Origin of the sequence: Microbispora sitophila, assembly GCF_014892245.1 — a bacterium.
GTDB classification, from domain to species: domain Bacteria; phylum Actinomycetota; class Actinomycetes; order Streptosporangiales; family Streptosporangiaceae; genus Microbispora; species Microbispora siamensis.
Genome location: NZ_JADBGC010000023.1, coordinates 1 through 176,227 on the forward strand (window position 1 = coordinate 1; position 176,227 = coordinate 176,227).

A 176,227-nucleotide genomic window follows, 5' to 3' on the forward strand; every position below is an offset into this window, starting at 1 on the left:
AGTGGGAGGACGCGGGCATGGACCGGCTGCACGGCGCACCGGAATCCCTCGCCTACATCCGCTCGCTCAACGCCATCACCCCACCGGACGCCGCCTTCGACGCCGCCTTCTCCTCCGAGAGCTGACCTCTCCCCGGGCGGTGGCCGTACGTCGGCCGCCGCCCGTTCGCATGCGGCGTGGACGCGCTCGTGCGGCAGGAGGGTGAGGGGCGTCACCCTCCTGCTCTTCTCGTCACGCCTCCGGCGGGCGGTGCTGCAACTGGCGGCGCAGTTCGGCGATCTCCCGCTCCAGGTCGGCGACGTCCGGCGCGTTGGAGTCGGCCGGGTCCTGGCCCGGCGCGGCCTGCGGCCGCTGCTGCCCGTAGGGCGAGGGAGCCGGACGGACGTACTGCGTGGCACCGTCGGGCCGCTGGGGGTCGTAGCCCCCGCCGGGTCGCTGCGCGTCGTAGGCGCGCGGGCGCGGGGCCTCGTAGCCTCCGGCCGTCCGCCCGGGCTGGTGGCCGTTGGCCGGCGGCAGGCTCTGCGGCTGCCAGCCCTGCGGCAGCACCTGGCCGTTCACCGGCTGCCGGTCATAGCCGCCGACCTGCGCCGGGTAACCGCCGCCGCCGTTCACGCCGGGGTAGGGCCCGCCGTACGCGGGCGAGGGCGACTGGCCCTGCGGGGAGGAGGGGGTCTTCTTGCGCCTGCGCATGAGGACCAGCAGCAGGAGACCGCCGCCGACCACGACCAGGACACCGGCGCCGATGGCGATCCACAGCCACACCGGCTGCGGGGTCTCGTCCTTGCCGGACGAGATCGCCTGCTGTGAGTCGGTGATGTACTTCGCGACGTACGGGTGGCTCGGGAACAGCGCCTGCACCTCGCGGAACTTCGGCAGCGCGTCCTTGTAGTGCCGCTGGAAGAAGTCGTCGAGCGCCTCGTTGTACTTCGTTGTCGTCAGCGACGCGGAGGGCTTGACGTTCTTCTCGTTGAGCTTCTCCTTGATGATCGAGACCGGGAGCACGAAGCTCTCGTTCTCCGACGCCTCGCCGTTCTCGCTCACGGTGCCGGCGATCAGCATGCCGACGACCTTGCCCTCCCGGCTGAACACCGGACCGCCGGAGTTGCCGTGGTAGGAGGGCGCCTGCGTCTGGATGTACGGCACGCCTTCCTGGGTGCTGCGCTTGGCGTTGTACGGCCCCTCGGTGAGCGCGGGGTCGAGCTTGGACTCGATGCTGAACCACGGGGTGTTGGTGACCAGGCCGGGGAAGCCGCTGATGTAGAGCGTGTTGCCGGTGGTCACGTCCGAGTCGTCGCCGAGCGGGACCGTCGGCAGGTTCTGCTGGCCGTTGACCTTGAGCAGCGCGAAGTCCTTGCCCGGGTAGCTCTCGCCGACCGAAACCAGCTCGGCCGGGACCTCCTTGGCCGTCTTGTCGACACCGCCGCCGGGCAGGCTCTGCAGGACCGACAGGCTCTTCTGCAGACCGCGGATCTCCAGGTGGGTGCTGTTGAAGGTCACGTAGATCTGCTGGACGAGCTCGATCATCTCCTTGTCGGCCTCGAAGTTCCGCAGAGCGTTGATCATCTCCTTCGCGTCCTGCTTGTTGAACTTCTCCAGCGCCTGCTGCGCGAAGGTCTGCGACAGCTCCTCGTTGCTCATCTCGACGCAGTGCGCGCCGGTGACCATGTAGCCGTCGGGGGTCACCCACCAGCCCGTGCACATGCCGCCGACCTGCGCCTTGACGGTGCGCTCCGGGCCGACGGGCTGGAGATACCGGTCGACGTCGGCCGCCACGCGCTGAAAGAAGAACTTGGCGATGCTCCGCTCGTCGGAGGGGATCTTGCCGGCGAGCACGGCCTGGGTGGCCTCGTTGGTCAGCTGGTCCCACGCGGCCTGCTTGGCCTGGCTGCTCGGGACGACGACCTCGCCCGAGTACGTGATGCTGGTGAGCTGCACGGCGGGGTGGGTGCGAGCGGCCAGCCGGGTGCCGACGGGGACCTCGTCCCCGGCGTCCGCCGAAGCGGGCGCGGCCACGACGAGCAGGGCGAGAGCCGCCATCGCGGCCATCCCCCCGGTCAGTCTGCCGAAGTATTTCCTGAGATTTCCATCCACGGCAGCAAGCGTGATGGAACGGTCTTGTTTCTTGCTTGGAGGTGGCTTGGGACCGGACGGTACCGCGCTGCAAGACCGCTTTCGCACCGCTCAGGTGCGGTGAGGGCGCCGGCGACGACGGCGGCCCCCGCCGAGACGGGGGCCGCCGGACGATCGATCCGCGGATCAGACGCCCATCGACTGGGTGTCGTTGGTCTCCGGGGTCTGCTGAGCCGACACCTCGGTCACCCCGTTCTTGAGGTGATAACGGGCGACGGCCTCCTGCAGCGTCTCGGCCTTGACCTCGCCGCGCCGCACGAGCTGGGTCAGCACCGCCAGCGTGATCGAGGCCGCGTCCACGTGGAAGTGGCGGCGCAGCGCCGAACGCGTGTCGGAAAGGCCGAAGCCGTCGGTGCCGAGCGAGGTCCAGTCACCGGGCACCCACTGGGCGATCTGGTCCGGGACGGCGCGCATGTAGTCGCTGACGCCCACGAACGGCCCCGGCACACCCGACAGCCTGGCGGTCACGTACGGCACGCGCTGCTCGGCGTCGGGGTTGAGCAGGTTGTGCTCCTCGACGGCCAGGGCGTCCCTGCGCAGCTCGCTCCAGGAGGTGGCCGACCAGACCGAGGCCGACACGCCCCAGTCCTCCGCCAGCATCCGCTGCGCCTCCAGCGCCCACGGGCCGGCGACGCCGGACACCAGGATGTTCGCCTTCGGCCCGTCGCCCGTCGCCGGGGCGTAGAGGTAGAGGCCCTTGAGGATGCCGTCCACGTCCACGTTCTCCGGCTCGGCCGGCTGCGGATAGGGCTCGTTGTAGACGGTCAGGTAGTAGAAGACGTCCTCGGGGTGCTCCCCGTACATCCTCCGCAGGCCGTCCTTGACGATGTGCGCGATCTCGAACGCCCACGCCGGGTCGTACGCCACGGCGGCGGGGTTGGTCGAGGCGATCAGCGGGGTGTGGCCGTCCTCGTGCTGCAGGCCCTCGCCGTTCAGCGTGGTGCGGCCGGCCGTGGCGCCGAGCAGGAAGCCCCGGCCCATCTGGTCGCCGAGCTGCCACATCTGGTCGGCGGTCCGCTGGAACCCGAACATCGAGTAGAAGATGTAAACCGGGATCATGTGCTCGCCGTGGGTGGCGTACGACGTGCCCGCCGCGATGACCGAGCCCATCGAGCCGGCCTCGCTGATGCCCTCGTGCAGGATCTGACCCTCGGTCGACTCCTTGTACGACAGCAGCAGCTCGCGGTCGACCGCCTCGTACGTCTGCCCGTGGGGCGAGTAGATCTTGGCGGTCGGGAACATCGCGTCCACACCGAACGTGCGGGCCTCGTCCGGGATGATCGGCACGAACCTGGCGCCGATCTCCTTGTCGCGCATGAGGTCCTTGAGCAGGCGGACGAACGCCATGGTGGTGGCGACGTTCTGCTTGCCGGAGCCCTTGCGCAGGCCCGAGTAGACGGGGTCGCCGGGGAGCTTGAGCGGCTTGGCGCGTACTACCCGCTTGGGCAGGTAGCCGCCGAGCGCCGCCCGGCGCTCCTTCATGTAGGCGATCTCGTCGTTGTCCTCGCCGGGGTGGAAGTACGGCGGGAGGTCGGCCTCGAGGTCCTTGTCCGGGATGGGCAGGTAGAGCCGGTCGCGGAACTCCTTGAGCTCGGCCTTGCTCATCTTCTTCATCTGGTGCGTGGCGTTGCGCGCCTCGAAGTCCTTGCCGAGCGTCCAGCCCTTGATCGTCTGGGCCAGGATGACGGTCGGCTGGCCGACGTGCTCGCGGGCCGCCTTGAACGCGGCGTACACCTTGCGGTAGTCGTGGCCGCCGCGCGACAGCTTGCGGATGTCGTCGTCCGACATGTGCTCGACCATCTTGCGCAGGCGCGGGTCGCCGCCGAAGAAGTTCTCCCGGATGTAGGCGCCCGACTCGACCGAGTAGGTCTGGAACTGTCCGTCGGGCGTGGTGTTCATCTGGTTGACCAGCACGCCGTCGACGTCGGCCGCCAGCAGCGGGTCCCAGTCACGGCCCCAGACGACCTTGATCACGTTCCAGCCGGCGCCGCGGAAGTACGACTCCAGCTCCTGGATGATCTTGCCGTTGCCGCGTACCGGGCCGTCGAGCCGCTGCAGGTTGCAGTTGATGACGAAGGTGAGGTTGTCGAGCTCCTCGCGGGCCGCGACGCCGATCGCGCCGAGCGACTCGGGCTCGTCCATCTCGCCGTCGCCGAGGAAGCACCAGACGTGGCTGCGGCTGGTGTCCTTGATCTTGCGGCTGAGCAGGTAGCGGTTGAACCGCGCCTGGTAGATCGCGCCGATCGGGCCGAGGCCCATGGAGACCGTGGGGAACTCCCAGAAGTCCGGCATCAGCCGGGGGTGCGGGTAGGAGGGCAGGCCCTTGATCCCGTGGGACAGCTCCTGACGGAACGCGTCGAGCTGGGCCGCGTCGAGGCGGCCCTCAAGGAAGGCGCGGGCGTAGATGCCGGGGGCCGCGTGGCCCTGGATGAAGATCTGGTCGCCCGACTCCCCGTGGTCCTTGCCGCGGAAGAAGTGGTTGAAGCCCACCTCGTACAGCGAGGCCGCGGACGCGTAGGTGGCGATGTGGCCGCCGACGTTGGTCCGCGCGTTGGCACGGGTCACCATCACCGCCGCGTTCCAGCGGATGTAGGCCCGGATGCGGCGCTCGACGTATTCGTCCCCAGGGAACCAGGGCTCGCGCTCCGGGGGGATGGTGTTGATGTAGTCCGTGCTGCGCAGGCCGGGCACGCCGACCTGGTGTTCGCGGGCGCGCTCGAGCAGCCGGAGCATCAGGTAGCGGGCACGGGTGCGGCCCTCGGTCTTGATGACGTTGTCGAGCGATTCGAGCCATTCGTTGGTCTCGCTCGGATCGACATCAGGCAACTGGCTGGGTAGGCCGTCACTGATGATCGAAAAACGCTGGCGTCCGGAAGCCACTGGGTCTCGCCTTCCGAGAATGGACTTTGTCTCGTCGGATCTGTTACGTCTGTGTTGCCTGCTGCGATGCGGTCAGCGCTCGATCGCGGCGTTGCGGTCTTCTTCCATCCTGTCTCGTCCCACCGGAAAGCGCATCTCTACTTCCCGGTAACCGAACCGTCCGCGCTGGCTGCGGGGCAGGTCTTGGCCTAGACCACCGATGGTAGGACGATTTTTACCCACCATCCATTCCCGGTTGCCGCCGGGGGCGTCGCAAGGTCACCCGCGTCACATCGTGCCTGGTCGGAACCTCCGTACCCGGCCTGACCGCGCCCTATCCGGGAGGCTGGGCGAAGTCGCCGCGCCGCCGCGGTCGTAGCCGTCCGTCATTGTCTCCGGAACCTTCTGCCTCGCCTGTCTCCATGTCTACGGCCCGTTACCGGGGCCACGCGGACGGGACTGGAGGCGGCATGTCGGCAGCGTAACGTTTTGGTATGAGTTGTCCCTCCCTCTGTGGAGAGGAGGGTTTCTCCTCTTTCCAGGTGGCGATAGCCGTACCAGGCTCTGGTGAGAGGGGGGATCGAGATGCACGCAGCGGTAGGGGACCGGCTGGTGGTGCACGGTGCGGTAGTGGGCGACCACGAGAAGCACGGTGTGATCGTCGAGGTCCGCGGTCCCGGGGGCGGCCCGCCGTTCCTGGTGCGGTATGAGGACGGGCACGAAGCGCTCGTCTTCCCTGGTCCGGACGCCGTCGTCCTCCCAGCTCAGCGCGAATCGTAATATCGCGGATGTGAAATCGACGGTGATCGAGGTGCGGACCGGCGCGCGCGAGCGCGTGCACGACATAACGAAGGAGTGCGCCGATTTCGCGCGCGAGTGCGGGGGAGACGGGCTGCTGCACGTCTTCGTCCCGCACGCGACGGCGGGCGTTGCGCTGCTGGAGCTCGGCTCGGGCAGCGACGAGGATCTGCTGGCCGCCCTGGGCGACCTGCTGCCGGCGGACGACCGGTGGCGGCATGCACACGGCTCCCGTGGGCACGGAAGGTCGCATGTCATGCCCGCCTTCATCCCGCCGTACGCGACCGTCCCCGTCCTCGGGGGCAGGCTGGCGCTGGGGACCTGGCAGTCGGTCGCCCTGATCGACCTCAACGTTGACAACCCCGACAGGCGTGTTCGTTTGTCGTTTTTGACCGATTAAGAGATAACGGTGCGGGTCACCCGCCGTGGCGACCGTTGACGACGACGGGTCGCAGCGTGTGGACTGTGCCGAAGCATGGCTCTCAACGAGCCGGGACAACCGCATGGGCGGGGTCACCCAAGCAGGAGGGATAAACGTGAGCGCGACCGCGGGTCAGGCGCAGGACGAGCGCGGCCTGGCCGAACGACTCGGCCTCAAAGCCGGTCAGGTGGTGCAGGAGGTCGGCTGGGACGAGGACTGCGACGAGGCGCTGCGCCAGTCCATCGAGGAGCTGACCGGCAACGAGCTGGTGGACGAGGACTACGAGGACGTCGTCGACGTGGTGCTGCTCTGGTGGCGTGACGGCGACGGCGATCTCTTCGACGCGCTGAGCGACGCGATGACCGCACTCGCCGACGGAGGCCAGATCTGGCTGCTGACCCCCAAGGCGGGTCGCGAGGGCCACGTGGAGCCCAGCGACATCGGTGAGGACGCGGCGACCGCCGGGCTGTCGCAGACGAGCAGCGTGAGCGCCGCCAGGGACTGGTCGGGCACGAGGCTCGTCGCCCCGAAGGCCCGCCGCTGAGTATTGCCCTGCCGTACGGCCCGGGGATGCCGTACGGCAGGATGATGGGCGGACACCTGGGGAGGGACTGCTCATGACGGTAGAGGTCGGGCAGCGGGCTCCGGACTTCGCGCTCAAGGACCAGCACGGCGTTCCCGTGCGCCTCTCCGACCTGCGGTGCAAGACGGTCATGCTCGTCTTCTATCCCCTGTCCTTCAGCCCCGTCTGCCACGGCGAGCTCGCGGCCATCCGCGACGAGCTCGCCGGCTCTCTGCCTCCGCACGTCCAGGTGCTGGCGGTGTCGGTCGACTCGATGTTCAGCCAGCGCGCCTGGGCGGACCAGGAAGGCTTCTCGTTTCCCCTGTTGTCGGATTTCTGGCCCCACGGTGCGGTCGCCCGGGCGTACGGTGTCCTTGATGAGGACAGGGGACTCGCGCTCCGGGGCACGTTCATCATCGACGGCGAAGGCGTCGTGCGCTGGAAGGTCGTCAACCCGATCGGTTCCGCACGCGATCTCGACGAGTACCGCAAGGCGCTCGCGGAAATCTGATCGTTTGATTGCCCGCCCCCGGGCACTGACCATATTCGACTCCGACTCCGACTCGCCCCATTGGAGGCCAGATGCCCTGCTACAGGTGCGGGGCCCGGCAGACCGACCCCGTCCGCGGCGCCAGCCCCTGGAAGCGCGCGGTGCGCCACGAGGCGCAGGTACTCGTCTGCCCGGACTGCCAGCGTGTGCACGACCTCGATCTCGACACATGCGCCTCGTGCGGCTCGATCGCGCTGATCTGCCGCCTGGGAGAGATCGAGTGCCGCTCCTGCGGCGAGGTGCGACTCGCCCGCGCCGGTGAGCCGCTCGTCACGGCCGGCACGCCGGCTTGCGCTCGGATGCCCGGCCTCGCCGCAGAGGTGGAGGCGGCCCTCGACCGCGTCCTGGGCCGCTCGTGACGTACGTCGTCGCGCTGGATGTGGGGGGCACCTCCATGAAGGGCGGCCTCGTCACCCGCGGCGGCGAGGTCACCGTCCTCGCAGGGCGCCCCACGGGCCGCGAACACGGTCCGGACGCGGTGGTGGAGGCCGTGCGTGCCTACGTCGGCGAGATCGCCGACCTCGGCCGCTCTCGGTACGGCGTTGAGCCCGCCGGGGTAGGCCTGGCCGTCCCGGGCATCGTCACCGCGTCCACCGCCGTCTACTCGGCCAACATCGGCTGGCGGGACGTGCCCGCTGAGGCGTTCACGCCTCCGGGCGTTCCGGCGCGACTCGGCCACGACGTCCGCACGGGCGGCCTGGCCGAGAGCGTCTTCGGCGCGGGTCGCGACGTCGCCGACTTCCTCTTCCTGCCCATCGGCACCGGCATCGCGGGAGCGGTGGTGCTCCGCGGTGAGCCGTACGGCGGCGCGCACGGCTGGGGCGGCGAGATCGGGCACGCGTCCGTCTGGCCGGCGGGAGAGAAGTGCGCCTGCGGGCAGATCGGCTGCCTGGAGACCTACGCCTCCGCCTCGGCCGTGGCCCGCCGCTTCACGGCACGCTCCGGCCGTACGGCGACCGCGAAGGAGGTCGTCGAACTTGCGGTCGCGGGAGACCCGGTGGCCGCCGAGGTGTTCGGGGAGGCGATCGAGGCCCTGGCCATCGCCCTCGCGTCGTACGTGCTCGTGCTCGACCCGGCCCTGATCGTCATCGGCGGCGGCCTGGCGGAGGCCGGTGCGGCCCTGTTCGAGCCGCTGGGGGAACGGCTGGCCGGTCGGCTGGCCTTCCAGGAGCCGCCACCCGTACGCCCGGCCGCCCTGGGCCCCCGGGCGGGCATGCTCGGCGCGGCCCTCCTCGGCTGGCAGGCGGCGGGAGACAACGACGCGGGCGCCGACTGGGCGCTCGATGTGCTGAGAGGCGGGTCGGTGTCGTAAGGTGTAGTCCGGTCCGGGCGGTTAGCTCAGCGGTAGAGCACTCGCCTTACAAGCGAGGGGTCACTGGTTCGAACCCAGTACCGCCCACCAGCAAAAACAAGCCCCGTAGCGATCACGCCACGGGGCTTCGTGCCACCAACGTGCCATTGGCTTTGGGTTCTGACCCGTCTGACCTCGCCGCCACGGCTTCCTCTCGACACCGTAATCACGGTCGGCGTCCTTCAGTAAGAACAGACTGGGAGCGTGAGTGTCATCCGCGAGGGAGTGCAGCACCGGATGAATCAGCTGCCGTCCGCTACGGAGCTGGTTCGAGAGCGGCTGACCGAGTCCGCCCCGGCGGAGCGTCACCTCCCCTTCTTTGCGTCGTTCGAGGCGGAGCCGGACCTTGCCAAGCGGCATGAAGAGATCCTGCGCTCGGAGATGGGGTGCTGACACAGCCCCTACGCGCTGGTCTTCATCTCGATCTTCGCCAGGCGGTGGGGCGCTTGTGCCGCCCTTAGTAGTCGGGGAGTCACATCCTGGAGGAGCACGTCGGTCCGCGTGCGATCACTTCCTCAACTCCTGTCTTCGCCTGGGCCGCATGGAGTGCCTGTACGTACACTGACGGCATGAGCGCGCAACCGCAGGAGTTCCCCCCCGAAGGTCCTCTTCCGGAGAAGAATCTGCGTGCCATCCGTAGAGCGTTGGTCGTGCCCCAGGACCGAGAGGGGTTCGACGCAGGTCTCGATGTCGTCCTGGCTGAGGTCCGCGCCAGTTTGGACCTCGGTCGGTTGAGCGAGTTCATCCACACCTGGTGGCTGATCGCGTGCGACTCCGTCAAAGATCCGCAGGGCCGCAGAGACGTCTACGAGCGAGCCACCCGTGTCCAAGAACTGGCTGACGCCGGCAGACCGATCCCTCGGGGCGACAAGACGTGGCGCGAGTTGCTTGCTGAGCGCGGGGTCGAGCGGTAGGTGTACTCGATTGTCGAACCCGATCCTGTCGCTCAAGAACAGATCGCGGCCCTGCCAGACGATGCCTTGCGGTATCTGGCCGGGGTTCTGGACCTGATTGAGCTTGAGCCCTGGGCCGGTGGACCGCAGTCGCCAAGCAAGCCCGACGGCAACATGCGGGTCATGCCGTTTGGGGAGCGTGGGCTTGTGACCTATCTCGTATTGGAGCCCCAGCGCGAGGTGTACATCGTTCGTGTGCAGTGGCTCTAACCGTTCGGCTGCTTCCAGGAATGGCCGCACTGGGTGACTATCTGAGTGACAATCGTGATGGACGTGCCCGGACGGCGGTGGACAACGGTGGACTGTCTGCCCAGGTCAGGGCCAGTACTGGTGCTGGTCCCGCCCCTTCCTGGGTTGACTTACAAGCGAGGGGTCACTGGTTCGAACCCAGTACCGCCCACCTGGTTAAACGGCGTGTTGCCGATCTTGTTTTCGAGGGACCGAGTGACTATACCTCGAAGAGGCTGTCCATCTTCTCCGCGCCCTGCATGAGCACGGGGCGGATCTGCTTGCGGTAGCCGGTCTCGGTGACCACGGTGTTCCGATGGCCGACGAGACGGGAGATGTCCTCGATCGGGACGCCGGAGTCCGAATCTTGTCGCTCTTCAGCCAACGTCGTAGCCCAACTGACCTGGAGACAGCGCTGCCGTTGATCCGGCAGAGCTACGACCTTCTCACTGTGGCAACGCCAAGGGTGAGCACCACCACCCCTGTCTGAAGCTACTGCTGCCAGGTACAGGGCGACTTCCATGCGCTCGTCGGAGTCGAAGCGTACGTCGGTGACGTCCTCCAGCCACAGGTTCAACCTGGGCGGTTTTCCCGCCTGCAGGCCGGTCTCGTAGCGGCGCGGGGCGAGCAGGACGAGGCAGCCGGTCAGTCGTGTGCCGGCACGTTCGACCAGCAGGGTGCGGACCTCAGCGGCGGCCAGGTCGTAGTCGGTTGCGAGTTCGAGCGCGGCCTCGGCCGTCAGCGGCATGAACGGGGGAGTTTCCTGCCCTCGGTAGTCCCTGGTGTGCAGAGGCTTCGCCGCCGGTGGCGGCAGCAACCGCTCCAGTGAGTGCCCCGCCGCCGCGGTCTGCTCGACCATCCAGCTTCGCCGCTCCGATCCGAGATCGGCGGTCGTCCTCATTTCACGACGCCACGCCTCTACCAGCGGAAACTCTTACACCACTCCCGTGGACGCAACCGCGAAGCCGATCTGGGTCGGGATGTCGACGGCTCAGGTGGCGCTATGGTCACGGCGGACACGGTGTGGACGCGACCTGCGCGCATGACCGATCATGGGGCAATGTCGCTCCGCACGCACGAGGCCGATCTGTTCGAGAGCTCCAGGGGCCGCTTGGAGGCGATCGCCTACCGGCTGCTGGGATCGGCCGGCGATGCGGAGGACGCGGTGCAGGATACGTACCTGCGCTGGCATGCGGCGGACCGGGAACGGATCGAGACGCCCGAAGCGTGGCTGACGAAGGTGCTCACCAATCTCTGCCTCAACCAGCTCACCTCGGCGCGGGCCAGGCGGGAGACCTACGTGGGGCAGTGGCTTCCTGAGCCGGTGCTGGACGGAGATCCGATGCTCGGTCCCGCCGACACCTTCGAGCAGCGTGAGTCGGTCTCCATGGCGATGCTCACCCTTATGGAGCGGCTGTCCCCCAATGAGCGCGTCGTGTATGTGCTGCGCGAGGCGTTCGGGTACGCGCACCGCGAGATCGCGGAGATTCTGGACATCACCGAGTCGAACTGCCAGCAGATCTACCGGCGTGCCAGGCAGCATCTGGCAGTCGAACGATCCCGCACGGAGATCGATGCGGTCGCCGCGCGGAAGATCGTCGAGGAGTTTCTCGCCGCGGCCCTCAGCGGCGACACCGAGCCACTGATTCGGCTGCTTGCCGACGACGCGGTCAGCGTGGCCGACGGCGGCGGTAAGGTCGTCGCTCGCAGGACCCCGATCATCGGAGCGATGGGCATCGCCCAGTACCTGCGTGGCATGTTCCAGCCGAGCGACTCCAAACGAGCCCTCGTCGGCGGCAATCCCGCCTTCTACGCCGTTGTCGTCAACGGTGGTCCTGCCGTGCTGGTCGAGGTCGGCGAGCAGATCATCGGCGTGGTCTGTCTCGATGCGACCCCCGACCGCCTCGCCTCGATCCACATCCAGGTCAACCCCGACAAACTTCAGCGCATCGCGCGCCAGTGGGCGGCCGCTGGACCTCATCGCCCGTTCCCGACGAGTTGGTGACCTACATCACACGTGGTCCCTGTCAGGGATCGCGCGCCTGTCCGGTTCAGGAGGTGAAAGCAACCAGATAGGAGCGAGCCATGAAGCACCGCATCGTCGTCCTGGGGGCCGGGTACGCCGGAGCCAACACCGCCGGTCGCCTCGCCAAGCGGCTGCACCGCGACGACGTCGAGATCACCCTGGTCAACGGCGACTCAGAGTTCGTCGAACGGATACGCATGCACCAGCTCGCGAGCGGGCAGGATCTGCAGCCTCGCCCACTGCGCGACCTCTACGCGGGCACCGGCGTACAGGTCCGGACCGCGCGGGTCACCGCTGTCGATGTGGAAGGCAAGACCGTCGATCTCGGCGGTGAGACCCTCGCCTATGACACCCTCGTGTACGCCCTGGGCAGCGTCATCGCCGATCACGGCGTCCCTGGTGTCGCAGAGCACGCCTACAACGTGGCCGGCAAGCAGGCCGCTCTCCGACTGCGGGCGCGCCTGAGCGAGGTGGAGCCCGGTGGGACCGTGCTGATCGTGGGCGGCGGCCTGACCGGCATCGAGGCGGCCACCGAGATCGCCGAAGCCCACCCGGACCTTGAGATCGCGATCGCCGCCCGCGGCCGCGTCGGCGGCTGGCTCAGCGACAAGGCCCAGCGCCACTTGCGTGGCGCCTTTGACCGGCTCGGCATCACCGTCCACGACCATGCCGACATCACGCGCGTCGAAGCGAACGGCGTGGTCACCGGTGCAGGCAGCAAGATCGGGGCCCAGGTGACCGTGTGGACCGCGGGTTTCACCGTGCACCCGATCGCGGCCGCCACCACCCTTGAGGTGTCAGACACAGGCCGGATCGTCGTCGACGCCAGCATGCGATCGGTCTCGCATCCCGACGTGTACGCCGTCGGCGACGCCGCGCTCGCCCAAGGAGCAGGTGGCAAGCCGCTGCGGATGTCCTGCGCCTCGGCAAACCCCATGGCGTGGCTGGCAGCCGACGTCATCGCCGCGCGCTTGACTGGTCGCAAGGTTCCCGAGACCACGATCGGCTACTCCCTGCAGTGCATCAGCATCGGACGCCGCGATGGAATCATCCAGCGCGTGACCCCCGACGATCAGGTCACGTCCACCGTCTTCACGGGCCGGACCGCCGCCCGCATCAAGGAGATGATCTGCGCTAGCGCGGCCTGGAGCATCTCCCACCCGACCATGATGCTGCCGAGCCGCCGCCGCCACCTCGCGGTCACCGGCGCAGTGGAGACCCGACCCCTCACGCGGTCATGACGAAGAGCGTTGCCGGGCGAACGTGGTTGCCCGTTCGCCCGCCCGCCGCATACGAGCGACTCGGGCGTCCCCCCGTCGCTGAGTTGCCAGAGTCGGAGCTACGCCCGGCTCTGGAGTTGATCCGTGGCCGTCTGGACGAGCCTGCCCCGGCGGAGCGTGACCTTCCGTCATTCGCCTCGTTCGAGGCTGAACCGGACCTTGCCGAACGCCATGAGGAGATCCTGCGCTCCGAGATGAGCCGCTGACGTGCCGCTGCGTGACACGGCCTCCTTCTCGCTGTCGGCAACGCCAAGGACAAGCACCACCAGGCATGTCTCAAGCTGCTCCGCCAGGCGGAGCGACTGCCGTCCCCGGTCATGGGAGAAGTCGGCTATCTCCTGGAGGCGCGCGTGGTCCACAAGCCGAGGTCACGTTCCTGAAGTGGTTCGGCGGCAGCGGCTTCCACGTAGCCGAGTTAGAGGACGAAGACCTTCCTCGCGTGGCGGAACTCTTCGAGGAGTACGTCGACCTGCCTCTCGGACTGGGTGGACGCCGCCGGCATCACGATCGCCGAGCTCCTGGGACTGAGGGAGGCCGCGACAGTCGACCAGCGGCACTTCCGAATCGTGCGCCCACGCCACGTCGGCGGTGCTGGTAGATCAGCCCGGCGCGCACGCTGTCGTGCCCCATCCGCCATGAGATCGCCGGGGGAAGTGCCGGACCGCCGCCGCTTCGCCATCCGGGCGAGGCGGACCGGAAGATCAGGCAGGAGAGAAGGGCGCAGGTCTCCATCGTGGACTGGTGCAGCGGCTGAAGTGGAGTTCCCCCACGCCGGCCGACGCACAGACCTCCACCGAATCCGATCTCGTCTTCCATACCAAAAACGGCACAGCGCTCACCGCATACACTCGCCGATCCCCCGATCGGCACAAACGTCAAGTACCTCGGGGACGGACCCCGTCAGCACCCGGAGGAACGCTCTGGGAGTGTCGCCTCGACAGGCGATTCGACGTTCACTAGAAAGGATCGAAGCCAGGACCTGGGGAACCCCAGGGGATTCACGCGATCGGACGTGGGATCGGGGCGCGGATGAACCCGCTCACTACGAGCTGGCCTCGGTACGTCTCCTTCATACCGGCCGCCATGATCGTCATCGGCACCGTCCTCAACGTGTTGTCCCCGCGCTACTACTGGGGCGACTACCTGCTGGGCGCCGCGGTCGTGGTGGCAGGGGCACTGCTCTCGCTCAGGCACACCTTCGCGGCCGCAGCGGCCATCGTCCTGGTCCAGCTGGTGTTGTTGATCAAGGATGGTTACTTCGGTCATAGCGTAGGCACGCTCTCGTTGATCAGCGCGGTGTTCACCGCGCTCGTCGGTCTCGGGGTGAACCGCGTGGTCACCAGCCACAGCCGCCGACTGGAAGTGGTCCGCTCCGTCGCCGAGGCCGTCCAGCGCGCCGTGCTGCCCGCCCCGCCGGCGCGTATCGGCCCGCTGGCCGTCGCCGCGCTCTACAAGACCGCGCAGATCGAGGCGCTGATCGGCGGAGACGCCTACGCCGTGCAAGAAACCCCGTATGGCACCAGGCTGCTGATCGCAGACGTGCGAGGCAAGGGCCTGGGCGCGGTCGGCACGGTGGCCGTACTGCTGGGCGCATTCCGGGAGGCGGCGGACCAGGCGGCCGACCTCGTGCTGCTGGCCGAGCGTATGGAGCGCGCGCTGGTCAAAGAGGCTGCGTCGCGTGAGGAGAGCATCCGCATGGAGGGGTTCGTTACGGCGGTGCTCGGCGAGATCACACCGGACGCGGACAGTGTGCGGCTGCTGAACTGCGGCCACCCCCCGCCGTACCTCCTTGAGGGTGACACGGTGTCCTCGCTGGATCCCGGCGAGCCGAGTCTTCCTCTGGGCATGAGCGGCCTGGGCGTGCCGCGCGCAGAGCCGCAACGCTGGTCGTTCCCGATCGGGAGCACGCTCCTGCTGGTCACCGATGGAGTGACGGAGGCCCGGAACCGTTACGGCACTTTCTACGACCCGGTAGGCCGGCTCGCCGGCCGGGGTTCGTTCCGGCAGCCGAAGGAGGTGGTCGAGGTCCTGGTGCGCGATGTCGAGCGCTGGACCGGCGGCCCGCGCGATGACGACATGGCGATTCTGGCGATCACCCGGTACGCCGACGGGCTACGTTAGCCGGCGCCGTCCTCCCGCGTAACGTCCATGCCGAGGATCTCTCGCTGCCCGTTGGCATTGACCGCCGTGGCGCCAGGCCGGAGGGCAGGCTCTCTTACCCGAAACGGATGCCGGGTGACGATCGGTCTGGACGAGCCCGGACGGCGGTGGACCTTCGAGGACCGTAGGCCCAGGTCAGGGCGGGAGCCGTTGCTGGTCCTGCCTTCCCGGGCCGAAGCGGGGGGTCACTGGTCCGAACCCGCTACCGCCTAACCGTCGAGTTGTCTACCTGCGGAAATGACTCTTCAGGTGGGCCGCTTCCGCGTGCGCCGACCGGCCACGCCGCCACCACTCGGCCGCCGCCGCGAACGTCGCCGGTCGACACGGACACCTCGGAAATTGCTCCTCTTCGGCGCAGCGGCGGGTCTGGTGCACGGCCGTGGTCAGTGGCCGGGGTGGACGAGGCCGCATTCGTAGGCGAAGACTACGGCCTGGACCCGGTCGCGGAGACCCAGCTTGGCGAGGATGCGGGTGACGTGGGTCTTGACCGTTGGCTTGCTGAGGTAAAGCTCCGCGGCGATCTCTGCGTTGGAGCGGCCTCGGGCGATGAGCCTCAGTACCTCGAGTTCGCGCGGGGTCAGCGTCTCGAGCCCGGCCGGGTGGTCAGAGCCCGGCCGTGGGCGGCGGACGTAATCCTCGATCATTCGCCGGGTGATCTCTGGCGCCAGGAGTGCATCGCCCGCGGCGACCGTACGGACGGCCCCGGCCAGCTCGCGCGGCGGTGCGCTCTTGAGCAGGAAGCCGCTCGCCCCGGCCCGCAGCGCCTGGTAAACGTACTCATCCTCGTCGAATGTCGTGAGTATGAGGATGCGCGCCCGGCAGGGGCCGCCGTTCAGCAGGTGGCGCGTCGCCTCGATGCCGTCCAGGCGGGGCATGCGGATGTCCATGAGGATGACGTCGGGCTGCAGCACGGACCCCCGGTCGATGGCCTCGATGCCGTCGACCGCCTCGCCAACCACCTCGATGTCGTCCTGACCCTCCAGAATCGAGCGGAAACCGCCGCGTACGAGGGCTTGGTCGTCGACGAGCAGGACCCTGATCATCGCTGGTTCGCCTCCAGCGGCAACTGCGCCGTCACGGTGAAGCCACCGCCGGGCGTGCCCGCCGTCTCAAGCGAGCCACCGTAGAGCCCGACCCGTTCGCGCATCCCGATCAGGCCGTGCCCGACGCGGTTGGTGTCGGCTCCGCCCGGCCCGCCTGTTCGCCCGGTGTCGCGGATGCTTACCCGTACGGACTGATCGTCGTAGTGCAACCTGACGTGCGCGGTGGTCGGCGCGGCGTGTTTCAGCACGTTGGTGAGCGCCTCCTGCACGATCCGGTAGACGGTCAGGTCCAGGCCGGGTGGGAGGGGGCGGCCCGAACCCTCCACGGTGAGCTCGACCGGCAGGCCGATCGTGGCCATGTGGTCGACCAGTTCGGCCAGGTCGGCCGTGCCCGGCTGCGGCTTGAGCTCGGGCCGGGCCCGTTCCCCGCGCAGCAGGCCGAGCATGCGCCCGAGTTCGCCGACGGCCTGCCGCCCGGTTTCCTGGATCGAGTGCAGCGGTGCTCGCGCCTTCTGCGGGTCGCGGTCGAGCAGGTCCTCGGCGGCGCCCGCTTGGACCACCATGACGCTGACGCAGTGGGCCACGATGTCGTGCAACTCGCGCGCGATGCGGGCGCGCTCGTCGGCAAGCGCGACTCGGATCGCCTCCTCGCGCTCGGCCTCCAGTCGCCGGGCCCGGGCACGGTCGTCGGAGTGGCTGCGGGCGCGGGCACGCAGCACCCGGCCGGCGACGAAGCACACCGCCAACGGCACCGCGACGAACGGGATGTTGCCGACGGTGCCGGACTCCGGGTTGCGCAGGAACACTACGACCAAGCCGACGCCGACGGCCGCCACGCCGATGAAGGCCCGCGCCGACACGCTGTGCCGGGCCACCGAGTAGGTGGCGACCAGGATGGGCAGGAAGTGGCCCCACAGTGTGACCGTCAGCGGCGTCGCCAGCATCGGCCCGGCGATCGCGACCGCGAGGATCACGGCAGTGGCGAGCGGCGTCACCCGGCGCAACGCCAGGATCGAGGTCGCCACCAGCGTGGCGACGACAACGGCCGGCATCGGGCCGTACGGCGTCGAGTTGTCGAGATGGAACGCAAGGTCGGCCTGGGCGAAGCCGGTGATCGCAAGGGCGAGCAGCGCGTCGGGGAGCAGGCCGGCCGGTCTGTGCCGCAGCCACGCACGCGCCGGCGACTCCACCCGGGCCTGGACCGGGTTCGTCACGTCCATCACCCCCGCAAGTTACTGCGGGCGCGCTCGCGTGGCGTCATCCGCAGGTCGCATTTCCGGCAGCGTGGTTCGCGACCGGGGTATCAACCGGCGCCGACCCCGGTACGACGACGCCGCGGGTCCACAGGGCCGACGCTGAGGACGCGCCGCCGACGGACGGCATGGCGCACAGCGCCTGGCGCTGCACACCATGGAGGAGACCATGACCATGAACGTGAGACGCCTCGCCGGATGCGCGCTCGTCGTCGGCACGATCGTCGCGGCGGTGGGCTACCTCGCCGCCAACCTGCTCGCGCCGGGCAGCGGCGACGAGGTGTTCCGCTACCAGAACTGGCCGCTGTTCGAGGGGATCGCGCTGGTCGGGGACGTCGTCATCGCGCTGGGGCTGCCGGTGATCCTGACCTTCGCCGGTCGTGCGCCGAGGCTGCACATCGTCGGCTACGTCGGCATATTCGCCGCGCTGGTGATGCTCAACGTCGGCGAGGGCACCACTGAGGCGTTCGTCAAGCCGTATCTGGCCGGCCACGGCGGCATCCCCGCACAGGAACCGCCGGGCTTCGCGGTCTTCGAGGGTGTCGCGCTCCTGGCGCTGGTCGTCGGCTCGATCTGCCTCGGCATCGCTGTGCTGAGGGCGCGGACGCTGCCGTGGTGGATCGGGATCGCGTTGATCGTCTCGTGCCTCCTCGGCGCCCTCGGGCTGCCCGGGGCCTGGTTCCTGGTGCCCGACGGCGTCTTCTTCGCGGCGCTGTTCGCCGTCGGCGTCTTCGCCTTGCGGGGGCGGCCGGACCGTACCCCCACGACGGTCGGGCAGGCGGCTGTCAGCGCCCAGGAATGATCTTTTCGTCCCGGGTCCGGGACCGTCACTGATGCTTGGCGGGTTTGCGACCTGCCATCAACGATCTCTCAGGAGGCGGCCGCCGGTCTGATCGTTTCAGACGACGACCTCGCCGCCTTGGGCAAGCTCGCCTGATCAGGCCCCTCTGCCGGGCGAAGAGGGCCGCAGTCGGTACCGGGGTCGATCAGTGCGGCGTACAGTCCGAGACGGTCCACGATCTCCGGGAACGTGCGCCTTCTTGGGGTACGGCCGCGTCGCGGACAACCGGAAAGCCGGCGAAAGAGCGCCGGTGGGATTGGGACGCCCGACAGCGACGACGCTCACTGGAGGCGTGTGATGACGCCCGCTCGCCCGGCCGTTCGCCGCGGTGCTCGTTATGTCGCCGCACGCAAACCTGCGACCAGAACGCAGACCCCTTCCCTGCAGTGGCAGATTCTGTTCCTGATCCTCGCGGGAGCCTTCGCCGTGCACGCCAACGGCCTCGGCAACGGCTTCATCTATTTCGACGATCCCGAGGGCGTGGTGGACAACGTCTCCATCCGGGAGTTCAGCGGGACCAACATCGGCCACTGGTTCACCACGCCGCTCCAGTTCATGTATACGCCGCTGGTGTACGTGTCGTACGCGATCGATTATCTGTTCGGTCACGGCGCGATCGGCATGTACCACTTCACGAACCTGATACTGCACCTGGCCAATGTGGTGTTGGTGTTCCTGGTGTTCCGCCGGCTCACCGAGCGCGCTTTCCTGGCCTGCTTCGTCGCGGTGGCGTTCGCGATCCATCCCGTGAACGCCGACACGGTCGCGTGGATCTCCGCCCGCAGCAACCTGCTGGCCACGCTCTTCTCACTGGCCGCGCTCCTGGTCTACCTGCGTTACATCAGGTCACCGCGCCGGCTGCCGCTGGCCTGGTCCGTGGTCCTGTTCGGGCTGGCCGCGCTTTCCAAATCGACCGCCGTCGCGCTTCCCCTGGTGTTGTTCCTCGTGGACCACTTGCAGGACCGCAGGCCGAACCGGCGTCTGTTCCTGGAGAAGATCCCGTTTCTCGTCATCGCCGCGATCACGGTGCTCGTCGCGCTGAACGTACGGCAGGATGTGATCCCGCAACACGGGTACACCGTTGTCGACCGGGTCCTCCTGACCTGCTCGGCGTTGGTCGACCATCTGGTGCAGTCGGTCTACCCGTTCCGCCTGTCCCTCGCCTACGCGTACCCCCACACGCCCTTCCCCTGGTATCTCTACCTTTTCCCGTTCCTGCTCGCAGCCGGGACCGCCGCTTTGCTGCTGGTCAGGTCGGCCCGCAGAATCGTCGTCTTCGGACTCGGGTTCTTCGCGGTGGCCATCGCGCCGACCCAGGCCGTTCTCCTCATCGACGGCTACCACGCGAACAGATACGCGTACCTGCCGTATCTCGGCCTCTTCCTCATCGTCGGACATTTCGCGGACACGGCGCTCCGGTCCCGTGATCGCAGGCTCCGTGTCGCCGCGATCGGGGCGACGGCGGTGTTCGCGATCCTCTTCGCCACGCTGACCATCATCCGGAACACGGCCTGGCAGAGTACGGAAACCATCATGAGCGACGCCATCGCCAAGGAGCCCGGCGTTGCGTTGACGTACAACAGCCGGGGCATCGCCAGGTTCCGCGACGGGAACTACACCGGCGCCACATCGGATTTCGAGCGCACCGTCGGCCTCGACCCGGACTTCGTCCTGGCGCGCCACTACCTCGGCCTGATCAAGTACTACGACGGCGACTACACCGGGGCACTCCGCGAGCTCGACTATGAGGTGTCGCGGCTTCCGACCTTCCCAGCCGCCTACAACGAGCGCGGTAAGATCAAGATCGCTCTGCGCGATTACTCGGGGGCGTACGCGGACCTTTCCACGGCCATCGCCTATGACCCGCAGCTGGCAGAGGCCTACTACTCCCGGGGAGTGGCCGGGATCGAGCTGGGTAACCCGCGCGGGGCGATATCCGATCTGAACGCGGCGATCGGACTGATTCCCCAATACGCCGACGCCTATTACCAGCGTGGCGTGGCCGAATCCCGGCTGGGCGACACCGGCGCCGCCTGCGCCGACTGGAACACGGCGGTGTCCCTGGGCAATCCCGATGCGAACAGATCCCTCGCCGACAACCGCTGCGCCGGTTGACCGGGTGGACGAGCGTGGTCGGCCCTGGTCAAGTGAACCGGCCGAGGTCGGCGAGCGGGATCGACGCGTGCGGCCGCACCGGCACCAGGTCGGCGAGCTGGAAGACCTGAGCAGCCGTGAGGACCGGCCGCTCTTCGGGCTTCTCCTCGCCGGCACCGCGAAGGAACCGGTGCGTGCGGCATGAGGTCCTCATGCCTCAGGCCCGCGCCGCCTGGGCCGGCACTTCGCGGTACGGCGGGCTGTCCAGGCGTGAACCAGGGATACTTCCTCAGTCGTAGTTGGAGATCTCGATGAGGTTGTGGTCCGGGTCACGGATGTACAGGCTCGTGATCGGGCCGAGCGCGCCGGTCCTGGGGACCGGACCCTCTTCTATGGGCACGCCGGCAGCGGTCAGGTGAGCGGCCACCTGATCCAGGGGCGAGTGGGTGATCAGGCAGAGGTCGGCGCTGCCCGGCACGGGGCGGAGGGCGTGTGGCCGGATCTCGTGCCCTGCCTGGTGCAGGTTGATCTTGCTGGAGCCGAAGGTGAGCGCGTGGCGGCCACCGCTGAAGGTCACCGGCTCCATTCCGAGGGCGTCCCGATAGAAGCCGATCGTCCGGGGGATGTCGGCCACGGTCAGGACCAGGTGATCGAGGCTCGCGATGCGGACGGCGAAGGTCTCCTTGACGGACTCCCAGGCGACCGGTGGCAGGAGGTCCCGGTTGCGGGCGAAGAACGCGTGAAGCGCGGGCCCGTGCGTCGCGCGGATGTCCGCGTTGTGCCGGGCGACGTCGATCTCGTTCGCGGCCGTGATCAGGATGAACGCCCGGAGTTCGGCGTCGGAGGGGTCAACAGGCCGGCCCGTGAAGCGGTCCACGAAGCGCAGGGCGGGATAGGTGGCCGCGCGGTCGCAGGAGGCGTAGAGATACACCAGCGCCTCGGCCGGGGCTCCGATCACCCCGGCCAGCACGGCCCGATCGGCGAGGTCGAGGAGTCGGTGGTCGAAGCCGTCTGTGCCGTAGGCCGCGTGACACAGACCGGAGAGTCGCACCTCTTCGGGCGCGTCCCAGTCCTTGAGCTGGGCAGCGACGCGGTGCAGGTGCTCCAGGAGTGTGCCGCCGGGATGAGGGATCTCGGCGGCGCCCTTGGAGACGAGGAATGCTGTCGAATCCGCAAAGGTATCCGCTGTCATGTTCGCCTTGTATACACCAGCGGGTGAGACCGACGCGGACAGGTGTACGGATCCTCGAGCCCGATCCTGTCGCTCAAGAGCAGATCGCGGCCCTCAGATGATGTGCTGCGAAATTGTTCCATGGCGGCCAAGCGGCGGCGCCCGCGCCGCCGCGACCGCCGACTCGTCGAGGGTGCCTGGACATCTCACGGCGTGGCCCCGCTTGACCTTGACACAGTGACAAGGCCTTCACTGTGGCCAAGGAGGTGGTGGTTCCGATGACCATGCCGCAAGACGACACGAACACCTTGCGCGCTCTTCGAGGGCTGGAGAACAGCAGCTCGTCGGTGCGGCTGCAGGCAGTGCTGGCGGTCGGCACGACCCCGGACCCGCGGTTCATCGACAAGCTCGTCGAACGATGCGCGATCGAGCCCGATTTCTACGTGCGCGACATGCTCACGTGGGCGCTCACTCGTCACTCGTCGTCGATGACGGTTCCGAAGCTCGTCGACGAACTCCGCTCGGAGCGTGCGCAGGCGCGAAGCCAGGCGTTGCACACGCTGTCCAAGATCGGGGATCGGCAGGCGTGGCCGGCGATCACACGGGCGCTGCTCACCGACACCGACGACGAGGTGGCGCGGAGTGCCTGGCGAGCAGCGGTCGTACTCGTGCCCGAAGGTGGAGAATCCGAATTGGCCGGGGTGTTGGCGATACAGCTCGGACGCGGCGAGCGTGAGACGCAGTTGAGCCTCAGCCGGGCGCTGATCGCGCTCGGCGAGGTGATCATGCCGACCCTGCGCGCCGCGATGACGAATCGCGACCCTCGCGTGCGTCAGCACGCGATCGCCACGGAACGGCTGTTGCGCAACCCGGATGCGGGATTCGAGTTCGCGATCGAGGAGGCGAAGCGCGTCGCTGTCCTCGGCACGGCCGGCCAGGAGGGGTGACAGGCGGTGTTGATCGGTGATGTGGCACGACGGTCCGGGGTCAGCGCCCGCATGCTCAGGCATTACGAATCGCTCGGCCTGGTGCGGCCAACGGGTCGTACCGAGGCCGGCTATCGGGAATACTCCAGCGAGGACATCCGGCGGGTCTTCCATATCGAGAGCCTGCGGTCACTGGGGCTGTCGCTGCGTGAAGTCGGGCGCGCGCTGGATGATCCCGGCTTCACGCCCTCGGAGCTCGTCGACGACCTCATCCGCCAGACGCGAGAACGGATCGCGGCCGAGACGGAACTGCTCACGCGACTGCGTCGGATCGGTGCCGCGGAACCCGCCGACTGGGAGGACGTCCTCCGGATCGTGGCACTCCTCCAGGCCTTGGGGTCGGAGAGCGCTGGGAAGCGCCAGCGCGCGGCCTTGTCCTCAGCCGAAGAGGCTCCGGTGCCAGTGGAAGCCCTGGTCGAGGCGGCGTTGAGCGAGACGGACCCGAACGTCGCCGGAGCCCTTCGCTGGGCTCTGGCGCGATCGGGCGGCAGCGGAGTGCCGCTGCTGGCGGAGGGTCTCGACTCACCCGTGGCCGAGGTGCGGAAACGCGCCGTCCAGTCCATCGCCGAGATTCCGAACGATGAGGCGACCGCACTGCTGCGGCACGCCCTCACGAACTCCGACGTCATGGTTCGCAGGTGTGCGGCCCTGGCGCTCGGGGCGCGTGGAGTGGCCGGCGCGGTCCCGACGCTCATCGACATGATCGTCGAGGGGGCGAACGACGTCGATGCGGCCGATGCACTGAGCACGCTGGCGAGTGATCCCGCGTTGGCGGACCAGATCGCTACCAGGCTCGTCGACCGCCTCGCCCACGGCGGCATCGAATCGTCCGCACGTCGGCGGCTGACACAGGCGCTCGCGGACATCCCGGGGATCACGACGTCACATGCCCTCGCAGATCTGTCGAACGACGAAGACCGTGCCGTTGCGCTTACCGCCACATACATTCTCAAGCTGCGCAACGCACAATGACCTGCGTGCGCGGGGACCAGGTGCCGCTGGTCACCGCCGGCTGAGCCACCGCATCGTCGGCCGACGCGGAGCAGGGCTCCGCACGATCTGAATCGATCGGGATGGCCTGGGGCCGTTCCCGGACGGCGGGGATCCTCAGAACCATTCAGCCCGACGATGTACGTCGAACGGCACGTACTCGGGAGGGGTGGCGTGGGGGACCGGCAGGACCGGCCGACCCATTGCCTCCGAAGGCAGGAACACGGTCGCGTACCCGAGGCAGTGGACCTCATCGCGCTGGTTGAGGCCGACGATCTCGACGGCGACCGCCGTGTATGGCACGGTTCGCCTCGCTGCATCCGTCTTCTCCGCGACGTACTTGCGGATCACCTTGCCCTTATAGATCGCCGCGTCCCCGTAGAAGATCGGCCTGCGCATGGTGGTGTACATGCGGTGCACGAACGCGTTGTCGCCCGCCCAGTTGGTGAGCAGCCGGATCGGCGCCTGCGCGCGCTGGATGCCGAAGTCGAAGGGCAGCGGCTGGCACCGATAGGGCGCGAGATACCTGTCCTCGTGCTCGTCATACGGGGTGTAGGGCCATCCGGTCACAGGATGGGTCCGGGCGAAGGCGGGGTTCTGGCGAGACCGCCGGTAGGCGGGCCGGAACGCACGCACCAGGCGCGTGCCGTCCAAGGCGGCGAGGAGCCCATGGTCCAGCGACTGATAGGTCAGCGCGTCCCGGATGCTGTACGGGGGCTGCACGATGTTCGGCAGTTCGTCGCCTTCATCGACTTCCTCCCAGGACAAGACGCGCGCACCACGGCGCCGCTCACTCTCGAGCGCCTCGGTGAGTTTCTCGATCTCGGCGGATGAATAGCGATGGGGCTCGCGGTTGTAGAGCATCCGCTCGCCCAACCGCTCGACCGGCATCACGCGGGTCCCGCCCATCTGCTCAACCGGCAGATGGATGAGGCGTCCGTAGGCCTTCGCTTTCAGCGCACCGCAGTTGGTCCAGTAGAAGTTCTCGGAGTGATGGAAGATGACCTTTCCTTGCCGCCCATGGGTGACGACGAGCTCGCGGGGGATCTTCGACGAGGTGAAACGCATTCCGGGACGCAGCACGTCGTAGAACTCCCACGCCACCCCCGACAGGAAGTTCGCCACGGGATATCCCTGCGGTCGCTGCGCGCCATGGTCGGCCGGAAAACGGACGTGGATGAGGATGGTGGGAGGGGCGATCTGGCTGCCCAGCCAGGACTGTTCCCCATAGGCCGGATCCGTGTAGAGCGGGTTGTCCTCGCCGATGGCGTAGGCGTAACGCCGGATCACGTCCTCTGTCAGGATCAGTGCACTGGGCACGGGGACGGCGTTGGGATCCAGGGGCGGCGCGGGATGCGGCGGCGGGAGATCTTCCGTGCTTTCCTTGTGGAGAAGTCGCCTGCTTCGTTCGATGAACTCTGCCAGGGCTTCGTCGAAGGTCTGCATCAGTTCTCCAGCGGTACATCGCAGGCCAGTCCTCCCCGTACGGGGAGCCTGACCGGCTTTCCACGGTCCGGCAGGAACACGACGGCGTGAGCCTCCACGACGGACTCGCCGAGCTGGTTCCTTCCCGCCACCCGGAGAGTGATCGCGTGGTAACGGGTCCTCGCCTCATCGGTCGCCGTGTAGCGGTCGATGACCGTTCCGGTCAGCCGCAGAGCATCGCCATAACGGAAGGGCTGGATGATGCGCACGCTCAACTGCCGCAGGAACGCGTCGTCGCCCATCCAGTGCGTCACGTGCTGGCCGGCGAGTGTGAACAGCAGACCTCCGGGCGCGCTGGGCCCGGAGGGGTCCGTGACCGCCGAATCCAGCGAGGTCTCGGCCCTGTCCCAGGCCGGCCACCCGGTGACCGGACTCGGCGCCCGCCGCCCCTTGAGCCCGGCCAGCCGCTCGTGGTGCAGGTTGCCGGCTCGTACGGGGCGGCCCTCGGCGAAGACCCACAGCTCGAGGTCGGACAGCGTCAGCGGACCCTTCAGCATGGCCGGTGTCGCCTCTCCCACGGCGACGTCGCTCCACAAACGCGGGACCGCGCCACGGGAGGGCTCTTCTGTGTCCAGCTCCCGCACCATACGCTCGACGTCGGCGGGCTCATACCGGTGGATCGAGCGATGCGGGAACAGCGAATGGTCCTCGTCGAGCGGGGCGACCTCGACCTCCGCCCAGCCGCGCGCGAACCCTACTCCGTTGCGCTGGTACTCCACGGTGGACAGGACGCAGGCCCGTGCCCCGCCGGCCTCGGTGAGGCGCCGGCTGACATCGCTGACACAGACGCGTCCGGCGAGGGCGTCACCCAGCCGGACGGTGTCGTCCCAGCCGAGGTGCAACGAGCTCAGCGTGCCGATCAGCCGGTGCTCCGTCAGGTCGAGCACCCCGGCCGAGGCGGGCGCGCGGACCGCCAGGACGAACGTCGGGGGCGCGAGCATCGTGTGGTGGACCGAGCCCGCGCCGTACTGCACGTCGAGGTAGAGCGGGTTGTCATCACCCGACGCGTCGACGAACCGGCTGACATTGATCCAACTCGCCACGCCGACACCCGGCTCGATGTCGGGGGCCACGCAGCCGATGACCCTTCTGCTCGACCGGATCAGCCGCTCGATCTCGTCGTGTTCCACGGTGTCGTCCTCCTCCACGGTGGAGGTACCGACGCGATACCGGTATCAGTCAGGACCGGTCGCCAGTTCGTCCGCGAGTGTTCCATAGTCGATCTTGCCGCTGCCGGTCAGCGGGAGCCGGTCGACGTCGAGGACGCGGATGAAACGGGTAGGTATGCGGATGAGCTCGCCCGCGTGCCGCGACAGCTCACGCCTCGACGTCGTCGCGTCACCAGCCCTCCGCGCCAAGACCAGCTGCCCCGACAGTTCCAGGGCGGCCACCCGCCCATGTGCCACCAACAGTATTTCCAGCTCGTCGAGGTTCACCCGCCGACCGCTCAGTTTCGCCATGCGGCGCTTACGGCCGACGATCGAGTAGAACCCCTCGTCATCGACGCCGGCGAGGTCGCCCGTCCCGAGCCGCCCGCGGTTGACGTCACCGGAGGCGAGATCCCCTCGCCGTCGCGCGTACCCCAGCATGACGTTGGGTCCCTCGTAGAGCAGTTCCCCGTCGGCGGCGAGCGCCAGGCGGCCACGGGGCACCGGCACGCCCACGCGATCCGGCTTGTCCAGCAAGCGGTCGGGCGGTACGTACGCGATCCGCGCGGTCGCCTCGGTCTGGCCGTACATCACGACGAGCCGTCCGCCCCGTTCGAGCATGTGATGTCCGAAGCGGAGCACCGTCTCGGGCTCCATACGGCCTCCGGCCTGGGTCAGGGTCCGCAGGTCCGGCAGTGTGGTGTCCTCGAAGCCGATCCGGGTGAGGATCGTGTAGGTGTAGGGCACACCGGCCAGGGAGGTGCACGCGTTGTCCCTCATGGCCTCCCAGAACTGTGGCCGCACGATGCTTGCACCGGGGAACACCACGGACGCCCCGGCGAACAGGTGGGAGTTGAGGACCGAAAGTCCGTAGGAGTAGTGCAGCGGAAGGGCCTGCACAGCCCGTTCGCCGCCGTCGATGTCGAGGATCCGGACGATCTGCGCGGCGTTGGCGTCGACGTTGCGCCGGCTGAGTCTCACGTATTTCGGGCTGCCGGTGCTTCCCGATGTGCCGAGGAGGACCGCCAGCTCGTCGTCTATGGGCCCGTCCGACCTGTGGAGCCGTTCGAAGCCGTCGCCGTCCAGCAGGAACTCGACCTGGTAGAGATCCAGGAGGCGGGCGATCGCGTCCCTGCCGGCGGCGCCGTCGACCATCATGACGGCGTGGCCGGCCGCCATCGCGCCGAGATAGGAGATGGCTGACTGGGCGTCCGGACGACACAGGCAGGCCACCAGGGCCTTGCGCCGGCTGGGGATGGCGGCGGCTCGCCGGAGGACGTCGGCCGCGAGCTCGGCGTAGGTCCAGCTCCGTTCGGCCCGCCTGTCCACGAGGGCGGTGTCGGACGGTGGCCGGTCCAACCACCCCAGAAGCGCCGGTCTCATGAGCCGCCGCGATCCTTTGACCTCAGCACGGCGGCGGCGGAGGCGTAACTGTCGATTTCCAGCACGTCCTTCTCCTCGAGCGATACCCCGAAGGTTTGCTCAAGAGTGATGACGAGCGACATGTGGCCCAGCGAATCCCAGTGTCGATGCTGCCCGAAGACCAACGTGGTCACGTCGGTTTCCGCAGGCAGATCCAGCCCCGCCGTGAAGGCTTCGGACAACATCTGCTCGAATCCGGGCCCGTCTTGCGCGGAATTCAGCGACGACATTCCGGATCTCCGTAGTCCTGGCAGCCGAGATGCCTGCTGCCTTGAGCCGAAACGATCGTTGGTCTTGCCCCGTGCGAGGCGTGATGCTGACGTGCTGCCCGCATCGGGGACGCCAATTCAGGGGTTGGCGTTGCGGTAGGGATTCTTGAACGAAGAAGGACGTTCACGCTCACCGACCCCCTGGCTGCGGCCTCGATGGCGAGCATGAGTCGCACCAGGTCCGAGGGGAAGGATCTGCTCAGGCTGCCGAGATCGCTCGGTCGATCAGGCATGACGGCAGAAAGCCGGTAATCGGGGACCGCCCCGGTCGCGGGACTCGCCTGGTAGCGCACAGACGTCGTGAGGTCCGCGGGCGGACCGGCGTGTGGATTCGCCGGAACCGAGAGGAAGATCTGCTGAGGGAGAACCGTTGGCCAGGGACGCGGCGGGGGAGCAGCCCCGACCACTGTGGAGGAACCGGAACTTCACCGTTTTCCTCGGCGTGCAGACCCTGTCCGTCGCGGGGGACTCCTTCTCCATTCTGGCGATGCCGCTGCTGGTTCTCCACGCGACGGGCTCCGTCGTCCAGATGGGCCTGCTGACCGGCCTGGCGGGGGCCGCGTCGATCTTCGCGGGAATCTTCGCCGGGGTGCTGGCCGACCGGGTGAACCGACGGGCCCTGCTGATCGCCTGCGACGTTGTCCGGGCGCTCGTCTACGCGCTCGTCCCGCTCGTCTGGCTCTTGTCTCCGCGGGTCTGGCTCCTCTACGTCGTCGTACCGATCGGCGCCGCCCTTGGCATGGTTTTCCAGGTCACGTACGTCACCGTCGTGCCCGGCCTCGTCGACGAGGGCCAGATCATGAAGGCCAACAGCCGTCTCTACGGGACGTACTCCATCGCGAACATCACCGGACCCGTGCTCGCCGGTCTCGTCTCGGCGATGTACGGCCCGTCCGCCGCGATCGCGGCGGACGCGGGAAGCTTCGCCGTGTCCGCCGCCGGCCTGTGTTTCGTCCGCCCGCGGTCGCGGAGCGCCCTCGCCGCCGGGGAGGCGCCGCCGCCCGTACCGCGAGCGGGCTGGAAGGACGTCCTGGTGGGAGCGCGCTTCCTCTGGAGACATCCGGCGCTGCGATCGCTGACGCTCCTTCTGTCGTTCCTGACATTCCTCACCCTCGGCCTGAACGACCTGATCATCTTCCATCTGAAGCACGATCTCGGGCAGCCCGACAGTGCGGCCGGATACGTGCTGGCGTCCGCCGCGGTCGGGTCGATGGCCGCCGCCGTCCTCGCGGGTCTCGCACGCGGATTCCTCGGATTCGGCGCCTGCTGGATCGGCTCGTACGCGCTGTGCGGTGTGGCCATCTCGTTCATCGGCCTGTCCGCGAACGTTCCCACGATGGCGGTGCCGGCGACCGTCTTCCTCTTCTGCAGGGGCATCGCCGGGATCTGCTCTATGTCATTGCGGCAGGAGGTGACCCCGGATCGCCTGCTGGGACGTGTCACCTCGGCGTTCTGGACCATCCACGCGGCCCTCGGCCCGATCGGCGCGGCCTTGCTGACCTGGGGGGCCGCTCGTTACGGCGTCGCGGTCGTCTGCCTGGCGGCAGGGATCACCTGCCTGGTGACCGCCCTGTGCGCGACCCTGACTCCCATCCGCCACCCGCGCCCCGAGCTCCTGCCCGTCCTGGAAGGCCCTTCCGCTTCTCGCCTGCCTGGCAATATCGACTGACTATCTCCCGGCACCCTGCATCAACGCTGGGCTTTCCTCCCGCGAACATGGAGGGAGTCGCGGCCGAGGATCAGGGACTCCACGCTGGCTGTCTCCCTGTCTGCCCGTATTCCGTGTGGGCCATCGAAGGCATCGGCCCGGAGCCGGAACCGGCTCACATCGTCGACTTCGAAAACGCGCAGTTCCCAACGCCGATTCGGGGAGTCCTGTCCGCTGGGTGGGTGGGCGAGAACCACGACGGCGGAGGAATCTTCCGGTGTCTCATAACGGGTGTGTGCGGCTGTGTACCTGGCGAGCCGGAGCCCAGCCTCCGGCGGTAGGTCGAGATCCGGTCCTGCCGGGAGGTGCGGGAGCGCCGCCCCTGCCGCCCCAGATGCGGTGATTCCTTCGATCCATTCTTCAGTGGTGTCCGGGAGTCGCTCCTCGCGGACGACGCGACGTAGTTCACCGGTAAACCAGGGCGCCAGGGCGGAGCCACCCTTCTTGATCCACGTCTCGACCAGGTTATGGAAGGCTCTCTCGCGGCGGCTGCCTCGGAGGGCGCCTGCGGCCAGGATGCCGGTACCCGCGCCGGCGAGCGCCCTGGCGAACAACCGGACGGGGATCCGATCGGCGAAGCGGGCGTGGCGGACCGCGCGGATCTGCAGCATCGCGCTGTGCACAATCCTGGCGGCGACCAGGACCGCGCCCTCTGGTCGTGGTCGCCGTCGCTCAGGTGTGCGACGGGTTTGTTCCTCACGTGGTGGCGTCCGCTGGTCGGCGGCCCGGCCGGCGGTGGAAAGATGCCAGGACCGGTCATCGGGGTACGCGGTGCCGCTGGTCGCGCGTAGCTGTCCGCTTGCGCCGACGCCGATCACTATCCCCTCCGCCCCGACATGCAGGGCGACTCCCATGCGCTCGTCGGAGTCGAAGCGTACGTCGGTGACGTCCTCCAGCCACAGGTTCAACCTGGGCGGTTTTCCCGCCTGCAGGCCGGTTTCGTAGCGGCGCGGGGCGAGCAGGACGAGGCACCCGGTCAACCGGGTGCCGGCACGTTCGACCAGCAGGGTGTGGACCTGGGCGGCGGCGAAGTCATAGTCGCTTGCGAGTTCGAGCGCGGCCTCGGCCGTCAGCGGCCTGAACGCCGGTCTCACGCGCCCCAGATAGTCCCTTATGTGCGGAGGCTTCGCTACCTGTGGCGGTAGGAAGCGCTCCAGCGGGTGCCCTGCCGCCGCGGCCTGCTTGATCACCCAGCTTCGCCGCTCCGATCCGAAATCGGCCATCCACGCGAGGGCAGCGCGGGCACGCCGTTCCCGCCCAGCGGAGGTGGGGGCGGTCGCAGCATGGAACAGGGGGAAGGTGTTGTTGTCCCACACGTCCGCGACCTCGTAGATCGCTTGCCGGTCGTACGTCCGTGCGTCTGCTGACGCCTCCGCGATCTGTACGAGCGACCTGTCCAGCAACGAGCCCAGGGCGCCCAGCGCCGTCCCACTTCTGATCATCTCGACGAGATATCACGATCGGTCTGCACCATGCGGTTGTACCGATGAAGGACCGGTGCAGCATGGTCGGCAAGACGTGGGGGGGTGGGGAAGTCGCGTAGGGGGCGGAATGGGCTGAGCAGCAGGATGGCGACCGAGCAGAGCTGGATGAAAGCCATCAGCCCCAGGGTCTCGCGTACGCCGATCGCGTCGCCCAGCAGGCCGCCGAGCAGCCCGCCGAGGGGGATCGCGCCGTAGTTCAGGGCCGAGGCGCTCGCGGTGATCCGCCCGAACAGTTCGGCCGGGCAGTAGTGCTGGCGGAAGGTGCTCGTCAGGATGTTCGAGGCCACGACGCCCAGGCCGGTGCCGAAGCCTGCGGCGGTGAAGAGCACCAGTCCCGTGCCGCCGCTGCCGATCGGCCCGAGCAGAGCCATCGGTGCGGCGAGCGCCTCGCACAGCAGGAATCCCCGTGCCGTTCCGAATCGTGCGGCCATCCGGCCGGACAGCGCGGCGCCGAACAGGCCGCCCGAGCTCGCCACGGCCAGCACGACACCCACCTGTCCTGGCCCGGCGTCGAGATCCCGGGTGAGGAACACGACCTGGATCGAGGAGTAGCCCATCAGGGCGATGTTGGACATCGCGCCGAAGGCGGTGAGTGTGCGCAGGTATGGGTCGCGGACGACGAACCGCAGCCCGTCGAGGATCTCCGCGCGCAGCCGCGGTCGCGCCGGACTCTCCCGGCGGGTCTCGCGCGTGCCCACGGAGCGCAGGCACAGCACGGCGATCGCGAAGCTGACCGCGTCGGCCAGCACGCCGCTGACCGCGCCGAACCACTGCGCGAGCAGCCCCGCCAGCCCGGGACCGGCGATCTGCGCGGCCGATTCGCTGCCCTGGAGCTTGGCGTTGGCTTCCAGCAGCCGCTCGCGCTCGACCAGGATGGGCAGGTAGGCGCGGTAGGCGAGGGTGAAGAACACCTTCGCCGCCCCGCCCGCCGTGGCCACCACGAGCAGGTGCGCCGCCGTCAGCGCGCCGGACCATGCCGCGATCGGCACGCTCGCGAACACCACCATGGACACGATGTTGCACACCAGCATCACCGGCCGTTTCGGCATCCGGTCCACCCACGCACCGGCGGGCAGTCCGACCAGCGGCCACGGCAGCCAGGCGGCCGCGGTCAGCAGCCCGACGGTGAGTGGGCTCGCGTGCAGTGTGACCACGGCGACCAGCGGAAGCGCCACGCCGCCGACGGAACCGCCGAGCACGCTCGTCGTCTCGCCGATCCACAGGAGCCGGAAGTCGCGCGTCCCCAGCAGACCGCCCCGCACCACCGGCGTCGTGGTCACGGCCGGCCCGGTACGGCGCGGACGGTCAGGAAGACCAGCGTGCGCTCCTGCCCGTCGTCGGGGACCTCCCGATCGGCCAGCGAGGCGAACAGGGCGAAGATCTTCTCTTCCAGCTCGGCGAGCTCGGCGACCGACAGCCTCGCCCAGTGGTCGGTGGTGAACGCCGCTCGCCGCCACGCCTCCGGGTAGCCGTCGCGCTCGGCGAACCACTGCCGTACGAGGGCGGTCTGCCGGTCAAGGACGAGCGATTCCGCCGCCGCGGCCACGGGATCGTCGGGGAAGTCCGACGCCGACCAGCTGAGGACCTCCGGCGACCTGCGCCACCAGCGTTCCCGGCGGTCACGCGCGAGCTCGGGCACCTCCTCGACGAGTTCGCTCGCGGCGAGGACCTTCAGGTGGTGGCTGATGTTGCCGACGGCCTGCCCGGTCCTGTCGGCGAGCACCGACACCGTCGAGGGCCCGTCCACCCGCAGGATGTCGAGCAGCCGCCGGCGCAGCGGATGCGACATCGCGGCGAGCACCTTGGAGTCGCGCACTTCACGCGTCGGACGATCGTTCACCCGCTCACCCTAGACGTACAAGAGTTGTTGTGCAACAGCTATTGTGCTTTCTGGGTCGTGGCCTGCGACTGTCACGGCCGCTCGGCGAAGTACGCGGTTTTGCCAAGGCGAGGCATTCCGGGAACCAGGGAGAGACCGCTCTCTGCGTACATTGGAAAAGCCGATATTCGACAAACCGAGGGCACCCCATGGCCACTTTCTGGGACCTCAAGCACCGGCTGGCCGACGCGATCAACGCGCACGACGTACCGGGAATCCTCTTCTGCTACAGCCCCGGCGCCGTGTACGTCGCGCCGCCAGGCGTGGCGGAAGGACACGAGCAGATCGCCTGGCTGTACGAGCAGTTCTTCACGGGGTTTCCGGACTTCCACGTGACGGCCTGGTTCGAGCTCGGCGACTGCGACAATCCCGCCGTGACGGAGTGGACCTATACCGGCACCCACACCGGGCCTTTCCTCCTGCCCGACGGGAGTGAGGCAGAGGGAACGGGCCGCCACATCACGCTCCGCGCCACCTGCTCGACCTTCGTCGAGGACAGCAAGATCGTCACGCACCGCGAATACTTCGACCAGTTGGAGCTCTACAGCCAACTCGGCTTCGGACTGACGAAGCTCGAGTACGGGTGACCGCGGCCGGGAGGCGTCGTCCTCCCGGCCCGGAACGGCGGTCGTCGACAGGCTTGTGGCCGTCAGAGTGCGGAGACGATTTCCTCGACGCGTTGCCTGGCGTCGCCGAAGAGCATCCTGCTGTTGTGCCGGAAGAACAGCGGGTTCTGCACTCCGGCGTATCCCGTGGCCATCGACCGTTTGAAGACGACGACGTTCTCCGCCTCCCACACGCGCAGGACGGGCATCCCGGCGATGGGACTGTCCGGGTCCTCGACGGCCCCCGGATTGACGGTGTCGTTGGCGCCGATGACGAGGACGACCGACGTGGTGGCGAAATCGTCGTTGATCTCGTCCATTTCGAGCACGATGTCGTACGGCACCTTGGCCTCGGCGAGCAGGACGTTCATGTGACCGGGCAGGCGGCCGGCGACCGGATGGATGCCGAAGCGCACCTCGACGCCGCGATCCCGCAGTTTGCGGGTGAGGTCGGCGACCGGATACTGCGCCTGCGCGACCGCCATGCCGTACCCGGGGGTGATGACGACGGACTTGGCCTCCTTGAGCAGGTCGGCGGTCTCGGCGGCGGTGATCTCCTTGTGCTCGCCGTAGTCGTGGTCGCCGGCGGTCCCCGCCTCGATGCCGAAACCCCCGGCGATCACGGAGATGAACGAGCGGTTCATCGCCTGGCACATCACGTACGACAGGTAGGCGCCGGACGAGCCGACGAGGGCGCCGGTGACGATCAGCAGGTTGTTGTCGAGCAGGAACCCGGACGCCGCGGCCGCCCACCCCGAGTAGCTGTTCAGCATCGAGACGACGACGGGCATGTCCCCGCCGCCGATGGAGGCGACCAGGTGCCAGCCGAGCAGCAGCGCCACGGCGGTCAGCGCGACGAGCAGTCCGAGGCTCGGGGAGATCACGAAGAGCACGGTCAGGACCGCGAACGCCGCGAGCGCGCCCAGGTTCAGGGAGTTCTTGCCCGGCAGCATCATCGGGCGGGAGTCGATCCTGGCCGACAGCTTGAGGAACGCGACGACCGACCCGGTGAAGGTGAGCGCCCCGATGAACACGCCGATGGACACCTCGGCGTGGTGGATGCCCAGCAGCGAGCCGGGAACCTCCGCCTGCGCCCCGCCGCCGTTCTCGACCTCCAGGAAGCCGTTCCACCCGACCAGGACGGCGGCGAGACCGACGAAGCTGTGCAGTACGGCGATGAGTTCCGGCATGGCGGTCATCTCGACGATCCGGGCCCGCCAGAGCCCGACGGCGGCGCCGATCGCCATCGCGGCCAGGAGCAGGACCACCGCGAGGGCCTCACCGCCGTCCGCGGCGAGGACGACCGTCGCGGCGAGCGCGATGACCATGCCGGAGACGCCCAGTACGACGCCGGAGCGTGCGGTCTCGTGCTTGGACAGGCCGGCGAGGCTGAGGATGAACAGAAGGGCGGCGACGATGTAGGCGGCCTGCGCGGCCGTGGCGAGGGTCACGGTCAGCTCCTCGTGAACATGCCGAGCATGCGCCGGGTCACGGCGAAGCCGCCGACGATGTTGACGCTCGCCAGCAGGATGGCGACGAACGACAGGACGGCGACGACCGTGTCGCCCTGGCCGATCTGGAGCAGCGCGCCGACGACGATGATCCCGGAGATGGCGTTGGTGATCGACATCAGCGGTGTGTGCAGCGCGTGGTGGACGTTGCCGATGACGTAGTAGCCGATCACGATCGACAGGACGAAGACGGTGACGTGCTCGATCAGTGCGTTCGGGGAGAAGGCGGTCAGGAGGAACAGCGCGGCGGCGACGGCGGCGGTGACCAGGTGGCGCCGCCGTCCGGGCGGAGACGGCGGTCTCCCGGCGGGGGCCGCCGCTGTTCCCCGCTCCGGAGCCGAGGGGGCGGCGGGGGCGGCGGGGACCGCGCTCACCGGCACGGGCGGCGGCGGCCAGGTCTTCTCGCCGTCGCGGACGACGGTCATCGCGCGTTGCACGACGTCGTCGAAGTCCAGCACGAGCCGGCCGTCCTTGCCCGGCGTGAGCAGCTTCATCAGGTTGACGACGTTGGTGCCGTAGAGCTGCGAGGCCTGCGCCGGCAGCCGCCCCGCGAGGTCGGTGTAGCCGATGATGGTCACGCCGTTGCCGGTGACGACCGCCTCCCCGGGACGGGTGCCTTCGACGTTCCCGCCCTGCGCGGCGGCCATGTCGACGATGACGCTGCCCGGGCGCATGCGCGCCACGTGCTCGGCCGTGAGCAGCCGGGGGGCGGGACGCCCGGGGATCAGGGCGGTGGTGACGACGATGTCCACGTCGGCGGCCTGCTCGGCGTACAACTCGGCGGCGCGCCGGTCGTAGTCCCGGGAGGTCTCCCGGGCATACCCGTCCGTGCTCGCCTCCTGGGCGACCCCGACGTCGAGGAACTCCGCGCCCAGCGAGCGCACCTGCTCGGCGACCTCGGGACGGGGGTCGGTCGCCCGTACGACCGCGCCGAGGCTGGTCGCCGTGGCGATGGCCGCCAGCCCGGCCACGCCCGCGCCCGCCACCAGGACCTTGGCCGGGGGGACCTTCCCCGCCGCGGTCACCTGGCCGGTGAAGAGCCGCCCGAACGCGTGCGCCGCCTCGATGACGGCGCGATAACCGGCGATGTTCGCCATCGAGCTCAGCACGTCGAGCGCCTGCGCCCGGGAGACGCGCGGCACGGCGTCCATCGCGAGCACGGTGATCGGCCGTCGCGCGAGCGCGTCCACCAGGTCGGCGTTCGCCGCCGGGCCGATCAGGGAGACGAGCGTCGCGCCGTCATCCAATGCCGCGATCTCGTCCGCCGCCGGCGCGTTCACCTTCAGCACGACGTCGGCGTCCCACGTCTCCTCGCGGCCGGCGATCCGCGCCCCGGCCCTGGCGTACGCGTCGTCCGTGAAGCCCGACCGTCTGCCGGCGCCCGATTCGACGATCACCTCGTAGCCGAGCGAGACCAACTGCGGGACGGTGGCCGGGGTGGCCGCCACGCGTGTCTCGCCCGGCGCCGATTCGGCGACCACGCCCAGGCGCTGCGCTGAGTGACTCATCACGATCCTTTCTGTCGGGCAGGGTCGTCGGGTTGGCCGACCCTGAGGTCGCCGCCGTCCTCCGCTCACTCGTGGGTCGCGGTGGTATGGCACGGCGGCATGCCACGCGCCGCCGTAGGGCGGCGGTGAAAGGGATGGATGCGATTTGAGGTGAATAACGGGGAAATTGTCCCGACTTTCCCGCGCAGGGATCAAGGGATACCCGCCGGCGGTTGCCCACACGGCATGACTCCTCACATCTCCCGTTTCCCCGGGCGCTGCAATTTTCATCCGCTTTCATCCGCGACGCCGGCCTATCAGGCGAAAACCCGAGTTCGCGGGCGGCTCATGCAGGCGGCGCCGGAATCGCCCTGGCGCGGGACATCGGGCGCTTGACATCATTGCCGATCATGAGCACCGCCGCCGCTCGCTTCGTACGTCCCGGGGGAACAGACGGCAGGGGAGCAGGCGGCGGTCCGGGGGATGGCCCCGCTTCGAGGCGGAACGACACCCGCGGCGAGGGCCGGCAGGTGCGAGAGGAGACGGCACGTGACGGCTTTCGTCCAGGAAGCTGAGCACGACCCCGAGCACGGGGAACGAACGGGGCCCGGCACGGAGGCTCCCGGGCACGCGAGTCCCCCCGAAGGCGGGGTCGCCGCCGAACCGCTGCGGCGCAGCGCCACCGTCCGGGACGCGCTGCTGCTGTGGGTGGGCACCAGGGCCGGCATGCTCCTCGTGGCGGTCTACGGGATCCTGATCGTCTCCGGTCAGAACCACGCCCCGTTGCTGGAGCGGTGGAAGTTCTGGGACGTCGACCTGTTCCGGAAGATCGCGGAGTTCGGCTACGACGGCGACCCGAAGCTGGAGCCCGATCCCGGGTTGCCGGCGTTCTTCCCCGGCCTGCCGCTGGCGCTGCGGCTGGTCCATCTGGTGGTCGACGACTGGACGCTGGCCGGGCTGATCATCTCGTTCGTGGCCGGTGCGGTGGCCGTGGTGGCGCTGGCCCGGCTCGCCGATCGTGAGGGGCCCGCCGGCGCGGGACGCTGGGCCGTCCTGGCGCTGCTGCTGTGTCCCCCCGCCGTCTTCCTGTTCGCCGGCTACTCCGAGGCGCTCTTCCTCGCCTTCGCGCTGCCCGCCTGGCTGGCGGCCCGCCGCCGCGCCTGGCCGCTGGCCTGCGCCCTGGCCGCCGGGGCGTCCTGCGTACGGATCACCGGCCTGTTCCTCGCCGTCGCGCTGATCGTCGAGTTCGTCGTGAGCCGCATCCGGAGGGACGGCTGGGCGGGCTGGTGGCGGGGGGCCTGGCTGGCGCTGCCGTTCGCGCCGATCCTCACGTACGCCACCTACCAGCACTCCCGTACGGGTGACTGGCTGGCCTGGAACAACGCGCAGCAGACCGGATGGGGGCGGCAACTGGTCTGGCCCTGGGAGGCGTTCCGCACCACGTGGGACTCGACCGGCGGCGACGGCGGGTTCGCGCCGATGTTCCGTCTCGAGATCGCGGCGGCGATCGTGGGGGTGCTGCTGCTCGTCTGGCTGCTCGTCACCCGCCGCTGGGCCGAGTTCGTCTACGTCGGGCTGCAGCTGGGCGCGCTGATCACCTCCACGTTCTACATGTCGATCCCCCGGTCGGCGCTGCTGTGGTGGCCGCTGTGGGTGCTGATCGGCCGGGCGGGCGCCCGCCACCGGTGGGCGATCATCCTCTACGCCACGGTGATCGGGCCGCTCATGGTGCCGATGACGATGTCCTTCCTGAACAGCTCCTGGACCGGCTGACCCGCCGGTCGCCGCGTCCCGCCGCCTCGCCCTTCCCATCCGGCTCGGGCCGTCCCGTGGGAGCGGGACGGCCCTCCTCGCGCGTGCCGCTCGGGGGCGGCGCCGACCCCTGCGGCGGGCCGGTCGGCTCACTGGCCGAGGGAATCCACCTGAACGCGGCACACTCCGTACGGGCCGGTCGACTTCGCCTCCCGCACCGTCTTCCCGTCCACCTTGATCCGGCACGTCACCGTGCCCTCGGCCGCGGCGTTCTGCACCCATAGGCTGACAATCGGGGTTCCCTCCGCCAACTGCTGTGACTTGGTGAAGGGCAAGGAAACGCCGGCCTCCTGCTTGAGGGTGAAGCCCGAGGTGTAGGTGATGTTGCTCGCCGAGTCGGCCCCGCCCTTCCCCTCGGCCTCGAACACGACGTCGTGCTTGGGCCCGTCCGCGTCCACCGGGAAGCTCGGAAACGGAGTGAGCTGGGAGATGGCCTTGTTGACCTCCTCCGCCCCCTTGTTCGCCACGACCACCACGACCGCGAAGCACCCACCGAGGAGCAGCAGGAGAAGCCCGCCGATGATGGCCAGGATCAGACCCACCTTGGACTTCTTCGGTGGCGGCTGCGGCGGGTAGCCCGGCTGGGGCGGGTACCCGTACCCGGGGGGCGGGCCGTACGGGGGCTGACCGGGAGGACCTTGCTGGTACGCCATCGTCGAGAACTCCGGGGGGGTGGTGGTCTGGAACCTTGACGCAGTGGGGACGGACGGCGTCTCAGGCCGGATTACCCCTGGCCGGAGGGAGAGATCAGATTGTTAGGAAGATCCTTGTCGCGCGCTGCGGGCGACGCGACGTCGGTTCGTCCCGGCGTCGACACCGTCGCCCCGCCGTTCGGCCCTGGTCGGTTCCGTACCGACTTCGCCGTGGCCGGAGCCCTCGACCGCCTCCGGCCGGTCATCTCAGCGGGACCGGCACCCGCGAAAAGCAGATGCGGGCGCTTCGCCTGCCTTGGAAGGATGGCGAGGTGGATCGACAACTGCTCAGCGCCATCGCCCATCGTGATCACCCCATCGCCGCGCCCGTCTCGGCCGCCAACCTCGATCGGCTGCTGCGCCGCGCGGCGCTGCCGGAGGGAGCCCGCATCCTCGACCTTGGGTGCGGCGCGGGCGAGTGGTCGCTCCGGGCGCTCGAACTCGTCCCGTCCGCCCGCGCCGACGGCCTGGACATCTCGCCGCACGCCGTGGCGGCCGCGCAAGAGGCGGCCGTCAGGCGAGGGGTGGCCGACCGGCTGACGCTGCACACGATGCCGGCCGACGCCTTCACGGCCGCCCAGCCGTACGACCTGGCGCTGTGCGTGGGCTCGACGCACGCCTTCGGCGGGCTGACGGAGACGATGGAGGCTCTCGCCCGGTTCGTACGGCCCGGCGGCCTCGCACTCGTGGGGGAGGGGTACTGGGAGCGCCCTCCCGCTCCCGAGGTCGCCGAAGCCATCGGCGAATATCCCGATCTCGCGGGCACGGTGGACGCCGCCGAGTCCAAGGGGTGGCTGACCGTCTACGCCCATGGGAGCGACCTGGCGGAGTGGGACGAGTACGAGTGGTCGTGGACCGGCACGCTGGCGCGCTGGGCCGCGGACCATCCAGGCCCCGACGGCGAGCAGGCCCTCGCCGTGATGAGGGAGCACCGCGACATGTGGCTCAACGGCTACCGGGGTGCTCTCGGTTTCGTCACCCTGCTCCTCCGGCGCGTCTGACCCTGTCAGCGGCGCAGCAGCCGTACCAGGCGGAAGCCGGCCAGGACGCCGACTCCGAGGTGGGCCGTGACGAGGGCGATCTGGAAGACCCGCTGACCCGCCGTGAGGTCGGCGGCGTAGCCGCCGTCGTAGAAGCCGGACATGAAGGCGAGCACTCCGGCGATGACCAGGAGGACCGAGGCGGGGACGGCCACGCCGCGATGACGCCGGGTCGCGCCGATGACCAGCAGGACCTGCGCGATCATCATCGGAATCGGCGCCGACAGCCGCGCCTGCGGCCCGAGGGCGTCGAGCAGCGTCGGGCTGAGGCCGGCGGACAGGGAGATGATCGCGCCGGCGACGTCCATGGCGAGCAGCAGGCCCACGCCGGCGGCGAGCGCGGACGAGAGCGGTCGAGCGGCGGGCGCGGTGCCGGGTGTGGTTGCGGGTGTGGTTGCGGGTGCGGACATGTCCTCTCCTCGAAGAACGTAGGGGTGGTTGCGAATTCGAGGGTCCGGCGGAGGACGTCCGGCCGGCATGAGCCGCCGGTCCTCCGCGGGACGGGACATCTCGTCCCGTGACGACGGGACGCGCGGGTGGCAACATCCCCCTCATGACGGACAGATCGGCCCGGCGTGCCGCCGTGGCGGCGGGCGCGCTCCTCGTCCTGGTCCTCGGGACGCTGGTCGTCGAGCCCAGGCTGCGGCAGCTGGGCGTGACGGGGATCGTCGAACGGTTCGACGCCTTCCGCGCGGTCGCGGCGCTGTCGTTCGGCGTGCCCGGCCTGTTCGTGGTGGCGCAGCGGCCGGGAAGCCGGGTCGGCTGGGTGATGGTGATCGTCGGCACGGCCCAGGCGCTCGGGCTCGCCCTCGGCGCCTACGGCCTGCTCGGCATCAACGGCGGCATCGACGGCGGCATCGACGGCGGCTTGGACGGCGGCTTCAAGGACGGTGCGGTCGGCGGCGGCACGGGCCTGCCGGGGGACGACTGGGCGATGTGGGTGTCCAACTGGCTGTGGATCCCCGCTTACCTGCTGGTCCCGACGATCTTCTTGCTGATCTTTCCGGACGGCCGGCTCCCCTCGCGCCGATGGTGGTCCGCGCGGGCCGCGGCGTACGCCGGCATCGGGGTGCACACGCTCGACTGGATGGTCCGCCCGGTGACCTACGAGCAGGTCCCCGGGCTCTTCCCCAAGGGGTACGCCGGCGTGCTGGCCGGACTCACCGGGGTTCCGGACGCCCTCAGGACCGCGGGCACGGTGTGCACGGTCGGCGCGGTGCTCGCCGCGGTCGGCTCGCTCGTCGTCCGTTACCGGTCCGCGGGCGAGGAGGTGCGACGGCGGCTCCAATGGGTGCTGGCCGCCGCGCTGCTGACGGTGGGCCTGCTCGGCGTCGCTCTGTTCGTGCCGTCGGGGCCGGTCATCGTGGCGTTCGCCGCCGTCCCGCTGCCGGTGGCGGTGTCGGTGGCCGTCGTCGCGCACCGCCTCTGGGACCTCGACCTCCTGCTGTCGCGCGCGCTCGCGTTCGGCGCCGTCAGCGTCGCCCTGCTGGCCGCGTACGCCCTGGTCGCGGCCACACTCGGGAACGCGATCGGCTCCGGGGCGTCCGCGCTGATCGTGGCGCTCGCGGTGCACCCTCTCTATCTGCGGGTGTCCGCCGCCGCGAACCGCCTCGTGTACGGCGACCGCGACGACCCGGCGCGTGCGCTGCGCCGGCTCGGCGTGCGGCTCTCGGACGCGGGTGCGCCCGGCGACCTCCTGGAGCGGATGGCCGCGGAGGTCGGGCGCGTCCTGCGCATGCACTACGTGGCCGTCGAGGAATCGGGCGCGGTCGTGGCCTCCTGGGGCCGCCCGAGCGGCGTCGGCGCCGACATGACGGAGAGCGTTCCGCTCCTCCATCAGGGCGAGCCGGTCGGCACGCTCGTGCTGGGGGAGCGGCTGCGCCCCAAGGACCGCGCACTGCTGGCGCAGCTCGCGCCGCACGTGGCGGTGGCCGTACGGGCGCACCGCCTCGGCGCGGACCTGGAGCGTTCGCACGGGCGGCTGCTGGCGGCCCGGCAGGAGGAGCGCGACCGGCTGCTCTACGAACTCCACGACGGGCTCGGCCCCACGCTGGCGGCCCTCGCGCTGCAGGTGGACCGGGGCAGGCGCCTGGTCGACGCCGACCCCGAGGGGGCGAAACAGGTGCTGGAGGAGCTGTCCGGCCGCATCCGCGGCACGGTCGAGAACGTCCGAGCGATCGTCAACGACCTGCGCCCGCCACCCCTGGACGCTCTGGGGCTCACGGGCGCGCTGGCCGAGCTCGGCAGGGGCTTCGCGGGTGATCTCGCGGTCGAGGTCGAGGCCCCGCCCGACCTGCCCGCCCTTCCGCCGCCGGTCGAGCTGGCCGCCTACCGGATCGCGGCCGAGGCCATGACGAACGCGGTACGACACGCCATGGCGTCCCGCTGCACGGTCAGCCTGCGGGCGGGCGACGCGCCGGGCGTCCTGGAGTTGCGGGTCGACGACGACGGCGTCGGGGTGGGGTCGCCCGCCCGCCGCGGGTTCGGCCTCGCCTCCATGCGGCGCCGGTCCGAGGAGCTCAACGGCACCTTCGAACTGCTCGACCAGGCCGGGGCGGGCACCCACCTGGTCGTACGGCTCCCGCTGGCGGTCCGATGATCCGCGTCATGGTGGTGGAGGACCACCCGGTGTTCGCCGAAGGGCTGGTCGCGCTCTTCCGCGATCTGCCCGAGGTGGAGGTCGCGGGGGTGGCGAGCACCGGCGAGGCGGCCGTCGACCTGGTGGACCAGGTCGCTCCCGACGTCGTCCTGATGGATCTGCACCTGCCCGGCATCAGCGGCATCGAGGCGACGTCCCGGATCACGGCCCGGCATCCCGGCGTGGCCGTGCTGGCCCTGACCATGCTGTCCGACGACGCGTCGATCCTCGCCGCCGTACGGGCCGGCGCCCGCGGCTACCTGCTCAAAGAGGCGACGCCCGCGGACATCGTGCGCTCGCTGGAGGCGGTGGCCTCGGGCCAGGTCGTGTTCGGCGCGGCGACCGGAAGCCGGGTGCTGGCCGCTCTCACCGCGTCGGCCGTACGGCCCCGGCCGCTGCCCGAGCTGACGGAACGAGAGGTGGAGGTGCTCGACCTCGTCGCCGCGGGTCTCACCAACCACGCCATCGCGCGGCGCCTGTATCTGAGCGAGAAGACCGTGCGCAACCACGTGTCGAACATCTTCGCCAAGCTCGGCGTCTCCGATCGCGCCGCGGCGGTGGCGCGCGCCAGGGACGCCGGCCTCGGCGGCCGGTAGGAGCGGCCCTCACCGGGTGATCGCGAGCATCAGCCGGGCGGCGGTCGGGCGGGCCCCGGGGTCCTTGCTGAAGCAGGCGGCCACCGCAGGCCGGAGTGGCTCGGGCAGGGCCGACACGTCCGGGTCGTGGCCGAGGATCCGCTGGGAGATCGCGTAAACGGACGGGCCGTCGAAGGCGAGGCGTCCGGTCGCGGCGAAGTACATGGTGGAGGCCCAGCTGAACACGTCCGAGGGCGGGCCGACACGCTGTCCGGACACCTGCTCAGGGGACATGTACGGCGGCGTCCCCTTGGCGCCTCCGACTGTCACCGTCAGGCGGTCGAGGGCCCTGGCCACACCGAAGTCGATCACACGTGGGCCGTCGGGACCGAGCAGGACGTTGGCGGGTTTGAAGTCTCTGTGGACGATGCCCGCGGCGTGGATGCCTCTCAGGGCGGCGGCCGTCGAGATCGCCAGGCGGATCAGACCGTCCCCGTCGAGGGGCCGCTCCCGGCGGACGTACGTCTCCAGGGACGGGCCGGGGACGTACTCACTGACGATGTAGGCGGCGTCGTCGGCGACGCCGGCATCGATGACGGGTGCGGTGGCGAACGGCGGGACGCGCCGCGCCGCCGCGACCTCGCGCAGGAAGCTCTCATGCTCCCCGGCGGTTCCGACGGGAGCGTGCAGCACCTTGATCGCGACCTTGTCGCCAAAGGGGGAAAGGCCGAGGTGGACGACTCCCTGCCCGCCGCCGCCGAGCCGTTCCATCAGCCGGTACGGCCCGATGAAGGGGCCGGGTGCGGCCGGTGCCGGCGGGGGGCCGGGTGCGGCCGGTGTCGGCGGGGGGCCGGCCGAAGAAGCCTGGACCGGGCTGCGGACGGAAGCGGGCCCTCGCGTGAACATCGCCTGCCGCAGGACGAAGGCGTGAAAGGTGCCGCCCCACCACGAGCTCAGCGACCAGGCCCAGTAATAGAGCTGCGCGCGCCAGTCCGTGTTCGGCAGGGTCATGATCGGGTCGCCGGCGATGATGAGGGCCGAGAACAGGACAACGTATACGGCTGCCGCCACTCCCTGTTTCCGGCTGCGCAGGCGGACCGCCGCGGAACCCACCACCAGGGAGGTGGCGAACCCGAGCGTGAGCAGCGGAACGAGAGCCCACAGGTAGCTCAGCGGGACGGCGATCCCCCTGGGCCCGGCCACGATCCGCCGCCCGTGGCCCGGTGTGTGGCTCGGTGTGGGGCCGGGTGTGGGGCCGGGTGTGGGGCCGGGTGTGGGGCCGGGTGTGGGGCCGGGTGTGGGGCTCGGTACGCCGCTGGGTGAGCCGCCGTCGCTCCCCACCCCGCCGAGCAGGGCCTGGGCACGGAAGACCCGCTTCCGTATGACGAAGGCGTGCACGGTGCCGCCCGACCAGAGGCCGAGGACCCAGACCCACAGCGCCAGCTGGTTGCGCCAGTCGTCCTGAGGGAAGTTCCGCACCCCCGCGGTCGAGATGAGGAACACGAGCACGGCCAGGTGGCAGCCGGCCGCGACGGCCGTCGCCCGGCTCTTCGTCCGGTACGCCGCGAAGCCGAGGACCAGCCAGGTGAGCAGGCCCAGCGAGACGGCCGGGACGACGGCCCACAGGAAACTGAGCGCGTCCACCAGTGGGGGACGGACGTGCGTGGGGGAGGTGTGGTCGCGTCGTCTGTCGCTCCCTGCGGGCATACGGTGCATCTTAGAGATCACCGCAGGTTGATGATCTATCGTTGCGTGTCCGTGTCAGGCCAGAGGCGGGCGGTTCTCGTACGGCCAACCCCGCGTGGGCGGCTCGACCATGTAGGCGAACAGATCCACCGCGGAGCGCTGCAGGAACACGACGGCCGGTTCGAGCGCGGCGCGGGCGCGGGCCCGCTCCACGCGGTCGCGTTCCTCCCGCCCCCGGCCGGTCGCGCCGCCCGGCTTCGCCTCAGCTCCGGCCTGCCTGATCGCCGCCGGCGCCACACCCATGGTCGCGTCGCGGGCCGCCCGGGTCACCGTACGGTAGAAGTCCGGATCGGCGGATTCCACGTGCCTCCACGGGGTCGTGCCGCTCTCCGCCTGGCGAACCGCGGCTCCGGCCAGGCCGAAGAGGTGGAAGCCCTCGCGCGCTGCGCCCCATCCGGGTGCGCACCTCCTCGGCGATCTCCGACATCCGCCCCCGTACCGTGGCATCCCGGAGGGGTGCGAGTCCGCGCAGCCGCGACGGGCAGTCCCCGAGTCCCGCGGCCCGCAACCAGGCCGGGAGGTAGGTGTGGGCCAGCCAGCCCTGCGCCATCAGGACACGGTCCTCGCCCTGCCGTCGTCGGCCGTTCCGATACTGCCAGATCGCCGAAGACATATCATCCCCCTGAATTGCCGTGTATCGGCTACACGCTTACGCAAGGTGGGCGCCGACCGTCTGTGCGTACAGTGAGGGTGTGCTGATTCACCCCTGGGACGCCGCCGCGGACGAGGAGGCGCTGGCCTTCGTCCGCGCGAACGAGTTCGGCCACCTCATCGCGTCCGGACGCGACCGCGATGTGCCGGTGGTCGTGCCGACGCAGTTCCTCCTCGCCGAGGAGTCCACGATCCTGCTGCACCTCGCCCGGCCGAACCCGATCTGGTCGGCGATCGAGGAGAACCCTGCCGTGGTCATGGCCGTCGCTGGCGACTGGGCGTACGTCGAGGGGGCGTGGAAGGCGCTGCCCGGCACCGACGAGGATCCCCGGCTCGGCATCCCCACCACGTACTACGCGGCCGTCCAGCTGGTCTGTCACGCGGAGATCGTCGACGACCGCGACGGGAAGCTCGGCATCCTGCGTGCCCAGCTCGCCCGCCTGGACCACGATCTCGCCGACCCCGCCGAGCACCACCGGCGCCTGCCGGGCATCCGCGGTCTCCGGCTGGCCGTGCAGAAGGTCAACGGCAAGTTCAAGTACGGCGGGAACGTGGACGAGGACCACCGCCGGTACGTCGCGGAACGCCTCGCGGAGCGGGGCGGGCCCGGCGACCGCGCCGCTCGCGACCACCTCCTGCGCCGGCTCGGCTGACCCCCTGGAGGAACCGCGTGCGCGGTGCCGTTCCTCAGCGCTACCCTTCGTCGGCCAAGAAACGACGACATGCCGAACCCAGCACCCAACGAGCGAGAACTGGCCATTCTGCGAACACTTCGCCGAGGTCAGCGCATCACGGGAAAACCGACGTGCGCACCCGGGCACGCCGTTCAGGCATCGACTCTCGCGTGGTCGCCGAAGCCGGGCACGGGCGAGTCCGGCACTGGTGACGAGCCGTCCCCGGATCGGTGGAGGTGCGCGGCGTCTCAGGCGTCCCCGATGAGCGCGAAGGCGAACGCGAGACGCCGATCCAGCCATTCCTTGCGGATCCTGACGTGGGCGCTGCCCTCGGAAGTCATCACGATCTCCTCACCGGACCGCCATTCGAGCGAACGGGGTCCCCGGCCCCGGTCCGACAGATCGGGGCCGGCAAGCACGCCGTCGAGGGCTCCGTGCAACAACCGTTCGGCCGCCCGCCCGGCGACGTTCTTGAGGCTGCCGCTCACCCACTCGTTGCGCCCCGTGATCTCCGGATGCCCCGGCTGCTCGATCCGCCAGGTGTGCCGGAACGGGCGCTTCGGCGGGATCCGCTTCACGGTGCCGATGACCTGGCCCTGGCCGTCGTGTACGACGTGGTGCCGCTCTCCGTTCACCTCCCGGGGAGCCGCCACGTAACAGAGCAGGCGCCGCTGAGCGGTGTCCTCGAAGAGGGTCAGCTCCGGAGCGGCGGGCAGCCCCTGGAGTTGCTCTGAGGCGAGATACGCGCATGGGGCGAGGACCTTGTCGAACTTCCCTCCTCGGGGCACCCGTACGGCATGCGCCCCCCGGCTCGCCATCTTGCGCTTGGGCGTCTCCGGGCGCTCCACCCTGCTGACGACGAACTCCCAGACCTCCGTCCACGCGACGGGTTCCACCGGCGGCTCATCGGCTTTCCCGGTCCTGCCGAACGCCACGGTTGCCTCCTGATCCCTTGATCTTTTAGCAAGCGACAACTCTAGCCTCGGGTTATCCACCGGCGACCGCCACCTCCGGGGCGTCGGGCCGTGAGTCGTGTGGAGGCGGGCCGCAGGACCGTGCGCATCAGCAGGGGTACGCGAGCTGTCGTACCCGAGGTGTAGAAGTGTGACGTGGTAGCTGAGACGACCTGGGCGCAGGTGCTCGCCTGGAGGCTGAGACGGCAGTTCGTCGAGCCCGCGGGCGGCGGTGACGTGGTGGCGATCGCCCGGCGTTTGTGCGGGGTGCAGGCGCAGGTCGCCTCGTCGGCGGCGCTGGCCGTGGCTGTACGGCACGCGAGCCCGCGTCCGGGAGAGATCGAGGACGCCCTGTGGCGTGACCGCACGCTGGTCAAGACCTGGACGATGCGCAGCACACTCCACCTCCTCCCGGCCGACGAGTTCCCCGCCTACCGCGCCGCCCTCGGGGCGCTCCGGTTCTGGGAGAGGGCCTCCTGGCAGCGCGGTCACGGGGTGTCGGCCCGGGAGATCGAGGCCGTCGTGGACGCCGTTCCGCGCGCGTTGTCCGGGCGGGTGCTGACCCGCGAGGAACTGGTCGAGGCGGTCATCGAGGTGACCGGGGACGCCCACCTGAGACAGGCCCTCACGTCCGGCTGGGGCGCGCTGCTCAAGCCGCTCAGCTTCCTGGGCGAGCTGTGCTACGGCCCGCCGCGTGACCGCAGGGTCACCTTCACCACGCCCGCAGACTGGCTGCCGGGCGGCCGGGGGGAGGTGCTCTCGCAGGAGGAAGGGGGAGCGCGGGTGCTCCGCGCGTTCCTCGGCGCCCATGGCCCGGCCACTCCCCGGATGTTCGACGCCTGGCTGTTCCGCGGCGTGACCCCGAAGGCCGTCCTGCGCGGCTGGTTCGGTGAGCTGGAGGGTGAGCTCGCGCAGGTCGAGGTGGAGGGCATGCCCGCCGTGCTGCCGGCGGAGCTTCTGGACGACCTGCTGGCCTGCCCGCCGTCGGAGGACGTGCATCTGCTGCCCGGCTTCGACCAGTTCATCCTGGGAGCGCCGCGTGACCTGGAACCGCTCCTGCCGAAGGCCGTGCGGCCCAAGGTGAGCCGGACGGCCGGGTGGATCTCGCCCGTGGTCGTCCATCAGGGCCGGGTGGCGGGTGTGTGGGACGCCAAAGAGGGGCGTCCGGTCGTCGAGCTTTTCGAACCGGTGCCGGAGCACCTCCTGGCCGCGGAATCCGATCGCATCGCCATGCTCCTCGACCGGCTTTAGCTCAGGACGGTGCCGGTCAGGCCACCTCCTTGCGGAGCACGCGGACCAGGCCGGCGGCCATGGGGAGGACGATCCAGAAGGTGACCGACGTCGCGAGCCGGGCGCCCTCGCTCCAGGTCATGTCGCCGCTCACGAGGGAAGCGCCGGTGGTGTTGAGGTCGAGCCACTCGGCGAGGGCCGCGCCGACGGAGCCGAGTCTGCCGACGACGGCCCACAGGACCGGAGTCGACAGGTTGATCACGATCGCGGCGGGCGCGTTGAGGAGCAGCGCGCCGAGGGCGAGGCCCGCCGCGGCCACGAGGACGTTCGCCCCGGTCCAGCCGAGCAGCCAGAGCGGCTGGACCTCCCAGGTGGCGGGCATGTTCCGGACTCCGGCCACGGCGGCCGTGACCGGCACCGCGACCAGCATGGCGAACAGTGAGAGCACCACCGCCGCGAGCAGGGGCGGCAGGCATTTGGCCGCGAGGACGCGGTGGCGGCGCGGCTCGAGCACGAAGGTGGTCAGCGCCGTGCGATGCGCCCACTCGCCGGTCACCGTGAGGATGCCGAGCACCGGGAGCAGGGTGCCGAGGGCGATCCCCGCCGTGCCCACCAGGGTCTGCAGCTTCGGTCCGACGACGGCGCCGCGCGCGACGACGGACGCGACCACCAGCCCGACCATGATCAACGAGATGATCGTGCCGCTTCGGGTGTCGACGAGCTTGCGGGCTTCGACGATGAGCAGTCTGCGGAACGGGATCGGAGTGTCGGCGGTCATGTCGTCGTCCTTCGTGACGGGGCCCGGTGGTTCTTCGTGACGAGGGGTCGGCGCGGTCCCCGCGATGTCGTTCGGGTGGTGCCCGGCGCGGGTCATGCGGCGCCCCGGCGCGCGTCGAGGCCCCGGGACGCGCCGGCGCCCTGGCTCCGGTCCGTGTGCGCGGTCAATTCGAGGAAGGTCTGTTCGAGGCCGCGGCCCCGGCTCAGCTCGTCGACCGTGCCCTGGGCGAGCACGCGTCCACGGGCGATCATCACGATGTGGTCCGCCACCTGTTCCACCTCGTGCAACAGGTGCGAGCTGAGCAGCACTGCGCATCCGGCGTCCGCGAGGTCGCGCAGCAGGCGGCGCATCCAGTGGATGCCCTGAGGGTCGAGACCGTTGGCGGGCTCGTCGAGGATGAGCACCTCGGGACCGCCGAGCAGGGCGTGCGCGATGCCGAGCCGCTGCCGCATCCCGAGGGAGTAGCCGCCGATCCTCCGCCGGCTCTCCCGTTCGGTCAGCCCCACCAGGTCGAGCACCTCGCCGACCCGGGCCCGCGGCAGTCCGAGGGTCATCGCCCCGAGCGTCAGCACCTCTCGGCCGGTGCGGCCCGGATGCCGGGCCCCGGCGTCGAGCAGGGTGCCGACCCGCAGGCCCGGGCAGGCCATCCCGGCGTACGGCAGACCGAGCACGGTCGCCGAACCGGAGGAGGGGCGGGCGAGCCCCACCAGGACGCGCAGGGCCGTCGACTTTCCGGCGCCGTTGGGCCCGAGGAAGCCGGTGACGCTCCCGGCGCCGACGGTGAAGGTCACGTCGTCGAGCGCCTTCACCTTCCCGTAGATCTTGCTGACGTGTCTGAACTCGATCACGCCGCCCAGTCCACCGCGAGGGCGTACGCCGCCGCATCGGACCGGGGTTCCGGCGCGGCTCGACGCGGGGCCCGGCCTTACGCCCGCGGGCGATACCCGGGGTTGTCCACAGGTCGACCCAGGTCGCTAAAACCTGCTCGGTGTGGTCCCTAAGCTGTGGGGCTGTGCACGGCCGACCGGACTACCAGCCACCCCTGGACAGGCAGGGTGTCGCGCTGCGTTACCTGTGCGCCGTGGTGCCGATGCTCTTCCACGGCACGGTGCTGACCTGGCTCGTCCTGCACGACGGCGGCCGTCTCCCGCAGGCGCTGATCGACACGGCGCTCGGCCTGATCGGGCTGGTCCTGATGTGGTGGCGCCGCCGGTGGCCGTGGCAGATCGCCCTGGCGACCACCTTGCTGACCACGTTCTCGGCCACGGCGACCGGCCCCGCGCAGGTCGCGTACGTGTCCCTGGTGACCCATCGCCGATGGAGCCGGACGATCCCGGTCGCGGTCGTGTCCGCGGTGTGCCTGCTGGTCAGCGGGGCTTTGGGCGGCATCGACCAGGCCACTGTCGTCTCCTCGGTCTCGGGGCTGACGATTCTCGGCGGGTTGACCGTGTTCGGCCTCTACCTACGGGGACGCCGCGACCTGGAGCTGTCCCTGCGAGAGCGGGCCCGGGCCGCCGAGCGTGAGCAGCGGCAGCGGATCGACCAGGCGCGGCTGGCGGAACGCGTCAAGATCGCCCAGGAAATGCACGACGTGCTCGCGCACCGGATCTCCCTGCTGGCGATGCTGGCCGGCGGCCTGGCCTACCGCATGGACCTCGGCCCGGAGCAGACGCGCGAGGCCGCGCTGGCCATCCAGGAGAACGCGCACCAGTCGCTCAACGAGTTGCGCACGGTGTTGCGCACCCTTCGCGACGACGGCGCCGTGGAGGCGCCGCAGCCCGACCTGGCCCATCTGGACGCGCTGTTCGGCGAGGTCCGCGCCGCCGGCCAGCGGGTCGAGGTGGACGACCGCATCGACGGCCGGGAGTCGCTGCCCGCGCAGACGGGCCGGCACGCCTACCGGATCGTGCAGGAGGCACTGACCAACGCGCGCAAGCACGCGCCGGGCGCCAGGGTCACCGCCGAACTCGGCGGACGGCCGGGGGAGGGCCTGCGGATCCGGGTGACGAACCCCACGGGCTCCGGCTCGGCCCCCGGACCGGGCGGCAGGCTGGGCCTGGTGGGCCTGGCGGAGCGGACGAAAATGGCCGGCGGCACTCTCACCCATACGATCCAGGACGGGCGATTCATTCTTGATGTCCGATTGCCATGGGAGGCTGCGGAGCGTGACCCGGCTGGTGATAGTGGATGACGACGCGATGGTGCGGACCGGGCTGCGTCTCATCCTCGGCGGCGAAGCCGACTTCGACATCGTCGGCGAGGCCGAAGACGGGCTTCGCGCCATGGACGTGATCCGCGAACTGCGCCCCGACGTGGTGCTGCTGGACATCCGGATGCCCAACCAGGACGGGCTGACCACCACCGAGCTGCTGCGGGCCCAGCCCGGCCCGCCGCGGATCCTCGTGCTCACCACGTTCGACGCCGACGACATGGTGCTGCGGGCCCTGCGGCTCGGCGCCGACGGCTTCCTGCTGAAGGACACCCCACCGCCTCGGATGATCGAGGCGGTCCGTGCCGTGGCGAAGGGCGAGCCCGTGCTGTCGCCGAGCGTCACCCGGCAGGTGATCGCCGCGGCGACCGGCGGGTCCGGGCCGGTCCTTCCGGCGGCGCGGGAGGAACTGGGCAGGCTCACCGAGCGCGAACTCGAGGTCGCGGTCGAGGTGGCGAACGGCAGGTCGAACGCCGAGATCGCCGAGCGTCTCTACATGAGCGTCGCCACCGTGAAGGCGAACATCACCAGGATCTTCGCCAAGCTCGGCACCGACAACCGGGTCCAGGTGGCGATGAAGGTGCGCGACGCCGGTCTCCTGTGAGCGCACTCCCCGGCCGCGTTCGCGGCCGCCGGTCCGAGTACGGCGGCCCGCGACAGCGGACTGGTGCCGGGTGGCGGCCGAGTGTGCGGACCGTCCCGGCGACGACAGCCGGGAAGCCGGGCGGACGATCAGTCCAGCGAGACGGCGGGGGAGGGCAGGTGCCGGTCGAGTTCGTCCCACAGACCCGGCGGGATCGGGGTGGTGGCGAGGCGCAGCGTCTCCTCGATCCGCTCGGGTTCCGAGACGCCGACGATGGTGGACGCCACCCTGGGGTCGCGCAGCGAGAACTGCAGCGCGGCGGCGGCGAGCGGCACGCCGTGCTCGTCGCAGGCCCGCCGCATGGCGCGGACCGCGTCCCGGACGGACTCGCCGGTGTCTCGATAGGCGTAGCGGGGCTGGGCGTCGGGTCCCTTGACCAGCATCCCGCCACCGTACGGTGCGCCGTTGACGAAGGCGACGCCGCGATCGCGGGCCTCGTCGAGCAGCGGGCCTGCCTCGCGGTTCACCAGCGTCCAGCGGTTGTGGCTGATCACGGCGTCGAACACGCCGGTGGCGACATACCTGCGCAACAGGCCGACCGGGCCACCCGCGATGCCGAGATGGCCGGCGACGCCGGCGTCCCGCAGCGCGACCAGCGCCTCCACCGCCCCGCCCAGGCCCATGGCCTCCTCGAACGTGATGTGGAATTCGGGATCGTGCAGGTACAGCAGCGGCACGTGGTCGACGCCGAGCCGCTCCAGGCTCTCCTCGGCCGAACGGCGTACGCGCTCGCCGGAGAAGTCACCGGTGTCCGGGGCCGCGTCGACCTTGGTGGCCAGGACGAACCCGGCGGGGACGCCGCCGCGGTGGCGGACCACGGCGCCGATGCGCCGTTCCGCGCTGCCGCCGCCGTAGTTGTTCGAGGTGTCGAGGAAGTTGAACGGCCCGTCGAACACGGCGTCCACCGTGGCCCGCGCGCGCTGCTCGCCGACCTCGTACCCGTACAGTCCCGGCATGCTCGCCAGGGGACTGGTCCCGACGCAGATCGGCGTCACCGTCAGGCCGGTACGCCCGAACGGCCGGCGCAGCGCCGGGTCCGGGACCGGCAGGTCGTCGGGGGGATCGAGGGGCATCAGGGGCGTCCTTCCGTCACAAGCCGTCGCCCTTACCGGGCGCCGGCCGGGCCACGGCCGCCGAGGCGAGCCGGTGCCCTTCGGCCAGCCGGGCCAGCACAGCGTCGGTCGCGGCGTCGGGCCGGGTCTGCTCCGGATGGGCGGACCGCCAGGCGTGCAGCCGCCTGGCCCCTTCCGCCCAGGTGACGACCGGCCGGAACGACGGGACGAACCGCCTGATCTTCGTGGTGTCGAACACGGCGGTGTGCTGCAGGTCACCGACGATCAGGTCGGACCAGAACCAGTCGGGCGCGACGAGCGGCAGGAATTCCGCGGGCAGGTGGAGGAGCCGGGCCGGTGCCGCGGCCGTCCGCCCGACGACCTCGTAGATCTCGTTCCAGGTCAGCGCCTCGTCGGAGGTGATGTGGAAGTCCTCGCCGAGCGCCTGCCAGGTGCCGATCAGACCGACGAGGCCGACGGCGAAGTCGTCCGCGTGCGTCAGGGTCCACAGGCTGGTGCCGTCGCCGGGCACCACGATCTCGTCGCCGCGGGCGACCCGGTCCCACGCCGTCCAGTCGCCGGGCAGCGGCGGGTGCGCGTCGTCGTAGGTGTGCGAGGGGCGCACGATCGTGACGGGGAAGTCGCGCTCCTCGTAGGCGCGGAGCAGGACGTCCTCTGCCGCGATCTTGTCTCGTGCGTACGCGAGGTAGGGATTGCGCCGGGTGGTCGATTCCGTGAACGGCACCCGCCGCACCGGCTTGTGGTAGACGGAGGCGCTGCTGATGTAGACGTACTGGGCGGTGCGGCCGTCCAGCAGGTCCACCGCCGCAGCGGCGTCCTCGGCCGTGTAGCCGAGGAAGTCGACGACGCAGTCGTACGTCCTCCCGGCCAGGGCCCGGCGCAGCGCGTCGCGGTCCCGCACGTCGGCGGTGAGCCACGTGACCCCCTCGGGCAGGGGACGGCGCCAGGCGGTGCGACCCCGGTTGAGCACGTGGACGTCTAGGCCCCGGCGCACCGACTCGGCCACGCAGGCCGAGCTGATCGTTCCGGTGCCGCCGATGTAGAGGACCTTCACGCGGCGACTCCGAATCCGTTGATACTTTCGGCATATCGACGAAAGATGTCGATCGCGGCAGCAACCTAGGGCGTGGCGTCGTTTCACGTCAAGAGCGCCCACCACCGGACACCTCGGGCACCGGCCCACCTGCCGGCGACGCCGCCCAGAGCCGTCTCGCCACCATCTGGAAACCGGCCGTGCAGAGATCGGTGGGGTGGCCCTCGTACCGGATCCCGGTTATCCCGACGCGCGGGTTCCACGATTTGTAGAGATCGACTCGCGCCCCGGTCCACGTGTACTGGCCCGGGGGAATTACCACGAGCGCGTTTCGTCGTTCATTCGGCCACGAGGTCGCGGATGCGCGTGGCGTACGCGCGGGGGTGGGTGGTGTTGCCGTTGTGCCCGCCGGGAAACTCGCGCGCCTCGACCCCGAGGAGCACGGCGAGCTCCTGTGCGCACCGATAGTCGAAGACGTGCCGGGGCGTGGTGCGGCCGAAGGCCGGGACGACGCGGACCGGGGTGTCCCTGAGCGCGGCGACGTCCAGCGTGTCGCGGGCGATCGCGGTGAAGTCGTTGCGGATGAAGAAGTCGAAGCCGGCCCGCCGCCGATCGTTCATCGGGTGCGGGGTCAGCCCGGGCTCGGTGTCCTGGGCGACGGGGTCGATGCCCAGCGTTTCCGCGATCTTGATGAACGCGTCGGCGAGGCCGCGGTCACGGTAGAGGCGCTGCAGCTCCTCCAGCTCCCGCACGTGACGGACGCGTTCGGAGGCGGGCAGGAGACCGGGGGCGACGGGCTCGTGCGCGATCAGGGTGCCGAGCTGTTCCGGATGCTCGACGGCCAGGTGCAGCCCTATGGCCGCGCCGAAGCTGCATCCGAGCATGTGCGCCGGCCGGTCGGTCACGGCGGCGAGCAGGCGGTGGACGTCGTCGACATGGTCGGCCATGGTCGCGCCGCCGTCGGGGGCGTCAAGGCTGCTGCGGGACAGGCCGCGCCGGTCGTAGGTGATCACGGTGTGGTCGTCGCCGACCTGCGCGCCCATCCGGAGACCTCCGTCGGGGAGATCGCGGCGCGTACGGGGTTGCCGCAGAGCGCGGTGTCGGGGGCCGTCGCCCGGCTGAAGGAGGCCGGGGCGGTCGTGACGGCCCCCGATCCGGCCGATCGCCGCCGGGTCGTGATCAGGCAGGCGCCCGGGCAGTCCGCGCGTGTGGAGGCCGTGCGGGCGGGCGGTGTCGAGGGGCCCCTCGCGGCGGCTCTGGGCACCGACGACCCGGCGCAGGTCGCCGAGGTCGTCGAGGTGCTCGAGTTCCTCGCACGCCGCCTCGCGCCGGGATCGGGTCCCCGCCGCCCCTGACGCCGGGAAGACCGGACGGGCGTCAGGGGATGGGCAGGTCCCGGCGGCGGAAGGCGGCGAGGCCGGCGGCGGTCAGCGCCGCGGCGACCGCCGACAGCGACACCAGCGGCACGGCGCCGAAGCGGTCCGCGGGCAGGCGGGGGACATGCGTGAACGGGGAGACGTCCAGCACCCACTGGTCCAGTCCGATCGCGGCCCCGACCAGCCCGATCAGCAGGCAGAACACCGGTGCGCCCCAGCCGAGGGCGGTGAGGCGGGGGAGCAGGCCGTACAGCGCGACCGTGACCCCGGCGAGCACCCAGACGGCGGGAAGCTGGATCAGTGCGGCGGCCAGTAGCCGGGACGTCTGCCGGGCGGCCTCACCGGTGTTCAGCCCGTGGGCCAGCCCCATCGCGAGCCCGGCGGCGGCGAGGACGGCGGCCGGGCCGAGCAGGGAGAAGGCGAGATGGCCGCCCAGCCAGCGCAGCCGTCCGACCGCGGTGCCCAGCACCGCCTCGGCCCGCCCGCTGGTCTCCTCGGTCCGCGCCCTGAGGGTGGCCTGCACGGCGTACGCGGAGGCGATCAGGCCGAACAGGTTCGTGGTGGCGGCGAGGTAGTCGTCGACGAGCCCGGCCGCGCCGCCGAGGCGGGCGAACACGTCGGCCATCTGCGGCGCGTCGCGCACGAGGTCGGCGACGCTCGCCGCGAGGTAGCCGAGCACGAGGCCCAGTACGGCGAACCCGGCGGCCCAGCCGGCCAGCAGTCCCCGGTGCAGCCGCCAGGCCAGCGCCAGGGGCGAGCGCAGGGCGGGGCCCGCCGCCGGGCGGCCGAGCCGGGGCGGCAGCAGGCCGGCGCCGAGGTCGCGGCGCGTCGAGAGTGCGGCGGCCCCCAGGGCCAGCGCGACGGCCACCCCGGCGGTGAGGGCGACGGGCCACCAGGCGTCCTCACCGTACGGGCGGATCCACGTCACCCACTCCAGTGGGGACAGCCGACCGGCCCACGACGGCGTGCCGTCGTCCAGGGCGCCGACGTCGCCGGCGACCCGCAGGACGTAGGCGGCGGCGAGGACGCCGATCGCGATCCCGCGCGCGCTGCCCGCGCCGGCGGTCAGCTGCGCGGCCACCGCCGCGACCGCGGCGAACACCCAGCCGGTGACGGCGAGCTCGGCGCCGAAGGCCCACGAGCCTGCGGCCGGCAGGCCCTGCCCGATCATCCCGAGGGCGAGGACGGCGCAGAGGAGCAGGCCGGCGGCGAAGACCGAAACCAGCGCCGCCGCCAGGGGCGCGTGGCGGCCGACGACGGCCGAGCCGAGCAGTTCGCGGCGGCCGCTGTCCTCCTCGGCCCGGGTGTGCCGGATGACTGTGAGGATGCAGAACAGCCCCGCCATGACGGGGATGAACCCGCCCCGCCAGGCGACCAGCTCGCCGAGGCTGGAGCCGTGCAGGCGGCCGTACAGCGCGACGAAGCCGGCGTTGTGCGCGCTCAGGTCCGCGTACTGCTGCCGCGCCGCGGCGCTGGGGAACAACCCGTCGATGGAGGTCACGTACGAGATCGGGACGAGGCCGAGGACCAGCACCCACAGCGGGGTCAGGACACGGTCGCGGCGCAGGATCAGCCGGACCAGCCCTCCGGTTCCGGTGAGCGCCGTCATCGGGTCGCCTCCGGTGCGTCCTGCGGAGCAGGCTGGGAGGGGTCATGCGGAGCAGGCTGGGAGGGGTCGTGCGGAGCAGGCTGAGAGGGGTCATGCGGAGCAGGCTGGGAAGAGTAGTGCCGCAGGAACAGCTCCTCGAGCGTGGGCGGGCGGCTGACGAGGCTGCGCACGCCCGCCGCCGTGAGGTGGCGCAGCGCCGGGTCGAGCGCGGCGGCGTCGACGTCGAAACGCACCCGTCCGTCCCGTGCGAGCAGGTCGTGCACGCCGGGCATTCCGGCCAGCCCGTCCGGGGGGCCGGCCAGCTCGGCCTCGATCGTGGTGCGGGTCAGGTGACGCAGCTCGGTGAGCGTGCCGGTCTCCACAGTGCGGCCGTCGCGGATGATCGTGACCCGGTCGCACAGCGCCTCGACCTCGGACAGGATGTGGCTGGACAGCAGCACCGTACGGTCGCCGCGGCGCTGCTCCTCCCGCACGGCCTCGCGGAACGCCTCCTCCATCAGTGGGTCGAGGCCCGAGGTCGGCTCGTCGAGTAGCAGCAGTTCCACGTCGGAGGCGAGGGCCGCGACCAGCGCCACCTTCTGCCGGTTGCCCTTGGAGTAGGCGCGCCCCTTCTTGCGGGGGTCGAGGTCGAAGCGCTCAAGCAGGTCGGTGCGGCGCCGCTCGTTCAGCCCGCCCCGCATCCTGCCGAGCAGGTCGATCACCTCGCCCCCGGACAGGCCGGGCCACAGGACGACGTCCCCGGGCACGTACGCCAGGCGGCGGTGCAGTGCGGTCGCGTCGGCCCACGGGTCGCCGCCGAGCAGGCGGGCGGTGCCGGCGTCCGCGCGCATCATGCCGAGCAGGATGCGGATGGTGGTGCTCTTGCCCGCGCCGTTGGGCCCGAGGAAGCCGTGGACCTCGCCGGTGCGCACGACGAGGTCGAGGCCGTCGAGGGCCTTGGCCGGTCCGAACGTCTTGACCAGCCCGGCCACGGAGATGGCGTCTGTCATGGGGAATTCTCCTCGGTTCTGCGGCCGGGGGGCCGCGTGCCCGCAAGCCGGTCGAGGCCTGCCCGGGCGCGGGCGGCGTCCTCCGGAGTCATGAGGGGATGCGAGTAGAGGTCGACCAGTGCCCGGGAGAGCAACAGGTCCCCCTCGGGGCTGAACATGTCCACTCCCATGGCGCGGGAGATGTGCGGGGCGAGGACCGGGATGCCCAGCGCCATCGCCGTGAACACGGCAGCTCTGATCTTCGCCGGGACGTCCGGGGGATCGGGGCGGCCGGCGTCGGCGCCCGCGATCCACTCCTCGCAGATCCACGTCATCTGGTCGAAGATCGACGCGGCCGATCCGTCGGCCAGGCTGCGCGCCAGATAGAGCTGGTAAGGCGCCATCGCCGCGCGGGCGGCGCCCACGTAGCCCACGTCGCTGAGCGTCGTGTCGGCCCGGACCTGGTCGTTCAGGCGCCGGATCATCTTCATGAGGTGCTCGTCACAGGCCTCACGCAGCGCCTGCTTCGAGCCGAAGTGGTGGCGGACCAGCCCAGGGGACACGCCCGCGGTCCTCGCGATGCCCCGGATCGTCGCCTTCTCGAAGCCGTCCTCGCCGAAGTGCCGCAGCGCGGCGTCCCTGATCCGGGCGCGCGCCGTGAGGTCTTCGGGATCAGGTCCGGGAGGTGTCGCCACCGTCGTCCTTTCCACACGTGTAGAAGGCTGTTCCTACGAACAGCAGACTATACGCACGTATAGCAGGAGTCCAGCGTGGAACCGCGACTCCTACCGGTTCCCGGGCTCTACTCCGGCGAGGTCACCAGCCGGACGGCCAGGGCGGCGAAGACCGAGCCGCTGACGACGTTCATGCCGCGCGCGAACCGGCGGCTGCGCCGGAGCAGCGCCGCGAGCCGTCCCGCGAGGGCGCCCACGGTCGCGTCGACGCCGAGGCCGAGCAGCACCAGCGTCACCCGAGGATCAGGAACTGGACGGCGACATGGCCCAGGGCCGGGTTCACGAACTGCGGCAGGAACGCGCTGTTGAACAGGATCACCTTGGGGTTGAGCAGGTTCGTGACCATGCCCTGCCAGAAGGCGCGCAGGCGCCGCGGATCGGGACCGGCCAGGGGCGCCTCGTCCTCGCCTGCGGTGCCGCGGTCACGGAACGCCTGATCGCGAGATACACGTGGTAGGCGGCGCCCGCCCACCACAGCACGTGGTACAGCACCGGCAGGTGGGCGACGGGGAGGCGGTCAGGGGGAGGCGGCGAGGCGGGCGGCGCGCATGGTGAGGTGGTCACGCTCGGGGATGCTCGCCGTGAGGCTCGCCGCCGCGCGGTAGTCCTCTACGGCCGCCGTGAGGTCGCCGGCCATCTCCAGCAGGTGCGCGCGCGCCGCGTGCAGGCGGTGGTGCCCCGCCAGCGGGCCGTCCGCCAGCGGTTCCAGCAGGGCCAGCCCGGCGGCGGGGCCGTGCACCATGGCGGCGGCGACGGCGCGGTTGAGGGAGACCATCGGGTTGGGCGACATGCGCTCCAGCAGGCCGTACAACGCGAGGATCTGCGGCCAGTCGGTCTCCTCGGCCGCCACGGCCTCGTCGTGCACGGCGGCGATCGCCGCCTGGATCTGATACGGCCCGGCTGCGCCCCGGCGCAGGGCGGCCGTGAGCAGCGCGGTGCCCTCGGCGATCGCCTCGCGGTCCCACAGGCCGCGGTCCTGCTCCGCCAGCGGGACGGGAACGCCGCCAGGACCGGTCCTGGCGGGCCGCCGGGCGTCGGTCAGCAGCATCAGTGCGAGCAGTCCGGCCGCCTCGCAGTCACCGTGCGGGAAACCTCGCAGCAGGCGGTGCAGCGTCCTGGCCAGCCGGATCGCCTCGCGGGACAGCTCGACGCGGTGCAGGCCGAGGCCGCCGCTGGCGGCATAGCCCTCGTTGAAGATGAGGTAGAGCACGTGCAGCACGGAGGCGAGCCGCGCGGAGCGCTCCTCCGGCTCCGGCATGCGGAACGGCACCCCCGACGCCCTGATGCGCTGCTTCGCCCGGCTGATCCGCTGCGCCATCGTCGCCTCGGGCACCATGAAGGCCTTGCCGATCTCGGCCGTGGTCAGCCCGCCGACGGCCCGCAGGGTCAGGGCGATGGCGGACGCCGGTGTCAGCGCGGGATGACAGCTGAGGAACAGCATGACGAGCGTGTCGTCCCCGTCCGCCTCGTGCACCCGGTCGGCCGCCGGGGAGGTCCGGTGGTCGGTGGGAGCCCGGGCGGCCACCAGTTCCTCCCGGTGGCGACGCGCCTGCTCGCCCCGCACCTGCTCGATCATCCGCCGGTACGCGACCTGGACCAGCCAGCCCTTCGGGTTGTCCGGCACGCCCTCGGCGGGCCACTGGGCGAGGGCGTCGAGCAGGGCCTCCTGGACCGCGTCCTCGGCCGCGTCGAAGTCGCCGAACCTGCGGGTGAGCACGCCGACGACCTGCGGCGCCAGCGGGCGCAGCAGGTCGTCGAGGTGTGGGTGCGAAGCGCTCACAGCTCCTGCGGCGGGGCCGCCATCACCTGCCGCACCTCGATCGGCATGTTCAGCGGCTCGCCGTTCAGGCCGGGCGCCGCCGAGATGTGGGCCGCCAGCGCGTACGCACGCTCCGGCCCCTCGCAGTCGACGATCCAGTAGCCGACCAGGAACTCCTTGGTCTCCGGGAACGGGCCGTCGGTGACGACGGGGACGCCGCCCTCGCCGGCCCGTACGACCCGCGCCTGGTCGGGCATCGCCAGCCCCTGGGCGTCCACGAACTCGCCGGCTTCGACGAGCCCGCGGTTCACGTCGTGCATGAACTCGATGTGCGCCTTGATGTCCTCCGGCGACCAGGTGTCCATCGAGGCGATGCCGCTCTGCGGGCCGAACTGCATCAGCAGCATGTACTTCATGTCTTGCTCCTCCTGCCGCCCGCCCCTCGTGGGCGCGCTCACCCCTGGGTAGAAGCCGGCTCCCCGATTCTCGACATCCTGCCGGAGAATTCTCGAAAATCTCTCCCGGCCGCGGCCGGACCCCTTCTCGAAGGGACACGGCTCAGAGGGAAACGGTCACCTCGGCGTCCCCGGGCTCGTCCAGGGTGAACGCGACCGTCCGGCCGCCGGCCGTGATCTCGTACTCGCCGAGGAAGCCGTCGAAACGGAGGCGGCCGTCCGCGTCGGTGACCATCGTCGTGGGCGGTAGCCACCACTCGCCCTTGATGAGCGAGCGCAGCGCCTCGTACGACGGCTTGGGGGTGCCGTCGGCGCGGACGAAGCCGCCCGGCGCGCCGAGCCAGCCGCCGTCCGACAGGCCCCAGTAGGTCGTGGCCTCCACGGCCGGATGGGACAGCAGGGTCTTGTAGTGGCGCACGACCTCGTCGGCCTGACGTGCCTCACCCTCGGGCGTGGTCGGCCACTCGGGGATCTGGTAGTCGTTCAGGTCGACGATCTCCTCCGGCATGATGTGGCCGGAGACGATCGTCGTCTCGGTGAAGTGGATGGGCAGGCCGTACCGCGCGAAGCGGTCGATCGTGGCGAGCGTCTTCTCCTCGCCCCAGTAGCCCTGGTGCATGTGGCTCTGCAGGCCGAGCACGTCGATCTTTATGCCCGCCTCGAGCACCCCCTCGATCAGGCACTCGTACGCCGCGGACATGTCGAAGTCGTTGAGCAGCAGCGTGGCGTGGGGATTGGCCTCGCGGGCCGCGTCGAAGACCATCCGGACCATCGGGATCCGGCCCATCTCCCGGCAGATCCGGGTGATGCCGTTGTCGTACTTGTCGAAGATCGGCATGATCACGACCTCGTTGATGACGTCCCACATGTCGATGACGCCGGCGAAGTCGGTCATGTCGCGCCGGATCCGCTCCACCTGGGCCTTGGCGATCTCGGCGTTCGACAGGTCCATGAGCCAGTCGGCGGTCACCGTGTGCCATGCGAGCGGGTGTCCCTTGACGACGCAGCCCCGGTCGGCGAACCACCGCGCCGTGGTGAGCAGCCGCTCGGTGTCCGGCCGGCCCCGGACCGGCTCGAACTGGCCCCAGTAGAAGGGCAGCGTGGCGAAGTTGAACAGGTCGAACCACAGGTCGGCGACCTGCTGGGACCCGGCCGCCGGGGCCTCGCCGAGCGATCGCCGCTCGCCGGAGTCCGTCGCGGTCTCGCCGTTGGCCAGCGGGATGAAGTCGAACCCGATGCAGCCGAACAGGAACTTGTGCCGGCGCTGCGCGATGACCACCTCCTGACCGGCGAGGGGAGTGCCGTTCGCGGTCACGGTGAGCGTGGCGCCGGCGGTGCGGTGCTTCCTGATCAGCGGGTCGGGGTCGATGGCTCCGGAGTCGGAAGCAGGGTGGGACGACATCGAGCGGCCTCCAGGATGCTCAAGGCGGAGAAGTCCCCTCCGGGAGCCTCCTCGCCCCGGCCGGAGAGGTCTGTGATCCCGAGCACGTTAACGCTCTTGACGCCCGAACGGGCACAGACCTCTCCATCGGTGCGATCAGCGGCCCAAGTAGCGCGTTCAGCGGATCACGTGGGTGAAGCGGGCGGCGGGCTCGCCGTGCAGCCGTCCCTCGGGCAGCCGGCGGCCGCACAGGACCAGCACCAGGTCCTGTGCGGCGCCGGACAAGGGGGTGCCGGTCCCGAGCGACCAGTCGACGTCGTCGGCGCGCAGTTCGACGCCGTCCAGGTCGACGCCGAAATACTTGCGGCTCCGCGGGGACAGCGCGTTGTCGAGCAGGACGCGCAGCCGGTCGCCGGGAACCCGCCGGTCGATCCCGAGCGCCACGGTGATGTCCATGCCGTGGATCACGTCGTGCGACAGCGCGCCCGCGTAGCCGCCGCCCGGAGGCCGCCAGGGGTGTTCGGCGTTGTCCCGCAGGCACGCGGTCAGCTCTCGCGGGCCGAGCGCCGCCGCGTCCCTGCGGGCGAGCCGGTCGGCCAGCCGGTCGAAGTTCCCCCGGGCCCTGACGAGGCCGGCCAGCACGCTCAGCCCCGAGTGCCGGTAGGGCATCGTCATGTGGGCCACCACCTCCCGCACCCGCCACCCCGCGCACAGCGAGGGCGCGTCCCACGACTGCGGCGGCAGCTCACTCAGCAGGTCCGCAAGTTCGCGGCGTTCCGCCGCGATCTGCTGCCGGATATCGGTGTCCATTCGTCGTCGCCCTTCCGGTCGTGTCCGTCCGTACGCCCTCCCGACGAACGGGTGCGGCCCTGATGGACACCTCCGTGCGCGCATGCATATTGCGTGCCGCGCATAATATGAGTGACACCAAGATCGAATTAAGGTTGCCGCTGGGCCGAGCCGCTGGACCGAGCTGCTGGACCGAGCTGCTCAAGCGGGCCGCTGGAGGCGGGAAATGAACGGCAAGGGGATCAACTTCGACACCGGCTTCGCGGACGCGGCCGCCCGCGCCGCCGGGCGCAGCACCCGGGAGCCCTTCGACCTCGACGTGGTCGAGCGGGAGATGCGCGTCATCCGTGAGGACCTGCACTGCACCGCCGTACGGGTCACGGGCGGCGACCCCGAGCGGCTCAAGGCCGCGGCGACCCGCGCCGCCGAGGCCGGGCTGGACGTGTGGCTGTGCCCGTTCACCTGCGACATCACCACCGCCGAGTTGCTCGCCGTGATCGCCGACTGCGCCGAGCACGCCGAGCGGTTGCGCCGCGAGGGCGCGGAGGTCGTGCTGGTCACCGGTTCGGAGGTGAGCCTGTTCACCGACGGGTTCCTGCCCGGCGCGACGTTCGGGGACCGGATCCCCCTGCTGGCCCGGCCGGAGAGCCTGAGGGAGGTGCTCCCCCTGGTGCCCGGCCGCGTCAACGCCTTCCTCCACGAGGCGGTCGCGGTCGCCCGCGAGCGGTTCGGCGGCCGGATCGGCTACTGCTCGATCCCGTTCGAACGGGTGGACTGGACGCCCTTCGACATCATCGCCACCGACGCCGGCTACCGGTCGGCCGCCACGGCGGCCCGCTACCGGGACAACATCCGCGCCTTCGTCGCACAGGGAAAGGCCCAGGGCAAGCCGGTGGCGGTCACCGAGTTCGGGTGCGTCACCCACCGCGGCGCCGCCGACCTGGGGGAGCGCGGTGACTCGATCGTCGAATGGGGCGAGGACGGAGCGCCGGTCGGCCTGACCGGCGACCACGTCCGCGACGAGCACGAGCAGGCGGCCTACCTGCGCGAGGTGCTGGGGATCCTCGACGCCGAGGGGGTGGACACCGCCTTCTGGTACACCTTCGCCCGCTACGACCTGCCGCACCGGAAAGATCCCCGCGATGACCTCGACATGGCCAGTTGTGGCGTGGTGAAAGTGCTGGAGAGCGGTTCGGGCACTGCCTATCCCGGCCTGCCCTGGGAACCGAAGGCCGCGTTCACCGCTCTGGCGGACTGCTACCGGAGCTGACCCCCGTGGCGCCGTCAACCGAGCGCGGCGAGGCGGCGGGCGAGGTAGCGGCGCTCGGCGTCGGTGGTGGCCAGGCCGGCCGCCTCCCGGTAGGCGTCCGCGGCCTCGGCCGTACGGCCCAGGCGGCGCAGCAGGTCGGCGCGGGCGGCGGGCAGCAGGTGGTAGCCGGCCAGGGCGCCCGTCTCCCGCAGGGCGTCGATCAGCGCCAGGCCCGCGGCCGGGCCGTGTGCCATGCCGACCGCCACCGCGCGGTTCAGCTCCACGACGGGCGACGGGACCAGCCGCGCGAGCCGCGCGTACAGCACGGCGATCTGCGGCCAGTCGGTGTCCTCCGGGCGGGCCGCGGTGGCGTGGCAGGCGGCGATGGCGGCCTGCACCTGGTAGGGGCCGGGCCGCCCCCGCCGCAGCGCGCCGTCCAGCAGGGCCACGCCCTCGGCGATCCGGCCGGCGTCCCACCGGCCGCGGTCCTGGTCCTCCAGCACCACCAGGTCGCCGGCGTCGTCGAGGCGGGCGGCGCGGCGCGCGTGGTGCAGCAGCATCAGCGCGAGCAGGCCCGCCGCCTCGGGCTCGCCCGGCATCAGCCGCACCAGCACCCGGGCCAGGCGGATCGCCTCGGCCGCGAGGTCGTGCCGTACGAGGTCGGCGCCGGCCGTCGCCGAGTAGCCCTCGTTGAACAGCAGATACAACACCGCGAGCACCGCCGGGAGGCGCTCGGGCAGCAGGTGAGCGGGCGGCACGCGGTAGGGGATGCCCGCGTGCCTGATCTTCTGCTTGGCCCGGGCCAGCCGCTTGGCCATCGCCTGCTCGCCGACGAGGAACGCCCGCGCGATCTCGGTCGTGCTGAGCCCGGCGAGGGTGCGCAGGGTCAGCGCCACCCTGGCCTCCAGCGCGAGCGCCGGATGGCAGCAGGTGAAGATCAGCCGCAACCGGTCGTCCGGCACGTCCGGCTGATCACCGGGGTCGTCGTCGGTCCCGAGCACGCCCGCCACCTCCCGTAGTTTGGCGGCGCCGGTGGCCTCGCGGCGCAGCACGTCCACGGCCCGGTTGCGCGCGGCGGTGGTCAGCCACGCTCCGGGCCGGCGCGGCACGCCGTCGCGCCGCCAGGTCCGCAGGGCCAGTGCGAAGGCGTCCTGCGCGCACTCCTCGGCCAGGTCCCAGTCGCCGGTCCAGCGGATGAGGGTGGCCACGACCTGCCCCCACTCCTCGCGGAAGGCCCGGTCGACGGCGGCCTCGACCGGCGGCGTCACAGCTCTATGAGCGGCCGGATCTCGATCGTGCCGTACGCCGCGGCGGGATGGGCGGCGGCGATCTCGATGGCCTCGTCCAGATCGGCGCACTCGATCAGGCAGAACCCGCCGAGTTGCTCCTTGGTCTCGGCGAACGGCCCGTCCGACAGCAGCACCTCGCCCTCGCGCACCCGCAACGTGGTGGCGTCGCTCGGCGGGCGCAGCCCGGCGCCTCCCCGGAGCACGCCGCGTTCCGCCATCTCCTCCGACCACCCGCCGCACCCGTCTTCGGCGTGCTCCGCCGCCGTCTCGTCGCCGCAGATCAGCAGCACGTACTTCATGCGTCCTCCTTAGGCCGGTATCCCATGATGTCCGTACGACGAACGGGGACGGCCGGAATGGACACCCGAGGGATTTGCGGCATGCCGCGGGCGTTCCCCACCATGATCTGTCCCTGCCGATCGTTGAAGGGAGAGCGGTGGCAGCTTCAGGCGACGCCGGTTTTCTCGACGTGGTGTCCGTGTGGCTGGACGGGCGGTCCACCTCCGGCCTGACTCTGCTGGGGCATTCGATGCTCTTCTGGGGACGGGCGGGGAAGGGACTGCAGTTCCTGGCCGGATGCGCGGTCGTCCTCGACCTCCTCGACACGGCGAAGCTGCGCGCCGCGATCGACCGGGCCGAGGAGCGGTACGAGCGGGCGAAGGACAGGGGAAGGGTCGCGGCGAGGGTCCAGCAGCTCGCCGAGGTGCGAGATGCCCTGTACGACGGCTTCTTCTACACGGTGCCCTCGGGCGCGCCAGGGGTGAAGCCGATAACGGGGATCCACGAGGAGCCTCCCGATCGCGCGCCGCAGGGGATCGACCACGCGAAGCTGGTCTCCTTCTGGGCCGAGGTGGTCGGTGAGCTTCCCACGGCGCACCGGTGCCGGCGGCACCACCGGGAACCCTGCCCGCAGCAGCGCGACCACGTGCGCGGCCGGATCGACGAGTTCGTCCGCCGGTCCCTGCCCGAGCACGAGCGTGTCCTCATGGCCAGGGCCGAGAGGGCGGCGACCTGGAACGACCTGCTCAAGATCGGCTCTCTTGTGGTCGGCTCGGCGGCCCTGTTAGCCATGATCGTGCCGGACTGGCGCGTCGTGCCCGCGTCCCGGCTGGTTTCGCTGGGCGTCCTGGCCGCCGTGGGGCTTCTTGCCGGGGTCACTCGTCCGGGCCTTCTCCTGTCGGCCGCGAAGTGGGGGACGTACAAGGTCGTCCTGCGGCTCCTCGCCTTCGGCATCGACCGGACCCGCCCGTTCCACCTGCTGCGCTGGCTCGCCTTCGCCCTGTTCGTCGTCGGCTTCCTCCTCGACCTGCTCGCCTCGTGACGGCGTACGGGGAACCGGGCGGCGGGGACGGATCGTTGGCAGCGGTGAACGACCCGCGACCAAGGGAGTGATCGGTGTTCCGCAAGCTGATGGCCGCGCTCGGGGCCGGCGTCGAGGTCGACACGGTGCTGCGCGACCCGCACGTGCGCCCGGGGGAGACCCTGTACGGCGAGGTCCGCTTCAGGGGCGGGTCGTCCGACCACAAGGTGGACGGGATCACCGTCGACTTCACGGCCGTCGTCGAGGTCGAGCACGGCGATCAGGAACACCACGCGACCTACAGCTTCCTGCGGGCGCCGGTGTCCGGGCCGTTCGACCTGCGCGCGGGGGAGGCCCGCGCGCTCCCGTTCGCGATCCCGGTGCCGTGGGAGACGCCGGTCAGCGCGGTGGGCGGGCGTCCGCTGCCCGGCATGCGGCTCGGCGTGGCCACCGAGCTGGCGCTCGCGGGCGCGCTCGACAAGGGCGACCTCGACCCGCTGTACGTCAATCCGCTGCCCGCGCAGGACCACCTGCTGGGGGCGCTCGTCCGCATGGGCTTCCACTTCAAGCGGGCCGACCTGGAGCGCGGCACACTCCGGGGCTCGACCATGCCGTTCTACCAGGAGATCGAGTATCACGCCGGTCCGGAGTGGCGGCGCCACTTCAGCGAGCTGGAGCTGACCTTCATCGCGGGGCCGCACTCGATGGACGTGATCCTGGAGGCCGATAAGCGGGGCGGCTTCCTCACCTCCAGCCACGACGTCTACAACCGCTTCCGCATCGGATACGGCGACCATCCCGGCAGGGTGGAGCAGGCACTGCGCGACGGCCTCGCCGCGATGGCCCGGCACCGCGGCTGGTTCTAACCTCGCTATCTGCTTGGTCCGGCACGGCCGCCGCACGGCTGCCGTGCCCGGCTCGCTGACGGTTCTCTGCGGCAGCGCCGGGGGCTGTTCGTCTTCCTGCCGAGGTGCTGATCGCGACAGGCGTACTGCTGGCCGTGCTGCCGACCACGGAAGAACGGGCACCTGTCAGCACGTCGACTCCGCCGGCGCATTCTCAGCCCGCCGACGACAGCACGAAGGTGGACGTCGATGGTTGGCGGTGGGCGGACTTCCACGGGGTGCGCCTGCCGTACTCCGCCTCCGACGGCCCGCACACGGTGGCCGGGGACCGGCGTACGGCTTCGCCGAAGCCCGGCGGGGGCGTTGCCGGCGGTGCTGCACCTGGGCATGCGGGCCAGCCTGCGGTGGGGGCCTGCGGTGTTCGAGCCGACCATCGCCGAGCAGTTCACCGGCTCGGACTGGCAGGCGCTGCTGCGGGCCGTTCGCGTCACCTACGACAGCGCCCGCGCCGTGGCGGGCATCGCCGACGGGGCGCCCATCGGCCGAGCGTATGTGCTCGAGGAGTCGTTCCGCTGGCAGGCCTACACTCCCGGCCTGGCGATCGTCGACGTGGCCGCGGCCGGGCCCGGCCGCGGCGGCGTCACCGTGCGGGTCTCCACACGGCTGCAGCTGGTGTGGCGATGTGTGTCGCCGAGAGCGTCGCGAACGGCGCACTGCCGGGCGCCGGAGCCCTGACCCGGAAGGCGGTCGAGGGCGGCGGCCTGGTACTGGGAGACCTCGCCGGTACGTCGTGTCGCCGCCTCCCGTCGGGCCGTCGCCCCCGTGGGAGGCGTCACGGACACCAGGCCCCGGCAGCTGTCGCCGCAGCCGCCGAACCGCTCGGTGTCGACGGGCGTGAAGTCCGTCGGCGGCACGCCGCGCAGGGCCCTCAGCATGGTGTCCTTCCAGATCGGTCCGGGGATGCTGGCGCCGAACATCGAGCCGTAGTAACGGCCCCCGATGGTGACGCCGTTCAGCTTGTACTTCTGGGCGCCGCGCGGATCGCCGATGCTGACCGCGCCGGCCAGGTCGGGGGTGAACCCGGCGAACCAGGCGGAGGAGGAGTTGTCGTTGGTGCCGGTCTTGCCCGCCGCGTCACGCCCGATGCCGCCGACCGACGCCATCGTGCCCTTGGTCAGGACGCCGGACCCGCAGGTGCGAGTCGTGGTCGGGACCCGCCCCTACCACAGCGACGCGTGCCCGCTCACAGCGTCATGGGCGACGCCGGCATCGAGGTTATGATCATGACGCGGGCGTCCGAGGACGCCGACCTGACCCCCTGCTCGGTCTGCCAGGGCCGCTGACCCGGCTACCCGGCTCCACCCGATCACCGGGATTCACGCGGACAGGTGAGGGCGGAGGCGGTCCAGCACCATGCCCGGCCGGGGATCGGCCGCCAACGCGGCCGTGAGCAGAATTCGCGCCTTCGGTGCAGCGAGCGTTCCGGCGAACACCGCGCCCGCCGCGGCGAGGTCCGCCCCGCCGCCCCCGCCGTACACCGGGACGGCCGGGCCCTGCCGGCAGCGTGAGGTGACGAGGACGACGATCCCGTCGGTGACGCATGAGCGGACCGCCCGCAACACCCCAGGGGTCGGGTTCCCGGTCCCGAGTGCCTCCAGCACCAGCCCTCGCGCGCCCGCGGCGGCGCATGCGTTCATCTGCACCCCGTCCGCGTCGAGGTGGACCGGGACGATGTCCACCCGTGGCTCCAGTTCGCCCAGCTCGGCGAGGGCGAAGCCCGGGGGCCGCACGGGCCGGGCCACGACTCGGACCCGGCCGCCCAGCACCTGCCCCACGGCGCCGTAACCGGGGGAGGCGAACGCGTCGAGCGCCACGGTGTGCGCCTTGACGGCGTGCCGTGCCGCGTGGACGGCGCCGGCCATGACGATCACCGAGCCGAGACCGCGTGCGGCTGGGTCGGCGGCGAGCCGGATCGCGTCGGAGAGATTGCGCGGCCCGTCGCGGTCCGGCTCGGCCGCGTTCCGCTGGGCACCGGTGAACACCACCGGCCGCTCGCCCGGGTGCACGAGGTCGAGGAGGTAGGCGGTCTCCTCCATGGTGTCGGTGCCGTGGGTGACGACGACGCCGCTCACCCTGGGGTCGTCCAGCTCGGCCAGCACGCGCCGCGCGATGACGGCGACGTCGGCCCTGGTGAGAGCGAAGCTGTGCCGGAGCATGACCTCGCGCACCTCGACCGTCACATCGGCCGTGACATCCGTCTCGACGCCGGTGACGAGGTCGCGGCCCGCGACGCCGACGCTGACGCCCCCGGGTGCGGGCAGGGAGGCGATCGTCCCGCCGGTGGTCAGCACGCGTACCAGTCGGGTCACCGGGCACGCCTCCGCGCCGCGAGGAGGTAGTGGAGCCCGCCCGCGACCAGCGCCCCCGACAGCCAGGAGAAGTCCGTGTTGCCGAATGCCAGGGCGAGCGGGCCCTGGAAGACCGGCACCATGCCATACTCCCAGCTCCACGCGGCGACCAGTCCCAGGGCGAGGCTGACCAGCGCCCCGCGGTTGACCTGGCCGTATGGCGAGTCATGGTCGCGGTACAACGACGGCACGTCGAGGCGGCCCCGGCGCAGCACGAAGAAGTCGACCAGGACGATGCTCGCCCAGGGGCTGATCCAGGCGAGGATCGAGACCATCCAGTGGTCGAACGCCTCGGCGAAGCTGCCGGCCTGGATGAACACGACGAGCACGGCCGAGGCGACCGCCCCGGCGACCAGGGTGACCTTCCATCGGGCCGCCCGCACTCCGGCGGACAGCGCCGCGAGCGAGCAGGAGTACAGGTTGAGGATGTTGGTGGCGACCGGGCCGTGCATGACGAGCAGCAGGACAGGCAGGGCCATCGCGCCGAACGCGTCGATCACCAACGTCGAGGGCTCGCTGCCCGCGCCGCCCCCGGCCAGGCAGGCTCCGAGCACGGCGAGCCAGAGCGTCGGCACGTACATGCCGAGCGCGGTGGACCAGAAGACGGCCCGGCCCGGCACGTTCGGCCGGACGAACCGGCTGTAGTCGGCGGAGTACGGCAGCCAACTGATCCCCCAGCCGACGCCGATCGCGGTGAGCAACTGGCTGACGGCCGTGATCTTCGCGCCAGGCGCGGCCGCGGGGGCCGCCGTCCAGTCGACGTGGGTGCGCGCCAGCGCCAGGACCGTCATCACCGCCATGATGAGCACGGTGGCCGGCACCGTGTACTTCTCGAAGGTGCGGATGGCGTAGAAGCCGTACAGGGCGATGACCAGTTGCACCGCCATGATGACGGCGGCCACCGCATACTTCAGCCAGGTGCCCCCGTGGACGCCCATCTGGCCGAGCACGGCCATGACGAGGTCGAGGACGACCCAGGTGTTGACGCCCACCCAGCACATGGTGAGCAGGCACTGGACGACGCCCGGGACGGCCGCGCCCCTCCGGCCGAACGGCGCCCGGCCGAGGACCATCTGGTTCACCCCGGTGCGGTGGCCGATCAGGGTGAACAACCCGAAGACGGCGCAGCCGACCAGGTTGCCGATGGCGACCACTGCCACGGTCTCCAGGACGCTGAGGCCGAGGGTGACGCCGAGGGCGCCGAGCACCCAGTTGATAGGCGCGATGTTGGCCCCCGACCAGATCCAGAACTGCTGCCACGGTGTGGAGTCCCGGGCGGCGGTGGGGACGGGGGCGATCCCGTGAGCGTCGAAGCCGGTGGAGGCGTCGGCGGCGGGGGAACGGGTGACGGACATGGTGACCTCCGGTCTGTGATGAGGACCACTGAAGCAGCGGGGGCCACGGACGGGGAGTGGAGGAACATCTAGAGAATCGCCGCACTTATGGATAGATTCACACCGTGTTCACACTGATGTCCCTGGTGCGGGATCCCTCTCTCGGCCTGCGCGTCCTCGTGCCGGGCCCCGACGGGGCGCTGGACGCCCCGGCGACCTGGGTCCACAACACCGAGCTGCCTGACCCTTCCCGCTACGTCCGGGAACGGGAGCTCGTGCTCACCAACGGGCTGTGGTACGACCGGGCGTCCGCGGCTGAATTCGCCGCGAACGCGCACAGGGCCGGCGCGGCCGGCATCGTGTTCGGGCTGCGGGATGAGACGCCCGTCACCCCGCCGGACCTCGTCGAGGCGTGCCGGGAGATCGGGATGCCCCTGCTGGAGATCGTCACCGAGGTGCCGTTCACCGCCATCACGCAGGCGGTGGCCGCCCTGTACACCGACGAGCGGCAGGAGGCGCTGGTGGGCCTGGTCCGCCGCGGCGACACGCTGGCCACGGCGTTGTCGCGGGGCGCGGACGCCTCCGGCGTGCTGCAGGTGCTCCGGCGCGACCACGACCTACCGCTCGCCGTGGTGGACCGCATGGGACGCCTGATCGCCGCCGAGGGGGCCGATCTCACCCCGGACCAGCGCGAGAGCGTGGCCAGGGGCCTGGTCCGCCGCCCTCCCGCACTGGAGGTGGAGCTGGGGCCTGCCGGACGCGCCACCCTCTTCCTGGTCGGGGCCGTGGGCGACGTCGACGCCGCCCTGGTCTGCGTGCGGCCGGTGACCGCGCTCAGCAAGGCGGAGAAGGACGGGCTCGAACAGACCGCGCGCTTCCTCAGCCTGGAGGTGGCCAAACGCCAGGCGATACAGGCGATCGAGCTGCGGTTCGCGAGCGAGCTGCTGGAGATGATTCTTTCCGGCGGGCGGCGCATGTCCGAGGTGCCGGGGCGGCTCAAGGCGTTCGGCGTGGACCCGCAGGGGCCCCTGGCGGTCGTGGCCGTCGCGTTCGCCCCGGCCCCGGGGGACTCGGACGGCGGGGAGGCCACGCTGCCCGGCCTCGCCGAGGTCGCCGGCGAGTTCTTCGTGACCGTGGGGACGCCGGTCGTCGTCGCGGCCGGCACGCAGGACGTCGTCGCGGTCTTCTCCTGGCGGCGGCCGGAGGCGGAGCTGCGCGCCCTCGGCGAACGGCTGGCGGCGGCCGTCGGGAGGCGCTTTCCCGGGCGGCGTCCGGTGGTGGGCGTCGGCGGGGCGGCAGCCCAGGCCGCGGCGCTGCGCGAACCCCTCGTCCGCTCCCGCGAGGCCTGCCGCGTCCTGCGCCGCAGGCGCGGCGGCCCCGCGGCGGCGACCTTCGCCGAGCTGGGCACGCACCGCCTGCTGCTCGGCCTGCAGGACGCGGAGACGCTGCGGGGATTCGCCGAGGGAGTGCTCGGGGCGATCCGCGAGCACGACGCCAGGCGGGGCGGCGAACTGGAGGAGACGCTGCGCGCGTTCCTCGACCACGACGGGCACTGGGCGGCTACGGCAGCCGCCCTGCACATCCATGTCAACACGCTGCGCAACCGGCTCGTGAAGATCAGTGAGCTGACCGGTCGCGACGTGTCGCGCACCGAGGACCGCGTAGACCTGTTCCTCGCCTTGGAGGCGGACGCCATGGCCTGACGCCCGCCACCGCCGGTTGCACGGTCACGCCGGGTACGTCTCCTCGTCCACGACCGGGGGCCGGTGGGGGCGGACCGGGAGCCCGGAGTCGGCCAGGGCGGCCCGCGCCACGTCGCGGCAGCGGGCGAACCGCACGTCCCCGCGCTCCAGGGCGTACTCGAGGAACCGGCGCAGCGCCTCCACCCGGCCGGGGCGCCCGGACAGGAAGGGATGGACGCACAAGTTGAACAGGCACCGGTAGCGGCGCATCCCGTCCAGCTCCGTCCGCCACAACTCCAGCACCTTGGCGGGCGACTCGATGACCGCGCCCACGTTCGGCGCGGGCAGGTAGGCGTACTGCTCCCAGTCGTCGAGCGACCAGTGCACGGGCAGTTCGACGACCCGCCCGGCGCCTGTCTCGACGATGTACGGCCGGTCGTCCCCCATCAGGGAGGAGTCGTAGAGCAGGCCGTGCTCGGCGACCAGGCCGGCCGTGCGCCAGGTGGCCTCCCACAGGGCGGCCCGGTGACCGGAGATCTCGACACCCTGCGCGGCGAAGACCTCCAGCGCCCGGACGAAGTCGGCACGTTCCTCCTCCGGCGTCAGCGACGTCGGAGGGCGGTGGCTGTAGGAGTGGTGGGCCACCTCGTGGCCCCGCTCCGCGATCGACGCCGCCAGCCCCGGCCGCTGCTCGGCCACCCAGCCGGGCACGAAGAACGTCGCGGGAACCGCGAGCTCGTCCAGCAGGCCGAGGATGCGCGGCAGCCCCACGTCCGGCCCGTACGCCTGGTGCGACATCGTCGTCGCGTGCCCGGCGTAGCCGCGGCCGTGCGCCAGGATCGGCGTCTCGGCGTCCACGTCGAAGGTCAGCGTCGCGACGGCGGCCGCTCCGCCGTGCCAGCTCTCACTCACGATCCCCGCTCCGTTCGGTGTGTCAGGCCCCTGCCCTGGCGCCGAGGGGCGTGGCGGCCCGACGCCGGGACCGCGCGTTGGCGAGCGTCGCCATGGGGTCCAGTATCCGGTGGTCGTACTCCTCCAGCGGCACCCCGGCACGCAGGCGCCGCGGGAGGTCCGGGTTGGCCAGCGCGCCTCGGCCGACCGACAGCAGGTCGGCGTGGCCGTCCGCCAGCACCTGGGCAGCGCGCGCCGAATCGTGCATGCCGCCGTTGGCGATAACCGGCAGGCCCGTGACCCGGCGGGCCAGCCCGGTGATCGTGACGCCCCCGTCCAGCCGCGCGGTCTCGATCCAGTCGCGGCCCTCGCTCGCGATGTGAATGTAGGTCGCACCGGCCTCGGCCAGGGCCGCGAAGATGATCTCTGCGTCGTGCGCGCCGCCGGGCCAGCGGTGGCCGTGGTCGTTGACCTTCCCCTGAGACAGCCGGATCCCCACGCAGAAGTCCGGGCCCACTGCCGCCCTGATGGCGCCGACCACCTCGGCCGCCAGCCGGACCCGGTTGCCCACCGGCCCTCCGTAGAAGTCGTCGCGCAGGTTGGTGTAACCAGTGAGGAACTGATCGATCAGGTAGCCGTTCGCTCCATGCACCTCCACGCCGTCGAAGCCCGCCTCCCTGGCGTTCTCCGCGGACGAGACGAAGCCCGCGACGGCCTCGGCGATGTCGGCGCGCGTCATCGCCGCCGGGAGCGGCCACGGCCCGGACCCGCCGTACTCGGGCATCATCTCGCCGCGGGGCGGCACCGCGGACGGGCCCGCCGTGCCGCTCCGATGCGGGTTACCCTGCGAGAGCGCGCCCGCATGCATCAGTTGCAGCACGGCGACCGACCCGGCCGCGTGCACGCGACCGGTGATCTCCCGCCAGGCCTCAACGTGCCGCCGGGTGACGATGCCCGGCTGGTTGTGGTAGCCCTGGGCGTACGCGGCGTCGGTGTAGGTGCCCTCGGTGAGGACCAGGCCGAACCCGCCCTCGGCGAACTCGGCGTAGTAGTCCGCCATCTCGGCGGTCGGAGTGCCGTCCGGCTCGGCGGAGACCCGGGTCATGGGCGAGACCGCGAGCCGGTTGGCGAGCACCAGACCGCCGATGCGGCCCTCCCGGAGGGCGGGATGCGGTGCGACGACGTTGTCCATCACTTGTCCAGTCCTTCGTTCAGGTGACCACGACCAGGGAGCACGTCGATCGCCAGCGGGGTCGGCAAGTGGCCATTGATGCCCACCACGTCCTGTGGGCAGGCCGAGACCACGATGAGGCAGTCCATGACGGCCTCGAAGGTGACCGCGTCCCCCGGACGGCTCGTCGCGGGCAGCCAGGCCAGTCGGCCGGACTCCTCGACGGGGATCCGCATGAAGACGTTGACCGGCTGGGGCACGTACGGAACGGCGAGACCCAGGCCGGCCAGGCAGCGCCGCAGGTTCTCCGCGCACGACGGGTGATCGCCGCCGACGCCTAGTCCGGCGTAGCGCTCGGGGTCGCAGGCGGCGATCAGCATGTCGTGCGCGCCGGGGGAGGTGTCGGCGACCAGCGTGAGGATCGGCCTGCGCCGGTTCGTCACGAATGATTCACCCAGGGCCGGAAACAGCCGGCTGGTGTGGCTTCGAGTGTGCGAGGCGCTCAAGTGCTCAGTCACGTCCCCGAAGGGGAAGGCGAAGAGGTCGCCCACCTGGCCGCCATCAAGGTCGGCCACCCTCACCTGTCGTCCGGCCGCCACGGCGACCGCCCGCCCTTCCCTGGCGGGCACTACGACCCGTCCCGGCGATGTCAGCTCCATGACCTGTAGCAAACCACCGAAGCGGCACAGCAGGCCATGGAGATTTCTCCACCATTCAACCGAAGGATTGGAGAGTCAGCCAGGCTATGCTTTACGGAGGCGGAAGGACAAGCCGAGGTCGACGTCCTCGTGGATCGGCAGTTCCTCGGTCCGGGGCACCCTGGTGAGGGTGGCCGCCAGGACCTCGTCGCGACGGTAGTGCCGCCCTCGCACAGCGCCTCGGCGAGCTCGCCCTCCGCGTGCACCACACGTCGCCCCGATCGGTGATGGACAGCGCGGTGGGCTTGCGCGCCTCCTGGACGAGTGCTCAACACCGCCGCGCACGCCGGACGGATCCGGGACCTGCTCGCCTGATGGACACCACCTTCGGAGATCTCCTGGACGGTGCCTGGACACATCTGGGTGGCGCCATCATGCACGCCCACCCGCAACTGGGCAGCGACATCACCGAGGCGGCCGAAGACGCCTGCCGTTCGCTGACGCCAGGCTCGCGCGGCGCGCCGAGGACTTCGCCTGCGCGGACGCCATAGCGCAGCCCATCCAGGAGGCGTCCCGGCTACTCACCCGCCTCGACGGATACACATCGGCGGCGGCTGCCGCAGCCCCGAGCCGGGCCGCTAGGATGATCACCTCTTCGGGTCCGGAGGTGAAAACAGGTGGTCTCCCGCTCGGCCGCGGCGGTCCTTCCCCTCGTCTGCTGCCTGCTGGCGGTCCCCGCACCGGCGCGGGCCGAGCCCGGCACCGGCGTCACGGTGTCCACCTGCCCGCCGTACAACATCCTCACCCTGGGCTGGGCCGACGCCTGCGGCGGCGACATACTCGACGCGCTGTTCACCGGGCTCGTCGAGTACGACCCCCGCACATCGCGGGCGACGTACGCGATGGCGCGGTCGATCAGCACGAAGGACAACCGCCGGTTCACGGTCAGGTTGCGCGAGGGCTGGACGTTCCACGACGGCACCGAGGTGAAGGCGCACAACTTCGTGGACGCCTGGAACCAGACCGCCGCCGCGGGTGAGTCCGGCACCGCGTTTCTCTTCGAGGACATCAAGGGGTTCGGCTCCCGCGTCATGTCCGGGCTCAGGGTCGTGGACGACCACACGTTCACGATCGAGCTGAGGCGGCCGCTCGGGCCGTTCACGCAGAAACTGGGCCACGTCGCCTTCTCGCCGCTGCCCGACTCCGCGCTGAAGAACCCTGCCTCGTTCGAGCGCAAGCCGGTCGGCAACGGGCCGTTCCGGGCGGTGCGGTGGGCGCCTGGCGCCGAGACGGTGCTGGAGCGGTACGACGGCTACGCGGGCCGGGCGAAGGCGCGGGTGGGCAAGATCACCTATCGGGCGTACTCGCGCGACGAGGCCGCCTACGCGGACATGCTCGGCGGCCGTCTCGACTACCTTGCCCAGGTGCCGGCCGTCGCGGCCTCGCGTGTCGCCGAAGACCTCGGCGGCAGGGTGATCAAGCCCGTGGTCGGCACCGTCCAGGAGATCGGCATCCCGCTCCGGCTGGGCACGAACGCCGACCTTCGCAAGGCGGTCTCGATGGCGATCGACCGCAAGACGATCATCCGCGAGGTCTTCCGCGGCTCGCGGGCGCCGGCCGACTCGTTCGTCCCGCCGATCGCCGAAGGTGCGAAGCCGGGCGCCTGCGGCGCGTTCTGCCGCTACGACCCGGCCCGCGCCCGGACGTACCTCGCCCGGGCGAAGGCGAAGGGGTTCCGCACGCCGGCGAGCATCCCGCTCTACTACGACGTGGACAGCGGGTCCGGGGACTGGGTGAAGGCGGTCGCCGCGAGCGTCGACGGGGTTTTCAAGGGCGAGGTGAAGATCGTCCCCAAGACGGTGAAGACGTTCGACGCGTTCCAGCGGGCTACCTCGAAAGGCACCGTCAAGGGGGCGTTCCGGATGGGCTGGCGCCTCGACTTCCCCCACATCCAGGACGTGCTCGGCCCGCAGTTCGCCTCCGGCGGCGTGTACAACTACGGGCTGTACCACAACCCGAGGTACGATGCGCTGCTGCGCGCGGCCGACCGGCAGGTGTCGCGGACCAAGGCGATCGGGCTCTATCGCAGGGCCGAGGCGATGGTGGTCCGGGACATGCCGGCGATCCCGCTGTGGTTCTACCGATACGAGGCCGGCTATTCGCGCAGGATCGCGACGCCCAGGCTGACGCCGTTCGGCTGGCTCGACCCGGTCTCGGTGCGGCCCGCCTGACCTCTTCACCGTTCACCGTACGCGGTGATCTAGCCTGGCGGGCATGGACGAGATCTGGCGGCTGGTCGAGTGCTGCCACGCACCGGTCTACTTCGCGCCCGAGGCGAAGGAGGCGTACGCCGCCGCGGGACTCAAGGGCTTCTGGATGGGGTATTTCGCGTCCAGGTCCGCCGCGCTCGGCCCGGTCTCCCCGCAAGTCGTGACCGCCGCGTTCTACAACTTCGCCCCGTCGATGGTCGCCCGTGCGATCCCCGACGCCTGGCGGTTCTGCCCGCCGGAGGAGGTGCTGGCGGCGCGCCTGGAGGTGGCCGGCCGGTGCCTGCGCCGCCTGCTCGGCGACCTCGCCGATCACCCGGGTGTGCGGGAGGCGGCGGGCCTGGCCGGGGCCGCGGTGGAGGCCTGCCCCGCCGCCGGGCGGGTGCTGTTCGCGGCGCACGCAGCCCTGCCACCGGCCGGTGAGCCGCTCGCGGCGCTGTGGCACGCGCTCACCGCGTTGCGCGAGTTCCGCGGCGACGGGCACGTGGCGGCCCTGGTCACCGCGGGGGTGGACGGCTGCGAGGCCAACGTCGTCGCCTCGGCGCTCGGGCTCGTGCCGCCCGAGCAGCGTGCCTACCGCGGGTGGACCGAGGAAGAGTGGCGGGCCGCGGCCGACCGGCTGCGTGAGCGCGGGGTCCTCGACCGTGAGGGAGCCGTGACCGAAAAGGGCCTTCGTGAGCGCGACGCCGTCGAGGCCGCCACCGAACGGCTCGCGCGGGCGCCGATGGACGCCCTGGGCGAGGCAGGGGTGGCCCGGCTCGCGCGCCTCCTGCGCCCGCTCGTCACCCGGATCATCGACGGGGGAGGGGTGCCCTTCCCCAACGCGATGGCCATGCCCCGCCCCTGAACGCCGGGCCCCTGAGCGCCGGGTGTCTCGTGCTCCGGTCAGCCGGCGCGGTGCCGGACGAGGCCGGCCGGGGGATGGTCGTGCCGGTGGCCGTCGAGGACGGCGTGGTGGTCCACGCCGTCGTGAGGCAGCGGATCGGCGTGCACGATGGCGGCCGTCAGCCGGGGGATGGCGTGGATCAGGTTGTGCTCGGCCTCGGCCGCGACCCGGTGGGCCTCCACCACCGTGGCCGCCGGGTCGACGACGACCTCGCACTCGGCCCTGAGCCGGTGGCCGATCCAGCGCAGCCGCACCTGACCCAGGCCGAGCACGCCGGGCGTGCCCCGCAGGGTCGCCTCGGCGCGGTCCACGAGAGCGGGGTCGACGGCGTCCATCAGCCGCCGATACACCTCCCGCGCCGCCTGCCGCAGCACCATCAGGATCGCGACCGTGATGAGCAGGCCGACGACGGGGTCGGCCCAGGTCCAGCCCAGGGCCGCCCCTCCGGCACCGGCCAGCACGGCCAGTGAGGTGAAGCCGTCGGTGCGGGCGTGCAGCCCGTCGGCGACGAGGGCCGCCGAGCCGATCTCACGTCCGACGCGGATGCGGTGGCGGGCGACCAGTTCGTTACCGGCGAAGCCCACGAGCGCCGCCGCCGCGACGGCCCCCAGGTGGGAGACCTCTCGGGGCTCCAGGAGCCGCCCGATCGCGGCGTACGCAGCGGCGATCGAGGAGGCGGCGATCGTCATGACGATGACCACGCCTGCCAGGTCCTCGGCCCGTCCGTAGCCGTAGGTGTAGCGGCGGGTGGGCGGGCGGCGGCCCAGCAGGAACGCGAGCCCGAGCGGCACGGCGGTCAGCGCGTCGGCCGCGTTGTGCAGGGTGTCGCCCAGCAGCGCCACCGAGCCCGACAGGGCCACCACCGCCGCCTGGACCAGCGTGGTCGCGCCGAGACCGGCCAGCGACACCCACAGCGCGCGCATCCCCCGGGCGGACGACTCCATCACCGGGTCGACCTTGTCGGCGGGCTCGTGCGAGTGCGGACGCAGCAGATGCGCCACCCGCGCGCGGAGCGTCGCCGCGCCGTGCCCATGCCCGTGCCCATGGCCGTGTTCGTGCTCGTGGCCATGCCCGGGGGCGGCCTGTCGCTGCCTCATGGCACCCACGATGCCGCGGAAAAGCCGCCGCAGCATCTCGACAAGAGCAGGCGCGGCGCAGTTGCGAACGCCCCGCACCTGGCCGCCTCCGGAACTCCGAACGGCGTCAGGCCGGCGCGTCGCCGGTGTGGTCGAGGTCCGCCGCGGCCGCACGGATCTCGCGCAGGAGGGCCTCGCTGCGACTCACGAGATGGGGCAGGCCGAGCCGCCGGTGGGCGTCCCGCGCGGCCTCCGCGTGCGCCAGGGCGGCCGGAACGTCGCCGACCCGGTGCAGGAGCCGGGCGACCACGTCGTGGAGCGGGCCCCAGGCGACGCAGCCGGTGCCCATCATCACCAGCTCGTGGGCGATGGGCCGCAGCTCCGCGAGCATGGCGTGGGGGTCGGGACGGCCGAGCCGCGCGGCGACCAGACCCCACTGCCAGACGACGAACTGCCACGTCCAGTCCCGCGGCGCCACCGTTCCCCAGCGGTCGATCAGCCGGTGGGCCAGGTCGCGGTCCCCCGCCTCGATCGCCGCGAGCACGGCCGTGGGGCGCGCGACCATGTTGGACTCGTCGGCCGCGGTGTCGACGAGCTCGGCGAGGAACTCGCTGCCCCGGCCCTGGCCCCATGCGACGAAGAACGAGTGGATCCGCTTCAGGACGTCCGGCCCCCAGAGGCTGGTGCGGCGGTAGCTCCCGGTGCCGAGGTCCGCGAGGCGCTTCGCCTCCGCCCAGTCGCCCGCCAGCACCGCTCGCCCGGCCGCGGCGTACACGACCTGGGTCTCGATCTCCGGCATCCGCACCTCGGCGGTGAGCCGCAGGCAGCGAGCCAGCTCCGCGTCGTAGTCGGCGAGCAGGCCCGCCTTCAACAGCTTGGGCATGCGGTGCAGGCGGGCGACGATCTCGGTGGCCCTGGGCAGGCCGGGGAGGCCCAGCATCTCCTCGGCCGCCCGGTAGCGCTCCTCCTCGTGCTCGGGCGTCCAGGCCGCGATGACGAAGTTGTTCAGCGTGCGGGCCAGCAGCAGGGGGTCGCCGGTGCGCCGGGCCAGCTCCACGGCCTCCAGGGCGTGGCGACGGCCCTCCTCGCGCCGGTCGCCGTAGTAGAGCTCGACGCCGAGCGTGCCGAGCAGCTCCGCGCGGGTGCGTACGGCGTCCGGGTCGAGCCGGGAGAGCTGGTCCTCCAGCACGGTCACCATGCGCTGGTCCACCACGCCGTACGAGCGCCAGTTCCACAACGTGACGCCGCCGAAGACGGTGGCCGCCTCGATGACGGCGTGGTCGTCGCCGATGCCGGTCGCGAGCGTCACGGCCTCGTCCAGGGCGCCCCGCGCCCCCTCCACGTCACCGGTCACCCGCCTGGCCTTGCCGAGGCCGATCAGCAGGGCGCACCGGGTGGCCGCGGGCCCGGCGGCGCAGGCGTCGAGGGCCTGCTCCCAGTAGAGGACGGCCTCGTCGTAGGCGAGCCGGGCCGTCGCCTGCTCGGCCGCCTCCACCGCGTACGAGACGGCCTTGTCCGCGTAGCCGACCCGGGCGGCCAGCCCGAAGTGGTGGGCCAGCGCGGGCAGGCGCGACCCGGCCTCACCCCACCGCAGGGTCTCGATGGCCTCGCCCACCCGGCCGTGGAGCTGGGCCCGCTGCCTGCGGCTGAGCCCGGAATACAGCGCCTCCTGCACCAGCGCGTGGGAGAAGCGGTAGTCCCAGCCGCCGTCGACCTCGACCAGCAGCCCGATGGCGACGGCCGGTTCGAGCAGCATCATGACCCGGGCGCCGCCGACTCCGGTCGCGGTCTCCAGCACGTCGGCGTCCACGTCCCTGCCGATCACGGCGGCCGCCCGCAGCAGGGTCTGGGAGTCCTCCGGCAGCCGCGACACCCGCTGGTTGATCACGTCGCGCACGCCGTCGGGCACCGCCAGGGCGAGCACGTCCGCCACGCCCACCCGGCCGTCGGGATGGGTGCTGGTCAGCAGGCGCAGCAGCTCGCCCAGGAAGAACGGGTTGCCGCCGGTCCTGTCGTGCAGCGCCGAGGCGAGCTCCGGCCAGGCCCATCCCGTTTCGCGCAGGTAGTCGGCGATCTGCTCAGGAGTGAGCGGAGTGACGGCCAGCCGTTCGGTGCCGCGCTGGCGGGTCAGCTCGCCGAGTGCCTCGGTCAGTGCCTGCCTGTCCACCGCCGGCTCGGGCCGTACGGTGGCGAGCACCAGCAGCGGCACGCGGTGCAGGTCGGCGCCGAGGAAGGTGAGCAGCTTCAGCGAGGCGGCGTCGGCCCAGTGCAGGTCCTCCACCACGACCAGCACCGGGGCGGCGCAGGCCCGCCGCGTGAGCGCCCGCGCCACGCTGTCGTGCAGCAGGAACCGGGCGGTGTCGGGGTCGGCGGTGTCCGTCGTGTCCGTACGGTCGCCGTCCGAGAGGCGGTGGGCGAGCCTGGCGAGGTCGCAGCCCGCCTCCCCGGCCTCGCCGGTCGCCGTTCCCCGAGCCTGGGCCGTTCCCCGAGCCTGGGCCGTTTCCGGAGTCCGGTCCGCACCCAGGGCGTTGAGCGCCTGGATCCAGGGCCAGAACGCGGGGGCGCCACTGCCCTCGACGCACCTGCTCCAGGCCACCGCGGCCCCGCGCTCGGCCGCCATGCTCGCGGCGGCCTCGGCGAGGCGGGTCTTGCCGATGCCGGACTCCCCGCTCACCAGGAACACCCCGCCCACGCCCCGGCGCAGGTCGTCGAGCCGCTCGGCGATCCGGCGCAGGTGCGGCTCCCGCCCCACCAGTCCCGGCACGGCCGCGTTCCCGGCGTTCTCGTTCCCGGCCTTCCCGTCCGCCGGGCCGCCCTCGGCGCCCTCCCCCGTGCCCGTCCTCGGGCCCGGCTCCGGCGGTGCGGCGACCACGGGGGCCCACACCCCCGCCAGGGACTCGTCCTGGACGAGGATGGCCTGCTCCAGCCGCCGCAGTTCGGGACTCGGGTCAAGGCCCAGTTCGTCGCCGAGCAGCGTGCGGCAACGCTGGTAGACGGCCAGCGCCTCGGCCTGCCTGCGCTCCCGGTAGAGGGCCCGCATGAGCAGCGCCCACAGGCCCTCGCGGTAGGGGTCCTGTTCGAGCAGGCGCTCGACCTCGACCGTCACCTCGGCCGCCCGCCCGAGCGCGAGCCACGCCTCGGCGCGTACGGTCAGCGCGTGCAGGCGGGTCTCGCCCAGGCGGGCGACGGTGGGGCGGGCGAACGGCTCGTCGGCCAGGTCGGCCAGCGGCTCGCCCCGCCACAGCGCCAGCGCCGGGCCCAGGATGCGCTCGGCCTCCTCGGGACGGCCTTCGGCCAGAGCGGCGTGCGCGGCCTCGGCCGCCCGGCCGAACCGCTCGGCGTCGACCTGGTCCGGCTCGATGTCCAGCAGGTAGCCGGGCTCCCGCGTCCGCAGGACCCGGGCGGGGGAGCGCGGGCTGCGCCGGGGTTCGAGCGTCCTGCGCAGATGCGAGATGTACGCCTGGAGCGTTCCTGTGGCGCTGGAGGGCGGCTCGTCCCGCCACAGCCGGTCGATGAGCTGGTCGAGCGGCACGACGTGGGGCGCGTTCAGCAACAGCAGCGCCAGCACGGCCCGTTGCTTGCGGGGCCCGAGATCGAGGATCGTCCCCGCGCCGTCGGCGACCTCCAGCGTGCCGAGGAGGCGGAAGTCCAGTGGGGGGCCCTGGCGGCCGTCGAGGCCCGGGCGCGGCGCCGGTGATCGCGCGCCGTCGATGCTCGTGCGCATCACAACTCCCGAAAGAGCCAGGCGGCCCAGGGCCGGATTTCTGGCTCATCATACCCATATGTCCGCTCGTTCTCGCGAGAGAACCCGCGGCCGGCTCCATCCCTGAAACCCGCGCTCTCCAGCAGGGCGCGCGGGCCGTCATCCCCCGGCCCGGGGAGGAACCACACGGCCCGTACGCCGTCCGCGCGCAACTCCATCAGCAGGTCGTCGAGCAGGCGGCGGCCCAGCCCCCGGCCGCGGTGCGGCACGGCCACGGCGAGCGCGTGCAGCAGGGCCCACCGTGGGACGTGCCCGGGCGCCCCGGTCTCCAGCAGCGCGGCGGCGAGCGGGGCGGCGGCGACCGGCCGGGCGAGGTCGGTCAGCACGTAGAGGCGGCACCGGGCGGCCGGAGTCTCGCGCAGGACGCGTTCCAGTGCCGGGCCGATGATCCGGGCTCCCGGCGCGCCCGCGTGCGCCGGCACCTCGCGCAGCAGCAGCGTGCCGGGCGGCGCGGCGTCCGGGACGGGACCGGACCGCGGGTCCGGGACGGTGTGGGATCGCACATCAGACCTGGCCTCCGGCTGAGCGTCCTGCCGGGCGTCCGGTCGGCCCTCCGGCTTGGCGTCCGGTTGGGCCTCCGGGTGCGTGACGTACGCCGCCGGGTCGCAGGGGGGATCGGCCGGTCCCGGCTCCCCGGCGTACCGCGGCTGGCGCTTCTTCGACGGCGACGACATCGCCCCAGCGTGCGCGGGCTGTCTTGGACACTCCTAGTACGTCTCTAGGAACCCTTTCAAACGCCCCGCCGAACCCCGGCCCGGCAGGCGCAAGCGAACACCAAGACCCGGCTGCGACAACTGTCCCCGTCACAGACGACGACATCCGAAGCCCGCCGCCAGGTCCCTAATCAGCGACGATCCGCATCAGATCTCAATGAGCGGCCAAGGCGTCCAGGGCGACGAGGCGGCCATTCCTTCGAAGCCACAACCGCAGCAGACAGACATCAGCCACACCCCGTCGCCCCGGGAATCCAGAGCGACTCACTCCAGACAAATCGATCTTAGGGACGGACATGTACAGCACCATCGAAGACGCGCTGCAGGGACAGGTCGCCGGCCGGGTCCTGGTTCCGGGACAGGACGGGTTCGAGGAGGAGGCCGCCGGGTTCAACCTCGCCGTGCGCCACCGCCCCGCCGTGATCGTCGCGGCGCGGGACGCCGGCGACGTGGCCGCGGCCGTACGGCTCGCCGCCGTGCACGGGCTGCCCGTGGCCGTGCAGTCGACCGGCCACGGCGCCGTGCAGGCGGCCGACGGCGCGGTCCTGATCAGCACCCGCGCGATGCGTGAGGTCGTGGTGGACCCCTCCGCCCGCACCGCCACGATCGCGGCCGGCTGCACGTGGGGCGAGGTCATCGCCGCCGCGGCGCCGTACGGCCTGGCCCCGCTGTGCGGCTCGGCGACCGGCGTCGGCGTGGTCGGCTTCACGCTCGGCGGCGGCGTCGGCCCGATCGCGCGGACCTTCGGGTTCGCGGCCGACCACGTGCGGGAGCTGACCGTCGTCACCGGCGACGGCGTGGTCCGCACCGCCGACGCGGTCCGCGAGCCCGACCTGTTCTGGGCGCTGCGCGGCGGCAAGGCCGGCTTCGGCGTCGTCACTTCGATCACCGTGGACCTGCTGCCGCTCACCGGCCTGTACGGCGGCGGCCTGTTCTACGCGGCTGAGGACGCCGGGCGGGTCCTGCACGCCTACAGGACCTGGACCGGCACGCTGCCTGAGACCACCACCACCTCGGTCGCGCTGCTGCGCCTGCCCCCGCTGCCCGAGCTGCCGCCGCAGCTCAGCGGCAAGTTCGTCGTGCACCTGCGGGTGGCCCACGTGGGCGACGGGCAGGAGGCCGAGGCGCTGCTGGCCCCCCTGCGGGCCGTGGCCGAGCCGGTGCTCGACGCCGTTGGGCCCCTGCCGTACGCGGCGATCGACTCCATCCACCAGGACCCGACCCAGCCCATGCCGGTCGCGGAGCGGGGCGCGCTGCTGCGCGAGCTGACCGCCGAGACCGTGGAGGCGCTGCTCGCGGTCGCCGGTCCGGGCGCGCGGGTTCCGCTGGCCGTGGTCGAGCTGCGGCAGCTCGGCGGCGCGCTCGCCCGCCAGCCCAAGGAGCCGAACGCCGTGGGCGGGCGCGACGCCGCCTTCACGCTGCTGGCCATCGGCGCGCCGGTGCCCGAGCTGATGGACACGGCCGTCCCCGCCGCCGTACGGGCCGTGATCGAGGCCGCCGCGCCCTGGTCGACCGGCGGCGCGCAGATCAACTTCCAGGGCGGCGCCCTGGCCCCCGAGCAGATCTCCCGGGCCTGGCCGGCGGAAACGCTGCGGCGGCTGGCGAAGCTGCGCGAGGTGTACGACCCGGCGAACCTGTTCCGCTTCGGCCACGTCGTCCCCCGCCAGGGCTGAGCATGGTTTCATGAACGATGGTCGGGTTCCAGGGGCTCGTGTGCTCGGCGTCGACGCGTGCAGAGCGGGCTGGATCGGGGTGGTCCCGCCCGCCGGCCCCGGGGACGGGGGTGCGGCCCGCGCCTACTTCGCGCCTCGCGTCGCGGACCTGGTCGCCCTGGCGGACGCGGACGGCGAGGTCGCCGTCGTGGCCGTGGACATGCCGATCGGCCTGCCCGACGGCGCCCCCGGCGGCCCGCCGGGCCGGGGCCGCCGTCTCGCCGACGTGCGGGCGCGCGCGGAGCTCGGCCCCCGGTGGAGATCGGTGTTCATGACCCCGGTGCGCGCCGCGCTGGAGGCGGACGACTACGCCTCGGCCGTGGCCGTCAACCGCCGTCTGACCGGCGAGGGCGTTTCCCGCCAGGCGTTCGGGCTCAAGGAGAAGTTGCTGGAGGTCGAGCGCTGGGTGCGGGAGGCGGGCAGGCGGGTCGTGGAGATCCACCCCGAGCTGAGCTTCGCCCGGCTCGCCGGGGCGCCCCTGCCGCACCCGAAGACGACGTGGGCGGGCGCCGAGCGGCGGCGTGAGCTGCTGGCGGCGGCGGGCGTCGTGCTCGCGGGCGGCCTCGGCCGGGCCGGGGCGGCGGCGGGGGTGGACGACGTGCTCGACGCGGGCGCCGCCGCCTGGACGGCCCTGCGGGTGGCCGCCGGGGAGGCCCGGCCCCTGCCCGATCCTCCCGAGGTCTTCTCCGACGGCATCCCCTGTGCCATCTGGGCCTGAGGGCCGTGCCATCTGGGCCTGGCGCTTGTGCCGTCCGAGCCTGATCCTTGTGCCGTCCGAGCCTGCACGACCCTGCCGTCCGGGTCTGCGCGACCTGGCCGTACGCCGCGTCTTCGGGGATGCGGCGTACGGCCGGGGGAGACCTCAGGCGAGGTGCTCGGCGAGCCGGTCGAAGAACTGGAGCCAGCCCGCCTTCGCGGCCTCGGCGTGCGCCGCGTCGGTGTTGTAGCCCTCCTGGGTGAACCTCATCTCCGTACGGTCCCCGAGGTCGGTGAGCGTGAGGGTCGCGACCGAGGCCACGGCGCCCTCCTGGTTGTCCGGGTCGCCGGTGGTGAACACCAGCCGCTCGGGCGCCGCGATCTCCCGGTAGACCCCGCCGAGGGGGGCCTTCGCGCCCTCCGGCGACACGAGGCACGCGCTCCACTCGCCGCCGGGACGCAGGTCCATGGTGATCAGCGAGACCGGGGTGGTGAAGCCGTGCGGGCCGAACCACTGGCTGAAGCGCTCCGGCTCGGTCCACGCCTTGAAGACGGTCTCGCGGGGAGCGTCCAGGATGCGGGTGATGGTGTATTCGAGGTCAGGGGTGTTCGTCATCGTCATGTCCTTCGTGGTCAGGAGTTTGGACGTGCGTGATATCCGGATGGACGATCAGGGGAAGAGCCGGGAGAGCCAGGACCGCCAGGCGGCCTCGACCTGCTCCTGGTCGGCGTCCTCGGCGAAGACGTGGTGCCCGAGGACCACCACGTTGCCCCGCTTCGGACCGGAGTGGATGAACCGGTAGAGCCCGTCGGCGGTCCGCACGCCGAGGAAGGTCGGGAAGCCGGCGTAGTCGACCACTCCGTCCTCCGGCGCCAGCCCGTCCACCGCGAGCCGTACGGGGTCGCCCACCCGGACGGCGCCCGCCAGGCCCAGCGCGTCCTTGATCGCCGCCCAGGCCGGCTCGTTCTCGGCCGCCTGGGGGCGTACGGCGGACACGACCGTGGCGGGGCGCCCGCGGAAGTACGTGAGGTACTGCGCGAGCTTGTGCAGGTACATGTCCCAGCCGACGCCCATCGCCTCGAACTCGGTCTCCCAGTCGTCGCCGAGGAAGCCGTGCTGGACCAGGCGCAGGACCGTGCTGCCGTGGTCGCGGCCCTCGATGAGGTACTCCATCGCCATGAACGTGCCGTCGGGGTTCTCGTCGCTGCGGTAGGCGAACCGCTTGCCGGGCTCGTACGCGGTCACGGTGGTGCCCTCGCTGTTGCCGAACATCGTGAAGCGGCCGCGGCCGCCCTCGACGGGCTCGATCTCGGTGCGTCCCATGAACCAGGAGTCCACCCCCGGGCCGGTGGCGATCGCGTCCCAGACCTGCTCGGGGGTCGCGTCCAGCTCGATTTCCTTGTGCAGGTCGAACTCGTGGGGCACGTCTCAGCGCTCCTCAGTGTCGGCCGTCCGGGGGACGGCGGGATGGACGGCGACGACCAGGCGGTGCTCGCGCCCGCCTTCGGCTGAATCGTCGTGGTACTTGCTCACGAGCGTGGCCACGGCGGCCGACAGCTCCTCGGCGAACGCGGCCCGGTCGGCGGCCGAGGCGAAGCGTACCCGGCCGTCGATGGCGAACGTCGCGAGTTTCTTGCGCGCCTGGGACGCTCCGACGATCAGCGTGCCCACGTCGCGTACGAGCTGGGCGGCGAGTGCCAGCAGCCACCGCGCCGACAGACGGTCGGGCGAGCGCGACGGGTCGGGCGCGACCGACGCCAGCGCGGCGGGGGAGATCACGAACGACGCCGCCGTCGCCCGCATGACCCGCTCGTTGACGTTGCCCTTGCGGCGCTCCTCGACCAGCTCCACGAGGCCGTGCCGCTCCAGAGTCTTGAGGTGGTAGTTCACCTTCTGCCTCGGCAGCCCCACCTTGGCCGCCAGCATGGTCGCCGAGCTGGGCTCCGTCAGCTCGGCGAGCAACCGCGCCCGCATCGGATCCAGGGAGGCCTCCGCCGCCGCCGGATCCTCGATCACCGCCACGTCTTTCATGCCTCAAGAATGCCGCCCGACAAACAATTTTGTCAAGGCAAAGAGAGATGTCGGCTGGCGGTCGCGCCCCGAGTACCAAGTCGGCCTTATTCACTCATTACGCCTATAACGTTGTGCGACTGATCTGTCACGCGATGTAATCACATCGGCGATGGGCCGGACCTACTGGCTCCGAAGGAGTGAATATGACGTTCACAGCTATGAACCCCACGACCATGGCGACCACGCTGGGGTACGGCGCTCAGCACCAGATCTCGCCCCTGCAGCAGCTCGGTCACCAGATCCCGGGGCTGCAGCAGCAGCTGTCGCCCCTGGCGATGATCCAGCAGGAGGAGCACATCCTCCCGCAGGAGCACCTGGTGAGCCCGGTGACCTTCTGGACCAAGGTCGCGCGGTACAGCGTGCGTTACGGCGCTCCCGCGGCCCGCCAGATGCTGGAGGGCGTGCTCTACCAGCACCAGGTCCGCGAGCAGATCCAGCAGCAGGTTCAGCAGCAGATGCTTCCGCCGCAGGTTCTGCAGGCCCTGCAGGCCATCCAGGCCCAGGCCCAGCAGATCCCGCAGATTTACGGCCAGCCGTACGCCACCCAGGCGTACGCGCAGCACCCCGGCCAGCAGGCCCTCCAGTTCGGCGCCCCCTCGATCCACGGGGTGTACGGGCAGCAGGTCCCGCTGACCATGCAGCCGCTGTCGCAGGTCTACGGCCAGGCCTACGGCCAGCCGTACGGCCAGATGCACCAGCAGGCCGCTCAGCAGGTCCCGGTGCCGGCCGGTGCCGCACTCTGATCGGAGGAACACCGTGGAGTCGATGGGTCCCGGGATGGGTCCGGTGACGCCCCCGGCCGTGGGAGCCGCGATGGGGCATCCGGCGCCGGTCGCGCCGCTGCAGGCGCACTGCGCCATGACGCTCCAGCGGCTGTACGGCTGGCTGCAGGCGTCACTCCCGCAGGCGCCCCAGGTCGCGGGGATCATCCCGCTGCTGGTGCAGGCGGTACAGCTGTACCGGGCCGGGCGGTACGACGCGTGCCTGGCGCAGATCCAGTTCGCGCTCGGCGCCGTCACCCCCGGACGGCCCACGGTTCCACTGCTGTGACGTGATCACCTCGGTGGCCCGGACCGGCCGGCGGCCGGTCCGGGCCCCCGCCGTCCCGAGACCGGCGAAATGTGATGACAGAGCCTGAACTGCCCGCCGCGCCGTACGGAGCGCGGCCGGCCACGCCAGCCTGAGCTGGGGAGAGTCGGAGACGTTTGTGACCAGTAACGACAAGCCCAAGGACGGAAGCGAGGAGCCACGCCCGGCGTCCCCGCGGGGGCGGCAGGCGTCCCGCCAGGCGCCGCAGCCGGTGGAGTCCCGGCCGCGGCGCTACATGGTGGCCGCGCTGCCCCAGCCGCATCCGGCGGCGCCGGGAGCAGCCGCGCCGGCTCTCGACGGCGACACGGTGCGCAGGCTGCTGGAGGACGACCCCGAGGTGCGCGTGCTGCGCCGCCTGCGGGGGACGGCGGGGAACCCGGGGGCTCAGGCACCCGGGTTCCCCGCTGTGGTCGTGGCGGAGATGACCGCCGAGCACGCCGAGGCGCTGCGGCGGCAGTATCCGCAGCTCTACTTCGAGCGCGACCGGCTGCTCACCTACAGCGACGTGCCCCAGCCGCCGCGCAGGCGGCGGCCCGCCCCGGCGGTGGTCCCGCCGGGCGTGGAGAGCACGTTCGCCTTCCTGATCAGAGACGCGGACGGCACGCCGCTGCCCGGCGCGAGCGTCCTGGTGACCGGGCACGGGTGGCCCGCCCAGACGTCCACCGGGGCCGACGGCCGCGCGGTGGTCACGATGGTGGGCGAGACCCCGGAGTCGATCACCGGGGTGACGGTCCGGCCGCGCTCCGGCTACTGGAGCGTCCACATCGACCGCCCCGCCCTGTCCACGACCCGGGACAACCTGATCGAGCCGATGCGCCTGTCGGAGACCTTCAGCGGTTTCCCGGGCAAGCAGGTCTTCGGCTGGGGCCAGCAGGCGATGAACCTCGACCGCCTGCCGCCCACGCTTCGCGGCGCGGGCGTCAGGATCGCCATCATCGACTCCGGGGCCGACGTTCGGCACCCCGACCTGCGTGACCGCGTCCGCGCCGGCGTCGACCTCGTCGGCGGCGAGCCCGACGGCTGGTCCGTCGACGCCGCTTACCACGGCTCCCACTGCGCGGCGGTCGTCTCGGGCGCCGACGACGGCCGCGGCGTCGTCGGCTTCGCGGTCGAGGCCGAGGTGCACGCCTGCAAGATCTTCCCGGGCGGGCGGTTCAGCGACCTCATCGAGGCGCTGGATTACTGCGTCGAGCAGCGGATCGACGTCGTCAACCTGAGCCTGGCGAGCAGGCACCACTCCCCGCTCGTGGCCGCGAAGATCGAGCAGGCGCGCGAGGCGGGGGTGGCGTGCGTGGTGGCCGCCGGCAACGACGGGGGACCGGTCGGTTTCCCCGGCATCCTGCCCGGCGTGCTGACCGTCGCGGCCGTCGGCAAGGTCGACGCGTTCCCGCCCGGCACCGCCCACGAGGCCGAGATCCGCGGGCCGATGACCGGCGACGGCTACTTCTCGCCGCGCTTCACCTGTCACGGCCCCGAGATCGACGTGTGCGCCCCGGGCGTGGCCGTGCTGTCGGCCGTGCCCCCGGACGGGTACGCCGCACTGGACGGCACCTCCATGGCCGCGCCGCACGTCGCCGGCCTCGCGGCCCTGGTGCTCGCCCACCACGGCGACTTCCGGGGCCCCTACAGCGGGCGGGACGCGCGGCGGGTCGATCACCTCTTCCACATCATCAGGTCGAGTTGCGTCCCGCTGAACCTCGGCGACCTCCACCGGACCGGCGCGGGGATGCCGAACGCGCTGCGCGCTCTCGCGCCGGCCCTCGCGCAGATCACCCCGGAGCCGGTCGAGGCGGACACGCTGCTCGGGCAGCTCACCGCCGAGATGACCGGCGCGGGGCTGCTCGTGCCGGCGGTCTGGGGGCCGGGCGGCGAATCCGGGCATACGGGTCAGGGCGGCCAGGCGGGCCCCGGGGCACAGTCCGGAATGCCGCCGCAGGCGGCGTACGGCGCGAGCACGACGGCCAACGGGCCGGTGCCCGGCGGTCTCGTCACCGGAGGCCGGCGCGGGCGCGCCACCGCGACCGGCGGTGGCGTCCCGCCGGCCGACCAGGGCGGGGCGCCCGGCGGCGCCGGGACACGGGGCAAGCGCGGGGGAACGGCCGCCGCCCGGCCGTACGCCACCGGGCCCGGCGCGGCGGGCCGGGCATCCGGCGGCCCGGCCGGCGACGTCCCGGGAGGTCCCCGTACGGCGAACGGCACGCCGGCGGGCGGGACCGGCCCGGCCGGAGGCGAGCAGGCGGCCATGGCCTGGCTGACGGACGAGATGCGGGCGGCGGGGCTCCTCGGCGAGGACCCGGCCGACCCCGTGGAATGAGGACCCCGTGGAATGAGGACACCGTGGAATGAGGACACCGTGGAATGAGGACACCGTGGAATGAGGACGTGGGGCGCGGACGCCCGGGGGCTCGGGCGGAGCCCCCGGGCGCCGGCTCCGCTACCAGGCCCGTCCCCGGCGCTGCGGCCTTCGGCGAGCACAGGCTGCTTCCGGCATCGCTTCCGGAGGGCGGGTGAAGGCCTCAGTACGCCTCGTAGGCGGGGCCGGCGAGCTGTGCCACGTCCTCCGCGCCGTCCCCGATGAGCTTCGCCCCCAGGTCGGCCAGGGCCCGTCCGGCCGCCAGCTCGTCGCCGATGTCGGGCACGGGCCGGTCGGCCGGGTTGCGGCGGGCTCGGCCGACGCTCTCGTGGCGTCGTCCCGCGGGCGTGTAGAGCACGGCGGTCGCGGTGGTGACGTCGTCGTTGTCGTCCTCGTTCACGAAGATCTCGACGGTCCAGCGCTTCGATTCCATGTCGGACCACCTCCAGGACTCCAGCATCCCTCTCGGCCGCGCGGCCCCGGCATCGGCCCCGGGCTGAGGACCTACGCCCCTGGAGAGCCGCGGCCGCCGGTGGTCACATGGAGGTGGTTCAGGAAGGCCCGGTGAGGAAGACGCAGATCAGGAAGGAGCGTCCATGTCCGGCCCGATCATCGTCGGCACCGACGGTTCGCCCGCCGCGACGGCCGCCGTGCGGTGGGCCGCGGACGACGCGGCCCGCCGCGGCTGCCCGTTGCGCTTCGTCTCCGTCGTCGACCACTGGGCGTACGGCATCCCGAAGTTCCCCGTCGCGGGCGGCGACCCGCTCACCGCGCACGCCGAACGGGCGCTGTCCGCCGCGGAGGCCGTGGCCCGCGAGCGGCAGCCGGACGTGAAGATCAGTACGGAGATCATCGAGGGCATCCCCTCCCGCGTCCTGCGGGACAAGGCCAAGGAGGCCGTCGAGATCGTGCTCGGCAGCAAAGGACTCGGCGGCTTCGCCGGCATCGTCATCGGGTCGGTCAGCACCCACGTCGCCGGTCACGCCCCCTGCCCGGTCGTCGTCGTACGGCCCGGCTGGAGCGGCGAGAGGGGGGAGATCGCGGTGGGCGTGGACGACTCGCCCGAATGCGAGCCCGCCCTGGCGTACGCCTTCGAGCAGGCCAGGGCGCACGGCGACGCGCTGCGGGCCGTGCACGCCTGGCACCTGCCCGCCCATCCGCTCGCGCCCGAGATCACCTACGACGTGGAGGAGGTGCGCGAGGCCCGTCAGCGCGTCACGCGGGAGAAGCTGGCGGACCCGCGGAGGCGGTATCCCGAGGTGCCGGTGCGCGAGGAGATCGCCTACGGACACCCGGTCGACGTGCTCGTCCAGGCGTCACGCGGGGCCGGCCTGCTCGTGGTCGGCTCCCACGGCAGAGGCGTGGTGGGCTCGGCGATGCTCGGCTCGGTCAGCCGGGGGGTGCTGCACCACGCCGAGTGCCCGGTCGCCGTCGTACGGTCGCCGTCGGCGCCCTGAGCCGAGTCGAGCGACCGGCGTGCCCGCGTCGCCTCTGCCGGACGAGGAAGGATGCCGGGCAGCAGGTCGCCGGCGCGGCGCGGGCCCGTCCGCGCGGTGCGGACGGGCCCGGCGTGGGCCGCTTCAGCTCTGCTGCTGCCCGGCTCCCGGCTTCTCGATCGGGATTCGCCTGCGCTCCTCCCGCTCCTCGGCGAGCCGCACGCTCACCTCGAGGATCCCCTTGTCATAGGTGGCCTTCACGTCGTTCTCGTCCACGTTCGGCGGCAGCACGATCGACCGGGTGAAGGCTCCGTACCGGAACTCGGTGCGGTGCGCCTGCCGCTCCTCGTGGCGCCGTTCCGCGTGGATGGTCAGCACACCGTTCGACACGCTGATCTCCACGTCCTTGTCCGGGTCGATTCCGGGCAGTTCGGCGCGCAGCACGTACCGGTCGTCCTTCACGTAGTCCTCAAGCCGCATCTGCTGCCCGGCCATCGGCCGGAGCGCGGCCATCGGCGCCTCTAGCAGGTCGAACAGGTCGGGAACGAGACCTCTGGACTCCCGTCGCATCGGAACGCCCATGCCTGTCACCTCCGTCCGGCAGAACTCATCATGGAAGAAATACCCGACAGAAATCGGACAAATCGCCACGGCTGGGCCACTGCCGGGCCCGTGATGCAGGATGGTGATCATGCTGCCAGAACGGATCTATCACGGCACCGGCCCCGGCCCGATCACTCCGGACGGGTGCGCGGTCGACTACTACGCGACGCTCACGCCCGGCGGCGAACCCGAGATCGTCCACGCCGCGATACCGGAGGGCGCGGCGATCCTCGAGCTCGGCGCCGGGGTGGGCCGGATCACCCATCCCCTCCTCGCGCTCGGCCACGAGGTGGTCGCCGTGGACGAGTCGCCCGAGATGCTCGCCCGCGTCCACGGGGCGGAGACGGTTCTGTCCCGCATCCAGGACCTGTCCCTGCCGAGGGTGTTCGACGTGGTCCTGCTGATGTCGTACGTGATCGACACCGCGGACGACGACCTGTGCCGGGCGTTCCTGCGGACCTGCCGCCGGCACGTCGCCCCGGACGGGTGCGTGATCCTGCAGCGCCAGCCGCCCGAGTGGTACGAGACGGTGGGGCCGTCGGAGACGCGCCGCGACGGACGGGTGATCCGGATGACGGAGGTGAGCCGGCCCGAGCCGGATCTGCTCTCCGCGACGATGGAGTACGTCGTGGGAGACCGGCGATGGACGCACACGTTCGTCAGCAGGCGCCGCACGGACGACCGGTTCGAGGAACTGCTGCGCGAGGCCGGGCTCACGATGGAGGGCTTCCTCGGCGGCGATCGTGGATGGGTGCGGGCGGCGCCGGCCTGACGTGGCCGGCTCATGGCGAAGGGAGACAGCGATGAGGTTCGTACGCGAAGGCGAGATCAAGGCCACCCGGCCGGGACCGGACAGGTTCACCGACGGCGTGTGGGAGGCGGAGGCGCTGAAGGAGGTGGAGCCGGACGGCCTGCGCGCCCAGCGTTTCTCCTACGACCCGCAGGCCCGCTCGGGCTGGCACACTCACGACGGGGAGCAGGCGCTGTACGTGCTGTCGGGGCGCGGGGTGGTGACGCGCTGGGGCGAGACCAAGGGCACGCTCATCGGGCCGGGCGACTGGGTCCACGTGCAGCCGGGAGAGAAGCACTGGCACGGCGCCGTCGACGACGACACGCTGGTGCACATCGCCGTCACGGCGAACGGCAAGACCCACTGGCACGGGCCGGTGACCGACGAGGAGTATCGCGCAGGCCTGGGCTGAGCGACGGCCGGACGCCCGCACGACGCGGCTCAGCCGGTGACGATGACGAGGTCGGCCCGGGAGCGCACGTCGTGGCGGGCGTAGTACCGCCGCTCCTGCTCGGCCCAGCGGCGCCAGTGGGGCGCGTACAGTTCGCCGTCGCGGGCGAGCGCCCGCGTCCTGCGGACCTCCTCACCGGCCTCCAGCCACACCAGCCCGCTGAGGTACGGCCCCGCCTCGCGGGCGCCGCAGCCCACGCCCTCGATCACGACGGCGTCCGCCCCGGGCACCTCGTGCCATTCGGCGTACCGGCCCCGCGTCCAGTCGTAGCGCCGCCAGCGTGCCCGGCCCCCGCGGCCCAGGGGACGCAGCACCCATTCCAGCAGGGCGTCCACCCCTGCCTGCAGGCCGTCCCAGCCGTCGTACAGGTCGTCCATGCGGACGACCGGCGCGGCGAGCGCCGCGGCCACGGCGGTGGCCAGCGTCGACTTCCCCGCGCCCGAGCGTCCCTCGACGGCCAGCACGCGGGTGCCGGCCGCGCGGGCGGGCCGCGTGCGCAGCCAGCGCGCGACGGCGGCGGGATCGGGGGTCACGCGGGCCGAGCCTAACGGAGCGCCGGCGGGCCGAGTCCCGTCACCCCTGAAGGGGGCTGACGCCCGCTATCGACAGGCCGAGCAGTCGCTGTGCGTCGGCGGCGGGGTCCGGGTGGTGTTCCGTAGCCAGGGCGATGCCGGTGATCAGGGCGAGCAGGTCGCCGATGGTCACGCCCGGTGCCAGCGCGCCGTCGTCCGCGGCGCGGCGCACCAGCGGGTCGCCCGCCTCGGTGAGCTGCGCCGAGCAGCAGTGCTCGTGCGCCACGTCGGGGTCGTCCGCCCGGTCGCGGGTCAGCGCGGTGGCCAGCCCTCGTATGGTCGCGGCGTCCGCGAGGACGGCGCTCAGCCATTCCAGCAGCGCGGCCCGGGTGTCGGCCCTGCCGGTCAGGTCGCGGGCGTGGGCGCACAGGGTCTCGACCCGTTCGCGGAAGACCGCCTCCAGCAGCGCGTGGCGGCTGGGAAAATGCCGGCGCACGGTGGCGGATCCGACTCCCGCGGTGCGGGCGATCTGCTCCAGGGACGCGTCGGGGCCCTCCGTGGCGATCGCCTCCTTGGCAACGGCGAGCAGGCGTGCGTAGTTGCGCCGGGCGTCCGCACGCTGGACGGGCATGGCGTCACCTCATGGTTGCTAAGTGGCGGGGTCCGCCGTATCTTACCGAAGCATAAACGGCGGGGCCCGCCGTTTTGTCGACGCACATCACAGGAGGGGCCTCATGCCCACCGATCCCGCACCCGTCCTCGTCACCGGCGCCACCGGACGGCAGGGCGGCGCCACCGCCCGTGCCCTGCTCGCGAACGGCGTTCCCGTACGGGCGCTCGTCCGCGACCCGGCAACCGAGAGAGCGAGGGCGGTCGAAGCGCTCGGCGCCGAACTGGTCACCGGCGACCTCGACGACCGCGACTCCGTGATCAGGGCCACGCGAGGGGCCCGGGCCGTCTTCTCGGTGCAGATGCCCCAGTTGAAGGGAGACGCCCTCGACTTCGAGGGCGAGCTGACCCAGGCCGTCAACCTGATCGAAGGCGCGCTGGCCGCGGGCGTGCCGCAGTTCGTGCACACGTCCGTCTCCGGCGCGGGTCAGCACACCGAGGCCCCCGGCTGGGCCGAAGGCCGCTGGGCACAGATGGAGCCCTACTACGCCGCCAAGGCCGGCATCCAGGACCGGGTGCGTGAGGCGGGCTTCACGCACTGGACGATCATCAAGCCGGGCTTCTTCATGGACAACTTCCTTCCGTCCCTGGCGTACCTGTTGCCCCGCGGCGTCGAGGGGGGCATCGTGACCGTGCTGAAGCCCGGCACCCGGCTCTCCCTCGTCGCGGTCGACGACATCGGCGCGGCGGCCGCCGCGGCCATCGCCGCGCCGGATCGGTTCCACGGGGTCGAGCTGGAACTGGCCAGTGACTACCTGACGCTGAGGGAAATCGCCGGGGTCCTCTCCCGGGCTCTGGGCGCCGAGCTGACCGCGCCCGACATGACCATGGAGGAGGCGGTCGCCGCGGGGATGCCGGGAGCCGGCGTCACTTCACACGAGTTCATCGACACGGTCGGTCAGCCCGCCCGCCCCGAGTACGCGCGGGCCCTCGGCATCCCGCTCACGACCTTCGAGGAATGGGCGCACGGACACCTGCGTGCCGCGGCCTGACACTGCCCGGGAACAGTCGGGGGAGTGCACGGAGCGGCCCGGGGGACCGGCGGGTCCATCCGGGCCGCTCGTGGAAGCCCTTGCCCGTCCCGCTACACGCCGGCGCGGGTGGGACGGCGGATGTCGCTGCTCTGCTCCTGCCACTCGGGGGTCTCCCGCCCCTTCTCCTCGGCCATCTCCTCAATGCGCAGGGCGATCCCTATCGCGAAGAAGGTCGGCGCCCACTCGCCGACGAACAGCGCCCAGCGGTCGGCGCGTTCGATGCCGGCCGCCTCGTATTTGTTCGAGATGATCCACGAGGCGATCGACATGCCGATCGACCCCAAAGCGGCGCCGTACATCACGTTGGAGCGCAGTCCCATTTTGTGGAGTGTGCTGATCATGCGTGTCCCCCTTGTGGTGATTTGCCCCGATTCGGGGCGTACCCGGCCTGTCCTCCTGTAACCCGGCCGGTCGCACGACGTCGTGCGATACTCGCGACCGCGCATGAGGCGGGAGCGACTGGGTAGCCGTCCAGCCGGACCAGGAGGAAAGTCATGGAAGTTCTGGGCATCGACATCGGCGGTTCCGGGATCAAGGGCGCCACGGTGGACACGGCCGCCGGCGTGCTCACCCGCGAGCGCCTGCGCGTCCCGACGCCGCGTCCCGCCGTGCCGGGGGTCGTCGCCCAGGCCGTACGCGAGATCGCGGAGCACTTCTCCTGGACCGGCCCGATGGGCGTCACCTTCCCCGGAGTGGTCCTCGACGGGGTCATCAGGACGGCGGCCAACGTGGACAAGTCGTGGATCGGAGTGAAGGGCGGCGACCTGTTCGGCGAGCAGACGGTCGTGCTCAACGACGCGGACGCGGCCGGCGTCGCCGAGATGACCTTCGGCGCGGGCCGGGACCGGCACGGGGTCGTGCTCATGCTGACCTTCGGCACCGGCATCGGCAGCGCGCTCTTCGTGGACGGCGCGCTGGTGCCCAACACGGAGTTCGGCCACATCGAGATCGGCGGCAAGGAGGCCGAGCACCGCGCGTCCGACCGGGTGCGCGAGGAGGAGGACCTGAGCTGGGACAAGTGGGCCCGGCGGGTGGAGGAGTACCTCAGGCATATGCGCGACCTGCTGTCGCCCACCCTGATCGTCGTCGGCGGGGGCGTGAGCAAGAAGGCCGACAAGTTCCTGCCGTACGTCGACCTCGGGGACACCCCGGTGGTGCCCGCCGTGCTGCGGAACGAGGCCGGGATCATCGGCGCGGCGATGGCCGCCGCGGGGGCCGCGCGCATCCCCTGAGCGATAGATCTCCCTTATTCCTACCTGGACAGCGGGTAATATCGCTGTCATGATGATCCCATGAGTTCCTCGGGGAGGTTGACCCAGCGCCGGCACATCGACCTGCTGCGCGTCTGCGCCGCCGCCTGTTGACGACCGCGGTCACCACCGTCCGGTACGCCACGAGGCAAGGAGAGGGGCATGTCCCACCAGAACGTGATCGACTTTGTGGAGCGCAGGCGCGAGCAGGGCCATGAGCCCCCCGACCTCGGGCAGGGGTCGGTGCTCGGCGTGCTCCCGGTGCCGGAGACCGGCGCCGTGCTGATGATCGTGGGTTACCTGGTGCCCGCCGGGACCGCGGCGGACGCGCCGGAGCCGCCGGTTCTGCGGGAGCGCGCGCCCGCGGCCCCGCCGCGGCGGGACGTCCACGGCGAGGAAGAGGAACTGGTCCTGGACCGGGCCGCGCGGGTGGCCCGGGCCGGCGGTGAGGAGATCGAGCTGACCTTCCGGGAGTTCGAACTGCTCGACTACCTCAGCTCGGCCCCCGGCCGGGTCTACAACCGCCGCCAGCTCATGGCCGCCGTCTGGGACCGGTACGACGACGAGGGCGGCCGCACGGTCGACGTGCACGTCCTGCGGCTGCGCCGCAAGCTGGGCCGGCACGCCGGCCGCATCGTGACCGTCCGCAACGTGGGGTACAAGTACCAGCCGCCGCGCCGCCGCTGACACCGCCCTGACGGGGCCGCCGGAAAACGGCTGGCAGATCGGCGGGGGGTGTTGCCTATCCTTGAGCATGGAATGAACACGCTCGCCGATCTCCAGGCCCGCCTCCCCGACCTGATGCTGCGCGACCAGCGCAGGCTGCGCCGCCGTCTCGACGGCATGCGCCGGGTCCGCGACCGCGCCGCCCGCCAGTCCGTCGTCCAGGAGATCGCGGGGGACGTGGAGGCCGCGGAACGCCGCGTGGCCGCGCGCCGCGCGGCCGTCCCCGTACTCAGCTACCCTCCCGAGCTGCCGGTCAGCCGGCACAAGGACGATCTCCTGGAGGCCATCAGGGACCACCAGGTCGTCATCGTGGCCGGCGAGACCGGCTCGGGGAAGACCACCCAGATCCCCAAGATCTGCCTGGAGCTCGGCCGGGGGGTCCACGGGCTCATCGGCCACACCCAGCCGCGCCGCATCGCCGCCCGCACGGTCGCCGAGCGCATCGCCGAGGAACTGTCGATCGAGCTGGGAGAGGCGGTCGGCTACAAGGTCCGCTTCACCGACCACTCCAGCGACGGGACGCTGGTCAAGCTGATGACCGACGGCATCCTGCTCGCCGAGATGCAGACCGACCCGCTCCTGCTGCAGTACGACACGCTGATCATCGACGAGGCGCACGAGCGCAGCCTCAACATCGACTTCATCCTCGGCTATCTCAAGCAGCTCCTCCCCAAACGGCCCGACCTCAAGGTGGTCATCACCTCCGCGACCATCGACCCCGAGCGGTTCGCCCGGCACTTCGCCCAGCCGGGCGGGGAGCCGGCGCCCGTGATCGAGGTGTCCGGACGCACCTATCCCGTGGAGGTGCGCTACCGCCCGGTCGACGAGGACGACGACCAGACCCAGGCCATCGTCGACGCCGTGGACGAGCTGTGCGCCGAGGGGCCGGGCGACATCCTGGTCTTCCTCAGCGGCGAGCGGGAGATCCGCGACACCGCCGACGCGCTCAAGGGCCGTCCCGAGGAGGTACTCCCGCTGTACGCGCGGCTGTCGGCCGCAGAGCAGCACCGGGTCTTCCAGTCCCACCGGGGCCGGCGCATCGTGCTCGCCACCAACGTCGCCGAGACCTCGCTGACCGTTCCCGGCATCAAGTACGTGGTCGATCCGGGCACGGCCCGGATCTCCCGCTACAGCCACCGGCTGAAGGTCCAGCGGCTGCCGATCGAGCCGGTCTCCCAGGCGTCGGCCAACCAGCGCAAGGGCCGCTGCGGCCGCACGTCGGACGGCGTGTGCATCCGGCTCTACTCAGAGGAGGACTTCCTCTCCCGGCCGGAGTTCACCGACCCCGAGATCCTCCGTACGAACCTGGCGAGCGTCATCCTGCAGATGACGTCGCTGGGCCTGGGGGACATCGCGGCGTTCCCGTTCGTCGAGCCGCCGGACAGCCGTCAGATCAGGGACGGCGTCAACCTGCTGCTGGAGCTCGGCGCCCTCGCGGACAAGGACGCGGGCCGGGAGGCCGGAAAGGGCACGCAGCTCACGCCGCTCGGGCGCAAGCTGGCCCAGCTCCCGGTCGACCCCCGCCTCGCCCGGATGGTGCTGGAAGCCGACAAGAACGGCTGCGCCCGCGAAGTGATGATCATCGCGGCCGCGCTGTCCATCCAGGACCCGCGCGAGCGGCCGGCCGACAAGCAGCAGGCGGCCGACGAGAAACACCGTCGCTTCGCCGACAAGGAATCGGACTTCCTGACCTACCTCAACCTCTGGAACCACCTCCGCGACAGGCAGAAGGAGCTGTCGTCGAGCGCGTTCCGGCGGCTGTGCAAGAGCGAATACCTCAACTACCTGCGTGTGCGCGAGTGGCAGGACATCGACAGCCAGCTCCGCCAGGTGGCCAAGACCCTGGGCATCGTGCCCAACAGCGCGCCCGCCGATCCCCAGCGGATCCACCAGTCGCTGCTGGCCGGTCTGCTGTCGCACATCGGCGTCAAGGACGTCGTCGAGAAGCGCAGGCAGGACGGCCGCAGGCCGATCACGGAGTACATCGGCGCTCGTAACGCCCGCTTCGCGATCTTCCCCGGCTCGGCCCTCGCCAAGGCGCAGCCGCAGTGGGTGATGTCGGCCGAGCTGGTGGAGACCTCCCGGCTGTGGGCCCGGGTCAACGCCAAGATCGAGCCCGGCTGGATCGAGCCCCTCGCGCAGCACCTGGTCAAGCGCACCTACAGCGAGCCGCACTGGGAGAAGGACCAGGCCGCCGTCGTCGCGCTGGAGAAGGTCACGTTGTACGGCGTGCCGATCGTGACCGAGCGGAAGGTCAACTACGGCCGCATCGACCCCGAGCTGAGCCGTGAGCTGTTCATCCGGCACGCGCTGGTGGACGGCGACTGGCGCACCCACCACAAGTTCTTCCACGAGAACCGCAAGCTGCTCGAGGAGGTCGAGCGGCTGGAGGAGAAGGCCCGCCGCCGCGACATCCTCGTGGACGACGAGACGCTGTTCGACTTCTACGACCAGCGGATCCCGGCCGACGTGGTCTCGGGCAGGCACTTCGACAGCTGGTGGAAGAAGGCGTCGCGGGAGACGCCCGAGCTGCTGACGTTCTCGCCGGAGATGCTGGTCAACGACAGCGCGGGGGTCAGCGCCAGGGACTACCCCGACGCCTGGCGGCAGAACGGCCAGCGGATGCGGCTGACCTACCGCTTCGAGCCCGGCACGGCGGAGACGGGCGAGGCGGACGGCGTGACCGTCCACATCCCGCTCGCCGTGCTCAACCAGGTCGACCCGACCGGCTTCGACTGGCAGATCCCCGGCCTGCGCGAGGACCTCGTCACCGCGCTCATCCGGTCGCTGCCGAAGAGCCTGCGCCGCAACTTCGTGCCCGCCCCCAACTACGCCAAGGCCGTGCTGGAACGCGTACGGCCCGGCGGCGAGCCGATCCTGGCAGCGCTGGAGCGGGAGCTGCGGGCGCTGACCGGGGTGGAGGTGCCGCGCGACGCGTGGGCACTCGACCAGCTCCCCGCCCACCTGCGGATCACCTACCGGGTGATCGACGACCGCAAGCGCACGGTGGACGAGGACAAGGACCTGGAGGCGCTCAAGCGGCGGCTCGCGCCGAAGCTGCGCGCCACGCTGTCGAAGGCCGCCGACGACCTCGAACGCGACGGCCTGCACGGCTGGACGATCGGCACGCTGCCGCAGGTGTTCGAGCAGGGCAGGGTGCGGGCCTACCCGGCCCTGGTGGACGAGGGCACGAGCGTCGCGGTCCGGATGTTCGAGACCGAGCGCGAGCGCGACCGAGCCATGTGGGCGGGCACCAGGAGGCTGCTGCTGCTCAACGTGGTCAACCCGGCCAAGGCCATCCTGCGGACCCTGACCACCGCGCAGAAGCTCGCCCTCAGCCGCAGCCCGCACGGCGGGGCGGCCGCCCTGTTCGACGACTGCACGGCGTGCGCCGCCGACAAGCTGATGGCGGAGGCGGGCGGGCCCGTCTGGGACGAGGCAGGGTTCGAGCGGCTGCGCGACCACGTGCGCGCCTCCCTGTTCGAGACGACCGAGGAGGTCGTCTCCCGCGTGGAGCGCGTCCTGGCGGCCTGGCACGCCGCGCAGAACCGGCTCGGCGCGCTGGGCGGCGGCGTGGCCGATCTCAGGACGGACATCGCCGATCAGCTCGACGGGCTGGTGCACGACGGGTTCGTCACCGAGACGGGCTACGACCGGCTGCCGGACGTGCACCGTTACCTGCGGGCGGTCGAGCGCCGCCTCGACAAGCTCCCGGACGATCCCCGCCGCGACCGCGAGTGGATGCACCGCGTGCACGACGTCGAGGACGAGTACCGCGACCTGCTCGACCGGCTGAAGCCCGCCGAGCGGGACGCCAAGGCCGTACGGGACATCCGGTGGATGATCGAGGAGCTGCGGGTGAGCTTCTTCGCCCAGCAGCTCGGCACCCCCACTCCGGTCTCCGAGAAGCGCATCCGCAAGGCCATGCAGCAGGTCGAGGCGGCGGCCCGGGCCGGGTGATCGCCGGCCGTCCGGCATCGGCGGCAGCGTTTCAGCGACCGAGCGCGGCGCCGATCAGCGCGCGGGGGTCGGCCGCCCCGGCGAGCACACCCGACGGGAGCAGGTCGATCAGGTGGGCATGGCCGAAGTTGGAGCCCCACTCCACCGTCTCGACGGCGTGCCCGCGCTCGCGCAGGCCGTCCGCCCACGGCGCGCCCTCCTCGACCTCGATCACCGGGGCGGACCGCCAGGTGTCGAAGCCGGTGCCGCTGCCGAGCGCCCAGCGCGGGGCGCCGATCGCCTCGCCGGGCGTCTGGCCGTGCGCGAGCAGGCGGGTGACCAGCTGCAGCAGGATCTGCGGCTGCGCGTCGCCGCCCATCGTGCCGAGGACCGTGCGCAGCGTCCCGTCCGGCCGGGTGACCAGCGCCGGGCACAGCGTGTGGGGCGGGCGGCGGCCCGGGCCGTACTCCGCGGGATGGCCGGGCGTGAGCGAGAAGCCGATGCCGCGGTTGTGCAGGTTGATCCCGGTGCTGGGCTCGAAGAGGAGGCTGCCGAAGCCCGACGCGTTCGACTGGATGAGCGAGACGCCCATGCCGTCCCCGTCGACCACGCACAGGTACGTCGTGTCGCCCGGCCCGGCGGGGGCGTCGGGCAAGGAGGAGCGCCGCTCGGGGTCGACCAGCGCGCGGCGGGCGGCGGCCGTGCCGAGCGGCGCGACGGCGGCCTCGTGGAGGACGTCGAGCCGGTCGTGCCCGGCCGCCCTTGCCGACTCCACCAGCAGGTGGGCCCAGCGTGGGTCGGCCGGGTCGGCGGGCGGGCCGAACTCGGCGAGGATCTCCAGGGCCAGCAGGAGCAGGTAGCCCTGGGAGTTCGGCGGAACGGTCCAGATCCGGTGCCCGAACACCTCGACGCTCAGCGGCTCCACCCAGTCGGCGTTCGGCCGGGCCAGGTCCTCCTCGGTGTACTCGCCACCGCCGAGCTCCAGCAGCCCCTTGCCGAACTCGCCCTGGTAGAACGCCGCCCGGCCGCCGTCGCCGAGCGCGGTGAGCGCCCTGGCGACGCCGGGCCTGCGGATCACGTCCCCGGCGCGGCGGGCCGCCGCGAAGTCCCCCGCTCCGGGCAGCGAGCCGATGAACTCCCCGCCCGGGGCGAGCAGCGGCGAGGCGGGGAAGCCCTCGGCCGCGAGCCGGATCGCGGGGGCCAGCAGGTCGGCGAGCGGCAGGCGGGCGTACCGCTCGTGCAGCGCCAGCCACCCGTCGGCGCAGCCGGGCACCGGGACGGAGCGGATGTCGTACAGGTGGGGCATCCGGCCGAGGCCTTCCGCGCGCAGCCGGCCGGGGTCGGCGCCCGAGCCCGCCCGCCCCGAGGCGTTGAGCGCGGCGATGCCTGCGCCCTGAGTTCCGCCGGGGCTTCCGTCGTGGACGAGGGCGAACAGGTCGCCGCCGAGACCGCACATGTGCGGGGCGGTGACCGCCAGCACGGCGTTGGCGGCGATGGCCGCGTCCACCGCGTTGCCGCCTCTGTCGAGCATGGCGACGCCCGCCGCGGAGGCCAGATGATCGACGGTGCACACCATGCCGTTCAGGGCATACCGAGTCTCGCTCACGTTCGGCGATGTTACGGCACACCATAGAGTGGCTGCCGTAACAGGATGAAGAGGAGAGGCGGTCATGGTTCGGGCGCTCGTGTTCGACGTGGGGGAGACGCTCATCGACGAGACCCGGATCTGGTCCCGGTGGGCCGACCGGCTGGGCGTGCCGCGCCTGACCTTCATGGGCGTGCTGGGCGGCATGGCCGCCCTCGACCGGAGCCACCGGGAGGCGTTCGAGCTGCTCAGGCCGGGCATCGATCTCGACGCCGAGATGGAGGCGTGGCGGCGCGAGGACCCGGACGGGCTGCGCGAGAACTTCGACGCCGACGACCTCTACCCGGACGTGCGGCCCGGCCTCGCGGCCCTGCGGGAGGCCGGTTACGACCTGGTCGTCGCGGGCAACCAGCCACCCCAGGCGTACGACGCGCTGGTCGCGATGGACCTGCCGGTGGACGGGATCCACACCTCGGCCGGATGGGGGGTGGAGAAGCCCGACCCCGCCTTCTTCGCCAAGGTCGCGGCCGTGTGCGGCCATGAGCCCGGGCAGATCCTGTACGTCGGCGACCGCCTCGACAACGACGTCCTGCCCGCCGCGCGCGCCGGGATGCGGACGGCCCTGCTGCGCCGGGGGCCCTGGGGCTACCTGCACTCCGAGCGCCCGGACGCCGCCCGGGCCGACCTCGTCGCCGACGGCCTGGCCGACCTCGTCCACCTGGCCCCCGCCCTCGGCTGAACTACCCGGCGGCGTGCTCGCCGGCCATCTCGTCCAGCACCTCGTCGATCGGAGTGGCGGCGACGCCCAGGACCTTCGCGGTGAACGACGCGTCGAGGATGCTGGGCCTGTCGTACAGGTACAGCATCTCCGGGAACTCCGCCATGATCGGATCGCTTCGCCCGATCTCCTCCAGTTCGGCCGGCGTCATGCGGCCCAGCACCGGGGCGGGCGCGCCCGCCGCCGCGGCGAGGCGTGCGGCCAGTTCGCGCACCGGAGCCGTCGAGGTGGAGGGCACGTGCCAGGCCCGGCCCCAGGACTCGTCGTGCCGCGCGGCCGCGACGAGTGCGCGCGCCGCGTCGCCGGTGTAGGTCCAACTGTGCGGGGCGTCGAGATCGCCCGGGTACGAGACGGGCGATCCGGTCAGCACCGCCGCCCCCACCATGATGGTGAACGGAGAGACCGCCCCCGCGCCGAGGAAGTCGCTCGCCCGTACTTCGGTCACCCGCACCCGGCCGGCGTCGTACGCGGCCTGCGCGTCCTGCCACATCCGCACGCGCACACGGCCCTTGGCGCTGGTGGGCGCCGGCGGAAGGTCCTCGGTGGCGGGCCCGTCGAGGGGGCCGTAGCCGTAGGTGTTGCCGAGCATGACGTAGTCCGCCCCGGTGCGTTCGGCGGCGGCCAGCAACGCGGCGGCCAGCGGCGGGAACTGCGACGGCCAGCGGTCGTAGCGCGGCATGGCGCAGTTGAAGAGGACGGCCGCCCCGGCCGTCAGCTCGGCCAGCCGGACCGGGTCGGCGGCGTCGGCGGCGACCCGCTCGATCCGCTCGTGCACGGGTCCGGCACCGCGCCGGGTCACGAGCCGGACCCGTTCACCGGCATCGGCGAGCAGGCGGGCGGTGGCGGACCCGGTGGCCCCGGCTCCGACGACGACGTGCATGGACACGTGTTCTCCCTGGTCTTGAAGGTAGGACTGCGCCGCCCGATGGCGACGCGGCGTGCTTCCCAGCCTCCTGCGCGCGAGATCCGTAGAGTAGTGGCCTGAATGCCCAATATCCGGAGGTTCGGGCCATGCATAGGGTCGCCGTCGTCGCCGTCCCCCCGGTGACCACCTTCGACCTGTCCATCCCGGAGCTGGTGCTCGGTGAGACCTCCGTCGGCGGCCTCCCCGGCTACGAGGTGCGCGTGTGCACCGCGCGTCCCGGGGCCGTCGCCACCAGCGGCAGCCTGCTGGTCACCGTCCCGCACGGGCTGGAGGTCATCGACGAGGCCGACACAGTGATCGTCACCGGGACCGGCGCCCGCGACGACATCGACCCGCGTGTCCTTTCGGCGCTGCGCCGCTCCTCGGCCGCGGGCAGGCGCATCGCGTCGATCTGCACAGGCGCCTTCGTCCTCGCCCAGGCCGGCCTGCTCGACGGCCGCCGCGCCACCACCTACTGGGCGAGGTCCGAGGAGTTCTCCAGGCGCTTTCCCGCCGTCGACCTGCGTCCCGATGTCCTGTACGTCGAGGACGGCAACGTCCTGACCTCCGCCGGGCTGTCCGCGGGGATCGACCTGTGCCTGCACCTGGTACGCCGCGACTACGGCGCCGCCGTGGCCAACGCGGCCGCGCGTCTGATGGTGGCGGCTCCCGTACGACCGGGTGGGCAGGCTCAGTTCATCGCGACACCGGTGCCGCCCGAGACCGGAGTGTCGCTGGCCGCGACCAGGGCCTGCGCTCGAGCGCCTGCACGAGCCTCTCACCCGGGCCGACCTCGCGGGCCACGCGCGGACGAGCGTTCGGACGCTGACCCGCAGATTCCACACGGAGACCGGCCTCAGCCCGCTCCAGTGGCTGCTCCATCAGCGCGTCATCCGGGCGCAGGAGTTGCTGGAGACGACGGACCTGCCGATGGAGCAGGTCGCGCGGCTGAGCGGCCTGGCCACCACCGACTCCCTGCGGGCGCACCTGTCGAGGCGGACCGGTCTCACTCCGAGCGCCTACCGCGCCGCGTTCACCCACAATCCCCGTCCGGAGGATCGGGACGTGCCCGCAGATCCGGTCCGCACACCCGCGCTCGGCTGATCAGGGGCGCAGCCGGCGGGCGAGGAGTTCGCGCAGCGCCCCGGTCTCCTCGCCGAGGCGGTTGAGCGACGCCAGGAACTCCTCCGGCGCGTCGAGAAGGCCGAGCATCCGGGCGGACACGGCCTCGCGGGCGGCGCGGCCCGCCTCGACCGCGGCCCTGCCGTACGGGGTCAGCTCGATCATCCGCGCCCGCTGGTCGCCGGGGTCGGTCCGGCGTGCCACGTAGCCGATGCGCTCCATCTCGGCCGCGATCTTCGAGGCGCCCTGCGGGGTCATGCCGAGCAGCCCGGCCAGGTCGGAGACTCGTACGGGGCCGGTGAGCAGGTGCTGGAACACGTATCCGTGCACGGTGCGCACCTGGTCGTGCCCGGCGGCGGCCATCCGGGCGCGCACCTCGGCGTCGCAGGCCGCGGCGAGGGCCGTGAACAGCAGGGTCAGATCGCTTGACACCACCTTCGGATGCTCCAATACTCAACCATGGTTTCGCAACTAAGGTTGAACAATCGGAAGGGCGCTCATGTGGTGTGATCCGGCCTTCACGGCCGTCGCCGACGCGTTCAGGGAGACGGACGACGGCGAAGGGGGCGCGGCCCTCGCCGTGTACGCGGGCGGGCGCATGGTCGTGGACCTCTGGCAGGGCACGGCCGGCCAGGACGGCGTGCGGCCCTGGGAGCGGGACACCGTCGTCAACGTCTTCTCGGTGTCCAAGGGGGTGCTGGCGACGCTCGCGCACGTGTACGTCCAGCGCGGGCTGCTCGACCTCGACGCTCCGGTGACCCGTTACTGGCCCGGGTTCGCCACCGCCACCACCATCGCCGACCTGCTCGCGCACCGGTCGGGGCTGCCCGCCGTACGCCGGGCGCTGCCGCCGGGCTCCCTGTTCGACTGGGACGCGATGACCGCCGCGCTCGCGGCCGAGAGCCCGTGGTGGACGCCGGGGGAGCGGCACGGGTATCACGCGGTGACCTTCGGCTGGCTCGTCGGCGAGGTGCTGCGCCGGGTCGGCGGGCGGCCGCTGCGCGACCTGGTCCGCGACGAGCTGGGCGTTCCCGATCTGTGGATCGGGCTGCCCGCCGCCGAGTCGGGACGTGCCGCGTACCTCGCCCCGCCCCAGGCCGGGCCGGGCGGCCCGCCGTCGTCGCTGACGAACGCCATGTCCGAGCCCGGCTCGATCACGATGATGGCCTTCTGCAACCCCGCCGAGCAGCTCACGCCCGGTCTGGCCAACACCGCGCGCTGGCGGGCCGCCGAGATCCCCGCGTCCAACGGGCACGCCACCGCGAGGGCCCTCGCCACGCTGTACGGCCGGCTCGTGTCGGGCCGGAGGCGCGCCGCCGGTCGCGCGGGCGTGCTCCTAGAGCCGGACGTGCTCGGCCGGGCCGTCGCGCCCCGGAGCGAGGGGCGCGACGAGGTCCTGCTGGCGCGGACCAGGTTCGCGCTCGGCTACATGCTGCCCTGCGAGATCCGGCCGTACGCGCCGAACCCGCGGGCCTTCGGGCACAGCGGCTCGGGCGGGGCGCTCGCCTTCGCCGACCCCGACGCGGGTGTCGCCCTCGCCTACACGCCGAGCCGCCTCGTCGTCAGCCCGGCCGGGCCGGACCCGAGGTGGAAGCCCATGGTCGCGGCGCTGTACGCGTGCCTGTGACGGTCCGCCGGGGGACGGACAGTGCCACGACGTGGGGGGCGCTCAGCTCTGTTCCTGCTTCTTCCGCCTGACGGAGGCGACGAGCTCGTCCTTGCTCATTCCCGACGCGCCCTCGACCCCAAGCTCCTTGGCCTGGTGCAACAGCTCGTCCTTGGTCCGCGAGCGCGGCTTGATCGGAGCGGCCAGCACCTCGGCCTTCCGCTTGCTGAAAGCCTTGCCGAGCTGCACCCGCTCCTCGAAGGGGACGACCTTCTCCAGGACCGGGAGGATGTCGTTCTCCTCCTCCTCGACGTGGTGCGTCACCGCGTCGATCAGCTCGTGCAGCAGCGTGTCGAACTCGCGGCTCTCCGGGGCGGTCTCCAGGAGCCGGGAGATCATCTCCTCGGCCTCGTGGTGCTCCTCCGCGCCGTGGTGGACCTCCTCCTTCTCCTCGGGCTGCCGCTTGGCGAGCACGGGGTAAACCTCGTCCTCCTCGCCCTCGCTGTGGGCGATGAACTTCGCCGCCAGCTCCGCGAGCAGGGCCGGGCGGTTCTCCGGCATCTTCCGGAGCCGCTCGAACAGCGACTCCACGTCGCGGTGATCTTCCTTGATCAGGCTGATGACGTCGGTTGCCATGGTTTCCTCCTGTTGGTGGACGCGCTCGCACTACCCGGCGCCGTGATGATCACACCGGTGGCGGAGTGTGGGAGCTCCCGGCTTTTCAGCAGGGCCACGGCCCGCCGGAACCCGAGGATCAGGAGTCCCTGGTGAGGGTCCCCTCGTAGGCGAACAAACCGAGGTCGTCGGTGTGGCGGTAGGAGAGCGCGTCGCCCTCGCGGGTGAGCACGACGTCGCCCGGGACGCACTGCGGGACGTCCTCCAGCCGGAACGTGAGTGCGGAGCCGGAGGCCCCGGTCAGCCGCAGCGTGCCGTCGCACGAGTTGGCCGGCTCCTTCCACCTGCCGGACGGCTCGCCGCGCTTCAACTCGATCTCGATGTCGTACTCGCTCGTGAGGAGGCCGGCGGTGGGCGCGATGTGACCCCGCCACTTGCCCGCGAACGCCTGCGGTATGCCCGCCGGTGCGGAGGCGGTCGCCGGATCCGTCCCGCTCGTGTCGCCGGGCGCGGCGCCCGCGGTTCCGGTGCCGGTCGGCGTCGGCTCCGGCGCGTACGTGCTCTGGGCGGGGGCGCTCGCCAGGGGCGTGGGGGACGGGCCGGCGGACACCGCGGCCAGGCGCGGGACCACCAGCGCCGCGGTGATCCCGAGGGCCGCCACAGCCGCCCCGGCCCCGGCCAGGACCCGGGTGCGCGATGCGCCCCGGCCGCCTCCGGGAACGGTGTTCGCCGCACCGAGTCCAGCAACCGCAGCCGCACCAAACCCGCCTACCGCGCCCGACTCCCCGGCCGGGCCCGACGGCGACGTCTGGGGCGGACCGTACGGCTGCGCGGACGCGGCAGGGGGGACGCCGTTCACCGCCGCGCCCGTGGGCACCGGGCCGGGCGCGGTGCCGACCAGTTCGAGCAGCAGGTCGCGGGCGGCGGGGCGGGCGGCTGGGTCCTTGGCGAGGCAGCGTTCGACCAGCGCGCGCAGAGGCGGGGGCACCGGCGTCAGGTCGGGGAAGGCCGTCATGATCCGGTGCAGCACGGCGGCGATGTTGTCGGAGCCGAACGCCGCCCGGCCGGTGGCGGCGAAGACGATCGTCGCTCCCCACGCGAAGACGTCGGAGGCGGGGGTGGCCGGATGTCCCGCGATCTGCTCGGGCGCCAGGTAGGCCGGGGTGCCCACCGGGCCCGCGGTCATCGTCTCGCTTTCGCCCTGGCGGGCGATGCCGAAGTCGACCACGCGGGGACCGTCCGGGCCCAGCAGCACGTTGCCCGGCTTGAAGTCGCGGTGCACGATCCCCGCACCGTGGATCGCCGCCAGCGCGGTCGCCGTCCCCACCGCGAGCCGCTCCAGCTCGCCTCCGCGCAGCGGCCCCGAGGCGGTCACCCGCTGCTGGAGCGAGGGGCCGTCCACGAACTCGCTCACGACGTACGGCTCGCGCCCGTCCACCACGGCCGTGATCACCCTGGCCGTGCAGAAGGGGGCGACGCCGCGCAGGACGTCGAGTTCCCGCGCCAGCCGTGCCCTGACGGCGGGGTCGAGCCCGGTCTTGAGCACCTTCACCGCGACCGGTGCGCCGTCGGGCGCATGACCCAGGTAGACGACGCCTTGGCCGCCCTCGCCGAGCCGTCCGCTGATGCGGAACCCGCCGAGCGTACGCGGGTCGTCTGGATCAAGGGGGGCGACCATGGTCACACGGTAGCGATCCCCGGGCCGATCCGGAGTCAGAGCAGGCGCGGGTTCACCGCGTAGGCGAGCGCGCGCCGCCCGGCGTCGCTCAGGTGCAGGTGATCGCCCGAGTCGTACGAGACGGCCAGCTGCTCGGGGAACTGCGGGTCGCGTACCGCCCGGTCGAAGTCGAGGACGCCGTCGAACACTCCGCTCGTGCGGATCCAGGCGTTCAGCCGCTGCCTGATCTCCTCGCGCTCCGGAGTCCAGGTGCTCCAGCCGTAGAAGGGGGTGAGCGTGGCGCCCAGCACCTTGACCTTGCGGGCGTGCGCCTCGCGGATCAGCCGCTTGTATCCGTAGGCGAGCGGCTTGATCGAGGTGTAGTCGCCCCGGGCGATGTCGTTGATCCCCTCGTAGACCACCACCGTGCGCACCCCCGGCTGGGACAGTGCGTCGCGGTAGAACCGGCTGAGACCGCTCGGGCCGACGTTGGAGTGCAGCAGCCGGTTCCCGGCGATGCCGGCGTTGAGCACCCCCATCCGCCGCGACGACGACTGGTGGGCCAGCCGCTGCCGCAGGTAGTCGGTCCAGCGGCGGTTGGCGTCGACGGCCTGGCCCGCGCCGTCGGTGATCGAGTCGCCGAACGCGACCACCGAGCCCGTCGTCGCCGCGCCCGCCTCGACCGCGATCCGGTCGAGGAAGTACCACTGCGTGCTGGTGTAGGTGAAGCCCTCGCCGCTCTCCTCCGCCGCGTGGTCCCCGGGGTCCGACAGATACGTGGTGCTGTAGGCGCGTTCGTGCCCGGTCACGCCACTGACCGTGCCGGGCAGGTGGAGGCTGACGACCAGGGCGGAGCCGCCGGCGATCCGGCCCGGGATCGGGTCGCTCCAGACGGCCTGGCCCGGCGGCACCCGCACCATGGTGCGCTTGCGGAAGGTCACCGGCCGGTTGGTGCCGGCGAGGATCTCGGCGCCGTACGCCTGGACGCCCACATGGACGTTCTCGAACGTCACCGGCGCCTCCCCGAAGACGTTGGACAGGCGCAGGCGCGTGCCGGCGCCGCCGACGCTGGCGCGCACGACCATCCGCACGGTCTGCCCGCCGAGGGCCGCCGTGATCCGGTCGGTCGAGGTGGTCCACGCGCCGATCAGGGGGCGCCGTACGGGCGAGTCGCCACCGGGCTTCGGCGCGGCCGTGAGGGACTCCGCGTGGACCGGCGCCGTGGGAAGCGCCGCGGTCGTGCCGCTGACGACGAGGGCGAGAGCGGCCATGGTCAACCGGTGAGCCGGCCGTGCCATCCGGATCCTCCATGTGGATGTGGCTGCCTGGGGCGGGTCCGTGGCGGTGACGCTTCCGATCCGCAGGGACCGTTGATCGAAAAGCGTCCGCGACGCCATACATTACGGCTGTTTGGCGAACACTGGGTGAGAAGTTGACCGTCGGGCGTAACAGCCGGCCACATTCTGGTTGAATCCCGACTGTAGCCCTGCCCGTTCGGCCTTGCCTGTTCTCCGACGTCCTGGAGGACCTGACGGATGCTCCCGTCCACGCGCGACGACGACGTCCCGGGCGTACGGCCGCCCGCTCGCCGGCGTGGTTCGCTGGCCGCGCCCGCCCTCGCGGGTGTGGCGGCGGCCGTGGCGAGCGCGCTCGGCACCTCCCTCGACATATGGACGCTGCCGGTGCCCGCCCGCGTGGCGATCACCGTGGTGGCGGCGGCGCTCGTCGGCGCCCTGACCTGGGCCACGCTCGCGCCGCAGTCGTCGGCGTCCGGCCCGCGGGCGGCGAGGGGGACGCCGCCGCCCGCCGAGCTGCCGCCGGTCATCGCGCACTTCACCGGGCGCCGTGAGGTGCTCGCGGAGCTGCACGAGCAGTTCGCCGTGCGAGACCGTCCTTCCACGGGCGAGCAGGACGCTCCGCTGGTCGTGTCGCTCTACGGGCGGGCCGGCGTCGGCAAGTCGGCGCTGGCCACGCGGTTCGCCCACGAGGTCATCGGCGAGTTTCCCGACGGCCAGCTCTACTTCGACCTGCGGGGCGCGGACGGCGCGGTGCGGCCCGAGGAGGTGCTCGCCGCGTTCCTGCGGGCCCTCGGCGTCCGGCTGACCACCGACCCCGGCGGCCTGATCGAGCTGCAGAAGCTCTGGTGGACGTGGACCAAGGACCTGCGCGTCCTGATATTCCTCGACAACGCGCAGAGCGGTGAGCAGGTCAGGGACCTCATCCCGCCGGAGCCGGGCTGCGCCGTGATCGTCACCTCCCGGCAGCCGCTGTTCCTGCGCAACCGCTACGACCGCCAGCTCGCCGTCTTCACCGAGGCGCAGGGGGTCGAACTGCTCGCCCGGCTCGCCGGAGACGAGCGCGTCGCCGCCGACCTCGACTCCGCCCTCGCGATCGTGCGGCTGTGCGACCGGCTGCCGCTCGCCATCAGCATCTGCGGCGGGCGCCTGGGGACCAGGGAGCGGTGGTCCCTGCGGGAACTGGCCGACCGGCTCGCCGACGAGCGGCGCAGGCTCGGCCAGCTGGAGGTCGGCACGCAGATCGACCGCAGCGTGCGGGCCTCGCTGCAGCTCAGCTACGACGACTGCACCGGCATCCAGCGCCGGCTGCTGCGCCTGCTCGGCCTGCTGCCCGCGCCCGACGTGCAGGCATGGGTGGCGGGCGACCTGCTGAGCGCCTCGGAGCTCGACGGCGCCGACCAGCTGGAGGCACTGGTGGACGCGCAGCTCGCCGAGTGCTCGGGCCGCGACGTCACCGGCCGGATGCGCTACCGGCTGCACGACCTGGTCCGGCTGTTCGCCCGCGAGGTCGCCGTACGGGACGAGCCCGAGGAGCGCCGCCGCGCCGCCATTGAGCGGGTCCTGTACGGCTACCGCCGCCGGGCCGAGAGCGCCGCCACCGAGCGCTGGCCGCAGGATTGGCGGCGGCGCGGCGTACGCGCCGGCGGCGACAGCGGCGAGATCTCCTCGGCCGCCTGGTTCACGGCCGAGCGGCTCGCCCTGCTGTCGGCCGTCCACATGGCCAGGTCGCAGGAGCTGTGGGACCTCGCCTGGGCGACCGGGCGCGCCTTCTGCTCGCTGTGCCACTCGCTGCGCGCCTACTGGTCCGACTGGCGGGAGGTCGCCGACCTGGTCTGCGAGGCCGCCGAGCGCACCGGCGACCCCAGGGCCGTGGGGATCGCGCTGATGGAACGGGCGGCGGTCGTGGGCGGCAGCGGACGATCCGCCGCGGCGAGGGCGGACGCCGAGCGGGCGCTGGAGATCTTCACCGGCCTGGGGGAGTCGTGGTGGGCGGCGCGGGCCATGCGGACGGTCGGGATGACGCTGTTCGGCGAGGGCAACCTCGACCACGGGCAGGGGTATCTGTCCGGCGCGATCAGCGCGTTCAAGGCCGAGGACGACCGCTGGTGGCAGGCCCGCACCCAGCGCAACCTGGCCGAGCTGCGCCTGGCCCAGGGCAGGCTCGCCGAGGCGAGGCGGCTCCTGGAGGACTCCCTCGCGGTCTTCGAGAGCGGGGGCAACCGCTATTCGGAGGCCCAGACCCAGCGGGTGCTCGGAGAGGTGCTGGCCGCCGAGGCGCGCGAGCTGCTCAACGCCGGGGACGCCTCCGCGGCGGAGCGCAGGTTCGTCCTGGCGGGCAACGCACTCCGCTTTGCCATCCGGGCGTTCCACGAGCGGGGGGAGGAGTGGGAGGAGGCCCGCTGCCTGCGCGCCGCCGGCGAGATCGGCGACCCGCAGAGCGGCCTGCGCGAGTACGCCGGAGTGCGCCTGGCGAAGGAGACGCTCGAGAAGCTCGGGGACTCCTGGGGCGTTGCCAGGACCCGGTCGTCGGAGGGCGCGGCGCTGGCCAGGCTGGGCCGCACGGAGGAGGCGGTCGCGGCGCTGCGCGAGGCCGTACGGGAGTTCGCGGAGCTGGGCGACCGCTGGTGGCAGGCCCGGGGGCTTCGCACGCTCGGCGAGGTGCTGCTCGCGGCGGGCCGCAGGGACGAGGCGCACGAGCCCGTCGCGGAGGCCCTGGAGATCTATCACAGCCTCGGCAACGAGGCGGGTGCCTCGCGCGCCCGGGCCCTGCTGGACCGGGTCACCCGGCCCTGACCCGGTGCTCTCGCACCTCATGCGCCTCACTCGCCCCGAAAGGGGACATTGAGTCAGGTAGCGGGATTGATGCGACGACGGGTGCAGATCTTCACTCTGCACTCATTCTTCCGTCATAGAGGGACGGATAGGCTCGGCATGATGAATGCATACGAGCGTTGGATCGTTCTGGAAGGCGCGGCGAACGTCCGGGACCTCGGCGGCCTCCCCACCGCGGACGGCGGGACCACGGTGTCCGGCCGGATCCTGCGGGCCGACAACCTGCAGGGCCTGACCGGGGGTGACGTGGCACTGCTCGTGGGCGACCTCAAGCTGCGGCACGTGGTCGACCTGCGGTCGGAGACCGAGGTACGCCTGGAGGGGCCAGGCCCGCTGACCCTCCTCCCGGAGGTCGGCATCCACCACCACAGCCTGTTCGCGGAGGGCGGGCGCCTCACCGACGTCGAGGCCGACACCATCGACGACAGGGCCCTGCCGTGGCAGGGCGAGCGAGACGAGGATGACCTCGCCGAACTCCGCGTGACGGGCTACTACTACGGATATCTGCGCGACCGGCCCGACTCGGTGGTGGCCGCCCTGCGGGTGCTCGCCCGTGACGACGGCATGGCCGTGGTGCACTGCGCGGCGGGCAAGGACCGCACCGGAGTGGTCTGCGCCCTGGCGCTCGCCGTCGCGGGCGCCACCCGGGAGGCGATCATCGAGGACTACGTCGCCACCGGCGAACGGCTGGAGGGCATCCTCGCCCGGCTGCGCGCCAGCCGCACCTACCGAGAGGACCTCGACTCGAAGCCGGCCGACAGCCACCTGCCGCGGCCCGAGTACATGGACCAGTTCCTGTCGACGCTGGACGACCGGTTCGGCGGCCCCCTCGGCTGGCTGCACACCCACGGCTGGACCGACGCCGACACCGAGGCCCTGCGCGGCCGGCTGCGCGACTGACCTCTGGCGCCGCCGAAAGCGGGGTCAGGTGAGGGTTTCGCCGCCGTCGACGGTGATGACCTGGCCGGTGACGTAGTTGTTGGCCATGAGGAAGACAGCCGCGGCGGCGGCCTCCTCCGCGGTGCCGAAGCGGCCGAGGGGGGTGGACGTTCCGGCGGCGGCGACCGCGTCGTCGGAGTCCAGCCCCGGCAGTGAGCGCAGGAGCGGGGTGTCGATCCGGCCGTAGCGGACGGTGTTCACGCGCACCCGCGCGGGGGCGAGTTCCACGGCGAGGGCCCTGGTGAGGGTCTCCACGGCGCCGGCGACCGACAGTGGGACGGTCATTCCGGGGTAGGGGCGGACCACGAGGATCCCCGAGCTGAACGTGAGCGAGCCTCCCGCGGGAAGCCGGGTCGCCGCGGCGCGGGCGATGGCGAAGATCGTCCGGAGGGGGCCCGAGCCGAGGGTCGTGCGGATGTCGTCGGCCGACAGCCCGGTCAGGGGGCCGGCGCCGCTGATGCCGCCGGCGGTGACGTACACGTGGTCGACGTGACCCGCTCTGTCGAAGGCCTCGGCGAGGGTCTGCTCGTCTCCGCCGTCCCCGGGAACGCCCAGCACGGCGTCGTCGGGATCCTCGGCCGGGCCCGCACCGCGCGCCGGGGAGACACCGCGCACCCGGGAGACGGCGGCCTTCAGCCGCTCGGGGTCGCGGCCGACCAGCACGACGCGGGCGCCGGCCGAACGCAGCAGGACGCCCGCCGCCAGCCCGATGCCCGAGCTTCCGCCGACGAGGACGGCAGTGGTGCCGGAGAGGGTGCTCGGCAGCGGCGACCGGACGGGGATGGGTGTCGCAGTGCTCAATGTCTCAGTGCTCATCGGAGAGCCTTTCGATGAAATAAACCATCTGGTTGTTTTACTACTGCCCCGATACTGCCGCCTGGACGGAGAGGAGTCAACCGGATGGTTTAATTCGTTCATGGCCTACGACGCGGAGGACACCAGACGGCGGATCTTCGACGCCGCCGCCGCCGAGTTCGCCGAGCACGGCCTGGCCGGGGCCAGGGTGGACCGCATCGCGACGGCCGCCAAGGCCAACAAGCAGGCCATCTACCTGTATTACGGCAGCAAGGAGAAGCTGTTCGCCGCCGTCTTGCGGGCGAAGCTGGAGGAGGTCCGCGCCTCCGTCTCCATCGATCCCGACGCGGTGGCCGAGTCGGTCGGGCAGATGTTCGACTGGTATCGGGAACACCCGGAGCTGATCAGGCTGCTGCTGTGGGAGGCGCTGGAGGCGGGCGACGAACCCGAAGAGAGCGAGCGGGAACGGCGTGACGCTTTCCGCGAGAAGGTCGGCCGGCTCGTCGACGCGGGCGCGGTCGGCCACCTTCCCGAGGACGCGCGGGTCCGCGCCTGCCAGGACCTGCTGTTCACCATCATGGGACTGATCTCCTGGAACTTCGCGGTGCCCCGGATGTGCCGCCTCGTTTTGGACGAGGAGACCGAGCAGGCCGCCTGGGCCCGCCGCCGCGAGACGGTGGTCGAAGCCGCCCGCAGGCTCGCCACCGCCCCGGACGTCCCCGCGGCGCGGGCCCCGCAGTGAGCTGCTATTCCTCCCGATCGGGGAGGGCGACCACCTCGCCGCGGGCGGCCGAGAGCGCGGCGGCCTCCAGGACGGCGATGGTCTCGGCGGCGTCGTCCGGCTCGACCGGGGGCGGCGCGCCGTCCCGCAGGCAGGCCACGACGCCCTCGTAGAACCGCTGGTACGCCCCCGGCTCCGTGGGCACCGGGCGGGCCTCGCCCCCGGCCCCGAGCGTGCCCCAGCGTTCCGAGGACTCCGCGCCCCAGCCGGTGGTGCCCGCGCCGGAACTCCTGCCCGGGCCGAAGTCGGCGGCGTCCGGGCGCTCGCCCGCGCGCAGGGCCTCCTCCTGGGGGTCCAGCCCCCACTTGACGTACGACGCGCGGGAGCCGAGCACCCGGAACCTCGGGCCGAGGTCGGCGGCCACCGCGCTCATCCACAGGTGCGAGCGGGTCCCGTTCCGATGCGTCAGCGCGACGAACGCGTCGTCGTCGTTGCGGATCCCGGCCCGCCTGACGTCGCTTTCCGCGTACACGTGGGAGACCGGGCCGAACAACCGCAGGGCCTGGTCCACCAGGTGGCTGCCGAGGTCGTAGAGGGTGCCGCCGATCTCCTCCGGGCCGCCCGACTCGCGCCAGCCGCCCTTGGGCACGGGCCGCCAGCGCTCGAACCGCGACTCGAACCGGTGGACCTCGCCCAGCTCGGGCAGCAGCCGGCGCAGCGTCAGGAAGTCGCCGTCCCAGCGCCTGTTCTGGAAGACCGTCAGCATCAGCCCGCGGTCGCGTGCGAGCCGTACGAGGTCGCGGGCCTCCGCGGCGGCGCCGGCCAGCGGCTTGTCGACGACCACGGGAAGCCCGGCCTTGAGCGCCTCGGTCGCCAGGGGCACGTGAGTGCGGTTCGGCGTCGCGATCACCACGAGATCGCAGCGGTCCCACAGGTCGTCCGCGGCGGGGACGACGTCCGCGCCGGGGTGGTCGGCGCGGACGCGCTCGGCCCTGGCGGGGTCGCGGGTGACGACGGCGGCGAGGCGCAGTCCCGGCGTGGCGGCGATCAGCGGGGCGTGGAAGAAGGATCCGGCCGGACCGAAACCTGCCAGTCCGACGCGCATTTCGGGGAGATCTGAGGGCGGCATGAGGGGCGAGGCGTCCTTCGGGTGGGTCGGGGGCGGCGGCTTCGCGGCGGCTCAGGTGTCGCGGTCGTCCCGTTCGGCGAGGAACGCCTCGAACTGGGCGGCGAGCTCGTCACCCGTGGGCATCTGCGTCTCCTCGGCCAGCAGGCTCTCCCGTTCGGCGCCCGACTGGAACGCGTCGTACTGCTGCTCCAGGCCGCGGATGGCGCCGGCCAGCTCCTCGGACGCCGCGATCTGCTCCTCGATCTCGGTGTTGGTCTTGTCGGCCGCGTCCCTCAGGGCGTCCATGGGGAAGACCAGCCCGGTGCCGCGGGTGACGGCCTCCAGCGCCGTCACGGCGGCCTGCGGATACTCCGCCTGGGCGAGGTAGTGGGGCACGTGGATCGCGTAGCCGAGCGCGTCGTGGCCCTTCGCCCCGAGCCGGAACTCGATGAGCGCGGCGAGGCTCCCGGGCACGCGGACCTTGCCGAAGGGGCTGGTCTGCCCGTGGACGAGGTCGGGGCGCGTGGCGTGGGCCGTCATCCCGAGCGGCCGGGTGTGCGGGACGCCCATCGGGATGCCGTGGACGGTCACCAGCCTGCCGATGTTGAGCCGGGTCACCAGCATGCCGACGGCCTCGGTGAACAGCTCCCACTCCCGGTCGGGCTCCGGGCCGCTCATGATGAGGAACGGCGTGCCGGTGACGTCCTTGGTCAGGTAGACGGCCAGCTCAGGAGCGTCGTAGTCGCTCCAGTGATCGGTGTCGAAGGTCATCGTCGGGCGGCGTGACCGGTAGTCGAGCAGCCGGTCCACGTCGAAGGTCGCGATGACCCGGTGCTCCAGTTCGGCGAGGAGGTGCCCCAGGGCCAGCCGCCCGGCGGCGCCGGCGTCGACGAACCCCTCGAAGTGGTAGAGCAGCACCGGATCGGTCAGCTCGGGCAGGTCCCCGTCGAGCCGATAGAGATCCGTGGGGTCGGACACGTGTCCCAGCCTTTCTCAGGAAGTCTTTACCTACTGAACCTACGGGACCCCCGGTCGATTCCGCTCGATTCCGGGCCGGTCGCGGCGACCTTACCGTTGGACTATGGGGAACATGGAGCCGGACCCTGAGCTGGAGGAGTTCGCCACCAGGCTGTTCGACCTCGCGAGGTCGGGGCGTACCGAGGCGCTGTGCGCGTACGTCGACGCGGGCGTGCCCGTCAACCTGCGCAACCAGAAGGGCGACACCCTGCTCATGCTGGCGGCCTACCACGGGCACGCCGCCACGGTGCGCGCCCTGGGCGAGCGGGGCGCGGACCCCGACCTCGCCAACGACCGCGGGCAGACCCCGCTCGCCGGCGCGGTGTTCAAGAAGGAGCCCGAGGTCGTGCGGGCGTTGCTGGAGCTGGGAGCCGATCGCTACGCCGGGACGCCGTCGGCCGTCGACACCGCCCGCATGTTCGGAGACGACGAGATCGTCGCCCTCATCGAGGGCTGATCCGGCTGAGCTGATCCGATTGAGCCGTTCCGGCTGACCGGTGTGTCCGTAATTGTGGCAAGTCTGGCGAAGTTTATCCGGCAGGACCATGCTTGTCGGATGGCTACTGCGAAAGCGGATTCCCTCAGCGGGCGCCCCCTCCGCCTTCCCTCGCTCACCTGCCCCTTCCCGAGTGCGGTGAACCCGCACGTCGACGAGGTGAACCGGGACACGCTGGCCTGGCTGGCCGCCTCCGGCATGATCGCCGACGACGACCAGTTCGAGCGTTTCCGGCTCGCTCGCTACGGATGGCTCGGCGCGCGGACCTACCCGTACGCTCCCCGGGAGCTGTGCCAGCTCGTCACGGACTGGTGCGTGTGGCTGTTCGCGTTCGACGACGCCTACTGCGAGTCGGACCGGCGGGCGGCCGAGATCGCCCGGGCCCTGCCCCAGCTCTACAGCGTGGTCGAGGACAACGAGGGGGACGAACCGGTCGAGAACGTCTTCGCCCGCGCGCTCCTCGACATCAAGACGCGGATCAGGAAGCACGGCACCGCCGACCAGCTCGACCGGTGGCGCGCGACCACCAAGGACTACCTGTTCGCCCAGGTCTGGGAGGCCGCCAACCGGGAGGACGACGTCGTTCCCACGATCGACGACTACATCTTCATGCGCCGCAGGACCGGCGCGATGCTCACCGTCTTCGCGCTGATCGACGTGGCCGCGGAGGTCCCTCTCACGATGGACGAGTGGCGCCATCCGATGGTGCACAAGATGACCGAGCACGCCAACGACGTGGTCGTCTGGGACAACGACCTCATCTCGTACGCCAAGGAGCGGAGTGAGGCGAACATCCGCAACAACCTCGTCAGCGTGCTGGTCGGGCACACCGGCTGCACGGTTCAGGAGGCGATGGACCGGATCGGCGCGATGCGCGACGAGGCGGTCGCCGCGATGGCGGCGCTCAGCCCCGCCACCGAGGCGCTCGGCTCGCCCGCCGTCGACGCGTACGTGAACGGCCTGAAGTATTGGATCAGCGGCAGCGTGGACTACTCGCTGACCAGCTCCCGGTACGTCGGCGCCTGGCAGTGATCATCGGCCCCCGGCGGCCCGGTCAGTCCAGGTGGAAGTCGTCGAGGTCGTCCAGCGCGTACTCGACGAGGTCGCCCAGGCTGAACCGGGCCCCGGCGGCGTACGCCTCGTCGTAGGCGGCGTCGCCGATCAGCTTCTTGCACTCCTTGACGCACTGCTCGTGCTCCGTCGTGAAGAACGGCGACCCGAACTGGGGCAGCCCGAAGGTCCGCCAGTTGGCCTGGGCCGCCCCGAGGAGGGCCGCCGTCCGTTCCGGCTCGCCGGCCTCGAGGTTCAGCGTCGCGAGGTTGTCCACGCACAGGACGATCCCGAGCACGTCGTGGAAGTGCCGCTTGATGCGCAGCGCCTCCTTGCACGCCACCAGCGCCTCGTCGCGCCGGCCGGTCGCCCGGTGGACGAGTGAGGAGACGTACCAGGCGTAGGAGCGCAGCCACAGCTCGCCGCGCTCCTGGCAGACCTGCAGGCAGTCGACCAGCAGCGTCTCCGCCTCCTCGAACTCGCCCTGCGCGAGCAGAACCATGGACAACTCGACGATCGCGGGCAGCAGGCCCGGGTTCAGCTCCCGGCCACCACGGTGGAACTCGATCGCGACGCCGAGCAGCGCGGTGGCCTTCTTCGCGTCGCCCTGCAGCATGGCCGCGGTGCCCTGCATCTTGGTCGCGAGCAGCACCGCGCCCGAGTCGCCCACGCGCACCGCGTCGGTGCTGCACTGCTCGGCCGCGGCGAGCGCACCGGCCATGTCGCCCTGGGCGCTGCGGATGTAGGCCAGCACCCACAGCGCCTTGCAGCGTTCCTTGCTGGGCGAGGGGCTGGCCTTGAGTGCGCGGTCCAGGTAGATCACGCCCTCACGGGCGAAGCCGCAGGCGACCCACAGGAACCACAGGGCCGACAGCAGCTCCAGGCCGACGCGCTCCTCGCCCGGGGTGGACAGGCAGTACTCGAGCGCGACGCGGATGTTGTCGTGCTCCTAGCGCATCCGCGTGTACCAGTGGACCTGGCGCGGTCCCGACCACGAGTGTTCGCTGCGCTCGGCGAGCTGGAGGTAGTAGTCGCGGTGGCGGCGGCGCAGGTCCTGCGTCTCGCCGAGCTTGTCCAGCCACTCGCCGCCGTACTGCCGCAGCGTGTCGATCAGCCGGTATCGCTGACCGGCCGGGGTGGGGAAGCTCAGCAGGACCGACTTGTCGACCAGGCCGCCGATCACGTCGAGGATCCGGTCGGAGGGCAGGGCGTCGCCGGCGCAGACGTGCCGGGCGGCCTCGAGCTCGAAGTCGCCGGCGAACACCGACAGCCGCGCCCACAGCAGCCGCTCGGCCGGTTCGCACAGCTCGTGGCTCCAGCCGATCGCCGCGCGCAGCGTCTGGTGCCGCGGCAGCGCCGTACGGCTGGCTCCGGCGAGCAGGCTGAACCGGTCGGCGAGCAGCGCGAGGATCTGCTCGACCGATAGCGTGCGCAGGCGTACGGCGGCCAGTTCGATGGCCAGCGGGATCCCGTCGAGGCGGCGGCACAGCTCGGCGACGGCCGCGATGTTGTCCTCGTCCACCACGAAGTCGGGCACGACGGCGGAGGCCCGCGCGCCGAACAGCTCGACGGCCTCGTTGGTGAACGCGGGGTCCGAGGGGTTGTCGCCGGGCACGGTCAGCGGAGGCACGGCGGCCGTGTACTCGCCCGGCGCGTTGAGCGACCGCCGGCTGGTCGCGAGGATGCGCAGGTGCGGCGCCGTGTCGAGCAGTTCCTGGGTGAGCTGGGCGCAGGCGTCGACGAGGTGCTCGCAGGTGTCCAGGATGAGCAGGAGCTCCCGTTCGGCCAGCCATTCGGTGAGGGTGTCGGACCCCTCGCGCGGCGACTGGTCGGCGATGCCGAGCGCGGCCGTGATCGTGTGGTAGACCATCGCCGGGTCCTGCAGCCGGGCCAGGTCGACGTACCAGACGCCGTCCCTGAACTGCCGCCGCACCTGGTGCGCGACACGCAGCGCGGTGCGCGACTTGCCGACCCCGCCGATGCCCGTCACGGTGATCAGCCGGTACTCCTGCAGCTTCTGTCTCAGCGACGCGAGCAATCGCGTCCGCCCGACGAAGCTGGTCAGCTCCACGGGCAGGTTGCCCTCTTGCCGCCATCCTGCTGGCGTTGCCATGCCGCCTCACGGGGGGTTCGTCCGGCGTGCTCCCTGCTCCCGCATCGTACCTTTGCGTGCGGTTGGCTGTCCGGTGGTACGGGCGTGACGTTTGCCCGGCCGTGAGGCGGCGTGATCTCCCGTCGAGGCAAGGAGTCCCAGCGCCACCCGGCCGCCGCGCTGAGATTCCACGGCTCCCACCGCTCCCACGGCTCTCGTGGCCCTCGCGGCTTCGCGGCTCCGGGCAGAGCCAGTAGCATTGGCCGCGTGAGTGTGCAGCATCCGGATGACATGCGTCCGGTGGACCTCTTCGACGAGGGGCTGCCGGTGCTGCCTGACCAGACGAGCGACGACACCGACCTCGGGTGGGGCGATTGGCGCTCCGACTCCGACGTCTCCCACCTCCTGGAGGAACGCCCGCCTCACTGGGACTAGGTCAGACACTCCTCAGGGCACGGCCAGTTCGAACCAGACGGCCTTCCCCCTGCTCGTCGGGCGCACGCCCCAGGAGCGGGACAGGGACTCGACGATCAGCAGCCCCCGGCCGCCCTCGTCGTCGTCCGGTGACCTGTCGCGGACCCGCAACGGAACGCGGGCCTCGTCCTCGACCTCGCACCGCAGGACGCCGTCCCGCAGCAGGAGCGTGAGGACCGGCTCCCCTCGCCCGTGCCGCAGGACGTTGGCGACCAACTCGCTGACGAGCAGTTCGGCCACCTCGGGCACCTCGCCCGCCGCGCTGCCCGCCCAGTCCCGCAGCGCGGCGCGGACGAGCCGGCGCGCCCGGCTCGTGGAGGAGGGGACGGCGGGCAGGACCCAGGAGGCCCGGTGCGCGTCCGGCACGCCGTCGCCGGCCGCGTCGTCCGCAAGGAGCCGCTCCCACGGGAAGGCGTCGCCCGGCCGCCGAGCCATGGGGACCAGCGTGACCGTGCCCATGGACTCACGCGGCCTGGGCATAGCAGGCCCGGTGTGGGAGAAGGCTCCGGCCGTCGGGCAGCAGTTCGCCGGTGTCCTCGAAGACCACGACACCGTTGCAGAGCAGCCCCCACCCCTGCTCGGGGTGGAAGGCCACGAGACGGGCGGCGTCGTGATCGGGGGCGTACGCGGGCGGACACGGCGGGGTGTGCGGGCACATGAGTCTCACCTCGATCCTTCAGCGGGCGGCGGACAGTTCACGAAGATCCGGGACGTGCCGGCGGCCCGCTCCGGGCTCGCGCCGGACCCGCCCGGCGTCGGCGCGGCCGAGCCGTGGCCGGTTGCCTCGCCGGCCCACATCTCGGGGCGGTCGGCCGGCATCGCCGCCTCCTTCCGGGCCCCGGGCGATCTCACCCGCCGCGCGGTCGCTCGCCGACACTCCCTACGATGGCCTCTGGAAGGCCCGCCGTCTGCGCTGGCAGCCCCCATCCGACGGGGGGTGCCCACGGCACCGCGGGATGGTGGCTAGCTGCAATGACGCGGACGCGCTCCGAATGCCACTCTGAATATGTGCCCCTCAGGTGTCTCATCGTCGACGACAGCGACCACTTCAAGGAGGCCGCCCGCCTGTTGCTGGAGGCGGACGGCATCGCTGTCGTGGGCACGGTGTCCACCACGGCCGAGGCGCTCCGGTGCTTCCAGGAGCTGCGGCCGGATCTCGTGCTGGTCGACATCGATCTGGGCGAGGAGAACGGCTTCGACCTGGTCCTGCGGCTCTACGAGGATGCGGGGGACCGTCCGCCGCGGGTCATCCTGATCTCGACGTACGACGAGCAGGACTTCGCCGAGATGATCGCGACCAGCCCGGCCGTCGCCTTCCTGTCGAAGCCACGCCTGTCGGGCCGGGCGATCGACGAGATCCTGCGGGGCGCGGACGTCTGAACGGGCCGGACCGGCGGCACCGGTACGGCCTCAGCGGGCGTCGAGGAACGCGAGCACCGCGAGCACGCGGCGGTGGTCGTCCTCCGCCTCCGGCAGCCGCAGCCTCGACATGATGCTGCGCACGTGCTTCTCGACCGTGCCCTCGGTGATCCAGAGTTTGTGCGCGATCCCGGCGTTCGACCGGCCCTCCGCCATGAGGGAGAGCACCTCGCGCTCGCGCTGGGTGAGCTCCTCCAGCGGATCATGCCGGCGGCGGGCGTTGAAGAGCTCGGCCACGAGGCTGGGGTCGACGACCGAGCCGCCGTGGACGATGCGCTGGAGCGTCTCGACGAAGTCGGACACCGCGGTCACCCGGCTCTTGAGCAGGTAGCCGATCCGGTGCCCGGTGGCGAGCAGCTCCATCGCCTGCTCGACCTCGACGTGCGCCGACAGCAGCAGGATGCCCACCTCGGGGAACTCCGCGCGGATGACCTTGGCCGCTTCGACGCCCTCCGTCGAGTGCGCCGGAGGCATCCGGATGTCGACGACGGCCAGGTCGGGACGGCGTTCCCGCACCAGGGCGAGCAGCTCGGCCGCGTTTCCCGCCTGGCCGGCGACCTCGAACCCCGATCGCTCCAGCAGGCTCGCCAGCCCCTCGCGCAGCAGGACGTCGTCGTCCGCCAGCACCACTCGCATCGGAGTCTCGTCCACCGCTCTGCCGCCTTCGTCGCGTGCCGGTTCGATGCGGCGGGCAACGGCGTTGACCTGGGCTCTCGCCCGTACCTCTATCCGTCCTGCGAGGGTAGTGTGGCCTTGTGCGCGCGCGGTTGCTGTCGTTGCTGCTACGCGCGAGCCGCCCGCCTCTCCTGTGGGGCATCCTGACGGGCGCCGCATGCGTGGCAGCCGAGACGTTCATAGCCCTTGCGCTGGCGCAGGTGGCGCCCAGCAACGCCCTGGACGTAGTCTATCTGGCCGGCGTTCTCGTGGTCGCGTACCTCTGGGGCATGTGGCTCGGCGTGATCGTCGCCCTGGCCAGCGTCGTGGCGTACGACTTCTTCCAGGTCCCGCCCATCCACCAGGTCAGCCTCTTCAGCTCCTGGACGTGGGTGCCGCTGGTGGTCTTCCTGGTCGTCGGGTTGCTGGTGAGCGCGGCCGCCGCGCTGATGCGGTCCCTGGTCGTCGAGGCTGAGGAACGCCGCCGCGAAGCCGATCTCGACGCCAGGACGGCCCGTCTCCTCCTGCGGGCCGAGCATCTGCGCGGGGCGCTGCCGGTCGTGGCCCGGCGCCTGGCGCAGGGGCTCGGCCTGCCGTTCCTGGCCATCGAACTCGGACCGGTCGGCGAGGACCCGCGTCACACCGCGCTGCCGCTGGCCGACGACGGCGTCGGGATCGGCACGCTCGTCGTGCCCGCGGACCTGCCGGCGGCCATGATGCGCCGCCTGCGGGAGCGCGTGGTGCCCTCGCTGGAGACGATGCTGGTGGCGGCACGCGACCGCGAGGCCATCGGGAACGCCCTGGCGGCGAGCCGGGACGAGCTCGCCAAGATCGCCGAGGAGCAGGCCGCCCTGCGACGGGTCGCGACATTGGTCGCGCGCGGAGTCTCTCCGACCGAGATCCTTGGTGCGGTCGCCCGCGAAATGGGTCTGATCGTGAAGGCGGACCACACGGCGGTCGAACGGTACGAGCCCGACCGGACGGTCGTCCTGGTGAGCTCCTGGAGCTCGTCGGACCGCGGCTCGCCGCCGCCGGTGGGCTCGCGCCGGCCCCTCAGGGACACCGGCCTGTCCGCCCTCGTCCTGTACACGGGACAGCCCGGCAGGATGACGGCGGAGGAGGGGGCCGCCGGAGAATTGGACGGGTGGGCCAAGGACAAGGAGATCACCTCCGCGGTCGCCAGCCCCATCGTCGTCGAGGCGCGCCTGTGGGGCGTGATGATCGCCTTCTTCCGAGCTCGGGAGCCGCAGCCGGAAGGGGTCGAGGAGCGCATGCGGGACTTCACCGAACTCGTCGCCACCGCGATCTCCAACGCCCAGGCCCGCGACGAGCTCGCCGCCTCGCGGGCCCGCGTCGTCGCTGCCTCGGACGAGACCCGGCACCGCATCGAACGCGACCTGCACGACGGGGCCCAGCAGCGCCTCGTCTCCCTGGGCTTGCAGTTGCGCATGGCGGAGACCGCCGTGCCGCCGGATCTGCCCAAGCTCAAGGAGCAGCTGTCCCACACGGCCGAGGGCCTGACGCTGGTGCTGGAGGACCTGCGCGAGCTGTCCCGCGGCATCCACCCGGCGATCCTGTCCAAGGGCGGGCTCGGGCCCGCGCTGAAGATGCTCGCGCGCCGCTCGGCCGTTCCCGTCGACCTGCAGGTGCGGGTCGACGGGCGCCTGCCGGAGCGGGTCGAGGTGGCGGTCTACTACATCGTCTCGGAGTGCCTGACGAATGTGGCCAAGCACGCGCAGGCCTCGCTGGTGTGCGTCGAGGTCGAGGCGGCGGGCGACGCGGCGAGAGTCGGGGTCCGCGACAACGGGAAAGGAGGCGCGGACCCGGGCAGGGGTTCCGGGCTGATCGGTCTCATCGACCGCGTCCAGGCGCTCGGAGGCACGATCGAGGTCACCAGCCCGGTTGGCCATGGCACCACGCTGACAGCCGTGATTCCGGTCGGCAACGCCTGACGGAGCGGTCATGCCCCCCGGCCGGGCGGGGGATCGGCGAGCGGCAGGCGGACGACGAAACGGGCGCCGCCCTCCGCCGCCTCCTCCACGCCGATCGTCCCGCCGTGCGCCCGCACGATCTCCCGCGCGATGGTCAGGCCCAGGCCCGAGCCGCCCCGGCCGCGAGACTTCTCCAGCCGGACGAACGGCTCGAACACCCTTTCCCGGTCGGCTTCGGCGATGCCGCCGCCGTCGTCCGAGACGGCGAGTTCCGCATGGGCGCCCTCCTGCCGGACCTCCACCAGCACCCTGCTCCTGGCGTGCCGCTGGGCGTTGTCCAGGAGGTTGCCCAGCAGGCGGTGGATCTCGTGCTCGACGGCGTGGACCGCCACGCCGGGGATGAGCCGGAGCAGCACCGGCGACCGGTGTGCCCGGCTGGAGACCTCCGTCCGCACCAACTCCGCCAGGTCGGCCGCCATCCTCCCGTGGGGCGGCTTCGTCCCCGCCTTCAGGAGCAGCAGCAGGTCGGAGACGACCGCCTGCAGACGGTCCACGTCTCTCAGCGAGCAGTCGACGAGTTCGGCGAGGTCCGTCTCGGCGGGGTGCAGCCGGGCCTCCTCCAGCTGCGCCCGCACCCCGGCGAGCGGGGTGAGCAGCTCATGGGAGGCGTCGACCAGGAACCGGCGCTGGCGCTCGGCCTTGCGGTCCAGGCGTCTCCCGGCGTCGGCGAGCCGCTCCAGCATCCCTTCGGCGCGCCCTGGTAGGGCGGCCTCGTCCTCGCCGGGAGGGACGGGGACGCCGGTGTCTGGATCGCCGGTGGGGGCGGGGTCGTGGTGACACATGACATTCATCGCAACGCTGCCGTCGGTGTCGCGGCCCCCACCGGCCCGGCTGGCCCGGGAGGCGGCGTACGGCGGCGCCGGGCGTGTGGCGCGAGCGGTCGCGGCGCAGGCGCCGGGCATGGCCTGGGCGCCACTTGTCTCAGGTGAGTCATCGGTACCCGGTCACCTCCGGCTACGGTCGCGGCTGTGGCGGCGGTCTCGTACGTCCGGCGGGGCCGTACGGCTGTGGCCGATCGAGGACCGCGACGCCGGGCGTGAGGGGCGCCGGCCCGGGCTGTCCCCCGCCGGCTCCGATACCACCATGTGTCGGTCGGCGTCGGCCCGTCTGCGCTGGCAGCCTCCATTCCGGTCCCACCGCCAGCCGTCCCCGGGCCTTCCGGCTAGCTGGAAGGCCCGGGGACGGCGCGGGTCCTGTCAGGAGACGACGTCCCGGCGCCGGAAGCGGCGGAAGGCCAGGGCGACGAGAACCACCGAGTAGGTCACGGAGACCGCCACGCCCTTCACCATGCCGCTGTAGTCGGGCTCGGGCGCGAGCGCGTCGAGCCACGCGGCGTTCCAGAACGTGGGCAGGAACTCGCGCAGCGAGCCCAGCGCCTCGACCGCCTGCAGGATGCTGCTGACGATCACCAGGCCGACCGCGCCGCCGACCGCGCCGAGCGGGGAGTCGGTGCCGACCGACAGCAGGAAGGCGACCGCGGCGACCACCAGCTGGCTGACCAGGGCATAGCCGATCACGACGGCGAACTTGGGCAGCACGTCGGCGGCGGGGATCACCTCGCCGGTCCCCGGCACGGTGATGTCGTTCCACCCGAAGGCCAGCGTGCCGGCGAGCAGGGCCATCAGCGGAAGCACGGTCACCGCGGCGGCGGAGTACGCCAGCGCCACCACCAGCTTCTGGCGCAGCAGCCGGTCGCGGGGAACGGGCGCGGCCAGCAGGTAGCGCAGTGACGACCAGCTCGCCTCGCTCGCCACCGTGTCGCCGCAGAACAGCGCCACGGCGACGACCAGCAGGAAGTTGGCCGACACCGACAGGGCGAACGCCGCGAAGTTGAGGCCGCCCGCCGTGGCCAGGTCCGACAGGCGCAGGCTGCCCTGGCCCCGCCCGGCCGGCCCGAACTGGAACGCCACCACGAGCACCCACGGGAGGGCGAGCAGCACGCCGAACATCGCCATGGTGCGGCGCCGCCGCAACTGCCGCACGAACTCCACCCGCAGCGGCAGCGTGCGTCCCGGAGCGTAGCCGGGGGCCCGGCCTCCCGCGTCACCCCCGCGCGTGTCCGGCCCGTCCTGGATGCTCGGAGTGGCCCGCCCACCGTCGGGGACTTGTCCGGTCAGGTCCGGGGCCGGTCGCTTCGCCGGGCTCATCGGCGCTCTCCGATCAGGTCGAGGAACACGTCCTCCAGACGAGGGCCGGCGCCGTTGGCGGCCGGCGCGGTGCCGAGCAGGTCGCCGACAGGCCCGGCCGACACCAGCCTCCCGCAGTGCATGACGACCACGTGGGTGCAGGTCTGCTCGACCTCGGCGAGCAGGTGGCTGGAGACGATGACGGTGCGCCCCCGCTCGGCGTACGCCTTGAGCACCCGGCGCATCTCGGCGATCTGCGGCGGGTCGAGGCCGTTGGTCGGCTCGTCCAGCACGAGCAGGTCGGGAAGGCCGAGCATGGCCTGCGCGATGGCCAGGCGCTGGCGCATGCCCTGGGAGTAGGTGCGCACCGCGCGGTCCAGGGCCGCGCCGAGCCCGGCGATCTCCAGCGCCTCCTCCATGTGGGCGTCCTGCGGCGGTCGTCCCGTGGCCTGCCAGTACAGCTCCAGGTTGGCCCGGCCGGACAGGTGCGGCAGGAACCCCGGCCCCTCGACGAACGACCCCAGCCGCGACAACACCGGAGCCCCCGGCCGCACGCGGGTGCCGAAGATCCGGATCTCGCCCTCGTCGGGGTGGATGAGACCCATGAGCATGCGCATCGTGGTGGTCTTGCCCGCGCCGTTCGGCCCGAGCAGGCCGAGCACCTGGCCCTTCTCGACGCGAAACGACAGGCCGTCGACCGCCTTCTCGCCGTTGCGGTAGCGCTTGCCCAGCCCGCTGATCACCAAGGGCACCTCGGCCGACTCGGCGTCCACCGCCGGGTCGTCGCCTCCCGCCGTGCCGCGCCTGGCCCTGCCGATCAGCAGGAGCATGGTCGCGACCGCGATCGCGGCGAGCGGCATGGCCCACGTCCACCAGGCCGGGCCGGTGGCGGGCGTGCGCAGCGACGCGTCCCCGGGCAGTTCCAGCGCGGGGGAGTCCAGCGCGATCCGATAGACGGCGGGGGCGGCGGGCGTCGCGTAGCCCAGGTCGGTGGTCGACACGACCACCCGCATCCTGTGCCCGGCGTCGAAGCGCCTGTCGATGGCCGGGAGCGTCACCCTGACCGGCGTGCCCGCCTCGCTCGCGGTCACCCGCAGGGGCGAGACCAGGCTCGACGGGAGCACCGGGAGCGACCCCCCGGAGACGTCGTAGAGCTTGGCGAACAGCGTGGCCTCACCCGTGCCGTACACCCTGATCGTGATGGTGGGGCTGCCGGTGACCTGAGTGGGCCTGGACAGTGGGGCGGACTCGAAGGCGGCGGCCTGACCGGGCATGTCCAGCGCGATCGACGCGCCGCCGCCGTTTCCGCCGAGCAGCCCGCCGAGGCCGGGGACCGCCGAGATCGACGACGGCGACCCGCCCGCCGGGTTGGCGACCGGCTGCTGGGGGCCCCGGAGGGCGACGGTGGTCCGCTGCCCGCCCGGCAGACCCGGGTAGCGGTCCGCGGTCGCGTGCAGGAGCACCGGGCGGCGCGTGCCCGGGTCCCGGCCGCCGTCCCTGGTCACGGTGAACGCGGCCGAGTCACCGTCGCCGGCGGAGGAACCGGTTCCCTTGAGATAGCGGTCGAACCAGCCGGTCGTACGGTCGGACAGCCAGTCCGCCTCGCCGTCGCCGCCGTCGTGGCCTCCGTTGAACCAGACGACCTCGACCGGAGCGCCTGTGGCGGCGATGGCCCGGGCGTTGGCGTCGGCGTGCGAGAGCGGGAACAGCGAGTCGCGCTGGCCCTGGACCAGCAGCGTCGGCACCTTGATCCGGCCGGGCACGGAGATCGGGCTCGACCGCCGCAGGAGATCGACGGCCTCCTTGGAGGCCCTGCCGGTCTCGGCCACCTTCTGGTACATGTCGCAGATCTGCGGCAGGAACCGCCCGCACTGGACCTGCTCGCTCCCGGGCGTCCGCCCGGACCCCTGGCCGGACTCCCGGTCCCCGGACGTGTTCCCGCCGGACGGCGCGGCCTCGCCCGCCGCCGGGCCGGGAGCCGGGGAGGACGCGCCCGGACTCCGCCCGCCGGTGAGGCCGGCGAGACCGGCCGCGCCGAGACCACCGTCGGGGGCCAGCCGGTCGGCGGCGGCGCTGAAGAAGATGCCGGCCCACATCTTCTTGAAGACGCCGTTGAGCGGACCCTTGCCCGAGGCGTCGGGGAAGAGCGCGTCGGCGAGGTCGTACCAGGTGATCTGGGGGACGATCGCGTCGACCCGGCTGTCGTAGGCCGCGGCCATCAGCGCGATCGCCCCGCCGTACGAGCCGCCGGCGATTCCGACCCGCGGGTCGCCGGGGGCGTCGAGACGCACTTCGGGGCGTTCGGCCAGCCAGTCGATCAGCCCCCGCACGTCCTTGACCTCATAGTCGGGGGAGTTGAGCGCGATCTGCCCGGTCGAGCGGCCGAACCCGCGGGCCGACCAGGTCAGCACGGCGTAGCCCTGCTCCGCGAGCCGTCCCGCCTGCTCGCGCATGCTCTCCTTGCTGCCGCCGAAGCCGTGGGCGAGCAGCACGGCCGGGGCTCTGCCGCCGGAGGCCGGGGGATAGAAGGTGGCGTCGAGATCGACGCGCTGGTCGTCCGCCGGTCCGTCCACGACGGGGATGACCAGGTCGCGCCCCTTCACCACGGGGCCGGAGGGCCACAGGGCCCACGTCACGCCTCCGGCCATCAGGATGACCAGCGTGACCACGATCGCGAGGGCACGCCGCCCACCCGGAAACGTCATGTCGCGATGCTACTTGTCTCTGCTGAGAGACCGCTGAGGAGCCGCCGCGCCTGTGGATAACCGCCGGGACGGCGGGCGCGGACTCGTTCCGCGCGCGAATCGTGATGATGCATCGGGGTAAACCCTGATTGCGCCTCACCATAGGGAACGGCATCATTTCGCGCGTGAATGGAACGCCGCTCAAGCAGATCCCCGCTCGCGTGATCGAGTGGGCTCTTCCGTACTGGACCCGGGGGGAGGCTGGCAGGCAGACGCCGCAGGACCTTTTCCGGGTGCTCTACCTGGGCTGGCTCGCGGCGTTCGTCCTCAAGGTGCTCGGGTCGAGCTGGGACGTGTCGTGGCACTTCAAGTGGCTGCGCGACGACCTGGCCCCGCCGCACCTGCTCAACACGGTCGGCACGGTGATCGCGGTGGCGCTGACCATCGTGCACTGGTACACCGGCTACGGGGTGGACCGCACGTCCTCCCGCCTGATCGTGTGGGGCACCGGGGTCTTCCTCATCGCGATCCCGCTCGACCTGATCAACCACCGGGTCAACGGGATCGACATCACCGCGTGGAGCCCCTCCCACGCGCTGCTGTACATCGGCACCGCGCTGATGCTCGCCGGAGCGATCCGCGGCTGGTATGTCGGCTCGGGCCGGTACGCCGAGATCACCCGCGGCCGGCGTGCGCTGGTGCTGGGCGGCCTGTTCGCGTTCTTCCTGGAGAACGCGCACTTCCCCGAGTTGCAGCAGGAGTACGGCGTGCTGGAGCTGGCCTCCTGGGACCGAGGGCAGCCGTACGCCGAGCCGACGCTGCTCGAATTCGCGGCCAACCAGATGGGCCGGGGCGTCGACCGGGCCATGGTGCTCAAGTTCTCGCTGCCGATCCCCGACGTCGTCTACGCCGTGTACGCGGGGGTCGTGGGCGTCGCGATCCTGGTCTTCGCCCGCGTCATGGTCGGCCGCCGCTACACGGCCACCGCGATCGCCGGGGCGTACGTGGCCTACCGGTGCCTGATCTGGCCGCTGCTCGTGGGTGGCGGGTTCCCGCCGTCGACGATCCCGTTCTTCTTCCTGCTCGCGGGCCTCGGCGTCGACCTGGCCTTCCTGGTGCCGATCAGGCACCTGCGGCCGCTCGTGGGCGCGGTGCTCGCCACCGCCGGGGTGTACGGAGGGCTGCTGGCGCAGGACCGGGTGCTCGAAGCGCCGCCGTACGCGCCGGAGGCCTGGCCGGTGGCGCTCGCCGCGCTGGCCGTCGTGTGGTACGCGGTGGAGTGGTTCACCGGCCGCAAGGGACTGACGGCCGCCGCCGCGGAGGACAGGATCGCCGGGGAGGCGCGGCCCGCGGAGAGTGGGACCACGGCCGAGCCCGGCCCGTCGCGCGATGCCGCGCCCGCCGCCGGGCCGGAGGCGGCGTCCGAGGCGACGCCCGCGCCCGCCGCCGTGTCCGAACCGACGGCCTGAGGGCCGGCGCCCGCGCTCACGCGCCTTTCCCGAGCCGCTCCCTCGCCGGGGGCGGCTCTCGGCGTCTCGGGGGCGCGTCGGGCAGGGCCGTGGGTCAGGCGACCGGGGTCTTGGTCAGCGCGACCGCGACGCCGTACGCGAGGCCCATCACAGTGAGTTCCAAGGCCGCCCAGGCGGCGAACGCGGCCGGGGCCTGGCGCGTGACCGCCGGCAGCAACCGCCAGCGGATGTTGCCCCCCAGCAGTGCGATCACTCCGGTGAACACCGCCTTGGCGACCACGAGCCGGCCGTAGCCCGTCGTGACCAGCGACGCCGGGAAGCTCTCGGCGGGCGTGAGCAGAAGCTCCACCAGGCCGTTGAAGAGCCCGGACAGCCCCACGACGACCAGCGCGTACGTCGCCAGCCGGGAGAACCGGGGCAGCGTGCGGGCGAGCAGGTCGCGGTGGCGCGGCAGCAGGACGGCGAGCGCGACCAGGCCGCCCACCCAGGCGCAGGCCCCGATGACGTGCAGCTCCATCGAGACCATGCTGAGGTCGTGCCAGTACCAGTTCGAGGCGTGGCCGGTGACCGGGAGCGGCAGCAGGCCGAACCCGGCGACGAGCACCCGCAGCTCGGCCGGCACCTTCTCGCCGAACCGCACCGCGAGCATCCCCACGGCGGCGCTGGCCAGGGCGCACGACGCGCTCACGATCATGCCCTGCCCCGCGCCGATGCCGTCGACGTACGCCGCCACGTCGGGAAACGCGCCCGGGGTGACCTCGGCGGCGCTGAGGACGGCCGACACCAGCGCCGCCGCGCACCAGACCAGCGAGAACAGCACGGCCCAGTGCCGGGCCCTGGCGGCGACCGGCTCGGTCCTGTCCGGGTCGTCGAAGCCGAGGAGCTTGGGGAGCAGGCTGAGACCGATGGTCGCGGTGGCGGCCAGGTCGAGCACGAGCCGGACGACCGGCAGTCCGTACTCCACGACCGTGCCGGGCATGGGCAGCCCGGGCACCGTTCCCGGCAGCGTGAGCCAGGTCGCGATCACGACCGCGAGCAGGGCGCCCGCGGTCAGTCCGGCCGCCGGGACCCGGGCGCGGGCGTGCTCGGTCCCGGGGCCGGACCGGCCCGTGGAGACGCGAGGTTCGGAGGTCGTGGTCACGCGGCGCCGCCCGAGGCAGGGGAGCTTCCGGCGCCGGTCCCGGCGGCGGCGGAGCGTCCGGTGGACGGGCCTTCGGCGCCGGAATCCGCCGCCGACGCGCCCGCCGCCTCTGCGCCCGACCCTTCTGGACCGGTCGCGGAGGCCGCCCGCGCCGTCCCCGCCGCCGGGGGAGCCGGGATCGTCCCGTCGCGCAGGCGCCGGTCGTGCCGCACGAGCACGCGGGTGCACAGCGCCAGCAGGGCGGCGGTGACGGCCAGCAGCCCCCATACCCAGCTTCCGCCGCCCTGACCGGTCGTCCCCGTGCCGGTCGTCCCCGTGCCGGTCGTCCCCGTGCCGGAGTTCGCCGTGCCGGGCGCGGGAGTGGCCGCAGGCGCGGTGACCGCCCCGGGGGCCGCGCCTCCGCCGGTCACGCTGAACTTCACGGCGCCGGTGACCGGGTGGCCGTCGTTCGACACGATGCGGTAGCCGATCGCGTACGCCCCCGCGGGGGTGCCCGGCCGTACGCCGACGGAGACGTTCCTTCCGTCCACCGTGATCTCGCCCTGCTCGTAGTGGGCGCCGTCCGGTCCGGTGACGGCGATCCGCGCGAAGTCACGGCGTACGGCCTGGTCGAAGGTGAGCGTCACGGAGGCGGGCACGGCGTCGAGGACCGCGCCGTCCTTGGGGTCGCTGGCGACGAGCACGTCGTGGGCCCGCGCGGGCGTCGCGACCAGCATCACGGACAGCAGGGCCAGCAATGGCACGGCGAGCAGCCGCAGACGGCCACGCGGCGGCACGGCGAGCACCCGCAGACGGTGACGCGGCGGGACGGCGCGCGCGGCCGCCGGGGCCGGGGCGGTCCGTCCGGCCGTTCGCCGACCGCCGCGCGTGGGTGGGGCGTCGTTGCACATCCGGGCGACCTGGTCCACCTGCCTTGCCTTCCTTTTTGCCGGGCGCCGACCCAGCCATGGTCCCACTGATCGCGGCCTGCGCATGCCGCGCGGCGAACCGGCGACGGCTGCGGACCGTGCCGTGGTGATCGGTTCCGGTGATGTGCCGGGCGCCGTACGCATTCTCCTGATTGGGTGGACGACGGGCCGGATCCGGCATTCGGCACCGTATTCGGCACCGTGCGTCCCTCGTGACGAGCGCCGCGAAGGAGGAGCTGATGACCCCCCAGCCGACAGTAGGCGGATCCGAGCGGAGCGAGGCGCCGGTGCGGCGCTCGCCGTGGCTGACGATCGTCGTCATCTACGTCGCAGGCGTCGTGGCGGCGATGAGCTACGGCAAGTTCTCCGCGGTCGGGCCGTCGATGGCCGACGAGCTCGGGCTGTCGCTGTCGCGACTGGGCTGGGCGATCTCGGCGGTGGTCGGGGTGGGCGCCGTCGCCGGGCTGCCCGCCGGGTATCTGGTCCGCCGGTTCGGCGCGGGCAGGTCGCTGATCGCCGCCCTGGCGCTGATGGTGGCGGCGAGCGCGCTGAGCGCGGCCGCGGGGAGCTTCGCCTGGTTGCTGGCCGCCCGCGTCGCCGAAGGCGCCGGCTACCTCGTGGTCACCATCGCCTGCCCGGCGCTGGTCCTCCATCTCGCCGAGGAACGGGACCGGGGGGTCGCCCTGTCCGTCTGGGCGACGTTCGTCCCGGTGGGCATCGGCGTGAGTACCCTCGTGGGCGGCGCCGCCGGCGAGGCCCTCGGCTGGCGCGGCTGGGTGCTGCTGATCGCGGGACTGACGCTGCTGATGGCGGTGGCCGTCCGGGTGAGGCTGCCGCGGACGTCCGTCTCCGGCGCGGCCGCCGGGCCCGTGCCCGGCGCGCGGGCGCTGGCGTGGCCCGCGCTGCTCACCGTGTCCTTCTGCCTGATGGTGCTGGTGACGATGCCGGTGGTCGTGCTGCTGCCCACGCTCCTGATCGACGAGCACGCGAGCTCCGCCGGCGCCGCAGGGGCCCTGACCTCGGCGATCTCATTCGTCGGCGTCCTCGGCGGGCTGTCCGTGGGCGTTCTGCTCCGGCGGCGCGTGCCGCTCGCCGTGCTCGCCGTGTCCGGGCTGCTGGTCGTGCCGGCCGCCTGGCTCGTCTACGGCGCCGACGCTCCGCTGGCCGCCGCGGCGACCGGCGCGGGGATCGTCTCCCTGGAGAACGGGCTGCTGGGCGCCTTCGTCTTCGCCGCCCTTCCCCTCGTGCTCGAGCGCCTCGACCACGCCGACGTGGGCACCGGAATGGTGGCCCAGATGGGCAGTCTGGGCGCGCTCGTCGGCCCCCCGCTGTTCGGTCTCGTCGCCGGGGCCTCCGGGTTCGGGGCCGTCGTGCCGGTCATCGCCGCCGGGATGCTGGCCTCGGTCGGCGGGATGCTGCTGGTGACCAGGAACGTCGCCCGCCGTTCCCGGGGCCTCGCCGCCGGTGGATGAGAAGGTCCCCGGACGGCGCGACGCCCGGCGGTCTCCCGACTTGTGATCGGCTGAGACCGCCGGGCGTCGGCTCCGGGCCGTACCGGTGTCACCGGTCCGGGACGGCCCGGAGGCTATGCCGTACGTCCGGGCGAGCCGCCGCGGGACGTGCGGGCAAGGTCGTGGGTCAGAGCTTGGTCCAGAGCGCGGGGACGTTCGGCGGCTCCCAGCCCGCCAGGGCGGTGTGCGGCTGCCGGCACTGGTAGGCCGCGCCGCCGTAGGTCACCCGGTCACCCGTCGCGTACGCCGTGCCCGCCGTCCAGGCGGGGTAGCCGCCGGGGCTCGCCGACGGCGAGACCGACGGTGAGGCCGAAGGTGAGGCGGACGGCGAGGCGCTGGGCGACGGGCTGGGGGACGGGCTGGGAGACCTGCTGGGGGAAGCGCTGGGGGACGCGGACGGCGAGGCCGACGGTGAGGCGGACGCGCAGGGTCCCTGGTCCAGCCACACCTGGGCGTTGCCGGGCGTCTCGCCCTGGGACCACCACTGCGCCTTCCACGTGTGACCGGCGTACGAGACGAGGTTGCCGCCCGTGTAGACGGTCGTGGACGACCACGCGGGGGCCGTGCACGTCCCCGCGGACGGCGACGCGCTGGGCGACGCCGACGGGGAGCCGGACGGGGAAGCCGAGGGAGACGCGGTCACGCCGCCCCTGGCGAGGTCCTGCGTGATGCCGTACGTCGCGCCGCCGAAGGTGACCGTCCAGTTCGAGGGGGTCGAGGTGGGCAGGTAGTAGACGAAGGCGACGTCCACGGAGGCGCCCGGCGCGAGGGCCTGCCAGCTCGGCAGCTTCAGCGACACCCGGTTGTAGTCGCCCTTCAGGCCGCCGACGTTGTTCGACGCGGTGTGGTCCCTGCGGATGATCGTGGAGCCGAAGCCCGACTGGTCGGCCGCGTTGCCCGGGGCCGAGGTCGCGTAGTCGAACTGGAATTCCGTCCCGCCCGGCAGCGTCACGCCCGACTTGTTGGTGATGTGGATCTTCGGGTTGATCGGGTAGTTGTTGTCGCCCAGGGCGAAGTCGCGGAACTCCACCGAGATGTCCAGCTCCTGTGCCGGGATCGGGGTGGTCGCCCGCACGCTCCCGTACGGCGCGGCGGCCTTGAACTTGTCGTACATCAGCGTGGTCAGCGTGGTGCCGGGCTCGTACTGGCCCTTGGCGGAGTTCCAGCCGTAGTCGCCGGCCAGCTCCCAGATCATCGTGCCGCCGATGCCCCTGGAGATCACGTAGTCGGCCTTGGCCGTCACCGACTGGTCGTCCTCGGTGGACAGGAACACCTTCTTGGTGGAGTTCCACAGCCAGGGGGCGGTCAGCGTCGAGTCGTAGTAGCGGGCGTAGGTGCCGGTCAGCGACGTGTCGGTGACGCCGTAGGAGGCCAGGTAGTCGCCGAGGATGCCCTTCTCGAGGTTCTTGGCGTGCCACATCGGGTTGGAGCCCGCCGGGGACTCCTTGCCGTTGTCGTCGAGGTCGTGCCACAGGTTGTCGATGCCGACCGCGCCGTCGCCGCAGCTCGTGAGGCCGGAGCCGGCCGGGCAGGTGGTGGCGGGGGCGGTGCCCCACAGGCCGTTCGTGCCGCCCTGCACGTTCTTGAACCCTCGGGTGTAGTACGGCAGGCCGATGTTGATCCGGCCCGGCTGCATGGCCCCGCGGAAGTAGTGGTAGGCCCAGTCGGTGTTGAGGTAGCCGATGCCGCCGTACTGCCCGGCCCCGTACACGCCGGCGGCGGCGAGCTCGCCGTCCTTGCCGTCGTCGAAGAGGTAGGCGTTGGGGCCGACGTACTTGTTCCACGCGCCGTGCAGGTCGTACGACATGATGTTGACGTAGTCGAGGTACTGCGTGACCTGGTAGGTCTCCATGCCGCGCAGCAGCCAGCCGGACGCGGGCGCGGCGACGGTCAGCATGTAGTACTTCCCGTCGGCGGCGGAGGCGCGGTCCAGCTTCTCGCGCAGCGTCTTCATCAGCGCGACGTAGCCCTTCATCAGGGTGCCGCGCTTGCCGTTGGCGATCGGCCAGTCGAGCGGGTTGCCCGCGTCCTTGTTCGAGGTCGGGTACTCGTAGTCGATGTCCACGCCGTTGAAGCCGTACGTGCGCAGGAACGACACGACCGAGTCGGCGAAGGCGTCGATGCCGGCCTGGGTCGAGGTCATCGAGTAGAAGCCGCCGCTCGCCTGACGCTTGCCGGCGTCGTCGATGTATCCGCCGGTCTCGGCCCAGCCGCCGACGCTGACGAGCGTCTTGGTGTTCGGGAACTGCTTCTTGAACTTGTTGAGCAGGTTGAAGTGGCCCTTGTAGGAGTAGGCCGGGTCCATCTCGGCCCCGGCGACGCCCGGCCAGGTCATGCCGATGGCCGGGTTCCTGTCCGTGTTCGACCCGACGGAGATCTTGTTGTCCGGCCCCACGTGGGCGAACGCGTAGTTGATGTGGGTGACCTTGCCCCAGGGGATGTCACTGGCGAGGTAGCGGGTCTGCCCGTTGGAGCCGTCGCGCCAGCCGGTGAAGTAGCCGATGATGCGGCGGGGGTGGTCGGCGCCCATCTTCTCCCGGCCGTCGGTGTCGTAGGCCAGGCAGTAGGGGACCTCCACGCCGGGCGTCCGGTAGAGCCCGTCGGGCCGGCACGCCTCGTCGCCGGCCGCCGCTCCGGCGGTGCCGCCGGTCGCGGCCAGTGCCACGGCGCCGGCGGCGAACGCGATGCAGACCGCAGAAGCGGTCCGCGCTAACGATGATCTCAACAGGCGCACAGCCATACCTCCGACAGGCGAAGTGCCGATCCTCCACACCCCACCCCCCAGGGGTTGATCGGAACGTAAGCCGCCGGAACAGCCGCGTCAATGCTTTCTATTAAGAAACTTTCCTTTTAATCGGCACTTAAGGCGAGCTTGATCAGGCCAGCAGCCAGCCGTACAGCCAGGCGAGGAACGCGAGGCCGGTCAGGGCGGGGACGATCTTGGCGGCGGCCGCGTTCAGCCGGAACGCCTCGACGATCGACAACCCGGTGGAGACGAGGGCCAGCAGGCCATACCAGGCCAGGGCGTGCGGCACCCCGATCGCGAGTGTGGTCCAGTCCTGGATCCCCGACAGGCTGAGCGCCGACAGCGCGCCCAGCGCGACGCCTGCCAAGCCCGCGAGCGCGCTCAGCCCGCCGCCGCGCCTGCGCACCAGGGAGACCAGCCCCGCGACGAGCTGGACGGCCGACACGAGCAGGAAGACCGCGGGGACGGCCAGCGGGATCGGCGACCGGGACAGCCGGTAGACCGAGGACGTGAGGAGCAGGTCGCCCGGCCGTACGACCGGGTACGGCGCGGCGCCGGGGTCGCACGAGCGGGCCGTCGCGGCCGGGTCGTCGAGGAACGCGGCGATCATCTGGCGGCCGCAGCCGCTCGACAGGAAGACGGCGTGCCCGGTCCCGGCGAACTCGGCGAACCGTGCGCCCGGCACGGCCGACACCGCCTGACGCGCGGTCTCCGGGGGTGTGGTGGGGTCGTACTGGCCGCCGAGGACCAGGATCGGCGGCGCCGCCCCCTCCGGCGACGCGGCGTCCGGCGACGCGGCGTCCGGCGAGGCCCCTTCCGACGAGGCGGGGGTGACCGACGCGTGCGGGGTCAGGAGATCGGCGTCGGCCCGCGCGGCCGGCAGGCCCCAGGCGTCGCAGACCGCCGCGTCGACGACCCCGGTGAACAGCCGGGGGCCCCGCGAGTCGGGGAAGGAGTTGTACGGCGCCTCGTCCTGGCACTGGACGGCGTAGTACAGGCCCCACTCGTGCGAGGTCAGCCCGTCGCCGGCCGCGTCGACCAGGGGTTGCAGCAGTTCGGTGCGCCCGGAGGCCAGCCCGTCCACGAGGGCCGGCACGATCGGGATCACGTCGGTCTCGTGCAGCGCCTCGCCGAGGATCGTCGCCACGTCGTCCCCGTTGAGCTGCACCGTCAGCCGCTTGCGGGTGAGCGGGTCCCGGGTCTCGTACGCCGCGGGGTGCGCGTTGAGCGCTTTCACCATGGCGTCGAACCGGGCGGCGATTCCCAGTTTGGTCATCGTCGCCGAGAGCGCGGCGGACGACTTGTCGTACCAGCGGGAGCCGGCGGGAAGCAGGGAGTCCAGCACGACCCCCCGGGTGCCCTGCGGGTCGCGCGCCGCCGCCAGCAGCATCGGGCGGGTGGAGTAGCTGACGCCGAACAGGTACCACCGCGGGTAGCCGAGCGCGGTCCGCAGGTCCACGACGTCGGCCGCGATCTCGGCGGTCCGGTAGCCGCGCAGGTCGACGTGCTCGCCATCGAGGCGCGACTGGCAGGCCAGCGCCTGCCGGGTGAGCGGGGCGGTCTCGGCCGACGCGGGCCCGGGCGTGCGCAGGGTGTCCACGACTCCGCGGACGATCTCGGGGCAGCTCAGCCTGGGCTCCGAGTAGCGCCCGCCGCGCTGTTCGAGGACGACCACGTCGCGGTCGGGGAACATCTGGCTGAGGAACCCGGTGAGCTGGAGCGAGCCCGATCCCGGCCCGCCGCTCATGTAGACGACCGGGTCGGCCGCCTGCCCGCCGGCCTGCGCGGGCGCGCGGTGCACCGCGTAGCCGACCTTGATGGTCCTGCTGTTGGGCACGTCACGCCGCTCGGGGGCGAGGAGGTAGCCGCAGGTCGTGCCGGACGGCACGGCGACCGTGCAGGGGTGTTCCTCGACGGACCCTTCCGCCGCTTCGGCCGCCCGCTCGCGGTGAACCGCGGACGCCGGGCCGGTCACCGCGTGCTCCGCGCCCCGCACCGTCCCGGACCACGCTGTCCCGGCCCGCACCGTCCCGGCCGCGTCACGGATCGGCGCCGCGAGGGCCGCCGACCCGGAACCTCCCAGAAGCATGAGCGCCGCGGCGAATGCCGTGACGGCCGCTCCACGCGAACTCCGCAACCGTCAGCCCCGTCCCGCGAACCCGGCGATATCCGCAGAAACCTTAGCGTGTTCGTCGGTCATCCCGCCCCCATTCGTCCAAGCGCTCCCATTTTGGACGATCATGGATCGGTCCCGGTTTCACCGGGGCCGGGCGGTGCTCTCCCGGACCACCAGGTCGGTGGACAGCTCGACGCGGCGGGCCTCGGTGTTCTCGCCCCGGCCCATGGCCAGCACCATCCGCGCGGCCAGCGCGGCCATCTCCTCCAGGGGCTGGCGCACGGTGGTCAGCGGCGGCCACGCGGACCGGGACAGCGGCAGGTCGTCGAAGCCGACCACGCTGAGGTCCTCGGGCACCCGCAGACCCCGCTGCCGGGCCGCCTCGAACACGCCGAACGCCTGCATGTCGCTGCCGGCGAAGATGGCGGTCGGAGGGTTGTCCAGCGAGAGCAGCGCGTGACCGGCGTCGTGGCCGGAGTTGACGAGGAAGTCGCCGTACCGGATGAGCTCCGGGTCGATGGACACTCCGGCCGTCTCCAGCGCGGCGCGGTAGCCGTCGATCCTGGCCCGGCTGCACAGCATGTCGGGCGGGCCGCCGATCATGCCGATCCGGGTGTGCCCGAGGTCGAGAAGGTGGCGCGTGGCCGCGAGGCCGCCGTGCCAGTTGGTCGCGCCGACCGACGCCACTCCGGGCGGCGGCTCGCCCTCGGGATCGACGACGACGAACGGGATCGAGCGGGCGCTGAGCTGGCCCTGCTGCCGCACCGAGAGCCGGGAGCTGACGATGATCACACCGTCCGTGCGCCGCGCCGCGATGCGCTCCAGCCAGTCACGGCCGGGGCCCGCGTGGGTGTGCAGCACGGAGATCACCACGCTCGCGGCGGCCTCGTGCGCCGCCTGCTCGGCCCCGCGCACCAGCTCCATGGCCCACGGGCTCTCGATCTCGGCGAAAACCAGGTCCAGTAAACCGACCGGGCCGTCGCCCTGCCCCGTCCTGCGCTGGTATCCGTGCTTCTGCAGGAGGCGCTCCACCCGCTGACGGGTCTCCGGCGCCACCTCGGGACGGCCGTTGATCACCTTTGACACGGTCGGAACGGAGACTCCGGCCTCCTCCGCTATCTGGGCGATGGTCACCCGCCTCTTCACTGGCATGAAGCAGATCGTAGCCGAAAGTTTCGGGAGACCTGAACCGGTTCCTCCTGATGAGGCGCCGGACCGCCGTGATCAAGCCGCGAGCGCCCTTGACGCTCAACCTCAGCTTTACTTATCCTCCGGACCACGAAACATTCGGATGCTAGCCGAAACTTTCAGAACGACCGTCAACAGCGGGTAGCGGAGGAGGAGGCGGGGCCGTCGCCCTCCGGCCACGCCGCCTGGTTTCGAGGATTCGCCGGTTTCGAGGATTGAGGAGAATCGATGACGCTGCTGCGCGTGTCCGGATCCCGGCTGGTAGACGAGGCGGGCGACCCGGTCAGGCTGCGGGGGGTCGGCCTGGGCGGCTGGCTCAACATGGAGAACTTCATCACCGGCTACCCGGCAAACGAGTCCTCGATGCGCGCGGCGGTGCGGGAGGTGCTCGGCGAGGAACGCTACGAATTGTTCTTCGACCGCTTCCTGACCTCGTTCTTCACCGAGGCCGACGCCGACCTCCTGCGGGACATGGGCGTCAACTGCGTGCGCATCCCGGTGAACTACCACCACTTCGAGGCGGACGACCGCCCGATGGAGATCATCGAGCGTGGCTTCCGCCACCTCGACCGGGTCGTCGGCTTGCTGGGGGAGCGCGGCGTCTACAGCGTCATCGACCTGCACGCGCTCCCGGGGGCGCAGAACCAGCACTGGCACTCCGACAACCCCACCCACGTCGCCTCCTTCTGGCAGCACCGGCACTTCCAGGACCGGGCGGTTCACCTGTGGGAGGCGCTGGCCGACCACTACAAGGACAACCCGTGGGTGGCGGGCTACAACCCGATCAACGAGCCGGGCGACCCCAGCGGCAGGGTGGTCGGGCCCTTCTACGACCGTCTGGTCAAGGCGCTGCGCGCGGTGGACCCCGCCCACGTGCTGTTCCTCGACGGCAACACCTACTCGACCGACTTCTCGGTCTTCCATGAGGTCTACGAGAACACCGTTTTCGTCTGCCACGACTACGCGCTGGCCGGGTTCGCCCACGGCGGCCCCTACCCGGGCTTCACCCGGGGCGAGTGGTGCGACCGCGACGAGCTGGAGCGCACCTTCGCCCGCCGCACCGCCTTCCAGCGGGAGACCGGCACGCCGATCTGGGTCGGCGAGTTCGGGCCCGTCTACATCGGTGACCCCTCGGTGGACGAGCAGCGCTACCAGATCCTGCGCGACCAGCTGGAGATCTTCGACGCGTACGAGGCCGGCTGGTCCATCTGGACCTACAAGGACGTCGGCCTGCAGGGCCTGGTCTGCGCCGGCGGGTCGTACATGGAGCGGTTCGGGCCGTTCATGGCGAAGAAGAAGCGGCTCGGCGCCGACCGGTGGGGCTCGACGATGGAGGAGACGGCGAGCGAGCTCGCGCCGCTGCACCGGCTGATCGACACGGAGTTCCCTTCCTGGGACCCTTACCCGTGGGGCGCCCGTTACCAGACCGACGACCTCATCCGGCACATCCTGATCGCACAGGCGCTGCTGCTCGAGTACGCCGAGCTGTTCCGCGGGCTGGACGACGACGAGCTGCTCACGCTCGCCGACTCCTTCGCCCTGTCCAACTGCACCCGGCGTGAGCCCCTGATCCGGCTTCTCGCCGACAACCTGGCCGCGCGCTAGCGCGGCACGAGGAGACCCCCCGATGCGCAGCCTCCGTTCCCGGGCGGCCGCGGCAGTCCTGTGCCTGTTCATGGGACTGCCGGTGGTCGCGGCGAGTGCGGCACCCGCCGACGCCGCGGCCGTGCAGGTCGCGAAGTACGACTTCGAAGACGGCACCACCCAGGGATGGGGGCCCAGAGGCGGCGGGGTCGAGGTCGGCGCGACCTCCGACGCCGCGCACTCGGGGTCGCGCTCTCTGCTCACCTCCGGCCGCACCGCCACCTGGCACGGGGCGTCCATCAGCCCGCCCTTCCAGAAGGGCGTCACGTACCAGGTCACGGCGTACGCCCGGATGGTGAGCGGGGAGCCGTCGAGCACGATCGCGCTGACCGTGCAGCGCACACCCGACGGCGGCGACACCACCTACGAACGGGTGGCCGCCGCCACCGTGACCGACGGCGGCTGGGCCGAGCTGTCCGGCACCTACTCCTTCGGCGCCGACTCCACCGGCCTGCAGCTCTACGCCGAGAGCTCCGAGGCCACCGCGAAGTACTACATCGACGACATCGTCATCACCTCGGACACCGACCCCGCGCGCTCGGGCCTGAGCACCGACTTCGAGACCGGCACGGCCCAGGGCTGGTCGCCGCGCGCCTCGGCGACCCTGACGGCGAGCACGGAAGCCGCGCACGGCGGCTCCCACAGCCTCGCGGTGACCGGCCGCTCGGCCTCCTGGGACGGCCCGGCGATCAGTGTGCTCGGCAAGATGGCCAAGGGGTCGAAGTACACGCTGTCGGCCTGGGTGCGCCTCGGCCCGGACACGACCGCGGGCAACCTCGGCCTGTCGATCGAGCGCCGGACGAACGGCACTCCCAGCTACGAGCGGGTGGCCGCGCCGAAGGCCGTCTCCGAGGGACAGTGGGTGCGGCTCACCGGCACCTACACGCTCGCGTACGACGTGGACTTCCTCAGCGTCTACGTCGAGTCCGACACCGGCACGTTCCCCTTCTACCTGGACGACTTCACGCTGACGTACGTCGAGCCCAAGCCGATCCAGACCGACATCCCCTCACTGAAGGACGAGGTGCCGTTCACGCTGGGCGCGGCCGTCGCCCGCGCCCAGACGCTCGGCGAGCACGGCGACCTGCTGCTCAAGCACTTCAGCGGGGTCACCCCCGGCAACGACCTCAAATGGGACGCGACCGAGCCGCGCGAGGGCGAGTTCACCTTCGCCGAGGGCGACTACCTGGTGAACTACGCCGTCCAGCACGGCCTCACCTTCCGCGGGCACACGCTCGCCTGGCACAGCCAGACGCCCGACTGGGTGTTCAAGGACGGCGACCGTGACCTCACCTCCTCGCCCGAGGACAAGGCGCTGCTGCTCAAGCGGCTGGAGAACCACGTGAAGACGCTGGTCGGCCGCTACAAGGGCAAGATCGCGGTCTGGGACGTGGTCAACGAGGTCGTGGACGAGAACCAGCCCGACGGCCTGCGCCGGTCGAAGTGGTTCCAGATCACCGGCCTCGACTTCATCCGCACGGCCTTCCGCGTCGCGCACGAGACCGACCCGGCCGCCAAGCTGTTCATCAACGACTACAACACCGAGTTCCCGCGCAAGCGGCAGGCGCTGTACGACCTGGTGAAGAAGCTGAAGGCCGAGGGCGTGCCGATCGACGGCGTCGGCCACCAGCTCCACCTCAACATCGAGCAGCCGCCGGCTTCCGAGGTCGAGGCCACCATCTCGACGTTCGCCACGCTCGGGGTGGACCAGCAGATCACCGAGCTGGACGTGAGCGTCTACCCCGACTTCGTCTCCACGTACGACGAGGTGCCCGCCGAGGTGCTCGCCGAGCAGGGCTACCGCTACAAGGAGCTGTTCGACGTCTTCCGCAGGCACAAGGCCCAGCTCAGCTCGGTCACCGTGTGGGGCCTGGCCGACGACGCCACCTGGCTGTCGACCTTCCCGATCACCCGGCTGAACGCCCCGCTGCTCTTCGACGACGAACTCCAGGCCAAGCCGGCGTACTGGGGCATCGTGGACCCGGCGAAGCTGCCGCCCTTTGCGCGCAGACTGGAGGCCCCCGCCGCGACGCCGAAGGTGGACGGCGGTCGCGACCTCGAGTGGGACCTGCTGCCCGACGCCCCCATCGCCCGCGTCGGCGACGTGTCCGCCGGATTCCAGGCCCGCTCGTCGGCCAAGTGGCTCTACGTCCTGGCCGAGGTGCGCGACCCGAGCAACGACCGAAGCGACCGGGTCACGTTCACCGTGGGCGGCACGCCGTACGCCGTCCGGCGCGACGGCGGCCACCCGCGCGGCGTCGACGCGGCCGTGAAGAAGACGGCCGGGGGTTACCGGGTGGAGGCGCGACTCCCGATCGGGACCGACGTCACCGTGTCGGTCGCGGACGCCTCCGGCGGCTCGCAGACCTCCTGGACCGGGAAGGTCACCGCTACGCCCGCGGTGAAGCTGACCACCGCACCGCGTCGGCAACCGGTGGTCGACGGCACCGTCGACCGGGCCTGGGCGGCGGCGCCGGAGATCCGCACCGCCACCTGGATCCAGGGCACGTCGGGGGCGACCGCGCGGGCCCGGGCCCTGTGGAGCGGCGACACCCTGTACCTGCTGGCGCAGGTCGCCGACCCCACGCTCAGCGAGCAGTCGGCCAACCCGTGGGAGCAGGACTCCGTCGAGTTCTTCGTCGACCCCGGCAACGGCAAGACCAGGGGCTACGGCGACGACGACGGCCAGTATCGGATCAGCTTCTCCGGGAAGACGTCGGCCGGAGGCCCGCTCGACCCCGCCGCCATAGCGGGCAACCTGACGGCCGCCGCCAAGACCGTCCCCGGCGGCTACGTGGTCGAGGCCGCCGTGAAGCTGCCCACGATCACGCTGCGGGACGGCACGCTGCTCGGCTTCGACGTCCAGGTCAACGACGCCACGGGCGCCGCCAGGACCGGCGCGGTGACCTGGAACGACGCCACCGGGCAGGGATACCGGGACACGAGCCACTGGGGCGTGCTCCAACTGCGGTACTGAACTCCGGCACTGAACTCTGGTACTGAGCTCCGGCACCGGACCTGCCGCAGGGACCCGATGCAGGGATGCAGCGAAGAGGACCAGCGCAGGGGCCTGGCGCAGGGAGGCCCCGTGCTGGAAGGCTCTGCGCTGGAAGGCCCTGCGCTGGAAGGGGCCGGCGCACCGTGTCCGTGCCGGACGGCCCGGTTCCCCACATGGGGAACCGGGCCGGTCACGTTCGAGGAAGGAACGAATGATCGACGGAGTCGACGGCTGGGAGTACCGGAACCCGGTCATCCCCGGGTTCCACCCCGATCCATCGGTCTGCCGGGTGGGCGAGGACTACTACCTGGTGACCTCCAGCTTCGAGTGGTTCCCCGGAGTGCCGATCTTCCACAGCCGCGACCTGGTCAACTGGCGGCAGCTCGGGCACGTGCTCGACCGCCCGTCCCAGCTCGACCTGGACGGAATGCGGCCCTCGGGCGGCGTCTACGCGGCCACCATCCGCCACCACGACGGCGTCTTCTACGTCGTCACCACGCTGGTGGACGGGCGGGGCAACTTCGTCGTCACCGCCACCGACCCCGCGGGCCCCTGGAGCGAACCCCGATGGCTGCCGGAGACCCGCGGCATCGATCCCTCGCTCCTGTTCGACGGCGGCCGGGTCTGGCTCACCGGCACCAGGGAGAAGGACGCGCCCCGCTATCCCGGCGACACCGAGGTCTACCTCGTGGAGCTCGACCCGTCCACGCTGGAGCCGTGCGGCGAGGAGCGGGTCGTCTGGGAGGCCGCCCAGCGGGGCGCGGTGTGGTCCGAGGGCCCGCACCTGTACAAGATCGGCGGCAGGTACTACCTGCTGACCTCGGAGGGCGGCACGTCGTACGACCACGCGGTCGTGGTCGCCAGGGCCGACCACGTCACCGGGCCGTACGAGCCGAACCCGCGCAACCCGATCCTCACCCACCGGCATCTCGGCCTCGGCCATCCCATCGCCTGCACGGGCCACGCCGACCTGGTGGAGACCCAGGACGGCGAATGGTGGATGGTGCTGCTGGCCACCCGCCCGTACGGCACCCCCGGCGACCTGGGCACCGGCAACCTGAGAGGCGACAACCTGGGCAGGGAGACGTTCCTCACCCGGGTCTCCTGGGAGGACGGCTGGCCGGTCGCCGCGCAGGTCGCGCCCGTGGCCGCGGGGCCGGCGCTGCCCGAGCACCGCTGGCCCGCCGTCCCCGCCTGCGACCACTTCGACGCCGACCGGCTCTCGCCCGTCTGGAACCACCTGCGCACGCCGCGCACGCCCTACTGGAGCCTGGGCGACAGCCGGCTGCGGCTGCGGCTGCGGCCGGAGACGCTGGCCCAGCGGGTCAACCCGAGCCTGGTCGCCCGCAGACAGCAGCACACGGACTTCGCCGTCCACGCCGCGCTCGACTTCGCGCCCGCGGCCGGGGAGTGCGCCGGTCTCGCCCTGGTGCAGAACGACGACCACCACGTGCTGCTCGTGCGGACCGCGCGCGGCCTCGAACTCGTCCGCAGGAGGGCGGGCTGGGACGACCTGCTCGCCTCCGTACGGGTGCCCGGCCAGCGGCGGCTGTATCTCGGAGTGGAGGCGCGCGGGCAGGCCTACCAGGCCAGGTACGCCGTGGCGGCGGGGGAGTGGACCGACGTCGGCGACCCGGTGGACGGCAGGATTCTCAGCACCGCCGTGGCCGGCGGCTTCACCGGGGCCTACATCGGCATGTACGCCAGCTCCAACGGCCGCCCGAGCTCCAACGTCGCCGCGTTCGACTGGTTCGAGTACCTGCCGCTCGGTCCATGATCCGGCCGTGACTCAGCCCATGATGCGGCGGAAGGCGGAGCCGGCCGCCCGCACCGCCAGGGCGGGCGAGAGCCGTACGGCCCGCCAGGTGGCGCGGGCGGACGCGGGCGCGACGATGAGCGCCTGGTTCCTGGCCACGCCGCGCAGCACGTCGCGGGCGAGCGACTCCACGGGATACAGACGGCCCTGGGCCCGCACGGCCGTCGTGCGGGCGCGCAGGCCGATCTCGGTCTGCGGCAGCCCGGGGTTGGCGTTGTCCAGCAGCGGGGTGTCGGTGAACCCGGGGCAGACCACGCTGACCTTCACACCGTGCGCCGCCGCCTCGGCCCGCAGCGCGAGCGACAGCCCGACGACGGCGTGCTTGGTCGCCGTGTACGGCAGCATCATGGGCGCGGGGGTCAGCCCGGCCAGCGACGCGGTGTTGACGATGTGCCCGTAGCCCTGCTCGATCATGAGCGGGTACGCCGCGTGCACCCCGTGAACCACCCCGCGCAGGTTCACGTCGATGGTCCGGTTCCAGTGGTCGAGCGTGAACTCCTCGGCACGGCCGCCCACCGCGATTCCGGCGTTGTTGAACAGGAAGTCGAGCCGCCCGTGCTCCGCCGCCACCCCGGTGACCAGCTCCCGCACGGCCTCCGCGTCGGAGACGTCGCACACGACGCCCGCGCAGCCGAGATCCTTGGCGGTGTCCTCGGCCCCCCGGACGTCGGCGATCGTGACGTGGACGCCCCGCCGTACGAGCTCGGCGGCGACGGCCCGCCCGATCCCCGACGCCCCGCCCGTGACGACGGCGGTCTTCCTCACGCGTTTCCCCTCGCTTGAGCCTTCGGCTCGTCCCAGATGCCCATCGCCCGCCACAAACGGCGGCTGATCGGGTTCATCATGCCCAGATCGGCGCAAAGCTCTCTCGTCCTGGACACCGAGTCGCGGGTCTGCGCGGCCGTCTCGGGGTTGTCGAGGTAGACCTCGCGCACGACGTCGTCCGGGATCCGGAACGCCCTGATCATGGAGCCTGGCGGGGACAGCATGATCCGCGCCATCAGGCCGATGATCAGCGGCGTGAGCAGGCTCAGCGCGAAGCGGCGGTAGCGCGGCATGCGCGGCATCCGCCGGCGGAGGTAGTGACGGGCGAAGGAGATGTGCCGCGCCTCCTCCGCCACGTGGATGCGCATGATGGTCTCCTCGAGCGGATGCCGGATGCGCCCGCTCCTGAGCGTCGTGCGCTGCACGTGGTCGATCGGGTCCTCGCCGCCCAGCACGAAGATGAAGAACAGCTCGGTGGAGATCAGCGGAATCCACGGCACCACCTGGGCGAGCAGGCTGAGCGGCCCGGGCATGCCGCGAATGGGGAGCTTCGTGCGGTTCACGAACTCCTGGAACATCATCCCGTGATGACCTTCTTCGATCGTCTCGTGGTAGACGTACCGGAACTCGGGAGAGCCGTTCGGCAGCCGGTAGGCGTAGTTGAGCAGCCCGCGCTTGAGCAGGTTCTCGAACTGCAGCCCGATCTTCATGGCGGTCGCGACCCGCCAGAGCCCGATGCGCGCCCTGACCTCCGGCGACCGGCTCCGATACCAGGGATGGCCGCCCAGCCTGTCGGCCGGCGGCAGCTCCCACCGCGGGTCGGTCTGGTCCACGTGGAACTCCGGGTCGTCCCAGGGGATGTCGACGTACGGCTCCCAGTGCTTGTCGACCGAGGCCTTCGACAGGCGTTCGATGACGGCCTCGTACGCGCTCCGGGCCGCGACGTGCTCGTCCTTCTCCCTGCTCGCGGTGGTCTTCGGTGCGGCGGACATGCGGCCTCCCTTCCGGCACCGCAATTGTACGACTCATCCAATAACTCGGGAAGGGGGCCGCCACGACGCGACTCGGCGGGAATTCCCGGCCGGCAAGATTTCCGCGCGGTACAGTTCGGCGAGGTCACCCGTGTGTGGCCTTCTTGAACGGCCATCCCTCACCTACTGTCGAAGCGAGGGGACGGCGAATTGGGAGCCCGCGTGCCTGAGACCTGTGACGTCGTGATCATCGGTGGTGGCGTGATCGGCTGCGCGATCGCGCACCGGCTGGCCGTGCGGGGCACGAGCGTGGTGCTCGTGGACGCCGGGCAGCGCCTCGGGCTCGGCGCCTCCGACGGCGCGATGGGCGGCATCCTGACCCAGACGGAGCCCTCCTGCCTCGGCCCGCTCAGCAGCGTCATCAAGAGCAGCCGCGACATCTACCCGGACTGGCTCGAGGAGATCCGCGACGCCTCCGGCGTCGAGGTCCCGGTGCTGGACGGCGGCGACATCCAGGTCGCACTGGACGAGGCCGAGATGGAGCGCCTGGAGTCCAAGGTGCTGCCGCAGTGGAAGAACTCGCCGTTCGCCGTCGAGCGGCTGACGGCCGCCGACGCCAGGAGACTCGAACCGCTGCTGAGCGAGCGCGTCGTCGGCGGGTTCCTGCTGCCGGAGGAGCTCGCGCTCGACCCGCGGGTGCTCATGGCCGCCCTGGCGGGAGCCGTGCTGTCGGGTCGTACGCCGATCCGGGTGCTGAACGCGGTGCGTGCCACCGACCTGCGGACCGGGCCGGGCGGTGTCGAGGTGGACCTCCACGACGGCCGCCGGGTGTCCGCGGAGCAGGCCGTCGTCGCGGCCGGCCACCTGAGCGGGGTCTTCCTGCCTCGCCACCGCGCCCACCTGTTCCCCATCAAGGGCGTGGCCTTCGACGTCCGTCCGCCCGGGGCCGTCACCTACCCGCTGCGCCACCACATCTTCGCGGAGATCAGGCAGGACGGCCGGGAGTACTACCCCTATCTCGTCCCGCGCTACGACGGCAGGGTGGCCGTCGGCGTCACCTACGAGGAGAACGTGGGGGACGTGACGGTGACCGCCGCGGCGGTCGAGGAGATCCGGCGGGGCGTCGCCGCTCTCATGCCCAAAGCGGCCACCTGGCCGATCGGCCGGCGCTGGGCCGGACTGCGGCCGGGCAGCGCCGACCACATGCCCATCCTCGGCCACGTGGACGACCACGGCCGGGTCTTGGCGGCCACCGGCCACAGCGGCCTCGGGGTCACGCTCGCCCCCGTCACGGCCGAACTGGTGGCGGCCCTGGTCCGCGGGACCGCCGGCCCCCGGGAGAAGGACCTGCTCGCCGTCTGCCGGCCCGACCGCCCCTTTCCTCCCGCGCCGCTCCCGCCTACGCCGCCGGTGTCGCCGCCTCCCACAGTTCGCTGAACCGCTCGGCCCGCTCCCGCACCCTCTCCTGGTCCTGGACGAGGATCGTGCTGTGGATCACCGGGGCGATGCCGTCGCCGACCTGCGGGGCGGGGTTGGACTCGTAGTAGACGACCCCGTCGAACAGGATGAAGTCCGACAGCGAGCCGCGCAGCAGGGGCGGCGCGTCGGTGAGGAGGAGCGTGCGCACCTCGATCCCGACCGTGGTCTGCCACTTCCACACCCGGCGGAACGCCTCGGAGTCGAGCCGCTCGGAACGATCCACCACGAACACCCGGCGCACCCGCGCCCCGCGCTGGACGAGGTCGCGCTGGAGCTTGACGTAGCGCTGCCCGAGGTCGGTGTGCCAGAAGCCGCCCTCGAACTCGGTGTCGCGGGCGTCCACGCTGCTCAGGCTGACCGCGTCGAGACTGACCCGGGTGTTGCGCGCGAGCGCCAGCAGCCAGTCGCGGTCCTCGCCCTCGTACAGCGCGTACCTGCCGTCGGCCAGCTCGCCGAGGAACTTCGCCATCCGGCTGACCTCGTGGTGCACCAGGCTCTTGACGAGGTCGGGCATGTCGTCGCGGATCTTGGCGGCGTTCTGCACCAGCTCGGCCGCGCCCCTGGTCTGCAGCGCCGACACCTCCATGAGGCCGAACAGCTTGCTGGCCTCGTTGATCCTGGAGAAGCTGTCGGCCACCAGGTCGTGGGTCTTCGTGTGCTGCCTGCGCTGCTCCTGCAGCACGGTCTCCAGCTGGTTGTCCACGTCCACGAGGAACTGCACGACGAAGACCACGCCGCTGATGAACGTCGCGAGCAGCAGGCTCCACAGGTCCTCGTTCGGCCCGTGGATGAGAGCGTTGCTCACGAGGTAGCTCACGCCGCCCACGAGCACCGTCACGAGGACCTTGCGCACGATCCTCGGGACGAGCGCCTGGGACGGCTCGGGTGCTGCTCCGGTCACGGTCACCTCCTTCCGGGTTCGGCGGTCGCGCTGAGCAGGGCCAGGGTGTTCATCGCGACCTGGTCGCGGACCCGGTCGACCAGGGAACGCCACTGCCGGGTGAACCCCGGCCGCCGCTCCAGGCTCTCCCAGAACGGCGTCAGCCACTCCTCGACCCGGGCGGCGGGCATCCACAGGTGCATGAGGTGGTCGATGGCGGGCGCCAGGCGGGCCGCCGCCTGGGCCCCCGGCGTCGCACCGATCCGCGCGCGCTCGACGATGACCAGCAGCGACGTCAGCAGCCAGTCGTGCGTCGCGAGGTCCTCGCACAGGTCGACCACGGCGGGGGTGAACGGGCCGGGATGCGTCAGGCGGACGGTCCGCTCCTGCTCGGTGTGCAGGGTGAACCGGATCGACGGCTCGCCGGTCTCGGCCACCCACCGCAGGCTCGTCCGCGGGATCTTGAAGGGGGCCCGCCGGTCCAGCAGCGGGGACGCCTGGACGAGATCGAGGAAGCGGCCGCTGACGGCCCCCAGATCGAGGCAGCCGGGCGCGGGATCGCCGGTGAACCCTTCGGCGAGGTCGGCCGCCTTCGCCTTCCCCAGGACCTCCACGACCCCGGGCCGGGACAGGTAGTGCGACCAGGGCAGCCGGCGGTCGGCCTCCGAGCGCACCACCCGGACGTACGACGACCCCTGGGCCACCCGGCCCCCGGTCACCGCGCAGCGGGACACGACCGTGCCGACGCCCCTGATCCGGGAGCGGGAGGCGGCGGGCAGCGCGCAGTCCACCCCGGTCAGCCGCTCGGGCGACAGCGCGTGGACGATGGGACGGCGGGAGACCCGCACGGTCTCCCCGGCCATGAGCCCCAGCACCTGACGGCACGTCGACTCGGAGATCTCCCCGGAGTTCTGCAGCAGCCCGGTGTGGACTTCCCCGATCACCAGCATCGGGCCGCCCTCATAATCGAAACCCCTCAGACGAAGACGTAGGAGATGCGGTCGACGAGCTCCTCTTCGAGCCGGACTCCCTCGCTCTCGCTCCGGGTGGCGACCTGCCGCAGGACCTCGTCGTCCACCGCGACCTGGCTCAGGATCGTCCGTACGGCCAGCTCGACGGGCAGGAACCGGGGGGAGAGGACGGACAGCGTGGTGTACGCGCTGAACGGCGCGGCCTGGGGGTTGAGCCGGACGACCGCGGGCAGTCCGTCCCAGTCGCGGGGCCAGCCGCCGTCCAGGGCCACCGGCGGGAGCGGCACCCGGCCCTCGCTGCGCAGCAGCCCCAGCCGCAGGAGCTGCCAGACGGCCGCGAGGAAGGGGCACGACCAGGTGCGCCGCGGCCCCTTCTCGTCCCACAGTTCGACGTCCACGAAGATCGAGTGGCCGCGCTTGGCGTTCTGGGCGGGAGGCTCCCACGGCCGGGCCTTGCCCATCGCCTGCAGCGGGGCGGTGCGGGGCGAGCGGGAGCCGTTGCACAGCCAGCCCGTCTCCTTCACGGGCGGGCGCGACCCGTCGGTCTCCGGCGGCGGGTCGTCGACGAGCCGATCCTCCACGAGCCGGGCCAGCTCGACACCGCCCGATTGGGCGCAGGCCGACTCGCGGGCCAGGTAGTCGATGGACAGGTCGTGCTCCGCCGCCGCCTCCAGGACCATCGGGACCAGTTCGGCGGGGGTGCTGAAGCGGCTGAAGTAGTCGTCCACCAGAAAGCAGGTGCTCACCCGGGCCCGGCCCCCGGGCACCCGCTCCCGCCATAACGAGCGGACCGTGGCGAGCCACGGCGCGACCCTGCGGAACTGCTCGCGCAGCCGGTCCGGGCCCGCCTCGAAGTCCTCCATGTAGAGGTGCCCGAGCTCGACGGACACATGGGAGAGGGGGACGGAGGCGATCCTGCGCTCGGCCGCCACCTCGCCGAACGTCGCGTGCACCGGCGTCACAGGCCCTCCCACGCGCTGTCATCGACGATCTTCTTGGCGAGCTCGTCGAACGCGGCGGCGGTCTCCGCGTTGGCGATCTTGCTGGCGAGCACGTCCTCGTCGGTGATGAGCTGCTCGCGCCACTGGAGGACCGGGTCCAGGGGGATCTTGCCGAGCATGGCCGTACGGCCGACGCCGTGGCGGCCGGCCAGCTCGCGCAGCTCGCTGTCGCACGCGCTCAGCCAGGCCCGCTGCTCGTCGCGCAGCCCGACGAGCTCCGCCGCGTCCGGTTCGAGCACGGCCGTGCGCACGAAGCGGATGCGGTCGCGCAGGTCCTCCCGGTCGTGACCGAACCTGCTGCCGACGTCGAGCAGCCCGTCGGCGCCGGCGACGAGCCCGTCGGCCGCGATGATGTGCTGGCGCGTCCAGCGGTGGAAGACCAGCCAGCGGAACGGGATCGCGGGCATCCGCACGGTCGCCGCCAGGACCAGCTCCGCGGTGAACGACCGGCCGGCGCTGACGTCGACCATGCACAGGTCGAACTCCTCCTCCAGCCGCCCGAACAGCTGGACGCAGCGGCCGACGATCTCGTCGGTGAGGGCCGACAGCTCGCCGCCGCCCTCGCTGCCCGGCAGCAGCACGAGCCGTCCCGCGCCTGGCGGGCGGGTGCGCAGCCCCTCGCGGTCGGACTCGGCCCACACGTCCACCCGCCGCGGCTGCGGGCACTCGCCCCGCAGGTATTCGTGCAGGCCGTTCTCCGGGGTGCCGCGGGCCACCGCGCTGACGCTGAAGATCGCCCCGGCGGTCGGCGAGCCGAAGTCGAAGTCCAGGTAGCAGACGTCGTTGCCCTGCAGGGCGTGCCGGTACACGATGTTGGTGCCGGTGACCGAGCGCCCGGTCCCGCCCTTGTCCGAGATCGCGAAGACAAGCACCTCAGATCGCCTCCGATGCGCTGTCGCGGGCGGCGGACAGCCGTTCGAGGCCGAGCAGGGCGTCGTTGATCAGCGCCTGGGCGGTGGCGGGCCGGTCGCTGACGATCGCCCTGGCCCGCTGCAGCGACGCCTGGATCGAACGCAGCTTGGGCTGGATCGTCTGCCCGCCCACCAGAGGCCGGGTGACCAGCTCCTGGTCCAGCAGGTGCTCGGCCTCCCCGAGCATCTGGAGGGCCAGCTCGACGAGCTGCGGGCTGCGCAGCGGCGGCTCTCCACTGGACGTCGCCGCGGAGACGAGGAACTCGACGACCCGTTCGCTGAAGTACCAGGACGGCTCCTCGTCGCGCACCTGGATGTCGGTGAAGACGTTGCCCGGCTGGTCCCACAGGCCGGCGGCCGGGCCGTCCGTATGGCGGCGCAGCATGATGTGCCGCCAGATCTGGTCGGCGAGGGCGAGCAGCCGCTCGCGCATCCGCGTGTTCTGCGCGATGGAGGCGGCCCAGATGGTCCGTTTGAGCAGCGTGATGGCGAAGTCGGAGACGACCCACAGCAGGTGGGGGCCGAGCACGTCGCTGCCGTGCAGGTTGATCGGGACGCCGGGGGAGTGCATCAGCACGGGCGGGTCGCCCGGCACCGCCCTGCGGATGATCCTGGCGCGGATGGCCAGCTCCTCCAGCACCGCGGCGACCCGGCCGAGGTCCACGTCGGCCGCCCGGTTGTTGACCAGGCTCTGCACCACCATGGCGGTGACGCCGAGGCTGTAGTAGTCCGACTCCTTCTCGTCGACCGTCCGCCACGGGATGTCCTCCAGCGGCCAGGTGCCCCGCCCGTACGTCGCGATGGTGCGCCAGTAGGACTGGGTGAGGTCCCAGCGGCGCTGAATGGCCTGGGCGAGGGTGATCTGGTCGTCGTTGAGCAGGCTCAGGACGCGGGTGCGGGCGGAGAACAGGTCGGCGATGCCGACGAGGGCGTTGACGGTGAAGTACAGGAACGGCGTGTCGGCGGCCACGCCCTTGGGCTGGGGGCCGATGTCGAGCGGCGTGACGATGTCGGGGGCGTCCTTCACGATGCCCCACGTCCAGCCGCACTCGAACAGCAGGTTCTCGTTGTCCAGATCCACCTGGCTGCCCGAGCCGATCGTCAGGTCGCGCAGGCCGGCCCGTACCGGCCGCAGCTCGCGCCGCAGGTCGTCGAGCACGCGGCGGACGGGTGCGCCGGTCTGGTTCACCGTGCGCAGCAGCGCGCGGCCCGCCGTGGAGCCGGGGTCGAACGCGTTGACCGTGAAACTGCGCAGCAGGCCCGCCATCGCGGCCGACAGCCGTTTGCTGGCCAGGTCCTCCAGCTCGCGGATCTCGCGGCGGATGGACTCGCGCCGCACGCTCTGGCGGAAGACCTTCAGGAAGCCGAGTGTGCCGAGGGCGAGCGTGACCGACATGGAGAAGGAGTCGACCACGTCGAGCTGGAGCTGCTCGGGAGTGACCTTCGTCTCGTCGTCCACGGAGCGGAAGTAGCTGCCTCCGGAGAACAGCGGGCGGCCGTCGTCGGCGGTGTACGTGCGCAGGTACTGCCCGATGACCTTGAGCAGGAGCTTGGGGATCTCCACCGAGTCGCCGAGGACGGACAGCGCGGTCAGCACGTCGTCGGCCGTCTCGTCCGGCGTGTCCAGGCGGAAGCCCGGCAGTTCCGAGGCCGGATACATGAAGCAGAGAAGCTGCTCCGCGTCGGAGATGGAGTTCGACCCGTCCCGGCCGCCCCACGCCCAGACGCCGTCCCGGTAGGAGGCGCGCGCGGCCGCCTCCCACAGCTCCAGAAGCTGCTGTCGCGGCTGGAGTTTCATGTGGGCCCTCTCTGCGCTGCGCCCTCTTCACTGCGCTGCGCCGTCTTTGTCGCGCCCTCTCCGTGCTGCCGTCGCGAAGAAAGGCACGCTCGTGTGGCCGGTCGGGACCGAGGCAGGGGTCCCCAGACCCTCCCTAGGGGTTTCCTTTTCCGACTCAGGTGGAGACGGAACCACCACAACCCTTATACCATTGGATTCCAGCTCCGTCGCCTGGACCATCCGTGGTATTTCGTGCACCGCCTGGTTGTTGTGATTGGAGAGATACCACAGAGAAAAACAGACATATATGTCCTAAGTCTGAGAGATATTTGAAATGTCCCAAACCGCGGCTCCGAGGGATATAACGGACTATCGTCCCGTGCAGCCGCGGCCGGCGGCCGGAGCGGCCCCCAGAGGGGGGACGGTCCTGGTGACCGGGGCGGGCATCGACATGGCGCTGCTGGAGCCGCTCGCCCGGCAGGGGCTCACCGTACGGCGGCTCGCGTCGCCGCTGAACGAGGACCAGCTGGTGCGCGAGCTGCGGGGAGCGGTCGCCTATCTGCACGGCGGTGAGGAGCGGGCGAGCGCGCGGGCGCTGCGCGAGGCGCGCAAGACGCTGAAGGTCGTGGCCTTCCTCGGGGTGGGCTACGAGAACTTCGTCGACGCGGCGGCGGCCGACCGGCTCGGCATCGCCGTCACGAGCACTCCGGGGGCGGCCACCGACGCGGTCGCGACGTTCACGGTCGCGCAGATCGTGAACGCCAACCTGGGCATCCCCCGGCATCTGGGCGCCCGGGTCCTCGGCTGGCAGGGCTCCGACGAACTGCCCCACGAGCTCGCCGCCCGCAGCGTCGGCATCATCGGCATGGGCGCGAACGGCCGGCGGATCGCGGAGATCCTGCGCCGGGGCTTCGGCGTCCGCGTCTCCTATTACAGCCGCACCCGCAGGCCGGACGCCGAGCGGGACCTCGGCATCTCCTACCTGCCCCTGCTCGACCTGGCCGCGGGCAGCGACATCCTCGTGGTCATGGTGCCGGAGACCGACGAGACCAGGTCGATGGTCGACTCGTCGGTGATCGGCCGGATGCCTGAGGGCGCGATCCTCGTCAACACCGCCCGCCCGGCCATCGTCAGTCCCGGCGCCCTTTACACCGGCCTGGAGAAGGGCCGCGTCAGCATGGCGGTCTTCGACGGCTTCTACGGCCCGGAATGCAAGGAGGCGATCGAATTGCGGCGGGATTTCCCCGAACGCCTCCTGGTCACCGGGCATATCGCTTCCCACACCGTCGAGGCGATGGACCGGATGGTGCGCCAGGCTGTGAAGTCCATTGAGAATGTGCTGACGTACGGATCGGACGAACACGAGGTCGGGTCGCGTTCCCGGCCCCGTTTTCGATTGCCGGAGGAAAAATTGCGGCACGCGGAACGGTAGGGCGACGCATGGAAGGGGAAACCATTTGGGAAACCCAAGGGAAACCCCTCCGCTATCCCGGGAAGTGATACGTGGACGGCCATGACCCGATCCCCCCGGCGGGGACGATCACGACGCCCACGGGGGCGCGCGCCCTGGTCGAGGCGCTGCGACTGCACGGCGTCGACACGATTTTCGGTATTCCGGGCACTCATAACCTCGCGATCTACGAGGAGCTCGACCGGGCGGGCGTGCGATGCGTGACGCCCCGGCACGAGCAGGGCGCGGGATACGCCGCCGACGGATACGCCAGAGTGACCGGCAGGCCCGGCGTCGTCGTCACCACCACCGGTCCCGGTGTGGTCAACGCGGCCACGGCTCTCGGGCAGGCGTACTCCGACTCCTCCCCGATCCTGCTCGTCTCACCGGGCGTGCCCACCGCACATCCCCGCGATGGCCGCGGCTACCTGCACGAGAGCAGGGACCAGTCGCGGGCGATCGACGCGCTGTGCGCCTGGAGCCACCGCGTGACGACCGTGCGGGAGATCCCCGCCGCGGTCGCCCGCGCCTTCGGGCGGTTCGCCGAGGGGCGCCCCCGGCCGGTCCACATCGAGATCCCCTACGACCTGCTCGACCTGAAGGGCCAGGTGAAGATCGTCCCGCCGTACCGGATCACGCGCCGTGAGCCCGATCCACGGGCCCTCGACGTGGCGGCCGGGCTGCTGCGCACGGCGCGCCGCCCGGGCCTCGTGCTCGGCGGCGGCGCCCAATGCCCGGGCGAGCGGCGCCGGGGCGCCGAGCCGCCGGTGGGGCGTCTGGCGATGCGCCTGGCGGAACGGCTCGGCGCGCGGGTCGTGACCACCGTCAACGGCAAGGGCGCGGTGCCGGAGAGCCATCCGCTGGCGCTCGGCACCACGCTGCACCTGGCGGCCGTACGCCGGTGGCTCGCCGCGTGCGACGTCGTGCTGGCCGTCGGCACCGAGCTCGGGCCGGCCGACCTGTGGGACGACGCCTTCGCCCTGTCCGGCCGCCTCGTGCGGATCGACATCGACCCGGGGCAGATGTACGGCGACCACGTGGCCGACGTGGCGATCGTCGCGGACGCGGAGCTCGCCATGCGCGGGCTGGCGGAACGGCTCGACCGGCAGGGCGCCGTGCCGCGGCCGCGCCGGGAGCCGGATCCCGGCGCGGGTCACAAGGCGGAGCTCGAAGAGCTCACCCGCAGGTGGTCCGGCCAGCTCGCGGCGCTGCGCCGGGCCCTGCCGCCGGAGACCGTCGTGGTGGGCGACAACTCGATGTTCGTCTACCACGGGGCGCTCGTCGGCATGCCGATGGACCCGCCCGGGCGGTTCCTGTTCCCCACCGGATTCGGCACGCTGGGCTTCGCGTTGCCGGCCGCCGTCGGCGCCAAGCTCGGGCGGCCCGACCTCCCCGTGGTGGCGCTGGCCGGCGACGGGGCCTTCCAGTTCAGCCTGCAGGAGCTGGCCACGGCGGTGGAGCTGGAGCTGAGCCTGCCGATCGTCGTCTCCGTGAACGGCGGCTTCGGGGAGATCCGCGAGGAGATGCGGGAGCGGGGCATGCGGCCGGTCGCCGTGGACCTGCACGCGCCCGACTTCCCCGCCCTCGCCGCCGCGTACGGAGCCCGGGGCCGTGCCGTCAAGACGCCCGGGGAGCTGGAGGAGGCGGTCGCCGAGGCCCTGCGCGTCCCGGTGCCCACCGTGATCGTCGCGCCCGAGGAGGACTGACCCGTCACCGGGCGGGCGCGAGCGGGAGACGCAGCACGAAGCGGGCGCCCCGGTCGCTGTCCTCGATCGTGAGCGTCCCCCCGTGCGCCTGGGCGATCTGGCGGGCGATGGACAGCCCGAGCCCGGTGCCGCCGGCGTCCTTCGACCGGGCGGCGTCGAGCCGGGCGAAGCGCTGGAAGACCAGCTCCCGCTTGTCGGGCGGGATTCCCGTGCCGTCGTCGAGCACCTCCAGCACGCCCTTGCCGCCCTCCCGCCGCACGGTCACGGTGAGCCTGGACACCGCGTGCCGCTCGCCGTTGTCGAGGAGGTTGTTGAGCAGGCGCGCCAGGGCCAGCCGGTCGCCGACGACCACCACGCCGGGCGTCAGGTGCCGCACCACCTCCACCTTGCGCGACCTGCGGTCAAGCTCACGGGCGGCGAGCCCGCCGAGGTCGGCGGGCTCACGACGCGGCGGCGCGCCGGCGTCGAGCCGGGCGAGCTGGAGCAGGTCGGTCACGAGCGCCTGCAGGCGGTCGCAACTGCTCAGCAGGGCGCGCCCGGTGGCCGGCCAGTCGGCGTCCTCGCTGTGCAGCAACGCCTCCTCGATCTCCGTGCGCATCGCCGTCAGCGGGCTGCGCAGGTCGTGGGAGGCGTCGGAGGCGAAGCGCCGCTGCCGCTCGACGGCCACCTCCGCCCGGTCCAGCGTCTGGTTGGCGGTCTCGGCGAGCCGACGAATCTCGTCGTGATACTTCGGCACCGGCACGCGCTGGCTCAGGTCGGTCGCGGTGATCCGGGCCAGCTTGCTCGTGATCGCCTCCACCGGGCCGAGCGCCTTGCGCACGGTCTGGTACGTGCCGAGCACGGTGAGCCCGACCAGCAGGAGAGAGCCGCCGAGGAGCGCCGCCAGCAGTGGGCCGCTGACGTACCACGGCACGGTGTCGTCGGCAGCGTAGACCGTCCACAGGCCACCGGTGTTGTGGAAGCGGAACGCGACGACGACCATGCACCGGTCCGGGAACGCCGGGGAGGCGCACAGCACCTTGCTCGTCTCGGGGGTCGTCAGCTCCGGCCGGAACGCGGCCATGCGCGGGCGGCCGGTCAGGGTGTCGCTGACGGAGACGATTTGGCCGTTGTGGTCGATCACCTGCACGCCGGCCACGCCCGGGTCCAGCAGCACCGGCGGCAGCCGGTCGCGCTTGGCCTGGTAGGCGAGGCGTACGGCGGTGGTGGTGATCTCGTCGGTCTTGTAGCGCTGGGCGGTGCCGTGCAGGACGCCGAGGACCAGCAGCACGGCGACGGCGCACAGGAGCGCCATCACCGCGCTCGCGAGCACCGTCAAGCGGATCCGCACCGAGGATCCCCGCCATCCGCTCATCTGATTCCCCCCGGTAATCAGATGATCAATAAGGCCTCGTGGCCGCGCCGGGTGTCCCCACCCCGGCTCACCTGGCACGTTACCTGTGCCGATGATCGACGCCGTCGCCGGGACGCCGCTGTCCGGTCTCTACCCATTCCGGCCCCGAAAGCAGCGCCGGGTCACGCCGCCCGTCTCACCCGGGGGCGGGGGAGCGCCGCTCGACGACGTAGCAGCCGCCGGCGAAGCCCGTCACCGTACGGCCCCGCGCCATCAGCCCGCCCAGCACGTCGCGTACGGCGTGCCGCCAGGCCTTGGCCGTCTCCGGGGCGGCCCGGCGGAGGGCCTCCACGTCCGCGGGCACGGCGACGAGCACGGCAGGCCCGTCCGCGGGCAGGGCGACCGGCCCGCCGTCCAGCTCGGCCAGCGCGGTCACCGCGCCGTCCGCCCCGGCGGGCCGGTACGGCAGGCCGTCGCAGGCCCGCGCCACCCGCGGGTCGTCCAGCCGCCACACCGCGAGGACGCGGTCGGACTCGTCGCCGGCGTTGACCGCGTCGCCCATCGGGCCGTAGAAGTCGGGCAGATACTCCTCCGGCAGGGCGGCCAGCTTGGCCAGGTTGAAGTGGGCGTTGCGGCGCACGAGGGGATCGAAGGTCCAGGTGATCCGGCTCAGGCCGCGCTCCAGGGCCCAGGCCCGCTGGTGCAGCTTGAGCGCGAACCCGGCGCCGGGCCGCACGGCGCCGGTCACGTGCGAGTGCAGCGCCTGCCCCGCGGGCGCCGCGAGGAAGGCGGCGGCGGCACCGACGAGTTCCGGGCCGTCGAACGCCCCGGCGACGTACCCGCCCGCGTGGGTCAGCGCCCGCATCAGCTCCGCCGTGATCGGAGGGTTCCAGGGCTCCGGACGCCAGATGCCGTCGAACAGCCGGACCACGCGCTCGAACTCGGCGACCGTGCGCAGCTCGGCGATCCGCAGGCCGCGTCGCGCGGCGGCTCCGGCCGCCTGATCCCGGGCGGTGACGGGATCACCCGGGTTCACGCGGTCTCCCCGGCGGTCTGCCGCACGTCCCGTGGCGTGGGATCGGCGCCGCCGGGGCCGGTGATCGGCCCGCCGGACAGCACGTACGCGGCCAGCGCCGCGACCAGGCGGGCGCGGACCGGCATCTCGGCGACCAGGACGTGCTCCTCGGCGGCGTGCGCGCCGCCTCCCACCGCACCCAGGCCGTCGAGCGTCGGGCAGCCGACGCCCGCGGTGAAGTTGCCGTCCGAGCCGCCGCCGACCGACACCCCGCGCAGCGGCGTCATGCCCAGCTCGGCGGCGAGCCGTACGGCGACCTCGAACAGCCCGGCGGAGGCGGCGGGGTCGAGCGGCGGGCGGTTCGGCCCGCCGCGCAGCTCCAGCCGGACGCCCGGGGTGTGCGGGGCCAGCGCCCGCATCAGCTCGTCCACCCGTCGCTGCGCCGCCCGGTCGGGCACGCGTACGTCGACGGCCACCCGGCCCCGGGCCGGCACCGTGTTGGTGCTCGTCCCCGCGGTCAGCATGGTGGGCGTCACCGACGTCGCCCCCGCCCTGGACGACGACTCGACCTGGGACGCGATGCCCGCGATGGCCAGCACCTGGTGGGCCAGCTCGACGCCGGCGTTGGCCCCCAGCTCGGGTTCGAGGCCGGCGTGCGCGGCCCGGCCGTGCACGGTCAGCTCGTAGCGCGAGATGCCCTTGCGGGCCGTCTTCAGCGCGCCGCCGTCCGCGCTGGCCTCCAGCACGAACGCGGCGGCGCACCGCGACGCGATCGACTCGATCAGCGGGCGGGAGGTCGGCGAGCCGAGCTCCTCGTCCCCGACGACGAGCACGGTCAGCCCGTCGGGGGACGGCAGCGAGGCGACCGCGTGGAAGAGCTGCACGAGACCGGCCTTCATGTCGAACACGCCCGGCCCCCGCGCCACCCCGTCCCGCACCGACCAGGGATGCTCGCGGAGCGTGCCGACCGGCCAGACCGTGTCGTGGTGGCCCAGCAGCAGGACCCGCGGCGGGCCGAACGACCAGCGGAGGTGGGTGACCCCGTCGATCACCAGGGTCTCCGGCTCGGCCCCCAGCAGCCTGCGGCCCAGCGCCCCGACGACCCGCGCGCTGCGCGCCACCGCCTCGTGGTCGGTGGAGTACGACTCGCAGAGCACCAGCTCCTCGAGGTCGGCCAGCATGGCCTCCAGGTTCACCGCCGCGGCCGTTCCGGCTCGGGCCGTTCCCGGGCCGTACGGCCCAGCTCCGCGCGGAACAGGCGCATCACGTTGGCGCCCAGGATCTTCTGGATCTCCTCGTCGGAGAAACCCCGCTTGACCAGCGCGTCGGTCACCAGCGGCAGGCCGCGCGGGCCCTCCAGCCCCGGGACGGCCGCGCCGGAGTCGATCCCGGAGTAGCTGAAGCCCTCGCAGCACGGCGGGGTGAGGTCCTCGTACACCTCGCGCACGAAATCGGGGCCGAGGCCCACGTGGTCGACGCCGGCGACGCCCGCGACGTGCTCGATGTGGTCCACGAGGTGGTCGATCGTGGCCGAGCGGGCGTCCTCGGTGAGGAAGGCGGCGAGGAAGTTCACACAGACGACGCCGCCGCCCGCGGCGACACCCCTGAGCTGCTCGTCGGTGAGGTTCCTGTGGTGGTCGCGCAGGGCGCGCGCGGAGGAGTGGGTCGCGATGACGGGCCGGGTCGCGATCTCCAGCACGTGCGCGACACACGTGGCGCCCAGGTGGGAGATGTCGAAGATCATGCCGAGCCGCTCCATCTCGCGCAGCGCCTCGACACCGTGGCTGGTGAGCCTGGAGCCGGTGCCGTCCTGGCCGCTGCCGTCGGCGAGAGCCGTACGGCCCCAGTGGGCGATCGAGGCGACGCGGACCCCGAGACGGTGGAGGGTCGGGATCAGCTCGACGCTCTCGTCGATCCCCGGCATGCTCTCCAGGGCCAGCACCAGGGCGATCCTGCCGAGGGCGAGGGCCTCGTCGATCTGCTGCCCATCGTGACACAGCGCCACCGCGTCGGGGTTGCCCTCGGCCAGCACGTGGGCGCACTCGATCATCCGCAGCGTCTGGCGCAGCGCGCCCTCGGGGCGGAACTGGCTCTCCACGAACACGGGCAGCACCTGCACGTCGACCCCGCCCTCGACGAGCTGGGGGAGCCACCGCTCGCGGAAGAACGAGGCCCATATCGCGGGCGGCCGGGCGGACACGGCCATGAGCAGGTCGTTGTGGGTGTCGGCGACCAGGGACGTGACGTGCAGGCTCTGCTGATCAACGGGCACGCTGGGGATCCTTCCTGACGGCGGGGCGTCAATGGGGACGTTACTCTTCCCGGAACGTTCCGCCAGCAGGCTGTAGTGTGCGCGGGTGGAATCGATCTCCTGCACCCTCGCCGAGGTGGTCGAGTGCCTGGAGGCGCTGTACGACCCCTCGTGGGCCGAGCCCTGGGACGCGGTGGGCCTCGTCTGCGGCGACCCGGAGCAGGCCGTACGGAAGGTCCTGTTCGCGGTCGACCCGGTCGCCGCGGTCGTGGACGAGGCCCTCGGCTGGGGGGCCGACCTCGTCGTCACCCACCACCCGCTCTACCTGCGCGGCACCACGAGCGTCGCCGCCACCACCTTCAAGGGCCGGGTCGTGCACCGGCTCATCCGGGACGGCGCCGCGCTCTACGCCGCGCACACCAACGCCGACGTCGCCGACCCGGGGGTCTCGGACGCGCTCGCGCGGGCCGTCGGCCTGACGGGGGACCTGCGGCCCCTCCAGCCCTCCGCCGACGACCCGCGCCGTGGGCTCGGCCGGATCGGGGACCTGCCCGCCCCGATGCCGCTGCGGGAGTTCGCCGCGCTGGCCGCCTCGGGCCTGCCCCGTACGGCCGGGCCGCTGCGGGTCGCGGGCGACCCCGACCGGCCGGTGCGGACCGTCGCCGTCTGCGGCGGCGCGGGCGACTCCCTGCTGGGCGCGGCCAGGGCCGCGGGCGTGGACGTCTTCCTGACGGCCGATCTGCGGCACCACCCGGCCAGCGAGCACATGGAGGCGGACGGGCCGGCGCTGGTCGACGCCTCCCACTGGGCCACCGAATGGCCATGGCTGGCGGACGCCGCCCGGCGTCTGACGTCAGCGTTGGCGGCCAGGGGCATTACTGTTGAGGCGCGCGTCTCGGACGCCGTCACCGACGCCTGGACGGCGACGACCACCTACTTGGACCCCCGAGCATCTTGAGGGATTTGGGATGAAGGCCGCACCGGAAGCACAGAAGCGTCTGCTCGATCTCGCTGAGCTCGACACCAGTCTCGACCGGTTGCGGCACCGCCGCCGCACCCTGCCGGAACTCGCCGAGATCGACGAGCTGTCCAAGAGGCTGGCCCAGGTCTCCACGCAGATCATCGCCGCCGAGACCGAGGCCGGCGACCTCGCCCGCGACCAGGCCAAGGCCGAGTCGGACGTGGACGCCGTACGCGTCCGGGTCGACCGCGACCAGAAGCGCCTGGACTCCGGGCAGGTCTCCTCGCCCAAGGACCTGGCGAGCCTCCAGTCCGAGATCGTCTCCCTGCGGCGCAGGCAGTCGGACCTGGAGGAGGTCGTGCTGGAGATCATGGAGCGCCGGGAGGCGGCCGACGCCCGGGTCACCACCCTCAGGTCCGAGCGCGAAGAGGTGACCGGCACGCTGCGCGCCGCCGAGGACCGCCGGGACGCGGCCTTCGCCGAGATCGACAAGGAGACCGGCGAGGTCACCTCCGGCCGCTCCGCGATCACCGCCGACGTCCCCGCCGACCTGCTCGGGCTGTACGAGAAGATGCGCGAGCAGACCGGCGTCGGCGCCGCCATGCTGCACGGCGGCCGGTGCCTCGGCTGCCGTACGAGCCTGTCGATCGCCGACCTCAACCGGATCCGGGCCGCCGCGCACGACGAGGTGGTCCGCTGCGAGGAGTGCCGCCGCATCCTGGTCCGTACGGCCGAGTCGGGTCTGTGACGGTCGCCGTGGGGTTCATCGTCGAGGCCGACGGCGGGTCGCGGGGCAACCCCGGACCGGCCGGTTACGGCGCGGTGGTCAAGGACGACGCCGGGCGGGTGCTCGCCGAGGCGGCCGAGTCGATCGGCACCGCGACCAACAACGTGGCCGAATACCGCGGCCTGATCGCCGGGCTCCGGGCGCTGCTCGCGCTCGGCGCGGAGGGCGGGCAGGTCGAGGTGCGGATGGACTCCAAGCTGGTCATCGAGCAGATGGCCGGCCGGTGGAAGGTCAAGCACGAGGGCCTGCGGCCGCTCGCCCTGGAGGCGGCGGGCCTGGCCCGGCGGTTCCGTGTCACTTGGACGTGGATTCCGCGCGAGCGCAACAGTCACGCCGACCGGCTCGCCAACGAGGCGATGGACGCGGCGGCCCGGGGGGAGACCTGGCAGTCGAGCGAGATCACCTCCGCGCCGGAGTCCACCCCGGCCGTCGAGCCCGGCGCCGCGCCGCCCAACACCGACGCGCCCTCGCTGTTCGATGACGCTCCCGTCGCCCGGGCTCCGGCCGCCGCCGATGGACGTGCGGGTGCGGAGGCGGCCGATGGACGTGTGGGAACGGAGGCGGCCGGAACCGTCACGTCCCACGACAGGCGCGGGCACGGATGGATGCCCCGGGCCTCGCGCGTCGCCACGTCCCTGCTCCTGCTCAGGCACGGGCAGACGCCGTTGTCGGTGGAGAAGCGGTTCTCCGGGCTGGGCGACCCGTCGCTCACCCCCACCGGGCTCGCGCAGGCCGAGGCCGCCGCCCTGCGCCTGTCGCGGCAGCCGTACGAGGTCGAGGTGATCGTCGCCTCCCCGCTCGCGCGCGCCCGGCAGACGGCGGAGGCGGTGGCCGCCCGGACGGGCCTGACGGTGCTGGTCGACGACGACCTCCGCGAGACCGACTTCGGTCAGTGGGAGGGGCACACGTTCGCGGAGATCCAGCAGCGCTGGCCCCGCGAACTGGCGGCCTGGCTGGCCGACCCGGACGTCGCGCCGCCCGGCGGGGAGAGCTTCGCGTCGACGGCCCGGCGCGTCGAGCAGGCGAGGGACCGCATCGTGAAGGCCCACGAAGGCCGCAGCGTGGTCGTGGTCTCCCACGTGACCCCGATCAAGATGCTCGTCCGCTTCGCGCTGGGCGCTCCGCCGGAGGCCCTCTATCGGATGCACCTCGACCTGGCCTGCCTGTCGGCGATCGACTACTACGCCGACGGGCCCGCCGTCGTACGGGCGCTCAACGACACCGCTCACCTTTCCTGACGCCGCTGTCACAGAGGCGACACGCCGCGGGTGCCGCACGCTCTGCCGTGCCCCCGCGGCGTCGGCGTCTTCCGACCCGGGCAAGCCGCGCCCGCACGACCAGGAGCCTGAAGCCACCAGTTGAGGGTTGTGCTCGCTCGCTCTGGTGATTTGGCGGACAAGTCTCCACAAGAAACTTCAACGATACCGTTGAAGGTATGGATACCGGCATCAAGGACACCGTCCATCCCGTCGAGGCCGCCTCCGTCATGAGGCTGCTTCCGGCCCGGCCGCGGGTGCTCGCCCTGGGCGAGCCCACCCACGGCGAGGACCTCCTGCTCGATGTGCGAAACGAACTCTTCCGGCAGCTCGTCGAGCAGGAGGGCTACCGGACGATCGCGATCGAGAGCGACTGCCTGATGGGCGTGGTCGTGGACGACTACGTCACCTCGGGCAGGGGCACCCTCGACGAGGTCATGGAACGCGGCTTCAGCCACGGGTGGGGCGCGTCGGCGGCCAATCGCGAGCTCGTGCGCTGGATGCGCGCGTACAACGACGGCCGGCCCGCGTCCGAGCGGCTGCGCTTCGCCGGTCTCGACGGCCCGCTGGAGATCAGCCACGCCGCGAGCCCCCGGCAGGCCCTCACCGCTCTCTACGGCTACCTCGCGGCCCGGGTGGACGCGGATTCACTGCCCTGCGATGCGGAAACGCTCGACCGCCTGCTCGGCGCCGACGACCGCTGGGCCAACCCCGCCACGATGATGGACCCGTCCCAGTCCGTGGGGCGGTCGGCCGAGGCCAGGCAGCTGCTCCTGCTCGCCGACGATCTCGTGGCGCTGCTCGACGCGCAGACGCCGCACCTGATCGCGATGTCCTCCCGGGACGACTGGGAGCGGGCACGCCTGTACGGGCGCGCCGCCACCGGCCTGCTGCGCTACCACTACTGGATGGCCGACACGTCACCGGGCCGCATGCCGCGGCTGCTGGGCCTGCGGAGCTCGATGATCGCCGCCAACCTCCTCGCCGTCGCCGAGCGGGGCCCGGCGCTGGTCCACGCCCACAACGCGCACTTTCAGCGGGAGAAGAGCACGATGCGGATGGGCGACCTGCCGTTCGAGTGGTGGAGCTCCGGCGCGATCGTGAGGGCCCACCTGGGCGAGGGGTTCGCCTTCCTGGCCACGGCGCTCGGCACGATCCGGCACCAGGGCGTGGACACCCCGCCCCCGGACACCCTCGAAGGGCTCCTGTACGCGCTCCCGGAGGACCGCTACGTCGTCGACGCCCGCCGGCTGGCCGCTGCCCTCGGGGGCGCGCGGCCCGCCCTCCGCGTGTCCCCCTGGTTCGGCTACGCCCCGCTGGACCCGGCCCACCTGGCCGGGTACGACGGAATCGTGTTCGTCAAGGACGTTCCGCGACGCTAGAGCGGGCACGGCGTCGCCTCGCGCCTCGTCCGGCCGGGGAGAACATCACCTCCCTCGGCCGGGGCGGGGAATGGATCGGGAGCCGCTAGGCTTACCTTCACGGTGGACGAGCCGGCCGGGCGGCCGCGTCAGGGCCTCACGGCCCTGCCGAGGAAGGTCCGGGCTCCACAGGGCAGGGTGGTCGGTAACGCCGACCCGGGGTGACCCGCGGGACAGTGCCACAGAAAACAGACCGCCCCCTTCGCGGGGGTAAGGGTGAAACGGTGGTGTAAGAGACCACCAGCGCCCACGGTGACGTGGGCGGCTCGGTAAACCCCACCCGGAGCAAGGTCAAGAAGGGACGTTCTCCGGAACGTCCCGCGCGCGACGTTCGAGGGCTGCCCGCCCGAGCCGCGCGGGTAGACCGCTTGAGGCCGCCGGCAACGGCGGTCCTAGATGGATGGCCGCCGGTCAGCTCTCATGGCTGATCACAGAACCCGGCCTACAGGCCGACTCGTCCACCTTCCGCCCCGCTGAGCTGGGCCGACTCCCGGATCACTCCTCCTCGGGGCACATCGGGGGCACATCGAGCGCGGAACGGAACGCCGTATCGAGCGCCGTACGAGCCCGCTCGGAGGCTTCCGGCACGAGATGCCCGTAGAGATCAACCGTCGTGGTGATCGACTCGTGGCCGAGCCACCGGGACACCTCGGAGATCGGAACGCCCTCGGCCAGGGCCGTGCTCGCGAAGGTGTGCCGCAGGTCGTGAAAGGTCGTGTCCGGCAGCAGACCGGCCGCCTTGACCGCTGGCTTCCAGATACGGGCGTTGAAGTAGTCCCGCCGCATCAGGTTGTCGCGCGAGGTCGAGAAGAGGAGATCGGCGGGGGAGTGGTCGGCGATGTGCTTCTCCAGCGCTTCGGCGAGGAACACCGGCATGGGCACCTCGCGCACCGACGCCGGACTCTTCGGAGTCGCCAGTGTCGGCCGACGATCCACGATCACCACCTGACGATCAACCCTGATCATCTGATCGGCGAACCTGACGCGATCCACCGACAGCCCGAACGCTTCCCCTTGCCGCAGACCGGCAGCCGCGCCCAGAAGCACCAACGGTCCGTACTTCGGCGGCATGGCACGGCTCAGCCTCATGACTTGATCGGGTGCCAGGAGCCGGATCACGGTCTTGTCGGCGTGCGGCAGACGGATGTCCCGGCAAGGTGTCTTACTGATCAGACCGTCACGTACAGCCCCGCGCATGATGCTCGCAAAGATCGTATAGACGGTCTCGATCGTGCGAGGAGCGAGCCCCTTGGACCGCAGGCCCTTGACCCACTGCTGCACGGCGGTGGGCCGGATCGACGCGAGGGGCACGCGGTCGAAGGCCGGGTAGATGTGCTTACGCAGGTGGTGTCGGTAGGTCTCCTCGGTGGTCGGCTTGTGCAGCCGCGCGGCCAGCCATTCCAGCGCGTAGTCGCCGAACTTCGTCTGGCCCAGCTTGGGATCAATCCAGTCACCACGGGCGGTGTCCGCCCTGCGGGCAGCATCGAAGCGGTCAGCATCAGCCTTGCGATCGAAACTCCGCTTGAGCTGGAGACCCTTCTCGTCCCGATACCGAACGAGCCACCGGTCACCACGACCATGCTCCCGTGTAGGGACGCGCTTGTGCTCGGGACAGACAGGCTCACCCTTCTTCGGGTGGGACTTGTGCCACCGGTCGGTAACCGTCACTCCTGCTCCCGCACCCAGGCGTAGACGTCCTCGGGCAGGTAGCGCAGATGCTTGCCGATCCGCCGGCCCCGCGGACCGACGCGGCGATGCCGCCACTGGTACAGCGTGCCGACCGGGATCCCGAGGAACCTCGAAACCTCCTCAATGCTCCACATCCGAGTGTCGTCGGCGGCCAGCGTTGCCTCCCTTCTCGTCATGCGGCGGCCCCGGAAGCACGAGCAGGCCAGCGAGAGCGACGACGCTCCTCCCGTTCCTCGCGGATGAGCTGCGCGACGTACAGGTCGGCGGGATGGGTGTAGCCCTGACCGGCGTAGCGCCAGGAGCCGACGACGAGGGTGGAGTCATCGGCGGGTTCGCCGGTCAGAGCGTCGTGTCCGTGCTCGCGCGCTTGGCGGGCGCGAAAGGAACGCCTCGCATCGCGCAGCTTGCCGAGGGTGGTGGAGTAGGAGCCGGACTTGGTCGAGAAGTGACCCCGGAAGCCGAGCATGTGCGCCCACCCCCGCAGCCGCAGCGGCTTCAACTCCTCCAGGTCGCCCAGGTGCCAGCAGGTCTCGATCAGCCGCCGCTGATGAGCGGTCAGCGTGACCGCGTTCAGCTCCGACAGGTCCTTGATCCGGCGATCGACGGTCCCTTCGGTGGTCGCGCCCTTGGTGGCGTACTTGGCGATGTAGCCCGCGACCTGCGCTTCGGTCAAAGCGTCCTCGGTCAGCTCACCCGCGACGATCGGCTTGATGTCGATCTGCGAGCCGAACACCAGCCGCCGCACGCCGCCGACCTGTTCGCAGTGCGGGGAGTCCACGTGCACGCTGGCGGCAGCGGTCCGGGCCGCACGGTCGAGCAGATCCACCGTCGCCCAGTCCGGCGGCAGCAACGGCGTGCCGTCCTCGCTGCGACCGTCGAGGCGCACCACGGCGTGGAAGTGAACGATGCCGCGCGCCTGGTATTCGGCGACCTTGGCGAAGCTGACGCGGACGTGGGCGTTGAAGGCTTTGGCGGTCATGCCCGCCGCGTAGGCCAGTTCGCGGCGCAGGTAGATGGTGAAGCGGCGCCACAGGTCCGGGGCGTGGGCGTTCCACAGCGCGTGGCCGTCGTAGTCGTAGCACTCCGCGCACAGCGGTTGCCCGACCAGCACGTCATCAGACCCGTGCAGCTCGGTGCACGAGAGGGGTTTGCCGTGCGGACAGGTGCCGGCAGACCGGCGCGGACGGCATGGCAGGACGGTCCCGTCGTCGCGAGTGCGGTGGGCATGGACCGGCCCGAACGACGGCGCGGTCAGCGTGACCAGGGCGCGGGGATGCTCGCGCACCGTCTCCGGGACGCCCTTGTCGCCGCCGAGCAGACCGGCGCGGATCAGGTGGAAGGTGTCGGCCCGGTAGACCTCCGAGCATGACGGGCACCGCGAAGCACGGCGGTTGCCGCAGGCGACCAGCATGACGCCGCCGATCTCGCGGCGGGTGCTGTAGACCTTCCGCTCGACACCGTCCGGGCCGACGCGGGACAGCTCACCCCGGACGCGAATGGGCTGGGAGCAGCCGCCGAGGCGGGCCAGGTCGCGGAAGCGACGACGAAGCCCGCCCGGAACTCGCTGGAAGTAGTCAGCCCGCTGCGTGGCGGGATCGAGACCGGTCACGCGGCCGACCTCGCAGCCCACGCCTTACCAGCCGCGCAGTTGCACGCCTCGCGTTCATCGGTAGGCCGACCGTTCATGTCTCCCAGCACGACATAGCCGTAGCCCCAGCAGCAGCGCGGGCCGTTGACGACGTAGG

Annotated in this window: 159 protein-coding genes, 1 tRNA gene, 1 other RNA gene and 3 pseudogenes; 71 read left to right on the plus strand and 93 right to left on the minus strand. The window is 71.8% G+C overall.

The genetic code is table 11. The features are described from left to right. Window positions 1–125, plus strand: a pseudogene (locus IL992_RS33610) (sugar phosphate isomerase/epimerase); the annotation flags it as partial. A gap of 106 nt (window positions 126–231) precedes the next feature. On the opposite strand, the gene IL992_RS33615 reads toward IL992_RS33610, so the two are convergent. Both IL992_RS33615 and aceE read right to left on the minus strand, forming a co-directional pair. Beyond that, complete coding sequence (locus IL992_RS33615; RefSeq protein ID WP_319018991.1) at window positions 232–2,091, minus strand: S1 family peptidase; 1,860 nt, start codon at window positions 2,089–2,091, stop codon at window positions 232–234. A gap of 165 nt (window positions 2,092–2,256) precedes the next feature. Then, a complete protein-coding gene (gene aceE / locus IL992_RS33620; protein ID WP_193207357.1) occupies window positions 2,257–5,010 on the minus strand; it encodes a pyruvate dehydrogenase (acetyl-transferring), homodimeric type in 2,754 nt (917 codons plus the stop codon). Window positions 5,011–5,574: 564 nt separating this feature from the next. Between aceE and IL992_RS33625 the strand changes: the two genes are divergently transcribed. From IL992_RS33625 to IL992_RS33670, 10 genes are all read left to right on the plus strand, one after another. Beyond that, on the plus strand, window positions 5,575–5,769 hold the full coding sequence (locus tag IL992_RS33625; protein WP_079313603.1) for a DUF1918 domain-containing protein: 195 nt from the start codon (window positions 5,575–5,577) through the stop codon (window positions 5,767–5,769). Window positions 5,770–5,779: 10 nt separating this feature from the next. Continuing rightward, window positions 5,780–6,187 (plus strand): YjbQ family protein, encoded by a 408-nt coding sequence (locus IL992_RS33630; RefSeq protein WP_079313602.1) that lies wholly within the window; start codon window positions 5,780–5,782, stop codon window positions 6,185–6,187. 136 nt (window positions 6,188–6,323) lie between these two features. Further along, window positions 6,324–6,752, plus strand: a complete 429-nt coding sequence (locus IL992_RS33635; RefSeq protein ID WP_030505660.1) for a DUF3052 domain-containing protein — start codon at window positions 6,324–6,326, stop codon at window positions 6,750–6,752. Window positions 6,753–6,825: 73 nt separating this feature from the next. Continuing rightward, window positions 6,826–7,281: a peroxiredoxin gene (locus IL992_RS33640; RefSeq protein ID WP_193207358.1), complete on the plus strand. Its 456-nt coding sequence runs from the start codon at window positions 6,826–6,828 to the stop codon at window positions 7,279–7,281. Between the two features lie 71 nt (window positions 7,282–7,352). Next, complete coding sequence (locus IL992_RS33645) at window positions 7,353–7,679, plus strand: hypothetical protein (RefSeq protein ID WP_193207359.1); 327 nt, start codon at window positions 7,353–7,355, stop codon at window positions 7,677–7,679. Next, window positions 7,676–8,632 carry an ROK family protein gene (locus tag IL992_RS33650; RefSeq protein WP_193207360.1) on the plus strand — a complete coding sequence of 319 codons (957 nt, stop codon included), beginning with the start codon at window positions 7,676–7,678 and terminating at the stop codon, window positions 8,630–8,632. Before IL992_RS33645 ends, IL992_RS33650 begins: the two co-directional genes overlap by 4 nt. Window positions 8,633–8,647: 15 nt before the next feature. After that, window positions 8,648–8,722 (plus strand) — tRNA-Val (locus IL992_RS33655). 153 nt (window positions 8,723–8,875) lie between these two features. Continuing rightward, complete coding sequence (locus IL992_RS33660; protein WP_193207361.1) at window positions 8,876–9,064, plus strand: hypothetical protein; 189 nt, start codon at window positions 8,876–8,878, stop codon at window positions 9,062–9,064. Between the two features lie 176 nt (window positions 9,065–9,240). Beyond that, complete coding sequence (locus IL992_RS33665; protein WP_193207362.1) at window positions 9,241–9,585, plus strand: DUF6247 family protein; 345 nt, start codon at window positions 9,241–9,243, stop codon at window positions 9,583–9,585. Next, entirely contained in the window at window positions 9,586–9,834 is a 249-nt protein-coding gene (locus IL992_RS33670; protein WP_193207363.1) for a hypothetical protein, read from the plus strand. It begins immediately after the preceding gene. A gap of 238 nt (window positions 9,835–10,072) precedes the next feature. Here IL992_RS33670 and IL992_RS33675 read toward each other — a convergent pair whose 3' ends face one another. Continuing rightward, window positions 10,073–10,753, minus strand: a complete 681-nt coding sequence (locus IL992_RS33675; RefSeq protein WP_193207502.1) for a hypothetical protein — start codon at window positions 10,751–10,753, stop codon at window positions 10,073–10,075. A gap of 102 nt (window positions 10,754–10,855) precedes the next feature. On the opposite strand from IL992_RS33675, the gene IL992_RS33680 reads away from it, so the two are divergent. After that, complete coding sequence (locus IL992_RS33680) at window positions 10,856–11,857, plus strand: RNA polymerase sigma-70 factor (protein ID WP_319018992.1); 1,002 nt, start codon at window positions 10,856–10,858, stop codon at window positions 11,855–11,857. Between the two features lie 80 nt (window positions 11,858–11,937). After that, a complete protein-coding gene (locus tag IL992_RS33685) occupies window positions 11,938–13,119 on the plus strand; it encodes an NAD(P)/FAD-dependent oxidoreductase (protein WP_193207364.1) in 1,182 nt (393 codons plus the stop codon). A gap of 167 nt (window positions 13,120–13,286) precedes the next feature. On the opposite strand, the gene IL992_RS33690 is transcribed toward IL992_RS33685, so the two are convergent. Next, the gene (locus IL992_RS33690; protein WP_193207365.1) at window positions 13,287–13,517 is read right to left on the minus strand and encodes a hypothetical protein; all 231 of its coding nucleotides are present in this window, start codon (window positions 13,515–13,517) and stop codon (window positions 13,287–13,289) included. 724 nt (window positions 13,518–14,241) lie between these two features. On the opposite strand from IL992_RS33690, the gene IL992_RS33695 reads away from it, so the two are divergent. Beyond that, window positions 14,242–15,279, plus strand: a complete 1,038-nt coding sequence (locus IL992_RS33695) for a PP2C family protein-serine/threonine phosphatase (protein WP_226874240.1) — start codon at window positions 14,242–14,244, stop codon at window positions 15,277–15,279. Between the two features lie 422 nt (window positions 15,280–15,701). Here IL992_RS33695 and IL992_RS33700 read toward each other — a convergent pair whose 3' ends face one another. Then, window positions 15,702–16,361, minus strand: a complete 660-nt coding sequence (locus IL992_RS33700) for a response regulator (RefSeq protein WP_193207367.1) — start codon at window positions 16,359–16,361, stop codon at window positions 15,702–15,704. Further along, window positions 16,358–17,575 (minus strand): sensor histidine kinase, encoded by a 1,218-nt coding sequence (locus IL992_RS33705; protein WP_193207368.1) that lies wholly within the window; start codon window positions 17,573–17,575, stop codon window positions 16,358–16,360. The genes IL992_RS33700 and IL992_RS33705 overlap by 4 nt, the downstream gene beginning before the upstream one ends. Window positions 17,576–17,789: 214 nt before the next feature. Here IL992_RS33705 and IL992_RS33710 point away from each other — a divergent pair, with 214 nt between their 5' ends. Both IL992_RS33710 and IL992_RS33715 read left to right on the plus strand, forming a co-directional pair. Continuing rightward, window positions 17,790–18,416, plus strand: a complete 627-nt coding sequence (locus IL992_RS33710) for a hypothetical protein (protein ID WP_193207369.1) — start codon at window positions 17,790–17,792, stop codon at window positions 18,414–18,416. Window positions 18,417–18,644: 228 nt separating this feature from the next. Further along, window positions 18,645–20,570, plus strand: coding sequence for a tetratricopeptide repeat protein (locus IL992_RS33715; protein ID WP_193207370.1), 1,926 nt, complete (start codon window positions 18,645–18,647; stop codon window positions 20,568–20,570). 28 nt (window positions 20,571–20,598) lie between these two features. On the opposite strand, the gene IL992_RS33720 is transcribed toward IL992_RS33715, so the two are convergent. After that, entirely contained in the window at window positions 20,599–20,763 is a 165-nt protein-coding gene (locus IL992_RS33720) for a hypothetical protein (protein ID WP_193207371.1), read from the minus strand. Between the two features lie 75 nt (window positions 20,764–20,838). Continuing rightward, the gene (locus IL992_RS33725) at window positions 20,839–21,741 is read right to left on the minus strand and encodes a VOC family protein (RefSeq protein ID WP_193207372.1); all 903 of its coding nucleotides are present in this window, start codon (window positions 21,739–21,741) and stop codon (window positions 20,839–20,841) included. A gap of 233 nt (window positions 21,742–21,974) precedes the next feature. Between IL992_RS33725 and IL992_RS33730 the strand changes: the two genes are divergently transcribed. Next, window positions 21,975–22,667, plus strand: a complete 693-nt coding sequence (locus IL992_RS33730) for a HEAT repeat domain-containing protein (RefSeq protein ID WP_319018993.1) — start codon at window positions 21,975–21,977, stop codon at window positions 22,665–22,667. Window positions 22,668–22,673: 6 nt separating this feature from the next. Further along, the gene (locus IL992_RS33735) at window positions 22,674–23,678 is read left to right on the plus strand and encodes a HEAT repeat domain-containing protein (RefSeq protein ID WP_193207373.1); all 1,005 of its coding nucleotides are present in this window, start codon (window positions 22,674–22,676) and stop codon (window positions 23,676–23,678) included. Window positions 23,679–23,813: 135 nt separating this feature from the next. Here IL992_RS33735 and IL992_RS33740 read toward each other — a convergent pair whose 3' ends face one another. From IL992_RS33740 to IL992_RS33755, 4 genes are read right to left on the minus strand one after another with little or no spacing between them, the layout of a single operon-like run. Beyond that, window positions 23,814–25,142, minus strand: a complete 1,329-nt coding sequence (locus IL992_RS33740; RefSeq protein WP_193207374.1) for an FAS1-like dehydratase domain-containing protein — start codon at window positions 25,140–25,142, stop codon at window positions 23,814–23,816. Further along, the gene (locus IL992_RS33745) at window positions 25,142–26,311 is read right to left on the minus strand and encodes an FAS1-like dehydratase domain-containing protein (RefSeq protein WP_193207375.1); all 1,170 of its coding nucleotides are present in this window, start codon (window positions 26,309–26,311) and stop codon (window positions 25,142–25,144) included. Before IL992_RS33745 ends, IL992_RS33740 begins: the two co-directional genes overlap by 1 nt. A 45-nt stretch (window positions 26,312–26,356) precedes the next feature. Further along, a complete protein-coding gene (locus IL992_RS33750; RefSeq protein WP_193207376.1) occupies window positions 26,357–27,712 on the minus strand; it encodes an AMP-binding protein in 1,356 nt (451 codons plus the stop codon). Continuing rightward, window positions 27,709–27,981, minus strand: a complete 273-nt coding sequence (locus IL992_RS33755; protein WP_193207377.1) for an acyl carrier protein — start codon at window positions 27,979–27,981, stop codon at window positions 27,709–27,711. The genes IL992_RS33750 and IL992_RS33755 overlap by 4 nt, the downstream gene beginning before the upstream one ends. A gap of 409 nt (window positions 27,982–28,390) precedes the next feature. On the opposite strand from IL992_RS33755, the gene IL992_RS33760 reads away from it, so the two are divergent. Continuing rightward, window positions 28,391–29,689, plus strand: coding sequence for an MFS transporter (locus tag IL992_RS33760; RefSeq protein ID WP_193207378.1), 1,299 nt, complete (start codon window positions 28,391–28,393; stop codon window positions 29,687–29,689). Between the two features lie 20 nt (window positions 29,690–29,709). Here IL992_RS33760 and IL992_RS33765 read toward each other — a convergent pair whose 3' ends face one another. Genes IL992_RS33765 through IL992_RS33775 form a run of 3 tightly spaced genes read right to left on the minus strand, consistent with a single transcriptional unit; the run spans window position 29,710 to window position 33,052 of the window. Then, window positions 29,710–31,170 (minus strand): hypothetical protein, encoded by a 1,461-nt coding sequence (locus tag IL992_RS33765; RefSeq protein WP_226874241.1) that lies wholly within the window; start codon window positions 31,168–31,170, stop codon window positions 29,710–29,712. Beyond that, on the minus strand, window positions 31,167–32,492 hold the full coding sequence (locus IL992_RS33770; RefSeq protein ID WP_319018994.1) for an MFS transporter: 1,326 nt from the start codon (window positions 32,490–32,492) through the stop codon (window positions 31,167–31,169). Before IL992_RS33770 ends, IL992_RS33765 begins: the two co-directional genes overlap by 4 nt. Further along, on the minus strand, window positions 32,489–33,052 hold the full coding sequence (locus tag IL992_RS33775) for a winged helix-turn-helix domain-containing protein (protein ID WP_319018995.1): 564 nt from the start codon (window positions 33,050–33,052) through the stop codon (window positions 32,489–32,491). Before IL992_RS33775 ends, IL992_RS33770 begins: the two co-directional genes overlap by 4 nt. Window positions 33,053–33,240: 188 nt before the next feature. Here IL992_RS33775 and IL992_RS33780 point away from each other — a divergent pair, with 188 nt between their 5' ends. Then, window positions 33,241–33,678 carry an ester cyclase gene (locus tag IL992_RS33780; protein WP_193207380.1) on the plus strand — a complete coding sequence of 146 codons (438 nt, stop codon included), beginning with the start codon at window positions 33,241–33,243 and terminating at the stop codon, window positions 33,676–33,678. Between the two features lie 62 nt (window positions 33,679–33,740). Here IL992_RS33780 and pntB read toward each other — a convergent pair whose 3' ends face one another. Both pntB and IL992_RS33790 read right to left on the minus strand, forming a co-directional pair. Continuing rightward, window positions 33,741–35,147 (minus strand): Re/Si-specific NAD(P)(+) transhydrogenase subunit beta, encoded by a 1,407-nt coding sequence (pntB, locus tag IL992_RS33785; RefSeq protein ID WP_193207381.1) that lies wholly within the window; start codon window positions 35,145–35,147, stop codon window positions 33,741–33,743. A 2-nt stretch (window positions 35,148–35,149) separates the two neighbouring features. After that, window positions 35,150–36,715, minus strand: coding sequence for a Re/Si-specific NAD(P)(+) transhydrogenase subunit alpha (locus IL992_RS33790; RefSeq protein ID WP_193207382.1), 1,566 nt, complete (start codon window positions 36,713–36,715; stop codon window positions 35,150–35,152). A gap of 528 nt (window positions 36,716–37,243) precedes the next feature. On the opposite strand from IL992_RS33790, the gene IL992_RS33795 reads away from it, so the two are divergent. Beyond that, window positions 37,244–38,467, plus strand: coding sequence for a hypothetical protein (locus tag IL992_RS33795; RefSeq protein ID WP_319018996.1), 1,224 nt, complete (start codon window positions 37,244–37,246; stop codon window positions 38,465–38,467). Between the two features lie 128 nt (window positions 38,468–38,595). Here the strand turns inward: IL992_RS33795 and IL992_RS33800 are convergent, their stop codons facing one another. After that, entirely contained in the window at window positions 38,596–39,048 is a 453-nt protein-coding gene (locus IL992_RS33800; RefSeq protein ID WP_193207383.1) for a hypothetical protein, read from the minus strand. Between the two features lie 422 nt (window positions 39,049–39,470). On the opposite strand from IL992_RS33800, the gene IL992_RS33805 reads away from it, so the two are divergent. Further along, window positions 39,471–40,199: an SAM-dependent methyltransferase gene (locus IL992_RS33805; RefSeq protein WP_193207384.1), complete on the plus strand. Its 729-nt coding sequence runs from the start codon at window positions 39,471–39,473 to the stop codon at window positions 40,197–40,199. Between the two features lie 5 nt (window positions 40,200–40,204). Here IL992_RS33805 and IL992_RS33810 read toward each other — a convergent pair whose 3' ends face one another. Then, window positions 40,205–40,648 carry a hypothetical protein gene (locus IL992_RS33810; RefSeq protein WP_193207385.1) on the minus strand — a complete coding sequence of 148 codons (444 nt, stop codon included), beginning with the start codon at window positions 40,646–40,648 and terminating at the stop codon, window positions 40,205–40,207. A 143-nt stretch (window positions 40,649–40,791) separates the two neighbouring features. Here IL992_RS33810 and IL992_RS33815 point away from each other — a divergent pair, with 143 nt between their 5' ends. Both IL992_RS33815 and IL992_RS33820 read left to right on the plus strand, forming a co-directional pair. Continuing rightward, window positions 40,792–42,837, plus strand: coding sequence for a GAF domain-containing sensor histidine kinase (locus IL992_RS33815; RefSeq protein ID WP_193207386.1), 2,046 nt, complete (start codon window positions 40,792–40,794; stop codon window positions 42,835–42,837). After that, window positions 42,834–43,472: a response regulator gene (locus IL992_RS33820; RefSeq protein ID WP_193207387.1), complete on the plus strand. Its 639-nt coding sequence runs from the start codon at window positions 42,834–42,836 to the stop codon at window positions 43,470–43,472. The genes IL992_RS33815 and IL992_RS33820 overlap by 4 nt, the downstream gene beginning before the upstream one ends. Before the next feature lie 9 nt (window positions 43,473–43,481). Here IL992_RS33820 and IL992_RS33825 read toward each other — a convergent pair whose 3' ends face one another. After that, window positions 43,482–45,158, minus strand: coding sequence for a serine/threonine-protein kinase (locus IL992_RS33825; RefSeq protein ID WP_193207388.1), 1,677 nt, complete (start codon window positions 45,156–45,158; stop codon window positions 43,482–43,484). A 54-nt stretch (window positions 45,159–45,212) separates the two neighbouring features. After that, complete coding sequence (locus IL992_RS33830) at window positions 45,213–45,500, minus strand: hypothetical protein (RefSeq protein WP_193207389.1); 288 nt, start codon at window positions 45,498–45,500, stop codon at window positions 45,213–45,215. A gap of 389 nt (window positions 45,501–45,889) precedes the next feature. On the opposite strand from IL992_RS33830, the gene IL992_RS33835 reads away from it, so the two are divergent. Continuing rightward, entirely contained in the window at window positions 45,890–46,501 is a 612-nt protein-coding gene (locus IL992_RS33835) for an FMN-binding negative transcriptional regulator (protein WP_193207390.1), read from the plus strand. Between the two features lie 269 nt (window positions 46,502–46,770). On the opposite strand, the gene IL992_RS33840 is transcribed toward IL992_RS33835, so the two are convergent. Continuing rightward, window positions 46,771–47,418 (minus strand): hypothetical protein, encoded by a 648-nt coding sequence (locus tag IL992_RS33840; protein WP_193207391.1) that lies wholly within the window; start codon window positions 47,416–47,418, stop codon window positions 46,771–46,773. A gap of 213 nt (window positions 47,419–47,631) precedes the next feature. On the opposite strand from IL992_RS33840, the gene IL992_RS33845 reads away from it, so the two are divergent. Next, on the plus strand, window positions 47,632–48,726 hold the full coding sequence (locus tag IL992_RS33845) for a winged helix DNA-binding domain-containing protein (RefSeq protein ID WP_193207392.1): 1,095 nt from the start codon (window positions 47,632–47,634) through the stop codon (window positions 48,724–48,726). A 16-nt stretch (window positions 48,727–48,742) separates the two neighbouring features. Here the strand turns inward: IL992_RS33845 and IL992_RS33850 are convergent, their stop codons facing one another. Next, entirely contained in the window at window positions 48,743–49,483 is a 741-nt protein-coding gene (locus IL992_RS33850) for an ABC transporter permease (RefSeq protein WP_193207393.1), read from the minus strand. Window positions 49,484–49,575: 92 nt separating this feature from the next. Next, complete coding sequence (locus IL992_RS33855; protein ID WP_193207394.1) at window positions 49,576–50,331, minus strand: ABC transporter ATP-binding protein; 756 nt, start codon at window positions 50,329–50,331, stop codon at window positions 49,576–49,578. Between the two features lie 164 nt (window positions 50,332–50,495). Here IL992_RS33855 and IL992_RS33860 point away from each other — a divergent pair, with 164 nt between their 5' ends. Then, window positions 50,496–51,674 (plus strand): sensor histidine kinase, encoded by a 1,179-nt coding sequence (locus IL992_RS33860; protein ID WP_193207395.1) that lies wholly within the window; start codon window positions 50,496–50,498, stop codon window positions 51,672–51,674. After that, complete coding sequence (locus IL992_RS33865) at window positions 51,649–52,296, plus strand: response regulator transcription factor (protein WP_319018997.1); 648 nt, start codon at window positions 51,649–51,651, stop codon at window positions 52,294–52,296. Before IL992_RS33860 ends, IL992_RS33865 begins: the two co-directional genes overlap by 26 nt. 128 nt (window positions 52,297–52,424) lie before the next feature. On the opposite strand, the gene IL992_RS33870 is transcribed toward IL992_RS33865, so the two are convergent. The 3 genes from IL992_RS33870 to IL992_RS33880 all read right to left on the minus strand — a co-directional run bounded on the left by IL992_RS33870 (window position 52,425) and on the right by IL992_RS33880 (window position 55,484). Next, window positions 52,425–53,408 (minus strand): aldo/keto reductase, encoded by a 984-nt coding sequence (locus IL992_RS33870; RefSeq protein ID WP_193207397.1) that lies wholly within the window; start codon window positions 53,406–53,408, stop codon window positions 52,425–52,427. 16 nt (window positions 53,409–53,424) lie between these two features. After that, complete coding sequence (locus IL992_RS33875; RefSeq protein ID WP_193207398.1) at window positions 53,425–54,462, minus strand: NAD-dependent epimerase/dehydratase family protein; 1,038 nt, start codon at window positions 54,460–54,462, stop codon at window positions 53,425–53,427. Between the two features lie 317 nt (window positions 54,463–54,779). After that, complete coding sequence (locus IL992_RS33880; RefSeq protein ID WP_193207399.1) at window positions 54,780–55,484, minus strand: alpha/beta fold hydrolase; 705 nt, start codon at window positions 55,482–55,484, stop codon at window positions 54,780–54,782. On the opposite strand from IL992_RS33880, the gene IL992_RS33885 reads away from it, so the two are divergent. Continuing rightward, entirely contained in the window at window positions 55,458–55,796 is a 339-nt protein-coding gene (locus tag IL992_RS33885; RefSeq protein WP_319018998.1) for a MarR family winged helix-turn-helix transcriptional regulator, read from the plus strand. The two genes, IL992_RS33880 and IL992_RS33885, sit on opposite strands and share 27 nt — an antisense overlap. 22 nt (window positions 55,797–55,818) lie before the next feature. Here IL992_RS33885 and IL992_RS33890 read toward each other — a convergent pair whose 3' ends face one another. The 9 genes from IL992_RS33890 to IL992_RS33925 form a co-directional block, all read right to left on the minus strand. Continuing rightward, the gene (locus IL992_RS33890; RefSeq protein WP_193207401.1) at window positions 55,819–57,426 is read right to left on the minus strand and encodes an ABC transporter permease; all 1,608 of its coding nucleotides are present in this window, start codon (window positions 57,424–57,426) and stop codon (window positions 55,819–55,821) included. Beyond that, complete coding sequence (locus IL992_RS33895; RefSeq protein ID WP_193207402.1) at window positions 57,423–58,415, minus strand: ABC transporter ATP-binding protein; 993 nt, start codon at window positions 58,413–58,415, stop codon at window positions 57,423–57,425. The genes IL992_RS33890 and IL992_RS33895 overlap by 4 nt, the downstream gene beginning before the upstream one ends. Beyond that, window positions 58,412–59,089: a TetR/AcrR family transcriptional regulator gene (locus tag IL992_RS33900; RefSeq protein ID WP_193207403.1), complete on the minus strand. Its 678-nt coding sequence runs from the start codon at window positions 59,087–59,089 to the stop codon at window positions 58,412–58,414. The genes IL992_RS33895 and IL992_RS33900 overlap by 4 nt, the downstream gene beginning before the upstream one ends. Window positions 59,090–59,196: 107 nt before the next feature. After that, window positions 59,197–59,364 carry a hypothetical protein gene (locus IL992_RS46825; RefSeq protein ID WP_226874242.1) on the minus strand — a complete coding sequence of 56 codons (168 nt, stop codon included), beginning with the start codon at window positions 59,362–59,364 and terminating at the stop codon, window positions 59,197–59,199. Next, complete coding sequence (locus IL992_RS46830; RefSeq protein WP_319018999.1) at window positions 59,361–59,600, minus strand: LysE family translocator; 240 nt, start codon at window positions 59,598–59,600, stop codon at window positions 59,361–59,363. The genes IL992_RS46825 and IL992_RS46830 overlap by 4 nt, the downstream gene beginning before the upstream one ends. Before the next feature lie 45 nt (window positions 59,601–59,645). Then, on the minus strand, window positions 59,646–60,908 hold the full coding sequence (locus tag IL992_RS33910; RefSeq protein WP_193207404.1) for an RNA polymerase sigma factor: 1,263 nt from the start codon (window positions 60,906–60,908) through the stop codon (window positions 59,646–59,648). Then, entirely contained in the window at window positions 60,905–61,303 is a 399-nt protein-coding gene (locus IL992_RS33915) for a YciI family protein (RefSeq protein WP_193207405.1), read from the minus strand. Before IL992_RS33915 ends, IL992_RS33910 begins: the two co-directional genes overlap by 4 nt. 142 nt (window positions 61,304–61,445) lie before the next feature. After that, window positions 61,446–62,744, minus strand: a complete 1,299-nt coding sequence (locus IL992_RS33920; RefSeq protein ID WP_193207406.1) for an endo-1,4-beta-xylanase — start codon at window positions 62,742–62,744, stop codon at window positions 61,446–61,448. 156 nt (window positions 62,745–62,900) lie between these two features. After that, complete coding sequence (locus IL992_RS33925) at window positions 62,901–63,533, minus strand: maleylpyruvate isomerase family mycothiol-dependent enzyme (protein ID WP_193207407.1); 633 nt, start codon at window positions 63,531–63,533, stop codon at window positions 62,901–62,903. A 205-nt stretch (window positions 63,534–63,738) separates the two neighbouring features. Here IL992_RS33925 and IL992_RS33930 point away from each other — a divergent pair, with 205 nt between their 5' ends. Then, the gene (locus IL992_RS33930; protein ID WP_193207408.1) at window positions 63,739–64,782 is read left to right on the plus strand and encodes a hypothetical protein; all 1,044 of its coding nucleotides are present in this window, start codon (window positions 63,739–63,741) and stop codon (window positions 64,780–64,782) included. A gap of 14 nt (window positions 64,783–64,796) precedes the next feature. Here the strand turns inward: IL992_RS33930 and IL992_RS33935 are convergent, their stop codons facing one another. Both IL992_RS33935 and IL992_RS33940 read right to left on the minus strand, forming a co-directional pair. Then, window positions 64,797–66,029: an RNA polymerase sigma factor gene (locus IL992_RS33935; RefSeq protein WP_193207409.1), complete on the minus strand. Its 1,233-nt coding sequence runs from the start codon at window positions 66,027–66,029 to the stop codon at window positions 64,797–64,799. After that, on the minus strand, window positions 66,026–66,349 hold the full coding sequence (locus IL992_RS33940) for a YciI family protein (RefSeq protein WP_193207410.1): 324 nt from the start codon (window positions 66,347–66,349) through the stop codon (window positions 66,026–66,028). Before IL992_RS33940 ends, IL992_RS33935 begins: the two co-directional genes overlap by 4 nt. A 137-nt stretch (window positions 66,350–66,486) precedes the next feature. Between IL992_RS33940 and IL992_RS33945 the strand changes: the two genes are divergently transcribed. After that, a complete protein-coding gene (locus tag IL992_RS33945) occupies window positions 66,487–67,371 on the plus strand; it encodes a hypothetical protein (protein ID WP_193207411.1) in 885 nt (294 codons plus the stop codon). A gap of 74 nt (window positions 67,372–67,445) precedes the next feature. Continuing rightward, complete coding sequence (locus tag IL992_RS33950) at window positions 67,446–68,216, plus strand: sporulation protein (protein ID WP_319019000.1); 771 nt, start codon at window positions 67,446–67,448, stop codon at window positions 68,214–68,216. Between the two features lie 560 nt (window positions 68,217–68,776). Here the strand turns inward: IL992_RS33950 and IL992_RS49095 are convergent. The 3 genes from IL992_RS49095 to IL992_RS33965 form a co-directional block, all read right to left on the minus strand. Then, a complete protein-coding gene (locus IL992_RS49095) occupies window positions 68,777–69,358 on the minus strand; it encodes a hypothetical protein (RefSeq protein WP_404804806.1) in 582 nt (193 codons plus the stop codon). Window positions 69,359–69,571: 213 nt separating this feature from the next. Further along, on the minus strand, window positions 69,572–70,564 hold the full coding sequence (locus tag IL992_RS33960) for an asparaginase (RefSeq protein ID WP_193207412.1): 993 nt from the start codon (window positions 70,562–70,564) through the stop codon (window positions 69,572–69,574). Beyond that, a complete protein-coding gene (locus IL992_RS33965; protein ID WP_193207413.1) occupies window positions 70,561–71,958 on the minus strand; it encodes a purine-cytosine permease family protein in 1,398 nt (465 codons plus the stop codon). The genes IL992_RS33960 and IL992_RS33965 overlap by 4 nt, the downstream gene beginning before the upstream one ends. A 104-nt stretch (window positions 71,959–72,062) precedes the next feature. On the opposite strand from IL992_RS33965, the gene IL992_RS33970 reads away from it, so the two are divergent. Further along, window positions 72,063–73,640 carry a PucR family transcriptional regulator gene (locus IL992_RS33970; protein WP_193207414.1) on the plus strand — a complete coding sequence of 526 codons (1,578 nt, stop codon included), beginning with the start codon at window positions 72,063–72,065 and terminating at the stop codon, window positions 73,638–73,640. 24 nt (window positions 73,641–73,664) lie between these two features. Here IL992_RS33970 and IL992_RS33975 read toward each other — a convergent pair whose 3' ends face one another. The 3 genes from IL992_RS33975 to IL992_RS33985 are packed head-to-tail and all read right to left on the minus strand — an operon-like array spanning window position 73,665 to window position 76,340. Next, a complete protein-coding gene (locus IL992_RS33975; protein WP_319019001.1) occupies window positions 73,665–74,531 on the minus strand; it encodes a polysaccharide deacetylase family protein in 867 nt (288 codons plus the stop codon). Between the two features lie 22 nt (window positions 74,532–74,553). Then, a complete protein-coding gene (locus IL992_RS33980) occupies window positions 74,554–75,702 on the minus strand; it encodes an oxidoreductase (RefSeq protein ID WP_193207492.1) in 1,149 nt (382 codons plus the stop codon). Continuing rightward, window positions 75,702–76,340: a DUF1989 domain-containing protein gene (locus IL992_RS33985; protein WP_193207415.1), complete on the minus strand. Its 639-nt coding sequence runs from the start codon at window positions 76,338–76,340 to the stop codon at window positions 75,702–75,704. The genes IL992_RS33980 and IL992_RS33985 overlap by 1 nt, the downstream gene beginning before the upstream one ends. 656 nt (window positions 76,341–76,996) lie before the next feature. Between IL992_RS33985 and IL992_RS33990 the strand changes: the two genes are divergently transcribed. Together IL992_RS33990 and IL992_RS33995 are read left to right on the plus strand one after the other, a co-directional pair. Continuing rightward, window positions 76,997–78,550 (plus strand): ABC transporter substrate-binding protein, encoded by a 1,554-nt coding sequence (locus IL992_RS33990; RefSeq protein WP_193207416.1) that lies wholly within the window; start codon window positions 76,997–76,999, stop codon window positions 78,548–78,550. A 43-nt stretch (window positions 78,551–78,593) separates the two neighbouring features. Next, window positions 78,594–79,433, plus strand: a complete 840-nt coding sequence (locus IL992_RS33995; RefSeq protein WP_193207417.1) for an SCO6745 family protein — start codon at window positions 78,594–78,596, stop codon at window positions 79,431–79,433. A gap of 38 nt (window positions 79,434–79,471) precedes the next feature. Here IL992_RS33995 and IL992_RS34000 read toward each other — a convergent pair whose 3' ends face one another. The 3 genes from IL992_RS34000 to IL992_RS34010 form a co-directional block, all read right to left on the minus strand. Continuing rightward, window positions 79,472–80,569 (minus strand): cation diffusion facilitator family transporter, encoded by a 1,098-nt coding sequence (locus IL992_RS34000; RefSeq protein WP_193207418.1) that lies wholly within the window; start codon window positions 80,567–80,569, stop codon window positions 79,472–79,474. A 106-nt stretch (window positions 80,570–80,675) separates the two neighbouring features. Beyond that, entirely contained in the window at window positions 80,676–84,272 is a 3,597-nt protein-coding gene (locus IL992_RS34005) for a BTAD domain-containing putative transcriptional regulator (RefSeq protein ID WP_193207419.1), read from the minus strand. Beyond that, window positions 84,272–84,985 carry a GNAT family N-acetyltransferase gene (locus IL992_RS34010; RefSeq protein WP_193207420.1) on the minus strand — a complete coding sequence of 238 codons (714 nt, stop codon included), beginning with the start codon at window positions 84,983–84,985 and terminating at the stop codon, window positions 84,272–84,274. The genes IL992_RS34005 and IL992_RS34010 overlap by 1 nt, the downstream gene beginning before the upstream one ends. 335 nt (window positions 84,986–85,320) lie before the next feature. Between IL992_RS34010 and IL992_RS34015 the strand changes: the two genes are divergently transcribed. Beyond that, on the plus strand, window positions 85,321–86,697 hold the full coding sequence (locus IL992_RS34015; protein ID WP_193207421.1) for an FAD-binding oxidoreductase: 1,377 nt from the start codon (window positions 85,321–85,323) through the stop codon (window positions 86,695–86,697). Window positions 86,698–86,707: 10 nt separating this feature from the next. Beyond that, window positions 86,708–87,454: a DUF429 domain-containing protein gene (locus IL992_RS34020; protein ID WP_193207422.1), complete on the plus strand. Its 747-nt coding sequence runs from the start codon at window positions 86,708–86,710 to the stop codon at window positions 87,452–87,454. A gap of 144 nt (window positions 87,455–87,598) precedes the next feature. On the opposite strand, the gene IL992_RS34025 is transcribed toward IL992_RS34020, so the two are convergent. The 3 genes from IL992_RS34025 to IL992_RS34035 are packed head-to-tail and all read right to left on the minus strand — an operon-like array spanning window position 87,599 to window position 89,464. Next, window positions 87,599–88,048, minus strand: a complete 450-nt coding sequence (locus tag IL992_RS34025) for an SRPBCC family protein (RefSeq protein WP_226874243.1) — start codon at window positions 88,046–88,048, stop codon at window positions 87,599–87,601. A gap of 54 nt (window positions 88,049–88,102) precedes the next feature. Continuing rightward, window positions 88,103–88,858, minus strand: a complete 756-nt coding sequence (locus IL992_RS34030) for an SRPBCC family protein (RefSeq protein ID WP_193207424.1) — start codon at window positions 88,856–88,858, stop codon at window positions 88,103–88,105. A 3-nt stretch (window positions 88,859–88,861) separates the two neighbouring features. After that, window positions 88,862–89,464 (minus strand): ArsR/SmtB family transcription factor, encoded by a 603-nt coding sequence (locus tag IL992_RS34035; RefSeq protein WP_193207425.1) that lies wholly within the window; start codon window positions 89,462–89,464, stop codon window positions 88,862–88,864. A 185-nt stretch (window positions 89,465–89,649) separates the two neighbouring features. On the opposite strand from IL992_RS34035, the gene IL992_RS34040 reads away from it, so the two are divergent. The 3 genes from IL992_RS34040 (at window position 89,650) to IL992_RS34050 (ending at window position 92,909) form a co-directional block, all read left to right on the plus strand. Further along, window positions 89,650–90,249, plus strand: coding sequence for a hypothetical protein (locus IL992_RS34040; protein ID WP_193207426.1), 600 nt, complete (start codon window positions 89,650–89,652; stop codon window positions 90,247–90,249). A 22-nt stretch (window positions 90,250–90,271) separates the two neighbouring features. Further along, window positions 90,272–90,556 (plus strand): hypothetical protein, encoded by a 285-nt coding sequence (locus IL992_RS34045; RefSeq protein WP_193207427.1) that lies wholly within the window; start codon window positions 90,272–90,274, stop codon window positions 90,554–90,556. Window positions 90,557–90,713: 157 nt separating this feature from the next. Continuing rightward, window positions 90,714–92,909, plus strand: coding sequence for a S8 family serine peptidase (locus tag IL992_RS34050; protein WP_193207428.1), 2,196 nt, complete (start codon window positions 90,714–90,716; stop codon window positions 92,907–92,909). A 202-nt stretch (window positions 92,910–93,111) separates the two neighbouring features. Here IL992_RS34050 and IL992_RS34055 read toward each other — a convergent pair whose 3' ends face one another. Continuing rightward, a complete protein-coding gene (locus IL992_RS34055) occupies window positions 93,112–93,381 on the minus strand; it encodes a DUF1876 domain-containing protein (protein WP_193207429.1) in 270 nt (89 codons plus the stop codon). A 163-nt stretch (window positions 93,382–93,544) separates the two neighbouring features. Here IL992_RS34055 and IL992_RS34060 point away from each other — a divergent pair, with 163 nt between their 5' ends. Beyond that, the gene (locus tag IL992_RS34060; RefSeq protein WP_193207430.1) at window positions 93,545–94,405 is read left to right on the plus strand and encodes a universal stress protein; all 861 of its coding nucleotides are present in this window, start codon (window positions 93,545–93,547) and stop codon (window positions 94,403–94,405) included. 123 nt (window positions 94,406–94,528) lie between these two features. Here the strand turns inward: IL992_RS34060 and IL992_RS34065 are convergent, their stop codons facing one another. Further along, on the minus strand, window positions 94,529–94,966 hold the full coding sequence (locus tag IL992_RS34065; protein WP_193207431.1) for an Hsp20/alpha crystallin family protein: 438 nt from the start codon (window positions 94,964–94,966) through the stop codon (window positions 94,529–94,531). Window positions 94,967–95,075: 109 nt separating this feature from the next. Here IL992_RS34065 and IL992_RS34070 point away from each other — a divergent pair, with 109 nt between their 5' ends. Both IL992_RS34070 and IL992_RS34075 read left to right on the plus strand, forming a co-directional pair. Next, the gene (locus IL992_RS34070; protein WP_193207432.1) at window positions 95,076–95,759 is read left to right on the plus strand and encodes a class I SAM-dependent methyltransferase; all 684 of its coding nucleotides are present in this window, start codon (window positions 95,076–95,078) and stop codon (window positions 95,757–95,759) included. A gap of 31 nt (window positions 95,760–95,790) precedes the next feature. Continuing rightward, entirely contained in the window at window positions 95,791–96,189 is a 399-nt protein-coding gene (locus IL992_RS34075) for a cupin domain-containing protein (protein ID WP_193207433.1), read from the plus strand. A 29-nt stretch (window positions 96,190–96,218) separates the two neighbouring features. Here IL992_RS34075 and IL992_RS34080 read toward each other — a convergent pair whose 3' ends face one another. Together IL992_RS34080 and IL992_RS34085 are read right to left on the minus strand one after the other, a co-directional pair. Then, window positions 96,219–96,761, minus strand: coding sequence for a nucleoside/nucleotide kinase family protein (locus IL992_RS34080; protein WP_193207434.1), 543 nt, complete (start codon window positions 96,759–96,761; stop codon window positions 96,219–96,221). A 40-nt stretch (window positions 96,762–96,801) separates the two neighbouring features. Further along, window positions 96,802–97,371 (minus strand): TetR/AcrR family transcriptional regulator, encoded by a 570-nt coding sequence (locus IL992_RS34085; protein ID WP_193207435.1) that lies wholly within the window; start codon window positions 97,369–97,371, stop codon window positions 96,802–96,804. A gap of 103 nt (window positions 97,372–97,474) precedes the next feature. Here IL992_RS34085 and IL992_RS34090 point away from each other — a divergent pair, with 103 nt between their 5' ends. Further along, a complete protein-coding gene (locus IL992_RS34090; protein ID WP_193207436.1) occupies window positions 97,475–98,401 on the plus strand; it encodes an NmrA/HSCARG family protein in 927 nt (308 codons plus the stop codon). Between the two features lie 92 nt (window positions 98,402–98,493). Here the strand turns inward: IL992_RS34090 and IL992_RS34095 are convergent, their stop codons facing one another. Further along, window positions 98,494–98,784, minus strand: a complete 291-nt coding sequence (locus IL992_RS34095; protein WP_193207437.1) for a hypothetical protein — start codon at window positions 98,782–98,784, stop codon at window positions 98,494–98,496. A gap of 153 nt (window positions 98,785–98,937) precedes the next feature. On the opposite strand from IL992_RS34095, the gene ppgK reads away from it, so the two are divergent. The 3 genes from ppgK to hrpA all read left to right on the plus strand — a co-directional run bounded on the left by ppgK (window position 98,938) and on the right by hrpA (window position 104,379). After that, entirely contained in the window at window positions 98,938–99,675 is a 738-nt protein-coding gene (gene ppgK, locus IL992_RS34100) for a polyphosphate--glucose phosphotransferase (RefSeq protein ID WP_193207438.1), read from the plus strand. 180 nt (window positions 99,676–99,855) lie between these two features. Continuing rightward, entirely contained in the window at window positions 99,856–100,380 is a 525-nt protein-coding gene (locus IL992_RS48615) for a winged helix-turn-helix domain-containing protein (protein WP_193207439.1), read from the plus strand. 72 nt (window positions 100,381–100,452) lie between these two features. Next, window positions 100,453–104,379, plus strand: a complete 3,927-nt coding sequence (gene hrpA / locus IL992_RS34110; protein ID WP_193207440.1) for an ATP-dependent RNA helicase HrpA — start codon at window positions 100,453–100,455, stop codon at window positions 104,377–104,379. A 31-nt stretch (window positions 104,380–104,410) separates the two neighbouring features. On the opposite strand, the gene IL992_RS34115 is transcribed toward hrpA, so the two are convergent. Next, complete coding sequence (locus IL992_RS34115; RefSeq protein WP_193207441.1) at window positions 104,411–105,964, minus strand: gamma-glutamyltransferase family protein; 1,554 nt, start codon at window positions 105,962–105,964, stop codon at window positions 104,411–104,413. 64 nt (window positions 105,965–106,028) lie between these two features. Between IL992_RS34115 and IL992_RS34120 the strand changes: the two genes are divergently transcribed. Beyond that, window positions 106,029–106,682, plus strand: coding sequence for an HAD family hydrolase (locus tag IL992_RS34120; protein WP_193207442.1), 654 nt, complete (start codon window positions 106,029–106,031; stop codon window positions 106,680–106,682). A gap of 1 nt (window position 106,683) precedes the next feature. On the opposite strand, the gene IL992_RS34125 is transcribed toward IL992_RS34120, so the two are convergent. Continuing rightward, window positions 106,684–107,601 (minus strand): NAD-dependent epimerase/dehydratase family protein, encoded by a 918-nt coding sequence (locus IL992_RS34125; RefSeq protein ID WP_226874277.1) that lies wholly within the window; start codon window positions 107,599–107,601, stop codon window positions 106,684–106,686. Window positions 107,602–107,732: 131 nt separating this feature from the next. Here IL992_RS34125 and IL992_RS49275 point away from each other — a divergent pair. After that, window positions 107,733–108,729: pseudogene (locus IL992_RS49275) on the plus strand (GlxA family transcriptional regulator). Here IL992_RS49275 and IL992_RS34135 read toward each other — a convergent pair. Continuing rightward, window positions 108,730–109,179: a MarR family winged helix-turn-helix transcriptional regulator gene (locus IL992_RS34135; RefSeq protein ID WP_319019003.1), complete on the minus strand. Its 450-nt coding sequence runs from the start codon at window positions 109,177–109,179 to the stop codon at window positions 108,730–108,732. It abuts the pseudogene before it with no gap. 67 nt (window positions 109,180–109,246) lie between these two features. Here IL992_RS34135 and IL992_RS34140 point away from each other — a divergent pair, with 67 nt between their 5' ends. Next, on the plus strand, window positions 109,247–110,374 hold the full coding sequence (locus tag IL992_RS34140) for a serine hydrolase domain-containing protein (protein WP_193207444.1): 1,128 nt from the start codon (window positions 109,247–109,249) through the stop codon (window positions 110,372–110,374). A 42-nt stretch (window positions 110,375–110,416) separates the two neighbouring features. Here the strand turns inward: IL992_RS34140 and IL992_RS34145 are convergent, their stop codons facing one another. The 3 genes from IL992_RS34145 to IL992_RS34155 form a co-directional block, all read right to left on the minus strand. After that, on the minus strand, window positions 110,417–110,989 hold the full coding sequence (locus tag IL992_RS34145; protein WP_193207445.1) for a hemerythrin domain-containing protein: 573 nt from the start codon (window positions 110,987–110,989) through the stop codon (window positions 110,417–110,419). Window positions 110,990–111,107: 118 nt separating this feature from the next. Continuing rightward, window positions 111,108–112,646 (minus strand): serine/threonine-protein kinase, encoded by a 1,539-nt coding sequence (locus IL992_RS34150; protein ID WP_226874244.1) that lies wholly within the window; start codon window positions 112,644–112,646, stop codon window positions 111,108–111,110. Window positions 112,647–112,681: 35 nt separating this feature from the next. Beyond that, window positions 112,682–113,923 carry an SGNH/GDSL hydrolase family protein gene (locus tag IL992_RS34155; RefSeq protein WP_226874245.1) on the minus strand — a complete coding sequence of 414 codons (1,242 nt, stop codon included), beginning with the start codon at window positions 113,921–113,923 and terminating at the stop codon, window positions 112,682–112,684. A 237-nt stretch (window positions 113,924–114,160) separates the two neighbouring features. On the opposite strand from IL992_RS34155, the gene IL992_RS34160 reads away from it, so the two are divergent. Both IL992_RS34160 and IL992_RS34165 read left to right on the plus strand, forming a co-directional pair. Further along, on the plus strand, window positions 114,161–116,716 hold the full coding sequence (locus IL992_RS34160) for a tetratricopeptide repeat protein (RefSeq protein WP_193207447.1): 2,556 nt from the start codon (window positions 114,161–114,163) through the stop codon (window positions 116,714–116,716). A 141-nt stretch (window positions 116,717–116,857) separates the two neighbouring features. Continuing rightward, window positions 116,858–117,655 (plus strand): tyrosine-protein phosphatase, encoded by a 798-nt coding sequence (locus IL992_RS34165; RefSeq protein ID WP_193207448.1) that lies wholly within the window; start codon window positions 116,858–116,860, stop codon window positions 117,653–117,655. A 24-nt stretch (window positions 117,656–117,679) separates the two neighbouring features. Here IL992_RS34165 and IL992_RS34170 read toward each other — a convergent pair whose 3' ends face one another. Continuing rightward, a complete protein-coding gene (locus IL992_RS34170; RefSeq protein WP_193207449.1) occupies window positions 117,680–118,510 on the minus strand; it encodes an SDR family NAD(P)-dependent oxidoreductase in 831 nt (276 codons plus the stop codon). Between the two features lie 100 nt (window positions 118,511–118,610). On the opposite strand from IL992_RS34170, the gene IL992_RS34175 reads away from it, so the two are divergent. Next, window positions 118,611–119,231 (plus strand): TetR family transcriptional regulator, encoded by a 621-nt coding sequence (locus IL992_RS34175; protein WP_193207450.1) that lies wholly within the window; start codon window positions 118,611–118,613, stop codon window positions 119,229–119,231. Between the two features lie 4 nt (window positions 119,232–119,235). Here the strand turns inward: IL992_RS34175 and IL992_RS34180 are convergent, their stop codons facing one another. After that, window positions 119,236–120,315, minus strand: a complete 1,080-nt coding sequence (locus IL992_RS34180; protein ID WP_226874246.1) for a Gfo/Idh/MocA family oxidoreductase — start codon at window positions 120,313–120,315, stop codon at window positions 119,236–119,238. A 75-nt stretch (window positions 120,316–120,390) separates the two neighbouring features. After that, complete coding sequence (locus IL992_RS34185; RefSeq protein ID WP_193207452.1) at window positions 120,391–121,296, minus strand: proteasome assembly chaperone family protein; 906 nt, start codon at window positions 121,294–121,296, stop codon at window positions 120,391–120,393. Window positions 121,297–121,399: 103 nt separating this feature from the next. Between IL992_RS34185 and IL992_RS34190 the strand changes: the two genes are divergently transcribed. Continuing rightward, window positions 121,400–121,792, plus strand: coding sequence for an ankyrin repeat domain-containing protein (locus tag IL992_RS34190; RefSeq protein ID WP_193207453.1), 393 nt, complete (start codon window positions 121,400–121,402; stop codon window positions 121,790–121,792). Window positions 121,793–121,891: 99 nt separating this feature from the next. Further along, the gene (locus IL992_RS34195) at window positions 121,892–122,863 is read left to right on the plus strand and encodes a 4-epi-cubebol synthase (RefSeq protein WP_193207454.1); all 972 of its coding nucleotides are present in this window, start codon (window positions 121,892–121,894) and stop codon (window positions 122,861–122,863) included. A gap of 22 nt (window positions 122,864–122,885) precedes the next feature. On the opposite strand, the gene IL992_RS46840 is transcribed toward IL992_RS34195, so the two are convergent. Beyond that, window positions 122,886–123,704, minus strand: coding sequence for a tetratricopeptide repeat protein (locus IL992_RS46840; RefSeq protein WP_319019004.1), 819 nt, complete (start codon window positions 123,702–123,704; stop codon window positions 122,886–122,888). Between the two features lie 126 nt (window positions 123,705–123,830). After that, the gene (locus tag IL992_RS46845; protein ID WP_226874247.1) at window positions 123,831–124,994 is read right to left on the minus strand and encodes an ATP-binding protein; all 1,164 of its coding nucleotides are present in this window, start codon (window positions 124,992–124,994) and stop codon (window positions 123,831–123,833) included. A 246-nt stretch (window positions 124,995–125,240) separates the two neighbouring features. Here IL992_RS46845 and IL992_RS34205 point away from each other — a divergent pair, with 246 nt between their 5' ends. Next, window positions 125,241–125,408, plus strand: coding sequence for a hypothetical protein (locus tag IL992_RS34205; protein ID WP_185949386.1), 168 nt, complete (start codon window positions 125,241–125,243; stop codon window positions 125,406–125,408). A 12-nt stretch (window positions 125,409–125,420) separates the two neighbouring features. Here IL992_RS34205 and IL992_RS34210 read toward each other — a convergent pair whose 3' ends face one another. The 3 genes from IL992_RS34210 to IL992_RS34220 are packed head-to-tail and all read right to left on the minus strand — an operon-like array spanning window position 125,421 to window position 126,266. Next, window positions 125,421–125,927, minus strand: coding sequence for an ATP-binding protein (locus IL992_RS34210; RefSeq protein ID WP_193207455.1), 507 nt, complete (start codon window positions 125,925–125,927; stop codon window positions 125,421–125,423). Continuing rightward, window positions 125,911–126,105: a DUF5999 family protein gene (locus IL992_RS34215; protein ID WP_079313607.1), complete on the minus strand. Its 195-nt coding sequence runs from the start codon at window positions 126,103–126,105 to the stop codon at window positions 125,911–125,913. The genes IL992_RS34210 and IL992_RS34215 overlap by 17 nt, the downstream gene beginning before the upstream one ends. Before the next feature lie 5 nt (window positions 126,106–126,110). Then, the gene (locus IL992_RS34220; protein WP_193207456.1) at window positions 126,111–126,266 is read right to left on the minus strand and encodes a hypothetical protein; all 156 of its coding nucleotides are present in this window, start codon (window positions 126,264–126,266) and stop codon (window positions 126,111–126,113) included. A gap of 189 nt (window positions 126,267–126,455) precedes the next feature. Between IL992_RS34220 and IL992_RS34225 the strand changes: the two genes are divergently transcribed. Beyond that, complete coding sequence (locus IL992_RS34225) at window positions 126,456–126,827, plus strand: response regulator transcription factor (RefSeq protein ID WP_319019005.1); 372 nt, start codon at window positions 126,456–126,458, stop codon at window positions 126,825–126,827. A gap of 30 nt (window positions 126,828–126,857) precedes the next feature. Here the strand turns inward: IL992_RS34225 and IL992_RS34230 are convergent, their stop codons facing one another. Then, entirely contained in the window at window positions 126,858–127,517 is a 660-nt protein-coding gene (locus IL992_RS34230) for a response regulator transcription factor (protein ID WP_449843673.1), read from the minus strand. Between the two features lie 104 nt (window positions 127,518–127,621). Here IL992_RS34230 and IL992_RS34235 point away from each other — a divergent pair, with 104 nt between their 5' ends. Then, window positions 127,622–129,472 (plus strand): sensor histidine kinase, encoded by a 1,851-nt coding sequence (locus tag IL992_RS34235; protein ID WP_319019006.1) that lies wholly within the window; start codon window positions 127,622–127,624, stop codon window positions 129,470–129,472. An 8-nt stretch (window positions 129,473–129,480) separates the two neighbouring features. Here the strand turns inward: IL992_RS34235 and IL992_RS49100 are convergent, their stop codons facing one another. From IL992_RS49100 to IL992_RS34250, 4 genes and pseudogenes are all read right to left on the minus strand, one after another. Then, a complete protein-coding gene (locus IL992_RS49100; RefSeq protein ID WP_404804809.1) occupies window positions 129,481–129,930 on the minus strand; it encodes a sensor histidine kinase in 450 nt (149 codons plus the stop codon). Between the two features lie 36 nt (window positions 129,931–129,966). Then, window positions 129,967–130,413, minus strand: a pseudogene (locus tag IL992_RS49105) (histidine kinase dimerization/phospho-acceptor domain-containing protein); the annotation flags it as partial. 294 nt (window positions 130,414–130,707) lie between these two features. Continuing rightward, window positions 130,708–131,658 (minus strand): ABC transporter permease, encoded by a 951-nt coding sequence (locus tag IL992_RS34245; RefSeq protein ID WP_193207461.1) that lies wholly within the window; start codon window positions 131,656–131,658, stop codon window positions 130,708–130,710. Continuing rightward, window positions 131,655–134,342 (minus strand): CocE/NonD family hydrolase, encoded by a 2,688-nt coding sequence (locus IL992_RS34250; RefSeq protein ID WP_226874248.1) that lies wholly within the window; start codon window positions 134,340–134,342, stop codon window positions 131,655–131,657. Before IL992_RS34250 ends, IL992_RS34245 begins: the two co-directional genes overlap by 4 nt. A 164-nt stretch (window positions 134,343–134,506) precedes the next feature. On the opposite strand from IL992_RS34250, the gene IL992_RS34255 reads away from it, so the two are divergent. Beyond that, complete coding sequence (locus tag IL992_RS34255) at window positions 134,507–135,790, plus strand: hypothetical protein (RefSeq protein ID WP_193207462.1); 1,284 nt, start codon at window positions 134,507–134,509, stop codon at window positions 135,788–135,790. A gap of 94 nt (window positions 135,791–135,884) precedes the next feature. On the opposite strand, the gene IL992_RS48630 is transcribed toward IL992_RS34255, so the two are convergent. Together IL992_RS48630 and IL992_RS34265 are read right to left on the minus strand one after the other, a co-directional pair. Further along, window positions 135,885–136,931 carry a copper resistance D family protein gene (locus IL992_RS48630; protein ID WP_319019007.1) on the minus strand — a complete coding sequence of 349 codons (1,047 nt, stop codon included), beginning with the start codon at window positions 136,929–136,931 and terminating at the stop codon, window positions 135,885–135,887. Continuing rightward, window positions 136,928–137,839 carry a copper resistance CopC family protein gene (locus IL992_RS34265; RefSeq protein WP_193207463.1) on the minus strand — a complete coding sequence of 304 codons (912 nt, stop codon included), beginning with the start codon at window positions 137,837–137,839 and terminating at the stop codon, window positions 136,928–136,930. The genes IL992_RS48630 and IL992_RS34265 overlap by 4 nt, the downstream gene beginning before the upstream one ends. A gap of 239 nt (window positions 137,840–138,078) precedes the next feature. On the opposite strand from IL992_RS34265, the gene IL992_RS34270 reads away from it, so the two are divergent. Then, window positions 138,079–139,311 (plus strand): MFS transporter, encoded by a 1,233-nt coding sequence (locus tag IL992_RS34270; RefSeq protein ID WP_193207464.1) that lies wholly within the window; start codon window positions 138,079–138,081, stop codon window positions 139,309–139,311. Window positions 139,312–139,477: 166 nt separating this feature from the next. Here the strand turns inward: IL992_RS34270 and IL992_RS34275 are convergent, their stop codons facing one another. The 3 genes from IL992_RS34275 to IL992_RS34285 form a co-directional block, all read right to left on the minus strand. Continuing rightward, a complete protein-coding gene (locus IL992_RS34275; RefSeq protein ID WP_319019008.1) occupies window positions 139,478–142,084 on the minus strand; it encodes a chitinase C-terminal domain-containing protein in 2,607 nt (868 codons plus the stop codon). A gap of 142 nt (window positions 142,085–142,226) precedes the next feature. After that, window positions 142,227–144,185, minus strand: a complete 1,959-nt coding sequence (locus IL992_RS34280) for an alpha/beta fold hydrolase (RefSeq protein ID WP_193207466.1) — start codon at window positions 144,183–144,185, stop codon at window positions 142,227–142,229. A 168-nt stretch (window positions 144,186–144,353) separates the two neighbouring features. Continuing rightward, complete coding sequence (locus tag IL992_RS34285) at window positions 144,354–145,364, minus strand: LacI family DNA-binding transcriptional regulator (RefSeq protein WP_079316791.1); 1,011 nt, start codon at window positions 145,362–145,364, stop codon at window positions 144,354–144,356. A gap of 264 nt (window positions 145,365–145,628) precedes the next feature. On the opposite strand from IL992_RS34285, the gene IL992_RS34290 reads away from it, so the two are divergent. The 3 genes from IL992_RS34290 (at window position 145,629) to IL992_RS34300 (ending at window position 151,819) form a co-directional block, all read left to right on the plus strand. After that, window positions 145,629–147,005 carry a glycoside hydrolase family 5 protein gene (locus tag IL992_RS34290; RefSeq protein WP_193207467.1) on the plus strand — a complete coding sequence of 459 codons (1,377 nt, stop codon included), beginning with the start codon at window positions 145,629–145,631 and terminating at the stop codon, window positions 147,003–147,005. A gap of 22 nt (window positions 147,006–147,027) precedes the next feature. Further along, window positions 147,028–150,021, plus strand: a complete 2,994-nt coding sequence (locus IL992_RS34295; RefSeq protein ID WP_193207468.1) for an endo-1,4-beta-xylanase — start codon at window positions 147,028–147,030, stop codon at window positions 150,019–150,021. A gap of 232 nt (window positions 150,022–150,253) precedes the next feature. After that, entirely contained in the window at window positions 150,254–151,819 is a 1,566-nt protein-coding gene (locus IL992_RS34300; RefSeq protein ID WP_193207469.1) for a glycoside hydrolase family 43 protein, read from the plus strand. A 12-nt stretch (window positions 151,820–151,831) separates the two neighbouring features. Here IL992_RS34300 and IL992_RS46855 read toward each other — a convergent pair whose 3' ends face one another. Together IL992_RS46855 and IL992_RS46860 are read right to left on the minus strand one after the other, a co-directional pair. Beyond that, window positions 151,832–152,623, minus strand: coding sequence for an SDR family NAD(P)-dependent oxidoreductase (locus IL992_RS46855; protein ID WP_319019009.1), 792 nt, complete (start codon window positions 152,621–152,623; stop codon window positions 151,832–151,834). Further along, window positions 152,620–153,615: an AurF N-oxygenase family protein gene (locus IL992_RS46860; RefSeq protein WP_226874250.1), complete on the minus strand. Its 996-nt coding sequence runs from the start codon at window positions 153,613–153,615 to the stop codon at window positions 152,620–152,622. Before IL992_RS46860 ends, IL992_RS46855 begins: the two co-directional genes overlap by 4 nt. Window positions 153,616–153,816: 201 nt before the next feature. Here IL992_RS46860 and IL992_RS34310 point away from each other — a divergent pair, with 201 nt between their 5' ends. Beyond that, window positions 153,817–155,031 carry an NAD(P)/FAD-dependent oxidoreductase gene (locus tag IL992_RS34310; RefSeq protein ID WP_193207470.1) on the plus strand — a complete coding sequence of 405 codons (1,215 nt, stop codon included), beginning with the start codon at window positions 153,817–153,819 and terminating at the stop codon, window positions 155,029–155,031. On the opposite strand, the gene IL992_RS34315 is transcribed toward IL992_RS34310, so the two are convergent. From IL992_RS34315 to IL992_RS34335, 5 genes are read right to left on the minus strand one after another with little or no spacing between them, the layout of a single operon-like run. Beyond that, on the minus strand, window positions 154,994–155,974 hold the full coding sequence (locus tag IL992_RS34315) for a phosphatidylserine/phosphatidylglycerophosphate/cardiolipin synthase family protein (protein ID WP_193207471.1): 981 nt from the start codon (window positions 155,972–155,974) through the stop codon (window positions 154,994–154,996). The genes IL992_RS34310 and IL992_RS34315 overlap by 38 nt on opposite strands. A gap of 2 nt (window positions 155,975–155,976) precedes the next feature. Then, on the minus strand, window positions 155,977–156,903 hold the full coding sequence (locus IL992_RS34320) for an SCO2521 family protein (protein WP_193207472.1): 927 nt from the start codon (window positions 156,901–156,903) through the stop codon (window positions 155,977–155,979). A gap of 26 nt (window positions 156,904–156,929) precedes the next feature. Beyond that, entirely contained in the window at window positions 156,930–157,886 is a 957-nt protein-coding gene (locus IL992_RS34325; RefSeq protein WP_143737526.1) for an SCO2522 family protein, read from the minus strand. Continuing rightward, entirely contained in the window at window positions 157,883–158,797 is a 915-nt protein-coding gene (locus IL992_RS34330; RefSeq protein WP_193207473.1) for an SCO2523 family variant P-loop protein, read from the minus strand. The genes IL992_RS34325 and IL992_RS34330 overlap by 4 nt, the downstream gene beginning before the upstream one ends. Window position 158,798: 1 nt before the next feature. After that, window positions 158,799–160,634 carry an SCO2524 family protein gene (locus IL992_RS34335; protein WP_193207474.1) on the minus strand — a complete coding sequence of 612 codons (1,836 nt, stop codon included), beginning with the start codon at window positions 160,632–160,634 and terminating at the stop codon, window positions 158,799–158,801. 358 nt (window positions 160,635–160,992) lie between these two features. Between IL992_RS34335 and IL992_RS34340 the strand changes: the two genes are divergently transcribed. Next, window positions 160,993–162,045: a 2-hydroxyacid dehydrogenase gene (locus IL992_RS34340; protein ID WP_193207475.1), complete on the plus strand. Its 1,053-nt coding sequence runs from the start codon at window positions 160,993–160,995 to the stop codon at window positions 162,043–162,045. 71 nt (window positions 162,046–162,116) lie between these two features. Beyond that, window positions 162,117–163,769, plus strand: a complete 1,653-nt coding sequence (locus IL992_RS34345; RefSeq protein WP_319019010.1) for a thiamine pyrophosphate-binding protein — start codon at window positions 162,117–162,119, stop codon at window positions 163,767–163,769. 4 nt (window positions 163,770–163,773) lie between these two features. On the opposite strand, the gene IL992_RS34350 is transcribed toward IL992_RS34345, so the two are convergent. The 4 genes from IL992_RS34350 to IL992_RS34365 all read right to left on the minus strand — a co-directional run bounded on the left by IL992_RS34350 (window position 163,774) and on the right by IL992_RS34365 (window position 168,389). Continuing rightward, a complete protein-coding gene (locus IL992_RS34350; RefSeq protein ID WP_319019011.1) occupies window positions 163,774–165,099 on the minus strand; it encodes a HAMP domain-containing sensor histidine kinase in 1,326 nt (441 codons plus the stop codon). Window positions 165,100–165,298: 199 nt separating this feature from the next. Then, the gene (locus tag IL992_RS34355; protein WP_193207476.1) at window positions 165,299–166,138 is read right to left on the minus strand and encodes a GNAT family N-acetyltransferase; all 840 of its coding nucleotides are present in this window, start codon (window positions 166,136–166,138) and stop codon (window positions 165,299–165,301) included. After that, the gene (locus IL992_RS34360) at window positions 166,135–167,298 is read right to left on the minus strand and encodes a M20/M25/M40 family metallo-hydrolase (protein WP_193207477.1); all 1,164 of its coding nucleotides are present in this window, start codon (window positions 167,296–167,298) and stop codon (window positions 166,135–166,137) included. Before IL992_RS34360 ends, IL992_RS34355 begins: the two co-directional genes overlap by 4 nt. A gap of 11 nt (window positions 167,299–167,309) precedes the next feature. Next, window positions 167,310–168,389: a dipeptidase gene (locus IL992_RS34365; RefSeq protein ID WP_319019012.1), complete on the minus strand. Its 1,080-nt coding sequence runs from the start codon at window positions 168,387–168,389 to the stop codon at window positions 167,310–167,312. A gap of 85 nt (window positions 168,390–168,474) precedes the next feature. Between IL992_RS34365 and IL992_RS34370 the strand changes: the two genes are divergently transcribed. From IL992_RS34370 to rnpB, 5 genes are all read left to right on the plus strand, one after another. Next, window positions 168,475–169,326 carry a Nif3-like dinuclear metal center hexameric protein gene (locus tag IL992_RS34370; RefSeq protein ID WP_193207478.1) on the plus strand — a complete coding sequence of 284 codons (852 nt, stop codon included), beginning with the start codon at window positions 168,475–168,477 and terminating at the stop codon, window positions 169,324–169,326. Between the two features lie 10 nt (window positions 169,327–169,336). Then, window positions 169,337–170,077 (plus strand): zinc ribbon domain-containing protein, encoded by a 741-nt coding sequence (locus IL992_RS34375; protein WP_193207479.1) that lies wholly within the window; start codon window positions 169,337–169,339, stop codon window positions 170,075–170,077. Then, complete coding sequence (locus tag IL992_RS34380; protein ID WP_319019013.1) at window positions 170,074–171,354, plus strand: bifunctional RNase H/acid phosphatase; 1,281 nt, start codon at window positions 170,074–170,076, stop codon at window positions 171,352–171,354. Before IL992_RS34375 ends, IL992_RS34380 begins: the two co-directional genes overlap by 4 nt. 197 nt (window positions 171,355–171,551) lie before the next feature. Then, the gene (locus IL992_RS34385) at window positions 171,552–172,754 is read left to right on the plus strand and encodes an erythromycin esterase family protein (protein WP_193207480.1); all 1,203 of its coding nucleotides are present in this window, start codon (window positions 171,552–171,554) and stop codon (window positions 172,752–172,754) included. Window positions 172,755–172,861: 107 nt separating this feature from the next. After that, an RNA gene (gene rnpB, locus IL992_RS34390) (RNase P RNA component class A) lies at window positions 172,862–173,254 on the plus strand. A gap of 34 nt (window positions 173,255–173,288) precedes the next feature. Here rnpB and IL992_RS34395 read toward each other — a convergent pair. The 3 genes from IL992_RS34395 to IL992_RS34405 are packed head-to-tail and all read right to left on the minus strand — an operon-like array spanning window position 173,289 to window position 176,091. Then, entirely contained in the window at window positions 173,289–174,461 is a 1,173-nt protein-coding gene (locus IL992_RS34395) for a tyrosine-type recombinase/integrase (protein ID WP_193207481.1), read from the minus strand. Continuing rightward, window positions 174,458–174,658, minus strand: a complete 201-nt coding sequence (locus IL992_RS34400; RefSeq protein WP_193207482.1) for a helix-turn-helix transcriptional regulator — start codon at window positions 174,656–174,658, stop codon at window positions 174,458–174,460. The genes IL992_RS34395 and IL992_RS34400 overlap by 4 nt, the downstream gene beginning before the upstream one ends. After that, a complete protein-coding gene (locus IL992_RS34405; protein WP_193207483.1) occupies window positions 174,655–176,091 on the minus strand; it encodes a replication initiator in 1,437 nt (478 codons plus the stop codon). Before IL992_RS34405 ends, IL992_RS34400 begins: the two co-directional genes overlap by 4 nt. Window positions 176,092–176,227: the final 136 nt, after the last annotated feature.

Coding starts and splice junctions, on each gene's coding strand:
- IL992_RS33625 (WP_079313603.1), top strand. CDS start 5,575: ATGCACGCAGCGGTAGGGGACCGGCTGGTGGTGCACGGTGCGGTAGTG.
- IL992_RS33640 (WP_193207358.1), top strand. CDS start 6,826: ATGACGGTAGAGGTCGGGCAGCGGGCTCCGGACTTCGCGCTCAAGGAC.
- IL992_RS33645 (WP_193207359.1), top strand. CDS start 7,353: ATGCCCTGCTACAGGTGCGGGGCCCGGCAGACCGACCCCGTCCGCGGC.
- IL992_RS33665 (WP_193207362.1), top strand. CDS start 9,241: ATGAGCGCGCAACCGCAGGAGTTCCCCCCCGAAGGTCCTCTTCCGGAG.
- IL992_RS33675 (WP_193207502.1), bottom strand. CDS start 10,753: ATGAGGACGACCGCCGATCTCGGATCGGAGCGGCGAAGCTGGATGGTC.
- IL992_RS33680 (WP_319018992.1), top strand. CDS start 10,856: ATGGTCACGGCGGACACGGTGTGGACGCGACCTGCGCGCATGACCGAT.
- IL992_RS33685 (WP_193207364.1), top strand. CDS start 11,938: ATGAAGCACCGCATCGTCGTCCTGGGGGCCGGGTACGCCGGAGCCAAC.
- IL992_RS33695 (WP_226874240.1), top strand. CDS start 14,242: ATGATCGTCATCGGCACCGTCCTCAACGTGTTGTCCCCGCGCTACTAC.
- IL992_RS33700 (WP_193207367.1), bottom strand. CDS start 16,361: ATGATCAGGGTCCTGCTCGTCGACGACCAAGCCCTCGTACGCGGCGGT.
- IL992_RS33710 (WP_193207369.1), top strand. CDS start 17,790: ATGAACGTGAGACGCCTCGCCGGATGCGCGCTCGTCGTCGGCACGATC.
- IL992_RS33720 (WP_193207371.1), bottom strand. CDS start 20,763: ATGAGGACCTCATGCCGCACGCACCGGTTCCTTCGCGGTGCCGGCGAG.
- IL992_RS33725 (WP_193207372.1), bottom strand. CDS start 21,741: ATGACAGCGGATACCTTTGCGGATTCGACAGCATTCCTCGTCTCCAAG.
- IL992_RS33740 (WP_193207374.1), bottom strand. CDS start 25,142: ATGCAGACCTTCGACGAAGCCCTGGCAGAGTTCATCGAACGAAGCAGG.
- IL992_RS33750 (WP_193207376.1), bottom strand. CDS start 27,712: ATGAGACCGGCGCTTCTGGGGTGGTTGGACCGGCCACCGTCCGACACC.
- IL992_RS33755 (WP_193207377.1), bottom strand. CDS start 27,981: ATGTCGTCGCTGAATTCCGCGCAAGACGGGCCCGGATTCGAGCAGATG.
- IL992_RS33765 (WP_226874241.1), bottom strand. CDS start 31,170: ATGATCAGAAGTGGGACGGCGCTGGGCGCCCTGGGCTCGTTGCTGGAC.
- IL992_RS33780 (WP_193207380.1), top strand. CDS start 33,241: ATGGCCACTTTCTGGGACCTCAAGCACCGGCTGGCCGACGCGATCAAC.
- IL992_RS33790 (WP_193207382.1), bottom strand. CDS start 36,715: ATGAGTCACTCAGCGCAGCGCCTGGGCGTGGTCGCCGAATCGGCGCCG.
- IL992_RS33810 (WP_193207385.1), bottom strand. CDS start 40,648: ATGTCCGCACCCGCAACCACACCCGCAACCACACCCGGCACCGCGCCC.
- IL992_RS33815 (WP_193207386.1), top strand. CDS start 40,792: ATGACGGACAGATCGGCCCGGCGTGCCGCCGTGGCGGCGGGCGCGCTC.
- IL992_RS33820 (WP_193207387.1), top strand. CDS start 42,834: ATGATCCGCGTCATGGTGGTGGAGGACCACCCGGTGTTCGCCGAAGGG.
- IL992_RS33825 (WP_193207388.1), bottom strand. CDS start 45,158: ATGCCCGCAGGGAGCGACAGACGACGCGACCACACCTCCCCCACGCAC.
- IL992_RS33850 (WP_193207393.1), bottom strand. CDS start 49,483: ATGACCGCCGACACTCCGATCCCGTTCCGCAGACTGCTCATCGTCGAA.
- IL992_RS33870 (WP_193207397.1), bottom strand. CDS start 53,408: ATGCCCCTCGATCCCCCCGACGACCTGCCGGTCCCGGACCCGGCGCTG.
- IL992_RS33880 (WP_193207399.1), bottom strand. CDS start 55,484: ATGGGCGCGCAGGTCGGCGACGACCACACCGTGATCACCTACGACCGG.
- IL992_RS33890 (WP_193207401.1), bottom strand. CDS start 57,426: ATGACGGCGCTCACCGGAACCGGAGGGCTGGTCCGGCTGATCCTGCGC.
- IL992_RS33895 (WP_193207402.1), bottom strand. CDS start 58,415: ATGACAGACGCCATCTCCGTGGCCGGGCTGGTCAAGACGTTCGGACCG.
- IL992_RS33915 (WP_193207405.1), bottom strand. CDS start 61,303: ATGAAGTACATGCTGCTGATGCAGTTCGGCCCGCAGAGCGGCATCGCC.
- IL992_RS33920 (WP_193207406.1), bottom strand. CDS start 62,744: ATGTCGTCCCACCCTGCTTCCGACTCCGGAGCCATCGACCCCGACCCG.
- IL992_RS33925 (WP_193207407.1), bottom strand. CDS start 63,533: ATGGACACCGATATCCGGCAGCAGATCGCGGCGGAACGCCGCGAACTT.
- IL992_RS33930 (WP_193207408.1), top strand. CDS start 63,739: ATGAACGGCAAGGGGATCAACTTCGACACCGGCTTCGCGGACGCGGCC.
- IL992_RS33940 (WP_193207410.1), bottom strand. CDS start 66,349: ATGAAGTACGTGCTGCTGATCTGCGGCGACGAGACGGCGGCGGAGCAC.
- IL992_RS49095 (WP_404804806.1), bottom strand. CDS start 69,358: ATGGCGTCGGTCGGCGGCATCGGGCGTGACGCGGCGGGCAAGACCGGC.
- IL992_RS33965 (WP_193207413.1), bottom strand. CDS start 71,958: ATGTCCGTCACCCGTTCCCCCGCCGCCGACGCCTCCACCGGCTTCGAC.
- IL992_RS33980 (WP_193207492.1), bottom strand. CDS start 75,702: ATGGACAACGTCGTCGCACCGCATCCCGCCCTCCGGGAGGGCCGCATC.
- IL992_RS33985 (WP_193207415.1), bottom strand. CDS start 76,340: ATGGAGCTGACATCGCCGGGACGGGTCGTAGTGCCCGCCAGGGAAGGG.
- IL992_RS33995 (WP_193207417.1), top strand. CDS start 78,594: ATGGACGAGATCTGGCGGCTGGTCGAGTGCTGCCACGCACCGGTCTAC.
- IL992_RS34000 (WP_193207418.1), bottom strand. CDS start 80,569: ATGAGGCAGCGACAGGCCGCCCCCGGGCATGGCCACGAGCACGAACAC.
- IL992_RS34005 (WP_193207419.1), bottom strand. CDS start 84,272: ATGCGCACGAGCATCGACGGCGCGCGATCACCGGCGCCGCGCCCGGGC.
- IL992_RS34010 (WP_193207420.1), bottom strand. CDS start 84,985: ATGTCGTCGCCGTCGAAGAAGCGCCAGCCGCGGTACGCCGGGGAGCCG.
- IL992_RS34015 (WP_193207421.1), top strand. CDS start 85,321: ATGTACAGCACCATCGAAGACGCGCTGCAGGGACAGGTCGCCGGCCGG.
- IL992_RS34020 (WP_193207422.1), top strand. CDS start 86,708: ATGAACGATGGTCGGGTTCCAGGGGCTCGTGTGCTCGGCGTCGACGCG.
- IL992_RS34025 (WP_226874243.1), bottom strand. CDS start 88,048: ATGACGAACACCCCTGACCTCGAATACACCATCACCCGCATCCTGGAC.
- IL992_RS34035 (WP_193207425.1), bottom strand. CDS start 89,464: ATGAAAGACGTGGCGGTGATCGAGGATCCGGCGGCGGCGGAGGCCTCC.
- IL992_RS34040 (WP_193207426.1), top strand. CDS start 89,650: ATGACGTTCACAGCTATGAACCCCACGACCATGGCGACCACGCTGGGG.
- IL992_RS34045 (WP_193207427.1), top strand. CDS start 90,272: ATGGGTCCCGGGATGGGTCCGGTGACGCCCCCGGCCGTGGGAGCCGCG.
- IL992_RS34055 (WP_193207429.1), bottom strand. CDS start 93,381: ATGGAATCGAAGCGCTGGACCGTCGAGATCTTCGTGAACGAGGACGAC.
- IL992_RS34060 (WP_193207430.1), top strand. CDS start 93,545: ATGTCCGGCCCGATCATCGTCGGCACCGACGGTTCGCCCGCCGCGACG.
- IL992_RS34065 (WP_193207431.1), bottom strand. CDS start 94,966: ATGGGCGTTCCGATGCGACGGGAGTCCAGAGGTCTCGTTCCCGACCTG.
- IL992_RS34070 (WP_193207432.1), top strand. CDS start 95,076: ATGCTGCCAGAACGGATCTATCACGGCACCGGCCCCGGCCCGATCACT.
- IL992_RS34075 (WP_193207433.1), top strand. CDS start 95,791: ATGAGGTTCGTACGCGAAGGCGAGATCAAGGCCACCCGGCCGGGACCG.
- IL992_RS34085 (WP_193207435.1), bottom strand. CDS start 97,371: ATGCCCGTCCAGCGTGCGGACGCCCGGCGCAACTACGCACGCCTGCTC.
- IL992_RS34090 (WP_193207436.1), top strand. CDS start 97,475: ATGCCCACCGATCCCGCACCCGTCCTCGTCACCGGCGCCACCGGACGG.
- IL992_RS34095 (WP_193207437.1), bottom strand. CDS start 98,784: ATGATCAGCACACTCCACAAAATGGGACTGCGCTCCAACGTGATGTAC.
- ppgK (WP_193207438.1), top strand. CDS start 98,938: ATGGAAGTTCTGGGCATCGACATCGGCGGTTCCGGGATCAAGGGCGCC.
- IL992_RS48615 (WP_193207439.1), top strand. CDS start 99,856: ATGTCCCACCAGAACGTGATCGACTTTGTGGAGCGCAGGCGCGAGCAG.
- hrpA (WP_193207440.1), top strand. CDS start 100,453: ATGAACACGCTCGCCGATCTCCAGGCCCGCCTCCCCGACCTGATGCTG.
- IL992_RS34120 (WP_193207442.1), top strand. CDS start 106,029: ATGGTTCGGGCGCTCGTGTTCGACGTGGGGGAGACGCTCATCGACGAG.
- IL992_RS34125 (WP_226874277.1), bottom strand. CDS start 107,601: ATGCACGTCGTCGTCGGAGCCGGGGCCACCGGGTCCGCCACCGCCCGC.
- IL992_RS34140 (WP_193207444.1), top strand. CDS start 109,247: ATGTGGTGTGATCCGGCCTTCACGGCCGTCGCCGACGCGTTCAGGGAG.
- IL992_RS34145 (WP_193207445.1), bottom strand. CDS start 110,989: ATGGCAACCGACGTCATCAGCCTGATCAAGGAAGATCACCGCGACGTG.
- IL992_RS34150 (WP_226874244.1), bottom strand. CDS start 112,646: ATGGTCGCCCCCCTTGATCCAGACGACCCGCGTACGCTCGGCGGGTTC.
- IL992_RS34155 (WP_226874245.1), bottom strand. CDS start 113,923: ATGGCACGGCCGGCTCACCGGTTGACCATGGCCGCTCTCGCCCTCGTC.
- IL992_RS34160 (WP_193207447.1), top strand. CDS start 114,161: ATGCTCCCGTCCACGCGCGACGACGACGTCCCGGGCGTACGGCCGCCC.
- IL992_RS34165 (WP_193207448.1), top strand. CDS start 116,858: ATGAATGCATACGAGCGTTGGATCGTTCTGGAAGGCGCGGCGAACGTC.
- IL992_RS34170 (WP_193207449.1), bottom strand. CDS start 118,510: ATGAGCACTGAGACATTGAGCACTGCGACACCCATCCCCGTCCGGTCG.
- IL992_RS34175 (WP_193207450.1), top strand. CDS start 118,611: ATGGCCTACGACGCGGAGGACACCAGACGGCGGATCTTCGACGCCGCC.
- IL992_RS34180 (WP_226874246.1), bottom strand. CDS start 120,315: ATGCGCGTCGGACTGGCAGGTTTCGGTCCGGCCGGATCCTTCTTCCAC.
- IL992_RS34190 (WP_193207453.1), top strand. CDS start 121,400: ATGGGGAACATGGAGCCGGACCCTGAGCTGGAGGAGTTCGCCACCAGG.
- IL992_RS34195 (WP_193207454.1), top strand. CDS start 121,892: ATGGCTACTGCGAAAGCGGATTCCCTCAGCGGGCGCCCCCTCCGCCTT.
- IL992_RS46845 (WP_226874247.1), bottom strand. CDS start 124,994: ATGGCAACGCCAGCAGGATGGCGGCAAGAGGGCAACCTGCCCGTGGAG.
- IL992_RS34210 (WP_193207455.1), bottom strand. CDS start 125,927: ATGCCCAGGCCGCGTGAGTCCATGGGCACGGTCACGCTGGTCCCCATG.
- IL992_RS34215 (WP_079313607.1), bottom strand. CDS start 126,105: ATGTGCCCGCACACCCCGCCGTGTCCGCCCGCGTACGCCCCCGATCAC.
- IL992_RS34220 (WP_193207456.1), bottom strand. CDS start 126,266: ATGCCGGCCGACCGCCCCGAGATGTGGGCCGGCGAGGCAACCGGCCAC.
- IL992_RS49100 (WP_404804809.1), bottom strand. CDS start 129,930: ATGGCGGCCGACCTGGCGGAGTTGGTGCGGACGGAGGTCTCCAGCCGG.
- IL992_RS34245 (WP_193207461.1), bottom strand. CDS start 131,658: ATGAGCCCGGCGAAGCGACCGGCCCCGGACCTGACCGGACAAGTCCCC.
- IL992_RS34250 (WP_226874248.1), bottom strand. CDS start 134,342: ATGACGTTTCCGGGTGGGCGGCGTGCCCTCGCGATCGTGGTCACGCTG.
- IL992_RS34270 (WP_193207464.1), top strand. CDS start 138,079: ATGACCCCCCAGCCGACAGTAGGCGGATCCGAGCGGAGCGAGGCGCCG.
- IL992_RS34280 (WP_193207466.1), bottom strand. CDS start 144,185: ATGCTTCTGGGAGGTTCCGGGTCGGCGGCCCTCGCGGCGCCGATCCGT.
- IL992_RS34285 (WP_079316791.1), bottom strand. CDS start 145,364: ATGCCAGTGAAGAGGCGGGTGACCATCGCCCAGATAGCGGAGGAGGCC.
- IL992_RS34290 (WP_193207467.1), top strand. CDS start 145,629: ATGACGCTGCTGCGCGTGTCCGGATCCCGGCTGGTAGACGAGGCGGGC.
- IL992_RS34295 (WP_193207468.1), top strand. CDS start 147,028: ATGCGCAGCCTCCGTTCCCGGGCGGCCGCGGCAGTCCTGTGCCTGTTC.
- IL992_RS34300 (WP_193207469.1), top strand. CDS start 150,254: ATGATCGACGGAGTCGACGGCTGGGAGTACCGGAACCCGGTCATCCCC.
- IL992_RS46860 (WP_226874250.1), bottom strand. CDS start 153,615: ATGTCCGCCGCACCGAAGACCACCGCGAGCAGGGAGAAGGACGAGCAC.
- IL992_RS34320 (WP_193207472.1), bottom strand. CDS start 156,903: ATGCTGGTGATCGGGGAAGTCCACACCGGGCTGCTGCAGAACTCCGGG.
- IL992_RS34335 (WP_193207474.1), bottom strand. CDS start 160,634: ATGAAACTCCAGCCGCGACAGCAGCTTCTGGAGCTGTGGGAGGCGGCC.
- IL992_RS34360 (WP_193207477.1), bottom strand. CDS start 167,298: ATGCTGGCCGACCTCGAGGAGCTGGTGCTCTGCGAGTCGTACTCCACC.
- IL992_RS34375 (WP_193207479.1), top strand. CDS start 169,337: ATGAAGGCCGCACCGGAAGCACAGAAGCGTCTGCTCGATCTCGCTGAG.
- IL992_RS34385 (WP_193207480.1), top strand. CDS start 171,552: ATGGATACCGGCATCAAGGACACCGTCCATCCCGTCGAGGCCGCCTCC.
- IL992_RS34400 (WP_193207482.1), bottom strand. CDS start 174,658: ATGACGAGAAGGGAGGCAACGCTGGCCGCCGACGACACTCGGATGTGG.